The sequence below is a fragment of the Yoonia sediminilitoris genome, assembly GCF_003058085.1.
In the GTDB taxonomy this organism is placed as follows: Bacteria; Pseudomonadota; Alphaproteobacteria; order Rhodobacterales; family Rhodobacteraceae; genus Yoonia; species Yoonia sediminilitoris.
In genome coordinates this window covers 684,148-914,833 of sequence record NZ_QBUD01000001.1, presented here as the reverse complement: position 1 = coordinate 914,833, position 230,686 = coordinate 684,148, and the positions used below count along the sequence as shown (strand labels likewise).

Here is a 230,686-nt window from a genome sequence, read left to right as displayed (position 1 = left end):
GCCTATATCGGATTTGATGCTACGGCAAAGTCATTGCATGTCGGGTCGCTGATCCAGATCATGATGCTGCGCTGGCTGCAAAAGACGGGGCACAAGCCGATTACGCTGATGGGGGGTGGCACGACCAAGGTAGGCGACCCTTCGTTTCGGGCCGATGAACGCCCGCTGCTGGGGCCGGAACAGATCGATGAAAATATCGCGGGCATCAAGCAAGTCTTTTCCGCCTATCTGACATATGGCGATGCACCCACCGATGCGCTGATGATCAACAATGCCGAATGGCTGGATGATCTGAATTACCTCGATTTCCTGCGTGACATCGGGCGGCATTTTTCGATCAACCGCATGTTGTCGTTTGAAAGCGTGAAATCACGGCTCGACCGCGAACAATCGCTGTCGTTCCTTGAATTCAACTACATGATCTTGCAGGCCTATGATTTCCTTGAACTCAACCGCCGCTATGGCTGCCTGCTGCAAATGGGTGGATCGGACCAGTGGGGCAATATCGTCAACGGGATCGACCTGACCCGTCGCGTGCTGGATCACGAGATTTACGGCCTCACCTCGCCCTTGCTGACCACAAGCGATGGCAAGAAGATGGGCAAATCACAGGCCGGTGCCGTCTGGCTGAATGCGGACATGTGCAGTCCCTACGAATTCTGGCAGTTCTGGCGCAACACGACAGACGCCGACACCGGTCGTTTCCTCAAGCTATATACCGAATTGCCTATGGAAGAGTGCGAGCGCCTTGGCGCATTGGAAGGATCAGAGATCAACGCCGCCAAGATCATCCTTGCCAATGAGGTCACGACCTTGCTGCACGGAACTGACGCAGCGGCCGCCGCCGAGGCAACCGCGCGCGAAGTGTTTGAAAAAGGTGGCGTTGGTGACGATCTGCCGACGCTGACCGTGGCTGCCGATGAATTGGGCGATGGCATGTCGATCGTGCAGGTGATCGTCAAGGCGGGGCTTGCCAAAAGCGGCAAGGAAGCCAAGCGCCTGATAGCCGAAAACGGTGCGCGGTTGAATGATGAGCCCCTGACAGACGCGGGCCTGATGATTGATGCCGCCACCCTGTCTGCCCCAATAAAGCTAAGCGCAGGTAAAAAGCGTCACGCGTTGGTGCAGTTGGGCTAAAACAGAATTTCGCCAAGCAAGACCGCGATGCCCAGCGGAAGCGTGAACACAGTCGCCACCACAAGCGCCCCAAAGGGGGTGGGCCTTGGTGTGGGTGCTGCAATCCCGGCAACGGTGTGCTGTTTTGGTATTTGTTTTTTCATGCCTCTATTAACCACGTCTTAGGTTTACGCTGCGTTAACAAGAGCAATGGAAAACGCATTGCCTTTACAGCAACATCCAAACTTCGGCGCCGCTTTGCGCCTGATGGGGCGCGACGTGCGTTCGGTTGACCTGCCCGGCGCTGCCCCGGTTCAGATCATCCGCCGCTTTGGCATGACTTTTGCGCCGCGTGGGCCCATCTGGACAGATGAAACCGGCACAGGTGCACGGGCAAATGCGCTGCGGGCACTCCCTTTACGCTTGATCAACAGTGAACGGTCCGATCCGGCGCTGCACGATGCCGGATTTCGGCAAACCATGACAGCAGCCCATGTCGCGGAATTGCCGCTGACGGGCAAGCCAGACGACCGGATCGCGCGGATGCGCGGCAAGTGGCGCAACAGTTGGCGCAAAGCCAGTGGTCAGGGATTAAGGTTCGAACGCACAATCTATGACACTGGCCTGCACCAATGGCTGCTTGATGCGGACACGGCCCAGCAAAAGGCCAAAGGATACAAAGCGCTCTCTCACGCGGTTGTCCTTGCCTATGCGGTCGAGTGCCCGCGCGACGTGATCATCTTTACCGCCCGCAAGAAACACGACGACGTGGCGGCCATGCTGTTTTTGCGGCATGGGATGTTCGCCACCTATCATATTGGCTGGACCAGCCCCAAAGGGCGCAAATGCAGCGCGCACCACGCCCTGCTGATCCATGCCGCCGAAAGCTTTGGCAGTGACGGGCTGGCGCGGCTTGATCTGGGCACCGTCGATACAGAACACGCGCCCGGTCTGGCACGGTTCAAGATCGGCTGCGGCGCGGATGTCCGGCCACTTGGGGGGACATGGCTGAAATTGCCGGGGTTCTAATGGGCAAAAGCGCTTGATAACACCGAAAAAATCAAGACGCGGGGGTCCAAATGACCATCTTGGAGATCGCCTCGCTCTTGATTGTGCTTGCAGGCGCATTCGGGGCGATCAACGCCCTGTCCCTGCCCGACAGCGGATGGAAACTGCTGATACTTGCCGCGACCTATGTTGTCGTTATCTTTTCAATCATAGTCCCGGGGCTGATCGCTGCCAAAGTAGCCGGACGGCAGGGGCGCACACCGGACTGCCGCAATGACCCATTTCTTTGTCTATGATGTCTTTACTGATCAACCGTTCGAGGGCAACCAGCTTGCCGTCATTCCCGACGCGACAAAACTGCCCGAGGCAGACCTGCAAAGAATTGCCCGCGAATTCAACTTCTCCGAGACGACATTTGTCTTTCCGCCCACAAACCCCGCCATGACGGCCAAGGTCCGCATCTTCACGCCGACCATGGAAATCCCCTTTGCCGGGCACCCGACAATCGGGACGGCCAGCGCACTGCGCGACACGGGGCACGAAGGCGATATGGTGCTGGAACTGGGCATTGGGCCGATCCCCTGTACCTTTGCGGGCAACATGGCGTCTTCACCACATCGGCCCCGCTTGAACGTTTGGCGCAGCCCGAACCCGCATTGGTCGCGCGCTGTCTGGGGCTTCAACCCCAACAGCTATCGCTATCCGGTCACGCACCTCTACTGGCCAGCCTGGGGCTGCCGTTCGTGCTAGTCGAATTAACTGACCGGTCCGCGCTGGCGGCTTGCCAGCCCGATACTGGCGCAATCCGTGAAGCGGCTGACCGATATCCTGCCGGTATTGATTTTTCTATCTACGCTTATGTGCCCGAGGGTGACACGATTCATGCGCGCATGTTCGCGCCCCTTGATGAGATCCCCGAAGATCCCGCGACAGGCAGTGCGGCCGCAACACTGGCCGTGCTACTGGCCCAACTGACCGGAAAGCCGCAGAATATCCGGATTATTCAAGGTGAACAGATGGGCCGCCGGTCAGTCATTCAGGCGGACAGCGACGGCGAGACCTGTATCATCAGCGGGCAAGCACGACGGGTGATGATGGGCAGGCTTGTCTGAATTCCCCGCCCCGGCACTGGAATCCCGAACGCGAGGCGGCTATCAGGGATCAGACCCAAGACCGAGACACGCATGACCGACACAATCATTTCGCGCTGCGAGGCCAACGGCCTGCGTATGACCGAACAGCGGCGCACGATCGCGGCGGTGCTGGAGGCTGCAACGGACCATCCCGATGTCGAGGAACTGTACAATCGCGCAGTCGCTGCCGACCCGCGCATTTCACTTGCGACAGTGTACCGGACCGTCAAGCTGTTTGAGGAATCAGGTATTCTGGAAAAGCATGAATTCGGCGACGGACGTGCGCGGTACGAAACCGCAGACCGAGAGCATCACGACCATCTGATCGACCTGCAAACCGGCGAGGTCATCGAATTCGTGGACCCCGACATCGAAGCGCTTCAGGAACGGATCGCCAAAAAGCTGGGGTATAAGTTGCGCGGACATCGTCTGGAACTTTACGGCGTCCCGATCAAGAAAGGCGACAGCCATTAATGGAAAACTTGCGCGGCGCGGCCTTTATGGTCCTTGCGATGGCCTGTTTCGCAATCGAGGACGCGCTGTTCAAAACGCTGTCTGCAACATTGCCGATGGGCCAGATTCTGACCATCACATGCCTTGGCGGATTGTGTGCCTTTACGCTTTGGTTTCTTATGAAATCCGTGCGGCTTTGGCAGCCCGAATACCTTGACCCCAAGGTTCTGCTGCGCAGCGCCTGCGATGTGGGTGGGTCCGTGATGTTCGCGACCTCACTGTCACTGATCCCCCTGACCACGGCATCGGCGGTCATCCAGGCAACCCCTTTGGTCGTAGCCATGGGTGCTGCGATTTTTCTGGGCCAGCCCGTCGGTTGGCGTCGGTGGCTGGCCATCACGGCAGGGTTTTGCGGGGTGCTGATCATTCTGCGGCCCGGATTGGAAGGGTTCAACAGCGCGGTTTTGCTCAGTGTCGGCGGAATGCTGGGGCTTGCCGCCCGCGATCTCCTGACGCGCGCGCTGAATGTCAGCCTGACGGGGCCACAACTCGCCAGCCACACTTTTGCGCTGATCATTCCTGCATCATGTGTTTTGATGTATGCGCAGGGGCAGCGTTTTGTGATGCCGAACGGATATGAAGCGGCGCTGCTTGCCGCCTGCACCGTGATTGCGGTTTTCGCCTATCTGACGCTGGTCGCAGCGACGCGCCACGGCAACGCGGGCATCATATCGTCGTTCCGCTATTCAAGGATGATCTTTGCCTTGATCCTTGGCTACGTTGTCTTTGCCGAAACACCGGATCTTCTGACGATTCTCGGCATTACAATTATCATTGCATCGGGTATCTTTACCCTGCTACGCGAGGCCCGGTTAGCCCGCGCTTCCCTTACCGCGGCCGCCGCGATATAGAACAGTTGTTACCGCTAACAGCCCCAAAAAAGGAGCCATCCTATGAGCACCATTATCGACATCCACGCACGCGAAATTCTTGATAGCCGCGGCAATCCGACCGTTGAAGTTGATGTCATACTTGAAGATGGCACGTTGGGGCGCGCTGCCGTGCCGTCGGGTGCGTCAACCGGTGCCCATGAAGCTGTTGAAAAGCGTGACGGCGACAAAGGCCGTTATATGGGCAAAGGAGTACTGGAAGCCGTCGCCGCCGTGAATGGCGAAATCGCCGAGGCGATTTTGGGATTTGACGCGACCGAGCAGGTTGCCATCGACATGGCGATGATCGAACTGGACGGCACGCCAAACAAGGCGCGGCTTGGGGCGAATGCAATTTTGGGCGTGTCCATGGCGGTCGCCAAAGCAGCGGCTGATTTCACCGCACAGCCCCTGTTCCGCTATGTCGGCGGCACATCTGCGCGCACCCTGCCCGTGCCAATGATGAATATCATCAATGGCGGCGAACATGCCGACAATCCGATCGACATACAGGAATTCATGATTATGCCAGTGTCGGCGGCCAATATCCGTGAAGCTGTCCGCATGGGGTCAGAGGTGTTTCACACACTCAAGAAAGAGTTGTCGGCAGCAGGCCACAACACTGGTATCGGAGATGAGGGCGGCTTTGCACCCAACCTTGGGTCCACCCGCGAAGCGCTTGATTTCATTATGACATCCATCAAGAAGGCGGGCTATACACCGGGCGAGGATATCTATCTGGCGCTCGATTGTGCCGCGACGGAATACTACAAGGATGGCAAATACGAGATGGTTGGCGAAGGTGTGTCACTGAGCAGTCAGGAAAACGCGGAATATCTGGCCAAGCTTTCCAGCGACTACCCCATTATCAGCATCGAAGACGGCATGTCCGAAGATGACTGGGACGGATGGAAACTCTTGACCGACATGATCGGCGACAAGATCCAGCTGGTCGGTGACGATCTGTTCGTAACCAACCCTGCCCGTCTGGCGGACGGGATCGCCAAAGGCTCGGCCAATTCCATGTTGGTCAAGGTCAACCAGATTGGTACCTTGACCGAGACGTTGCAGGCCGTGGAAATGGCGCACCGTGCGCGGTTCACCAACGTTATGTCGCACCGGTCAGGCGAAACCGAGGACGCAACGATCGCAGACCTTGCCGTTGCGACAAACTGCGGCCAGATCAAGACCGGCTCTCTGTCGCGATCTGACCGGCTGGCCAAATATAACCAGTTGATCCGGATCGAAGAGTTGCTGGGTGAAACAGCGAATTATGCAGGACGCAGCATTTTGAAATAGGGGGATGGGTTAAAACCCATCTTACGATGCATGAACGCAGATGAAATTATTTCCACCCTCGGTCTGATGCCACATCCCGAGGGTGGATATTATCGCCAAACCTGGGTTGCCGAAAATGAAGGTCGCCCGACAGGCACCTGCATTTATTTCCTGCTCAAATCGGGGGAAAACAGTCATTGGCATACAGTCGATGCCGTAGAGATTTGGCTATATCATGCCGGTGCCCCGTTGGCCTTGTCGGTGTCAGCGACAGCGACGGGTCCGGCCCGCACGCTGATGCTGGGTACAGGGATTGCCGAAGGGGAGCGGCCGCAGGCTATCGTACCGAAAGGGCATTGGCAGGCGGCACGCACGATGGGCGAATGGACATTGGTCAGCTGCACTGTGTCGCCCGGCTTTGATTTCGCCGGTTTTACTCTTGCGCCGCCCGAATTCGATATCGCGGCGCTACCGATCCCCGAATAAATCGCCCAGACCGCCCAGAACCGACCCTTCGCCCTTGCTCCCCCCCGGGCCAGCAGCGCGCAAAACGCGGTCAGCGAGACGCGAGAATGGCAGGCTTTGCAGATAGACGGTGCCCGGCCCCCTGAGGGTTGCCACAAAGAGCCCCTCGCCCCCGAACACCATCGATTTGAGATTGCCCGCGCGTTCGATATTATAGTCCACGTCCTTGGTGAAGGCCCCAATGCAGCCCGTATCAACACGCAAGGTTTCGCCAACCCGCAAATCGCGCTTGATCACTGTGCCGCCCATGTGAATAAATGCCATCCCATCACCGCGCAGCCGTTGCAGAATGAACCCTTCACCGCCAAAGAATCCGGCCCCAAGTCGCTGCTGAAACGCAATATCGGTGGATGTCCCAAAGGCCGCGCACAGAAATGCATCTTTCTGGCACAGCAGTTCTTCACCGATCTGCGCCATATCGACCGGAATGATCTTGCCAGGATAAGGGGCGGCAAAGGCGACACGTTTCTTGCCTTCTCCCGCATTGCTGAAGTGGGTCAGAAAGATGCTTTCACCCGTAAGCACACGCTTGCCAACATTGAGAAGCGAGTCCATGACCCCGCCTGAAGGACGCGAGCCGTCGCCCATCTTGGTTTCAAATGCGATGCCGTCTTCCATGTAGTTCATGGCACCAGCTTCGGCGATGACCGTCTCAGACGGGTCAAGTTCAACTTCGACGATCTGCATATCATCACCAAAGATTTCATAGTCGACTTCGTGGCAGCGCATTTCTTTTTCTCCGGTTGTATGGAATCAGACTAGAAATGTCGCAGTGGCAACACAACGTGCGGAATTCCATACCGGAAATAAAAAAGGGACCCCCGCAGGGGCCCCGTAGTTTCGTTGATCAGGCTCACTCTTTATGTACCGCTCGGTTTTTTGCCTGCGGCCCGATCCACGCCAAGGGCAAGCGCACCTGCCCCGGAACTTGATGAGATGGGCGAATTTTCTAGAAAATTCGCAAGACAAGGATTTTTCGAGAAAAATCCTAGCTGCACCCAGAGGTGCCACCACATGTATTGCATTTCATACAGGTGCCATTGCGTACCAGTGTGTAGTTTCCGCACTCCCCGCATGGGTCGCCTTCATACCCTTGTATCTTGGCTTTGTCGCGCGCCGTAAGCGTCGCCGTTCCAGAGGCAACGGTCGATGTCACGGTCTCAGTCACCAATGTCTGGAGAGCCGCAGATGCATCCGCCCCGCTGGCGAACGACGTCGTACCCATTCCGCCTTGCAACACGACCAGATCCTGCGGCATCCGCTTGCGCAGATAACCGGTCGAGGAAATTTGCTTGAGCACCTCCAAAGACCGAGTCGCTGCGTTTTCGGTGGGGGCTTGTATGTTCGACACGCCTTCCTGCTCGCCGCGGCCAATGTCGTCGAAAGTTGCGCCTTCTGGCTTCACATGCGCCAGATCGGTGCGATCAAGGTAGGACACGGCCAACTCGCGGAAGATATAGTCTAGGATTGAGGTCGCGTTCTTGATGCTGTCGTTGCCCTGCACCATGCCCGCAGGCTCGAACTTGGTGAACGTGAACGCATCAACGAACTCCTCCAGCGGCACACCATATTGCAGGCCTACAGATACCGCGATGGCGAAATTGTTCATCATTGCGCGGAAACCGGCACCTTCCTTGTGCATATCAATAAAGATTTCGCCCAAAGCGCCACTCTCATATTCGCCTGTGCGCAGATACACTTTGTGACCGCCAACGATTGCCTTTTGCGTATAGCCTTTGCGGCGCTGCGGCATCTTTTCACGCTCGCGGTTGCGTACCTCTTTGTAGATGATCTTTTCGACCACCTTCTCGGCCAGAACCGCCGCCTTCTCCTGCAATGATCCGCTTTCCAGAACTTCCAGCGCGTCATCATCATCTTCGACCAATGCTGCTGCCAAGGGTTGCGACAGTTTCGACCCGTCGCGATAAAGCGCGTTCGCTTTCACACCCAGCGACCAACTCAGCTCGTATGCTTTCTGACAGTCCTCGATCGTCGCATCGTTGGGCATATTGATCGTTTTCGAGATTGCGCCCGAGATGAAAGACTGCGCCGCCGCCATCATATAGATATGGCTGTCAACACTCAGATAACGCGTGCCTTTTTTCCCGCAGGGGTTGGCGCAGTCAAAGACGCTGTAGTGCTCTTCCTTAAGGAATGGAGCGCCTTCCAGTGTCATCGTACCGCAGACGTGATCGTTCGCGGCTTCGATTTCCTTCTTGGAATAGCCGAGGTGGCGCAGCAGATCGAATGTTGGATCATTCAGCTTTTGTGCTGGAATGCCCAATGTCTTGGTGCAGAAATCCGCGCCCAGCGTCCATTGGTTGAACACAAAGCGGATATCGAAGGCAGAGGCCAGCGCGCCCTCGACCTTGTCCAGTTCGGCCTGACCAAACCCGTGGCCAATCAATGACGTGTGGTTGATCGCAGGTGCCTGTCCGATTGATCCGTGACCAACGGCATAGGCAATGATCTCTTCGATCTGGGCCGACCCATAGCCCAGCTTTTCAAGGGCCGCAGGGACCGACTGGTTGATGATCTTGAAGTAACCGCCACCAGCGAGTTTCTTGAATTTCACCAGCGCAAAGTCAGGCTCGATCCCGGTTGTGTCACAATCCATGACCAGACCAATCGTGCCGGTTGGCGCGATGACGGACACTTGCGCGTTGCGGTAGCCATTCTTCTTGCCCTTTTCCAGCGCCTCATCCCAGGCTGCCACAGCCAGATCAACCAGACGCGCATCGGGACAGTTACCGTGATCAAGTGGGACGGGCTTCACGTCCAGCTTTTCATAGCCCGTCGTTTTGCCCAACGCTGCCTGACGGTGGTTCCTGATTACCCGCAACATGTGCTTGCTGTTCTTTGCGTAGCCGGGGAATGGCCCCAACTCACCCGCCATTTCGGCGGATGTGGCATAAGACACGCCAGTCATGATCGCGGTCAGTGCCGCGCCCATGGCGCGCCCTTCGTCGCTGTCATAGCCGAACCCCATGTTCATCAGCAGCCCGCCGATGTTGGCATAGCCCAGCCCCAGCGTGCGGAAGTCATAGGACCGCTGCGCGATTTCCTTGGACGGGAACTGTGCCATGGTGACCGAGATTTCAAGCGTGACCGTCCACAGACGGGTCGCATGCATGTAATCCTCGGCCTGGAACGCGCCATCCTTGTAGAATGTCAGCAGGTTCATGGAGGCGAGGTTACAAGCCGTATCATCCAGGAACATATATTCAGAACAAGGGTTTGAACCACGAATAGCACCATCTTCGGGACATGTATGCCACGCGTTGACCGTGTCGTGATACTGGATGCCCGGATCGGCACAGGCCCATGCGGCGTGCCCCACCTGTTCCCACAGATCACGGGCCTTGATGATGCGTGCGACTTCCCCGTTCTTGCGGTTGATCAGTTTCCAGTCGGCGTCGTCCTCGACGGCTTTCAGGAACGCATCAGTGACACGGATCGAGTTGTTGGAGTTCTGGCCAGAGACGCTGGAGTAGGCTTCGGAATCCCAGTCGGTGTCGTAGGTCGGGAATTCGATGCTGGTGTGGCCCTGCTTGGCATAATCCAGCACGCGTTTGATGTAAGTTTCGGGGATGGCAGAGCGCTTTGCATCCTTGACGGCGGCGGCCAACGTGTCGTTTTTCTTGGGGTCGTAGGCATCTTCGGTCGTGCCGTCCCATGCCTTGATCGCAGCGAAGATGGCGTTCAGGTAGCGTTCGTGCATCTTCGAACCGGCAACGATTGACGCAACCTTTTGTTCTTCAATGACTTTCCAGTTGATGAATTCTTCGATGTCAGGGTGATCGGCATCAACAATCACCATCTTGGCCGCGCGACGCGTGGTGCCGCCGGATTTGATCGCCCCTGCGGCACGGTCGCCGATCTTCAGGAAACCCATCAGGCCGGATGACTTGCCGCCGCCTGACAGAGGCTCTCCCTCACCGCGCAGCGATGAAAAGTTCGTGCCGGTGCCAGAGCCATATTTGAACAGGCGCGCTTCACGCACCCACAGGTCCATGATGCCACCATCGTTGACCAGATCATCACTGACCGACTGGATGAAACAGGCGTGCGGCTGCGGGTGCTCGTAAGAAGATGTCGACTTGGTCAGAACGCCGGTCTTGTAGTCTACATAGTGGTGGCCCTGGGCCGGACCGTCGATTCCATAAGCCCAGTGCAGCCCGGTGTTAAACCATTGCGGGCTGTTGGGGGCCGCGCGTTGCGTGGCCAGCATGTAACGCATTTCATCGAAGTAGGCGCGCGCATCTTCTTCGGTGGTAAAGTAGCCACCCTTCCAGCCCCAATAGGCCCATGCACCGGCCAGACGGTCAAAAACCTGCTTGGCGGACGTCTCACCACCAAATGTTGCGTCCTTGGCAGGGACCGACCGCCACAGGAACTCGGGCACGCCCTTTTCCTTGACCTTCTTCAAAGCTGAAGGGACCCCGGCCTTGCGGAAATATTTCTGTGCAATCACGTCAGAGGCAACCTGGCTCCAACCGCCCGGAATCTCACAGTCATCCAGCTTGAAGACAATCGTCCCGTCAGGATTGCGAATCTCTGATGTGGTTGTCTTGAATTCCAACGCTGCATAAGCGTCCTGCCCGGACTTGGTGAAATTACGTTCGATTTGCATCGCGTCTGCCCCTTCTTTCGCCGTCTTTGCGGCCTTGCTAAACCTTGCCGCATTTTTGGCGGCGGACCTTCATTTGTGGCAACTCGACACGCAAAATACCTGCGCCCCGATCCAAGGATCGGTTGACGAATAAAGCACCAGTTGGCACCAGATCACCTGTCGAAGTCTTTCCTGTCCCGCCACAACATATTGTGCTGTTTGCTGCGGTGCCCACAATCTGACGCATCTAGCCCTAGGGGGTCAACGGAATTTTAACACTAAATGTCGATTAAAAAACTTGACGGTCTTGCCGCGAAATGAACGCCCAAAGGCGGGCGTGATTCATGCACCGGGTTATCCACAAGCCAGCCCTTTTTGCGGACCCAAGAAAGCTTTTATCTTCGGCACACTTAGCAAGTGTCGCTCAATCAAAGCTTCAGCATCGCAGGGACGCAAACCGGCAGATTAATGAAGTTTAACAAACCATTAAGATCCGGAAACTGCATTCACCAACCATACCGCTTCTGGTTGCAAAGCAGAAATCGGGCCGAATCAACGGCCAGCTGGTTTTCAAATTTTTCGGATTTGTGGTCGGGGCGGAGAGATTCGAACTCCCGACCCTCTGTTCCCAAAACAGATGCGCTACCAGGCTGCGCTACGCCCCGGACCAAGGCTGTCTTTAGACAGGTCTAACTGATTTGAAAACCCCTAACTTTCACTCTTTTGCTCACAAGGCAAAATCGCCTCCGGGCCAAAGCTGGGATGCTGCATGACATCCCCGACAGCAACGCCAAGGCGCGCCGAAAGGCCGCCGTTGATCTCGAGCACCATCTGAATGCCATCCCCGCCGGGAATCGGGGTCAGGTCGCCGGGTATCGCGTTTTCATGGATCCCCATGATCTCACCACGCGGGCTCAGGAATAACATATCCAAAGGAATCAGCGTGTTCTTCATCCAGAAACTCACCGACTGTGGCGTTTCATAGATAAACAGCATACCTTCAAGCGTCGGCATGCTTTCAACAAACATCAGCCCCTTAGATCTCTCTTGCGGGTCATCGGCAATATTGATGCTGAATGTGGCCTGCCCAAAGTCGCCGTTGATCGTGATCTTGTCATCCGCGCAGATCGCCCACGCCGGCTGCGCGGCCATACAAGCAACGAGCGCCGCAAGTCTCACTTTGCAGCGATTTCCCATCCAACCACCTCGATTGCCATGCGGCCACGTTCGCCATCCACCAGCCGCAATCCAACAGCTTCGCCCGACTGCAAATCTGACAACCCGGACCGTCTGAGAACTTCCACGTGGATAAAGACATCTTCTTCATTTCCGAAGATATTCGCGAATCCAAATCCCTTCGCCTTGTCGAACCATTTCACCCGCGCAGGCTCGATCGGCCGTTGCGCAATGTCATCTTGCGTAAACTCAACCATGTCGCGCAACGGCACCGTGTCGTCAGCTTGCGGTGGTGTAATCGCAAGGACCTGCGTCGCCTGTAGTCCGCGCTGCGTGTCCTGCACCAGAATTTCGATCGCCGACCCGTCCACGACAGACCCCTGCCCGAAATTCCGAAGGACATTCGCGTGCAGCAATATGTCAGGCCCGCCGAGTTCGGCGACAACAAAGCCGAATCCCTTCGAGGGGTCAAACCACTTCACCTGGCCACTCACCTGCCGCTGATCGCCGGTGTTCTGCGTATTCATCCCGTCTTCCCCTTGATCAATGTCCGACCATATGTGGACAACGACCATCTCCTATATTCACAGAATACCAACCCGAAAATCACTATACAGCAACACTTTACATTTCGCGAAGTGCGAAATTCAAGGGTTGAGACGCGTAATCTGCCAGCTTTCCTCAACTGTTGCCCGCGACCAACGAAACCGATCATGGAGCCTGAAATCACCGTCTGACCAAAACTCTATCTCAAGCGGTGAAATACGATAGCCCCCCCAGTAAGGCGGCCGTTTGGGATTCGTGCCCTGCTTCAAAGTTACCTCCGCCACCTTTGCCATCAGCGCCCCACGCGACGATAGCGGTTGTGACTGACGCGATGCCCACGCGCCAAGTCTGCTTTTCAGCGATCTGGACGCATAATATTCATCTGCAACAGGCCCGTCTTCTCTTGCGACCAGCCCTCTGACCCGGACCTGCCGCCGCAACGATTTCCAGTGAAGCACGAACGCCGCCTTGCCTGCGTGTTCGATCTCGTTTGCCTTCGCACTTTCGTAATTGGTGTAAAACACAAAAGCTGCTGACTCTATTTCCTTGAGAAGTACAGTACGCACATTGGGCATTCCTGTCGAATCCACTGACGCCAGCGCAATCGCATTGGGGTCATTGATTTCCGTCTTGGTCGCCTCAGCTAACCATTCACGCGCAATGACAAAAGGATCGTCACCCGCAAATATTCCGTCCCGATCAGACATTGCCGATCCTTACCTACGCCCCTAAGCAAAGCCTTAAGTTCAATCGGTCGGGCTGGCAACCATTTTGAATAGCGGTGGCAAATGCTTGCTGACCTCACAGCAATACCATAAACCCAGCCCAACGGCGTGGATCGAGATGAAGGACATCTGAAATGAAGACGGATCTGATGCAGGGCAAGCGTGGCCTGATCATGGGCTTGGCCAATGACAAATCAATCGCGTGGGGGATTGCAAAGGCCTGCGCCGAAGCAGGTGCCGAGCTTGCGTTTTCCTACCAGGGTGATGCATTGAAAAAGCGGGTAGACCCGCTGGCGCAGTCGGTCGGGTCCGACATCGTCTTACCCTGCGATGTGGGCGACGAGGCCTCCATTGACGCACTGTTTGAGGCGCTGGCCGAGCGTTGGGGCAAGTTGGACTTTATCGTGCATGCCATTGGTTTTTCTGACAAAGGCGAGTTGCGCGGGCGTTACGTCGATACCAGTCGGGCGAATTTCCAGATGTCGATGGATATTTCTGTCTATTCCTTCACCGCAGTTGTGCAGCGGGCCGAAAAGATGATGACCGAAGGCGGGTCCTGTTTGACGCTCACATATTACGGCGCCGAAAAAGTGATGCCACACTACAACGTCATGGGCGTCGCAAAGGCAGCCCTTGAGGCGTCCGTCAGATATCTGGCAGAGGACCTTGGCAAAAAGAACATCCGCGTCAATGCCATCAGTGCCGGCACGATCAAGACCCTTGCCGCATCGGGCATTGGTGACTTCCGCCTGATCATGAAATGGAACGAATACAACTCGCCGTTGCGGCGCACCGTGACACAGGACGAGGTCGGCAAATCAGCACTTTATCTGCTGTCTGATCTTGGCAGTGCGGTCACTGGCGAAGTGCATCATGTGGATGCCGGCTATCATGTTGTGGGCATGAAAGCTGTTGATGCCCCTGACATCACCAAGGAATAGGACCGCTCCATGACTGATCGTCTTCCTCACGAAAAAGGTTTTCATATCAGCTGGGACCAGATCCATCGCGACAGCCGCGCGCTGGCATGGCATCTGGATGGCCACGGCCCGGATGATGGCGCATGGCGGGCTGTCGTGGCGATCACGCGTGGCGGCATGGCGCCCGCCATGATTGCCGCGCGCGAACTGGACATACGTACAGTCGATACGATCAGCGTCAAAAGTTACGACCATCAGGACCAGTCCGATGCAAAAGTGCTCAAGGCACCCGATCCGGACCTGATGGGCGATGGCACCGGCATTTTGATTATTGATGATCTGGTCGACAGCGGGAAAACACTGGAACTGGTCCGCACGCTTTTTCCGAAAGCGCATTTTGCGACAGTCTATGCCAAGCCCAAGGGGCGGCCGATGGTGGACACCTTCATAACCGAAGTCAGTCAGGACACCTGGATATTTTTCCCGTGGGACATGGCCCTGCAATATGTCGAACCCTATCGGGGCAAAGACTGACCGCCCCAAAACATGTCGTGCGGCGCAGCCGCCCCTTTTGGAAACAGCATGACACAGCCACGCACCAAGACAACATTCTCGCCACCAGTGATGGAGGCACGCCGCTGGCTTGACGGCGTCACCCAGCCAGCCGACCGCCCGCTTTTGAACGTCAGTCAGGCGGCCCCCGTTGACCCACCGCCCACAAACATGCGCGCCTATATGGCCGATGTCATCGTGAACGAACCTGCAGCGCATCTTTATGGTCCGGTTCTGGGGCTGCCTGCTCTGCGTGCCGAACTGGCGCAGCAATGGTCGGCCGATTACGCTGGCACCATCAGCTCCGAACAGGTTGCGATCACATCGGGCTGCAATCAAGCATTTGCCGCAACGATCGCGACCCTTTGCGCCGAGGGCGATGAAGTGGTTCTACCGGTCCCCTACTACTTCAATCACCGCATGTGGCTGGACATGTCCGGTGTCAAAACGGTCCCGCTTATGGTCGGGGCAGACATGTTGCCAGACGTCGACGCCGCAGCCCGGCTGATCACGCCGCGCACGCGCGCGATTGCACTTGTCAGCCCGAACAATCCGTGTGGGGTCGAATACCCGGCCGCACTGCTGAGCGCCTTTCGCGACTTGGCCCGCGCAAATGGCATTGCCCTGATCGTTGATGAAACCTACCGCGATTTCGACAGCCGGACGGGCGCACCGCATGATCTGTTCAGCGATGCTGCATGGGATGACACGCTGATCCATCTTTATTCTTTTTCAAAGGCTTACCGCCTGACCGGGCACCGGGTGGGTGCGGTCATGACAAGCCCGCAGCGATTGGCCGAGATCGAGAAGTTCCTCGACACCGTGGCCATTTGCCCAAATCAGCTTGGCCAGCATGCGGCTTTGTGGGGGATGCAGAACCTCAAGCAATGGCTGGCCGGTGAACGCGATGAAATTCTCGACCGGCGCGCTGCCATTGGCGACCATTTCCATTTGTTGGCAGACAAGGGATGGCAGCTTTTGGGCTGCGGCGCCTATTTTGCCTACGTCAGGCACCCGCTTGCACTGTCTTCAGCGGAACTTGCGCCATTGCTGGTGAAAGAAGCGGGCGTGCTTTTGCTGCCCGGCACGATGTTCATGCCAAAGGAACTGACCGCAGGCGAAAGCCAGTTGCGCATCGCCTTTGCCAACATCGATCGCGCTGGCGTACAGACCCTGTTCGAAAGGCTGTCAAAGGTCGCGCCCTGACCCTTGCACCTGCCTGCCCCCGCCCTTATTCATGCTCCAGCCAAACGGGCAAGAATTGAATAACGGGCGGGTTCCAGAGCATGGCAAAGAAACAGGGCAAACGGTACGGACTATGGTTCATTGTGATCCTGCTTTTGGTTGGATTGGCCGGGTTCGGCACAAACGGCTTTTCCGGCAATGTGCGGTCCATTGGCACGGTCGGTGACAAGGAAATCAGCGTCACAGCCTACCAGCGCACGCTGCAAAACCAGATCAGGATGCTGTCCCAGCAGTTTGGAACGCCGATTTCAATGCAGCAGGCGCAGGCCTTTGGGCTGGATCAGGCAGCACTTCAACAGGTGATCCTGACACGCACACTGGACAATGAAGCCAGCGCATTGGGTATTTCCGTCGGCGATGAGACCGTTCTTGACCGGTTGCGCCAAATTCCCGATTTCCAGGGTGGCAGCGGCTTCAACCGCGAAACCTACCGGCTGGCATTGCAGCAAAGCGGCCAATCCGAGGCTGAATTCGAAACCACCCTGCGCGAAGATGTGGCTCGCAATCTGCTCCAAGCCGCAATTGTTGGCGGCGTGCCCACGGCCGACGCCTATGCCGACAATCTGATCCAGTATATTGGCGAACAGCGCAGTGTCACATGGGCCGCCGTCGGGCCAGAGGCGCTGACCACCGCGATCCCTGCCCCGACCGATGCAGAGCTTCAGGCGTATTATGACGCCAACCCCGATGACTTCACCCTGCCTGAGAGCCGCGACATCACCTATGCGTGGCTGACCCCTGACATGATTCAGGACCAGATGAATGTGAATGATGCCGCAATCGAACAGCTTTACAATGATCGCATCAGCGAATTTGTGCAGCCTGAACGCCGTCTGGTCGAGCGGCTGGTTTATCTGGATCAGGCGCAAGCCGATGCGGCGATTGCCAGCCTGAATGCCGGTGAGGCAACATTCGAGGATCTCGTCGTCGCACGCGGTCTCAGCCTGTCTGATATCGACCTTGGCGATGTGTCCAGGGATGAACTTGGCGCAGCAGGAGATGCGGTTTTTGCGGCCCGGTCCGGCGATGTCGTCGGCCCCTTTGATGCAGGGCTTGGACAAGCTTTGTTCAGGATGAACGCGGTGCTTGCGGCCTCTGAAACGCCGCTTGAGGACGCCGCCGATGACCTGCGCGAAGAACTGGCCGCCAATGCGGCGCGTGACGTGATCAATGACGGTGTCGATCAGGTCATTGACCTGCTGGCCGGTGGTGCCAGACTGGAAGACTTGGCAGAGCGCACCGACATGCAGCTTGGCACAATCGCATGGACCGACGCGCGGACCGACGGTATCGCCGCTTATGAGGCCTTTCGCAATGCGGCCGCTTCGGTCAGCGAAGGCGAATTTCCCGAAGTCATCGACCTTGCCGATGGTGGTATCTTTGCGCTGCGTGTCGATGGCGTTACACCGCCTGCGGTGCAGCCTTTGGAGGATGTCCGCGCAGAGGTCATAGCCGGATGGCAGGACCAGGCCCGCCAAGAGGCTGTGATCGCGCTGGCTGACGGGATTGCGGCATCCATCTTGCCGCTGACCGGATTCGATACCTTGGGCCTGACCCCTACGGTCGAAGAAAGCCTGACCCGCCGCAGCTTTGTCGCGGGCGCCCCCGCCGATTTCAACGATACCATTTTTGAGATGGCTGTTGGCGACGTGCGCGTTTTGCCCGGTGACGATGGCGCCGTCATTGTCCGTCTTGATGCGATTGCACCGCCTGATATGGCGGACGAAACCAATGTCGCCCAAAAGGCGCAGCTGGCACAAGATGCGTCCCAAGGCATCGCGCAGAATATCTTTGAAGCCTATGCAGCATCACTTCAGGCGCAGACGGAACTGAACATCAACCAGGCCACCGTCAATGCGGTAAACGCCCAATTCCAGTAGGTGCCGCATGGCGTTATTGCCCGATTATGATAGCTTCGCCCGCGCCTATGACGCGGGCAAGAATCAGGTTGTCTATACCCGTATTGCCGCCGATCTGGACACGCCTGTTTCACTGATGTTGCGGCTGTCAGGCGCTGGCAAGAACGCGTTTATGCTTGAAAGCGTCACCGGCGGAGAAGTGCGCGGGCGCTATTCCATCATCGGCATGAATCCCGACCTGATTTGGGAATGTCGGGGGACCACATCGCGGGTCAACCGCAGCGCGCGTTTTGACGATCAGTCATGGGTCGACATGGCGGATGATCCGCTGACCGCGCTGCGGGCTTTGATTGCCGAATCCCGCATCGACCTGCCCGCCGACCTGCCCGCTGCATCTGCGGGCCTGTTTGGCTATTTGGGCTATGATATGATTCGGCTGGTCGAACGGCTCCCGGACGTGAACCCCGACCCGCTGGGCCTGCCTGATGCGGTGATGTTACGCCCGTCGGTCGTGGCTGTTCTGGACGGAGTGAAGGGCGATGTGATTCTTGTGGCTCCTGCCTATGTGAACGGGGAACTTTCTGCCCGCGCCGCCTATGCGCAGGCCGCCGAACGGGTGATGGACGCCCAACGCGCGCTGGAACGCCCTGTGCCAGACGCCAGCCGGGCCCTGTCCGACCCCGCCCCAGTGGCCCCGCCGCAGTCAAACTTCAGCCATGAAGGTTATTTGCAGGCCGTTGAAAAGGCGAAAGAATATATTCGTTCCGGTGACATCTTTCAGGTCGTCCCCTCGCAACGCTGGACACAGGAATTCCGCGAACCTCCCTTCACGCTTTACCGCTCCTTGCGGCGCACCAACCCATCGCCTTTCATGTTCTATTTCAACTTCGGTGGCTTTCAGGTGATCGGGGCAAGCCCGGAAATCCTTGTGCGTGTATTTGGGTCTGAGGTGACGATCAGGCCGATCGCAGGCACCCGCCCGCGCGGCGCAACACCGCAGGAAGACAAGGCCAATGAGCTTGACCTGATGGCTGACAAAAAAGAACTGGCCGAACATCTGATGTTGCTTGATCTGGGCCGGAACGACACCGGCAAGGTCAGCAAGATAGGCACCGTGCACCCGACCGAACAATTCATCGTCGAACGCTACAGCCACGTCATGCATATCGTATCCAATGTCGTTGGCGAATTGGCCGACGATCAGGACGCCCTGAGCGCATTTTTTGCAGGGATGCCTGCGGGCACCGTGTCAGGTGCGCCCAAAGTCCGCGCCATGGAAATCATTGACGAACTTGAACCGGAAAAGCGTGGCGTCTATGGCGGTGGCTGCGGCTATTTCAGTGCCAATGGAGATATGGATATGTGCATCGCCCTGCGCACAGCCGTGCTAAAGGACGAAAAGCTTTATATTCAAGCTGGTGGCGGCGTCGTCTATGACAGCGATCCAGAGGCCGAGTATCAAGAAACCGTGCATAAATCCAACGCGATCCGCAAGGCCGCCGCTGATGCCAAGATGTTTCAGGGCTCCGGAAACTGAACGCGCGATCTACAGCGTTGCGAGAAAAAACTGAGTCACAGCCCATCGGGAAATGCATTGTAACGCTCTAGCGTTCCAACAAGATCGCCGAAGCCGGTGCCAGTTTGTACTGATCGCTGCGGTTGCGCGCAGCCCAAGCAGCAAGCGCATCAAGCGTATCCACACTCATCCGGGCCAGCAAGACGGCGTCGCCTGTTTGGCGGGCACGGAATGCGGCTTGCTCCAACGCGCGATTCACGGCCCGTTGGTCCTGTCCCTGCCCGTCCAGATCGCGTGCGACCTCGGCAGCGGGTACATTCGCTTGCCCTGCGGCGCGCAAGGTATTGCCCAAGCCTTGTTGCACCGCAATCAGCCCGCGCCCTTCTGACGCCAGAACCTGCATGACCTGCGCTGTAACGTTGCGGTCAGACTGAATGCCGTCCTGCCCGTCAGAGAAAAGCAAGACGGCTTCGGGCACGGTGCGAAAGGCTGCTTCAAACGCCACTTCAACATCAGATGGGGTCGCCCCTTCCGGCAGTTGCGCCTGCAACCCGACCTCGATCCCCTTTGCGCGGTAACTTTGCATCCGGCTGGCTGCGTCTGCCCCAAGCGGGTCGATCACGACGGTGACCGGAAAATCGAGTGCGGCCACTTTTTCGGCGGTGACACCGATATCGCCCGCATCGACCAGAACGACGGTCAGCAAAGGAAGTGCATCTGCGTTTTCAAACGGCGTGGCGAACCGCTCGATCGGGGGGGCCTGATCAGACGCACCGTCAGCTGTCTCTTCTGTCGAGTCCAGTGGTGCGGCAGGGGTCGGGGTTACACCGGGCCGATTGACCCGTACTCTTGCTGAGGTGTCCGGCGCTGGCGCGGTTTCGTCACGGGCCTGTTCGTCGACAATGATCGGCGCCCGTGCCAAGACCTCTGGCGCTGGTAATGTGTCATCATCTACGATTTGTGCGGCCAGATCCCGATTGGCCTCAGGCGCGCGCTCCACCCCCTCTGAGGGCACATCAAGCGTGGGGCTGGCTTCGGCGATATTGGCGTCTGTGTCCGACGGCGTTGGCTGGGTTGTTGCCGGTGATGCGTCGTCCTGTGGCGGGTCTACCTCTGTCACCTGTTGGTTCGGTGCATTCATGACCGGTGCCGGCGCTGGCGTCTGCGGTGCGATGATCGTCTCGTCCTCGGCCAGCGCAACCTGCGGCGGGCTTGCGGTCACGTCCGGCGCAACCGGCTCATCCGGTTCGGTCGCGATCTGCGGCTCAACTGCCTCTATTCGGGCTTCGCTTTGCACCGGATCGTCCGCGACGTCCGGCACGGCGGCAGGCGGCTCTGGCACCACCTCTGTTTCCAAGGGCGTCTCTTCAACAGGCAGGGCCTCCTCTTGGGGCGTAGCAATCGCCTGCTCTGCCGGGGCCGGATCAATCTGCGCCTGTGCAGCGGCAGGCAATTCCGCCGGTGCTTGTTCGACTGCGCTGTCCGGCGCCTCTGCGACCGTTTCCTCAGCCTCGGGTTCTGCTGCAGGTGTGTCGACGGGCGCGATGGTGTCAGATGTCTGTTCCGCGACCGCGGGCTGTTCTTCTGTGACCGCAACCTCATCGGTCTGGTCGGGCGCTGCTGCCGACGGCACCTCTGTTTGGGCCTGTGCATCAGGGGCGGGTGCCGCGTCTACAGGTGTCTCTGTGGTTGCGGGGGCGGCGGTTTCTAGCGCCCGTAGGCTGTCTGGGTCATCACCCAGTGCCGGCTCACGCGCAGGCGGTGCGGCCAATTGCGATGTTATGGCCAATGCAAAACCGCCAATGACCAAGCCCCAAAGCCCGCCTGCTACAGTTCCACGCATTCTGCTCACCTTCTTCTTTTGGCCGGGTTCCGGCACCTAGTCCCTTGACGCTAACCAGCGTTGCAGCCCATGTATACCCGAACTTATACTGTCAGCGGTCCGCTGGACGGTAGCCCCTAATTCAAACTACGCGGGATTTCTCAATGCTGTTGTTGATCGATAACTACGATAGTTTCACTTATAATCTTGTGCATTACCTTGGTGAGCTTGGTGCAGATGTGGTCGTCAGGCGCAACGACGCGTTGAATGTCCAGGAAGCGATGGCCATGCGCCCAGAGGCCATTTTGCTGTCACCGGGGCCCTGTGATCCGGCTCAGGCTGGCATTTGCCTGTCGCTGGTCCACGCGGCAGCAGAAGCCAAGCTGCCATTGATGGGGGTCTGTCTGGGTCATCAGGCCATTGGCGAGGCATTCGGCGGCAAGGTCGTGCGCTGTCATGAGATCGTGCATGGCAAAATGGGCCAGATGCACCACAGCCAAAAGGGTCTGTTCCGTGACATCCCCTCCCCGTTCGAGGCCACCCGCTATCATTCGCTGATCGTCGAGCGGTCCAGCCTGCCCGATTGCCTTGACATCACCGCAGAGCTTGAAGATGGCACGATCATGGGCATGCAGCACAAAGAACTGCCGATCCACGGCGTGCAGTTCCACCCCGAAAGCATCGCCTCGGCACATGGGCACAAGTTGCTGGATAATTTCTTGAAAATGACAAAGGTGCCAGCATGAGTGATGCGCTGAAAGCCCTTATCAATGCGGCAGCGGACCGGCCGCTTGACCCGGCAGAGGCGCGGCAAGCGTTCGAGATTCTGTTTGAAGGCGAAGCAACCCCCGCCCAGATCGGCGGTTTGCTGATGGCGCTGCGCACGCGCGGTGAATCTGTTGACGAATACGCCGCCGCTGCCGCTGTGATGCGCGCGAAATGCGTGCCGGTGAATGCGCCCGCGGGTGCGATGGATATTGTCGGCACCGGCGGCGATGGCAAACACACGCTCAATATCTCGACGGCGACCGCTTTTGTGGTGGCGGGCGCAGGCGTGACGGTGGCCAAGCACGGCAACCGCAACCTGTCGTCCAAGTCAGGCACGGCGGATGTGCAAACCCAGATGGGGATCAACGTGATGGTCGGCCCTGAAACCATCGAACGCGCCCTTGCGGAAGCCAACATCGGCTTCATGATGGCCCCGATGCACCACCCTGCCACGAAACATGTGATGCCGGTGCGCGCTGAACTTGGCACAAGAACCATCTTTAACATCTTGGGGCCGTTGACCAATCCCGCAGGTGTCAAGCGGCAGCTAACGGGTGTGTTCAGCCGCGATCTTATTCGCCCCATGGCCGAGACGCTGCATGCCCTTGGATCCGAAGCCGCCTGGCTTGTCCACGGCTCTGACGGCACCGACGAGATGACAATCACGGGGGTGACGTGGGTCGCAGCCCTTGCGGATGGTGAAGTCACCGAATTTGAAATTCACCCGGAGGCCGCCAAGCTGCCCGTTCACCCTTTCGAGTCGATCATCGGGGGCACACCTGAAGATAACGCCAAGGCATTCGCGGCCTTGCTTGACGGTGAACACAGTGCCTACCGCGATGCTGTGTTGCTTAATAGTGCCGCCGCGTTGCTGATCGCGGGCAAGGCAACTGATCTGGAAGAGGGCGTTGCGTTGGCGCGTGACAGTATCGACAGCGGGCAGGCCAAAGAGAAGCTGCAAACACTCGCCCGAATTTCACAGGAAAGCACAACCCCATGACCCTTCAACGTGCGCTTTACCTCATCGTTTCGCTGGCAGCGGCGGGGATGGGAACATGGCTGGCCTATACATCCTATCAGCAGTTGGTCGAGGCGGCACAATTGCGTGAAACCGGCGTGCGAACCATTTCAACGGTCTCGCAAAAATGGATTGTGCCCGGCGAAAGCCCCGATGACAGCCACCGGATCAGGTATGACTTTGTGCTGAATGATCAGGACTACACGTTCGAACGGTCGGTTCCGGTGCCCCTTTACAGGGTCGTGGAAAGCGGGTCGACGTTCGAAGTGACCGTGAGCGAGGAAAGCCCCGACCTGCACGAGATTTATCCCGGCCAATTGGCAGGACGGGCGCAAAATCGGCTGACGGGCGGCATTATCCTGCTTCTGATCGGAATTGCGGTATTCCTGATCAAGGGTGGTGCCTCTATTTTTCGGCGAAATGCCTGAGACATTCGACCTTTCGCGGCTTGGTGCATGGTCTGAACTGCCGTTCTTTGGTCAGCCCCTTGAACGAATTGCCGCCGGGCTTGACGGCCCCTTTCTGCCGCCGCCGGTCCTGACGTTCAGGGCGCTCGAATGCACCCAGCCTCAGGATGTCCGCGCCGTCATTCTGGGACAAGACCCGTATCACACCCCCGGGAAGGCAGATGGGTTGGCATTTTCCATTCCTGACGCGTTTGGCGGCAGGCTCGATAGTCTCGGCAATATTCTCAAGGAATTGGAAAGTGATCTGGGCGTTGCCCGCCGCCGCACATCTTTGCAGGACTGGGCAGACGGCGGTGTGCTGCTGCTCAACACAGCCCTGACCGTGCCGCCGCATGCACCCAAAGCCCACGCAAAGCTGGGGTGGTCGGCCCTTGTCAGCGAGGTTCTGGCGCACCTGTCGGACCGACCACGCGCGTTCTTGTTGTGGGGCGCGCCCGCGCAGGCCTACTCCAACCAACTGGATACGCGACATCTTGTACTCCGATCCCCGCACCCGTCACCATTGTCGGCCCACCGCGGATTTTTCGGCTCGCGCCCATTTTCAAAGGTGAACCAGTGGCTTATTGATCAGGGCGAACGGCCAATAGACTGGGCAGGCGCATGACCGACATACTTGAAAAGATCAAAAACTATAAGCTGGAGGACGTGGCAGCCCGCAAGGCAGCCATCCCGCTGGCCGAAATCGAAGACCGCGCAAAAGACGCCAGCCCCACCCGCGGCTTTCGCGACCGCCTGCTCCAGGATGCGCGCGAAGGCTATGGTCTGATCGCCGAAATCAAGAAAGCCAGCCCATCCAAAGGATTGATCCGCGCCGATTTTGACCCGCCCGCGCTGGCCAAGGCCTATGAGAACGGCGGCGCAAGTTGCCTTTCCGTCCTGACAGACGGGCCATCCTTCCAAGGGGATGACAGCTATCTGGTCGCTGCCCGCGCTGCCTGCGACCTGCCGGCACTGCGCAAGGATTTCATGTATGACACATATCAGATCGCAGAGAGTCGCGCCCTGAATGCAGACTGCATCCTGATCATCATGGCCTCTGTCAGCGATGCACAGGCGCAAGAGCTTGAAGACGCCGCATTCGGCTGGGGCATGGACGTCTTGCTTGAGGTACATGACGCCGAGGAACTTGAGCGCGCAACGATGCTGAAATCGCCGCTAATGGGGATCAACAACCGCAACCTCAAGACATTCGAGACGACACTGGACACGACCCGCACCTTGTCCAAACTCGTCCCCGCTGATCGCACGATTGTTTGCGAAAGCGGGCTGAACACGCCCGAAGATCTGGCCGAGATGGCCCGCTATGGCGCGCGCACTTTTCTGATCGGCGAAAGCCTGATGCGTCAGGACGACGTCGAAGAAGCCACCCGCAAACTGATCGCCAACCCACCACAGGGGGGCATGTAATGTCTGATCTGACCCACTTTGACGAAACAGGTCAGGCGCATATGGTCGATGTGTCCGACAAGCCGGTGACAGCCCGTGTGGCCGTTGCCGAAGGCTTTATCAAGATGACTCCACAGACGCTGGGCCTGATCACCCAAGGCACCGCCAAAAAGGGGGATGTTCTGGGCATCGCCCGCATCGCCGGGATCATGGGGGCCAAGAAAACCGCCGATCTGATCCCCCTGTGTCACCCGCTGCCGATCACAAAGGTTGCCATCGACCTGACCCCTGATACCGCCCTGCCCGGCGTGCGGATCACCGCAACCGTCAAGACCGGCGGCCAGACCGGCGTCGAGATGGAAGCGCTGACCGCCGTCAGTACAGCCGCGCTAACCGTCTATGACATGGTAAAGGCCGTCCAGAAAGACATGGAAATCGGCGCGATCCGCCTGACCTTCAAAGACGGTGGCAAAAGCGGTCGGTTCGAAAATAAATGATCACCGTCGATGAAGCCCTCGGGCAGCTTTTTGCGCTTGCCAGCCCGCTTGGCAGCGAAGAGGTGGCTTTGATTGATGCCGCAGGCCGCATCCTGGCCGAAGATGTACAAGCCCGCAGGCAGCAACCGCCCTTTGCCGCCTCTGCCATGGATGGCTATGCGGTTGATGGCGCTGATGTCGCCCCCGGTGCACGCTTTGCCGTGATCGGTGAGGCAGCAGCGGGACACAGATTTGAAAAGACTGTTGGCAATTGCGAGGCGGTGCGTATCTTTACCGGTGCGCCCCTGCCCGCAGGCACCAACCATGTCGTTATTCAAGAAGACGTCACGCGCGATGGTGACGCAATCATCCTGAATGGAACTCTGGACAGCAACCCTTACGTCCGCCCCGCTGGTGCAGACTTCAATGCAGGCGACATGATCAAGGCCCCGCGCGCGCTCAGCCCTTCAGACGTGGCACTTCTGGCGGCGATGAACATCGCGACTGTGCCTGTGACACGCCAACCGCAGGTCGCAATCATCGCTACCGGCGATGAACTGGTGCAACCCGGCGAAACACCGGGCCCTGACCAGATTATCGCCTCCAACTCCTATGGGCTGGCTGCGTTGGTCCGCCAATTGGGAGGCCATCCCCGGCTGCTGCCGATCGCGCGCGACACTGTGCCCGCACTGGAACTAGCCTTTGATCTGGCCAAAGGCGCCGATCTGATTGTGACCATCGGGGGGGCGTCTGTCGGCGACCATGATCTGGTTGGGCAAGTCGCCATGGCGCAAGGGATGGAAAGGTCATTCTACAAAATCGCCATGCGCCCGGGAAAACCGCTGATGGCGGGACGTCTGGCAGATGCGATGATGATAGGGCTGCCCGGAAACCCCGTGTCAGCGATGGTCTGCGGACACATTTTTGTGGCCCCCGTCCTGCGCAAGATGCTGGGTCTGGGGGCCCAATCGGCACCGCGTCTTACTGCGACGCTCGCCGCGCCCGTTGGCCCGAACGGCCCGCGCGAACATTACATGCGCGCGCATGCCGGACCCGAAGGTGTCACGATCTTTGATCGTCAAGACAGCGCTCTTTTGTCGGTTTTGGCCGACGCAAACTGTCTGGCAGTGCGACCAATAGACGACCCCGCCCGCGCCGCAGGTGATCCGATCAATATCGTGCAACTCTAAAGCGTTGACACAAAACAGGAACATGAGTAGAACATATGCAAAACCTGTGAGGGGAGCAGCCTATGTTGACCAAGAAACAACTCGATCTGTTGGAATTCATTCACAAGCGGGTGCAGCGCGACGGCGTGCCGCCCAGTTTTGATGAAATGAAAGAGGCGCTTGACTTGCGCTCAAAATCCGGGATCCACCGGCTTATTACCGCATTGGAAGAGCGCGGATTTATCCGCCGTCTGGCCCATCGCGCCCGCGCGCTGGAAATCGTCAAGTTGCCGGATGCGATGCAGGGCAATAGCGGCTTTTCGCCCCGCGTGATCGACGGCGACAAGCCCGACCAGCGCCCCCCCGCCGCGATGGAAATCTCGGGCGGCGCGGTGGAACTGTCGTTGATGGGCAAGATCGCCGCCGGTGTCCCGATAGAGGCTGTCAGCGACGCCAACAACAAGGTGCACGTGCCGCAGTCCATGGTTGGTCAAGGCGCCCACTATGCGCTTGAAGTCAAAGGTAATTCGATGATCGACGCTGGCATCAACGAAGGCGATGTGGTGGTTATCCGCGAAACCAGCGTGGCAGAGAATGGCGATATTGTTGTCGCCGTTGTCGAAGGGTACGAAGCAACGCTTAAACGCTTCCGCAAGAAAGACAAAATGATCGCGCTTGAGGCGGCAAATCCGGCCTACGAGACCCGCGTTTTCCGTGAAGAGCAGGTCGAAGTGCAGGGCCGTCTGGTCGGCCTGATCCGCAGTTATTAAGGTTTAAGAACAATGGGCGGTTGGGCTGGTCCTTGCCGCCGGTTCCATGGACGGTTGCCTGCGACCCCGTGGGCCGTCGTGACCACCAGTTGACCGGTTGCATCCTGACTTAGCGCCAGTGACCCCGTGTTGCGCAACGCCTTGATATCAAAGACAAGGCAGGGCCGCGCCTCTGGCACCTCCTGATTGCTGATCAGCACATCGGCGCCACCGCACCCTGTCAAATCCGCCAATGCCGTTTTGCCAGAAACCTGCGTGATCTGCCACGGCCCCAAATGCGCGGTCACGACACGCCCTGCCCTTTGCAAGCCTTTGCGCGATGCTGCAATGTCCTGTGCGACGGGGGCGCCATCATTTTCAAGCCAGATACCGGCAACAAAGCTACTGCCAGTCGGTTTTGACAGCACGCGCCCCTGATCACTGGAAAGGCCCAGCAGACTGCCGTTATCCGCCACGAGCAGGTCAGGCCGCGTGGATTGCTGCCAGATCAACAGGGCAACCACCACCGCAACGCCGCCTGCGTAGCGCCCGCGCCCTTGCCACAGAACCGCCCACAACAGCCCGATAGTCAGGATCGGCAAGACCGCAACATGGGGTGCCACAACATGGCTCAGCGCGCCGGAAAGCCCCGCCACATTCTCGGCCACATATAATATCCACCGTAATCCCAGGTCCATGAACCACAGGCCGATTTTCCAACCGCCGATTGGTGCAAGGCAGGCCGTCAGCACCGCTGCCGGCATCACAAGCATCCCCATCAGCGGAACGCTCAGCAGATTGGCGATCAATCCATAGTGCGAGATCTGGTTGAAATGGGCGGCTGCAAAAGGGGCCGTGGCAAAGCCTGCAACAGCCGACGAAATCACAACGGACATGACCCCTTGCACCCATTTTGGCAGCTTGTACGTGTCAAAGCGGCGCAACCATCCAAACACTGCCACCAACGCCGTCGTCGCCGCAAATGACATCTGGAACCCCGGCCCCATCAACGATTCGGGTTGCCAGACCAGAATGATAATCGCGGCCATCGCGACGGCCCGCAGCGTCAGCGCACGCCTGTCCAGCAAGACGGCCACAAACATGACCCCAACCATGATATAGGCCCGCTCTGTCGCGACATTGCCACCCGACAACGCCAGATAAAATGCGCCCACGACCAAAGCGCAGACCGCCGCGATTTTCTTGGTGGGCCAGCCCAGTGCAATGACCGGAATCAAGGCCAATCCGCCGCGGATCAGGGCAAAGACAAAGCCCGTGAGCAGCCCCATATGCAGGCCGGATATGGCCAGCAGGTGCGCCAGATTGGATGCGCGCAGCGCTGCCAGCGTGTCCTGCCCCATCGCTGACCGGTCCCCGGTCATGATTGCGGCAGCAAATGCGCCGGTCTCTCCCGGCATCGCCGTCTGGACCGCATGCGAAAGGCGCATGCGGGCAGTAAAAATCGCCATGCCCCACCCTGCCCCTTGCGGCGTTTCCCATCGCAGCACCGGCGTTCTTGTGTAGCCCACGGCACCCAGTTTGAGAAACCATGCGTGGCGTTGAAAATCGAATCCCCCAGGCTCGGCCGGGCCTGCGGGCGGTGACAAATGTCCGGTCATGATAAGCGTTTCGCCAGGTTCGTATGACGTCAACAGCTGATCGCCATGTACCGACACGCGCACACGTGCGGGTGTGCGTTCCGACGACATGCGTTCGAGAACCACGTGATCAAGCGTCAATCGCGGCGCGTCGCTTGCGGACCTGTCGATATTGACGATGCGGCCCTGGATCGGTCCGTAGTAGCGAAAGCCCAAAACCGGTGCATCCACATGATCGGTCCGGAACTTGGCGAGACCAATTCCCGTCAGCACAAGGATCATCGCCATGAAAACGGGCGCGTAGGCCACATTCACCAGCCGCCAGAGCACAGCGAGAAACACTGCGGCCATGGCAAGCCCCGCCAGCAAAACAAAATCCGGTTCCTGCTGAGCCGAAAAATACAGCCCGATGCCAATGCCCAGACAGACCGGCACCCATCCGATAAGCGCGCCACGCTGGGCCAGCAGCGTTTGTTCGATCACGGCGCGCACTTGTCCTTCACCCCGCAGTCTTCTATCCCCTGCCAAAGCCCGAGTTTAGGGCAAAGCTGGTTAGCGAAAGGTTAATTCCGCCATGACTGTTGTCACACGTTTTGCCCCGTCACCCACTGGTGCGCTGCATATCGGCAGCGCCCGCACGGCATTGTTCAACTGGCTTTATGCACGCGGTCGCGGCGGAAAGTTCCTGTTGCGGATCGAAGACACCGACAAGGCGCGCTCAACCGACGCGAACACGCAGATTATTCTGGACGGGTTAAACTGGCTTGGGCTGGATTGGGATGGCGATGTCAGCAGTCAATCCGACCATGCCACCCGCCACGCGGAAGTGGCCCACGCCCTGCTGGCCGATGGTCACGCCTATAAGTGTTTTAGCACACAAGAAGAAATCGAGACGTTCCGGGAAAAGGCACGCGCTGAAAAGTCATCGACCCTGTTCAGGTCGCCGTGGCGCGACCAGCCCGACAGCGCGCACCCCGATGCACCTTACGTGATCCGCATCAAGGCCCCGCGCGACGGCCAGACGACCCTGCATGATGAAGTGCAAGGCGATGTGACATGGTCCAATGACCAGTTGGATGACATGGTGCTGCTGCGTTCTGACGGGACCCCGGTTTATATGCTTGCCGTTGTCGTGGACGATCACGATATGGGAGTCACTCATGTGATCCGGGGTGATGATCATCTGGCCAACGCCTTTCGGCAAAATCTTATCTATGACGCGATGGGTTGGGACAAACCCACGCTGGCGCATATCCCCCTGATTTTTGGACCTGATGGAAAAAAACTGTCAAAACGTCACGGCGCGACGGGGGCAGCTGAATATCAGGCGATGGGCTATCCGGCAGCAGGCATGCGCAACTATCTGGCGCGCCTCGGCTGGAGCCATGGCGACGATGAATTCTTTACCGACGCGCAGGCCAAAGCGTGGTTTGACCTGAGCGGAATCGGCAAATCTCCGGCGCGTTTTGACTTCAAGAAGCTTGAAAACATCTGTGGACAACACATCGCGATTGCGGACGATGCTGCACTGCTGCAAGAAATGCAGGACTATCTGCGCGCAAAAGGCGAAACACCTTTGTCGGATGCGCAGGCGGACGGAATGTTGCGTGCCCTCTATTGCTTGAAAGAACGGGCCAAGACATTCCCTGATCTTATTGAAAAAGCGCAGTTTATTCTGAACGAACGTCCAATTGTGCCCGATGAAAAAGCTGCAAAAAACCTTGATAATGTATCCCGTGGTATACTGGGCGAATTGACGCCGCAGTTGCAAAATGCTAGCTGGTCACGTGATATACTAGAGAGTGTGGTTTCATCCGTTGCTGCCAGCCACGACATGAAATTGGGCAAACTTGCTGGGCCGCTGCGCGCGGCTTTGGCCGGGCGCGCCGTCTCTCCGAGTGTGTTTGATATGATGTTGGTTCTGGGTCGGGACGAAACCATTGCCCGCCTGCAAGATGCAAGTACCTGAAACGCGTTCGTTTCGAGTAGGGACGAGCTGAACGGGATCAACATCGCTGCGCTTGCGACGCATTGACTGCGCGCCAACTGAGATAGGGAAATGCACATGGCTCAAAATACCGATACCGCAAAGCTCACCATCAAAGGTGAGACGTACGACTTGCCAATCCATTCCCCCACCAACGGGCCGGATGTTGTTGATATCCGCAAGCTTTATGCGCAGGCGAACGTCTTTACGTACGACCCCGCCTTTACCTCGACCGCCGCGTGCGACAGTACGATCACTTTTATTGACGGCGACAAAGGCGAGCTTTTGCACCGTGGCTATCCGATCGACCAGCTGGCCAGTAAGTCCCACTATCTCGAAGTCTGCTATCTGCTGCTTTACGGTGAATTGCCCTCTGCCGAGGAGCTGGAAAATTTTGAATCGCTCGTGACCAATCACACGATGATCCACGAACAAATGCATAACTTCTTCCGCGGCTTCCGCCGCGATGCACACCCGATGGCGACCATGGTTGGTGTTGTCGGAGCGATGTCTGCATTTTATCACGATTCCACCGACATCAGCGACCCGCACCAGCGCGAAGTTGCAACGATCCGCCTGATTGCCAAGATGCCGACAGTGGCTGCGATGGCCTATAAATATTCGATCGGCCAACCGTTTGTGTACCCGCGCAATGATCTGGATTATGCGGCCAACTTCCTGCACATGTGCTTTGCTGTCCCCGCACAGGACTATCAAGTTGACCCGATCCTGAGCCGCGCGATGGACCGGATTTTCACGCTGCATGCCGACCATGAACAAAACGCCTCGACCTCGACGGTGCGCTTGGCGTCATCATCCGGTGCGAACCCCTTTGCCTGTATTGCCGCGGGTATCGCTTGCCTTTGGGGGCCTGCCCATGGTGGGGCAAACCAAGCCTGTCTTGAAATGCTCAAGGAAATTGGCACGCCTGACCGCATTCCTGAATTTATCGCCCGCGCCAAGGACAAGAACGACAGCTATCGCCTGATGGGCTTTGGCCACCGCGTTTACAAAAACTTCGACCCGCGCGCGACGGTCATGAAAGAAAGCGCGGATGAGGTTCTTGATTTACTCGGCGTGGAAAACAACCCGATCCTTCAGGTTGCGAAAGAGCTGGAAAAGCAGGCGCTTGCAGATCCCTATTTCGCCGACAAGAAGCTGTTCCCGAATGTGGACTTTTATTCCGGTATCATCCTTGAGGCGATGGGCTTTCCCACATCAATGTTCACGCCGATCTTTGCATTGGCCCGGACTGTGGGCTGGATTTCCCAATGGAAAGAACAACTGGCCGATCCACAACTAAAGATCGGTCGCCCCCGACAGCTGTATCTGGGCGAAACGACCCGCGACTATGTCGATATCGAAAAACGCTAATCAGGTAGGGCTGCCCTCGGGCGGCCCTTTCCTATGGTGGTCCTGACCACACCGCGCCTGCAATTGCGCGGCCCCGTGCCGCGTGATCTGGACGCAATGTTTGCGACCTACAGCGACCCGGGTGCGATGAAATACTGGTCAACAGAACCGCACGCGACAGCCGACATCACACAGGAACTGCTGGATCGCCGGATCGCCGCATGGCAGGTGGCCCCCTTGAATTTCCAGATCACGATGGGCGATCAATATATTGGAAATGCGGGAAACTTTCGACATGATGAAATCGGCTTCATGCTGCATCCCGACTATTGGCGCCAAGGCATCCTGACCGAGGCTATGGGTGCCATCATCCCCTATCTGTTTGCCAACACAGACCATGCCCGACTGACTGCGGACGCGGACCCTGAAAATCATGCATCCTGTGGATTGCTCAGATCGCTGGGGTTCGCGGAAACGCACCGCGCAAGGAATACATTTTGCATCAATGGCGTCTGGTCTGACAGCGTCTACTTTGCCTTGCCACGCCCCGCGACTTTGCGCTAATCAAGAAGCGGTCATCAGTTCACCAAGGCGTCGCCAGCCCGGCCACGGGCCACGCTAAACCTGATATTGGCAGATTTGCACCGCTGACCTTTTCAGCCGGGCGACAAGGGCGACCATCAAACCCGAGCGGGTTCCGGCGATGATCAAAAGGGCCAGAGCATGCCAAAAGAAATGATTTCCATCACGATTACCGACCTGTCCGCATTCACCAAGGACTTGCGAAACGCCTTGATACAACGCGATGAACTGCCCGGACATGCCACCATGCTGGGCGTGGTGGCCAAGGCTGCGGGATATGAGAACTTTCAACATCTGAAAGCCGCAAGACCTGCGACACGCACACCGGCGCAAAGCAAGCAACTGGGGAAAGCCCTGCGCACGTTTGACAATGGGATCATGATCCGCTGGCCCAAACAAACCGCCATTCAGGGGCTTTGCCTTTGGCCGTTCTGGGCGGCCCTGCCCGCCCGCACTGACCTGAGCGAAAAACAGGTCAACGCAATCTTGAATGCTGGCCACAGCTTTGGCGACCATGCGCTGTTGCGCCGATCACTGGTTGATCACCGGATGGTGCAACGCACGAAAGACGGCAAGATCTACCGCCGGATCGAACAGGCACCACCCCCTGATGCAAAGGCGCTGATGGCTGCGATCTAACGCCCTTCGTAACGGGGCGCGCGCTTTTCAAGGAAGGACACGACACCTTCCTGGAAGTCGCGCGTCATACCGCATTTGCCTTGCAACCTTGCTTCCAGCGCCAACTGTTCATCCAGCGAGTTTTCGAACGATCCACGGATCGCCTTTTTCAATTGGCGATAGGCAACGGTCGGCCCTGTTGCCAGGTGGGCGGCACGCTTTTGCACATGGTCCAGAAACGTGTCCGCGGGTGCGGTTTCATAGATCATGCCCCAGTCCGCGGCCTGCTTCGCGCTGATCTTATCGGCAAACAGAGCAGCCCCCATCGCTTTGGCAGCACCCATCTGGCGGGGCAACCAATAGGTGCCACCCGCATCCGGGATCAGGCCAATGCGGGTAAAGGCCTGCACGAAATAGGCATCCTCTGACGCGATCACCACGTCGGCGGCCAAAGCCAGATTGGCCCCCGCACCCGCAGCAGCCCCATTGACCGCAGAAATCGTTGGCACACGGCAATCAAAGATCGCCTTGAGCATCGGCACATATTCGTCGCGTAGCGTGCGCTCCATGTCGATATTCGCAGCAGAACCGCCATCGCCCAAATCCTGCCCCGAACAAAAGGCGCTGCCTGCCCCTGTCATGATTATGACGCGGGCCTCTTTTTCCGCTGCTTTGAAGGCATGGGTGATTTCGGCCCGCATTTGCGTGTTCAGCGCATTCATAACCGTTGGCCGGTTCAGCGTGATAACAGCGACGGAATTACGGATGACAAGTTGGATTGCCTGATAGTCCATGCGCGGGGTCCCCCAATAATGCGTTGTCCCCAACTTACTGAACGGATCAGTTCAGGAAAGCCCAACCGTACGTCAGGAGCGTAAAATTTCGTCCAGTTCGGCCTTTTCTTCTGCCGTCAGCCCCTCTTCCGCTGGTTTGCGCCGCCGGATCACTGTCCAGCCGACACCAAGGGCCATCAGAAACAGCGCAGGTGCTGCAAGCCACAAGATCAGATTGGCCCCTTGTGCGTCAGGACGCAGCAACACGAACTCGCCGTAACGGGATACGATATAATCAACCGCCTCTTGGTCGCTGTCGCCCGCGACAATCCGTTCACGCAGCACGATGCGCAGTTCCTTGGCCAATGTGGCGTTGGATTCGTCAATGCTTTCGTTCTGACAAACCGGGCAGCGCAACCCTTGTGACACCGCGCGCGCCCGCTCCTCTAGCGCGGGATCATCAAGCATCTCGGACGGCTCTACCGCCCACAGGGGCGTTGCAAGAAAGGCCAGCAGGATCAAAAGCTGTCTCATTCTGCTGGCACCGCGTTTGTCCGTTTGGCCGCCGCTGCCCCGACGCGCAAACGACGATCCGACAGTGAAAAACAGCCGCCCAGAGCCATCAGGATCGCACCGCCCCAAATCCAGTTAGCAAAGGGTTTGACATAGACACGCACTGCAAACCCGCCTGCATCCTGCGGATCACCGATCACGACATAGATGTCGCGCAAGATGCCGTTACGGATGGCGGCCTCTGTTGTGGGCATGTTGGCGACGGGATAGAACCGCTTTTCAGGCTTGAGCGTGGCGATCTGCCTGTCGCCCTGCCAGACCGACATGGTTGCCAGCGTCGTCACGTAATTCGGGCCCTGCAAACGCTCGACATCTTCAAGCCCGAAGCCAAACTGCCCGACTTCCCAACGATCGCCAATGTCGGCGACGCGGATATCTTCCTTTTGCCATGCCAGCATTGCCGCAATCCCAAAGATCGTGACACCCATGCCGATATGCGCCGTGGCCTTGCCCCAGTCGGCGCGCGGCAAGCGCGATATACGGCGCAAGCGCACGGTCCAGCCTTCGCGGCCACTGCGCATCCACAAATCGGCAAGCGCGCCGCCCACGACCCAGACACCAAGGGCAACACCGACCGGCCCCAAAGCCGACTTCCCGCTTTGAATGGCAAAGGCCAGCCCCGCGAGCGCCACCGCGAGCAGCAGCCACATGCCAAGCGACTTTGACGCGCGCTCCAGAGTACCGCGCTTCCATGCGATGACCGACCCCAGCGGCAGCACAATCGCCAGCGCCACCATAAAGGGCGTGAAGGCCGCATCAAAGAAAGGCGGCCCCACCGACAAGGTGCGCCCGAACAGCACTTCTGCCACCAAGGGCCAGATTGTCCCGATAAAGACGACAAAGGCACTGACGGCCAAAAGTATATTGTTCAGCACCAAGGCGCTTTCACGGCTCACCACTGAAAACACACCCTTGGCTTCCATCGCACCGGCGCGTGCCGCAAAAAGCGTCAGCGCCCCGCCCAGAAAGACAGCCAGAATGATCAGGATCAACATGCCGCGTTCGGGGTCGTTGGCAAAGGCATGGACCGAGGTCAGAACGCCAGAGCGCACGATAAAGGCCCCCAGCAGCGAAAAGCCGAACGCAAGGATTGCCAGCAGAATGGTCCAGCTTTTCAGTGCTTCGCGCTTTTCCACGACAATGGCCGAATGCAACAATGCCGCCGAGATCAGCCAAGGCATAAAGGATGCGTTTTCAACAGGATCCCAGAACCAGAAACCGCCCCAACCCAATTCGTAGTAGGCCCACCATGACCCAAGCGCGATGCCTACCGTCAGGAACATCCATGCCGCCAACGTCCATGGTCGCACCCAGCGGCCCCATGCTGCGTCAACACGCCCTTCGATCAAGGCCGCGATGGCAAATGAAAATGCCATGCTCAGTCCGACATAGCCCAGATACAAAAACGGCGGATGGAAAGCCAAACCGGGATCTTGCAAGAGCGGGTTCAAATCGCGCCCGTTAAGTGGCGGCACCGCCAGCCGCAGGAACGGGTTCGATGTAAACAGGATAAAGGCATAGAACGCGACCGAGATTGACGCCTGCACCGCAAGTACCCGCGCGCGCAGACGGTCGGGTAGCCCGCCGCCAAACCAGGCTGCGCAGGCCCCGAACAGCGCCAATATCAGCACCCAAAGCAGCATCGACCCTTCGTGATTGCCCCACACGCCCGAGATTTTGTAGATCATCGGCTTGTCAGTGTGGGAATTGGCGTAGACCAGCCGGAGCGAAAAATCCGACGTCACAAATGCCCATGTCAAAGCGGCAAAAGACCCTGCAACCAGTATGAATTGCACGGACGCGGCAGGCACAGCCATGGCCATCCAACCTGCGTTACCACGATGCGCCCCAACCATGGGAATGATCATCTGGACGATGGCAACGCCAAAGGCCAGAATCAATGCGTAATGCCCGAGTTCTGTAATCATGGGGAAGTCATACTGCAAAGCGAAACCGGACAACATAGTTGCCCGGTCAAATTTTCGACAGTTGCAGCACAATCGCGCAATTCTAACCCGATGTTTTCTCTCTTCACTCCAAAGCCGGTTACGCGAGGCCCGTTTTCAGTGCATAAGTCAGTCCGCCCATCAGTAAACCACCGATAATCAGCCGCACCAGCCATCGCAACGTGTCTTCGATGGCTGTCAGCCGTGACGTAACATTGCCGCGATGCACATCGTCAACTGCATTGCGTGTTTCCAACTGGATGACCCGTTGTTCCAGCCTGTTGAACCAGTCATTTTCCATTTTTCCCCTGCCAGTCCAAAAGGGCTGCATTTGGCGCGGACGGTGCCTGTGGCGCGCCGTCGGGCTGTTCTGGAGCCTCTGGCCCCTTGAGAGTCTGTGCCAACATCAGGCTGCTTGCAACCGACCGTTGGAAATCCTGTCCCTTGGCCTGATGACGCGCACCAAAGTAGAAACTGACGATCGCCCCCATCATCCACCATAGCGGTTCGGGGACCAATGCAATCCCTTTCATGCCTTCGGAAAAGGTTTCAGGGCTTTGGATCGCTGTCACAAACAGCCAGATCGTTCCCAACGCCAGCAAGGGACGCGGCAGCCGGTTCAGCGCATCAACCAAACGGTCAAAGACACCACGTCGCGGATGCATGAATTCAGCGGCAAACTGCTGCAAGCTGTCAGAGCGCGCCTGCGCTTCGCGGACTGCACCTTTTTCGGTGTTTTCCTTGAAAACCTCTGCGGTTTCGACAACCAGATTGCGACCATCGCCAAACAGGAAATTCATCAAGCCTGATATCAGCCCCATTTTGCTGTCCTTTTCTGATGTTGGTTGTCCGACAGATGGTAGCGTTCAGAAATGAACTCTTCCGCGCGCCTGATCCAACCGCCCTTTCCACCATTGCGGCGGCGGGCATATTTGCGACTGTTCACGCGACGGTCTGCCAGATCATAGTAATAATTGCGCCGGGCAATGCCGTAGGCATCGACAAGGTGATCCGGGGCGGCTGCCAAAGCTTTTTCAGTCGCCGCAATGGTCTGCGGTCCGATAAAGCCATCAACGACAACCGCAATACGCATGTCACACAAAAGGCGCTGCAAAATCTTCACCGCATTGGTGCCGGCGTTCACATACATGTCAAAAACCGAGGCATGCAAAGGCGCGGGCAGCCTGTCGATTTTGGGGCGCTCGTAGTAATGTTCGACGAATATCGCAACCGCGCGGTCCTTGGTCATGGCCCGCACGTCAGCGTCTGTGACCTTGTCATCACCCGTCAGATCAATACCGAGACGGCGCATCGTATGGATCGTTACGCCGAAATTTGTTGCCCCGCCCGGATCGTCGGAGTCGTTCACATAGCCGCCCTCGCGCGCAACGATGGCGGTCGCAATTTCAATCACTGTTTGCATTGGCAGCCCTCATGTCATCTAGGACATCAGACTGCGCGCAATTCGTTAATTGATCGCAGGAGCACCGTCCGGTGCGACATATGTGCCCTGCTCCTTGAGCGCGTCGATCACTTCGCTTGGCATATAGGTTTCATCGTGCTTGGCCAGAATCTCGACAGCTTCGAACCTGCCATCCACATAATGACCCTGCGCCACCATTCCCTGACCTTCGCCGAACAGGTCCGGCAAAATCCCGGCATAGATGACCTGGACCGAAGCACCACCGTCAGTGACGTGAAAGCTGATTTCCTCGCCCGCACCGCGCACCAGCGTTCCTTCTTCCACCAGACCACCAATGCGAAAACGTTCGTTGGCAGGCGGCGGCGCCTCGGTCACTTCACTTGGTGACCGGAAGAACTGGAAACTGTCATCAGGCAGCATCGCCAGCAAAACCAGAACCAGCGCCACACATACACCCGCAATTGACATCACCTGAATGCGGCGGCGTTTCTTGAGACTTGTCAGACCGCTCATGGGAACACCGGCGCCAGCATCAGGCCCTCTGTTTCGGGCAGGCCGAGCATCAGGTTGGCATTCTGGATCGCTTGACCCGATGAACCTTTGGTCAGGTTATCAAGGGCGGCAATCACGATGGTCCGGTTCGGAATCCGATCTGCCACAACGCCGATATGACAGAAGTTCGACCCCCGGATATGTTTGATTGATGGGTGCTGTCCCATTGGCAATACCTCTATGAATGGCTCCTGCGCGTATGTCGCATTCAAAGTATGATATATGTTCGCCGGGTCGCCAATAACATAGGTGGTCGCCAAAATACCGCGATTTGCCGGAATCAGGTGCGGTGTGAACTGGATATGCACATCTCGTCCGGCCAAGGCACTGAATTCCTGATCAAATTCACCGAGGTGCCGGTGTGTGCCTCCAACGGCATAGGCATGCGCCCCTTCGGACAATTCTGCGTGAAGCAGATTTTCCTTCAACGCCCGCCCTGCCCCGGACACCGCTGCCTTCAGGTCCATGATGATATGATCAAGGTCAATCACCCCCGCCGCAATCAATGGCCTCAGTGCATATTGGCCAGTGGCCGCATTACAGCCCGTCCCCGCAACCAGCCGTGCGGTCTTGATTTGTTCGCGGTAAAATTCGGTCAGCCCATAGACCGCCTCTTTTTGCAGTTCGATCGCACTGTGCGGCTTGCCGTACCATTTTTCATAGGCGGCCGGATCACGCAGCCGGAAATCGGCAGACATATCAACGACTTTTACCGATTTCGGCAATGTCGCGATGATCTTTTGCGAGGTCGCATGCGGCAAACCGCAAAACACGATCTCCACATCGTCAAAGGACATTTCGTCAATGGTTGTCAGCCGGGGCAAATCCAGATGCCGCAGATGCGGAAACACATCCGCCATGGCCATCCCGGCCTTGGAATTGCCCGAAAGCCCTACGATTTTCATCGCAGGATGGGTGGCGATCAGGCGTACAAGTTCCGCGCCCGTGTAGCCAGAAGCGCCAAGAATGGCGACGTTATGGGTCATGTGAGACTCCCCCTTTGGGGTCAGAAGTAGGAAAAACTGTCCGAAGACGCAATCAGGCTGCTTTGAAAGTAATCTGTCGTCGCAGAAACTGTGTCGCGCGGGATGACACCTGTCGCGGATCACCGGTCGTCAGAAAGGCGCTGTCGGTGCCTTTGCCAACCATATTAGGACGCCGCTCAAGATAATCGGCAAGGCTTTCAGCGACCAGATTGGCCTGTGAAAACACTTTGACTTTGTCACCCAGGGCCGCCTGAAACTGCTGTTCCATCAATGGGTAATGGGTACAGCCAAGGATCGCGGCGTCAGGGTCGGGCATTTTGCGCTTGAGTGCATCTACATGCGACTGCACCAAGGCTTCGGCCAAGATCATGTCACCATCCTCAATGGCATCCACCACGCCGCCGCAAGCCTGCGCCTCCACATCGACACCAATCGCCCGGAAAGCCAGTTCGCGCTGAAACGCCCGGCTGGCCACAGTTGCAGGGGTCGCAAAAAGCGCCACATGCTTTGCAGCCACTTCGCGGGGCGGTGAATTGTCGCCCCACTGCCGTTCGGTCAAGGCTTCGATCATCGGGACAAACACGCCCAGCACGCGCTTGTCGCCGGGCACCCAGCTTTCCTGCATCCGACGCAGGGCCGCCGCAGAGGCCGTGTTGCACGCAAGGATTACCAGATCGCAGCCTGCGTCAAACAATCGCTGGGTCGCTTTTGTTGTCAGTTCGTAAATATCGTCGGGTGTGCGCACCCCGTAAGGGGCATGCGCGCTATCCCCCAGATAGACCAGCGGCAAATCAGGCAGACGGTTTGAAACGGCATCCAGAACCGTCAGGCCACCCAAGCCGCTATCGAATATTCCTACCGCCATTACGCACCTTACATGCTGCTCTGTACTCACGGCCCAGACGCACTGCGTCTTTGCCACTGTCGCTGAACACATACGAGGCTTTGCGCAGGAAATCCATGCATCCTTTACGGTCTTTTGCGTCAGTCGCCAGCTAGAGCCTTGGGTGGAATAGCCACTGATAAACGGGACAGTGTCGCAAGACCAGGGACAGCGTTCATCATTCCGCCGCCTGCGTTACCGGCCCCGCCCGCAGGCTGGCAAGCAACTCTTCACGCCGTTTGGCGGCTTTGCGGGCATTGGCGTCTTTTACAGGGCCAAAACCACGGATATCAAGCGGCAGTCTGGCCAGCGCCATCGCTGCATCCTGCGTGTTAGGTCGCACAATCTTTTGCATTTCGGCCATGTCGCGCTCGTACTCCTTGATCAACGCGCGTTCCATCCGTCGCTCGGCAGTGCGTCCGAAAGGGTCAAACGGCGTGCCCCGCAGCCATTTCAATTTGGCCAGTTTCGGAAAGGCCCACGCCATCCGCGCCCCGAACTCCCGCTTGAGTGGGCGGTCATCAGGGCCGGTCTTTGACAAGAGCGGCGGCGCAAGGTGGTAGGTCAGCGCGAGGTCGCCCTTGAACTCGGCCTGCGCCTTTTCCGTTGTTTGGGTCAGCAACCGTGCAACCTCATATTCATCCTTATAAGCCAATAATTTATGATAGCCCAAGGCGACAGCCTCTCTCAGGGCGGGGTCAGTGAATTGATCCACGAACTTGCGGTAGCGTTTTGCCAGCCGCTTGCCCTGATAGACTTCCAGATGCGATGCGCGATAGGCGATCTTTTCGTCCAGTGACTTTGGCAGCGCCACCACATTCGGGGTCAGGATGGCCTGCGCATCTTTTGGGTGCAGATACGCCCAGCGACCCAATTCAAACGCACGCTTGTTGCGCTCCACCGCAGCACCATTCAGTGCAACAGCCTGCATGATGGCGTCATAACTCAGCGGGATCGCCCCCATCTGCCAAGCCGCACCAAAGATCATCATGTTGGAAAAGATGCTATCGCCAAGCAGGGTTTTTGACAAAGCGGACGCATCGAACAAAGCCAGCGCATCACCAAGACGCGCCTGCAAAGCAACCTGCAATTGATCGGATGGCAGCCTGAATTCAGTATCGCGGGTGAAATCGCCGGTAATGATTTCATGGCTGTTCACCACACCGCGGGTCTGGCCTGTTTTCATCAGCCCAATCGTTTTCGCGCCCGCACTGACAACCAGATCACCGCCGATCAGGGCATGGCATTCGCCAGTGGCCACCCGGATTGCATTGATATCCTGCGGCCTTTCCGCAATCCGGCAATGGATATGCACCGCACCACCCTTTTGGGCGAGACCCGCCATTTCCATCATGCCAGCCCCCTTGCCATCAATATGGGCGGCCATCGCCATCACCGCCCCGATGGTAACAACGCCAGTGCCCCCAACCCCGGTTATCACCGTGTTATGGGTACCGTTGATCATGGGAAGATGGGGCATTGGCAGGTCGGGCAAGTCCACCTCGGCTGTTGCTTCCTTGCGGATTTCAGCGCCGGATATGGTTACGAAAGACGGGCAAAACCCTTTGACGCAGGAAAAATCCTTATTGCAGGATGACTGATCAATCGCGCGCTTGCGGCCCAATTCCGTTTCGACCGGGACGATGGACACGCAGTTGGACTGCACACCACAGTCACCGCAGCCTTCGCAAATGTCGGTATTGATAAAGACACGTTTGTCAGGGTCGTGAAACAGGTTGCGCTTGCGGCGGCGGCGCTTTTCGGCAGCACATGTCTGCACATAAACAATGGCCGACACGCCTTTATATTTTCTGTACTTTTTCTGCACGGCGCCCAACTCATCGCGCGGATGGATGTCAAGCCCCTTTGGGAAGTCGGGCAAATGCACCTCTTCTTTGTCGTCATAGACAAGAGCCACATTGCGTACACCCATCGCCAGCAGTTCACGGCAGATTTGATCGGCGGTGAGCCCACCGTCGTTTCCCTGACCGCCGGTCATGGCCACGGCGTCATTATACAGGATTTTGTAGGTGATGTTGGTACCCGCCATCAGGGCGAAACGAATAGCCTGCACGCCCGAATGGTTATAGGTGCCGTCACCTAAATTCTGGAACACATGGTCGCGGGTTGAAAAGGGTGCTTCACCGACCCAATTGGCCCCCTCGCCGCCCATTTGCGTGAAACCGACCGTATCACGGTCCATCCATTGCACCATGTAATGACAGCCAATGCCCGCATAGGCGCGTGACCCTTCGGGCACTTTCGTGGACGTGTTGTGTGGGCAGCCTGAACAAAAATAAGGCAGACGCGCTGCAATTTCAGGCGCATTGTCGGCACGGCGACTTTCCGCCAATGCGACAAGCCCCGCCTGCACCCCTTCAGAGCCGCAGTTTTCTTCGACCAGAATGCCACCCAGTTTTTCGGCAATCAGGATGGGATTCAGGTCCGCCTTGGTCTGAAAAACCTCTTCGCGGCGACCTTCGGAGTGTTCATCGCCCTTATGCCAACCATAGACGCGGCGCCCGCCACGATCATCGAACAAAGCCTCTTTGACCTGCACTTCAATCAGCTTGCGCTTTTCCTCGACAACAACAATCAACTCCAGTCCTTCGGCCCACTCATGAAACGATGCCATGTCCAGCGGCCAAACCTGCCCGACCTTGTAGGTGGTGATGCCCAAGCGCACGGCCTCTTCCGCATCGATGTTCAGCAAAGACAGCGCGTGCTGCAAATCCAGCCAGTTCTTGCCTGCGGCGACAAAACCAATCTTGGCACCGGGTTTACCCCATTTGCGCTGGTCCATGCGGTTGGCGCGGGAAAAGGCCTCTGCCGCGAACCGCTTGTGATCAATCATCCGCGCTTCTTGCAGTTGGGGCGTATCAATCAGACGGATATTCAGCCCGCCATCGGGCAAATCAATATCGGGCGTGACGAAGTTCATCCGAAACGGGTCGCCATTCACAACAGAGGTCACTTCTATCGTGTCTTTCATGGTTTTCAGGCCAACCCAGACCCCTGCATATCGCGACAAGGCCCAAGCGTATTGGCCATAATCCAGAATTTCCTGCACACCTGCGGGTGACACAATAGGCATATAAGCGTCGACCATTGCCCAGTCGGATTGATGCAATGTCGTCGAACTCTCACCGGTATGATCGTCGCCCATCGCCATGATGACCCCGCCACTGGCGGATGTACCTGCCATGTTGGCATGGCGCATCACATCGCCGGACCGGTCAACGCCGGGACCTTTGCCGTACCACAGCCCAAACACGCCATCGTATTTGCCTTCGCCACGCAACTCGGCCTGTTGCGCCCCCCAAAGCGCCGTAGCGGCCAGATCTTCGTTCAATCCGGGCTGGAACGTGACCTGTGCGGGTGCCAGCACGTTCGCAGCGCGGCTCATCTGCATGTCCACAGCGCCAAGCGGCGACCCACGATAGCCCGTCACATAACCGGCCGTGTTCAGGCCCGCACGGTCGTCACGCGCGCGCTGCATCAGCATCAATCGTACCAATGCCTGCGTGCCATTCAGCAGAACAGTCTGCTTGGCTAAATCGTAACGGTCATTTAACGAAATCTGCTCTAAAGTCATGCGGATCCTCCCAACTCGGTCTCAGCATAGGTCAAAGTTACTGACCTACAAAGTGGAAAATGAGTGTTCACAACCATTTGCACCGACCCCACTATTTCGCGTAACAATCTGCAACTGTTATCGTTAACGAATTGGCGTACTGATCACTATGGACTGGGACAAACTAAGAATATTTCATGCGGTCGCGGATGCAGGCAGCCTTACCCATGCAGGCGACACGTTGCATTTGTCGCAATCAGCCGTCAGCCGCCAAATCCGCGCATTGGAGGAATCACTTAATACAACGCTGTTCCACCGGCACGCCCGTGGTCTGATCCTGACAGAACAGGGGGAACTGCTGTTTGATGCCACCAAGAGCATGAACAAAAGGCTTGAGGCTGCATCCGCGCGCATCAAGGACAGCGAAGAGGAAGTGTTTGGCGAATTGCGTGTCACCACGACAACAGGGTTTGGCACCCTCTGGCTTGCTCCGCGCCTGCCCACGCTCTACGAAAAATACCCCGATCTCAAGATTGACCTGATGCTGGAAGAGCGGGTCCTTGATCTGCCCATGCGCGAAGCGGATGTCGCGATCCGCATGAAAGAGCCGTCACAAGCTGACCTGATCCGCAAACGGTTGATGTCAGTGCGGATGCGGCTTTACGCGTCAGGCGACTATATTGCCAAGAACGGCATGCTTCAGGACGCCGAGGAAATCACAAACCACCGTTTGATTTGCCAAAGCCTGAATTCCATTCAGGTGGCTGCCGGTGCAACGCTGGTTCAACATCTTATGACCCATGACGTGCCGCGGCTGTTCACTGTGAATAACTATTTTGGTGTGCTTCAAGGTGTTCTGAACGGGTTGGGAATTGGTGTTCTGCCTGACTATGTCACAGAGGATTTCCCGGATCTGGTGCGGATCTTGCCTGATCTGGAATCCAGTGAAGTCCCCGTTTTTCTAGCTTACCCCGAAGAGCTGCGGCAATCCAAGCGGATCAGTGCGTTCAGGGACTTCGTGCAAGACGAAATCATTGCCCACAGACGCAAAATGCGCGAGGCGGCAGCCGAATAGCGGCGGGGTTTTGTGACAGCCAGCCTGTCAAATGAGCAAACGGCCCCTTTCAAACGGGTCGCAAGCTGACAGCACAGGCCAGCAAACATCACCATCGCTAGCGTGCTAGCACCAGTTCTGCCTTGAGCCCGCCGAGTGTTTCGCTCTCTCCCAAGCGCAGTACGCCGCCATGCGTTCGGGCGATATCGGACACGATTGCCAGCCCCAAACCAACACCGCTGCCCTGATCTTGATTGCGCGCCGGATCAAGACGCACAAACGGGTTCACCGCTTCCTCGCGTCGATCGGCTGGAATGCCGGGGCCGTCATCTTCGACCGTGAAACGAACTGTGCGCTCGGTCAGTGTCAGACCGACGACGGCCTGCGTGCCATAGCGCAGCGCGTTGCCAAGAAGATTTTCCAAAGCACGCCTGATGGCCAAAGGACGCAACCTGACCAGACCGTCTTCACCATCAATCTGGCCTAAATGGACTGATTGCCCCAACCGCGCGGCGTCTTCCAATATCTCTTGCAGAAAAGCTCGCGGGTTGATCGGTTCAAGGTTGTCGCCCGCATCGCTGCGCGCGAAATCAAGAAAAGCATCCAACAGGCGTTGCATATCCGCGACATCACGTTGCAGCGGGGCGACGTCGTCCTCATCCAGCATGGTCAGCCCCAGACGCAATCGCGTCAACGGCGTGCGCAAGTCATGACTGACACCGGATAACATCATGGTGCGGCTTTGCGTCTGACGTTCAAGCCGGTTGCGCATATCAAGAAATGCCATACCCGCAGCGCGTACTTCAAGTGCGCCCGTCGGGTGAAAAGGAACAACACGCCCCTTGCCATAGTCTGCCGCAGCGGCGGCCATCCGCTTGATGGGACGCAACTGATTGCGCAGGAAGATATAGGCAATGGCCGTCATAATCGCGCCCATGACCGCCATGATGACGATAAGCTGGTGCGGATTGGGGGCCGAAACACGCCGACGGCCAAAGTTCATTTCCAACACACCATACGCTGTATCGACCCAGATCACGACCCGTCCGCGATCTGCAAGCGACACAGCCCGAATATTCTCGACCTCTTCACGCAGCCAATTGATCACCATTTGCGCGGTCAGATCCAGACTCTGCATCACGTCTTCGGTACCCGGCACCGCTGGCAACTGAGTCCGAATCCGAAGCGGTCCATCCAGTGCGTCCAATGCGGCCAAAGCCGCTTCAAGACTTTCTGCCTCGTTCACCGAATCAATTAAAAACTGCAAATCAATACTCACCGCCCTTGTCATCAGGCGTGTCACACCATCAAAATGGCGCTGGATAAAGACAACCGACACCAGCAACTGCAACAGCAGGACCGGCAAGATCAAAATAAGCGCCGCCCGGCCATATATGCCACGAGGCAGATAGTTTTTCATCCAACTGAAGTTCATGGGCTGACCGTAGCGACAAGCCGTCAGATCGGAAAGGAAAGATCATCGTGGACGCACACAGCTTTGCGCCAGAAGCAGGTATACCTTTGGAACTGGCACCCGGCCTGCAACTCATTCTGGCCCCCAACCCGTCACCGATGACCTATCTGGGAACAAACAGCTACATTCTGGGGACAAGTCGCCTCGCGATCATTGACCCCGGGCCCAATGACCCGCAGCATCTTGCCGCATTGATGGCGGCGATCGATAATCGGCCAGTCTCACATATACTCGTGACGCACAGCCATCTGGACCACTCCCCCCTTGCCCGCCCGCTCGCCGATGAAACGGGCGCGCCGGTCCTTGCATTTGGTCCGAGTCACGCGGGGCGTAGCAACATCATGAAATCACTTGCACAGGATGATCTGATCGCAGGGGGTGAAGGAATCGATCTCGCATTTTCGCCGGATGTGTTATTGATGGATGGCGAAAAGATAACCGGTCCCGAATTTGAACTGACAGCTCGTCACACACCCGGCCACATCGGCAACCATCTATGCTTTGTCTGGGGCGACAATATTTTTACGGGCGATCATATCATGGGGTGGTCCACTTCGCTTGTCTCTCCACCCGATGGTGACTTGACCCAATTCATGCAATCTTGCGCCCGGCTCGCTGACATTCCCGCGCAGACCTACTTTCCCGGGCATGGCGCTCCGGTGGTCAATCCGCAGAAGCGACTGCAAGACCTTGTCGCGCATCGCAAAATGCGCGAACAGCAAATTCTTTCGAAGCTCGAAGCGGGCGAGAATGAAGTCGCGACGTTGACCCGGGCGATTTATACAGACATCGCACCGGGCTTGCGTTCGGCGGCAGAACGCAACGTACTGGCGCACCTTATAGACCTGGTTTCACGTGGACTTGCCACTGCCCACCCCCAACTGTCGCGGCAAGCCCGCTTCTCATTCCGGTCGCAGTGAAACAAGAAACTTCGTCGTTCGCAAAAAACTCGCTGAAACCCTCTGGACGCCCCCATTCCGCATTGCTATACGCGGCTCACCGTTCCGACGTAGCTCAGCGGTAGAGCAGTTGACTGTTAATCAATTGGTCGTAGGTTCGATCCCTACCGTCGGAGCCATTACCCCCTAGAGATGGCCTTTATTCATTGACTATAAATGAGTTTTGACCAAATCTGGTACACAAATTCAGTACACAGATGGTACACAGGTGGGCAGCAAATACCTAAAAAGATCAAAGACGGGTTGGTACAGCTACAGGCGTAGAATCCCTGCACGGCTTCAAAAGGTTATTGGAAAACTGGAGTTCAAGCAGCGACTTGAAACCAAAGATGAAACGACAGCATTGATTAGACTAGCGAGAGCTAACCAACTTGCAGATGCTGAGCTTAGGATTGCTGACAGCCAGCTATCTTCAAGCGAACAGAAACTGACCCGCCATGAGGTTATGAGTGCGGCGAGGCAAATGCTAATGCGTGAGGGATTCCACCCTGACCAAAAGCCCACCCTGCCCGCCGACTACACCAAAGAGCAGAAAGAACAGTTCTACAAAGACAAGCAGCGTTGGGAAGCACTGGATGAAATGTTTACTGGAGCATACCTCAGCAGTCAAGAAATTGGGGTCGATCCGCAAACTTGGGATGCTCAATACAAGAGGGATGATCCGACGGACATAATGCAGGCAGCAAGCCGGATTGTATTTGGCAAGGAGAGCACATCCCTTGAGTTGACTTGGGGTGAGGTTGTTGACGCGTACTTGGCTATCAACGCACGTGAGAAGCGACGTGATCCTCACGACCAAAAGAAGTTCGAGACCAAGACACGCAATCTATATGACAAGTTCAGGCATTTTGTTGGTGGTTCAGATACCAAGCTGAAAGCAATCAATCGGCAGGACGCTAGAGCTTTCCTTGAAACCTACAGACAAGGCCCAAAGCCCGCCAAAGAAGGTAGTATTGGGCGCTATGCCTCTCAGATAGGTGCAGTCTTTAATTTTGCGCGTAAGGAGTATCAGGACGGGACAATCTTGAACCCGTTTGAGGGCTTACGGAATATGTCGGCTGAAAGGGATGATGCTACGGACAGAAGGTCATTTACGCCAAGCGAGTTGATCCGGTTTGAAGTCGTTGTCAGGGCAAAAATTATACCTGAAATACGTTTGATCGGTCTTTTGATGATATACACAGGGTGCCGGACTAGTGAGGCCGCTGGACTTCAAGTCAAAGACATATCGCTCACCAGCAACACTCCACACATCAAGATCAGAAACAACAAGTTCCGGAAGCTAGAGAAAGGTGGCCTAGAAAGGTCAGTACCGTTAGTATCCCCCATGCTCGACGCCCTGCGCAGCTATCAGATGCCTGACAACCCTGAGGATGGTGCATTCGGTGCCTATGCCCCTAGATCAGCCTTGGACAACGTCAGCATTCAGCTAAACAAATTGATCCGAGTTGAAATGCAGGTCAGTGACCCTGAACTTGTTTCCTATTCTACGAGACACACCTTCAAGGCCCGTGGGAGGGCCGCCAGAGTATCATCAGAGGTTCTCGATTACCTTCAGGGGCATAAGACGACACAATCGTCTGCGGTGGCTATGAGGTACGGCACAGGCGCTCCCCCGAATGTTTATAAAGACGACCTAGACAGGCTTTTTGCAGTTACCGAATGGGGTTTGGATTAAGATGCTCATGGCGTCCCCAGAGTGACCGCTATCGGTTAGGACGCCAGGTTTTCAACCTGGAAAGAGGGGTTCGATTCCCCTAGGGACTGCCATTGGATTTAAGCCCCTTATTTTTAAGACAATTATTAAATTTCGGCAAAGGCATTTCCCGTAGGTATTTCCCGTAGGTATTTCCCGTAGGTCAAAAACGTTGATGTGTTATCCTTTCTTGCACCTGATTCAGATTGACTAAAATCAAAGTACGATCTTGGCGCGTTGGTATCTGCGTGTCAGGTGTATGCGTAGGCCCGAGATAACCCTAACGGTAGGTGTATGCGTAGGCCCGAGGTAACACCTGCGGTCACTCTGGTCCCGTTGTCTTCTCCGCAGAAGCATTCTCGGAGTGACCGCTCATCTACCAATGAACATTAGCAAAGCAAAATGGGGACTAGCGATTAAGCCAGCCCCCTAAAGCACTTCGATCACCTCTGGATGTAACAGTAGTAAGGCTAGGACTAATCCTGAGACCCAACAAAACCACCTCGGAACTCTCCAGATGCATCATTCGAGTAGATCACTCCTGCTACGCTGTTGGCCCCACTGCCATGAAAATCTCCATTCATGCTGGCTCCAGTAGGTCCGCTACCATCATTTATCGTCATTGAGTTTGATGAAAAGCTGCTCCCTGAAATTGATGCTGTTCCATTGACAGTATAGCTTGTGGTGGAGCCAGTGAGGGTGATGGAAGGTGATGCATCAAAGCCTGCTGTTGCTGTAAAGGTACCTAACTCCGGCTCCGCATCAAACAGAATGTTCTGCAATCCCAACACACCGGAATAAGACGCCGTTCCTGAAGGAATGTTAGTCGCCTGATACCCTTCTGTAACCAAGAAGGTGAGACCGGACGACGGCTCTTCAAATAGAACTAGTGCGGCGTCCTCATCTGTAGTGGTGGCTGCAAGCACATTGAGCACGCTGCCTTCTACGGAAATTGCACCCGATCTAATATTAGTATTTGGCCCTGTATCAACGATGCTAAGGGACTCAATGTCGAATGGGGTCACCTCACTTGTTGATTCAATTTCTGCGAGTACCGCTGTGAGCTCTGGAGTAATAACATACCCGGTGGTGACTTCTCCATTTGACACTGCGACCAGCCTCGCGACACCTGAGGCATCAGAAAAAAGTCGAATAGGAGTGGCATCGACACTTACGGACTGCTCTCCTGAGCTATCACTGCCACCGCATGCAGAAACGGCAGCCACAGACAATAGAAGTGCTATAGATTTTTTCATGTTAACTAATTCCTCAAATTGATAATATTATTAGACGCTAATTTTGATAGGTTACGCTGTAAAGCTTTATGCTAGAAATTAGTTACTCAACCTGAGATTTTATCGAGAATTTCTATCTGAGTAAGCGGCGCGATCATTCCTTTTGGGCATACGGCTCAGGGTCCCACGTTATGACATGGGCTACCCTCTAGTATTACTACAGCCAGCTATTGGTTAAGGATGCGATGCACACTCATGCGACTGATCCCCATCTTATCAGCAATCTTGTAGGTGGAGAAACCTTCATCACGTAGCTTGTGGACCTGTGCTCTGTCGATGGTGGCCCTACGACCGTGGTTAACGTAACGACCTTCTGCCTTGGCCTTGGCGATGCCCTCAAGCTGACGCTTCTTAATAATGTTGCGCTCGAACTCAGCGAAAGCACCCATCATCTGCAACTGTAGCTTGGCCATGGCGTCACTACCCTCAGGGTCAAACGTCAGACGCTCTGCGTTAAAGGTAATAGCTACACCCTTATCATTAAGCTGCTGAACAATGTCCTGTAGGTCACGCAGGTCACGCGCCATGCGGTCAATGGAGTGTACTACTACAGTGTCACCCTTGCGGGCATAACTGAGCATCTCTTGCAGTGCTGGCCTTTCGGTAATGTTCTTACCTGACTTCTTTTCCTCAAATACCCTGTCGCATTCACCTAAGTCCTGACGTGCAAGGTTCTGATCTACAGTCGAGACCCGTTTGTATCCAATAACTGCCATATTCCAATTCCGCCTCGGTAGTAACATATGAGTCTAGATGTACCATAAAATGGTAACATAGCAAGTATTTTGTTACCGCATATTAGTAACATTCTGGTAGCACCTCAAAGGTAGACATTAATGTTACTAAAGGGCGGACTTTTGCCCGATTTGTTTTAGAGGCTGTGACTGGAGGGCTGTAGGTATAAAGACGACCCGCCCTACAAATGATGAGGACTGCGGATCGCCTTCTTAGGTGCAGGACGGAGAGATAACGTCCGCTGCCCTGAGTGAGTAATAGAACAAAGTCGATGTGATGTTCTTTGATCTCGGTCAACTCCTATGGCCATCACCTCAGAGCGAAAATTGACCCACAGCGGAAATAGCCCAAGGTGTTTATGGGTGATGGAATGCCGCACTCGACAATCTTCGGTGTGAATGGCAGCCTAAATAGAAAACAGGGCTTGAGGCTTTCCACCGGCAGTGCTTGGCTGTGACAAACTCTGAAAGATTGGAACAATGAGTGGCAGTCAGACTATTCCCCAAAGCTGTTGCGCAAAGGCGTTCTGAGAACGGTGGTTTATCGTACCTGTCTGATTGGCAGGTTCATTCTGCACACATCACCGCTGGGGCTATCTCGTCTTTGGCTTGCGGGCTTGAGACTGGCCCTATCTATGTTCCCATGCCCACAGGCTCAGGGAAAACCACGGGTGCTGTCTGGGGGATCGTGGATTTCGCAGAACAGTATCCGGATAAACGCCTCTGCTTCCTCACGCCCTACAAAGAAGCTGTTGAGACTGTCTATGCCAACTTAGCTAAGCATCTTGGCGATGATATTGTGGGTTATTACCACAGTGACGCTTTCGCTGATAAGAGCGCTGAATTGTCAAAAAGGATTATCGTCCTCACGCATTCATTTATCGAATATAATCAAGGCAGGCTGGACGATAGGGATTTGTTCGTAGTCGATGAAGCCATCTACGCGACTGGCGAGGCATCACTAAAGCTGCAACACTTTGATGAGGCACGCTCTTGGGCAACCAGCAACAATATCTACCCTGAAGCATTTGTTGAACTGTCAGACTTTGCGAATGAACTTGATGTTCAGCTACGTGAAAGTGGTAAGAAGTACGTCGCTCCTCTGCTCGACAGGGAATTTCCGTGGGCGGCGACAATCAATAAGATCAATCTTCAAGAACATAGCCAGACCATTACATCGATGGATGTTCTTGTTGCAGTTCAGCGGTTCTGTGAAGCATTATTGCAGGGGCTGGTATTTTTGTCGAAAGGCAGCAGCGACAAAACACGTTACGATCCTGTATTCTCGGCAGCAGTGCTGGGCATTCCACGGATCGAAAAGACTGTCATACTGAGTGCGACAGGCGGCATGGTTTACGACATCGCTGGTCCCTTTAAGCAAGACCTAGGATCAAGAGAGTATTGGACGCCACCGAGTTATGAGCGTTTGCGATTGGTACAACTTGCCGGGCCAGACATCGCAGGCTCCTATAACACATGGTCTAGTGCTTCTAAGAAGGATCAAGTCACAGCTTATGTGGATTGGTTGTTAACCACGATATCAGAACCGACCATCTATATGACGATGCCGAAAAAGATACTTGAGGGCTGTCTAAGAGGTTATCTCGACCAACAGAAGACTGGTGTGATTGAATATCCTATCAAAACTACAAAGCATGGAAAGCAATTACACATATCCCATCATGCAAGGTCCGTAGGCTCAAATGCCTTCAAGGATTGCGAAGCAGTAGTATATCTTTGGGACAACCACCTACCGCAGAGTGTCCATGTGCAAAAGTTCCATACCCTTGCCGATAAAGAGATCACCGAAGAAGCTTTAGAGGATGCCAATTCAGGAACACTTGTTGGTGACTACAGTCGCATAAGAAAGGCTCAGTTCATCGATAACATGATGCAACAAGTCGGACGTGGGCAGGTACGCTCTATTGACGAATATGCTGTTGCAGCACCAATGACGGCTTATGTCTTAACTGAACCTAACCTATTTGAAAGCCTTGCAGCGCAATATCGAGGATGTACTACAGACCAGTTACAGTATGAGGAAATAGTGGTTAATGAACCTACAGGCCGGATTGCTCGTATTCTCAGCTACATTAGAAATAGCACCACAAAAGCTGACATCCCGGTTAAAGAAATTGAACAAGCTTTGGGCTTTGATCTAAGGCGTTATCGAAGTCAGCTTGAGGGCGATTGGGACCTTGCCATGTTGGGTTATCAGTTCCAAGCTGGCGAGAAAGGAAGAGGCAAAGCTGGGTACTTTAAATGGCTGGGTGAACAATAATCTGGTTGCGGCCCTATCATAAGAATTTTACTCATCTTGATTAACTACAATAATGTACACTTTTCCAATAGAACCTTCCTTGAGAATCTGTACATTTTATGAGCTACCCACTTAAGTATCTGTCTGTAGGAGTACTGATTATTATTTTGTAGTTATTTATTTATGACTTGAGTGATTGACCCAGAGATACAGCCGCCTTCTGATTTTAGGCGTAGCTACAACCGTTTAACCACTGCGCTACATCATGTAAGCATACGCTAAACCACACACAACAAGTTGAAATCGTATCCACATCACCCTCAAGGGACTGCACCTTAGCGACAACTGAAATTACCGTAGAGTGAAATTTGCCTTTTAAGTCATGACGGCACCTATCCCCGAAACGGGGGGCCACCAACGAATGAAAGACTAAAAATGTTGAAGCAAATTCTATCGACCGCTCTTGTAGCCACATGTCTAACAACATCTGCCGCTGAGGCTAAAGAAGTCCGTGGAACTGCCTACGTCCGTGATGCTGATACGGTTGTCGTTGCGGGAACCCCCGTTCGCCTGAATGGTGTAGACGCGCCTGAGACCTCCAATCGCTACGGACGTGAGGCCAAGACTTTCATGGAGCGGCTTCTGCGTGGACGGACTGTAACATGTGATCTGAATGGCGACAGAACTTATGACCGCTGGGTAGGTACGTGCTTTATCAGTGAGGATGGGCAGCAATATGACATCGGCGCAGTTGTCATCTCGAATGGTCATGCCTTGGATTGTAGGCGGTACTCGGGTGGACGCTATCGGTCTCTAGAGCCTGCTGGTGCAAGGTCACGTCTACCTCAAGCCAACTACTGTTAGGCTAGCCCCAACATGGAACAACCTAAAAACAAGTTCGATCTTGAAGACTTCATAATTAACAGGATGCGAATGTCGCATATCTACCAGCCTGTGATGCTCAAAGTTTTGCTGGAGAATGGTGGTCACGCAACAGTGGAGCAAATTGCCAAGGCGCTTCTCAGTTACGACCAGTCTCAAGTGGAATATTACTCCATCAGAACAAAGACGATGGTGGGCCAAGTCCTGACCAAGAATGGTGTAGTTACCCCCACTAAAGATGGCACCAAAATCACTGGATACAGGCTCAATCAGGAGGGCCTCACAGAGGCCGAGAGAGCATCTCTGAGTACTATCTGCGATTCACGACTGGACGACTTCACCAACAGTAGAGGGGACGCCATATGGAGCCACAGGGGCGCTGGGCGTGAATACCTTCCGGGGTCTATTCGCTATCAAGTTCTAAAGCGTGCCAAATACCGCTGTGAGCTGTGTGGCGGACTGGAGGGGCAAGCTGCTCTACAGGTCGATCATATCCTCCCGAAGGCAAGAGGTGGGGCTGATGATCTGTTTAACTTCCAGGCTCTCTGTTCAACCTGTAACGCTAACAAGCGGGACACAGACGATACTGACTTCCGAGGCGTAGCTGAGACCTACAGTGACCGAGAGGTAGACTGTATTTTCTGTGAGTTAGGCGCTGGGCGCATCATAGCTGAGAATGAGTTGTGCATTGCTATTGAGGATGGCTTTCCAGTCACCCAACACCATACGCTAATCATCCCCAAGCGGCACGTTGCTGACTACTTCGACCTCTATCAGCCCGAGCGAAATGCCATTGAAACTATGCTACACGTCCAACGCCAAAGGATACTGGACCAAGACCCAAAAGTGACGGGCTTCAATGTGGGGATCAACGCAGGAGTCTCAGCAGGTCAGACAGTCTTCCACGTTCACGTCCACTTAATTCCACGGCGAGATGGTGATGCGGCTGACCCAAAGGGAGGCGTTCGGGGCGTGATCCCTGGCAAGCAAAAGTATTAGCTCTGAGCTTATCTGGTCAGGTTGCACTGGAACAATACAAGAACATTGCTGTATGAATGCGGGATGCCCTATGCACCTGTCACCTTAGGTTTGAAGTTCGCCGTTAGGGTCCACCACCTGACTGCACGTGATGTTTTGGTTGTCACCTGTCCTGCGTGTCACAAAGGCTATTGGGTGGCTACACACATCCTCTACGAGCGTTTCCATGAGTACCAACCGATAGAAGTCATAGCGAAAGAGTTTGTCTGCAAGAGGTGTGGTAACAAGCGGGATATGTCTTGGCGTATAGAAAGAGCAACAGGCCCTGAGTTTCCTAGATCGGCATAGGTTATGAACCTTCAAAGCGGATATTCGCCGCAACAATCACCATTGACTACTATGCGGACTTTTGCGGTCATTAAGTAAAAAACCAAAACCGTAGCGAACGGCCCATACCGGACCTTGGCCCAAGTTCGCTTTTTGCCGAGGTGCAGCTTCCCCTAAGCTGAAATTGAGCCTCGCCTTCTCTCATTACAGGGCCAACGGAAACAAGGATCATCGGTGCTTTCTGGGAGCTTGAATCTTTTCCAACTATTTGAAAGCGTCCGTTACGCTGATGGTTGTGGAATAGAGTAGACAAATTCTTTACCCAAAGGACTCTGATCGGATCAGATTTCGCGGTTGAATTCTGACTATATGTTGTTGATTTCATGGCCTTCTTCTTTCCCGTTGACTAAGACCGCCAGCACACGTTTTAACAGTCTCATCGTGGGGGCGATTCTAACTTAGGTGGATTTCATGAAGAAAACCGTATTACTGCTGTCTGTCGCTGTTGCTGTATCAGCTTGCGCCAAACGACCCTGATGCAATTGCTCCAGTAGCAATGGGAGATGCGTTCAGCAGCTTGTCCTGCAATCAGGCTCGCACAATGTTGAACACCGAAAGGTCGACGCTTGCCACTCTGTCAGCTGCGCAAACCACAGCAGCAAACAACGATGCATTCGGCGTGTTTTTGATTGGTGTTCCGATGGGAAGCGTGACCGGCGGCGATAACGAAGGCAATATTGCAGCCTCAAAGGGTAAGATTCTGGCGCTCGAGAACCGATTGGTGACCTGCTAGACGCACCAGCATGGGTCGGAAGCGCTCACTTTCGGCCCATTGCTGCCGTGGCGCATTGCCTTCTCTTGTTACGCTAGCAGCCCGCTTAAGCAGCCTGACCATTTTGATTTGTCTTGGAGCGAGATACAAAAAGCAGGCTGCTACCATCATCCTGCCTCTGCAAGTCTTTCACGCGGAACCCACAAATTTCGGAAGCCCGGCACCAACTTTCGGTTGCGATCCAAAGAAGAGCCTTGTCTCGCATCTCAATCCGGGTGTCGCAGCGTTAGCGATTTGTTAACTTTCTCGAAGCTAAGCTGGCTTCAAGCCGAAGGAGAAATGAAATGAGAGAGAAAATGACGCAGCAGTGCATAATCGACTTGGAGACTGCCTTGCTCGAATATGTTGAAAAGTATGGACCGACTGAACAAGCAAAGCGGGTAATCAGTCGCCTGACGATTGCCAGAGTAGCCTTCGGGAACAACCTTGATCAGTGAACGACAACCAACGGTCCAGAAAGGGCATTTGCCCTAGCAGTCGCGCCGTGACGTTCTCTTGGACATGTGCTGTCTCTAACTGCGGTCTCAGCACCAAATACAGCAAACGACGCATTAAATAAGGTACACAAAATACACCTTATATGGTACACAGAACTAAGCCAAAATTCAATTAAGTATCTGTTATAATTACAATACTGAAATTCCTACAGTCCTACCGTCGGAGCCATTAAATCCACCCTACATCAACAAGATAGAAGATTTGATGGCACCATGCCCAAGTCATGGGTAGAGCTTCGGGGGCCATCTAGGGCCAAAGTAGTTTATCCGGCGGTTAAAGCTCTGTTTTAACACCAATTTTCAGTTAGCACTTTGATCAGTCGCCTTGCCCAGAGGTGGTCTCGGAAATTCGGAACAGTCGTTAAGGTGGATCGCATGTCGAAAGAAGTGATCCAGAATGAAGAAACGAAAGAACCATTCACCACCCTGATCTCACTTTTGATACTGAAAGACTGACCTGTGCAGGTCCGCAAATTCACACGCCCGACACTCAGACAAGCCGTACCGATCCATCATGTCCGACACTGCCTTGCGCCTTACATCAGGCGTTTATAATTTCTTGTGGCGAGATTCATAAGCGCGGCGTTGTCCAAGATCGCATCCGCCAGCATACGCTTCAGCCGGTTGTTCTCATCCTCGTGAGCGCGCAGCTTCTTTGCATCTGACACGTTCATGCCGGCAAACTTGGCCTTATATTTAGAAAACGTCGCATCGCCGATCCCGTACTTTCGACACATCTCATGCGCTTTCACTTCAGCCTCACATTCCCTGATAATCCCAATGATCTGTTCATCTGTAAATCTGAGTTTCATAGTAAATCCTTTGCTTAGACGGATTACTAGCGACTCAGTGGCCTGATTTCAGGGGGCTGGGTCACGTTCAAAGCGTGAAACCGAACGTTATGGATGTCCTTTCCATTGCGCTTCCTTGAACTAATCTTAGACCAATTCTTGGCGAACGTTTTGAAGTCTCTACACTCTTCTTCAGAACTCTTCCCAACCGACGTCATTATCGGTACCGGTGCTTTGTAGAGGCATGGGGCCAGTTGAAGCTGGCGAGGGCGGCACTGACTGGCGATCAGTTTCTTTGTTTGGCCTTGAAGGCCGCGTGAGTTGTATCGGCTTTTCCTTCGTTTTCGCAATGGGCGCAGCTCGTGACATGCGAGCCCCCGCACTCATAAGGCGGAATTGGGCAACCAGATCAGCAAGTGTCTGCGCTTCTTCATTCAGTGAGTGGCTGCGTGCAGTTGCCTCATCAACCATCACTGCATTCTGTTGTGTGACCTGATCCAGTTGAGTCACGCCAATGTTGATTTCGCCTAGCCCGGTTGATTGTTCTTGCGCGCTGGTCGAAATCTCACTCATGAGTTCAGAAATGTGCGCAACCCGTTCCACGATCTTGTTCAGCGAATCCCCAGTCTGACCGACAAGCGTGACGCCTTTTTGCACCTGCGCGGAGCTGCCGCCGATCAAATCCTTGATCTGTCGCGCCGCGTCTGACGACCGCTGTGCCAAGGCGCGCACTTCAGACGCGACGACAGCAAAACCTCGACCGGCTTCGCCCGCGCGCGCAGCCTCAACACCAGCATTAAGCGCCAACAGGTTGGTTTGGAAGGAGATATCGTCAATCACTCCGATAATCTTTGTAATCTCATCGGAAGATTTTTCAATTTCCGTCATGGCTTTTACAGCGTTCCCCACGACAATGCCGCTTTCATCAGCGTCGTGTCGGGCGTCCGACACGATCTGCTCGACTTCTTTGGCTCCAGCGGCCGCGGAACGCACACTTGCCGTCATTTCGTCCAATGCGGCAGCCGTCTGTTCCAGAGTTGCGGCTTGCGTTTCAGTGCGCCGCAACAGGTCATCAGAGGACTGGGTCATGCCTTGCAACGACTCGCGTATTTGGCCTGTTCGGTCGACGACGCCACCCATTGTCTTGTTCAGGTTTTCAATTGTTCGATTGTAGTCGCGGCGAAGTTGGTCATAGTCACCTTTGAATTCGGTGTTGATCTTGGTTGTCAAATCACCATCCGCCAGTTTTCCGAGGGCAACGCTCAACCGCTCCACAACAGTCTGCTGTTCAGCCTGGAGTGATTTGCGCTCTTCTTCAGCATGTTGGGCGTCGCGCAAGCCATCACGAAACGCAACCAATATCCGAGCAAGACTGCCAATTTCGTCCTGCCGACCAGTATCCGCGATTTCATGATCAAAACGTTGATTGGAAACCGCCTCCATGCCGTCCCCCAAGCGGACCAAAGGCACCGTTACGGTTCTAGCGGTCATCACCCCAAGCCCTACTGCGAGTAGGGCCCCAAGACTTGTCACCAGCAGTACGATATTGCGGACACCCACCACTGGCGTCATGACTTCGGCAAGATCCAGTTCCGCGATCAGACCCCAATCCTGCCCAAACACATTTAGTGGTGCGGTTTCGGCGATCACAGGCACCCCATGTACCCCATCAGCACGTGAGAAAAACAGCGTTTCGCCGGACAATGCCGCAATGACATGCTCCGTTTTTTTCGTAGGATCGAGAATCGAGAATGTGTTGTCGTAGCGTGCGTCGCTTCTTTTGGAAAAATCCGGACCAACGGCATACATTTCACCCAGTTCCCCCATTCCAGTCGGGTTGTTGAGGACCTGAGAAATCAGTTCCGATGGCACCTGGATGGCGAAAACACCGATTTGCGCATCACTTTCGTCGATAATCGGTGTTGCAATAAAAGCTGCGGGTGCATCTGCACTGGGACCGTAGGGCAAGAAATCGACGAAATGAAGGGATTGACGGTCTGCGCCATTTGCGGCCCGAAACGCTTCCCCAAGTCCTGAACCAGCAAATTCACCATCGATCAAATTTGTCGCAAAATCAGCCTCTTTATAGACCGAATAGATAAGATCACCTTCATTGTTGAAAATGAAGATATCATGGTACCCGGCATAGTCCTTGATGTGCCTAAAATGCGGATGATAGGTCGCGTGCTGAAAGTTGTAAGGCACGCTTTCTTCGGCGCGGTCCAACATATCCTTTTCGCCCTCTGGGAACGGATTATCCGTGATGTAGGCGCGCTGACGTTCTGCCTTGGGATCATCCGCCAAGAGAGCGAATGAAATATTGAAAGCCTTTGAAGCAGCGACGACCGTGGGGTCTATGCCAAACTGTCTGATATCTTCCATTACCGACCCTGACCATGTTTCCAGCGCGCGGCGCCGTTCGTCCGTTAGAATGCTGAGGGTGTTTTGTTGCACATCCAGAATGCTTTGCTGAAACTTCTGGTAGCTCAGAAAGCCCACGGTGGCCGAAACAACGACGCAAAGCAGTGCAATGACAATCGGTAGTTTCTTTGAAATCTTGATCGAACTGAACATGACACTTTGCCTCTAGGTCGCATGACAACTAGAAGTCTCATAGGGTCCGGAAATTAAAATCGACTTAAGTAGGAACAAACAAACTGTTCTGCCAAGAAAACGCCACGCCGCCCTCGTGGGACAGTGTTAAGTCAGTATTTTCTGTACCTCCAACGCATCCGACAGAACCTGCAAAACAGTTTCTTGTGGTACGTCAGATGACACAAAGGTGGCGCCTATTCCACGCGCCAGAACAAAGCGCAACTGCCCATCCAGCACCTTCTTGTCCTGCCCCATCAGCGCCAAAATCCCCTGCGCGTCAGGCAAATCTCCGGGAATGTCCGCGATATCAACCTTCAAGCCCATGCTCTTAAGATGCGCGCGGACACGGCTTGGATCCTCTTGGCTGCAAAGCCCCAGTCGCGCAGAAAGTTCAAACGCCAGCGCACATCCAATCGCAACCCCTTCGCCATGCAGCAGTCTGTCGGAATAGCCGGTCGCGGCCTCAAGCGCATGACCGAACGTATGCCCAAGGTTCAAAAGTGCCCTGTCGCCCTTTTCGGTCTCGTCCCGCTCGACGATGTCTGCTTTCATCTCACAGGATCGTTTGACAGCCTGAATGCGCGCCGCCATATCGCCGCGTGCCATTGCGGGCCCCTGTTCTTCGAGCCATGCGAAAAACCCTGCATCCCCGAGCAAGCCGTATTTGACGACCTCACCATAGCCCGCCAGAAAATCACGGGCGGGCAATGTGCCAAGCAGGTCAGTATCGGCAAGCACCAGACGCGGTTGGTGGAACGCCCCGATCAGGTTCTTGCCGTGTGGCGAGTTGATCCCTGTCTTGCCGCCGACCGAACTGTCAACCTGTGCCAGCAATGTCGTTGGAATCTGTACGAAACTGACCCCACGGCGCATGATCGCCGCCGCAAAGCCCGCCAGATCACCAATGACACCCCCGCCAAAGGCAATGATGACATCGTCACGTTCGACTTTCTGCGCCAAAAGCCATTCAACGGTACGTTCGAGCTGCGCCCAGCATTTCGTGGCCTCGCCAGCAGGCAAAGCGAGCGCCTCCGACGTCAGACCGGCATCGGCCAATCCCGCCTGCAAGGTCGCCAGATGCAGCCCAGCCACGGTTTGATCAGTCACAATGCAAATATGCTTGCGGCGTCCAAGTCCCCTGCAAAACGCCCCCGCCTGCCCCAGCAGGCCAGTGCCAATGTGAATATCATAGGCCCGATCACTCAGATCGACGCGCACTTTTGTCGCGGTCATTCAGGTCGTCTCCAATAGGTCGGGGGCGGACGCGAGCAGGTCGATCACCCCTTGAGTCGTTTCTTCAATGGATGCATCGCGCCGGATCGGCAATCGCAACCCGGCCATTGCGTAGACCGGGCGACGTTCCCCGAATATCCCGGCCAGCGTTTGCCGCGGGTTTTCGGTGCGCAAAAGCGGGCGGGTGTCCTTGTGCCGCACCCTGTCCCATAGGGTCGAAAGGTCGGCGTCGAGCCACAGCGCTATTCCCATTTGCGCAATCGCCTCGCGGTTTTCAGCCGACATGAATGCCCCGCCACCAGTGGATACAATCCCCGGCTTGCCAGACAGCAATCGGCGCAGCACCTCCGTCTCGCGTTTGCGAAAGAATGCCTCGCCATCGCGTTCAAAAATCTCCGCGATGCTCAGTGCTGCAGCCTCTTCGATGGCGCCATCACTATCGACAAACTGCACCCCAAGCCGTGACGCAACTGCGCGGCCAATCGCGGTTTTTCCCGACCCCATCATCCCCACAAGCACAACCGTCCGCTTGAGCTGATATTCAGGTTGTTCTGACATCTGGAAGCTGTCCCTTTGTCCGCCGCACCGGCCGTTGATGAAATTTAATGAATGAATGCCGTGATCTTGCACGAAAGACCATATATAAACGTCGATAAAGGTGGCATTGAGACCACCACCCGAGGCAGAAATAACTAAGGTGAGGTACGCGATATGTGGCGACTGACAAAGGTTTTGATCTATTTACTGCTAATCGCCACGCTCGGCTTTATAGCCTACGCGTATATCGGTCCCGTCTTTTTTCCTGCTGATTTTGCTGCCCCAACTCAAGAGGTTACAAGCCCTGTTACATTGGAAACGAACTAACGTCTGGTCGCTGACCGGCCTGTTTTGCGTTCTCGCCAATGCAACGATCGGGCAAGAGGACGGCAGCCCCTTGTCCGCAATCGAGTGGCTGTCACGCAGTATCGAACCCGCCGCCATTGCAGAGCCGCCAGTGGCCGATCGCATCACAATACCAGAAGTGACCGTGACGCCGCTTGATCGCCCGTCCAAAGATAGAATTGGTCTGCTGCCAAGTCATGTCACCGGTCTGCCCCCGACAATCTGGTCCAATAGCGATGAAGACACGCTGGTGGCGCTGGTGAGGGCCGAGCGGGTTGAAACACTGCCCGCGCTTCAGGACTTTCTGCGCGTGATGATGTTGGCCGAGGCAGACCCGCCGCGTGGCGCCGGACCGGAAGGCGCATTGTTTCTGGCCCGCATCGACAAGCTGCTGGATCTGGGCGCGCTGGAACCGGCAAAATCCCTGATCGAGGAAGCAAACCCTGATACGCCCGCCCTGTTTCGCCGCTGGTTTGATGTGGCCTTGTTGAACGGCACCGAAGATCAGGCCTGCAATGCGCTGCGCAGTGCCCCGTCTGTGGCCCCCACGGCGTCTGCACGCATTTTCTGCCTTGCCCGCAACGGCGATTGGAACGCAGCCGCCTTGACCCTGAACACCAACCGGGTGCTGGGCGATATCAGTCCCGCGGAAGAGGCGCTGCTGTCGCGCTTTCTGGACACGGAACTTTATGAAGGGGAACCACCGCTGCCCCGGCCGGAACGAGTCAGCCCGCTGGTTTTTCGGATGCACGAAGCCATTGGCGAACCGCTCATCACCGCAAACCTGCCGCTGGCTTTTGCGCATGCTGATCTGCGCACGACAACTGCGTGGAAAAGCCAGCTTGGCGCGGTTGAGCGGCTGGCCAGACACGGCGCTGTGTCGGAAAATGTCATGCAAGATGTCTATACCGCACGCACGCCCGCCGCATCGGGTGGCGTCTGGGACCGGGCAGAAGCGATGCAAAAATTTGATACCGCCCTGAAATCAAACGAAATAGATCAAATCGCATCCACGTTGCCCGCCGCATGGGAAGCCGTCAAATCGGCGCAGGCAGAAGTGCTTTTTGCAAAGCTCTATGCGGCAGACCTGCAAGAGCTTCCGCTACAGGGTCAAACTGACGATATCGCATTTGAAATAGGCCTGTTGTCGCAAAACTATGAGCTGGTCGCCCGAAGCGGCGCCAAGACCGGCAAAGATCCCTTTATGATCGCGCTTGCGCGTGGCGCGCCACAAGAGGTCCGCACAACAGACCCCTTGCGCATCGGCATTCAGGCGGCATTCAACGGTGCGCCGCCGCCGCAGGTGCTCTTGAACCTTGTTGCCCAAGGTAAACTGGGTGAGGCGCTGCTGCGTGGCATGGCTATTTTTCATGAAGGTCTTGCTGGCGATGTGCGCTCTGTCACCGATGCACTGGCCCTCTTCCGTTCGGTCGGGCTCGAAGACCTTGCACGGCGCACCGCCCTGCAATTGCTTATTCTGGAGCGTTCCGCGTGAGCGATCCGGGGTTGCCCATGGCGCGGTGGGTGCAGGTGTTTCTGGAAGCGCAGGCTGCCGAACTTGACGCTGCCACCAATACGCAATTGGCCTATGCCCGGGATTTGCAGGGCTTCGCTGAATGGCTGGCTGAAAAATCGCTGCATTTTTCAACGGCCACGCGGGACAATATCGAAGGCTACATGATCGACTGCGAAAGCGCGGGGCTGGCAAAATCCACCCGTGCCCGCCGCCTTTCCGCGATCAAGCAACTGTATCGCTTTGCCTTTGACGAAGGCTGGCGCAATGAAAATCCCGCTATCCAGATCAGCGGCCCCGGCAAATCCAAACAGCTTCCCAAAACGCTTGAGATCGCAGAGGTCGATCAATTGCTTGCAGCGGCACGCAGCAGCCCGCGCGACAGCTTGCGAAACACATGTTTGATGGAACTTCTTTATGCGACAGGCATGCGAGTGTCTGAATTGGTCAGCCTGCCCGTCACTGCTGCGCGGGGTGACCCGCGCATGTTGCTGGTCAATGGCAAGGGCGGTAAGGAACGGCTTGTTCCGCTGTCGCCCCCTGCCCGCGAAGCCATGGCCGCCTATTTGACCGAATGGGACGCGACCCAGGAACTGGTGGCACAACAGGGCAAGCCGGTTTCGAAATTCCTGTATCCGTCCCGCGGTGCTGCGGGCCATATGACGCGGCAGCGGTTCTTTCTGTTGATCAAGGAATTTGCGGTGCGCGGCGGCGTCTCACCCGCCAAAGTGACGCCCCACACGTTGCGCCACGCCTTCGCCACGCATCTTTTGGCGGGTGGTGCCGATTTACGCGCGATCCAGATGATGCTGGGACACGCAGATGTGGCGACCACGGAAATCTACACGCATGTGCTTGATGAACGGCTCAAAGAATTGGTACTTGAACACCATCCGCTTGCAAAACCTTGAAGCAACCCCGCGCAATCCCCATAACAGCAGCGTATGATTTGAAAGCCTGAAATGGAAACCACAGTTTTTGACGCTGCCTTCTGGATCACCGCCGGGGCGATACTTGTCCTATTAGTCCTGTCGGGCTTCTTTTCGGGGTCTGAAACCGCCCTGACAGCCGCATCGCGTGGCAAACTGCGGGCCGCTGCTGACAAAGGATCAAAAGGGGCCGAAAAGGCGCTCAAGATCACCGAAGACAACGAGCGGCTGATCGGCTCGGTGCTGCTGGGCAACAACGTTGTCAATATTCTGGCCACATCGCTGGCGACCGCTGTTCTAACGCAGGCCTTCGGGCAAAACGGGGTGGCCGCCGCGACGCTGATCATGACGTTGCTTGTGCTGATCTTTGCCGAAGTGCTGCCGAAAACATTTGCCATCACCTATCCGGAGTCCGTCGCGGCACGGGTCGCTGGTATCATTAGCCTTGTCGTGCTGGTGTTTTCGCCAATGGTAACAGCCGTGCGCTATCTGGTGCGCGGCGTTCTGTTTGTGTTCGGCGTGCGCACCGACCCCGACAGCCACATCCTTGCCGTGCGCGAAGAAATTGCAGGCGCCCTGTCGCTTGGCCACTCTGAGGGGATCGTGGAAAAAGAGGATCGCGACCGTATTCTGGGCGCGCTCGACCTCAATGACCGCACCGTGGAAGAGGTCATGCTGCACCGCTCTGGCATTGAAATGGTCGACGCGAACTCTCCGGCCGATGATATTCTGGCCCAAATCCTGACCAGCCAGTTCACCCGCCTTCCCCTGTTCCGCGACGATCCTGAAAATATCGTCGGGGTCGTCCATTCCAAAGACCTGCTGCGCGCGATGCATAACCTGCTTACCAGCGGCAACGCACAGGGGCTCGCCGAATTTGACGTGATGAAAGTCGCGATGGAGCCGTACTTTGTGCCCGAAACCACGACACTTGACGACCAGATGCGCAACTTTCTCAAGCGCAAGACCCATTTTGCCTTGGTGGTTGACGAATATGGCGGGCTTGAAGGGCTGATTACGCTGGAAGATATCCTTGAGGAGATCGTCGGCGAAATTGCAGACGAATTCGACGAGGATGAAAGCGACCAGATCGCACCGACCGACGACGGTGCCTATATGGTCGATGGCGGCATGACGATCCGCGATCTGAACCGCGCCCACGACTGGAACCTGCCCGACGATGAAGCCAACACAATCGCCGGACTCGTCATTCACGAAGCACAGATGATCCCCGTTGTGGGGCAGGTGTTTTCATTCCACGGCTTCCGTTTCGAAGTCGTCAGCAAGGAAGAAAACCGGATCGCCACTCTGAAAATCAGAAAACTCTGACGCGTTCAGCGCGGCGACCTGACTTCAGGAAGCGCATTAGCGGTAATATAGCGACTGCCCATTGTGGAAAATCTGCACCTTTTCGGGCGCGGCGTTCAACCGCACCTTCTGCCTGCGCAGATCGTTGTGGATGCCGGGCAGTTTGCCGATGACTGCGTCATTGTCGCCAACCCGGTCAAAATACAGCAAGGTTACTTCGCCAAGGGCCTCGGTGATATTGACAGTCCCCTCGTACAGATACGCGCCATCGGCAGTGACCAGATCTTCGGGGCGCACGCCGACGTTGACCTTGAGCCCCTTGTCGGCCACTTGCGTTGGAACAGATGACACAGCCGTACCGCCGCCATCCAGCTTGACTGTGGTCATGTCGCCGGTTTCGACGATCTCACCGGAAAGCAGGTTCATCGCGGGCGATCCGATGAACTGGGCCACAAACTCGTTTTCCGGGCGCTCGTAAAGTTCAAGCGGCGTGCCGACCTGTGCAATGCCTTTGTTCGCCAAAACAACAATCCGGGTGGCCAGCGTCATGGCTTCGACCTGATCGTGTGTCACATAGATCATTGTGCTGTCGGGCATCGATTCCTTGAGTTGAGCAATTTCGATCCGCGTGGCCACCCGTAAGGCGGCATCAAGGTTGGACAGGGGTTCATCAAACAAATAGACCTTGGGATCGCGCACGATCGACCGACCGATGGCCACACGCTGGCGCTGCCCGCCTGACAGGGCTTTGGGCAAACGGTCCAGATATTCATCCAGTTGCAAAATCTTGGCAGCCCGGTTTACGGCCTCTTCAATCTCGGCAGGGGATTTCTTGGCCAGTTTGAGGGCAAATGACATGTTTTCACGCACGGTCATGTGCGGATAAAGGGCGTAGGACTGGAACACCATCGCGATACCACGTTGCGCGGGTGGGACATCATTCACAACCTGCCCGTCGATCTGCAACTCGCCGCCCGTGATCTTTTCAAGGCCGGCGATCATGCGCAGCAGCGTGGACTTGCCGCAACCGGACGGGCCAACGAACACAATCAATTCGCCCTTCTTGATGTCCAGATTGATATGTTTGAGGACATCCACAGTGCCCCCATATGTCTTTGCGACATCCGTCAGTTTCAGATCAGCCATGTCTCACTCCCCTTTATATCTTTTGGGCAAGGCAAATCTGCCAAGGCCCCAAATGCAACCTGCCATCAGCAGATGCAATTGCGCTGCCAAGCTCGGACCCTATTGGCTCCCAGTCCCCTTCCGGCAGATCAAAATCCGACGGCGTGTCGCTTAGATTAAACGCACAAAAAATCGTTTCCGCCCTGTCTATGCGCTTGAAGTGGAGCACATCGCCAGTTGCCGCCAAATCTGCATGATCGCCGCGCGACAAAGCACTGTGCGCATGGCGAAAGGCAATCGCCTTGCGGTAATGGTGTAGTAACGCGCCCGGATCATCCTCTTGCAGCGCGACTGACAAATTCAGATGCTCGGTCGCAACAGGCAGCCATGGCCGGGACATTGAAAATCCGCCGTTCTGGTTGCTGGGCTCCCAGACCATCGGGGTGCGGCAACCGTCGCGGCCCTTGAATTCAGGCCAGAATTCAATGCCGTAGGGGTCCTGCAAGTCCTCGAAGGCGACGTCAGCCTCTGGCAGGCCCAGTTCTTCGCCTTGGTAAAGGCAGACCGACCCGCGCAAGCACAAGATTAAGGTCGCATACATCCGCTGTGCGCCGGGCGGCAGGTCCCAGCGTGTCGCGTGTCGCATCACATCGTGGTTGGAAAAGGCCCAGCAGGCCCAGCCATCGGCAGCGACCTCATCAACCTGTTTAAGAACAGACACAAAACGGTCCGCCGTTGGTTGGTCTTTCGCCAGAAATTCAAAGGCGTAGCACATCTGCATCAGATCATCGCCAGCCGTGTACTGGCCCATAATCTCAAGCCCGCGTTGGGCATCGCCGACTTCACCAACAGCAGCGGCGCCAAAGGGCTCCATCACGGCGCGCAGCTTGCGCAGAAATACAAGGTTTTCCGGCTGGTTCTTGGAATAAAGATGTTCCTGATGGTTATAGGGATTCACCGAAGGAGCGATAGTTGCGTTGCGCTTTTCGGGGGGCAACGGGGGGTTGTCACGGAGTTGCGCATCGTGGATGTAAAAGTTGATCGTATCAAGCCGGAACCCGTCACAACCACGGTTCAGCCAGAACCGCGCCACATCCAGCAATGCCTCTTGCACGGCAGGTTCGTGAAAGTTCAGGTCAGGCTGCGCCACGAGAAAATTGTGCAGATAATATTGCTCGCGCCGTGCATCCCAATGCCAGGCAGAGCCGCCAAAGATTGACAACCAGTTGTTGGGGGGCGTCCCATCCGGTTTTGGGTCCGACCAGACGTACCAGTTGGCCTTTTCATTGTCGCGCGACTCGCGACTCGTTTCAAACCACGGGTGTTGATCGCTGGTATGGCTTAACACCAGATCAATCATGACGCGCACATCAAGCCTGTGGGCGGTTTCGACCACGGCGTCAAAATCGGCCAGATTGCCAAACATCGGGTCCACATCACAATAGTCGCTGACGTCATAGCCAAAGTCCTTCATCGGCGACATGAAGAATGGCGATATCCAGATCGCATCAACCCCCAGCGATGCGATATAGGGCAAGCGCTGCACAATACCGCGCAAATCCCCGATCCCGTCGCTATTGCTGTCCTGAAAGCTGCGCGGGTATATCTGATAGATCACCGCCCCACGCCACCAATCACCGTTCGGAGCTAAAGTTTGCGCCGGAATTGCTGACAATGTCATTGGTCTTTTCCTTATTTGACGGAGCCGGCCAACAAGCCGCGCACCAGATATTTCTGCATGGCGAAGAACACCACCAGCGGCACCGAAATGGATACAAAGGCCGCCGTCGCAAGGATTTCCCAGTTGCCGCCACGCGTTCCCAGCAGTTCGACAATCTGGTTGGTCATAACGGTGGTCTGGCCCGTCGCATCAATCAAGAACACCTTGGCCACAAGCAGATCGTTCCATGTCCACAGGAACTGGAAAATCGCAAAAGACGCAAGTGCCGGGAATGACAGCGGCAGAATGATCTTGGTGAATATCTGAAAGTCGGTGGCGCCGTCTACCTTGGCGTTTTCGATGATGTCACGGGGCAACCCGACCATATAGTTGCGCAAAAGATAAATCGCGAGCGGTAGCCCAAAGCCGGTGTGCGCCATCCAGGTGCCCAGATAGCCTTTGCCAATGCCGATTTCGAGGTGCAGACGCAGCAGCGGGATCAAGGCCAGTTGCAGCGGTACAACCAGCAAGCCGACGACACAGGCAATCAGCAACGCACGGCCCGGAAAGTCCATCCATGCCAGCGCATAGGCGGCAAAGGCCGCGATCACAATTGGAATTATGGTGGCAGGAATCGTCACGGTCAGCGTGTTGAAAAACGCCTTGGCCATACTGTCGGTTGTGTTGCCACTGATCAGAACGGTCTCATAGTTTTCGGTCGTGAATTCTGGCGGCGTTGTCGCAGTCACAAAGGCACGTTGCCCACGACCAGACAATTCTGTTGGACTGGTCCAGACGTAGTCGCCATTGACCTCAACTGTGATCTGCTCTCCGTCGCCCAGATCGGCGGTTTCACCTGGTTGATAGGCGGCAATATCGCGGCTGGACGTGCCCCAGATACTGATTGTCGCTTCGCTCTCGGCGGCGGAATCTGCGTCTCCTTCGACGACAAACAGGTTGCCGCTGACGGTATAAACCCCATCAATCAGCTGTTGTACGCCCTCGTCATCTGGGTCGGCCGTACGCAGCGTCAGGTTCTGTTCCGTCGGAAACAGCGATTGCCACCAGCCAGAGCTGGCGATTTGGTCTGACGTGCGAAAGGACGACACCAACAGGCCAACGGTCGGGAAAAGCCACAACAACACCAGCGCCAGCGCCGAAAGTTGTACAATCCAGCTCAGGGCGGACTTGCTTCCAGCAATGTTTTCCATTTTAGCGCATCTCCTTGCGGGCGTTATAGACGTTCCAGATCAGGATCGGGGACACCAGCAGCATGATCATCATTGCACTGGCCGAACCCACACCCCAATCGAGCGCGACAAACAGCTGGTTATACATGTAGTTTGCCAGAACCTGTGTACCCCACTGCCCGTTGGTCATCGCGAAAACGATGTCAAAGACCTTAAGGACAACAAGCGTAATCGTGGTCCAGACCACCACAATGGTCCCCGAGATCTGCGGCATCTTGATTTTGAAGAATACCTGAAAGGGATTGGCCCCATCGACAATCGCGGCCTCAACCGTTTCTTCGGGGATGCCGCGCAGCGCGGCCGACAGGATCACCATGGCAAATCCGGTCTGGATCCAGATCAGAACCATCATCAACAAGAAAGAGTTCCATCCCGGCATCGTCAGCCAGTTTTGCGGTACGCCGTAGTCAAATTCATTTGTGAACGCGCCATATGCAAGGCGCAAGAAAGCGTAGGCGAAATAGACCATCAGCAAAATGCCGATTGATCGCAAGAACGCCCCACCCTTTTCCTTGATCGCAACGCCTTGGCCGTAGGCAATGAAAAGCGCCAGCGCGGCCCCCGAAATCAACAAAAGCCCCGGCAAAAGCCGCAAAATCAGGAACGACCCGACACCGCCTTCGAATTGCAGCCAGACGGCATTCATCACGCCGATCTGGGCCTGATCAACGGGGCGCGTATCATAGATCAGCTTAAAGATAACTGCAGCACCGACAAAGGAAATCGCCATCGGCATAAAGATCAGGGATTTGGCAAAGCTACCCCATTTGATCCGGTCAGTCAGTTGTGCCGCCAACAAGCCAAAGGCAGTTGACGCTGCAGGCACGATCAGCAACCAAAGCATGTTGTTGCGCATCGCTTCCCAGAACTTGGGGTCATCCGCCATCTGGCGATAGTTGGCAAAGCCGACAAAGGCACCGTCCTGATTGCGGTCCGTCAGCGAAAACCAAAGCGTCGCAAATACCGGATAAGCAAGATACAGGCCCAATGCGATCATGGCTGGGGCCAGAAACAGCCAGGGCCGGACCATGTTGGCACGGTTGATATTGCGCCCGGCGTTCTCGCCTTTGGCGGGGAACAGCACATGATCAAGAAACTGGTTGGAGAGGTAGAAATAGGCGATGCATCCGCCCACGCCAATGACAATGGTCACAAGACCCAGTAATGCGGCATCCATAGCGCGCTCCTCCCCGTTATTTTATGGTAGTTAAGACGATGAACATCCACCGTGTCCATCACCAATTGTGCCCCCGGCAAAAACCGGAGGCACATAAAACGCGTCGTGATTACTTAAGTGCGTCCCAGGCGTTTTGTACGCCGGTTGCGACCTCGGCAGCATCCTTGCCACCGACATAATCAACCATACCTGTCCAGAACGCGCCGGCGCCGACCCCGCCAGGCATCAGGTCCGACCCGTCAAAGCGGAAAGTCGTCGCACCCAGCAGAATGTCATTCAGACCGCGTGAGGTATCGTCGATGAACTTGGAGGTATCAACGCCCTTGTGTGGTGTGAGGAAGCCACCATAGGACATCCAGACTTCGTGGGCTTCGGGCTGACGCAGGAAGGTGATCAGTTCCTGTACACCTTCGCCGGGGTTGGTGATCGCAAACAATGTGCCAGCACCCAGAACCGGGGAGCCAAGGTCTTTGCTCTCATAGGACGGGAAGTAGAAGAAATCGACGTCTTCGCCAATTTCAGTGCCTTCGGGGAAGAAGGCCGGAATGAACGATGCCTGACGGTGCATGTAGCACTGTGGCGGGCTTGAAAACATGCCCTTGGGGCTATCGCGGAAGTCTGTCGTCGCAACAGCACCGGCACCACCGGCAACATAATCATCATTGCGTGCAAATGCGCCGAACTCTTCAATCGCGGCAATGATTTCAGGTGAATCAAATGCCAGTTCGTTTGTAACCCAGGCGTCATAGATTTCCGGTGGCTGCGTGCGCAGCAGCATATCCTCGACCCAGTCGGTCGCCGGCCAGCCCGTTGCAGCGCCTGAACCCAGACCGATACACCAAGGTGTGCCACCATCGGCAACGATCTGATCAGAAAGCGCCTTGAGCTCTTCCATGGACTGCGGAATCTCGTAGCCCGCATCTTCAAAGTTCTCGGGGCTGTACCAGACCAGAGATTTCAGATCGACACGGAAGAACATGCCGTAAAGCTGCGGATCGCCGTTTTCATCAGGATATGTGCCCAGATCAACCCAAGACGGACCTGCTGCATAATTTTCAGCGATCCATTCGGCAGAGCCCTCTTCCAATGGTGTCAAGAACCCGCGCGATGCAAGGTCGGCAGCCAGACCCGGCTGTGGGAAGACAGAAATATTGGCGGCAGAGCCAGACTCAGCGTCGATAACGACCTGCTGCTCAAAGCTGTCCGAACCCACATAGCTGACTTCTGCGCCTGTCTGTGCTTCGAAGATATCGAAGATCTCGTTGACGATCTCGGCTTCGGGGCTCAGCCATGTGCCTGACACAGTGATCTGCACGCCGGACAGATGTCCTTCAGCAGCCGCCGCACCAGCGGACAGGGCAAGCGCCGCAACACCCGCATAGAGTTTCGTTTTCATTAAGTTACCTCCCAAGCGCGATTTTTTTCGCGTGCATTACATTTTCACCAAGGCTTCGCGCAGATTCACCATCAATGGAATCATAGCCAAAGCGCTTTGGCTGCCTTACAGTCGTCGAACTAAGGGTAGCTGTCAACAGGATCAATAATCCAAAAAACGCTTGGCGATCCCCGTTTTTGACGCTACTGAAACGATTACGAAGATAAAACAGCGCACTTTGCCGCACCTTCGGCACCCTGCAAATATCAAGACAGGTCAGATGAACCTTAAGGAACTATCGCAAAAACTGGGGCTCAGCCAAACCACGGTCAGCCGGGCGCTGAACGGCTATCCCGAAGTAAGTGCTGCCACCCGCAAGCGGGTTCAGGAAGCCGCGAAAGCTTCCAACTATCGCCCTAGCACACGGGCCAAAGGGCTCGCGACCGGCAAAGCGCTGACCATCGGTCATGTCATCCCCGTGTCCAGCAAGCACGAGATAGTGAACCCCGTTTTTGGTGATTTCATCGCTGGCGCCAGCGAAACCTACGCCCGCAATGGCTATGAAATGCTCTTGTCCATCGTCGATGATGCGCAAGAGGAACAAATCTACCGCGGGATGAAATCAAGACAATCGGTCGATGGCGTTATCGTGCATGGCCCAAAGATGAATGATCTGCGGATCGGGCTTCTGAGCGATCTGGGGCTGCCTTTTGCCGTCCACGGACGCGCGTCGGGCTGTGATATCCCCTATACTTGGCTCGACATGAACAATCGACAGGCGTTTGAACGGGCGACGCGCTATCTGCTGGAGCTAGGGCATCGGCGGATCGGCCTGATCAACGGGCTGGAAGAAATGGACTTCGCTTACCGTCGTCGCAACGGCTACATTGCTGCTCACAGGTCGTATGGCATCGCGACTGATCCACAGCTGATGCGGTCTGACGAAATGACCGAAGCTTTTGGCTATGAATCAAGCCGCGATATGCTGCGGCAGGCAAATCCGCCAACGGCCATTATCGTGTCATCCCTGATCTGCGCGCTGGGTGCCCGACGTGCAGTCGAGGAACATGGGCTGACGATGGGAAAGGACGTGTCAATCGTGTCCCATGACGATGTCTTTTCCTATCTTCAGAATGGCAATGCCACGCCAATTTTCACTGCCACGCGGTCATCGGTCCGTGATGCGGGGCGGCAATTGGCCGAAATGCTGCTGAACGTCATACGTAACCCCACAGCGCCGCCCCGGACTGTCTTGCTCGACGCTGAACTTGTGATAGGCGGCTCAACCGGGCCTGCCCCCCGAAAGGATTAATATGGATTTCAAACGTGCTGATTTTCCAGAAGGTTTTACCTTTGGAGCTGCGACCGCCGCCTACCAGATCGAAGGCCACCAGTTCGGCGGCGCCGGACCTTGCCATTGGGATACCTTTGCCGCCGTGCAGGGCAATGTGATCCGCAACGAAGACGGGGCCATCGCCTGCGATCACTATCATCGCTACGCCGAAGATCTTGATCTGCTCAAAGATGGCAACATGGATGCCTACAGGTTTTCGACATCGTGGGCACGGGTGATGCCTGACGGGCGCTCCATCAATCCTGATGGGCTGGATTTCTACGACCGGCTGACCGATGCCATACTTGAACGCGGGTTGAAGCCGTTTCAAACACTGTACCACTGGGAGTTACCCTCGGCTCTGGCGGATATTGGCGGTTGGGCAAATCGTGACACGGTCAAATATTTCGGCGATTTTACCGACGTCATTACCGACAGGATCGGAGATCGCATGCATGCGATTGCCACTGTCAATGAACCTTGGTGCGTGGCGTTTCTGTCGCATTTTCTGGGGCATCACGCGCCCGGTCTGCGCGACTTGCGGGCAACCGCCCGCGCAATGCACCACATTATGCTGGCGCACGGCGAAGCGATGAGCCGGATGCGCGCCAAAGGTATGGACAACTGCGGCATCGTTTTGAACTTCGACCACACTTCGCCCGCCGAAGACACGCCCCAAGCCGCTGCGGCCGCCAATTTGCAGGACGCTATCAATAATCGCTGGTTCATCGAAGCGGCCACCAAGGGCACCTACCCTGCCGAAGTGCTGGCCGGGTTCGGCAGCCATATGCCGGAAGGCTGGCAGGATGATATGGCGCAGATCAGCCAGCCCATGGATTGGCTCGGCGTCAATTACTATACCCGCCACAAGATGCTGCATGACCCCAAAACTGCGTGGCCGCATCTGAAGGCCATCGACGGTGTCCTGCCCAAAACCCAGATGGGCTGGGAAATCTATCCTGATGGGCTGCACCATTTCCTGACTCGCCTAGCGCAGGATTACGTCGGGGATCTGCCGATCTTTGTAACCGAAAACGGCATGGCCTGGGAGGACACGGTCGAAAACGGTGCTGTTTATGATCCCGAGCGGACGGCGTTCGTATCCGATCATATGCTGGCGACAAAGCGTGCCATCGCAGATGGTGCAAATGTGCAGGGTTTCTTTTACTGGTCGTTGCTGGACAACTACGAATGGGCCTTTGGCTATGAAAAGCGGTTCGGCATGATACATGTGGACTTCGAAACGCAGAAACGGACACCCAAGGCGTCCTACCACGCACTCAAGGCGGCAATCGCCCGATAAGGACGGCAACAATGGCCCATCCAAAAAATGCCTATGCAATTGTCGCGGATATCGGCGGCACCAACACCCGTGTCGCGCTCGCCGACGGGCTGACACTGGTCGACGGGACCATCCGGCGTTATCGCAATCGTGAATTTCCGGGGCTGGAAGCGGTGATCAAACGCTACATCGCCGATGAGAATAACGTGGACCCGATCGGGGCCTGTGTGGCGGTGGCGGGCCCCGTGCGCGATGAACGCGCGACGATGACCAATCTTGACTGGACCATCGACAAGGACACGCTGACCCGTGCGACGCGCGCCGAGCATGTGGCAATCCTCAATGACCTACAGGCACAAGGGCACGCGTTGGGGCATATTGATCCTGCGAATGTGCGCAGCATCATCAGCGGACCAGAGCCGCAACCCAATGCTGCGAAACTGGTCATCGGCGTCGGTACCGGTTTCAATGCGGCCCCCGTCTTTGACCTCAAATCCGGCCGTGTTGTCACACCGTCCGAAAGCGGACACGCTAACCTGCCCATTCGCAACGCGCGCGAACTGCAACTGTGCGAGTTTGTTTCCACCGCGCATGGGTTCCCTGCTGTAGAAGATGTACTGTCGGGGCGCGGGCTCGAGCGTGTCTATGCGTTCTTGGGGCAGGAAGCCGGTGATCCGCGTGAATGTGCCGCGCAAGACATCATGACCGCCTGTGCATCCGGTGATGATGAACGCGCGGTCGAAGCGGCCCGGCTTTTCACGCGGATTCTGGGTACAGTGTGCGGCAACCTTTCGCTGATACAGCTTCCCTTTGGCGGGGTCTATCTGGTGGGCGGTGTTGCACGCGCATTTGCCCCGCATCTTGTAAATTTTGGCTTTGTGGATGCGTTCAAGGACAAAGGCCGATTTGCTGGCTTCATGAACAACTTTGCCGTCCATGTGATAGAAGATGACTATGCCGCACTGACCGGGTCAGCCGCCCATCTACAAGGCCTGCACGCTCAGGGCGGGTGATGGATCAAGATCCATCTTACGGTCTGGGTGCTGTTGCTCGCTGAATGTGCCACGGCAATTCACGGCATGTGCCGCTATGCGTGCTCTTGAAGTTGCGCCTGAACGGTTTGCGTCAAGGCGTTCAAAGAAAAGGGTTTTGGCAAAAAGACCGAGTTCGGGATGCGCGATTGATCATCCCCGAAGGCGTCTTCGGCGTAACCGGACACAAAGACCACCTTTGTGTCCGGTCGGTCGGTCAACGCCTTGCGCACCCATGTCGGCCCGTCCAATCCGGGCATGATGACATCGGTTACAAAGATATCGACGGTCAGGTCATTATTCGACAAAAGTTCCAGCGCGGCTTCGGCGCAATCCGCTTCAAGGACAGTATAGCCACGCAGGCGCAGGGCCCGCGATGCAAATGCCCGCACAGGCGCCTCATCCTCAACCAGAAGCACCACGCCGTCCGCCTCGCTGCTCATTGGCTCGGGGCCAGGGGCCCGCATGTCCAGGGGCTCTGCCACCGGAAGATCATAGCTGGGGAACAGCAACGAAAATTGCGTGCCCTTGCCGACTTCGCTTTCGGCAAAGATATAGCCGCCGGTCTGTTTGACGATGCCGTAGGCAGTGGACAGTCCCAGGCCCGTGCCTTCGCCTGTGCGCTTGGTCGTATAGAAAGGCTCAAATATCTTAGGCAGTTTCTCAGGCGCAATCCCGAAGCCCTCATCAATCACTTTGACCATGACATACTCGCCCGGTGGCACGACTGCGCGGTCCTTGACCATCTGCGTTTTCATTAAAAGGTTGGAGGTGACGACCTGAATTTCGCCCCCCGACGGCATTGCATCCCGTGCATTGACCACCAGGTTCATCAGCACCTGCTCAAGTTGACGTTTGTCGGCCTTTATCTGTGACAAAGCGGGGTCATGGTTGAGGGATAGGGTTACTTTCTCGCCCACGAGCCTGTTCAGCAGGTGCGTCAAGTCAGACAGCGTGTCGCGCAGGTCAATGATTTCGGGTTGCAGGTTCTGCTTGCGCGAAAAGGCCAGCAACTGCCCGACAAGGCTTGCCGCCCGATTGGCATTTTGATGAATCTGGATCAGATCGCCGTAGTTCTGATCGCCCTCGTCATGGCGCAGAAGAAGCAGGTCGCAGTGACCCGATATTGCCGTCAGCAAGTTGTTGAAATCATGCGCAACCCCGCCGGCCAACTGCCCGATTGCCTGCATCTTCTGGCTTTGGACAAACTGCGCCTCGAGTGTCTTCAACTCGGTCACGTCGTTGAGAACCGCAATCAAATGTTTGTCAGCCCCCTCTCCCGAGATGTTCAGTGTGACCTGCACGAAGGTATCCTGATTGCCGCTGCGGCCACGCAGGAATTGCGAGATATTGCCGCCCCGCCCTTCAGCGGCTTCGCGCAGCCAGTCACTGATAGGACGCCCGAGCCCGTCCAGCATCTCGCCGATGCGCTGCCCGTCACGGTCGTCGATCTTGAGCAACAAGCGCGCCTCGCGGTTCGATGCGAGTACTTCTCCGTCGGGGGTGATCTTCATCAAAGGGACGGGCAAATCTTCGATCGCGTCCCAACCGGCATTGAAGAAGCGAGGGGTCTGTGCGGCAGTATCCGGGATCAGATATACGGCTGTTCCGCCGTTATCGAGCGCCAATTCGGCAATCACGGCGGTAATTTTGCCATTGGCCGTCTTGATCCTGTGTTGTTGCCCGGAACGCAGGGGCAGACTATCGACGATCTCACTCAATTTTTCCGGTCGCGCGCGGAGGAGCGCCTGGCATGCATCGTTGATCTGCACAATCCGGTTGTCGGCATCGACGATTATTGTGGGCAGGTGTCCACTGGTAAAACCATTGGCCAAAGGGAACCCTGCCGCTCCTGAGTCAATGATCCGCCACAAAAGCTTTGCATCAGGTAGCGGAGAAACGCTCAGCCTGAATTGGCCCCTTTGGGTGATAACATTTTCCTTGCCAGCCTCGCCAGAAGCGACCTTTTCAAGGAGTGTATCCAGAACTTTGTCAGGATCGGCCAGAATACGGCCAAACACGCCGCGTGCGGACTGTCCTGTCTGGCTGCCATACTGATCTGACGCAACATTGCTATGGGCTATCACCATGCCTTGCGGGTCGGTAACAAAGGTACAATCGACGTCGGACTCCACCAAGGACTGGTATCCGCTCTGCTTTTTTCCCAAGCCGATGTTGGGTTTTACCCAAGACTTCAAGCGCCAACCCGCCATGGCGCAGAAAATCCCACCCGCTGTGGCAAGGCCAATTTTCAATGCAAGTTGCGGTACAAAAACGCCCATGCAAAAGCAGACCATAGCAATTGCTAAGAAAATACCCGTAACTGGCATTGTTGACTGTCGCGAGGATGAAGGTAATTCAAACGATTGATCTGTCGGCACGTCCGTTCCCTCATTACACTGACTTGTCGAAGATTTACGCAGGAACGATTAACCAATCATTAAGTTTAAATGTCAAATGATTATGCAATCTTAAGTTGTTTTTTTGGTTTGCAGCACGCAAATGAAGAAACCGTCTCCGTCGGCGTCCGGCAATCGTTTCTCCTGCGAGACAATCTTCCAACTGCCGTCATTGTCGATGAAGGCGTTAACGATATCTTCGTTTTCCTTGCACAGAACTGAACAGGTCGCATAGGCAAGTAATCCCGAGGTGCAAGTCAAAGCAGCAGCAGCGGCCAATGCCTCTTTTTGCATCTGTCCAAGGTGGTCCAGATCGTCTTCTGTCAGGCGCCATTTTGCATCCGGGGTGCGTCGCCATGTTCCACTTCCCGAACAGGGGGCATCGCAGAACACGACGTCAAAATGGTCGGCATCCTGCAAGGCGTCTGTTGTCAAAATCTCAACCTTGGCACCAGCGCGTGCGGCACGGGCGGGAATGTCGGCCATGCGTCGGGCGTTGATGTCATGGGCAAAGATCTGCGCGTCATAGGCATCTGCGAAAGCAAGCGCCTTGCCGCCACCACCGGCACAATAGTCCAGAACCCGCGCACCGGGCTTGACCGGCACCCGGCCGATCGCCCATTGCGACGATGCATCCTGAAGTTCTACAAACCCGTCAACATATGCTTGCGAAAGCTTGATCCGCCTTGGATTGCTGCGCACGCGCAGCGCCGTATCCACGCCCGCAACCGGGGCCGCATCAATGTCATCGGCGGCCAATAGTCTGGCCGCATCAGCACGCGATGCACGGTTCAGATTGACCCGCAAAAAGACGGATGCGCGCGTTTGCTGCACAAGAGCGACTGCCTTTGCCTTGTCTCCAAGGCTGGCTTGCCACGCAGGCCACAGCCAGTCGGGCACGTCGCACGCAGCAGGCGTATCCAACGGCACGGGCGCGTCGCACTCATCATCGGCAAGCGCCGGTGGCGCATGACCCACACCATTGAACAGCGCTGCAAGATCATGACCATCGCGCCGCATCAGGGCAATCATCAGGCTGCGCCCGTCACCCTCCCCCAAAGATCGTTTCGCGCGCAGGACGTCAAAAACGTGGTCACGGATCGCCGCGCGGTCCTTGGACCCGGCAAAGCGGCTGGACCGCGCCCAGCCGGTCAATGCCTGCTCGGCGGGCACACCCGTCAATATCTGGTCCAGGATCGTGATCGCCGCCGCGACGCGCGCACCGGGGGTCATCGGTCAACCAATCCTGTAGTTGGGGCTTTCTCGCGTAATACGCACGTCATGCACATGGCTTTCTTGCAGGCCTGCACCGGTGATCTTGACGAATTTGCAGTTCGTGCGCATCTCGTCGACGGTGGCATTGCCGGTATAGCCCATTGCGGCGCGCAGACCGCCGACAAGCTGATGCACAACCGCACTGGCGGAGCCTTTGTAGGGCACCTGCCCTTCGATGCCTTCGGGCACCAGCTTGTCGCTTGCAGCGTCCTTCTGGAAATAACGGTCAGCCGAACCGCGCGCCATCGCACCCAGACTGCCCATCCCGCGATAGGACTTGAATGACCTGCCCTGATACAAGATCACCTCGCCCGGGCTTTCGTCGGTGCCCGCGATCATCGAGCCGACCATGGCGCAAGACGCACCCGCCGCAATCGCCTTGGCAAAATCACCCGAAAACTTGATACCGCCATCGGCAATCACAGGCACATCGCCCGCGCCCGCAACAGAATCCATGATCGCGGTCAACTGTGGTACGCCGACGCCTGCAACCATGCGTGTGGTGCAGATCGAACCGGGCCCGATACCGACCTTGACTGCGTCCGCACCAGAACCAATCAAGGCTTTGGCAGCCTCGCGCGTGGCAATGTTGCCGGCCACGATCTGGACCTCGTTCGACAGCATCTTGGCGCGTTCCACCGCTTTGGCGACCCCTTCGGAATGGCCATGGGCGGTGTCAATGACGATCAAGTCGACGCCTGCCTCGACCAGGGCAGCAGAGCGTTCAAAGCCCGCATCGCCAACACCAGAGGCCGCAGCGACCCGCAACCTGCCAAGATGGTCCTTGCAGGCAACAGGGTTCAGGACAGCCTGCTCACTGTCCTTGAGCGTCAGCAGACCAGTCAGCTTGCCCACTGCGTCCGTGACCAGCAGCTTTTCGATGCGGCGCGCCTTCATCAGGGACCGGGCCTCTTCCAGATCGGCAGGTTCGCGCAGGATCGCCAGATCGTCCGAGGTCATCATCACGCTGACGGGCGTCGCATCGTCTTCGGCAAAGCGCATGTCGCGGTTGGTGACGATGCCCAGCACCTTGCCGCCCTCGCCCACAACCGGAAAGCCGGTGATGCGGTAGCGATCCATCAGCGCCTTGGCATCGGCGAGTGTCTGATCCGGGGTCAGCGTAATCGGGTTATAGACAATCCCCGAGACAAAGCGTTTGACCCTGCGAATTTCCTCGGCCTGTGCTGCCACATCAAGGTTCTTATGAACTACACCAATGCCCCCGGCCTGTGCCATCGCTATCGCCATGCGGGCCTCGGTCACCGTATCCATCGCGCTGGACAGCAGCGGGATATTCATCGTGATCGATTTTGCAACACGGGTGCGGGTGTCTGCGGTCGATGGCAGCACGCTGGATGCGCCCGGAACCAGCAGAACATCATCAAAAGTAAGTGCCTCGCGAATCTCCATCATGCGTTCCTTTATGCTGGCCATCGTTGGCATCGCGCTATCGCATGGATCGCACATGCACGAAAGGGCAATCTGTGCCGAAAGGCTCTTGCAGGCCCGCACCAAGCAACGCAAGGTTCACCATGACCACCCACAGCCCACGCAAACTGACACCGTCGCCATGGCACATCGCCCTGCCCCGGATCGCGGTCCGCGTCATTTTGATCCTGGCTGCCGCCTATATGGTCAAGCTCGGGGTGGACTGGATCATGGCGCGGATTCACCTTTTAGAGGAAGAGGCCGCCGCAAGAGCGATGGTCGGGCTGATCCTGACTGCGCTGATCGCCTATGCGGTTCTGGTCGCCATCCCCTTTGTGCCCGGAATCGAACTGGGGGTGGGTCTGTTGGTGGTGCTGGGGGCCGACGTTGCGCCCTTTGTCTATCTCGCAACCGTTATTGGGCTTTCGACGGCCTTTCTGCTGGGGCAATCACTGTCGCTTGACTGGCTGCACCGCATGTTTGCCGATTTCCGCCTGATGCGCGCCTGCCGGATGCTTGAGCGGATTAAGCAGCAATCGCGCGAAGAACGTCTGGCCGACCTGACCGGGCGACTGCCCGTCTGGCTGTCCAAGCCGTTAATTGACTACCGCTATATCGCTATTGGACTGCTTCTGAACATGCCCGGCAACAGTGTCATTGGCGGCGGTGGCGGGATCATGCTTGTGGCTGGCATCACCCGGTTGTTCCAGACATTGGCCATGATCCTGACCATCGCGCTTGCCACCATGCCCGTGCCTTTGGCCGTCTGGCTGTTTGGGCGGGGGATTTTGGGCTGACCCATGCCGTTCTGCATATTCATTATGACGGATACGACCGTTCCAATCCCCCGCTGACAGTCTATGTATGCTGCGAAACATACGGGCCTTATCCATGAGCAAAGACCATCTTGTCATTTTCACACCGTCAGGAAAGCGCGGGCATTTTCCAACAGGGACACCGGTTCTGACAGCTGCGCGCCAGCTTGGCGTCGATCTGGACAGTGTTTGCGGCGGGCGCGGTATTTGTTCGAAATGCCAGATCACCCCGTCATACGGTGAATTTTCCAAACATGGGGTTACAGTTGCACCTGATGCGCTGACGCCGTGGAACGCCGTCGAAGCCCGCTATGATGACAAACGCGGGTTGAAAAAGGGGCGCCGTCTGGGGTGTCAGGCCACCGTGCAGGGCGATGTTGTTATTGATGTGCCCGCCGAAAGTCAGGTCCATAAACAAGTGGTGCGCAAGCGCGCCGAAGTCCGCGACATCATCATGAACCCGTCCACCCGGCTTTATTATGTCGAGGTGGCCGAACCGGATATGCACGACCCTTCTGGCGATCTTGAGCGGCTGACAGCCGCCCTGCGGCGCGACTGGGACCTGCCCCATCTTGAGGCTGATCTTGGCGTGTTGACGACCTTGCAGGCGGCCCTGCGCAAGGGCGAATGGAAAGTCACCGTAGCAATCCATCTGGGCGATGCGGTCTTTAGCCCCCGGATCATTTCCATCTGGCCGGGCTTTTACGAAGGCACGATCTATGGGCTGGCTATTGATCTGGGATCCACCACCATTGCGGGCCACCTGTGTGACCTGCAAACCGGCGAAGTCATTGCCTCTTGCGGGATGATGAACCCGCAAATCCGCTTTGGCGAAGACCTCATGAGCCGGGTCAGCTATGGCATGATGAATCCAACGGGTGCCGCCGAAATGACGACGGCGGTACGTGACGGTATGAACGCGCTGTTCGATCAAATCACAGGCGAAGCAGAGATTGACCGTCAACTGATTGTGGATGCGGTTTTCGTGTGTAATCCGGTCATGCACCATCTGTTCCTCGGGATTGACGCATACGAACTCGGTCAGGCCCCGTTTGCGCTGGCCACCTCCGATGCCATTTCACTAAGAGCGAGCGAGTTGGACCTGAACCTGCATCCGGCGGCCCGCATCTATCTGCTTCCTTGCATTGCGGGCCACGTGGGGGCTGATGCGGCAGCGGTCGCCCTGTCAGAGGCGCCCGACAAATCCGAAGACCTTGTTTTGATTGTGGATGTCGGCACCAATGCCGAGATTCTGCTGGGCAACCGCGAAAAGGTGCTGGCCTGTTCATCACCCACCGGCCCCGCCTTTGAAGGGGCGCAAATCACCAACGGGCAGCGGGCTGCACCGGGCGCAATCGAGCATGTGCAGATCGACCCTGTGACCAAGCTACCGCGTTTTCAGGTGATCGGGTCCGACCTGTGGTCTGACGAAGATGGTTTTGACGCGGCAATCGCACAGACCGGGATAAGCGGCATTTGTGGGTCCGGCATTATCGAGGTCATCGCCGAAATGCGCATGGCTGGCATTCTGGATGGACCCGGCCTGATCGGATCAGCCGAACAAACCGGCAGCCCCAACTGCTTTCCCGATGGGCGGACCCATTCCTACCTGCTGTTCGACGGCACCGCACATGGCGGCCCGAAAATCGCGGTCACAAATACCGACGTGCGACAAATCCAGATGGCCAAGGCCGCCCTCTATTCAGGTGCGCGCTTGCTGATGGATAAATTCGGGGTCGATAAGGTGGACCGCGTGGTGCTGGCCGGTGCCTTTGGTGCTCATATCAGTCCCAAACACGCAATGGTACTGGGCATGATCCCCGACGTGCCACTGGACAAGGTGACAAGTGCGGGCAATGCTGCGGGGACCGGTGCGCGGATCGCATTGCTAAACACTGACGCGCGGCGGGAAATCGAAACGCTCGTCCATAAGATCCACAAGGTCGAAACCGCCATCGAACCGCGTTTTCAGGAACATTTCGTCAATGCCTCTGCCATCCCCAACGCGGTAGAGCCGTTTCCGATTTTGAACAGCATCGTTCATTTGCCCAACGCCAAATTCAACAGCGGCGGCGACCGGCAAGGTCGCAGGTCACGGCGGGCGAGGACAGGCTAGGGTCAGGGCCCTAGCGCTATTCGACCGGCACCCCGAAAATGGCGATCACAAATCCAATCAGGGCCAAACTGGCAAAGAGCACGGCTTTGCCGGGGCTGGACCGCTGCGCCCATGCGCCAATGGTGGCGATGAGCGCTTGCAGCGCATAATAGACAGCAAAGGCGCGCGAGGCATAGCTGATGATCTCGAAAACGCTGAAAGCCCACGTCAGCCCAAGACCAACAGCCACCAACGCGGCATAACCGGCCCGTTCGGAGACCCGCCCGCCAGTCAGCTCCATGATCAGACCGCCAGAACCTCCGGTATCAGCCACGGCTGCACTGAACTGGGCGCTAATGGCAGCGGTAATCAAAAGCAGCGGTAAAATCGGGGCGACGATGGCCATCATGTCGATGATCGCCGTTTCGTCCAACACCAGCGTGCCCGGCGCAAACACATAGCTGAGCAAAAGCAGGTAGACCACGCAAATAGCCGTTGAAAGCCACTGCGCCACCTGCATGGAACGGACCCGCGTCATCGGGTCATATTCATTGCCCAGATAGCGCGATGTCTCGAACCCCTGAACCGTCACCAGCAGGCCCGCGACCATGGTCAGCGCTGGCCATCCGCTGACGACGGCGGGGTTGGCGCGCAATGCGTGGCCCGCCGCTTTTTCAAGAAAGTACCACCCCAGCGCGAACAACAGGCCCGCGATAATGGAAAGTTTCAGACCGACCGATAATTGCTCCATCCGCTCAAGCGCCCGAAACCCCTTGGACCAGCCGATCAACAGGATCAGGATCAGGACCATGCTGGTAATAAGCTTTGCATTCCGGGCGGTGTCCGCTTCGGTCTGGCTGACGGCAAACGCCCCCAAAAGGTTCAGGTAATAGGCAACAGACACGACATAGGCAAAGGCGAGCGCCCAGGACGCAAGCGTTTCAAGCCGGTCCTCAATCTTGCGGCGTGCCGTGCCATGCACCGCAAGCCGGATGATATTGAAACGGATCACGCTGCCAAAGCTGTAAGCCAGCAGGCACAGGATCACCATGATCGCAGGCGCATACTGCCCGAACGATGCATTCAGGACAGGCCCCAAAACCAGAAAACCACTGCCAATGATCGACGCCAGCGGTGTAATGGCTGCACGCCACAGCCGGGCGTTGGCCAATCTGGGATACATCAGCAGCGCGCCCGCGCAAAGCGTCACCAGAACAATCCAGACATTCAACATTTCAGACGACACATCACCTCGAAAAGAAAAATTAGGCGCACACTGGAGAGTGCACGTCGAGCTTCCTTTACAGAGCCATGATTAATCAGGCGATATCAAAACGGTCAGGATGGCCGCTTTTGAGAGGCGATGCGGCCCAACCAATTCAGCGCGTCAGTCCCTCTGCATGGTTTCGGTTTCGGTTTCGATCCGCACCGCAACCGTATCACCGACCAGACCATTATTGACGCCGTAGGTCATCCCGTAGGTACTGCGGTCCAGCGTGGCATCAATCGAAAGACCCAGAACAAACCGTTTGTGGCCGAAGGGATAAACTGCCGCTTTGTTCAACTGCACATCCAGCGTGAAGGTCATGGTTTGGCCCAATATGGTCAGAAAACCTGTCACCTGCCCTGATGTATCGCTCGTCGGTGTGCCGCCATCGGCGACAAAGGTGATTTGCGGATGCGCCGAGACATTCAGGAAGTCTTTGCTTTTGACAAGTCTGTCGCGGCCGGCGTGAAAACTGTTCATAATGTCGGACTGAATCGACACCTGCACATCACTCAATTCCTGCGTGTCCATATCGTAGGTGAAACTGCTGGTGACGTCACGAAAGATGCCAAGCGTATCTGCATATCCGAGGTGCGCCACAGTGAACATGACGGTTATGTGGTCTGGATCCAACTCATCGCGGGCCGGGTCGGCTAGCGGGCCGGGTCGGCGCAAGCGCCATTTGCGCCAAAAAGCACCAAAGCAATGGGACAGCGCTCGAAGCGTGTCAGTCTCCTGAAGAGGGTTGGTAAATCTCTTTTGGATGATAGTTCAACCTAGCACAGCTTTCATATGGCGCCAGTGCGACCAGTTTCGAAACGGCGCAAAGATGGAACGAGACGTGACCAGCCAACAGATGACATGTGCGACATGAAACGTACACCGCGCGCGGGGGGCCGATGGACGGATTGATCCAGAACGCATTGTCGCGGCCATCGACAGCGCGATCATGCCGCATGGTCCCGATATATTATCCCTGCAAGAGGCCGACGGCGAATGAAGACCACACGGACGCATCTTTGACATGGAAAAGATTGTCGGCATGACCGGACTGACCTCCGCTCATGCCGACCCAAAGCTGCGACGGGGCTCCGTAAGTGATGGGTTTTTAGGCACAAACCTGTTCACGTATCCCCGTTTCACCACGACGCACGCAGATGTGATCGACCTGCCCGGGCATTGCCACAGGAGGGCGATCGCGCTTGAACTGGCCGACCAGGCCCGCCGTTTCCGGGTCATTTCGACACATCTTTCATTGTCGCAACTTTCATTGTCGCAACCTTTGCGCATTATCCAGATGCGGATTGTCAGGCAGTATTTACGCAGACAATACTGCTGGGGGACTTGAACGAAGGGCGGCCGTGGCGCGGTTTCGCCTTTGCAATGGACAGGCTGGATGGCTGGCTGGCGCGCCGCACGGGCCATACCTCGGACTTCGGAGCGCGGTTTGATATGGAAGCCGCTGCGCTGTTCGGTGACGTCCTGTCGCTCATTATCATGCGGTCCGGACAAACAGGCCCAGAGGTCCTGATACTGGGATTTATGCGTTATGCATTTGTGATCACAGGGTTGTTCATCCCCAAACTGAGGGGCGTATTGCCACCAAGTACGCGGCGCAAAACCATTTGCGTGGTGTAAATATCGGCCCTGCTGTTTCATTTTGCCCGTGATGCCGGGTTTCAGACCGCCGCGATTATGCCAGCGATAACATTGGGGTGGCCCGAAAGCAGCAAAATGGGTTTTGATCTGGTTTTTCCGGCTGCCGATATCCCCTTTTGCGGCGCGCGGTTAAACTGGGTGACAATGCCCGATCAATTCACCCTTGCAGCCTACGCCGACCTGCTGCCCCCTGATCCGCTCCCGGATTTCATCCAGATCGCCCTGATCTCATCCCATGCCCCTTGGGTCCCGATCCCTGACATGGCGCCATGGGACCAAGTCGGTGACGGCACGATCTTTAGTCCGATGGCGGCGGCAGGTCCGACCCCGCGCGAGCTTTGGAAAGACTATAACAACGTGCGCGACCAAGACCGGCTGGCGATTGATTATACCCTGCAGGCCACACTGACACATGTCGCGCGGCCGGGCGATAACGCGCCACTGGTGCTGATCATCGGGGATCATCAAGCCGCAGATTTCGTTGCAGGCAGCGACAACCGCGACGTGCCTGTCCATATGATCGGACCGCAGGCGGTCATAGAGCGGATCAACAATTGGGAGTGGACCGCCGGGCTGATCCCGGCCGCTGATTTGCCTGCCCTGCGGATGGACAAATTCCGAAATCGGTTTCTGGAAACCTTCAGCTCCCGCAAAGTTCTGGCCGAGGTGTCGGAGCAATGACGCTTCATGCGCTTAAATTCGCTGTTTCGGCTGGCCTGTTGGCGATTGTTCTGTGGCTGGCTGGTGCCCAACACGTCATGACGCATCTGCAAGGTGCCGAAATCGGCTGGCTGGCTGACGCCTTTGCTACGCTGACGCTGCTCACCTTCTTGATGGCGCGGCGCTGGCAACTGACGGCACATGCGCTCTCGATTGAGCTGGGCTACCGTCATGCTGTGGCCGAATATTACATCCCGCAACTGGTCAATCTGATCTTGCCGGGTGGCGTCGTTCGTGACGTCGGGCGGGCGGTGCGTCTGCGGCAGAAAGGCGATATGTCCGGACAGCACAATCTGTTGCCGCCGAACGTCTGCTTGGGCAGAGAACAATCTTTGTGATGATGGCCAGCGCCTTGGGGGTGGCGATGATCCTGCCCGGCGGGATCGCGTGGCCTGTATGGACGTGGGCCGCAATTGCCGGGCTGGCCGCTGGCCTGTCCGTGTGCGTTATCATTTCATGGCGCGACACGCCGATGGGTCGGTTCTTGCAGCTTGTTCTGGGCCTGACCCGGCAGCGACGTCTGCTGCTTTTGTCAGGTGCTATTGCCGGGCTGTTGGTTTTCAGCCTTTACGCCTGTGCGCGAGCGACCGGAACGGTCCTGCCCCCCCCGACACATGGCTGACGCTGCTGCTGCTGGTGCTGAGTGCCATGCTGGTTCCGCTTTCTGTGGCGGGCTGGGGCTGGCGCGAAGGGGCGGCCGCCGTTTTATTCCCGCCGACAGGTGCGACGCCGTCAGTTGGGATCGCAATGGGTATCGCTTACGGGGCGATCATGACAATCGCCGCCCTGCCCGCCCGTTCTTCATGATCAGATTTCCAATTTTTCAAAGTGACACAACCATGGAACGGAATTCAAAATGAATGCATCACTCTTCCCAAACCGACGTCAATTCCTGGCAACGGGCGCCGCAGCGGTTGGGGCAACCCCGCTGCTTGCAGACGCGCACAGCACAGTGAATTCCCAACTGTCGTGGCTGAATTCGGTGCAGTTCGGTGGCAGATATATTGCCGCACGCAAAGGATACCGGGATGCAGAAGCGCTGGATGTTTCACTGATACAAGACGGCCCAAACGCCCCGGTTGATCCCCCTGTGGTGTCGGGCACGGCTCTAATGGGCATTTCCGCTGCCGACTATATTGCCGCGGCGGTCGCACAGGCTGCGCCCTTCAAGATCATCGCGGGCGCGATGCAAAAGAACCCCTTTGAAATTGCGTCACTGGCTGCAAACCCGGTCAACACGCCTGCAGACCTTATTGGCAAAAGGATCGGCATGGCAGTTTTCAAAACCCCGATTCTACGGGCGCTTTGCACGCTCAATCACATCGATATCAACCAGATCGAGATCGTTTCGACACAGGACGACCCTGCCCCGCTTGTCACTGGTCAAGTCGATTGCCTGCTCTGCTGGGCAACCGATTTGCCGGTTGCGATGACCATCAAGGGGATCGAGAATATAACGATGCTGATGGCGGATCACGGCTATGCCATCCATTCCCTGACTTACATTGCAACCGAGGACAGCATCGCAAACAGACGTGCTGTAACTTCGTGACAATCTCTTCAGGTTTGTGTCACTTGATTCCCATATTCGATCCTCCGTTTCCTAACTATACGGGCGGACCAATTCAGTGGGGGAGGATCAATATTTGCGCTGGCGACCCGCTACGAAGGGTATGGCATGGTCCTGAGCGAAGCGATGCTGAACGGCCTGCCGATCATCAGTTGTGGCGCGGGCGCGGTGGCCGATACGGTGCAGGATGCCGGGCTGCTTGTCGCGCCAGACGACGCAAACGCATTCGCCGCAGGCCTCAGGCAGCTTCTGACCAATGCACAGGACCGGCAAGTGTTACGCGCAAAGGCGCGCAACCTGTCGCAAAGCCTGCCAACTTGGAGCGACACTGCAAGATGCGTCACACGTGTGATCAAACAGCACGCGGAAACCCATCTAACCGCAAACAATCAAAGCAAATTTTCACAATGAAACCGCTGCGTGGTCACAAGTCTGCCTGATCGGTTCAGCATTGCCGTGCCCGGTGAGCTGTCAATTTCAGACAAGGTGCACTTTCAACCTAAGATCGAAGCGGCAGGAGAAGCCCAAATGAACATCACTGGTCTACACCGACCCGCCGTCGGTCATCAGCGCATTTGCGCTCTTGCGACGCGCCTGAAAGGACCTCACAAGCACCGACAAACGATCATAACTGTCGGGCAAGCGGGCCAGGGATTTCCGGATGTGATCGCCGCAGGGTTTCTTGTACGGCCTCTTCAGGGTGCTGCTGGCAAGCCGTCCGTGCTGCGCCCCAAGTTAAGGCAGATGCCCGCCAACCTTTGAAATTATGCAGCTGTCAGAGCGGCCTCCGGATGTGGACCGCTCCTGAATTATCCGGCTCGATCAATATGCGCAGGCTTCACCACATCTGTTTCATGTCACGAAGACTGGGACGCGAGCCGTTTCTTAAGAATAGCCCTCTCTCTGGTGAGTTCCTCAATCCTTCTGATTTCAACTTCGCGTTCGATCCGTGATTGTTCCAGATTATCTCTCCAGAACTTCAGGTCAGAAGACATTGATGCGATTTTCTGAGCCGTTCCGAAGCGCCACAAGAGATAACCAAGCATAAGCCCCAACACGAACGTGCAGGTCATGAAAAATAGTATCTGGATTAGAAGAACGGACATAGTCATTTCCAAACGATATCAAGTTGGGGTTTGTTTCTTTCTAACGCCGAAGCCATTCGAATGTTATCCGGCGGTTTTGGGCGCGGCCTTCACTGGTGGCATTGTCAGCAATTGGCACAGTTTCGCCGTAGCCAGTCGTGCTCAAAGCCTCAGCGGGCACACCACGCGCAACAAGAAATTCCTGAACTGACCGCGCGCGTGCTTCACTGAGTGTTTGATTTATTGCCTCGCCGCCCTGGCTATCGGTGTGGCCACCGATGGCAAGATCCAGACCCGCATCAATGCATTGAACGGCAAGCTCAGACAAGGCCACAAGCGCGGGTTCAGAATTCGCAAGAATTGTAGATGTGCCCATTTCAAAGCCCGTTTTCTCTTCGCCAAAAATGGCGGCAGTGCCTGCTATGCAGCTCTCCAGCGTCTGTGCGGCTGCGACGTCTTGCGCAGGCGTGTTTGCGCCCGTAACAACAGTCGCCGATTGCAGGGTCGCGATTTCGCTTTCAACATCATTGATGCGGCCCATCAGGACCGTCACCGTCAGGTCCTGAATTTCTGCCTCTTCTGTCAATGCTGCAACACGTTCCTCAGCCGCTGCGAGCGCTTGCGTTCTTTCAGACAGGGTGGCCTGCAACTCTGCCAGTGCGCTGTCGGCGTCGGTTGATGCTGCCACAGCGCCGCCCTCCAACTCGGAGATGCGCGACTGAAGCGCTGCTATTTCCGCTTGCGCTTCTTTTTGTTCGACATCGATGCCAAGGATAATACCATTCAGCGTTTCGATGGTTGCATTGGACTCTGCCAGCGCGCTGCGAGCCTCTGCCAATTCGCCCTCGACCGCCGAGTTGGCGGTTTCGACCGTTTCGCTTTGCTGGCTGGCCAACTGCGATTCAAGATCTGATACCTGCGCGGACAATTTTGCGGTTGTCTCGACCAGCGACGCGCGTTCTGCATTCGCTGCGTCAAGTTGCGCGCGCACCTGTGCAAGTTCGCTCTCTAGCGCGTTCCGTGCAGCCTGCGCCGTCGTGCCCGCCGCCAACAACTCTTCGTTTTGCGTCTTTAGCGCTGCAATCTCGGCCTCAAGCGCCGTTTTCTGTTCCATCAAAGCAGCTTTGGCTGCCGCAAGATCGGCGGCGCTTTGCGCTGACAAGGCGTCGTTCGCAGCAAGCAGGTCCGTGATACGCTCTTCAAGAACCGCCTTCTCGTCGGCAAACGCCGCCTGCAAAGCGGCCTCATCTCCAACAACCCGTGCGGTGTTTGCTGCGGCCAATTCCTGATTACGGGCTTCCAGTTCTGCGATTTTGGTTTCGAGACCCAACTTCTGATCGGCAAAGGCTGCCGTCGCGGCTTCCAGATAAGCAGCCTTGTCGAACGAAGCCAGTTCCGCATTGGACGCTTCAAGCGCGGCATTTTCCGCCTCTAGCGCCAGCTTTTCGGCATCAAACGCGGCTTGAAGTGCTGCAAGTTCCGTATCGCTGTTTTGCGCATTCGCGTCAGTCAACGTGCTGTTACGACTTTCAAGATCAGCAATCTTGTCTTCAAGGGCGCGTGTTTGCGCGACCAACTCTGCGCGTGACGCGTCAAATTCTGCGCGAAGCTCTGTCGAGGTTGCCGCAATCTGGCGGTCAATGCCAGCAGGCAAAAACCGGAAGGCCGCGAAAAACGCCAGCGCTGTCAAAAGCAAGACAACAGCAATAAGCGATGGCCTCATATTGATACTCCCCGTTAACCATTTGATCCTATCGGACTTGGGCCAACGTGTTAACCTGCATTTGTGACGCTCTCTAGTCGTCAATGTGGAGCAAATACGCCCTTTATTGCCATTGGTGGTATTTTTATCAAAGCGGGCACGGGCGCTGATGATCGTCATTTGGCCCGAAAGGTTAACGCGTTTGCTTCAAAGCCTGCAGGATTCGTTGCGTGGATGTCTCGCCATATCTGTTCAGTCAGATCACTTGAGAGATGTTGAAGCGAAACTCTCCGATCCTGCGCGATCGTTGTCACCTAACATTGCATGCTTCGATCTGTCGTGACTGTGCCCAATCCCAGAAATCATTGGAACTCATCGGTTTTGCGAAATAATACCCCTGCACATAGTCACAGCCCATTTCCTGAACAAGCTGCAAGTCCCTGACATCTTCGACACCTTCGGCAACGATCTTGAGCCTCAGTTGCTGGCAAAGGCCAATGATCGCTTTGGTCATACTGCGGATGCGCTTGCTTGAGTGCAGACCGTTGATAAAGGAACGATCGATTTTGACGGTATCCACCGGAACTGAAATCAAAGACGCGATAGAGGCATGGCCAGTCCCGAAATCATCAAGCGCCAGTTTGAACCCTGCAAAGGAAAGATCGGCGGCACCCTCAAGAACAGGCGCGTTAGCGCCGTCAATGAGAATCGACTCAAGAAGCTCAAAACAGATTTGGGATGGCTTGATCTTTCTTTGTTCAATATCGCGCATGATCTCGTCCACGAACGTCTTGTCGCCAAGTTTTTCAGCCGTCAAATTAAAGGACATCTGGTCCAGTTGCAGACCATAGCGCTGCCATTTCTTGAACGTATCAAGCGCCAACTTCCGCACCTCATGATCAATGCGCCCCATCATCCGGTTTCTTTCGGCCACGAATATGAACTCCACAGGGTTCAGCAGGCCCAACTGGGGATGCAGCCAGCGCACCAGAACCTCAGCACCTGTCAACCGGCCGGTCGCGGGTTCAATCTGGGGCTGAAAGAAAGGTACAAACTCTCCGGCTGCGAGCGCAGGTTCCATTTCACGGGTCAGCCTGCCCATCAGGGCATATTTTCTTCCAAGTCGTGCATCATAAACCTGACTTCGCAGTCGCCCGCCTTCCTTTGCTTCAAAAAGGGCGAGATCAGCCTCCAACAGAAGCTGATCAAGCGATTTCGTCTGTCCTGGACAGGCCGTGGTTATCCCGATGCTTGCACCGATCTGGACCCTGCTACTCTCGTATTTGATGGGCTCCGATATCTGTGAGATAATGGAAAACGATAATTTCTCGGCCTCTGCCAGCACATCTTTGCCAGTTATGAGCGCTATGAACTCATCACTGCTGAGCCGGGCGACGAAGCCATTGTCACCAAACGCGCTGCGCAGAACGTTGGTTGCTGCCTTCAGAACAAAGTCGCCCGCAGCATGGCCGAACATGTCGTTGACCTGTTTGAACTTATCAAGATCGATGAGCAGGAATGCCAGGGCCTTCCCGTCTTGCTTTTGCGATCTGAGCATTCTTTCGGCATGGTCGGAAAACGCCCGCCTGTTTGGCAAATCAGTGAGCGGGTCGGTATTCGCACGGCGTTCCGCCGATTGTTTGGCGGACTTCAGCTTTTCTGTGAGATGCTGATGCTCAGTGATCAGTTCCTGCTGAACCGACAGCGAATTGAACAGATCCATGGATGGATCGGCAAAGGAAAAATTCCCCTCCTCCAGATCAAGAATTTCGACCGAGCTCAGCAAGCTTTGCCCGAACGAGCAGTTTACGATAAAAGTCCGGTCGTCATCGCTGATCGAGATAAATTGCGACCGAAAGGCAATTCTATGATCGCCATCAGGCCGCATGAGGGTCACTGAAATCTTGCGGGTCAGGAATCTCTTGAAGTCCTTGGTCTTGCTCAGTGCCCGCGGAGCCGTGACCTTGAATATATCCAGCAGGTTTTTGCCCGCCAGTGGTTCACCATATGCCTTTTCAAGCGTTGGACCGCTATGCAGAATAGTACCATCAGCATCAAAGACTGCGGCACAAGGACAAAGACTCTCCAGGATTGCCCTTGGCAGCGGGTCCCTCATTTTTGCCATATCCCACTGACATAGCGCAGTGAAAAAGTCGTTCTTATGTCGTCATACGCAGGTCTCGGGTCGATTGAAACTTCTACCCTTTCCCCGGTTTCTTTTGCCAAACCGTAGATCAGGCCGATCACCATCGGTTCCATCCCCTCGCGCTCACTGCCATAGTGCAGCTTATCGACGCCATCCTCACCTTTTTCATAGTCGAAATAGGGGGGTCTGAGATGCGGCAAAGACAGTTTGATGCGGTCATGCATGTCGTTCAAAGCTTCAAGGTTTTCCTGCAACGAGTTCTTTTTGGAAATCTTGAGCAGCCGGGCAATGCTGCTATCGGACGAAAATTGAATCCAATATTCGCCGAAAACCCGAAGCACCTCATCGGTGCCCATCTCGTAACGTTTTGAGATAATATCAACCAAAGTATAGGTAATTTCGTCAGGATATGACAGCAAACCTTCGAAATGATCTGTTTCGATACCGGCCTTTTCGCAAATTTGCACCCAGTCATCGGTGCCAAAGTTCTCTTCGATAAGACTTTGGATCCCATGATTTACCATACCATACATTTGCGTGTACCTCATATTGGCCCTGTTCTTCTTAGGCTCATAGGCGAATGTCACTTACAAACGGTGAATCACTCTCCTGTTTGAGCCCTGCAAATCGGTCTCTTGGAAAATGCAGGTCTTTAATTCCGGCCCATTGCGTGCGGGGGTTCTTTCAGCGCAGGATTGCTCAAACCTGCAATTCGGGGCACCACAATGAAAACAGACGTGCGGTGGAAACCATGGATGGGCAATGGGTTAGAGCATTGCAACGCCACGCTGGATGATGAGGGCTTGACCCTGAGCGGTGTCGTCGCGGGCGCAAGAGAGACCGAATACGGAGCCTATTATGTCGTGCGCACCGACACGATGTTCCACACCTCAGAGGTGCGCGTTCAATATATCGGTGGTCCTGTCCTACACATTGAAGCCAATGGCGAAGGAGAGTGGTATGATCTTCTGGCTGATGCACCGCTTCCGGATTTGAAGGGATGCATCGATGTTGACATTGGCGTGACACCAGCAACGAACACGCTACCGATCAAGCGGCTGGGGCTGAAACCCGGCGAGAGTTGCGATATTGTTGCCGCCTATGTGCCTTTACCCAGTCAGGTCACGGGGACATTCACGCCAACAGCAGCCCGACAACGCTATACCTGCATCGAAATGGGCCAGACATATCGTTACGAAGGCCTGTTCCGCGGCTTCACAGCAGAATTGCAGATCGACGCGTTCGGCCTCGTTCTGGACTACCCCGAAACGTTCCGACGGGTTTGATGGAACCCTGCCCGCTTTTGAACTATTCGGCGGCTTTTTCTTCCAGCATCAGCCATTCTTCTTCGGCATCGGATAGCGCGGACTGCCGTGCGACCAATGCATCCATGGCCTTCTGGAACTTCACAGGTTGCTTGGTGAATAGTTCGGGGTCTGACATCAACTCTTCAAGTTTGGCGATTTCTGAGGTCAGCGTGTCGATGATGCCAGGCAAGGCCTCCAACCGGTGTTTTTCAGTAAACGACAGGCCGCTGGCGGCTTTCTTTTCGACCTGTTTTTCCTTTTTTGCCAGTGGCTTGCTGGCCACAGATGCCTCGGTGAAGTCACCGCCGCGTTGCGCACGGTAATCGGTCCAGCCGCCGGCGTAGACAACGGCCTGTCCGTTGCCCTCCATCGCGATTGTCGTCGTGGCCACGCGGTCCAGAAAGTCGCGATCGTGGCTGACCAGCAGTACCGTCCCATCATAATCGCCCAGAATATCCTGCAAAAGATCAAGGGTTTCGATATCCAGATCGTTGGTCGGCTCATCCAACACCAGCAGATTGCTTTCCCGCGCCATCAGCCGGGCCAACAACAGGCGGGCCTTTTCCCCTCCTGACAGCGACCGGACTGGCGCACGCGCCTGCGCCTCGTCAAACAGAAATTCCTTGAGGTAGCCCACCACATGTTTCGGGGCGCCGCGTACCATGATCTGATCGGACTTGCCGGACACGCCAAGTTCTGGATCGTTCGCCAGATTTTCCCATAAGGACATATCAGGATTCAGGGCTGCACGGGTCTGATCGAACACGGCGATATCCAGATTGGTGCCCAGTTTCACCGACCCTGCATCCGGTTCAACTTGACCCAGTAACATCTTGATAAGTGTGGTTTTCCCAACGCCGTTTGGGCCGACAAAGGCAATCCGGTCGCCTCGCTGCACAGTCAGGTCGAAGTTCTTGACAATGCTCTTGCCGTCAAAGGATTTCGTCAGGCCGAAAGCCTCGATCACCTTTTTGCCGGAAGTGGCGCCACCGTCAAACGCCATCGCAGCCGTACCCTGACGTTTGATCTGACTGGCCTTTTCTGCACGCAAATCCTGCAATGCGCGCAACCGGCCCTGATTGCGGGTCCGGCGGGCGGAAATTCCCTCGACCGCCCAACGCGCCTCTGCCTTGATCTTGCGGTTCAGCTTGTGACGCTGCTGGTCCTCTTCTTCCCAGACCTTGTCGCGCCATTCCTCAAACCGGTCAAAGCCCTGTTCGGCGCGGCGCACAGCGCCCCGGTCGATCCACAGTGTCGCACGCGTCAGCGCACGCAGAAATGCGCGGTCGTGGGAAATCAGGACAAAGGCGGCGCGGGTCTGTTTGAGTTCGTTTTCAAGCCACGCAATCGCCTCGATATCCAGATGGTTGGTAGGTTCGTCCAGCAACATCAGTTCGGGGGCCTCGGCCATGAGTTTCGCAAGGGCCGCACGGCGACGCTCGCCGCCAGATGCAGTCGCCACAGCGCCAGCGGGGTCAAATTTCAGGCCCTCGGCAACCATATCAACCTTATAGGCCTCATCAACATCCAGACCGCTGGCGGCATAGTCACCAAGGGTCGCAAAGCCTTCCATGGTGGGGTCCTGCTCCATATAGCCGACGGTCACACCCGGCGACACAACACGGGTGCCGCTGTCCGGCTCCACCAGTCCGGCCATGACTTTCATCAAGGTGGATTTGCCTGACCCATTGCGGCCGACAAGCGCCACACGGTCGCCGGGTTGGACAACCAGAGACAGGTCTTTGAATACGGGATCACCGCCAAAAGTCAGGGCGATGTCAGAGATCTGGAGTAAGGGTGCACGTGCCATGCCCGCCTGCTAAGGCAGGGCGGTTGCAGGCGCAAGGGCGCGCAGCGCACGAGCGCGCGCGTGGGGCACTTTTGCGACCTCAAGACAGGTAAAGACATGCAAGGTCTGCATCTGTTCATCAATCACTGCATGGTCACTGACCCATCCGCCCATGGCCAGATAGGTGCGCAACAGCGGCGGCATGGGCTGGCGACCCAAAGATGGAACATCCGCGAAGCGGATACAATTTGGCAGCAGCCTGGCCGGGCGCAAGTGCGCGGGCCCAAGGTGCCGGCGCTGAAGACGGGCCAAGGCCTGTCCATAGGGTACTGGATCAACCCCCGCAAAACTGGTGCAGCCAAACAACATGGTCGCCCTTGTCCGGTCCACATGCCCCGTCAGCGCGCCCCAGACTGTGCGCAAGACATCCGCATCCATCACCTCCGGGGCCACGCAAACTCGCCCAAGTTCCACCATGGGGGACTGGCAACCGCTCAACGCTGACAGATCATAGAATTGGGCCGCATAGCCGGCTTGCGCGGATGGCCCGTCAGCCCAGTCAAACAAGCGCGCCGTCGCAACACAGCGCCCGTGCGCATCCTGTACGATCAGATGGCGGGCAGCCGCGTCAAACTGATCGCAATCGAACCCGTCACTGCCGAAAAAGCACCGCTGCCGCAGCGCCTGACAGGCCTTCACCTCTGCCGCCGTGTGGGCAAACCGGGCAAGATACCGTCCCATCTGATACGCAAATGTCATGAGTTGCTGCCTTGGCGAAACCCGCTTTGCGCCCTAACTTACGGGGCAAGTAGAAAAGGAACAACCAAACCAATGGACAAGATCGTCAAATCCGACGCCGAATGGCGCGCCCAACTGTCTGACATGGCCTACAAGGTCACCCGCAAGCACGGCACCGAACGGGCGGGCACCCATGAGAATTTCCCAAAGGAACCCGGCACTTACATGTGCGTGTGCTGCGGCGCGCCACTGTTCGAGCAGGATGCGAAATTCGAAAGCGGCACCGGCTGGCCGTCTTTTTATCAGCCCATCGACAGCGAAATGGTCGGGGAAAAGGTGGATCGCAGCTTTTTCATGAAGCGCACAGAAGTTCACTGCAACCGCTGCGAGGCGCACCTTGGCCACGTCTTTCCCGATGGCCCGCAACCCACCGGGCTGCGGTACTGCATCAATGGTGTTGCGCTCACGTTTGAACCCGAGGAATAAACCGTTCGCGCGATTCGTCCCGCAGTACCCATGCGCTGGCCAGAATAATCACCCCGGCCCCGACCCACATCAGGCCGGGGGGTGCAAAGCCGAAAAATACCAGCCCCAGCCCCACATTCAGCGGCAGTTTCAGATGGTCAAACGGTTGCAGATAGGCCGCATCTGCAACCACATAGGCACGCACCAGCAGATATTGCGCTCCCGCTACCAGAAGCCCAGACAGTGCGACAAGCCAAAGGGCTTCGCCCGGTATGAACGCCCCTGCCCCCACAAGGCCCAAGCCGTTGACCGGCACCAGCAGGACCAAGAGATAGAGCGTCAGGCTTTCGGCACTTTCGGTCAGTGTCAGGCGCTTTGCCACCAGCGATGACGCACCCCAAAAGGCCGCGGCGCCGACCGGCAGCAACGCAGCCCATGTAAAGGCATCTTCCCACGGGGCCAGAATAAGCACACCGCCAATGCCCCCTAAGGTCACCGCCAGCACGCGGGTCGGGGTAAGCGTTTCGCGCAGAAACAATCCCGCCCCAAGCGTGACAAACAAAGGCGACAAGAGGATCAGCGCAATCGCCTGCCAGATCGGAACGACCGCCAAGCCAGCCACCCAAAGCTGCACGCCGATTGCCGCAAGCCCAACCCGCAGCAGATGCATAGGCAATCGGTTGGTCCGCCACGACACCCCCCGGACAATTGGCAGAACAGCCAATAAGGCAATCGCATATTGCCAAAAAGCAACGGTGGGACTGGGCACACCGTACCGCATTGCAGCCCCCTGCACCGCCGTGTTTGCCCCTGCAAACAGCGCGCCCGCTGTCACGAAATAGACAGGCCCCATCAGGGCCTCGGTTTTCATTTGTGTCTGGATCATCGCATCTGTCCTTTCCTGCTTGCGTTGACCCAAGGCAAAACAGGACAGACCACAGGCCAAGGCCTGCAATATGCACCCGCTCTCTTTCATCCGGACTATGACCGTCGGCTCAGGCCTCTCACCTGATCTGCTTGACCCTTTGGCCAACGGCCAAAGGCGCTCGCGGGCTCACCCCGAAGGGCATACCGCCGGTGGGGAATTCCGCCCCGCCCTGAGAACCTGAAGATGCTACGCCGGTGAACAGACTAAATCAATAGTGTATCAATATGACATGTCTGGCTGCGTTCATCACCACCTTTGTCGGGGCTGTGAAGCATACCGCTTGGGGTCAAATCAACGGCCGTCCCCGGGCCAGATGCCGGGCGGGCCATATTTTCTGGTGATCTCCGCAGGGTCGTTAGACCAGCCTCTAAAACTCTGGCTCGCTATCGCCGCCAAAGAGCTGTCCCGCATCAATGCGGCCAAGACTGTTTAGCAATTGACCAAGTACGGTGACATCATTGATGCCATCATCGGTTACGCGGCGGTCAAGTGCGACGACCTGCCCATCTTCCAGCGTGAACCTTTCCACATTGCGCACCACACCCTGCGGGGTGAAACGGATCGCAAGCACCTCACGGCTGACCTCTTGCGGGGCAAATGCGCCAAAGTGACGGAACTGGCTGGAAACGTAATAATACGAATCGCCACCGGGCACGCCCTGCGACGTCGGCGGTCCGAAATTGGACACGATGGTGTCGCGAGTCGTCTGGCCAACCTGCACTTCGGCAAGCTCTGCCTGAGACGGTGTAAAGCCGTGATAGCGGTTGATTGGTGTGCATCCGCTAGCGAAAAGGGCCGCCGCGACCCAGGCACACACGCGCAGTTGCAATGTCGTTTTGCGCATACCGGGGGTCATCCACATCCTCTTGCCTTGGGCTCTTATGCCTCTTATCTCCACTACAGCACAACCCGTCACCTGTTCAAGAATGGAAGCACCCTTGGTGAAACTGCCGCAATCACATCTGCGTTTGGCTGACCTGCCCAACAGACGTCCTTCGCCGTTCTCGCTGACGCCCACCGCCGAGGAGCGGCGCGCCATTGCAGACGCATTGGGGATCGAAGGGATCAAGAAGCTGCGGTTTGAAGGCGAACTCAGTCCGCTTGGGCAGAAGGACTGGGGCTTGCAGGCAACATTGGGTGCCACGGTCGTACAGGCCTGCGTTGTCACTCTTGGGCCGGTGACGACCCGCATCGACGAAGATGTCAGCCGCACCTATCTGGCCGAAATGCCGCAGGTTGAAGGGACCGAAGTCGAGATGCCCGAGGATGACACGGTCGAGCAACTCCCCGAGACGCTTGATCTGGCAGCTGTCATGATAGAGGCATTATCGCTGGCCCTGCCACCTTACCCAAGGGCAGACGGGGCCATGTTGGAGCAGACGGTTTTTGCCGATCCCGATGTGAGTCCCATGACGGACGATGACGCAAAGCCTTTTGCCGGGTTGGGCGCACTGCGCGACAGCCTTGAAAAGAAAGACAAATAACAGCTAGCGCCGGGCTTTGGAAAAAGACTTGCACAACATCAGAATCGCAGTATGTTCGCGGCCTCTTTGACATCGCACTCGACAGGGCTGCCACAATGGCGTAGGACCCCGGCGACGCACCAGTAAAACAGGGCTTTCGGCCCGCATAGCATAGGGTTGAGACATGGCTGTCCAGCAGAATAAAGTATCGAAATCACGCCGCAACAACCGGCGCGCGCACGACGCACTTGTCGCAGCGAACCCCAACGAATGTGACAACTGCGGCGAACTCAAGCGTCCGCATCACGTTTGCCCCTCTTGCGGGCACTACGCGACACGCGAAGTTGTTGCCGACACAACCGACATCGACCTCGACGACGACGCGGCGTAACGCAGCGGTCAGGGGCGCGGTTAACAGATGACAAAAGGCCAGACGGACGACGTTCCGACAGCGGCAAATGTTCTTTCTGTTGACGCAATGGGCGGCGATAAGGGGCCTGCGACGGTTGTCGCGGGCCTTGCTACGTTTCTGAACCAGGCCAAGGATGCCCGCGCCATCCTGCACGGGCCTGTCGGCGAACTGACCCCGCTCATCAACAAACACGGCATTGCCGGGCGCGTGACCGTGGCAGACGCGCCGGATGTGGTCAAAATGACCGACAAGCCCAGTCACGTCCTGCGGCAGGGCAAGAAAACGTCGATGTGGTCCGCGATTGACGCGGTACGCAATGGCGACGCGGCCGTTTGCATCAGCTGCGGCAACACCGGCGGATTGATGGCCATGTCCATGCTGCGGCTGCGCAAGGCCGAAGGCGTAAACCGGCCTGCGATTGCCTGCCTGTGGCCATCGCGCAATCCCAGCGGCTTCAACGTGATGCTGGACGCCGGTGCAGACATTCGCGCCGATCAGGATGACTTGCTGACCTATGCACTGATGGGGGCATCTTATGCGCGTAACGGCCTGGACATTGAAACGCCGCGCGTCGGCCTGCTCAACGTCGGCACCGAAGAACACAAGGGCCGCGCCGAACTCAAGGTTGCCCACGAACTGATTTCCAATGCGGCCGATATTGGCGAATTCACCTATGTGGGCTTTGTCGAGGGGGGCGATCTGCCCTCGGCCAAGGTTGACGTGATCGTTACTGACGGCTTCACCGGCAATGTGGCGCTGAAAACGGGCGAAGGCACAGCAAGCCTGATCGGAGAGTTGCTGCGCAGCAGTTTCAAACATTCGCCCCTTTCCATGATCGCAGCCCTTCTGGCGCGTGGATCGCTGCGGCGTTTGCGCAAGAGGATCGACCCACGCCGCGTCAATGGCGGGGTGTTTCTGGGACTCAACCACACAGTTATCAAAAGCCACGGATCAGCGGACGCAACAGGTGTGGCGGCTGCCTTGCATCTGGCTTACCGACTGGCGCAAAACGGTTTCTCCGATAAACTGGCGGCGCGGGTTGCATCTGCAGCATCTCTTGCCCAAGATGCGGCGCAAGAAGGTGCGGCAGAAAATTCAACCAGCACCATCACAGGCTAAGGCAACAGACAAAGATGACACGTCGCGCAGTGGTTAAAGGGGTCGGTCACTATTTACCCGAACGGGTCGTGCCGAATTCCGAATTCGAAAAAACTGTCGATACATCAGACGCCTGGATCAAGTCCCGCTCGGGGATAGAACGGCGCCATTTTGCGGCCCCCGGCCAGACCACGTCAGATTTGGCCACAAGAGCAGCCCAAAACGCGCTGAAAATGGCCGGGATGGAGGCCGATGACATCGACGCCATCGTGCTCGCAACATCGACCGCTGATCTGACTTTTCCTTCGGCTGCAACAATGGTGCAGCACGCCATCGGCAATACCCGTGGATTTGCCTTTGATGTGCAGGCTGTCTGCGCGGGTTTTGTCTTTGCCCTGTCTACGGCGAACGCGATGATCAGTTCGGGTCAGGCCAACCGTGTCTTGGTGATCGGGGCTGAAACCTTCAGCCGGATCATGGACTGGACCGATCGTTCGACCTGCGTGCTGTTCGGCGATGGCGCCGGGGCGCTGATTCTCGAGGGGCAAGAGGGTGACGGCACCGCCGCCGATCGTGGCATCCTGTCTACCGACCTGAATTCTGACGGTCGCTACCGTGACCTGCTTTATGTGGATGGCGGCGTTTCGACCCAGAACACCGGCATGTTGCGCATGGAAGGCAAAGAAGTGTTTCGGCACGCCGTCGAAAAGCTCGCCAAGACAGCCCATACTGCACTGGAAAAGGTGGGGCTTGATGCGGATGACGTGACGTGGGTTGTGCCCCATCAGGCCAATATTCGCATTATCCAGTCAACCGCAAAGCGGCTTGGCGTCGAAATGGACCGCGTGATCGTCACCGTGCAGGACCACGGCAACACGTCGGCTGCATCGATTCCACTGGCTTTGTCAGTTGCCGTTGAACAGGGCAAAATCAAGCAAGGCGACATCGTCGTCACCGAAGCCATCGGCGGCGGGCTTGCCTGGGGTGCTGTGGTCATTCGTTGGTAAGCTGAAACCGACTGTTCACGCCATTTGCCAAGCCCTTGTTATTGACTCTGAATTTGCCCCGCGCGTATTGTCGCAAAGTATTGAGGGGGAACGTTTATGACCGACAAGACTTTGACTCGGATGGATTTGGCAGATTCGGTACATAATGAGGTGGGATTGTCGCGCAATGACAGTGCCGATCTTGTTGAAAGTGTTTTGACGCATATTTCGGACGCACTTGTCGCGGGCGAGACGGTCAAGATTTCCTCGTTCGGGACCTTTTCAATTCGCGAAAAAGCCGCGCGTGTCGGGCGCAACCCCAAAACCGGCGAGGAAGTCCCCATTCACCCGCGCCGCGTTCTGACCTTTCGCCCCTCTCATCTCATGAAAGACAGGGTTGCCGCAGGCAACAAATCCTAAGCGATGGCTAAGGCCAAGGATGCATTCCGCACCATCAGCGAAGTCGCCGAATGGTTAGAGACCCCGACCCATGTCTTGCGGTTCTGGGAAAGCAAATTCAGTCAGATCAGACCCGTCAAAGGGGCCGGTGGTCGCCGGTACTATCGCCCCGCGGATATGGAACTGCTGGGCGGCATCAAGCATCTGCTGCACGAAGAAGGCATGACGATCAAAGGCACGCAAAAGCTGTTGCGCGAAAAGGGCGTCAAGCATGTAGCAACCCTTGGCCTTACCCTTGCGGTCGCCCCCGATACAGCAACCGCGCCATCGGCGAAGGAACCGGCTGAACCTGCGTCAGAGGCCGCAGCACCACCCGAACCGGAGCTGACGACAGAGCCGGTCGCAGCAGACCCCTTGCCTGAAGTTATTCCGCCGCAAGCCGCCCTGCCCTTTGATGATCCACCGCCGCCGGCAGAGCCAGAGGTCCCACCTGCCCCGGTAGAACCAGAGGTCGCGCCCACCGCGGCAGAAGCCCCCGCTGAAGCGCAGGACCACGCGCAACTGATCGCAGAGTTCCTTGCCGCCTTCCCCGAACCATCGTCAGAGGTGCCTGCCATGCCCGCGCGCAGTTTCGGGCTGATTTTTGCGAATGCCGACACTGTGCAACAGAACGCCAAGGCGATTGCGCCATTGGTTGCGCGTCTGGAAACCCTGCGCGACAGGCTTCGGGCAGAATAACAGAGCGTCCAAGGGCTTTTCGGTCTTGCCCCACCCGGCAAATCCGGTATGAAAGCCGCAAGTCGGGCTATGGCGCAGCCTGGTAGCGCGTCCGTCTGGGGGACGGAAGGTCGCAGGTTCGAGTCCTGCTAGCCCGACCAAAAACATCGCCCGCTTGCGTTTTCGCGCAGCGGGCGTTTTTGTATCTGGATGAACAAGACAATGACTACCGCGGGCGTTCTGGCCGATCATCAAATCAAAGCCATGATTGAAACCGGCGGGATCACTGCGTCGGTCGCGATTGCACCCGGCCAAATCCAGCCCGCATCACTTGACCTGCGTCTGGGCCACAAAGCCTACCGCGTGCGCGCATCCTTCCTTGCAGGCAGGCAGCGCACCGTCGCCGACCGTTTGGCCGACTTCCAGATGCACGAGGTCGATCTGGCCGGTGGTGCGGTATTGGAAAAAGGCTGCGTCTATGTCGTCCCCCTGATCGAACGTCTGTCCCTCCCCCAGGGGATGACAGCCGCGGCCAGTGCAAAGTCATCCATCGGACGGCTCGACCTGCTGACGCGAATCATCACCGATCACGGCGTCGAATTTGACCGCGTGCCCGAAGGATACAACGGGCCGCTCTATGTTGAAATTTGTCCGCGGTCATTTTCGGTCGTGGTGCAGCCGGGGCAGATGCTCAATCAGGTAATTTTCCGGCAAGGCAAAACGCTGATGTCAGACGACGCGTTGCGTGCGCTTCATGCGGAAACGCCGATTGTCTCGGGCGAGCCAGTAATTTCCGATGGCTTGGGGTTTTCGGTAGATCTGCGGCCCGCGCAGGGCAATCTGGTCGGCTATCGCGCCAAGCCACACACCGGCGTCGTTGATCTGGCAAAGCTTGATTACTATGATCCTGCCGAATTCTGGGAACCTGTCCACACCGATGCCGGTTGGATCATCCTTGATCCGGGTGCCTTTTATATTCTGGTCAGCCGCGAAGCGATTGTGATCCCACCCATGCAGGCCGCTGAAATGGCCCCCTATCTGGCGATGGTCGGCGAATTCAGGGTGCATTACGCAGGCTTCTTCGACCCGGGCTTCGGCTATGCCGATGCTGGCGGTGCAGGTTCGAAAGGCGTGCTAGAGGTCCGCTGCCACGAAGCCCCGTTTGTTTTGGAACATGAGCAGGTTGTAGGCCGCTTGGTCTATGAACATATGGCTGCCATGCCTGACGCCCTTTATGGGCGTGAAATCAAATCAAACTATCAAGGGCAGGGACTGAAACTGTCCAAGCACTTCCGGAGCTGACCCTAGCGCATAAAGCGGCGCAACAGCTTGATGCCTTGTTGTGCTTTCCGGCCGGTTTGGCGGGCATTGCCTGCTGTCTGCCGCTCAGCCTCTGTCATATCCGCCGGGCGTTTTCCCCGGTTTTCTGCAATGTCGATCCCTGTGTTGATGCCTTTGCGCATCAGCCTGCGGATCGCCATATTCATCAATTGGTTCGCGTTCATCTGCGCATCCTTCGTTTGCCAACCCCTAAATGGTAACTAGGGAACACGCGAAAAAATGCCAATCAAAACCGCCTAAAACTCTCAATGATTTTTGGGCCTAATTCCCCCGGGATTTATCCAAAATCGCAAGGACGACACATTTACGACAAGTAGTCGCTCCGACCTTCAGAAGAGTTGTGGGCACACTGAAAGTGCAACCCACGGATTGATCATGGCAAGCTTGACTTTCGCATTCACAGACACGGTTGGCGTGTCGATCACCGTCACCGAACAGTACAACGGCACTCTATTATTCGCGCTCGATGTAGACGACAGCGCGGGCACAGCGGCAGATCTGAATGCGTGGTATTTTGATCTGGCCGACGACAGTCTGGCCAGCGGCCTGACTGTTTCTGGGGCCGATGTAACAGATGACAATTTCGAAGCAAACAAAGTCACCAAGATCGACGCCTTTACAAACATGAACGGCGAAGTGGTCAAAGAGTATGGAAAATTCGACGGCGGCGTACAGTTTGGACATCCGGCATCGCCTCCGAGCACCAGCTTTGTCCCTGGTCATGACACTGTCGCCCTGACGCTGAATGACATTCTGGCACAGGATTTTGGCATCAGCCTGCCGTCAGTCGGGGAACTCGATGGCGCCAGACAAGACTCGATGAAACTGGGCGGCACCGCCCCCGATATACCGGACCAGCCGCCAGAGCCTGAACGGGTCAACACTGCCAACTCTGACATACTCGAGGACTTTGCCGACAAGACGTTCTCCACTGACGGAACCACTGACATTCTGTTTGACGGATCGTCGACCGTTATCACCAATGATACCAGCTTTGATGGCACCGATGAATTCATCTACACAGGCGATGTATCAGCAGCCAACAATGATCCGGGCGCAGTCGCACAGGTTGTGATGGGCGACAACGGCGGCGAGTTGATCATGTGTGCCAACGGGACAGTCGACTTTTCAGCCAATGGCGATTTTGACGACCAGACCGTGTCGCAGGAAGAACTGACATCATGCAGTTACGCAATCGAGGGTGGCGTACGGCCACGCTTGACGTCTACGTTCTTGGTCTGGGCGATGACGGGGGGCGCGGCCTCATCGTCATTGGCTACGCCCCCAGGTGCGCCCCTTTTGGGGCGTACCACCCCTTCTGGCAGGCGGCATCAGTCCTCGAACAGTTCCGTCTGATCATCATCTTCTTCATCGTCCGGTTCTTTTTCGCCAAGCCCGACGGCCCCCGGTGGTGGTCGATTTTCCAACAGCCCGGCCGAGCGCAATTCTTTCAGCCCCGGCAGGTCTCGCGCATTTTCCAGCCCAAAGTGATCCAGAAAGCCTTGCGTGACGACAAAGGTCACGGGCCGCCCCGGTGTCATCTTACGACGGCCAAAGCGAATCCACTCCATTTCGATCAACTGGTCGACAGTGCCCCGGCTTACGCTGACACCGCGAATCTCTTCGATCTCGGCGCGGGTGACAGGCTGGTGATAGGCCACGATTGCCAGCGTTTCGATCGCCGCGCGTGACAGTTTGCGGGTCTCAACCGTTTCCTTTTGCATCAGAAACCCAAGGTCGGGAGCTGTGCGGATCGCCCATGCGTCACCGATTTTGACCACATTGATTCCCCGGCCTTCGTAGCGTTTGCGCAGATATGCAATTGCTTCGGCAGGGTCACACCCGTGCGGCATGCGCCCAATCAGTTCATTGACTGTCACAGGCTCGGCCGTTGCAAAAAGGATCGCCTCGACCATGCGTTCCTGTTCGCCCATGGGCGGTGCTTCGAAAAGACTGTCGTTCTGGGGCTTACTCATGAAAGGTCATCTTTCCGGGGGGCTTTCTTGCGGATTTGGATGGCGGCAAATGTATCGACCTGCTTGATCTCGATCTTGCCTTCCTTGGCAAGTTCCAATGATGCGGCGAATGTCGCAGCCGTGGTTGAGCGGCGGCGTTGTGGGTCAGCATCCCAGCCGTCGGGCAGATAGCTTTGTATGTCGGTCCAGTCGCCCGCAAAGCCGATTAGATGGCGCATCCGTTCCAGCGCTTGCTCCATTGTCATGACATGCTGGCGGTCCATCACGAAAGGGCGGAAATCATCGCGGGTGCGGATGCGGGCATAGCCCTGCATCAGATCAAGCAATGTCGCCGTATAAGTCACCCGCCGCACGCGCTGTACGTCCTCGGTAATGCCACGCGCAAAGAAATCGCGCCCAAGCTGGTCGCGCGCCATCAGTTGGGCAGCGGCGTTGCGCATTGCCTCCAGCCGTTCAAGCTGGAAGGCAAGGTGCGCGGCCAGTTCTTCGCCGGATGGTCCATCCTCGGACGGGTCCGGCGGCAGCAGCAGCCGCGATTTGAGAAACGCCAGCCATGCGGCCATCACCAGATAGTCCGCCGCCAATTCCAGCCGCAGCGCTTTGGCCTTTTCCACAAAGGCAAGGTACTGTTCGGCCAGTGCCAGAATTGAAATCTGGCGCAGGTCCACCTTTTGGGTGCGGGATAGAGTCAGCAACAGGTCAAGCGGGCCTTCAAATGCCCCCACATCCACGATCAGCGCTTCTGCGGCCACCCGCTCGCTGACGCTGATCTTGTCTTCCTGAAACTCTTCGCCTTGCATCGCATCCTACCTCAGAAGCGCTTCAAGTTCCGCTTCCAGTGCCGGGATGTCAATGTGTTCAGGGGTTTTTCGCTGCGCCAAAGCGCGATTTGCGCGGGTGATCGCCGCATCGGTCAAATCGCCCGCGGCATCGGCCACAGCTTCCATTTCGCCGGCATCGCCGTTGCAATGCAGGATGATATCACAACCCGCCTTGATCGCGTCAGTCGCACGGGTGCCGACCGTACCCGAAAGTGCCTCCATCGACAGATCATCCGTCATCAAAAGACCATCGAAACCGATGTCCTTTCGTATCACCTGCATCATTTTGACAGATGTTGTTGCCGGACCGGTTGGATCAATATCGGAAAAGACGATATGGGCCGACATGCCCATTGCGATGTCACTCAGGGCAGCAAAGGGGGCAAAGTCCCAAGCATCAAGTTCAGCGCGCGGCGCATCAACCTGTGGCAGTTGCAGGTGGCTGTCAATCGCGGCGCGCCCATGTCCCGGAATATGTTTCAACACCGGCAGCACGCCGCCCGCCAGATGCGCATCGGCACAAATCCGGGCGGCCTGAATGACCGTTTGCACGTCACGACCATAGAGCCGGTTTTGCAGGAATGGATGTGTCGCATCCTCGGCAATGTCGGCAAGCGGCGCGCAGTTGGCATCAATCCCCACGTAATGCAATTCAGCCGCAATCAGCCGGTTTCTGATCCATTGGGCCCGCATCGGGTCGTTGGCGCGCGCCATCTGGTCGAGGGCCGGCAGATATTCGCGCCAATATGGCGCCCGCATCCGCTGGACCCGCCCGCCCTCTTGGTCAATCAAAATGGGGGCATTGCGTCCAACTGCATCGCGCAGATCACCCGTCAGGCGACGCAATTGGTCTGGGTTTTCGATGTTTCTGGCAAACACAATGAACCCAAAAGGCTGCGTTTGCGCAAAGAACCCTTTTTCCCAATCCGTGATGGCAGGACCTTGCGGACCAAGGATCGTGGCGTTTGGCGTCACTCGGTGACTTTCAGCGCAACACAATCCGCGCCTTCTGCTTCGAGTGCGGCACACAGCCGTTGCGCATCGGCGCGGTCGGCGAAACCGCTGGCGCGCAAGCGATACCATGTCCCACTGCTTTGGCTGCTGACCTGAATGACCCGTTCGCGCCCTTCCAGCAGCACGCCAAAGCGCGATTGCAGGCGCTGCCATTGGGTTGCGGCCAGCGTCGGGTTCGGAAATGCGCCCAGTTGCACAAGGTCGGTCCCCGCCGGGAATACCTTGGTGCTCACGGCCACTTCATCTGCGGTCGGTGGCGGGGCGGGCGCTGGCGCCGGGCGCACAACACGCAAGCTGGCGGGGCGGATTTCAGGGCGCAGGGACACGGCCACACCGGGCACAGACGCAGGGACAATTGCGGGCGCATCATCCGTCAATGGCGCAATCGGCTCCACCTCATTTGCGATCTGGTCAGCAAGCGCGATAATCTCGTCCGCACTTAACGGGGTGGCCTCTGCGACCACATCACTCTCAGCATTAAAGGAGGCTGGCGCGACCTCTTCGGTAGCTGCGGGTTGTATTTCGTCGGCTTCGGCCATCGGCTGCGCATCAAGGTCTTCGCGGGCCAAGCCAGCGGTCAAAGGGGCCAGCACCAGACGGTCCTCTGGGCCTCCCGCTTCACCAACGGCTGCGACTTCATTGACGGCCAATCCCCGATGTGGTGCCACTTCCCCGCCCGGATTATCGGGCAGCACCCGCATGTCGCCTTCCATGGCGCGCACCACGGGGATACCGCTGACGTCACGCATGATCAGCTTGTAACCCCAGACGCCGACGCCTGCGATCAGGGCCAGCGACAAGGCGGCCCCCAGATAATTTACATAATTACCCCTCCGGGAATCGCCCGAGGATGGAGCAAACTGCTCTTCATAGACTGCCATCGTACGCCTCACTGCCCGTGCCGTTTTCGGCTTGTGGGTCACTTGGAACTGCTCTGACCCCGGCAGCGGTACGTTAGCGCATCTCTTCCGCCGGAGTGACCCCAAGAATACCAAGACCGTGCAAAATAACAATCGCTACGGCCCGGATCAGCGCAATTTTCGCCTGTGTTGTATCTGAATCACCCTCTTGCACAAAACGCAGCGCGGGCATGTCGTTGCCCCGATTGTAAAGCGCATGGAAGTCAGAGGCGAGGTCATAAAGATAGAAGGCGATCCTGTGCGGCTCGTGGCCCTTGGCGGCGATTTCCACCAGACGCGGCCATTCGGCGAGCTTTTTGATAACGGCAAGCTCGGCCTCGTCGGTCAGGCCGGACAGGTCCACGCCGGCCAGCGTTGCATCATCGACAGCCGCAAACATCGTGGCTTTCGCGACGGCGGAATTCACACGCGCATATGCATAATTGACGTAAAAGACGGGGTTGTCCTTGGACTGTTCAAGCACCTTGTCAAAGTCGAAATCCAGCGGGGCGTCGTTTTTGCGCGTCAGCATGTGGAAACGGGTGACATTGGGGCCGACCTGATCAACCACATCACGCAGGGTGACAAAGGTCCCTGCCCGCTTGGACATCTTGAAGGGCTCGCCGTTTTTATAAAGCTTCACAAGTTGTGTCAGCTTGATATCCAGCGGGACCCTGCCATCAGACAGGGCCGACACCGCCGCTTTCATCCGCTTGACATAACCGCCGTGATCGGCCCCGAAGACGTCAATCAACTGGTCAAAACCGCGTTGCACCTTGTCGTAGTGATAGGCGATATCGGGCGCAAAGTAGGTCCATGATCCGTCCGATTTCTTGACGGGCCGGTCCACATCGTCACCGTGCGCGGTCGATCTGAACAATGTCTGTTCGCGCGGTTCCCAATCCTCTGGCAGTTTGCCTTTGGGAGGCTCCAGAGTGCCCCGGTAGATCAGGCCCTTGGCGTCCAGTTCGGAAATCGCCTTTTCGATCAGGCCGGTGCCATAGAGTGATTTTTCGGAAAAGAAGTTATCCATCGTCACGCCAAGCTGGGCCAGATCTTCGCGGATCAGGTCCATCATCCGCTCGGTCGCAAACTCCCGGACCTCTTCCAGCCAGAACTCTTCGCCCTTGTCGATAAAGGCATCGCCGACCTTGTCCTTGAGCGCCTGACCAACCGGGACAAGATAATCACCGGGGTATGTGCCTTCGGGGAATGCGACTTCTTGACCGTGCGCTTCCAGATACCGCAGATAGACAGACCGGGCCAATACATCGACCTGAGCGCCGCCGTCGTTGATGTAATATTCCTTGGTGACGTCATAGCCGGAATAGGCCATCAGACGGGCAAGCGCATCACCAAATACAGCACCGCGGGTATGGCCCACATGCAGCGGCCCCGTCGGGTTCGCCGATACATATTCGACCATCATCTTTTGACCCTGGCCAAGCGTGGATTGGCCGTAGGTCGGATCGGTCAGGGCGACTTTCACCACCTTCTGCCAGACATCCGGCGACAGCCGCATGTTCAGGAATCCCGGCCCGGCCACGTCAGCGACCACGATTTGCGGATCTGCAATCAGCTTCTCTGCCAAAGCCTGTGCAATCGCGCGCGGGTTCACTTTGGCGGGCTTGGCCAGTACCATCGCCGCATTGGTCGCCATGTCCCCATGCGCCGGATCGCGCGGCGGCTCGACCGTGACGGCGGCTGTGGACAGTCCGTCGGGCAATGTGCCATCGGCCACCATGTCGTCAAGACAGGCAATCACACGGGCGCGGATATCAGCAAAAAGGTTCATGTCACGACTTTCAAGGGCAGGACTGCGTAAGCGATCCATTTACCACGGACAGGCGCGGCGTCAACGCAGCGCCAGAACAAAGGGTTAAGTCAGGCCTATGCTGCGGGCGGCTGGCTCTCTCGGGGTTCGTCTTGCTGCCGCAGTGCAAGGATCCGCACGCCGGGTGCGCCGTTCACCTCTTCGTCCTTGCTGATCAGCTTTATTGTCCCGTTCGATGCGATCCGCGCAATCAGATGCGCGTCAGGTCGCTTTGCACGCCAGTCATCAAAAGTGAACTCTTCGGTCAAACGGGTGATCCGAAAGCCCCAGCCATCATTGATCATCTGTTCCAGTTTGGCATGGGTTTCATCCGGTCCGAACTGACGCCCCCCCAAGGTGCTGGGCAATTGATGACGCTTGCTCGCCGCTGCTTCGCGTTTGATCTGATAGACATGTTCGCGGCCAAATTCCGGGGCCAGATCGGTCGTAACGAGCGTGTTATAGGCATCATTGTCCGTGGCGGCCAAAAGCGTCGCGTAGCTGACAAACTCAAGCCTTTGTTCGGCGGCTTCCGACAGGATGTCGCCGGTGAATGTCGCAATGCCAGCGGTGCGCGCCGCCCTGAGATGCCCAAAGTTGGGATCGATCATCAGCACAGGCACGTCAGCCTTTTTCAGCGCCTCGGCAAAGGCTGTCGTCCAGTTTGAACCGCCCAGGACGATGACGCCGGGGGTTTCCGCACCTGCCAGCCCCAGCCAGCGCGCAAAAGGTGCCAGCGTGAACCCGTGAAGCACCACCGAAAAGGACACCAGTGCAAAGGCCAATGGTCCGATCAGGGCCGCATCTTCAAAGCCCAGATTAAGCAACCTGTCGCCAAAAAGGCCCGCCACTGCGACCAACACAACGCCGCGCGGTCCGGTCAGGGCCACAAGCAACTGTTCCCTGAACGGAATGCCGGACCCCAATAGCGAGATAAAGACAGACGCGGGACGCGCCACAAGGATGACCAGCAAAACGAAAGCAACGGCGCTCCAGTCCAGCAGGGCAAGCCTTTCGACGTTCAGACCTGCGGCAAGCAGGATGAAAACACCCGAGACCAGCAAGACAGTCGCATGTTCCTTGAACCGTCGCATTTCGGTATAGCTGGGCAGGTTTGCGTTGGCGATCACGATACCCATGATGGTGACGGCCAGCAGCCCACTTTCATGCAGGACCTCATCTGACAGGCCAAACACACCCAGCAGCAAGCCAAAAAGCACCGGAACTTTCATGAATTCCGGGACCCACGCACGTCTGAATGCGCGCGACAGCCCTAGGCCAGCGGCCCCGCCCAAAGCGGTCGCAACAGCAATGCCGATGACAAGGTCGGCAATCGCCACATTAACCGCGGTCGCCGTATTCAGCACCAGCACCACCTCGAAGGCCAGCACGGCAGCGAGGGCCCCAATCGGGTCATTCACAATGGCTTCCCATTGCAGCAAGGCCGCAGGGCGCTTGGCCAGCCGCGATGTGCGCAGCAATGGTGCAATCACCGTCGGGCCCGTCACTATCATGATCCCGCCGAACACGGCCGCGCTTTCCCAACTCAGACCCGCAACATAATGCAGCGCCAAGGTCGAGGTCATCCAGCCCAGCGGCGCGCCCAGAAACACGAGCCGTTTGACCCCGACCGCCGCATCATTCAGCGAATGGAAATTCAGGGTCATGCCGCCCTCGAAAAGGATGATCGCCACCGCAATGGCAATCATCGGCTGCAAAAGCGGCCCGACATCCCGCGCGGGGTTGAAAACGCCAAGGACCGGCCCGATCAGGATACCGGCCAACAACATCAGCACAATCGCAGGCATCCGCAAGCGCCATGCCAGCCACTGCGACCCGACCCCCAATCCGCCAACCAGCGCAAAGGCCAAAACCGGAGACATTGCCCCCTCGGCCAGACCTTCAACTGCCATCAATCACCCCCGGTGGTATATCTTCGCCGCCAATCAAGCGGGTATGTTCCTGAATGGCGAACCTGTCGGTCATGCCCGCAATATAATCAGCCACAATACGGGCCAGCGCCGTCCGGTCGGGCGCTTCGGCCACATCCTTGCGCCATTGCTTGGGAAGCTCGTCGTTGTTTTCCATAAAGAAGGGGAACAGATCGTTGATCATCTTGGTCACGACGCCACGCATCTCGACCACGGCAGGCGCGCGATACATGCGCTTGAACAAAAAGCGGCGGATCACTTTTAGATCGGTCCAAAGCGCGGGCGAAAACTGCACGACCATGCGCCCCGCATGACGGATGTCATGCACGGAAGATGGCGCAAGGTCAGCCAGATTCTGACGGCTGACGTTGATCACATCCTCAACCAGCACCCCAAAAAAGCGGCGCAATGCCTCGTGCCTGCGCCGATAGTAGTTCAAACCGGGATATTTGGCATCAACGCGGGCAAAGCAGTCTTTCAGAACCGGCATTTCCGCCAATTCATCCGTGCTGAAAAGTTCCGCGCGAAGTCCGTCGTGCAAGTCATGGTTATTATATGCAATATCATCGGCCAGCGCGGCGGCTTGCGCCTCTGCGCTGGCATGGGTGTGCAGTTCCAGATCATGCCGCTTGTTATATTCGGCCAGTGCATAGGGCACATCGCCAACCACCGGTCCGTTATGTTTTGCGATGCCTTCAAGGCTTTCCCACGTCAGGTTCAGCCCGTCCCATTCCGCGTAATGACGCTCCAGACTGGTCACGATATGCAGGGCCTGCGCGTTGTGATCAAAACCGCCATAGGGCTGCATCAGCCTATTCAGCGCCTCTTCTCCCGTGTGGCCAAAGGGGGTGTGGCCAAGGTCGTGCGCCAATGCCACCGCTTCGGTGAGTTCGACGTTCAGATCAAGGGCCGCGGCCACTGTGCGGGCCACTTGGGCCACCTCGATCGAATGGGTCAGACGCGTGCGGAAATAATCGCCCTCATGCTCAATGAAAACCTGAGTCTTGTGCTTGAGTCTGCGAAAGGCACTGGAATGGATAATGCGGTCCCGATCCCGCTGAAAGGGTGAGCGGAAGGCACTTTCTTCCTCCGGATAAAGCCTGCCCCGCGGATTAGCGGGGTCGGTCGCATAGGGCGCTGCCATTATTTTTGCCTGTCTTGTTCGTCTTGCCTCCTGCCCTTATATTGTAAATGTACACAAACTGACAGGTCGCAAAATGCTGACGATCCCACCAAAAGTAACGACACGCGCCTTTGAACGGCTGGCTGAAATTGGTGCCGCCTCGCAAGGCAAGGCACTGCGCATCGCCGTCGAAGGGGGCGGCTGCTCGGGCTTTCAATATGAAATCGACCTTGATGATGCCAAGGATGATGATCTTATCCTGTCTGACAAGGGCGAAACCGTGGTGATCGACAGCGTGTCCCTGCCCTTTCTGGCCGACGCCACCATCGATTTCACAGAAGAACTGATCGGCGCCCGTTTTGTGATCAATAACCCGAATGCAACGTCATCTTGTGGCTGCGGCACATCGTTTTCGATGTAATGGAAAATAACGACCGGCTTGCAAAACTGATCTTTGATCAGGTGCAGGGCCAATCCCTTGATCGCGACGCCGAGATTGACCAGATGCTGCGCGATGCCCTGCGCACCGCCCAATCCCGGCTTGACCTGCGCGACCGGATTTTTGACGAAATTCGCAAGACAAACCAGATCACCACTGATGATGTGGCCGAGGCGATGGGAGAGACTTTCGCGGACCTGATCCGCGATCTTGAGGATGATATCGGCAATGCAGAACAAAACATGCTGCCCAGCCGTTTCATGCTGAGCACCAGCATTGCAGGCATGATCGGGGCCCTAACCGCATTTGTCTATGGCGTTGCCGATGCGCCCACGGCACTGGGTGCCTTTGGGTTAGCCAGTGTTATCTTTTTTCTTACCCACACCTACTACCAACGCATGGGGCGCCTTATATCTGACCTGCGCAAGCGACGTGCTGATTATGCTGCTTTTCGTGATCTTTTGCGTCGCCGCCTGTAATGTGGTATGAAAAGTAGCAGCTTAGACAGGAGACCGTTGAAAATGGTTGAACAAATCTTGGAAATCACCCGCGGTGAACTCGCAATGCTGCTATTTTCAGCCGTGGTTCTGGTGCAGTTCCTGATTTTCCGTGCGGGTGCGATGCAGGTGTTGAACAAGCACACGGGCCCATATTTCCCCGGCCTGTCGGCTGCATTGGCCGATATTCCCGCACGAGCGGAAAAGCGGGCGAAATACGAACACAGCTAATGGCTTGTGCATTCAGGTGCACTGGGGCAAACCTTTGCTGACTGCTGGGGGTGCCTTATGAAAATTGCGACATTCAACATCAATGGGATCAAAGCACGCATTGGTGCCCTGACCGACTGGATTGTTGAACAGCAGCCTGACGTCGCGATCTTGCAGGAAATCAAATCGGTCGATGAAGGATTTCCGCGCGAAATATTCGAGGATAAAGGTTACAACGTCGAAACCCACGGGCAAAAGGGGTTCAACGGGGTCGCTATCCTGTCGAAACTCCCGCTGGAGGATGTCACCCGCGGCCTGCCCGGCGCGGAAGGTGCCGGACGCGAAGGTGCCGACGATGATGAAGCGCGCTATATCGAAGCCACTGTTGTAGGTAAAAAGGCGATCCGCATCTGCGGGTTATACCTGCCCAATGGCAATCCGGCACCGGGCCCCAAATACGACTATAAACTGCGCTGGATGCAACGGCTGCACGATCGCGCGCAAGAACTGCTGGCCGCAGAAGAACCTGCACTGATGGCCGGCGACTATAACATCATCCCCCAGACCGAGGATGCCGCCCGCCCCGAGGCGTGGCGCGATGATGCGTTGTTTCGCCTCGAAAGCCGCGATGCTTTCCGCCGCATCCAAAATCTGGGCCTGACCGAAGCTTTCCGCGTTTGCGAGGCGGGTTCGGGCCATTATTCATTCTGGGACTATCAGGCCGGAGCATGGAACAAAAACGACGGTATACGCATCGACCATTTCCTGCTGACACCGCAATGCGCCGATCTGCTTAATAACTGCTGGATCGAGTCCGAAGTGCGCGGACGCGACAAACCCTCTGACCACGTGCCTGTCTGGGTCGATCTGGCCGCATGACACCGAAAGGAGCCGACATTTGATCCTTCACCGGTTGCTTTGCACGGTTCTGCTGACCGCGCTCCCCCTGACCGCACAGGCCCAATGCAGGATCAAGGTTGCAGGATCCAACTGTGTGGCGGTCCCGCAGACGCGCGCCCCAAAACCCGGGCCAGTCAAGATCGGGGAAGTGATTGAACGCGGCGAATATTCGGTGATGATGAATGTCCGCTATTACGGCCTGCCGCCTGTCAGCGATGGATGGGTCTATATGAACATCGAAGACGAGATCTACCGGGTCGACTGGCGCAGCCTTGAAGTGTTGGAACGTGTGACCCATCAGGCCAGCCGGAACTGGTAATCTTTCAGCCTGTCACATCATGATCATAAAGCCATGACATGCGCCCCAGAAACGCATCAGGAGCAATACGCCCCATCGTGCGCAGCGCTGTATGGGCCACTTTGCGCTTCACCCCAGAGAGGTGATAGCTTTTTGCGTTTGAATTTGCCGCATTGATCGCCCGAATGACGCGGGGCTGGCGTGCGGATTGGTAGGTTTGCAAACCGTCGCTGATATCAGCCTTTTCGCCACAAGACCGGGCCAGCACATAGGCATCTTCAATCGCCAGATTGGCTCCCTGTGCAAGAAACGGCAGGGTCGGATGGGCCGCATCGCCCAAGAGCACAAAGCGGCCACTGTGCCATCTTGCGGCAACCGGATGGCGGAACAGCCCCCACAGAAACACCTGATCGACCGCATCCAGAATGGCTTGCAGTTCCGGCGCCGCATCTGCAAAAGCGGCGCGCAGATTGTCGGGGGCGTCCTTGTGATGCCAGCCCTCGGCGGCCCAATCATCGCGTTCCTGCACCGCGACGATATTCACCCGCCCATTGGGCAGCGGATAAGTCACCACGTGGCGACCGGGCAGCATCCAGATGCGGGCGACCGGTGCCATGTCAGGCAGCTTGACCATCGCGCGCCATGCCACCTGCCCCGTGAAAAACGGATCGCGCGGAGGCAGGATCTGACTACGCACCTCCGAACGCAGCCCATCCGCGCCGACAATCAAATCTGGCCGGATGTCCTGCCCTCTCACAACAAAGCCATCGTCATGGAACTGCTCAATACGGCAATTCAGGCGGACCGTGACACCTTGCGCATCGCAGGCGCGGGCCAGAAGGTCGATCAGGGCGGCCCGGTGAAAGAAGCGGTAAGGTGGCGATTGCTGGCCCAGATCAAACCGGGCGATCTGTTCGCCGGTGATCCCGTCCATCGGCAGAACAGCATCCGCTTGCAGTCCGGTCACACCCATCGCACCGGTCAGGTCCAGCTTGTTAAGTGCACGTGCGGCGTTTGGGGTTATCTGAAGCCCTGCACCGACTTCCGTCAACGCAGGAGCCTGCTCGTAGACAGTGACATGTGCATCGCTGCGCGCAAAGGCCAGCGCAGCTGTCAGCCCGCCAATCCCGCCGCCAATGATGGCAATGTCGCGCCCCGCGTTATGATCAGTCGTCGCGATGGACCTTCTCGCGGCGTTCGTGGCGTTCTTGCGCCTCAAGGCTCAGCGTGGCGATCGGCCGTGCGTCAAGCCGCTTGAGCGAGATAGGCTCACCCGTCATGTCACAATAACCATATTCGCCTTCTTCAATACGGCGTAGCGCCGCGTCGATCTTGCTCACAAGTTTGCGCTGACGGTCACGTGTGCGCAATTCCAGCGACCGGTCGGTTTCTTCAGAGGCACGGTCTGCAACGTCAGGTATATTGCGGGTCTGGTCTTTCATGCCGGCGACAGTGTCGCGGCTACCCTCAAGAAGTTCTGACCGCCAGTTCATCAGCTTTCGCCTGAAATATTCTGTCTGGCGCTCGTTCATGAATGGTTCGCTCTCAACCGGGCGATAATCATCTGGCAAAAAAACTTCGGCTTTCATCGTCATACCCTTTTGACCTCCAACGCGACGTGAGGTTCCCCCAAACCGCATCGTAATCCCCTTGTGTCGCGGGGTTTAACCTCTCAATTACTCACTGTCACCCCCCGATTTAGTTCGTTTTCGACCTGTTGATGATCCGTGAAGTCCTGCTAGGTTGCGAACAAAGCCAAAGGACTGAAAAATATGCACTTCACAGGCACCGACGCGTATGTCGCAACCGACGATTTGACCATGGCGGTGAATGCTGCCGTGACACTCGAACGGCCACTGCTCGTCAAAGGCGAACCGGGCACCGGAAAGACCGAATTGGCCCGTCAGGTCAGCGCTGCTTTGGGGCTACCGATGATTGAGTGGCACATCAAATCGACAACCAAAGCACAGCAGGGTCTGTATGAATATGACGCGGTCAGCCGCCTGCGCGACAGCCAGTTGGGCGATGAGCGGGTGCACGACGTAGCCAATTATATCAAGCAGGGCAAACTGTGGCAGGCGTTTGGGGCAGACGGCAAGGTGGTGTTGCTGATTGACGAGATCGACAAGGCGGACATCGAATTTCCGAATGATTTGCTGCAAGAACTCGACCGGATGGAGTTTCATGTCTACGAGACGGGTCAGACCGTCAAAGCCGTCCACCGCCCCATTGTCATCATCACATCCAACAATGAAAAGGAACTGCCCGACGCGTTTCTGCGCCGCTGCTTTTTCCACTACATCCGATTTCCCGACATCGACACAATGCGCAAAATCGTGGCTGTCCATCATCCGGGGATCAAGGACGCACTGCTCACTACGGCGTTAACCCAGTTTTACGAATTGCGCGAAACGGCGGGCCTGAAAAAGAAACCAAGCACCTCGGAGGTACTTGATTGGCTCAAGCTTTTGCTGGCCGAGGATCTGAGCCCAGAAGACCTCAAGCGTGACGGTGCAAACGCATTGCCGAAACTGCATGGGGCCTTGCTGAAGAACGAACAGGACGTGCATCTGTTCGAAAGGCTGGCGTTTATGGCGCGCGGCGGACGTTAGTCGAAGTCGTAATCAATCCCGCGGTCGCGCCCGAAGCTGCGGCAATATGCCGCCCAGTCTTTGAAATCCTGCGTCAGGGCAGCCATGCCGCCTTTCTCGATCCATTCGTCGCGCTTTGCCACAAATATATCGGCGGTGTAGGCCTGCGGCTTTTCCACCCCTTCGGCCTGAGCCTGCGCATAGGCAGCACTCAGCCAGCGGTTTTCGGCGATCTCGAGGTTTTCAAGATTCTCTTCGCGCTGGATCGACGAACGCCACGAACTGAAGAAAGCGGCGCATTCGGCCATGCTTTGGCTGTAGGGTTGTGCCGCCGCAGGTCCTGCACAAAGGACCAAAAGTGCCCATGTGCATCTCAAGTTCATTTATCACATCCCCGCTATTTGACTGGTATCACTGGGCAAGGACAGTATTGTCTGAACAAAACCAGAGCGAGCAATAAGAATGGACTCAGGGGCGCAGACGATAATCCGGCCTTTGCGCAGGGACGACGAACACATATGGCGCGAGCTGTGGGAGGGGTATCTGACCTTCTACAAAACCACCTTGCCCGCAGAGGTCTACGCAAGCACCTTTGCCCGATTGCTTGGCGATGATGATCATGATTTCAGTGGATTGATTGCCGAACGCAATGGCGTTCCTGTCGGGCTGACCCACTATCTGTTTCACCGCCACTGCTGGCGGATCGAAAATGTCTGCTATTTGCAGGACCTTTATGCCGCGCCCGCTGTGAGGGGCATTGGCGTGGGCCGCAAGTTGATCGAAGCGGTGTATCAGGCTGCGGATGATGCGGGCGTATCCAATGTCTACTGGCTGACACAGGATGATAACGTGGCCGGCAGGCAACTGTACGATCGGGTGGGCCAGATCACAAACTTCATCAAATATCAGCGCCCGACATGAAAGCGCTCTTGCCGATAGCATTGGCGTTGCTAGGGGCCTGTGCGACCGTGCCGCAGGGCCCAGACCCGATCCGGCTGAAGTTTCCCGCCATGCGCACCTTTGCCGCTGAAAGCCCCGGCCCGGCCACGCGCCCGAACTCTGAAATCGCACTTGATTTCGTTGATCTGGCATTTCGCATGGAAAGCGGCCGCGAATTGCCACGGCTGACGCGGTTCGAAGGACCAATCACCGTGCGCGTCACAGGTCAGCCCAGCCCAAGCCTGCGTGTCGATCTTGAAACGCTCTTGTCGCGACTGCGGTCCGAGGCGGGCATCGACATCACGCTCACCAAATCGGCAACGGCAAATATCACGATTGAACCTGTTCCCACGCGCACATTGCAGCGGGTGGCCCCCAATGCCGCCTGTTTTGTCGTGCCCCGCGTCACAAGTTGGACGGAACTGCGCCGCGCGCGTGGCACACCCACACTTGACTGGGCGACATTACAGACCCGCGAGACAGCAGCGATTTTCCTGCCGTCCGATGGCACCCCGCAGGAAATCCGCGACTGTCTGCACGAAGAACTGGCACAGGCTCTTGGCCCGCTCAACGACCTTTATCGCCTGCCCGATTCTGTCTTTAACGACGACAATATTCACGCTGTCCTAACCGGCTTTGACATGCTGATCCTGCGCGCATTCTATGCGCCGGAATTGCGCAGCGGCATGAAAGAACGTGAAGTCGCGGCACGCCTGCCCCGTATCCTTGCCCGCATCAACCCGCGCGGAGAGCGCGCTGGCGGGCGCATCCCGTCCAGCACATCAAGGCAATGGATCGAGGCTATCGAAACCTCGCTCAGCAACAGATCAACCGAGGCGCGCCGCAGGCAAGCCGCCTTGCAAGCCGTTGATATCGGACGCAATCTTGGCTGGACAGGCACCCGCGAAGGATTCGCCAACTATGCCTACGGTCGTCTGCAACTGGGCAATGACGCCAGTCTGGCACTGGGGGCATTCACCACCGCCGGACGGGCCTATCGACAGACCCCGATCACCCGCATTCATACGGCACATATTGGCGTCCAGCTGGCGGCCTTTGCTTTGATATCCGGTGATGCCGATGCAACCATTGCAATCACCAAAGAGGCCATCCCGTTTGCCCGCAGCCACCAGAACGCGGCTCTGCTATCGCTGTTGATGATGTTTCAGGCTGAAGCCCTTGATCTGAAGGGCGAAACTGACGCAGCTATGGCGGTCCGACTGGACAGCCTCGGGTGGGCGCTATATGGGTTCGGCAGTCGGGAAGCCGTCATTGACCGGCTGAACGAAATAGCGTCCCTGCCGCCGCAAACAGGCACAAACTAAAGGTTTTCCACATGATCTATCCACTCGCCGGTCTGTTGTTTGGTGCAGTCCTGGGGGCTGTCCGTGCAAAGATGCGTGGCGGCAAACTGTTTGACCTTTTGCAATGGGCGGCGGCCTTTGCAATCATCTTTGGGCTGGTCGGCCTGTTCATCCTGATCTTTATCGAACGTAGCTACGTCTAGATGTTTCTGCCCTTCTTCGACAATCTGCGCAAAGCCGGGGTGCCTGTATCACTGCGTGAATTTCTGTCGTTTCTGGAGGGCATGAAAGCGGGGCTTGCGACCTACGATATCGAAGCATTCTATTTTCTTGGCCGCACGATCATGGTCAAGGATGAAAGACATCTGGACAAGTTCGACCGCGCCTTTGCAGCGACCTTTCAGGGCCTGGATGAAATCCCGGCAGAGGCGGTCTTGAACGCCGTTGATATCCCCGCCGACTGGCTGGAAAAGCTGGCCGAAAAACATCTCAGCGACGCCGAAAAGGCCGAAATCGAAGCCATGGGCGGCTTTGACAAACTAATGGAAACGCTGAAGAAACGGCTTGAGGAACAAAAGGGACGCCATCAGGGCGGCAACAAATGGGTCGGCACAGCCGGCACATCCCCCTTTGGCGCCTACGGTTATAACCCCGAAGGCGTGCGCATCGGCCAGACGGAAAGCCGCCATCAACGCGCAGTCAAAGTCTGGGACAAGCGCGAATTCAAGAACCTTGATGACACAGTTGAATTGGGCACGCGCAACATCAAGGTTGCCCTGAAAAGACTACGCCGCTGGGCCCGCGACGGTGCCGCGGACGAACTTGATCTTAACGGAACGATCCGTGCAACGGCAGAACACGGCTATCTGGATGTGCAGACCCGACCGGAAAGGCGGAATGCGGTCAAGGTGCTTTTGTTCCTTGATATCGGCGGCTCAATGGACCCGCATATCAAAGTGGTCGAAGAACTGTTCAGCGCCGCCAAATCCGAATTCAAGCATTTTGAGCATTTCTACTTTCACAACTGCCTTTACGAAGGCGTCTGGCGCGACAACCGCCGCCGCTGGGACGCGCAGACCCCGACATGGGAGATCCTGCGCACCTATGGTCCGGACTACAAATGCATCTTTGTCGGCGATGCCAGCATGTCCCCCTACGAGATTGCCTACAAAGGTGGCGCAAACGAACATTGGAACGAGGAATCCGGCGAAACATGGCTGTCCCGCGCCCGCGATCAATGGCCCGGCCATTTATGGATCAATCCGCTTGAGGAACGCTACTGGCCATATACCCAATCGATCCAAATGATCCGGCAAATCTTTGGCCCTGACCGGATGGTGCCAATGACACTGTCAGGGATTGAGGCAGGCATGAAAGCCTTAGGCAGATGAGCCGACTTGCGCGGCCTGCCAAACGCCCCATATCAAAGATATGATCAAACTGGCCCCCATCTTGTTGGCCGTATTATACGGCCTTGTCATGTATCGATTTTCCATGTGGCGCACGGCCAAGGAATTGGATGCGCAATCGACGGAACTTGCTGACCCGATTCTGAAGGTGCTGACCGAGCGTATGGCAGCTGCGTTGGATATCGCTCGGATCAAGGTGCATATTTACGAGATCGAGCCGGTCAACGGTCTGGCGGCCCCGGACGGTCGCATCTTCATCACGCGCGGTTTTTTCAACAAATACCGCAATGGCGAAGTCACGTCAGAGGAACTGGCCAGCGTCATCGCCCACGAACTTGGGCATGTGGCTCTGGGCCATTCCCGGCGGCGCATGATCGATTTTTCCGGCCAGAACGCGATGCGGACGGCTTTGGCCATGATCCTGAACAGGTTTCTGCCCGGTGTGGGCATCTGGGTAGCCAATATTTTGATGCGTCTCGTGGCTGCAGGTCTGTCGCGCAAGGACGAGTTTGAGGCAGACGCCTATGCATCCGCACTACTTGTGAAGGCGGGCATTGGCACCGGCCCGCAAAAATCACTTTTTGCGAAACTTGAAACACTGACCGGCGCCAACGGGGCCGCGACACCAGCATGGATGCTGAGCCATCCAAAAACGGCACAACGTATCGCTGCAATAGAAGCAAATGAAGCGAAATGGGTGGTGGAGTGACAAATTTTTCTAGAAAAATTTGACGCCCAAAATCTTCGAGAAGATTTTTATGCCAGCGCCTTGCCAAAACGCGGCAGCCGCGCCTTTTTCATCAGCGCACGCATTTCCCAAGGCCGGTCAGAGAGTTGGTTTGCTTTGGCCAAAACAGCATCGGCCACACCGCGCACCTGTTCGGGGCATTCCTCCAGAAGCCCACGCAGGAAAGCATCCGGATCAGCCCGAAACACGCCCTCCTCAGCCAGTAGACTTCCCGGAAAATCTTTTGCATTCACCGTCAGGATCGCATCGCAAGACCCCGCGATAGCGGATGCCAGCACATGCACGTCATCGGCATCCGGCAGCCACAACCGGGCCTCCAGCCCCGGATGCACGGGCACGATCGCATTAGGAAAAGCGACGCCCAGCATCGCAATTTCACCGCGCGCCAAAACCTCATGTTCGGGTCCCGATCTCGCTGCTGCACGGGCCCATTCCTCCAAAATGCGGGCTGACCATCTGGGCTCGATCACTCCCTGCTGTGCGCAGCCGACAATGACTTCGCGCATGACCGTAGGATAAAGCACACAGGCATCTACCAGAACTCTCATAGACGGTAGAAAATCGCTTTGAGATAACCGGTTTCTGCCAAATGCGGCAGTTGTGGATGATCGGGGCCAGCGTAGCCGGTGTGAATGATCTGGCCCCGGCGCCCGGCCCGTCCGATGCCACGGGATGACGCATTGCGAAATTTCGACAGGTCAGCTGCATGCGAACAAGAGCACAAAGCCAGATAGCCGCCATCGGCGACCAAGGGCGCCGCCAGACGCGCCACCCGTTCATAGGCGCGCAGCCCCGCGTCGAGTGACTGGCGTGACGGGGCGAATGCTGGCGGGTCGCAGACCACCAGATCAAACTGCGCGCCCGCGTCTGCAAGCGCGGTCAAACTATCGAATGCATCCCCCTTACGTACAGAAAACCGGTCTGTCACGCCCATTTGCGCCGCCCCCGCCTGCGCCAGTTCAAGCGCAGGTGCAGACCCATCAACAGCCAACACAGAGGCCGCCCCATTGGCCAGACAGGCAAGCCCAAACCCGCCCACATGCGAAAACACATCAAGGACGCGCGCATTTTTCGCAAGACTTGCGGCAAAGGCGTGGTTGGGCCGCTGGTCAAAGAACAGACCGGTCTTTTGCCCGCCCATGACATCTGCCATATAGATGGCCCCGTTCATGGGAACGGCCAGCGGCGCATCAGGGCGCACGCCGACGGATACATCCATCCGCTCTTGCAGACCTTCAAGCGTGCGCGCGCGCCCGTTACCGTTCACGACCACGGTCGCAACACCCGTGACAGCAACCAGGGCGGCCTCCAACATTCCTATCAGAACATCTGCCCATGCGGCGTTGGGTTGCACAACGGCCACGTCGCCAAACCGGTCAATGACGACCCCGGGCAGCCCATCGGATTCGGCGTGGATCAAACGATAGAACGGATCCGGATAAAGCCGGTCGCGATGCGCAAGCGCGCGCGCAATCCGCGCCTCAAACCATGTTTGATCGATCTGTGCATCCGGATCCTGATCCAGCATCCGGCAGATGATCTTGGACGCCGGATTGACCGCCACAACCCCCATTGCCGTGCGATTTGCATCCTCCAGAGTGGCGATTGTGCCGGGAGCCAAACCACGGGTGCGCCTGTCCATGACCAATTCGTTGGCATAGACCCAAGGAAAGCCATGCCTGATGGCGCGCGCCTCTGCTTTGGGAATCAATCGGACTGTGGGGCGGCTTGCGGGCGTGTCTTTTTGTGTCATGGCGTTCTCCTACGCGCTTTCATCCGCAGGGGAAAGCCATCTGACTACAACAATTCAGCCTGCAGAACCGAAGATAGAAACTCTGTCACGCGCACCTTTTCGGTTTGGCCCGAGCGTTCCAGCCTGATGGCGTCACTGCCGCCGGGGGCGTCGAGGTTGGCCGCGATCACGCGGGCCGGTTCAATTATCGCACCTGACCCTGCATCCCGGACGGTCATCGAGAAAATGATGTTGTAAATTCCCCCTACCGAATAGCGGGTGCGTTCCGTCACACCGTGAAACCGGATCAACTGAATGTCGATAATAATCGGTTGCGGTCCATCCAGAACCGTTCTGTTACGCGCGACGGCCGTTTCGAACATCGCCTCGATCTGCGCGATCCGCGGCCCCGGCGGGTCGCCCCGCCAGACGACATCGGCGATGGGATACAGCGCCGCCTCCTCGGACACGACAAGGTCGGGGACAGCTGAAAAGGTCAGCCCACGCAGGGCGTAATTGCGTACGATATCCGGCCGTGGCTCGCCCCCGAGTTGACTTGTACATGCGCCCAATGTCACAAGTATCATGAGCAAACAGATCAGTTTTCCCAGTTTCATCACGTTCCCTGCTTTTCAATGACATTTACGTTTCGTCGATATAAATGCGCTTTCGTTGACGTTTCAACTGCGTTTCCTAGGCCCGCAATGTGACGGGATTGTGGAAACCAACTGCATTCCAGGTCGATGGCGCCGACCGCACTGCAACGCGCGTGACCCGGCGCTGGTCATGCGCCGATGCAGCACATCAATGTTACTTGTTAGCGCTAACACGATATGTTAGGCGAAGCCCGACATCCACAAGAGGTTCGCAATGGCACTTCACCCCACCATCACTGCGGTCACGGACAGAATCAGAGCACGATCCGAAGGACCGCGCCGTAAATATCTGGATACGATGGCGAAAGCTGCCGCAGAGGGTCCCCGACGGGCGCATTTGACCTGCGGAAATCAGGCGCATGCTTATGCCGCGATGGGCACAGACAAATCTGCGCTCACAGAGGCGCGCACACCCAATATCGGAATCATCACAGCCTATAACGACATGCTGTCGGCCCATCAGCCGTTTGAACATTTCCCCGACCAAATTCGCGCAGCAGCACGGGCCGCCGGCGGCACAGCGCAGGTTGCGGGTGGCGTGCCCGCCATGTGTGATGGCGTGACACAGGGCCAGACGGGGATGGAACTGTCGTTGTTTTCGCGCGACGTCATCGCGCTGGCTGCCGGTGTTGGTCTGTCACACAATGTCTTTGATGCGGCCCTCTATCTGGGAGTTTGTGACAAGATTGTTCCCGGGCTTGTGATGGCTGCCGCGACCTTTGGCTATATCCCCAGCCTGTTTGTGCCTGCGGGGCCCATGGTCTCTGGCCTGCCAAATGATGAAAAAGCCAAGGTGCGCCAGCAGTTTGCCACCGGTGAAGTCGGTCGCGACAAACTGATGGAGGCGGAAATGGCCTCTTACCACGGGCCAGGCACCTGCACTTTCTACGGCACGGCCAATACCAACCAGATGCTGATGGAATTCATGGGGCTGCACCTGCCGGGTGCGTCTTTTGTCAATCCGGGCACGCCTTTGCGCGACGCACTGACAACCGCCGCAACCGAGCGTGCGCTGCAAATCACTGCTTTGGGCAATGAATATACGCCTGTGAGTGACATTCTGGATGAAAAAGCATTCGTGAACGGATTGGTCGGATTGATGGCCACCGGCGGGTCAACCAATCTGGTCATCCACCTGCCCGCCATGGCGCGCGCCGCCGGTGTGATCCTTGATCTGCAAGATTTCAGCGATCTGTCCGAGATCACGCCGCTGATGGCCAAGGTCTATCCCAACGGGCTTGCAGACGTGAACCACTTCCACGCCGCAGGCGGACTTGGTTTCATGATTGGCGATCTGCTGAACGCGGGCTTGCTGCATGATGACACCAAGACAGCCGCAGGCAGCGGGTTGGAGCGTTACACACAAGACCCCAAGTTGGTTGATGGTCGCGTCACCTACGCACCCGGCGAGGGCAAATCGCTGAATGAAAAAATTCTGCGTCCCGCCAGCAACCCGTTTCATGCCCATGGCGGCCTGACACAACTTTCCGGCAACCTTGGGCGGGGCGTCATCAAGACCTCTGCGGTCGCGGAAGAACGCCACATCATCGAGGCCCCTGCCCGCATTTTCCACACGCAGGAAGCGGTGAAGGACGCATTCAAGGCTGGCGATTTCACTGCCGATACTGTGATCGTGGTCCGTTTTCAGGGACCAAAGTCAAACGGCATGCCCGAACTGCACAGCCTGACACCGACATTGGCCGTGCTGCAGGATCGCGGGCTGAAAGTGGCCTTGGTCACAGATGGGCGCATGTCTGGCGCCTCCGGCAAGGTGCCGTCGGCCATTCACGTCTGCCCCGAAGCCGCCGACAATGGCCCGATCGGGCTGTTGCAGGACGGCGATATCGTACGGCTTGACGCCACAAAGGGCACGCTGGATGTTCTGGGCGTCGATCTGGGCACACGGACACCCGCACAGGCTGACCTGACGGGCAATGGGACCGGTGTTGGCCGCGAATTGTTCGAAGCCTTCCGCCAGAACGTTGGCCTTGCCGCAGACGGGGCCGGTGTGGTCATCTAGGCTGCACGCATCACTCATTATTGCGCCCTGCGCCGCGCATCAAACACAAGAGACACATCATGACCCCACAAGACGCCTCAATCGCCGCTGCAAAAGTCTGCAACCTTGCGCCCGTCGTTCCGGTTCTGGTGATTGACGACGCTGCGAATGCTGCGGCTCTGGCCGAAGCACTGGTTACAGGCGGATTGCCCGCGCTGGAAGTGACATTACGGACTCCTGCCGCGTTAGATGCGATCCGCGAGATGGCAGCCGTGCCGGGTGGTACCGTAGGTGCAGGCACCTTGCTGACCCCCAAAGACGTTGAAAACGCCAAGAAAGCGGGCGCGACCTTTGGTGTCTCACCGGGGGCCACAGACCTGTTGCTGGATGCATGCGAAGCCAACGACCTGCCGTTGCTACCGGGTGTTGCCACCGCAACCGAAGCGATGCGCCTGTTAGAGCGCGGCTATGACGTGCTCAAGTTCTTTCCCGCCGAAGCCAACGGCGGCGCGCCGGCCCTCAAGGCCATTGGTGCGCCGATTCCGCAGGTAAAATTCTGCCCCACCGGCGGCGTGAGCCTGAAAAATGCCAATGATTACCTGTCTTTGGGAAACGTTCTTTGCGTTGGCGGCTCGTGGGTGGCCCCTAAGGACAAAGTGCTGGCCGGTGACTGGGCAGGCATCACAGCGCTTGCCCGCGAAGCCGCGGCCTTGTCGCGCTAGCTTTCGGTTCCCAAGCGCCCCGCGCGGCCGCCGCGCCGCCGTGGGGGGGGCGCATCATGCAGTGCGGCAAGCAACGTTTGTGTCATCGGATGGTCGTTGGGCTGCTCGGCATAGTCCAGCAACAGTGCCCGCACTTGCGCCTGCGTATCCTTTTCCACCGGCACTCCCAACGCCCAATCCAGAAAGATAGACCTGCATTCGGCGGCTGTAATCCCGTCAATGAGATAGGCTTCGCGGATCAGACCTTTGGGGTCTCTGGGATCTTTGGTCATCACGGCTCTTTCAGTTTCGCTGATATGACAGCATCGGCGGCGGCAGCGGCGGATTCCATCGCATCAAGTAAATCGCTCATCGTGTCAAACCCGGTTTCGCGCAGCAAGAACCTGCGCCCCCCTTCGCCCAATGTGTCGGGGTCAATCGCCCCGTCTGTCAATAGACGGGTCGCGGCCTGAATGTTCCACATCAATTGCGACGCATCACCGACCGCGCGCGCCTGTTGGTCGCCAAGCCACCCTGCCGCCACCCCCGCCGCCAACTGGGCGGGCGCTTCACGCGCCGAACTGCCTGTGCAAAGCGCGGCGGTTTGCGCAAAAAGTTCCGTATCCTGCAAACGGCCAGCACCAATCTTTGCATCCCACGCACCCGCAGGCGCCTTTGCCCCGGCGATCCGGTCGCGCATGTCAGCCACATCGCTCAGAACTTTGGTCGCTTTTCCCTTTTCAGCCAGAAGCGCCACGCGGAAGGATTCGATCCTGGCCCCGATCTCAAGGTTGCCAGCGACGGGACGCGCCCGTGTCAGTGCCAGATGTTCCCATGTCCAGGCTTCGTCCCTTTGATAGTTGCAAAAGGAATCAAACGACGTGGCCACGGGACCCTGCCTGCCCGATGGACGCAGGCGCATGTCCACTTCGTACAAACGCCCTTCGGCCATTGACGCGCTGAGTGCCGTCACAAGCGCCTGGGTCAGCCGGGCATAATAGGCGCGTGTGGCCAGCGGACGCCGCCCGTCCGACGCATCAACTCCGTCCGCATCATAGATCACGATCAGATCAAGATCGGACGCCGCATTCAGACGTGCCGCGCCCAGCGATCCCATCCCCAGAACCACGGCACCCTGCCCCGGCGGTAAACCGTGTTTATGCGCAAATTCCGCCACGATTTCGGGCCAGAGGGCGGTCAGCACCGCATCAGCCAACGCCGCATACTGCTGCCCGCTTTCGTCCGCCGTGATCAGCCCGCGCAGATGATGCACGCCGATCCGGAAATGCCACTCTTTGGCCCAGCGGCGGGCGGCGATCAGCTTTGCTTCATAGTCGTCTGCGGCCCGCAACACGGCTTGCAGGGCGGCCACCAGTTCGGGCAAATCCGGCCACGGATCAAAGAAGCTGCCGCCAATCACCGCATCCAGCACCGCTGCGTTGCGTGACAGATATTGCGACAAGGCGGGTGCCGTAGCGGCGATATCAACAATCAACTGGGTCAGTTGCGGGTTTGCTTCAAACAGCGAAAACAGTTGAACCCCCGCGGGCAACCCCGCCAGAAACCCGTCGAATTGCGCCAAGGCTTCGTCCGGTTTGGCAGCCTCTTGCAAGCTTGCCATGATCTGCGGGCGCAAGCGCGCAAAAATCTCGGTCGCGCGCGAGGTCCGCAATGCGGGATAACTTGGCCAGCGGTCCGTGACGTCCTTTCCCCAGTCGCCAGTCACCGGCGCAGGGGCCGCATCGGGGGCAAAGAACCCTTCGGTCAACCCATGTACCTGCTCCAGTCGGCGGGTCAGTTCGCTACGCAACCCCGCCACATCGCGCCCCATAAAGGCCGCCAGCCGGTCAAAACCATCTGTGTCATTGGGCAGGGTATGGGTCTGCGCATCCCCGATCATTTGCAGCCGATGTTCCACCTCACGGTGAAAACGGTAGTCACCATAAAGCGTATCGGCCACCTCGTGTGGGACCCAGTTGGCATCTGCAAGCCGCGACAACCCCTCACGTGTCTGGCGAACGCGCAAAGACACGTCGCGCCCGCCTGCAATCAACTGCCGGGTCTGGGTAAAGAACTCGATCTCGCGAATGCCACCCCGGCCCAGCTTCATATTGTGGCCCTCCAGCACCAACGCGCCATGCAGGCCCTTATGGTCGCGGATTTTCAGGCGCATGTCGTGGGCATCCTGAATAGCGGCAAAATCCAGATGTTTCCGCCAGACAAAAGGCCGAAGGGTTTCCAGAAACCGAGCGCCCGCAGGTATATCGCCCGCGCAGGCACGCGCCTTGATATAGGCAGCACGTTCCCACGTGCGCCCGACGCTTTCGTAATACCGCTCGGCGGCTTCCATCGACAGGCAGACGGGCGTGACGGACGCATCGGGGCGCAGGCGCAGGTCAGTCCGGAAAACGTACCCACCGGCGGCGAGATCAGACAGGGTAGCGGTCATCTTGCGGGTCACGCGGATAAAGGCGGACCGCACGTCGTGATAGTCATCAGGGTCAAAGCGGGTTTCATCAAACAAGCAGATGAGGTCGATGTCTGAAGAATAATTCAGCTCGCCCGCACCCATCTTTCCCATCGCCAGAGCAGTCATGCCCCCCGCCAACGCCGGGTCATCACCGCCGGGAAGCTTGCCGCGCGCCACCTCTGCGGCCACAAGTTCGGTCAGGCAGGCCTGCACCGACGCATCGGCGAAATCGGTCAGCACTTGCGTGACCTGTTCTAGCGGCCAGACGCCGGCAAGATCGGCCAGCGCCACAAGCAGGGCGATCCGCCGCTTGCCCTGCCGCAGTCCTGCGGGCAATTCGGACAGCGCAAGCGATGGCACCTTAGCCATGATCTCAGCGATTGCCGCTTCGGGATCATCCATCGCCTGTGGCAGCCAATCGGCCTCTGCTGCGATCAGCCCGGCCAGATAGGGACTGCACCCGGCAGTCCCTGCAATCAGGGGCTGCAGGCTGCGCTCTATTTCCGGCAAATGCGCAACCGCATCCGCCCCACGGTCGGGCTCGTATGGATCAGGGCAGCGGGTCTGGCGGGCGGCAATTGACATACCGCTACATTGCGTCGCGCCACCGTGCGGGTCAATCGCATCCGGCCCGCAAGCGCCGACAAATCAGAAGGACAAGCTGAGCGATAGCCTGATCCGGCAACCCACAGGCTTTGCCAGTCGTGGCCACGCCACTGCGGGACATCTGCACCCGATCCGCCCATTTCTTGACCCCGGATTGCCGGATTTTGATGAAACCCATGAAGCAGCGGGCGCAACAAGGCACATTTTTCCACTTGCCACTACCCTTCTAAAAGAGATTTTTTGCATACAAGTTACTGATTTTATTATTATAAAAATGTAAATGTAAAAAACATTTACATTTACCCTTGCGCCGCTGCGTCAAAACACCAATATCTCCTAATGTGAAAGGCATTCACATAAACGCAAATCAGATAAGGAGCCTACGATGAACACCGCCACCCCTTCCCCAATCGCCTATGACCGGCAGCCTGGCATCTTTGCCAAAGCTGAGATGTGGCTTGATGAGCGTGGCAAAGGCGCTTGGATTGCCGCCATGGTTCTTGGTTTCATCTTCGTGTGGCCCGTCGGCCTCGCCCTTCTTCTCTATATGATCTGGAGCAAACGTATGTTCAGCAAATCCTGCACAAAAATGACCCGCAGCGCCGCAAGGCACATGAACAAATCCTCGGGCAACAGCGCGTTTGACGCCTATAAGGCCGAAACGCTGCGCCGTCTGGAGGAAGAACAGGACAAATTCGAAGACTTTCTTGAGCGTCTGCGTGAAGCAAAGGACAAAGCCGAGTTCGACCAATTCATGAATGACCGGGCCAAAAGCACGCCAAACGGCGACCACGACGAAGAACCAAACCGCCCGGCTTAATCCGGGGCCAATGTCCGACAGGGCTCCTCTTTTGCCGGAGGGGCCCGTTTGCAGCCACACCAAAGCCCCCGAAGGGAGGTTCCAGATGCTAAATTCACCCGTTCTTCCTGATCCGCAGACACTTCCGCAATTCTATCAGGGTGTTCTGTTCAAACGCGCGTTTGCATGGCTTCTGGATATGGTCCTGATTGGCGTGCTCTGCGTGCTGATCCTGCCGTTTACGGCATTCACCGGGGTCTTTTTCTTTCCATTCATGATGCTGGTGGTCGGTTTCATTTATCGCTGGTTCACCATTGCAGGCGGGTCGGCCACATGGGGAATGCAACTGACAGGCATCGAGTTGCGCGATCATCGCGGGCGCAGGCTTGATTCCGCTGCGGCCTTGGCACACACACTCGGATATACGATCAGCGTGGCCGTATCCCCGCTTCAATTGATTTCCATCGTGATGATGATGGTCACCGCCCGTGGTCAAGGGTTGACCGATATGCTGCTTGGTACGGTCATGATCAACAGACACGGTTAAGGCCAGAAGGGGCTGTTAAGCTTCTATTAAGCGAGGGGCTTGGCGCAGCGATATTCGATTGTTAAGGTCGTCGCGACCCAACCGGAATGTCTAATGCGCCACACACTACCCATCGCACCGCAGTTCTATGTGACCGCCCCCCAACCCTGCCCCTATCTGGAGGGCAGGATGGAGCGCAAGCTGTTCACAGCGCTGCAAGGAGAGATGGCAGACAAGTTGAATGATTCACTCTCCAAACAAGGGTTCCGCCGCTCGCAGAATGTGCTCTATCGGCCGTCCTGCGCTGAATGTTCTGCCTGCATGTCAGCCCGGATCGACGTTTCGCTGTTCACGCCAAGCCGCAGCCAGCGCCGGGTGAATAAACGTGCGGACCACCTCAAGCGGCGCGCCACGTCGCCTTGGGCCACCGAAGACCAATACGCTCTGTTTCGCAAATATCTTGACGGACGCCACGCCACAGGCGGGATGGCCGATATGGATATGTTCGAATTCGCCGCCATGGTCGAAGAAACGCCCATTCGGTCGCGGCTGATCGAATATGAAGAAGACAATTCCCTCAGAGCCGTTTGCCTGACCGATATCCTCGATGATGGGCTGTCGATGGTCTATTCCTTCTTTGATCCCGACCTCGAAAAACTGTCGCTTGGGACCTATATCATACTCGATCACATCAAGATCGCCCAAGACCTCGGCCTTCCCTATGTCTATCTGGGTTATTGGGTGCCGGGCAGTCCCAAGATGGGATACAAGGCAAAGTTCAAAGGGCTGGAAGTCTACACCGGCGGCGCGTGGAAACAGCTATCGGACCCCAGCGAGCATGACGCCGATGTGCATCCCCTGTCCACCGATCCGATTGCCGAACAGGTGGCACGCATTCACCTGCCCGACGGACGGAACTGAAGTTGGCGCCAAAAAAACCCGCTTGCGGGATTATTACGTGCCAGTCCTCAAGGGGACGACATATGCTGCAAGACATACACTGCGTCACGCAGTAACATCATATCTGGCCAGTCATATCGGCCGCCCTCATTTGCATCTTTGGCTTTGACCCGAGGTATCAGCGAATGGCGAAACGCACATGCATATCATCGGTGCAGGGCGTTTCCCGAAAAGCTGTGGCTCAGGTTTTTCGCGAAGCGCGATAGGGTCGCAGGGATTACTGGCCTATTGCGTCACGCGCTTTTCAAACACCAGAAACGTCATGAGCCCAACAGGCGGAAATGACTGCTGTTCCACCGCTTCAAGGTTTTCTTCACCCATGACGGCATCTATCGGAAAATCCGAGTGCCAACCAAGGAGATTGGCAAAAGGCGCGGTCAAACGCTCGACCATCGCCAAAAACCCCTTGTCGCGCGAGAAATGGTTGGTGATGACAATCTGGCCGCCAGGTCTGCAGACGCGCGCCATTTCGGCGACGACTTTTTCAGGTTCCGGCACAACGGATACAATGTGCATCGCAACAACAGTATCGAAACTGTCATCAGCAAAATCGAGCAGGCGCGCATCCATCTGTCGCAAGGATTTCACATGCGTCAGATCCTCCTCCACCACCTTGGCCTGTGCTTTGGCAAGCATCTCTTCGCTGAAATCAATTCCGGTTACGGCCAGATGCGGGTCATATTCGCGCAAGGCCAACCCAGTGCCGACACCGACTTCCAGTACCGTTCCCTGCCGCCGGTTGACATGGGCGACGGTCTTGCGACGCCCGGCATTTGTAATTTTGCCAAAGGTCTTGTCGTAAATGGGCGCCCAACGGGCATAAGTCGCACTGACTGCGCCAATCTCCATTTGTCGTTCCTACCTCTTTTTGTCTCGCCACGCCCAAAGGACAGCTGCAATATAGAGCAGATTAAGCACCACAAGCGTCGCCCAGATGTAAGTGAGCAGCGCTGCAATCAGGACGATTGCCCCCAGAAGGAAGTATTGCACGTTTGATCGCGACACGGTCAACAACTTGAAAGAATAGGTGGGCAACCGGCTGATCATTGCCAACCCCACCAGAACGATCCAAATTGCATCAACGCCCGCAGGTAGAATTGGGGAGTCTGAAAACAGGAATGATCCGTACATCGGCATCATCGCCAACAGGGCACCAGCGGGTGCGGGCACACCAACAAAATACCGCGGGTCGCCTTTTCCCTGGTCTGAACGGCTTTGCACGTTGAAACGCGCCAGCCGAATGACCGCACAGACGGCAAAGACAAGCACCGCAATCCAGCCAGCCCCGCCCAATTCGTGCAGCACAAACAGATACAGCAAAAGCGGCGCCGCAACACCGAAATTCAGGAAGTCCGCCAGCGAATCCAGTTCGGCACCGGTTTTGCTTTCACTGCGCAAAAGCCGTGCCAGACGGCCGTCGACCCCGTCCAGAAACCCGGCCAGCAGGATCAACATCACCGCCCGTTCGTAATCGCCCTGAAATCCGAACCGGATCGACGTCAGGCCGGCGCAGATCGCTGCCAGCGTAACCATGTTGGGCAACAGCGCAATGACCGGCAAATCGCGGCGGGCAGGTCCTTCGCTGGCCATCGTTAGGCCGTCCTGCCGTTGCGTGCAGGCTCTGATCCGGTCAAATCGGCCAACACTGTTTCGCCTGCAATTGTCCCTTGTCCCACGGCGACCATCGGGTTCACGCCATCTGGCAGGTATACATCCACGCGGGACCCGAAACGGATCAACCCAAAGCGTTCACCGGTTTGCAATTGCGCCCCTTTTTCAATGAAGCACACGATCCTGCGGGCCACGAGTCCGGCAATTTGGACAACCGCAATCTGACGACCATCGGCCATTTGCAGACACAGCGAGTTGCGTTCATTATGTTCGCTCGCCTTGTCCAGCGACGCATTGAAAAACTTGCCGGGCCGATAGGCAACCGCGACGACCTCGCCTGCGATCGGTGCCCGGTTCACATGGCAATTGAACACATTCATAAAGACGCTGACCCGCGTGAGCGGGGCATCGGACATCCCCAACTCGGGTGGGGGAACAGCTTGTTCGATCAGTGAAACGACACCGTCAGCGGGGCTGATGATCAGCCCATCGCGTGTCGGTGTGGTCCGCTTGGGATCGCGAAAGAAATAGTAGCACCAGACCGTCAGGCCCACGCCGACCCATCCCAACGGTTGCCAAATCACAAACAGCACAAGCGTCACGGCTGCAAAAATGGCGACAAACTTTTGCCCTTCGGGGTGCATCGGTTTGATAAAGGTGCCCAGCATCGTCATTGATTAACCCCATGTCATAAAGCGCGTCACACAGGCCGTCGCCAGTGCAAAACGCTGGAGGACTCCTGACAGACCACAAACGCCAGCGCAAGATGCACCCGCAAACACAGCGCCCTGAATGCGAATTGACGGCGCTAGTTCAACAGGTTGGGAACAATCGTGACAACGGAAGGGAACAGTGCAAGCAACAAAAGCCCCCCCACCTGAATGGCGATAAACGGCATCACACCCCGATAGATTTGCCCGGTTGTGATCGACCGCGGCGCAACCCCGCGCAAGTAGAACAACGCGAAGCCGAACGGCGGGGTCAGGAAGGATGTTTGCAGATTCACCGCGATCATGATCGTCACCCACTTGGGGTCAAAGGTGCCGCCATAAATGACAGGTCCGACAATCGGGATGACGATGTAGATGATCTCGAGAAAATCAAGCACAAAGCCAAGCACGAACAACACCAGCATGACCAACAGGAACACCTGCCACTCATTATCGAAAGACCGCAGGAATTGCTGGATGTAATGTTCGCCCCCGAACGAGATCAGCACAAGGTTCAACAACTGCGACCCGATCAGAATTGTGAACACCATCGAGGTGACTTTGGCCGTTTCGCGGACCACAGGCGCAAGCACCCCCCCGCTGAGCAGCACCGCACAGGACCAAAGCAGACCATACATGGCAAACAGGAAGCACCCGAACGCCACCAGATAGGCGATCCGGTTTTCAAGCAGCACAACCTGTTTCCCCATTCGCAGGTCAAAATTCACACCAATCAACAGCATGACCACGATAGCTGCCGCTGTCCAAAGAACCATACGCCCGGACCGGCCCTGTTCTTTCAGCTTGCGATAGGCCGCCAGCAAGATCGCACCCCCAGCGCCGAGGGCCGCAGCGGGTGTTGGGTTGGTGATCCCGCCAAGGATCGAGCCCAGTACGGCGACAATCAGCACCAACGGCGGAAAGACAACCCGCAGGATTTCATTGCGCGCCAAATGGCCTGCGGCTTCGCGCAGCCCGATAAAGGCGATCAGCACCGGAATCGCGATCAGCAGGGTTGTCGTTCCGGCAGTCGTCAGCGGCGATATCAACAGGGCGTCAACCAACAGCATCAACACCAACCCACCAGCACCAATAAGCAGTGGCAGTGGATTAGCCGAAGGAGCAACACCACGCGCAACCGCCAGCATCAGGCCGAACAACAGCGCCCCCAGCGCAATACCTGTACCAATCAACGGCGCTTCGGCGACACGCTGCAACACCCGTGCCGCGCGTTCTTCATCGGTCAGCGCGCGGGCTTCTCTAACGCCACCGGCATCGTCAATCGCGGCCTGCTCTGCCAGTGCAGTGTTCCATGCTTCTTCCCCGTGCAGATCCTGAATGGCGACGGCGCATTCTTCTGACACATTGGTGCGCAATGATGCAGTTAGGCCCGCGTCGGTAAAGCTGTCCACAACTACGGACTGATTACCGACAACGCCCACCTGACCCAGCCCGATCATCAATGCGATCAGACCAGCCGGCACCGTAAGGAACCATGTCAGCGCCTCATTGCGGGTCACAATCTCTCCGCCGGTGGTTTGCTCAAATTGCACGGGCGGCGCCTTGCTGGGGTTCAACAGCGCAAAGCCGAACGCATAGCTTGCATAAAGGCCCGCCAGCAGAATGCCGGGTAGCAAGGCCGCCTGAAACAGGGTCCCGACTGAAACAACAGCAGGCTCACCCAGGTAAGTCAGCGCGTCCGAACAGCCAACCAACTGCGCCCGCTCTTCCTGTGCAGCCGAATATAGGTCGCCCGCCAAAGTACCCAACAGAACAATCACAATGGACGGCGGGATGATCTGCCCCAATGTGCCAGAGGCCGCAATGACCCCTGTCGACAGTTCAGGCGAATAGCCGTTCTTGAGCATTGTGGGCAGCGCAAGAAGGCCCATTGTCACGACAGTCGCACCGACAATCCCGGTAGAGGCCGCAAGAAACGCACCCACGATGACGATAGAAACAGCCAGACCGCCAGGCAGCGGGCCAAACACCTTGGCCATCGTGGTCAGCAGTTCATCGGCGATGCGCGACCGTTCAAGCACGATCCCCATCATCACGAACATCACAACGGCCAGCAGCGTCTCGATCGATTGGCCTGCCAGCACCCGTTCGTTCATGCGGTTGACGACAAAGCTGATGTTGCGGTCCAGCGCCACTTCCCAGCCATTGGGGAACAGCACATCCTCGTATCGGGGCAAGTCGGGGTATCGAAACACAGATATCGCATCTGGCTTGACGCCTTCGGCAATCAGGGCCGCATATTCCGCCGAGTTGGTATCAACAGCGGCATGGATCAGCAAACCTGTGCCGTCCAGACCCGCAATGATCGCAAATGAAATCACCGCCGAGCCGCTGATCGCAAAGGCCACCGGGAACCCTGACAGGATGCCAGCAAAAAGGGTCAGAAAGACGATAAGAATACCGACTTCAATGCCATCAAGTCCGAAAAGCATGTCTCTACCGCCTGTCTTTTAATGAATTTTTGCGACCATTTCGGCGGTCGGGTCGCCGATTGGGTCTTTGTCAAGGAATTTGCCTTCGCTGTCTTCGCCCTCTTTCCACTCAAGGTACGAGCGATAGAAGAACGCGACCGCCTGCAACAGCACCAGTAAGGTAAACATCACCAGCAGGACCTTGAACAGGAAGTAGGCGTTGAAACCGTTGGGCGAAAAGCCGATTGTCTCGACGTTCCAGCGCAGCGCGCGTGCTTTGCCGATCAAACGTTCAAGCGAGTCAGACGCAGACGGGTTTGGCACAACAAGGTTCCGCCACAGGAAGAACCAGCCATAGAGCCAGATCAGTATCGTCGCAGGCACCATAAACAAGAGCGAGCCAATCATGTCGATCATCCGCTTGGTACGGAATCTGACTGCGGAATAGACCAGATCAACGCGCACATGGCCGCCTTGCACAAATGTGTAGGTCACGCAAAGGCAGACGATCAAGGCGTTGTAAAACTTCAGTTCTTCGGACCACCAGCTGACGTCTTTGGTGAATGAAATGCCGAAACCAAGGCTGATTTCCGCCACAGCAAAGACCCGCTGCATAAAGATGATGACGATCTGTTGCAGGACCATCAGCAAACCTGCCCATGCGAAAATCCTGCCGACGCCGTTGGCGAACCCTTCAAGGACGCGGACGCATCCCCACATGAAACGGTTGTAGATAAACCCGAAAATCGTAACGATCAGGAAAATCAGAAAGACCACAAAGAAAAGCTCGACCGATGCACCATAATAAATAAAGCGCATCAGGGATTCTTTGATCTCGGGGGTGGGCATTTGCCCATTGATATAAGGGAGCCACGCAAGCCACTCGCTTGGGTGCAGCAGCGCGTAGAACAGGTTGTAGACGGCTTCGATCAGGTTGGCGAAAAACCACCCGAATGCATTGCCACCCCATGATTCGACTAGACCCATCTGGACTGTCCCCCCGAAAAATTCATCTTGCAGATACGCCCCTTCGTATCTGACTGCGAAGGCCCCTTTATACGCTTAAAAGGGCCCCCGGTGTTCTTTTGGATCAGGGCTTAGCTCATGACACGGTCACGCTGGGCGCGGTATGCGCCTTCGGACTTCTGGATCCAGCCGGAAGATGCGGCCATCGAGGCGTTGTAGGACGCACGCAGACGGTCATAGATATCTTCACCATTGTACTGGTCCAAGGTCTCTTTTGCAGCCGCACCCATCGCATCCCAGACAGAATCAGGGAATTCCAGAACCTTAACGCCGCCAGCCTGCAAACGCTGCAAGGCAGAACCGTTGTTGTTCATGAACTGTGAAAGAGACCACTGGTGGGCTTCGCCACATGCCATTTCTACGATCTTCTGATGCGCGGGGCTCAGGCTTTCAAAGACATCAAGGTTTGTGCCAACTGACAGGCCCGCGCCCGGCTCGTGCATACCGGCGGTGTAGTAGAACTTGGTGATTTCCTGGAAACCGGCTTTCTCATCCGCCCAAGGGCCGATCCACTCGGTACCGTCAATCGCGCCGGAGGCCAGCGCCTGATACACTTCCGCACCGGGCAGGTTCTGGACAGACGCGCCCATCTTACCAAGCGCTTCGCCGCCTAGGCCGGGCATCCGGAACTTCAGACCCTGAAAGTCCTCCGGGCCTGCGATTTCCTTTGCAAACCAGCCACCGGCCTGTGGACCTGTGTTACCGCCAAGGAATGATTTCAGACCAAAAATCTGGCCCAGCTCGTCGTGGAACGCATGACCTTCACCCTGGTAGTACCAGTTGCTGATTTCCTGTGGTGTCATGCCGAATGGTACAGACGTAAAGAACGCATAACCCGGGTGCTGGTTGATGAAATAGTAATCCGCGCCGTGGTACATATCGGCCTGACCGGATGTTACCGCGTCAAAAACTTCAAATGCGCCAACAAGTTCACCAGCGGCTTTCAAGTCAACTGTCAACGACCCGTCAGACATGGCTGTGATGCTGTCGGCCACGCGCTGTGCCGCGTCGTGCACCCCTGCCAGACCACGGCCCCATGTTGTGACCATAGTCAGCGTGCGATTGCCTTGCGCATAGGCTGGCGCGGCAAGTGCCGTTGCGGCGGCGGCTGAGCCACCCAATGCTGAGTTTCTTAGAAACGAGCGACGATCCATTTAGTTTCCTCCCGGTGTTAACTTTGTTCCGCTCCTCCCAGAGCGTGAACGGATCATAATGGTGGGCGCACCCTAGCGTGCAGTTTCAGATGGTAAAATACGTACTAGTGCGTAGAAACCGCGTTTTGCCGACATTTTATGTCCGCTATTTCCAGCTTGGGCTGTGGTCACGGCCGGCATCAGTGCCCCTGATGCACACAATCATATTTGATTCGCTCCTGATTCCCGCGTAACGCTTTCGTCATGACGACATTGCTCGCACGCTTGCGCCAGGCGCGTCCCATTTCTTACGGTCAAAAGGTGTTCCTGCTGGCCACCCTGCCCTTGATCGCGGCTGTTTTTCTGATTTTTCTCGTCGTCACCAGCCAGTCACGCCAGTTGGCAGAACGCGAAATCCAGACGCTTGAGGCGCAACTGATCCAGACCAAGCGTGACGAATTGAAAAACTACCTGTCGATCGCCCGGACCGCCTTTGTGAATACCTACGGGCGTGCCGCCCCCGACGATGAGGTCGCAAAGCTTGCCGTCACCCGCGAACTGTCAGCCATGTTGTACGGGCAGGACGGCTATTTCTTTGTGTTCGACTACGACGGAAACAACCTCGTCGCCCCGCGCCAGACCTATCTGATCGACAAGAACTGGCGCGGGCTCAAGGACATCGACGGGATACCCATCACCGATGAACTGATCCGGATTGCCCGCTCTGGCGGCGGTTATCACAGCTTCAGCTGGCCCAAACCCTCGACCGGGGAAACCGCACAGATGATCGTTTATGTGAACGGTTTGCAGGATTGGCGATGGGTGATCGGGACAGGTATCTTTATCGATGATGTGCTGAACAATGTGGCGACCTCCCGCGCGGTGGTCGAGGCCCGGATCAGACGCACATCCTTCTATATCGTTGCCATCGCGATTGCCGCATTGATGGCCGTTTTCACAACGGGCATGTTTCTGAACCTGCGCGAGCGGCGTCTGGCCGATGCAAAGCTCAAGGAATTGTCGCAGCGGATCATCGACACACAAGAAGAAGAACGCGGCCGGGTCGCGCGCGAGTTGCATGACGGCATCAGCCAGATGCTGGTCGGGGTGCGTTATGCGCTGGAACTGGCCCGGCGGCGCATTGCCACGCCCGACAAAAGTTTGGACAAGGGGATCACGGAATTGGGGTCGGCCATTCAAGAAGTCAGGCGCATCAGCCGCGATTTGCGCCCCGGTGTGCTGGACGATCTGGGGCTGGGTCCCGCGATCAAGTCACTGTCCGACGATTTCATGGCGCGCACCAACGTCAGCACGGAATTCGAAACCGTTGTTTTCCGCAATCGGCTTGATCAGGACGCGCGCATCGCGCTGTACCGGATCGCGCAGGAAGCCCTGACCAATATCGAACGGCACGCGCAGGCAAGTCACGTCGATATCAGCCTCAAAGGCCACCGCACCGGCGCCATGCTCAGGGTCAGTGACAACGGAAAAGGTATGGTCTGGCCACAGCCTCCCGGCCTGCAAGGGCTGGGCCTGCGCAATATGCAGGAACGGATCGAACAGTTAGGAGGCAACCTGCGGATTCTGTCGTCTCACAGCGGCACCGTGATCGAGGCGCAAGTCCCTCTGACCCATATGCTCAGTCCCCAGCAAACGAAAGAAAGCGCATGACAATTCGCATCCTGATCGTCGACGACCACCCGATGGTGACAGAAGGCATTCAAGCCATCCTTGAAACCTACGATGACATCAATGTCGTCGGGACCCTGAGCAACGGGCAGGATGCCGTCGATCAAGTCGTGGACCTGTCGCCCGACGTGATCTTGCTCGATCTGAATATGCCGGGTCTGTCGGGCCTTGCCACCACCGAAATGATCCTTGAAGTGCGGCCCGAAACGCGCATCCTGATCCTGTCGATGCATGACAGCCCCGAGTATATCTCGACTGCGCTCAGCCATGGGGCCAAGGGATATATCCTCAAGGACGTCCCGACCGAGGAAATCCGCACAGCGATTGACCGGGTGATGGACGGCAAGGAATATCTTTGCACCGGGGCCAAGGGGTCGTTGCAGCCCAAAATCTCGGACGGGCGCGAAGCATTGACCAGCCGTGAACAGACGATCCTGCTGGAACTGGCGCAAGGCAAATCCAACAAACAGGTCGCCGCGCACCTGAATATTTCCGTTCGCACAGTCGAAACGCACCGCAACAACATCAAGCGCAAGCTGGGGATCAGTTCGACCGCAGGGCTGACCCGCTACGCAATGGAACATGGCGTACTGCAAGGGACCGGAATTTAGGGTCAGAACCCATTCATCCTGCAGTCGCGCCCCACCCCACCGCAATACATCACGGCAATGGTACTGGTGGTTAGTAGCCAGAGCCAGTATCGGTGGGCCCACAGTGACACAGGAGCCCGACAAATGACTGACTATGTACCGCCCAAAGTCTGGACATGGGATGCCGACAGCGGTGGCAGATTCGCCAGCATCAATCGCCCCGTTGCAGGACCGACCCACGACAAGGACCTGCCCGTCGGGGAGCACCCGCTGCAATTATATTCACTTGCCACACCCAATGGCGTCAAAGTGACCGTCATGCTCGAAGAGTTGCTTGAGGCGGGCCATTCCGCCGACTATGACGCATGGTTGATCAATATTCAGGAAGGCGATCAATTCGGCAGCGGCTTTGTCGAGATCAATCCAAACTCCAAAATCCCCGCGCTCAAGGACCACGAAACAGACGTGCGGGTTTTTGAAAGCGGCAATATCCTGTTGTATCTTGCCGAGAAATTCGGGGCATTTCTGCCAAAGGATATCAAGGGCCGCACTGAAACGCTGAACTGGTTATTCTGGCTGCAGGGGTCGGCCCCTTATCTTGGTGGCGGCTTTGGCCATTTCTACGCCTATGCGCCTGAAAAGTTCGAATATCCGATCAATCGCTTTGCGATGGAAACAAAGCGCCAGCTTGATGTGCTGGACCGCAATCTGGCGGACCGTCGTTTTCTGGCCGGTGATGAATATACAATTGCCGACATGGCCACAGCGCCCTGGTACGGCGCGTTGGTCGACAATCTGGTCTATGAAGCGGCCGAATTTCTCGATGTCGCGTCCTACAAGAACGTGAACCGCTGGACCCGCGAGGTGAGCGACCGACCTGCCTACAAGCGTGGCAAGATGGTTAACCGGGCTTGGGGTGAAGAGTCCGAACAATTGCGCGAACGCCATGCGGCGAGCGATTTCGAAACCCAGACATGGGACAAAATCAAACCCGCCGAAGAGTGATACCAGACGCGGGTCGCGGCACTGCGCCAGATCTGCCACCCTGCCCGTCCATGTCCGGACGGGCATGATGCACGCCCAACAAGGTAAAACAATAACTGCCTGTTGTACCTGGCTATCACCTGTTTCCATCGTCGCGTCATTCGCACATTGCTGAAGCAAACGTAAATTCCACATGTATTCAAACGAATAGCAGCCGAGTTTTCTCTTGCAGGATCCAAATCCTCACCCTAACAATGGAATCACGGGAGTCGTTAATCTTCCGTTAACCTAAAAAAGGGCGTCGCTGCACAAAACGAGTAAACGCCGGTATCAATATAAAAAGGGCGAGGTTCTCAAACCAAAATACATGGGGGACAGATGTATTTTTTTGAGACGGTACTTTCCGATCCACAAGCGTTGGCCAGAAACGGACTTCGTTTGATTCATTTTGTGGGTCTGGCACTGGGGCTTGGAACGGCAACAGTGCTTGATCTTATCGTGGTCAGGTTCTTTCTGGGCAAGACTGTGCGTCAATCCACTCTGGACGTTTTTGCCTTTTGTGCGAATGTTGTCAGCCTTGGGCTGCTGGCGCTGTGGGTTTCAGGGATCGGCTTCCTGATCTACTATTGGCACTTTGACCCGATCAACCTGACAAACGGCAAGATCTACGCCAAGATCATGATTGTGCTCATCCTCACACTCAATGGATACTTCATCCACGCCACAGTGCTGCCTTTCGTCAAAAGGCAGCTTGGAAAGACACTGTTTGAGGGGGTCTCCAAATCGCGCCAACATCTTTTGATCACAACGGCGATGGTCTCTGCTGTGTCATGGTATTGCCCCCTGATCATTGCGAACCTGCCACAGCTGAATTTCACGGTTCCGGTCATTCAGATCCTCGCGATCTATGGCGCACTGCTTGCGGCAGTGATGGTGGTCGCGCATGTCGTCCTGCTGGCAAGGACATCAGCTCAGGCATTGATCGGACAGGTGTCAGCCCAAAGCAGGATCAGGTCCAAGGTTCATGTCGGCAGGCCACCGATTGCGCAAAACATGACAGATAATGCCCATCCGATATCGGCGAGACCGCGCAACAAATTCGTCACCCAATAGCAGCGGGTCTTGTTGGCCGGGGCCTGTATCTTGCCTTGCGCGCGGTTGTTCGGCGCGCAAGGCCCAGTCAAAAGATAGATGCGCAATTTTGCAAGCGCCCCAGGGGACGCTTCAACGGTGCTGTCAATGAAGGCTCGAATGAAGGGCTAAAGATGTTCTGACCTGACTCATATTCTGAACAGTGAACCCAAAGTCCACTTGCACAACGACCAACCACAAAATCGATTGGAAAGACGCGACCACGTTAGCGATGATATCTTTTTTTATGAGTATCAGAGACTTGCGACACAGAGTGCAGGAAAAAAAATTCTTACCGGAGTATCTCAAAACTGCTAGGATGACGCCAAGTCACCCAAAGCGCACCAGACCGGCAGACATCTTGCCACATTTCCCGCACATGTCGCTTGGCCTAAATGTGGCGCAAAATTATCTGGGTGACGACAATTTGATTGTTGAACGAGACATCTGGACATGTCTATTGGTATAAAAAACGCTCCACCGCTGATCGCGCACCTGGCGCAGATATTGGCCTTTTTTCTGTTCAGTTCGCTTTCGGCGCAGGCTGAAATTATCCCACCCGACACCCGGGAATGTATCCCGTTCCAGCGGAGCCTGATCTTATCGAACGGTGCGAGCGGGACCGAAGAGGTGCTTGCAGGCATCGCGCAGTCGCTTGATCGGACATTGAGCCTGCAACCAGATGCCTACAGTATGGGCGCAGATGCCCAAGCGGCCTGCGACGCCGTGATTGCGCAGTTGAAAGGGCCCTTAAGCGCGCGGCCCCCGCTGGCCGAAACCTTGTCAGGTGTGCGCGTGCTGGCCGTGGTCGCGCGTGGTGCGACCCCGCGCATTGATGTCTATGCCCATGTGCCGGCGCTGGTTGACTGGGCAGGCGATCCATTTGTCAGCATCACAGCCTTTGTCGGAGACGAGACCTCAAGCCGCGCCTTGCCGGATGCGCTGGCCCTGAGTTTTGAGCGCGCGGCGGCCTTTTCAGCGGCCATGCGGGCATTTCTGGATGGCGACAGAGAGCGGGCAGCAGCCTTGCGGCCGGTGCCGGACCAACTTGGCGCAGTCGCTCGCGCATGGGCACAGGCGATCCCGATCGGCACCGAAACGCGCGGTTTCTTATCAACAAAGGAATTCCCCATTTTTGACACCCTGCCCTCAATCAGCGGCGAAAACCAGATTGCGCTGTTTCTTGCCGTGGCGCGCGGCACGACATCGGCTGAACAGGCGATCAGGCTCAGCATTCCCGCAAATGATGTCAGATGTAACGACGGGGAGGCCACGCACAGGTCGGAACTCCACTGGGCCCGTTTCGTTTCTGGGTTCTGGCGCACCATTGAACGGACGGCCGATCGAAATCTCGTCCCGCTTGCCGACGAGTCCTGGCTCGAAACCCTGCCTACTGTCTATGGCAACGGGCGCACATGCTTTGATGCGATGATCTTTTCAATGCTGGACCGTTTTGCTTACGGCTGGGACACAGACAAGGCTTTCGCGACACTGCGGATCATTGCCCGCGAGAGATTTGCCCGCTCGGATTTGGGTGACACGCGCGCGCAGCTTGCGACGGAAATGATGTCAGCCACGATTGCAGCAGCCTCCTTTCAACGCATTCAGACAATCACTCAGGTTTCGCGCAACGCGATCGGGCGTTCAGGTCAATGCCACCAGCCATTACAGCGCGAAATACCTGTCACGGCAGCATTCACGCCGTTTGATGTGACAACAGGGTCGCCACTTGCCCCGATTCTGGCCCTTGCCCGTCAGGTGAGAGCCGCAGAGCAGATGCCTATGGATGAAGACGACCTCGGCCAGGTCATGATTGTACCTGCCGGCAAATGGCTTGGCGCCAGTCCCGACACGCTCAGCCTGATGCTGGGCGAAGCGCGCGGGTTCAGCGATGCCTTTGCATTCAAGATGTTGCAACACTTTGGCGACGACCCGGGCGATGACGATGTGTTTCAACTGCTGCGACAACTGCGCATGCTTGACAACGCCACCTTTGCAAAGGAAATGGACCAGCTCAGGGCAAATCTGGCCAGATTGGAAATCCAGTCGGAATTGGCGCTGCAAATGCTTCTGAGCGAAGCGATAAATTTATTCGTCTCGACCCCTGATGCCGCGCGCAACCGCGTTGCATACGCCAGACTGCTGGAACTGCACCCGCAACTGGGCGATGATACCTATCTGCAAACCCTTTTCGATGCATCTGACGAAACGGCGATCCGGGTGGCCGTGATCGACGTTCTAACGCTCGCATTCACCGGCAAACCGCTCCCGAGCCAGCGTAACCCCTGGCTCGAGTTTGCCGAGGATGAAAGCAGCTTGCCGATATCGGCGATCCCGGCTTTGGGCGCTTCGGATGGCCTGGGCGTCTGGATCACTGCTGCGTCAGCCAGCCTTTTTGCGCTGACCGAAAATGACCAATCTGATACCCTGCCGGACACGCTTGCGGTTTATGGCTTGGTCGCGGCGGACGCTCTTTATCAGGCATGGATCAATGAAGGCGAAGACCCCAAACCATTCCGCCTCACTCCGGTCACAAGACGCATCCACGCCGCCCTCAACACTAATGACATAAGCAAATTATTTGCCCCCGCGGGTGATCTGTCCAAGGCCCTCGAAGAAAGTGATCTTGAAGAATTGGCAGAGATCAGCGCAACAATATGGACCGACTACATTCGCCCCTATGCGGAATTGGGGGTCGCCGCAAAATGGGGCGACGCAGACGCGCCAGCCCTCATAGATGATGTCGAACGGCTGTTCCTGCTGGCCCGCGCCCTGCAAGACCCCAACCACACCGGCGGCATTGATGTTGCATCTGAAGTCCTCAAACGGCTCGAAGAGGACACGGGCTGGCCCCCACAGTTGCGCGGGCTGCCCGCGCGGATGGCACTGGCCGCATTGCGCGCAGAACGGTCGGGACAAGCCGCATTGGCAGATGATGACAGACAGGCCATTCGGGCCGAATTTGAAAAGCTTGTGCCGCGCGATGCGCGCCAGAACCTTCTTGACGCGGGGTTCATCATCGTGGTGCTTGCGGCGCTGCCCGTTGACGTCTTGCTGAACGCCAGCGCACATGGCGGCGTCGCGCAGATGCCCGAGGATATCTGGCGCGACATTCTCGTCAATCTTGTTCAGGAATATGACTATCACCAGCTTTTGAAAGAAGGCGTCTTCCAAGAGGTCACAGACATTCTTTTGGCACTGGATGCTGCTCCCGATATCCAACAGAGCGAAGATGTTTCCGACATCATGCAAGTGGTCTCGACCCTGCTTGATCTCGACAGGCTTGCGCAAGACCAGCAACCATCCAGCGAAGCGATCGCCTTGGCGACCATGTTTACCGAAGGACTGAATGTTGATGCGACCCTTGATGCGCCTTTGGCCGAACGACAGGCCTGGAGCCGCGACGCGCTTGGGACAATCGCCGAAATTTCCGCAACTTGCCCGGAACTTGCGTCGTCCCTTCATCCCCTGCGCCTGACGCTTACCCTGCTGGCCGGCGATCCGGTCGATATCACCTCCGAACGCGATGCGCTCAGATCATTGATTGAAGACGGCGACAATTTCAAAAGCGTGCGTGTCAAGGTTCTGGTCGATCTGATCGGTGTGCGTGGAACCTTCCTGTTGTCGAATTCCCCCATGGTCTGGCCGCTCAACGGGCCGACAGGTGAATTGACAATTCACTTTTCGGCAACTGCCAGTGGTACAAAAAATCTGTGGAACATGAGCAGCAATCTGGGGCTGGTCCCCAATCCGGCGCGGTCTTCTCCGGCATTTGCAATGGCGCTTGATTTGGCGCATGCGGCAGACGAGGCTGGCGATATCGTCGCTTTGGACGCTATTTTGGGGATGATCGAAACACTTGCGGTCGGCGGCAGGCCCTACCCCGCATCCGCGCAAGACCCGGACCCAGCCCTGCCCGGAATATGGACTGGTGAAATTCTGCGGTTTGGCATCAAGAAAGGCCCACAGTTCCCTTTGTGGCCCCATGTGTCTTCTGTCGCTGACCCTGATTTGCGATTGCTCCGCATTGCGAAGGTTGCTGAAGAAAACGGGTTGATCGCGATGGCGTGGCGCCTCGCGGGGCTTGCCTTGGGCACCACGCTTGAAACGCCCCCCGGAGAAGAACCAGACCCCGATGATCCGCCCGAACAGGTGGACCCCTATTACACCATGCGACAGGAAATCAGAGACGCCTTTCGCGCACAGGACCCGAATGAAGGGTTCCATGTCGCGCGAAGTCTGGCTGCGGGTCGCGCCCGATTGCCCGCAAGGCTCGCTTATGCAGCCCTTTGCGAAAAGGATGAAACCGGATGTGATGCCGCGTCCTTCTTTGTTGGTGGCAGTCCAGACATCGATGAATGGCCACAGCCCACGACCGCCTGTGAAACTGCGGCAAGACGGACCTTTACACCTGCGCTGCAAGGGACCGCGGATGTGCGGCCATGCATGCACGGACTTTTGCGGTACGACTATGAAGTACACCCGAACGCGCCACAAATGGACGTCTTTGCCATGGCAGAGCGGATCGGACAGGCCGGCTACAGCCCGCTTCTGCTGGTACGGTACCCGCAAAATCTTCAGGTACTGACAGAAGCCGTGCTGCGCGGCGCGGCCCCGGACAAACTGTCGGGAATGCTGGGTGAAGTCGCAACCGTCGCCACGTCACTTGGGGAAAGTGACGCGGCGATTACGATGGTCTATTATTCACTCTTCGCTGCAATCGCCAACCCCGAGACCGCAGAGCTTGACGAACTGCAACGCGCGTCCGCCTTCCAGCTAAAAAGCATCACGAAGGATGAAAAGCTGGCTACCTTCTTTGATCGTCTGGCAAACGGGGCAGCCATCGACGCGGACGATCGCGCGTATGTTGCGGGCTTCCTTGAAAAGATCGCACCGTAAGAACACAAATGCCTTATTGGCCCGACCCGCCGCAGCCTTCGGTCATCTTCATGAGCCTAAGCTCGACCCGATCAGACGCATCATAGCTTGCGCCCATGATATCCATGACCTCGAATTGCTGGGCCGCAACTGCAAAATCCGCACAGGTCGTGCCAAAATCTGCAACCTCCAGTCTCTGCGCGATTTGCCCGGTCAGCGGACCAGCCGATGCAAGGCCCGGCATCACAGAAAGCACATGCAACATCCGATCAGGCCTCAGACCCGTCAGGGCCGCCACAATGGTCTCTGTCTCGTTGGTATCGGCCTCACTTGTGGGCGCATAGGCCCCCACGACCGGCGGCGTATCAGTGCGCAGCAAGGATTTGCTTTCGCCGGTTGTAATCATGATCATCTGGCGTTGCGCTCGCACGTCCGGCCCCAGTGCGTCGCCTTCAAGTGAAACGAGGTACAGATCCTCGCCCAACGGCTCCACACTGCCGATGCGCGGGGCGCCGGACAGACAGATCGTCGCCGTGCGGCAGACAAACTCCGATACTGACGTCGGCAGGACCAAGGCGGTAATCCCTGCCGCGAAAGCGCCCAACACGCCCAGAAGAACAGCGACAGGCACCCCGTGGAAAGCACTGATGATATTAATCGTGCGAGCTCTTGCTTCGCCGATCAAGGGGCCACGGCTGCCGGCAACTGCTTGACCGTGGCCTAGTCTTTTTTTGTGGAAATACCTTCAAAGGTCTGGTCACCACCAGCCACGATTTCCTTTGCGCGGACACCTTCGATATCCTTGAAAACCTGATTTCCCTCGGCCCTTATCGCCTCGGCGTCCAGGGCGAATTGCTGACGCTCCTCTTTCGGCATTGCCTCGATCGCAGCAAGCAGCTGATCGGCAAGAATCTTGATTTCGGGGTCTTTGCTGATCTGGGGCGAGTCAAGATCGGCTTGAATGGCGGCAGCATATTCCTCTTTTTCCGCCGCCTGATCAATCAATGCGACGCTGGCCACGCCGTGATCGTCCTTCAGACGTTTCATCAAGGCTTCAAAGGCGCGCTTTCCAGCCCCTTTCGCGAACTCCGTCGCCGATGTTTTCGCCATGATCCCGGCACCGGTGACAAGGATTGGATAGAGAAATGCGGAAAGCGACATGAAATTTCCTTGGCGTTGCTGGCGTAAAAGCCTGATCTCAATGGCTGTCTGACGTCAGACTAGTCACAAAAACCCTCGCACTCAAGTATTGTGATGGCACCAGCGGGTGCGGGTCAGCGGCATCCGCGACCGTCGTGAACAGGGCAAACCGACATATGCATGCAACACATAGCGGCTTTGCGCACAGTAAAAGACATTTGAACTTGAAAGGTCGTAACGCGCCCACTATTTGCTCAATCGAAGGCGATGATGCTCAAACGCTCATCATCTTCACCTCCCTGTTGGACTTCGCCGGGCCTTGTGCCCGGCTTTTTTTTGTACCCAACCAATGGTCGGGTCGGTCATCCAAGAGCAGACAGGGGCGAACAGGAATCGCAATCACACTGCAAACACGGCCTTCCCCTTCGGGCCGACCTGCCCTAAAAAGCCGCAACTGCCGAAGGGGATATGATGCAAGATCCAGAAATCAACGACGCGCTCATCGCCGCACATGGCCTGAGCTCGGATGAATACCAGCGCATATTGCAGATCATCGACCGTGAACCCACCTTCACGGAACTCGGTATTTTTTCCGCCATGTGGAATGAACACTGCTCTTATAAATCCTCCAAGAAATGGCTGCGGACCTTGCCCACCGAAGGCCCGCAAGTCATTTGCGGTCCCGGCGAAAACGCTGGTGTGGTCGATATCGGCGATGGGCAAGCGGTGGTGTTCAAAATGGAAAGCCACAATCACCCCAGCTACATCGAACCCTATCAGGGGGCTGCAACCGGCGTTGGCGGCATCCTGCGCGATGTCTTTACAATGGGTGCGCGGCCAATCGCGGCGATGAACTCGCTCAGCTTTGGTGACCCCTCTCACCCCAAGACCAAACAACTGGTGAACGGCGTCGTCGCCGGGATTGGCGGCTATGGCAACTGTTTTGGGGTACCAACGGTCGGCGGTGAAGTCCGCTTTGACCCTGCCTACAATGGCAACTGTCTGGTCAATGCATTTGCCGCAGGCATCGCCGACAGCGACAGGATTTTTTATTCCGCCGCCTCCGGCATCGGGATGCCTGTCGTCTATCTTGGGGCCAAGACCGGGCGCGACGGCGTCGGCGGGGCCACCATGGCCAGCGCCGAATTCGATGACACGATCGAAGAAAAGCGACCCACAGTGCAAGTCGGCGATCCCTTTACCGAAAAGCGGCTGATGGAAGCAACGCTGGAGCTGATGGCCACAGGTGCGGTGATTTCCATTCAGGACATGGGGGCCGCTGGACTGACCTGCTCTGCGGTGGAAATGGGCGACAAGGGTGGATTGGGGGTAAAACTCAACCTCAACGCGGTGCCCCAGCGCGAAGACAACATGACTGCCTACGAGATGATGCTGTCCGAATCCCAGGAACGGATGCTCATGGTGCTCAACCCCGCGCTCGAGGCCGAAGCCCGCGCCGTCTTCGAAAAATGGGATCTGGATTTCGCCATCGTGGGCGAAACAATTGCCGAAGACCGTTTCATCGTGGAACATAACGGCACGGTCAAGGCAGACCTGCCACTGGCGACACTGTCCGGCTCGGCCCCTGAATATGACCGGCCATGGGTGCCCACACCGGCAGCAGAGCCCCTTGGCGACGTGCCCGGCGTGCACCCCATCGACGGGCTCAAGGCACTGATCGCCAGCCCCAATTATGCAGGCAAACAGTGGGTCTACGAACAATATGACAGTCAGGTGATGGCTGACACGGCACGCACACCGGGTACAGGGTCGGGGATTGTGCGGGTGCACGGCACAGACAAAGCGCTGGCCTTCACCAGCGATGTGACGCCACGCTATGTCAAGGCCAACCCCGTTGAGGGTGGCAAGCAGGCCGTGGCCGAAGCATACCGCAACCTGACAGCCGTTGGGGCCACACCTCTGGCCACCACTGACAACATGAACTTCGGGAACCCCGAAAAACCCGAAATCATGGGGCAGTTTGTGGGTGCAATTCAGGGCATCGGTGAAGCCGTGAAAGCACTCGACATGCCGATCGTTTCGGGCAACGTGTCACTCTATAACGAAACAGACGGCACCGGCATTCTGCCCACCCCTACCATCGGGGCCGTGGGGATCATCCATCAACCAGACCAGATGATCACCGGGGTCATTCGCGACGGACATCTGCTGCTGATGCTGGGCAACAGCGACGGGCATCTGGGGCAATCGGCGCTGCTGGCCGAAGTCTACGGTCGCAACGAAGGCGATGCCCCGCCCGTCGACCTTGCCGCTGAAAAAGCACACGGCGATTTCATTCGCGCAAACCACACGTTGATCCGCGCGTGCACCGACCTGTCGGATGGCGGTTTGGCGCTTGCAGCGTTCGAGATGGCCGAAACGGCGGGGATCGGCATTCAACTCGACTCCGACGAAACACCGTTCCTGTTTGGCGAAGATCAGGGGCGGTATCTGATCGCCTGCAACTTCGATCAGGCCGAAGCCTTGATGATCGCGGCACAAAACGCAGGGCTGACGCTGGCGATGGTCGGCAAGGCCGGTGGCGACCAGATCACCTTTGGCAGCTACAGTGCGCCATTGGACACGCTCGCCCACAGCTTCCGGACCGCCTTCGAAGATGCTGTCGCCTAGATTTTCTTCGTCAATTCAAACTTCCGCCGGAGGCTCCGCCTTGTCCACCGGCGGGTCCGCCCCTAAGTTAACAGCAACAGACCAAAGGACGCCCCATGCCGATCACAGCCCACGAAATTGAAACGTTGCTGCGCGAAAGCTTCCCCAATGCCACAATTGACATTCAAGGCGACGATGGCGTGCATTTTCAAGGGCTCGTCATTGACGAAAGCTTTCGGGGCAAGAACCGCATTCAACAGCAGCGTGCTGTAATGGCCGTTATCAAGCCCAAAGTCGATAGTGGCGAAATCCATGCGCTGGGACTGACCACAAAAGCACCAGACTAGCCCTCATCAATGGCCCACAACCTGCGCAGGACGCAGGCCAAACCCATGCCTGACACAATCCGGAGCATAACAATGACCGCCCAAGACCAAATCAAGCAGACCGTCACAAGCAACGACGTCGTACTTTTCATGAAAGGCACAAAATCCATGCCACAGTGCGGATTTTCTTCCCGCGTGGCCGGTGTGCTCAACTTCATGGGCGTGGACTTCAAGGATGTGAATGTTCTGGCAGATGAAGAAATCCGTCAGGGGATCAAGGATTACTCCGACTGGCCCACAATTCCGCAGCTTTACGTCAAAGGCGAATTTGTCGGTGGTTGCGATATCATTACCGAAATGACCCTGTCGGGCGAGCTTGATACGCATTTTGCAGACAATGGCGTGGCCTTTGACAAGCAGGCCGCCGACAAGATCCGCGAAGCAAACGCCGAATAATCAAAAAGCAAACAGCGCAATCCGATTTGCGCTGTTTGCCCTTTTCTTCGAAAAAACGGCGTCAGTTGTCGGGGCTGACCTGCTCTGCCAAGGCTTCTGCGCGGGCTGCAATTTCAGCCAGTGTGTCAACAACGCCCGATGGCACTACCGGCACTTCGATGCGTTCCGGTGCAGGCGCAGGCTGCGATTGCAGAGTCTCGTACTGGGCGCGCAACTGCGCGGCCTCGGCCTCGACCTTTCTCATCTTATCCTCAAGTCCGGCCGTCTTGTCGGCCAACATCAGACCCGCCATCAGCAGCATACGGGCCTCTGGCATACGGCCCATCTGATCCGCCAGGTGCGATGCCTCGATATTCAGCATTGCCGCGGCGGAATGCAAAAAATGCTCCTCGCCCTCCTGACAGGCAACCTCGAATGTGCGGCCTCCGATTGAAATCTCAACTTGCGGCATCTTGGGGCTCCTCCAGCAATGGTCTCAGCGCATTCAGGATCACATTGATTTCGGCCACATCGGCAGAACGTTGCGTGTTCAACGCCATGACCTCTGCCGCCGCTGCCTGTTCCAGCAGTGCGGGATCAACCCCTTCTGTTACCGCCTCGCGCAGTTGCGTGTTCATCTCGCGCAACTGGACATTCGCGGCCCGCAGACTTTGCAGCTCGACATCAAGTGCGGCCATCTGTGCCTGTTGTGACTGGATATGCGACGCAACCTCGGTGATCTGGGTGTCATGATCATCCTTGAGCTTGCGTATGGTTTCAATCAGGTCGGCATTCGCCGCACGTTCACGCTCCAGCGCCTCTGCAATTTCGGGGTCTTGACGGGGCGCTGCCGCCTGCGCCGCGACCCCGGTCCTGATCCGGTCGAGCGCTGCGGTAATCCGCGCCTCCAATGCACTGATGTCACTCATCTGCCTGTCCTTTCACACCCCGCCCCCCGGGGAAACTTTTTAAAATGGAACGTCCGCTGCGTCCCTGCGCCGTATGCTTTTTGCCTCTGGATTGGCGTCTTTTTGCGAATCAAGCACCGGTAAATCTAACTTAAGCCAAGCATCGCTGGCCAGCAAACCACATGCATTCAGCAATATGAAAGACTTAGCCACCACGCTTGATCTTGGGTCGGGGCCTGCTATGAGAGCGCGACGCCAAATTTTTAACGTTTGTGAACAGGACAAGATTACCTTGGATATTGCAGCACTGCGCACCGCGAACCCCGACCACTGGATGAAAGCCGCCGCCATTCGTGCCCTGACGCTCGATGCCGTCGCCGCAGCGAATTCGGGCCACTCTGGCATGCCGATGGGCATGGCCGATGTTGCCACCGTGCTGTTTGAAAAGCATCTGAACTTTGATCCTAAGATGCCCGAATGGCCCGACCGCGACCGGTTTATCCTGTCTGCCGGGCATGGGTCTATGCTGCTGTATTCGCTGATGTACCTGACCGGTTACGAAGATATGCCACTGGAGCAGATCAAGGACTTCCGCCAATGGGGCGCGAAAACCGCAGGCCACCCTGAATTCGGCCACGCCCGCGGGATCGAGACAACAACCGGCCCCTTGGGTCAGGGTATTGCCAATTCGGTCGGCTTTGCCATCGCCGAAGAAATCCAGCGCGCCACATGGGGCAAAAAGATCATTGATCACAATACCTATGTGATCGCGGGTGACGGCTGCCTGATGGAAGGCGTCAGCCACGAAGCCATCGGTCTTGCGGGCATGCAAAAACTGTCACACCTGATTGTCCTGTTCGACAACAACAACATCACGATCGACGGCACGGTCGATATGGCGGATGTGACCGACCAGAACGCGCGCTTTGCCGCCGCAGGCTGGCATGTGCAGGCCATCGACGGCCATGACCCGCAAGCGATTGATGCGGCCATCACGGCGGCCAAGGCCGACCCGCGCCCCTCTATGATCGCCTGCAAAACGCACATCGCCATCGGCCACGCCGCACAGGACACATCCAAAGGGCACGGCGCCCTGACCGATCCTGCCCAGCTGCAATCCGCAAAAGAAGTCTATGGCTGGAACTACGGCCCCTTCGAAGTGCCCGCCGACATCAAATCCCAATGGGAAGCGATTGGCGCCCGCGGTGCACAGACACGCGCCGATTGGGAGGCACGCTTTGCGACCCTTTCGGGCACAAAGCAGGCCGAATTCAAACGTATTTTTGCAGGTGAGGCCCCCAAGAAGCTGTCCGCCACCATCCGCGCCCTGAAAAAGCAGATCACCGAAAGCCAGCCCAAGGTTGCGACCCGCAAATCCTCGGAAATGACGCTTGAGGTGATCAACCCGATCATGGCGGAAACCATCGGCGGTTCTGCTGACCTGACCGGGTCAAACAACACAAAAACGGCCGATCTGGGCGTGTTCAACCCCGACAATCGCAAAGGGCGCTACATCTATTACGGGGTCCGCGAACATGGGATGGCCGCCGCGATGAACGGCATGGCGCTGCACGGCGGGGCCAAGCCCTATGGCGGCACATTCATGTGCTTTACCGACTATGCACGCGGCGCGATGCGCCTGTCTGCGCTGATGGGCGTGCCTGCGACCTACGTCATGACGCACGACAGCATCGGTCTGGGCGAAGATGGCCCCACCCACCAACCGGTTGAACATCTGGCGATGATGCGGGCGACGCCGAACACCCATGTGTTCCGCCCTGCCGATACAGTCGAGACCGCCGAAAGCTGGGAATTGGCGCTAACCTCCCAATCGACCCCGTCCGTGTTGTGCCTGTCGCGGCAGGGGCTGCCAACGGTCCGCACGGAACATAAGACCAAGAACCTGACCGCACAGGGTGCTTACGTTCTTGCCGACGCGACAGGCAAACGTCAGGCGATCCTGATGGCAACCGGTTCCGAAGTGTCAGTGGCGCTTGCTGCACGCGACCTGCTGCAATCCGACGGCATCGGCACCCGCGTTGTGTCCATGCCATGCTGGGAATTGTTCGCAGCGCAGGATGAAAGCTATCGCCGCAAGGTCCTGCCCGCAGGTCCGGTGCGCGTCGGCATCGAGGCTGGCGTCCGGTTTGGTTGGGACCAGTGGTTGCTGGGTGAACGGGGCAACGCCAAGAAAGCCGGTTTTGTCGGCATGCAAAGCTTTGGCGCATCAGCCCCGGCCGAAGTCCTGTTCGAGAAATTTGGCATCACTGCCGAAGATACCGCCGCACAGGTCAAGGCCCTGCTTGGCTTGTAACCGGCACTGCGACAGTTCCATACGGGCTGGCAAAACGATTTGTCGGCCCGTTTCCTCTGGCGCATAGGTTATCTGCTCTTTGCCTTTCCCTGACGTGTCGGGAAAACAGCGAACTGCTTGATCGCGCAGCAGGATCGCCCTTATGATTGTTGGGCAACACATTCGAAAAGTGACCGTCATGATGCGCAGCAAGTCCAAGTTCACGGCACTTTTCTCCCTCTGCCTGTTGGCAAGCTGCGGTGCAACCGTGCGTGACAGTGCCCCCAACGCGGCGCCTGCATCAGCCCTAATCACCCCTGCCCGCCCGGAAATGATTGCTGATTATGCAAAGCGTTACCTGAACAGCCTTCAGCCTGCGTCATTCAGCCAGTCACGCGAATTTTGCGGTTTCTTCGTTGAACGCTCCGACGGCCAGATCGTCGGAACGACACCGCAGGCCGGCACTTCAGACGGGTGCAGCGCGGGCTTTGTCCCCGACAATGCCGTCGCCAGCTATCACACACACGGCGGATACCTGCCCCAATACATCAATGAAATTCCATCCATCAACGATGCGGAAAGCGCAGTTGACATCCAGCTTGACGATTACGTCAGCACCCCCGGTGGCCGGTTCTGGAAGGTGGACGGAACGACCGGCACGACCACAATGCTGTGTGCTGTCGGCTGTCTGAAACAAGACCCTATCTTTGTACCCAACCCGCAAATCCCGCCTGCCCCGCGATACACGCTGACACAACTTCGCAAACTGCAAGGCTGATGTTAGCGAAAACGGTTAGCGCAATCATCGCATTTTAACGCTAACATTCTGATTTAAATAAAGATAATCCATAGCATACAATTGCATCCCCAACTATAGCTTGACCCAACAGTGATCTGGCGAAAAGGGATAGTGCGATGACAGTAACAGTTGGTATTAACGGATTTGGCCGCATTGGACGCTGCACACTTGCCCATATCACAGAAGCCGCACGCAACGACGTTCAAGTCGTCAAGATCAATGCAACAGGACCGATCGAGACCAACGCCCACCTACTGAAGTACGACAGCATCCATGGCCGGTTCGGTCATCCTGTGACGGTGTCGGACAGCACGCTTGATCTGGGGCGCGGCCCGATTGATGTCATGTCGACCTATGACCCGGCCGAGCTGGACTGGGGCGGCGTTGACGTGGTTCTGGAATGCACCGGCAAATTCAACGACGGGCAGAAATCAGACGTCCACCTGTCGCGCGGTGCAAAAAAGGTGCTGATCTCGGCCCCTGCCAAAAACGTCGACCGCACGGTTGTCTACGGCGTGAACCACCGCGACCTGATGGCTACCGAACGGATGGTGTCCAACGGGTCCTGCACGACCAATTGCCTCGCTCCGCTGGCCAAAGTGCTGAATGAGGCCATCGGGATCGAGCGCGGCATCATGACCACAATCCATAGCTATACCGGCGACCAGCCGACGCTGGACCGGCGTCACAGCGACCTGTACCGGGCGCGGGCGGCCGCGATGGCGATGATCCCCACATCCACGGGTGCCGCAAAGGCTTTGGGCGAAGTACTGCCAGAACTTGCAGGCAAACTCGACGGCACCGCAATCCGCGTGCCAACACCCAACGTCAGCGCCGTTGATCTGACGTTCGAGGCGGGCAAATCCGTCACCGTCGCCGACGTGAACGCGATCATGCAAGAGGCCGCAGGCGGCTATATGGGCATGGTCATGGCATATGACGCCGAGGCCAAAGTCAGCATCGACTTCAACCACACGACGCAAAGCTGCATCGTTGCCCCCGATCAGACCAAGGTTGTCGGCGGCAAAACGGTGCGGGTGCTTGCGTGGTACGACAATGAGTGGGGCTTTTCAGCCCGGATGGCTGATGTTGCAGCGACAATGGGGCGGCTGCACTAGTCACTGCACCACCTATGGTCTGTGGGGCTTTGCCAATCCTGCGGCGGCGCGCTAGACCGACAGCATGACAAACCCAATCGCCATCTTTCTTGGGGCCCTCATCATCGGGTTCTTTGCGCTGGATCATTTTGTCCTGCACTGGAACCTGCCAGTCCTCGCCATGCAGGCGCTGGCGAAAATAACTGCCTATATCGCCTTCTGGCGCTGACCGGTTTCGCACATCAAAGGTTGACCTTTGCGTGTAAATCGCAATGTTAGCGCCAACATTACTCTAGGGAGAAGTGATTATGGCCGTGAAAGTAGCAATTAACGGATTTGGACGCATTGGCCGCAATGTACTGCGCGCCATTATTGAAAGTGGCCGCACAGATATTGAGGTTGTCGCGATCAATGACCTCGGCCCGGTCGAAACGAATGCGCACTTGCTGCGTTTTGATAGTGTCCATGGCCGGTTTCCCGCCACTGTGACGACAACCGACAGCACGATTGACGTTGGCCGTGGCCCGATGCAAGTCACAGCCATCCGCAATCCGGCAGATTTGCCGTGGGCAGATGTGGACATCGTGCTGGAATGTACAGGCATTTTCACCAGCAAAGAGGCATGCCAGGCGCATCTGGATAACGGATCATCGCGGGTTCTGATCTCTGCCCCCGGAAAAGATGCTGACAAGACAATTGTCTACGGTGTGAACCATGATGTGCTGACGTCCGATGATATCGTCGTGTCCAACGCATCCTGCACGACCAACTGCCTGTCACCGGTCGCCAAGGTCCTGAATGATGCAATCGGCATTACAAAGGGCTTCATGACGACAATCCACAGCTACACCGGCGATCAGCCGACCCTTGATACGATGCACAAGGACCTGTACCGCGCGCGGGCTGCTGCCCTGTCGATGATTCCCACATCAACTGGTGCCGCCAAGGCCGTCGGGTTGGTCCTGCCAGAGTTGAACGGCAAACTGGACGGCGTCGCCATCCGCGTGCCCACCCCGAACGTGTCGGTGGTTGACCTGACCTTTGAAGCAAGCCGGGCGACGACACCCGAAGAGGTCAACAATGCCATCATCGCCGCCGCGGACGGCCCGCTCAAGGGCGTGTTGGGCTACACCGACCTGCCGCTGGTGAGTTCGGATTTCAACCATGACCCCCATTCGTCAGTGTTCCATCTGGACCAGACCAAGGTCCTTGATGGCAATATGGTGCGGATTTTGACGTGGTACGATAACGAATGGGGCTTTTCCAACCGGATGGCCGACACTGCCGTCGCGATGGGCAAACTGCTGTAAGTCTACAGGTCCATTCATGCAAAAAGCCGGTCCCAAGGGCCGGCTTTCGCGATTCCTGCGTTGGCGTGTCCCACGCGTTTCAAGGTTGGTGCATTCACCTTTTATAGCGCGCGACCAGGCTTTCGTTCACTGCCGGTGATACGAATTTCGACACATCACCATTCAGTCGCGCGATTTCCTTGACCAGCTTCGATGCGATCGACTGGTATTGCGCCTCTGCCATCAGGAACACAGTCTCGATACTGTCGTCAAGCGCGCGGTTCATGCCAACCATCTGATATTCATACTCAAAATCTGCGACGGCACGCAGACCGCGGATGATGACACTGGCCCCCACATCGTGCGCGCAATTGATCAGCAGATTTTCAAAAGGATGTACGGTAATCTCGCAGCCGGTTGCATTTGCCAACGGGGCGCACTCGGATTTGACCATTGCCACCCGCTCTTCAAGGTCGAAAAGCGGCCCCTTATCACGGTTGATGGCAACCCCAATCACCAGCTTGTCAACGAGCGAGCAAGCCCGGCCGATTATATCCATATGCCCAAGTGTGACCGGATCAAAAGTACCGGGGTAAAGTCCTGTGCGCATGCTGCTCCTCGCTCATTGGCCGCGTTGTCGTAAGCAACATGACTTTGGGTTGGAATTCAAGCGCCGCCTAGTGGCCCATGATCATTCCTTCCAGCGCGTCTTTCTCCATCGACAGTTCAGAAAGCCGGGCCTTGACCACATCCCCGATTGAGATCAGGCCGATCATCTTGCCGTTTTCCATCACCGGCAGGTGGCGGAAGCGTCCGTTCGTCATGAGCTCAAGCACAGTGTCGGCACTGTCATGCGGTCCGCATGTGATCAATTTTGATGTCATCATGCCCGAGACCGGCTCGTTGAGACAGGCCACGCCGCGACTTCCCATCTCGCGCACGATGTCACGCTCTGACAGGATCCCGTCAAGCGACTGGCCATCTTGGGAAACGACCACCGTACCGATGCGTTTTTCCGACAGCAGTCGTACAGCATCATTGACATGGTCTGTCGGTTTCACCGAAACCACACCAACGTCGGCTTTTGACTTCAAGATTTGGGCAACGATCATCGACGTACTCCTTAACACATATTCAATAACTTGAGGGTGTCAAAACAAATGGCCGCCTGTCAAGCGTGCAACGACATTTCAGGGTTCGCCCCATGAATGTATGCACTGCAAAAAAGCCGTCGAATCGGCTGTTTACCGCCAATTCCTAATCAGCCAGCATCTTCCCAAGATAATGCACGACCGGGGTGATCAATTCCACGTCGTCCCAATAGGAACCATGCGAGAGCGGGTCCCATTGCTGCACGCTGGGGCTGCCAAGGTGGACTGGCACGTCGCGCAGGTAACGGCCTGAAACCATTTTGCTGTAGGCAGGTGCCGATGGCCCCATCGGATAGGCGAGTATGTCTTTCTTGTCGTAGAAATTCTGCCACCACGTCACGATCTGGCGGTGTTCGGGCAAGTCGCCGCCGGGATAGTCAATGGGTTGGATTTCCTCTTGTTTGTGCGCAAACAGGAAAATCGGGATGTTGCAACCGAATGTCATCAGTCCGGCCACCGTGCTCATATTTTGCAGGGGCGATCCAAATCGTCCCTGCCCAGTGCAAATCTTAAACCGCTGCAAATCATAGATATAGTTCGAAATGATATGCCCCCCAAGCGAGTGGGCAAGGATCAATAATTGACCGTCTGGACCAATCTCTTTTTCAATCTCACGGACGGCCGTTTCCACCCGGCTGTGAATCTGTTCGTAGATCGCCAATGATCTGTCTGCGGTTTTCCGGTACGCGGCGCCATCGGACATTGCCGACAAGACAAATGCGCGCACGACATCCGAACTGGTCTTGTCAGAGATTTCGGCAAGATAAGCTAATTGTCGGACACTCAGGATATCCGCCCAAAACACCTCTCTCCAGACGACCTGATCGGCCTGATCGCCGAGTTTACGTTTGACCCGACGCGCCATATCTTTGGAGAATGAAAGTTCGTCGACATTCGCTGGACGGGAATGGGCGCTGCTACCCACGCCATGGATCACAATTACACCTGTCTTTGGGTTGGGCACCGATGATTCCTTTTTTGCTGGCACCTCTTATCCACACACAATGATAATCAATCGCTAACACCCAAAGGCTTGCCATTTCGCCCATGACGGCCCAAGAATATGAACGAGCGTTCAATTCACAGGCGGAGGGTGACCCATGGACTTTGCATTAACCGAAGAGCAATCGGCGATATTCGACATGGCCCAAAGCTTTGGCGCAGAACACATCGCCCCACATGCCCGCGATTGGGAAGCCGCCGGGACTATCCCAAAGCCGCTTTGGCCCGAGCTTGCCGCACTTGGGTTCGGGGCACTTTACGTGTCTGAATCGGCTGGCGGGTCGGGGTTGTCGCGACTGGATGGCACCTTGGTCTTTGAGGCTTTGTCACAGGCCTGCCCATCTGTTGCGGCTTTTCTTTCGATCCATAACATGTGCGCCAAAATGATCGAAAACTATGGCTCTGACGAGATGCGCGCCGATGTCCTGCCCAAAGCGATCACCATGGAAACCATACTGTCCTATTGCCTGACCGAACCCGGATCAGGCTCGGACGCCGCCGCACTGCGCACCCGGGCTACCCGCACAAACGAAGGGTACAGCCTGACAGGCAGCAAGGCATTCATCTCGGGCGGCGGTTATTCGGATGCCTATATCGTCATGGCCCGCACCGGCGACGATGGGCCAAAGGGGATCAGCAGCCTGCTTGTCCCAAGCGACGCGCCCGGCCTGTCATTTGGCGCGCTCGAGGACAAGATGGGCTGGCGGTCGCAGCCCACACGGCAAGTCCAGATGGACGACTGCAAAGTCCCCGGCGGGAACCTGTTGGGGCAGGAAGGCGACGGTTTCAAATATGCCATGGCCGGTCTGGACGGCGGGCGGCTGAACATTGCCGCCTGTTCACTTGGGGCCGCCCAATCCGCCCTCGATCAGACGCTGGCCTATATGAAGGAACGCAAGGCTTTCGGCAAATCCATTGACCAGTTCCAAGGTCTCCAATTCCGCTTGGCAGACGCGGAAATCGCGCTGCAATCCGCCCGCACCTTCCTGCGGCAGGCCGCCTGGAAGCTGGACGCAGGCGCCCCTGATGCCACCAAATTCTGCGCAATGGCCAAGAAGCTATGCACCGAAGCAGGCAGTCAAGTCGCGGATCAATGTCTGCAACTGCATGGGGGCTACGGCTATCTGGCCGACTACGGGATCGAAAAGATCGTGCGTGACCTGCGTGTGCATCAAATCCTTGAGGGCACCAACGAGATTATGCGTCTGATCACAGCACGCCACCTGCTTCAATAAAGACAGCTTTTCCCATGCCTGATATTTCCATCCGCAAAGCCGGACGCACTGGCCGGATCACCCTGAACCGCCCCAAGGCGATGAACGCCCTCACATGGGACATGTGTCTGGCAATTGAACAGGCACTGGATTGCTGGCGCGATGATGACGCCGTGCAAATGGTCCTCATCGATGCGATGGGCGACAAGGCCTTTTGCGCAGGCGGCGATATTGCCGAGATGTATGCGACCGCCACGCAAGGCGACTATGACTATGGTCAGCGGTTCTGGCGCGATGAATATCGGCTGAATGCCAAAATGGACGCCTACCCCAAACCCATCGTGACCTTCCTGCAAGGGTTCACTATGGGGGGTGGTGTCGGTGTAGGCTGTCATGCATCGCACCGGATCGTATGCGAAAATAGCCAGATTGCGATGCCCGAATGTACCATCGGGCTGGTGCCTGATGTGGGCGGGTCATTGCTGTTGGCCAAGGCGCCGGGGCACTGGGGGGAATATCTGGGGCTGACTGGCACGCGTATGGGTCCTGCCGATGCCATTGAGGCCGGTTTCGCTGACTCATTCGTTGCTAGTTCCGCGTGGGACGCGTTGAAAACCGATCTGGAGGCGTCAGGCGATCCTGCAATCATCAATGCGCACACAACAGCACCCGACCAAGGGACACTGTCCGCACAGACCGCCTTGATCAACCGCCATTTCTCGGCCACGTCCCTGCCCGACATCGCGAGGTCACTTGCATCTGACGACAGCGACTTTGCCCAAGCGGCACACAAGGCCCTGACCCGAAACGCGCCGCTTGCCATGGCAACGGCGCTGCGCATCATTCGGGCTGTGCGCACAGCGCCTTCAATCCGCAACGCATTGGATCAAGAATTCCGCTATACCTATCGCTGCGGCGCACAGGGCGACTTTGTCGAAGGAATCAGGGCAGCCATCATCGACAGGGACCGCACTCCGAAATGGCAACATGCCAGCTTCGATGCGGTGCCAGAGGAAGAAATCGCAGCCATGCGCGCCCCGCTTGGGGAGGCCGCACTGCAATGGGAGGACACACAATGAAAATCGGTTTTATCGGTCTGGGGAATATGGGGGCGCCGATGGCGGCAAACCTTGCCAAATCGCATGAGGTCACGGGTTTCGACACGGTCGCGGCGCCAGAGGGAATTGCGCTGGCGCAAAGTGCGGCTGACGCGGCCAGAGACGCAGACGTGGTAATCACCATGCTGCCAAACGGCGACATTCTGCGCCAAGTGGCCGCGGAAATTCATCCTGCAATGAAAAGCGGTGCAATCCATCTGGATTGTTCCACCGTGGACGTGGAAAGCGCGCGGGCGGTTGCTGCACAGGCGCAAGGGAACGGGTTGTCGGCCATCGATGCCCCCGTGTCAGGCGGCATTGGCGGTGCGACCAACGGCACGCTGACATTCATGGCAGGTGGCCCTGCGGACGCATTTGCAACGGTGCAACCACTGTTCGACATCATGGGGCAAAAGGCGGTGCATTGCGGCCCCGCTGGCAACGGGCAAGCGGCCAAGATCTGCAACAACATGATCCTTGGGGTCACGATGATTGCCACCTGCGAGGCGTTCGTGCTGGCCGACAAGCTGGGACTGGACCGGCAGGCAATGTTTGACGTGGTCAGCACATCGTCAGGTTACAGCTGGTCAATGAATGCCTACTGCCCTGCCCCCGGCATCGGTCCGCAAAGCCCCGCTGACAACGACTACCAGCCCGGTTTCGCGTCTGAACTGATGCTCAAGGACCTGCGGCTTAGCCAGATGGCGGCAGAAGCCGCCGATGCGGACACGCCCATGGGTCAGGCGGCAACGGCGCTCTATCAACAATTCGTCGAAGAAGAGGACGGCAAGGGCCGCGACTTTTCCGCCATGCTCCCCCGTTTCGAAAGCCGGCATCGCGGCTCGTAAAATCCTTTGGTGCTTTGCAACTGTCGCGTTAGTCTTCCCTTACGTCACCACCCTAAACGGTGACACCATAGGGAGGAAGTTGAATGAACGACCGTATGCGATTTGGAATTTTTCTGGCACCGTTTCACAAGCCGGGCATCAATCCGACATTGGCACTTGAGCAAGACCTTGAACTGGTGCAATGGCTCGACCGTTGCGACTATGATGAGGTCTGGTTCGGCGAACATCACTCTGCCGGGTCCGAAATTTCCGCCAGCCCCGAACTGATGATCGCCAGTGCTGCTCCGCGCACCCGGCGGATCAAGCTGGGCACAGGCGTGGTGTCGGTCAGCTATCACAACCCCCTGTGGGTCGCCGAAAAGATCGTGCAGCTCGATCACCTGACGCGCGGGCGGGCTATGTTGGGGCTAGGGCCGGGGTCCTTGCCCACCGATGCGGCCATGATCGGGCTCAGCCAGAAAGACACGCGCGGCCTGCTGGCCGACGGTCTGGACATTATCACCCGCCTGCTACGGTCTGATGAACCGGTCAATTTCGAAAATGACCGCTGGACCCTCAAGGATGCGCGCCTGCACCTGCGGCCCTATTCCAACTTTGATCTGGCAACTGCCGCCGTCGCCTCGCCCACGGGGCCGAAACTCGCTGGCAAATACGGCACAGGCCTGATCTCGATCGGGGCCACAACCGCCGCCGGGTTTGACGCGCTTGCTCTGCACTGGGACGTGATCGAGGAAGAGGCGCGGCATCACAAACAGCAGGTGGACCGGTCAAAATGGCGGCTTGTTGGCCTGTGCCATATCGCGGAAACCGCCGAACAGGCGCGTCGGGATGTAGAATACGGGATTGAACATTGGTTCAACTATTTTCAGGAAATCGCGGCCTTCCCGCAGATGTCGATGCCGGGCCAGAACGCCAAAGAGATGATTGATTTCATTAACGACAGCGGCTTTGGGGCCATCGGCACACCCGAGATGTGCAAGGCGCAAATTGACCGGCTGTGGAAACAATCCAACGGCGGATTTGGTGCCTATCTGATGCTGGCGCACAACTGGGCGAATTTCGACGCAACGCGTAAGAGCTACGAACTGATCGCCCGTGAGGTGTTCCCGCATTTCCAAGGGCAGCACATGTCAACGATGAATGCAGCGATGCGCGCCCAGAAAATGCGGCCCGAACTGGCAGAAATTCACGCCAAGGCGGTCGAGACGGCGCAGGAAAACTATGCGGCCGAAAAAGAAGGCCGGGCAGCCAAGGCCGCCGAGCCCGCCGAGTAGCCGCCGCCCCCAAATGCCGCATCGACTGGTGCGGCATTTCGCGACAGACAAACCGATCGCCGAGGTCCGCTCAGCGGGACCTTCCCGACATTCGCTGCGGCTGCGCCAAGGTCGGCTCTGGAGGAACGACTGCGTCAAGAGCGGCGGTTGTTGGCTGAAGTGGAGAATGCAACTGCCGGGCGAACAAGATCGTTGTTTTAGCCGTTAAGCCCGCAAATTGAGCTTTGACAGCTTCGGGTGACAGATCGGTCGTCGGGCGGCCCGCAAAATGATCCTACCCATTTCTCCGAGGACGGTGATCAAACCTCACGGTTCTACATCATCTGTTGAGGTGGGTGTCTGCCAGTCTGCGAGGCTCATCTTCTGGCTGGCTTCGACATCCACCAAACGAATTTCCGTTTTCGAAAAAATCAGTTGTTTGTTGATCTTGGGAAAGTGGGCGATGTCGAACCCTGAACTTTCGCCGCCCATCAGATACACAAGGTCGTCGTCGAATGGATTGGTTAGATGATGTGGCGGACCGTACGGCGCAGGGAAAGCCATCATGTCGCCCGGACCGACTTCGATCGTATCTTCTCCGATCTCTGCGCGACCATGACCTGACAGGATGACCAGGAACTCTTCATCCCGCTCATGGCGATGAAATAGAAAGCTTTCTTTGCCAGGAGGCACGCGCGCGACATAGAGGGCCAGGCGCTGCAATCCGAAAATCGGTGACAGGCGCCTCAGGAAAACGTCCGAAGCGGGATTCAGCGGATGCCGAATGTGCACTTCTTCTAACGATTGGACGGCCGCAGCCGAAAGATGGCTGGCAGCACTGGTCTGCGACGCCACCGCATTAGCCTCCCTTGACCGACTTCATCGCCCATGCCCGCGCGGTCAATCGCACGGGGCCGCCTTGATCGAGCTTCTCTACAAGGCGTGCCTTCAGGGCTTCACGTTGCTCATCCGAAAGGCTCATGCAGTAGCCGGGCGCCGGGCCCGCACCCAAGGTGAACGGGTGCCAGAACGCTTCGAAATCGGGAAACTCGGTGACGATCTCGATTGGGGCGATTTCGGCATCTGCAAGACCGGCATCCGAACACAATTGGCCCAAACCCTTGGCCGTACAGAAAGGAAACCGCGCACCTTCGTCCAACTCAGACGCCTTTGGATCGAGTGAGGCTGCCGCCTTCCAGAAAGCGTCAATGAACCCTATTCCTCCACCCGGATAATCCCAGACATAGAAAGACAGGATACCGCCCGGGCGAAGAACACGCTGCATCTCAATCAGGCCTTCACGACGATCGGGAACGAAGTTCAGGACAAGCGCTGACGTGACGATATCGAGGCTTCCATCTTCTCCGGGTAGGTTCTGTGCCGTAGCCTGCCTAAAGCTTGCCCGAGTGTCATCGATCGTCTCGCGGGCGTGATTGACAAAGTCCTCGGACGCGTCGGTTGCAAGGATCGATTTCGGCTCATAATCCTGCAATATCGCCGAGGTCAGGGCACCTGTTCCGCAACCGATTTCCAGCCAATCGGCCGACTTTTTCGGTTCAAGCCAGATCAGGAATTCTTTCGCGACCATCCGGCTCCATCGGCCCATATAGTGTTCATAGCTTTGGCCCGCACTCCAAGAGTCGAAATCTGATTGTGTCGGCATCTTAAACCCCCCGGAGTCAGCGGAACGCGACGTTGAAATCGCGAGCCTTGCATCACTCCTATACCACAAAACTGCTTCTAAGTCCGCAACTTGCTCGAAGCCGCCCGTTTAGCACTTTTGTCTTACAATCTAAGCATGTGCTTTCTGACAGGCCGCGTATCAAAAACCGTCTTTTCTGTAACTCCCGGAAATGCGACCGAAATCAATCAAAAATATTTTGTCACAAACCCTTGGCAAAACTCACTGTGGTTTTGTCATGTTTTTGGCCGCATCCGAGGAGCGGACGTTGGCGTAAGGTGCAGCATCTAGTACTTTGGGCTCAAAGCTGCCATCGGGCGTTCCAATTTCAGGCAAGGTCTGTGCGCGACACAGTCACCATGATTTCGTCAGCTGCAATGTGCCTTTGCCATCATCATATGCACGCCCTTGCAGCCGTTGACCGTCTGGGTGATCCGCAGGTCACCTGCCAGACTGCAGAGCATATAGGCTTCTTCGCGGGTGATGCCGGCCCGCGCGCTGACCTTCACGATCATGTCACGCAGCGCCATCTGCACGCAGACGTCAAGATCAGGGTCCATGCCCATGGTGATCAGATGGGTCGGGGTTTCAGCAAAAGGGTAGCAGACGTCCAGATCCTTGCGCACGGTCAGGCGGAACCGCCCCTTCAGGGCCGTTTCGATGGCCGTCACGCAGACTTCGCCATCGCCTTGCGCACCGTGCCCGTCGCCTGCCGAAAACAGCGCTCCATCAACATTGACCGGCAAAAACAAGGTTGTCCCTGCCACCAGTTCCTTATTGTCCAGATTGCCGCCATGCACACGCGGCTCAATCGTCGAAATCCGGCCCCATCCCGGCGGTGGGGCCACGCCCATCACCCCGAAGAACGGGCTGAGCGGCAGTTTCAATCCCCAGGGCATCGTCGCTTCATTCCGGTCGGCATCCAGCGGAATGATCGTGCGATGACGAGCGTTGAAATCATAAGGCAGCGTGCCCGCCAAGGGCCGGATCATGTTATATCCCCAATCCTGCCGCAACTGCACATCGAGAATATCCACCTGCAACAGATCGCCGGGGGCAGCACCGGCCACGGCAACCGGCCCGGTCAGGATATGACCCGGCATCGCGGGCACGCCCCGGGCGTGGATTTCCAGCAATTCTGGGGGTACGTGAAAACCGTCACCCGGCAGCATATCGGGCCCGCCAGAGACAGTCTCAAGCGTGATTTCATCACCGCTTTGCACTTCGATGACAGGGGTCATGCCGGCATCGAAATATCCCCAATGACAGGTCTGCGGGCTGGCTTGCAAGTCAGTCATGCGGGCAACCTTTGTTCGGCCAGCGTCACCCAATAGGACGCGCCTGTCGGGATGATCGCATCGTTGAAATCATATTCGGGGTGATGCAACCCCTTGCTGGGGCCATTGCCGATCTGGATATAGGCACCCGGACAGGCCTGAAGCATATAGGCGAAATCCTCGCCGCCTGTGGTGCGCGGGGCTTGCGTGTCGCAGTCCCCGGCCACGGACTGCGCGGCCATCGCTGCAAAGTCGGTCTCTGCGGGGTGATTGGACATGATCGGATAGCCATTTTCGGGCCAGTCAACCTCAGCCGTCGCGCCATACGTCTCTGCGGTCAGGGCGGCGATGGATTTGAGCCGCGCTTCGATGTTCTTGCGGACAGCCGCGTCAAAACTGCGCACAGTCCCGCGCAAAGTCACCGTTTCGGGGATCACGTTAAAAGCCTCGCTTTCGGTGCGAAACGACGTGACGGACACGACGGCCGCCTGCTGCGGGTCGGTGTTGCGCGACACGACCGATTGCAGGTTCATCACCAGCGCAGAGGCTGCCAGCGTGGTGTCGATCACATTGTTGGGGCGGGCACCATGGCCACCTTTGCCGGTCACGGTAATCTCGAAGATATCGCACGCCGCATAAAAAGGCCCTGATCGGATGGCAAACGCCCCTTCGGGCAGCAATGGCGAATTATGCATGCCGTAGACTTCGGAAATGCCGAACCTGTCAATCAGCCCATCCTCGACCATGGCAAGCGCGCCTGCCCCGCCCTCTTCGGCCGGTTGGAAGATCACGGCGACAGTGCCGTCGAAATTGCGGGTCTCGGACAGATATTGCGCGGCCCCCAGCAGCATCGCCGTATGCCCGTCATGGCCGCAAGCATGCATCTTGCCAGGCACAGTCGAGGCATGGTCGGCCCCCGTCGCCTCTGTCATCGGCAGCGCATCCATGTCGGCACGCAGGCCAATGGTGCGCCCCGATGTATTGGTCTTGCCATGGATCAGGCCAACGACACCGGTGCGGCCAATACCCGTCACGACCTCATCACAGCCGAAGGCGTGCAGCTTGTCGGCGACAATCCCGGATGTGCGGTGCGTGTCATACAGCAATTCGGGATGCATATGGAAATTATGCCGCCATGCGGTGATGTCGTCATGCATTTCGGCAAGTCGGTTACGGATTGGCATCTGTGGTCCTTTCAATATCGCGCAGCACAAGATGGCCCGCCGCAACGGTGTCGTAAAGTGATTGTGCAGGCGCATAGCTCAGCGGATGCATCGGTGACGGGATCGGGCGGAAGTTCAAATCCCCCTCCAGCTTGCGCTTGGCGGGGTCGGCAATCGGCACCGCCTGCATCAGCGATTTGGTGTAGCTGTGCTGCGGGTTTTCAAAGATCGCAGCGCGTGGACCGATTTCAACGATTCGGCCCAGATACATCACGGCCACATGATGGCTGATCCGCTCGACCACCGCCATATCGTGGCTGATAAACAGAAACGACAAGCCAAGGTCAGCCTGCAATTCCATCATCAGGTTCAAGACCTGCGCCTGCACCGAGACATCCAGCGCCGACACGGCCTCGTCCGCGATAATCAGTTTGGGCGACACCGCCAGCGCGCGTGCAATCGCGATCCGCTGCCGCTGGCCACCAGACAGTTCATGTGGAAAGCGGCGCATGTAATCGCGCGGCAGTTCCACCCGGTCGAACAATCCTGCAACCCTGTCCTGCAATGCTGATCCGCTGGCCAGTCCGAAGTTGCGCAGCGGTTCGGCCACCTGCGCAGAAAGCCGCATATAAGGGTTGAGCGATGCAAACGGGTCCTGAAAGATCATCTGCATCTGCCGCCGCAATAGCCGCAGGTCGCGGTGGTTCGCCGCCAGAATATCCTTGCGATCGACGATGACAGAGCCTGATGTCGGCTCCACCAGCCGCAGGATCGACCGTCCGCAACTGGATTTGCCGCAGCCGGATTCGCCCACCAATGACAGGGTTTCGCCTTTGTTGAGCGTGAATGTCACGTCCTCCACCGCGTGCACATTGGCCACATGGCGTCGCAGGGGGCCGCCTTTGACTGGAAAGTATGTTGTCAGGTTTTTGACTTCCAACAATGGTTCTGGGTGATCTTGTGGGGTCAATGGCTTTGGCGCGGATGTATCGCCCACCAATCGCATTGGTTCCGGGGCCGCTTTGCCGCGCATCTCGCCCAGACGCGGCACAGCGGCCAGCAGCGCCTTGGTGTAGTCGGCCTTGGGGTTGGCAAATATGTCGGCCACCGGCCCCTCTTCCACCACGTCACCGCGATACATCACGACAACGCGGTCGGCGATCTGCGCCACCACAGCCATGTCATGGGTGATGAACATCACCGCCATGCCGGTTTCGCGCTTCAGCCTGTTGATCAGGGCCAGAATTTCAGCCTGAATGGTCACATCCAATGCGGTTGTCGGCTCATCCGCAATCAGCAGGCGCGGCTCACAGGCCATCGCAATGGCGATGACAACGCGCTGCCGCATCCCGCCGGACAATTCGTGCGGATACTGTTTCAGGCGGCGTTCCGGTTCGGGAATACGCACATCCCTGAGCAGCTCCAACGCACGTTCGCGCGCGGCCTGCCCGGTCATCCCCCGATGCACCCGCAAGCCATCCGTCAACTGCCGCTCAATCGTGAAAACCGGGTTGAGCGATGTCATCGGTTCCTGAAAGATCATTCCGATTTCATCGCCGCGAATGTCGCGCATGGTGTCGCCATCCGCTTGCGCCAGATCAATCGGCCCATCGTCGCGTTGCAGCGTCATACGCCCGTCAACGATGGTGCCGCCGCCAAATTCCACCAAACGCATGAGCGACAATGACGTGACCGACTTGCCGGACCCGCTTTCGCCCACGACGCAGACCGTTTCACCCGGATTGATGGCAAAGCTTACGTCCTTGACGGCCGCATCCGTCCCCTTGCCAAAGGTGACCCGCAGCTTTTCGATGTTCACGATGGGCGTCATGGGTCTGTCCTCGGGTCCAGCACATCGCGCAGCACATCACCGAACATGTTCAGCCCCAGCACAGTGATGGCCACGGCAGCCCCCGGCACCAGCGCAGTCCAGGGCGCTATGTCCAGATAGTCACGGCTGGCCTGGATCATCAGGCCCCAGCTTGCGTCTGGCGGCTGCGTGCCCAACCCCAGAAACGACAGCCCCGCCTCGGCCAAGATCGCAAAGGCCAGACTGATCGTCCCCTGTACGATGATTGCAGGCATGATATTGGGCAGGATATGGCGGATGATCATTTGCAGGTCGGTCGTGCCAGCGGCACGCGCGGCTTCCACATAGGGCATCTGCGCCACGCGCAGCGCCTCGCCCCGGATAATGCGTGCCAGAAACGGGGTGAACGCGATACCAATGGCGATGATCGTATTGGTCAGGTTCGGCCCCAACACCGCACTGATCGTCAGCGCCAGCAGCAACGCGGGAAAACTCAGCAGCGTATCGACCAGCCGCATCAGCACATTGTCGATCACCCCGCCAAAGTACCCCGATATAATCCCCAGCGGCAGACCAATCACAATGCTCATCAGCACCGCAGCCCCCGCAATCATGACAGAGGTTTGCGCGCCAAGCACAACCCGATAGAACAGGTCACGGCCCAGCTGATCAGTGCCAAAGATGTGGTTCAGCGTTGGTCCGGACAGGCGTGCGCGCATGTCCATCTGCGTTGCAAATGTGTCTGGGATAAAGAGGGGCGCCAGCAATGCAATCAGAAGCATTATCAATACGATAGCCGCCCCGACTAGTCCTTTGCCTGAAAGAAACCTGCGCATCAGGCCATCCTGATCCGCGGGTCAATCAGCATATAAAGCAGATCGACAAAAAGATTGGTCAGCATGACAACGGCAGCAATCACGAAAACCGTGCTTTGGATCAGTGGAATGTCACGGTTCAGCAAGGCCTGATAGGTCAGCCAGCCCATGCCGGTATAGTTAAACAGACTTTCCACCACGATGATCGATCCGAACAGATAGCCCACTTGCAAACCTGCCACGGTGATCACAGGGCCGATGGCATTGCGCAGGCCGTAGCTCCAGACGACCTCGCGCTCTGCCAGCCCCTTGGCGCGGGCCACGCGGATGAATTCCTGCCCCAGAATACCAATCATGGTGGATCGCGTCATGCGCGTCAGATGCGCCATCAATCCCAGCCCCAGCGCCAGCGACGGCAGAAATGCATGGCGGATTGCCCCCAGAAAATCATCGGCAGGATGCACAAAGCCGCTGGAAGGAAACCATCCCAGATAACGCGCAAACAGCAAAATCAGCATGATCCCCCAGAAGAAATCCGGCAGGCTGACACCAATCAACGCCGATGTGCTGGCGGTACTGTCCTGCCAGCGGTCGCGGTTGATGGCTGCCCAGACCCCAAGCGGAATGGCACAGGCAAGGGCAATGGCCATCGACATCACCACGATCACGCCGCTGGCCACCGCCTTTTGCGCAATCAGCGGGCCGATGGCTTCTTTGAACACTAGCGACCGGCCCCAGTCACCTGTCAGCAAACCGCCAATCCAACGGCCATATTGCACAATAAGCGGATCGTTCAGGCCAAGACTTTCGCGCAAGCCCGCCAACGCCTCTGGGTTGGATTGCGTGCCCATGATCATCATCGCCACGTCGCCGGGCAAGATGTTCGTGACGGCAAAAGTGATCACTGAAATCAGGAACAGCGTCAGCAAGACCGACAAAAGGCGGTTAAGAAGATAGGCCATAGCGGCTTTCCGGCTGGGTAAGAAACGGTCCGGACGCAAACCGCCCGGACCGGTCGGATCAGGCGTTCAGCCAGACCTTGTGGAAGTTCAGGTTCGACCCGTTGGGATGCACAATCGTATCAAGCCCGCCCACATCGGGTTGCGCCCCGATGGTGCCATTGCGGAACCACAAGATGATATCATGGGCCTCGTCAAAGACGCGCTGCTGCACGGCCTTGTAGATATCGGCGCGGGCTACCGGATCAACGGTGATGCGCGCCTGTTCGGTCAGCGCGTCAATTTCGGGGTCATTGATGCCGCGATAGTTGAACGCCCCAGTTGAGTTGAACAGGCTGTAGTAAAGGAAATCAGGCTCCCACAATGTGAAGAAGTTCATCATGGTCATCTGGTAGTCCTTGTCGACCCAACACTGCGACAGCCAGTCTGCCCATGTCAGCTGTTCAATCGTCAGGTTGACACCGGCCATACGGAACCATTCCACCAGTATCTGCGCACTTTCGATGTGGTAGGGATAGTTCGTCGTGGCCTTGAACACGATATCAAGGCTGCCTTCGGGATAACCCGCCTCATCCAGCAATGCACGCGCCCCTGCGATGTCCTGGCTGCGCTGCGTCAGATCACTGTTGTAGCTGGCGGACGTCGGATAGCTGGGCGAAGCGGTCACAGCGCCCTGCCCCCAAAGCGCGCCCTCCAGCAGCACCTCCTTGTCGATGATCATGTCAAAGGCGCGCCGCACCCGCGCATCCTGAAACGGCTCAAACGTGTGGTTGAGGTTCACAAAATCCCAGTTCAGCGGGAACCATTTGACCACCTGCAATTCACCCGCGCTCTCGATCTCGGCCATGCGGTCAGCGGGGATATCGTTGATCATATGCAACTCACCAGTGCGCAACCCGGTCAGGCGCACGGTCGGTTCGGGGATTTCGCGGGCAATCACCTTATCCAGATAGGCGGGGCCGTCCCAATAATCGTCGAAGCGCTCAAGCTCGACCTCATTGCCGAATTCACGGCGGACGAATTTGAAGGGGCCCGCCCCGATTGGCATCTCACCTTGGGTGTCACCGCTGCCTTCCGGCATGACAACGCCCGCTCCATTTTCAGCCAGACGCGACAGGAACGGCGCGTTGACAGTGTTCAGGGTCACGATCACCGTTAGCGGGTCCGGCGTTTCGATGCTTTCAACGGCATTGAACACCTCGAAATTGACGGCGCCGGTGTCGGGGTTGGCGCAACGTTCGAACGAATATTTCACATCCGCCGATGTCATTTCAGCGCCATTGTGGAACATCACGCCAGGGCGCAGGTTGAATGTATAGACCAACCCGTCCTCGCTTTGCGCAAAGCTTTCAGCCAGCATCGGGATGACGTTCAGGTCCTTATCCACCGTCACAATCGAATTATGCACGTTCTGCAAAACGCGTCCGGTCGAGGCGGTCCCCGTCTGGTGCATATCAAGGTTCTGGGTCGTCTCGGAATGGCCCCAGATCAGGGTGCCCCCCGTCACCGGCGTTGTTTGCGCCGATGCAATCATCGGTGCAGCCCCCGAAAACAGGGTCGCGCCGAACAGCGTTGTCGTATTCTTCAGAAAATCTCTGCGTTTCATAACTTCATCTCCTTGTGCGTGGGTCGTGTTCGCCACGGCCCTGTTCTGATTGAGATGCCCGATTGTGACGGATCGTTGTTATTAAGTCGGGAAAGTGGGCCGCCGTTCCGCGACCCCCAGTTTCTGCTCAAGCGCCATGCCGAGGTTCAGCAGCGGCCCTTCATCGAATAATTGCCCCCAAAGCGAGATGCCGTGCGGGACGGTGAATGTCTTTTCGCCTGCGGCCTCGCCGGTGGTCAGTTTGCCTGCACCAAGTGACGCAGCGGTCCGGCTGGCGATATCTTCAAAACCTGCGCGGATGTGCAGACAGGGGTGGCCCGTAAAATTCGAGGCCACGAGCATTGGCCCGGTCGAAAATGGCCCGATCAGCGCATCGACCCCGCTCATCATCTCGGCCACAGCCTGCATCACGCGGTAGCGGAGTCGGTCCGTTTGCACCAAATCCACCGCGGAAATGAACCGCGCCTTGCGGAAAGTATTGGGCCACGCCCCTTCGTCCTGCCATGTCAGCGTATCATCTGTGTCCTCCAGCGTCAGCGCCTCAAAGGCTGCTGCGGCTTCTGCATAGACTGTCATCATTAGCGACGCATAAGGCAAATCCTCTATCGTGACTTCCTTGACGGTGATCCCCAGATCGCGCGCCGCAGCAAGGGCCGCACGGTCCACATCTGTGGCCCCTTCCTCGAACGCCTCTGGCAGGTAGCCAAGGGTCATGCCGTCAATGCCGGCAGTTGCGTCAAATTGAAACGGTGCCGCGATTGACCCACGATCAGCTGCGTCCCCGCCGTTCAGTGCGGCCAACACCAGCCCCGTGTCTTCCACAGACCGGCAAATCGGGCCGACCTTATCCAGCGACCAGCAAAGCGCCATTGCACCGGCCCGACTAACCCGGCCAAATGTCGGACGCAGCCCTGTTGTGCCACAGCGCTGCGAAGGCGATGTGATCGACCCAAGTGTTTCCGTCCCGATAGAAAAACCGCAAAGCCCGGCCGCCGTTGCCGATGCAGACCCGGCACTAGACCCGCTGGACCCTTCGTGCAGGTTCCATGGGTTTCTGGTCCAGCCACCATACCACAGGTCATTGTATGCCAGCGCACCAAGGGTGGTTTTACCAATCAATACCGCACCTGCCGCCCGCAATCTGGTTGTTACCGTGGCGTCGCTATCGGGCACCCGGTCCTGAAACGGCTCTGCCCCCCAGCCGGTGATGATGCCCTTGGTGTCAAACAGATCTTTCAGACCGTAAGGTATACCATGCAGTGGCCCCAGCCAGACACCCGCCTGCAACAGACTGTCCATTGCCGCAGCCTCGGCGCGGGCCAAATCGGGCGTGACGGTGGCGAAACATTCCAGCTTGGGGTTCAGTGCTGCGATCCGCTCAAGATAAAGCTCGGTCAGCGCGGCAGAGGTGATCTGCCCCCTGCGCACCCATTGTGACAGATGGGTCAGCGGGGCAAAGGCGATATCTTCGGGGTCCGATGGCAGCGGCGCCGAAGGTTCGGACAATTGCAGCGCGTCAACGCCGTGGGGCATCGCAAATCCGGGCAAACGGGGGTCAAACCGGCAGGCCATCGGCGTGCCATTATCAAGCGGAAGCGTGCGGCGGGCAATGGCCAGATCACGCTGCCCATCCAGATTGCCAACCATCTGCGCCCGCTCACGCGCGGTATAGGCAAGGCCCAACAGGCGTTCTGCCCCAGCAATATCCGCTTCCGAGATTGTCTCTGTCATGTCACGTCCCCTTTTGCGAAATTAAGGTTTCCGTCCGATCTGACCAGTGGCCGCGGCCAGTACCAATGGCAGATTATGACGTCTGATCAATTTTTCATCTTTTTTCTCAAGTCTTTATCCATCGCTGGGCAATTCAGTAGCAAATGACCGGCTCTTGCGGCCTTCCGCCTTGCGCCGCACCTCCTCTGCGGCAATGGCCGCATCGACGCTTGCGCGGTCGGTCAGCCCCGAAAAATTGTCTGCCGTTGGCAGTATCTTGGCAAAATGCAGGTATCTTTCGCCCGCAACGTCCAGCAAACGGCGCAACTCTGCCAGCGGATCGGGATGGTCATCGGCGCGGATGTCAAGCCACGGGTAATCCTCGGTCCGGTGAATGCAAAGGGCGGCGGATTGCGTGCCGCGCTTGTCGCCACCTGCCGCAGCACCTGCTTCCATCGCGGTCAGCAGGCGTTCGGCAAAGGGCAGATCCATGTGCGCATTGTAGCAGGCCAGCGTTTGGGCCACCACATCCGGGCCTGCCAGCATATTGCCCGCGACCGATACGCTGTCGCCAGTCGCATGGCCCGCCCAGTCGATACATTCCGCGCCCGTATGCGCGGCAACCCGCCCTGTGCTGTCAACCATATGAAGCTGGCGCTGCGCACGTCCCCCGTCACGCCCAATCATATCCGTCAGCACCGCGTCCGCCGTTTCACCCGCCGCCAACCGGTCGGCCCCTTCAAGGCCAAACAGCGGGTTGATGAAAGCTTGCGTCGCGACGGCACATTTGCCGCCACGAATATGCGGGACCAAGGCACCGACCGCAAAAAACCGGCTGGCCACGGCAACACCATATGCGCCGGTTTCAGGGTCACGCGCGACAATGGAATAGGTCATCGCTAGCGCCCCACCGCATAGGCCTGCATCAGGCGCGGGGTCGCCGCTGCACGCAGCAACCCGTCAGGATCGCGGCTGGCAGCCGTCAATCTGCCCACCGTCCATGGTTCGGCCACCTGCAGATCATGGCCGCGCGCCCTGAGGTCGGCAATCACCGCATCGCCAAAGGCAGGTTCCACCATCAGGTGGCCGGGCTGTGTGGCGCGCGGATAGAATGACGCCTGAAAATGGCTGGTGTTGAACAGCGGCGCATCAATGCCCGCCTGCAAATTCATCCCGCCATGCACAAGTCGCAGGAACAGGATCAGCTGCCATTGGTCCTGCTGGTCCCCCCCTGGTGTACCAAAGGCAAGCGACGCTTTCCCGTCCCTACCCGCCATCGACGGCGAAAGTGTCGTGCGTGGCCGCCGCCCCGGAGCCAGTGACGTAGGCAACCCTTCGGTCAGCCAGAACATCTGTGCGCGCGAGTTCAGCGGCATCCCCAACCCCGGCACCACGGGCGAGGATTGCAGCCAGCCCCCTGATGGCGTGGCCGAGATCATGTTGCCCCAGCGATCGATCACGTCGATATGCACGGTATCGCCGCGCTTTTCCGACAGATGCGCCATCGTCGGCTCGCCCGCGCCCGCGCCGGGGCCAGCGACCACATCCTTGCCCGCGCGCTTGATCGCCTCTTGCGTCCAAAGGTCAAAGCCGTCGATTTGTCCGGGCCGTTGTTCGAACGACGCTTTCGGCCCGATCAGCTTTTGACGGTCCGCGCCATAGGCTTTGGACAAAAGCGTTTCAGTCGGAATGTCGGTGTGCGTCGGGTCGCCATAATAGGCTTCGCGGTCCGCAAAGGCGAGCTTCATGGTCTCCGCCACCGTATGCACAAAATCCGCGCCATTCAGGTCCATCTGGTCGACCCCGGACCCGTCCAGGATACGTAGCGATTGAAGGAATGTCGGCCCTTGGGTCCACATGCCCGCCTTCCAGACCGTCCAATCGCCGTAATCAACCGAAAGCGGGTCCTCATAGGTTGCCTGCCAGCCAGCCATATCCTGCCCCGTCAGAACGCCCTTGCGGCGCCCACCGGCGGCATCCATCACACAGGCCTCTTTAATCCAATCGTCAATCGCTTCGGCCACGAAACCTTCATAGAAGGCCCTGCGCGCAGCTTCGATCTGCGCTTCGCGGCCTGTCGCAGCCTCAGCCTCGGTCAGGATGCGATCGTAGGTATCGGCTAATGCAGGGTTACAAAACAGGCTTTCCGGGGCCGGTGCAGACCCACCTGGCAGCCATGTTTCATATGACGTGGGCCATTCATCACGAAAGAAATCTGCCAGCCCCTCAATCGTGGCGGACACGCGGGCCAAGGTCGGGTGCCCGTGGCGGGCATAATGAATGGCAGGCTCCAGAATATCGCGCAGCGGCAATCGCCCGTGATCGCGCAGCATCAGCATCCATGCACCAAACGCGCCGGGAATAACTGTCGCCAGCAGGCCAGAGCCGGGGATCATATCCAGCCCCTCGGCCTTGTAATGTTCAATCGTCGCACCGGCGGGGGCCGTTCCCTGCCCACAGACGACGCGCGGCGCATCCTCGCCCGCGATCTGGACCAATGCGGGCATGTCACCAAGCGGCCCGCACAAATGCGGCTCCACCACTTGCAGCACAAAGCCCATGGCAGCCCCTGCATCAATCGCCGTGCCGCCCTTTTCCAGAATAGACATGCCAACGGTAGAGGCAATCCAATGCGTCGATGTGGCAACACCAAAAGTGCCAAGGATTTCCGGGCGGGTTGTGAATTGCATGGGTGACTTCCTTAATTCAAAGAGACGCTATCAATGGTCGCGCGGGTCCAGCGCATCGCGCAGACCGTCGCCAAACAGGTTAAAACCAAGAACCACCAGAAAAATCGCTATGCCGGGCCACATCGCCATCCACGGAGCTTGCTCCAGAAATGCTTTGGCGGTGTTCAGCATGGACCCCCAGCTTGGCGCGGGTGGCTGCTGGCCAAGGCCAAGAAAGGACAGCGACGCCTCGGCAATGATTGCGGTTGCGATGGTCAGCGTGGCCTGTACCAACAATGGCGGCACAATGTTGGGCAGCACATAGCGCCAGATGATGGCGGGGTGTGTCAGGCCAACGGCATGGGCGCCTTCGACGTAATCCTCTGTCACCACCAGCATGGTTTGCGCGCGTGCAAGCCGGATGAAAATCGGGACCGCCGACAGGCCAATCGCGATCATCGCATTCGTCAGGGACGGGCCCAGAAACGCGGCCAGCGCGATGGCAAGGATCAGGAAAGGTGCGGCCAGCAGCGCCTCTGTCAGGCGGCTGATTACCGCGTCGGTCCAGCCACGGCAGTAGCCCGCCAGCACACCAAGCGGAATGCCGATGGCCAGTGCGATCGCCACGGACACGACACCGGCAAGCAGTGAAGCCTGCGCGCCCCATATCATCCGGCTCAGGATATCGCGGCCAATCTCGTCCGTGCCCAGCCAATGCGCCGCAGAGGGCGCTTTGCGCACAGCCCCCCAGTCAGTTTCCGCAGGTCCGGGGATCGGCAGGACAGGGGCCAGCAGGGCCACGATCACAAAGACACTGACAAGCCCTGCCCCGAACATGGCCGACCTGTTGCGACGCAACTTGGCCCAGACACGGCTTTGCTTGGGCGGCAAGACCGCGACGGTTTCGGCGGGCGTATCTGTCACGGCGCTCATTGATCGCTCATCCTTGGATTCAACACGCGGTAAAGCGCGTCAGACAAAATGTTCATCAAAACAAAGGCAATCGCGGTACACAGCACGATGCCCTGCACAACGGCATAGTCACGATTGAACACCGCATCGACGACCAGCTTGCCAAATCCGGGGATAGTGAAAATCTGTTCGGTCAAAACGGCACCGGCAAGCAATTCACCGAAAAGCAACGTAATCACAGTGACGACCGGCACCAGCGCGTTGCGCAGTGCATGTTTCATGACCACCCGTTTTTCCGACAGCCCCTTGGCGCGGGCGGTGCGCACGTAGTCGGATTGCAGGACCCCCAGCATCGCCGAACGCGTGTGCCGCATCAACGTGGCCGCCAGCCCCGTGCCAAGCACAAAGGCAGGCATCAGCATGGTTCGGATCGATTGCAGCGGGTCGTCCGTGAATGGCTGATATCCCGACGCGGGTAGCCACCCCAGTTTGACCGAAACCAGCAGGATCATCATGATTCCCAGCCAGAAATTCGGCACCGACAGACCCGAAAGTGCGACAACATTAGCCAGCCAGTCGATCCAAGTGCCCTTGTGATAGGCCGAAATAATGCCTGCGGGCACACCAATGACAACCGCAATGACCAGCGCCATGATCGCCAGTTGGAACGTGACAGGCAGCTTTTCGGCAAGCAGCGTCAGCACCGGCTGCTGGGTGCGCAATGACACCCCCAGATCACCCGTCAGCGCATTCCCGATCCAATTGAAGTATTGGACGTAAAGCGGGTCATTCAAACGATATTTTTCCCGCAGAAATTCGAGGATTTCCGGATTGCGGTCCTCACCGGCAAGCGCCAGCACCGGATCACCCGGCAGCAGTTTCTGCAAGAAAAACACAAGCACCGAAATCAGCACGATCGTCGGGATCGCCACCAATAACCTGCGTCCAATGAAGCTGAGCATCCAAATCCGCTTTCAGATTAAAGAAAAAGTCCCTCCGGCGACGGCATCGCCGCCAGAGGGTTGGTTCGCCTATTCAGACTTTGACACACCCGACAGACGGATCATCCCGTCAGGATAAGGGGTGTAGCCCTGAATGCTGTCATCCAGCGCCCAGATCCATGTCTGGTGGTACAGATAGATCAGCGGGCTTTCGTCGATCAGGATCGCGCGAGCGGCGTCGTAATTGGCCTTGCGCTCTGCAATATCGGTGGACGTGCGGGCCGCATTCAGCAACTCATCCACTTCGGGGTTACAGTATTTGCTGTCGTTGATCCCGCCTTCGCAGGTCACGAACTGATGGATGTTCCCGTCAGGGTCAACGCGGCCCGACCAGCCGATCTGGCTGATTTCATAAGCACCAGCTGATTGTTCGCTCAACAATGTCGCGAATTCCTTGGCGACGACGTTGACGGTGATCCCCGCTTCGCTGGCCATGGCTTGCACCACCTGCACAACCTGCTGGGCGACCGGATTGGTCGATACCTGAATTTCAACGGTCGGGTTTTCAACGCCCGCTTGCGCCAGCAAGGCTTTGGCTGCGTCAATGTCACGTTCCGGCACAGGGAATTCCGTGTTATACCAAGGCGATGACGGCGGGAACGGCTGATTGCCCGGCGCAAAGACCCCTTCAAACACCACGTCGTTCAGTACCTTGCGGTCGATGGACAGCGACAATGCCTGTCGCACCAGTTTATCGGTACCAAAGGCATTCGTCGCCTTTTCACCATTGGCGATATTCACCGTCAGGCCCTGATAGCCCAGCGATACCGCCTGCTCCAGCTGCAGCCCGTCGTCAGCGCGTACTGATGCCACATCTGTCGCGGCCAAACGCTCCACTATGTCGATGTCCCCAGCGCGCAGGTTGGCCAGTCGGACGGTGTCGTCGGTGATTGGCAAGAACGTGACCGTATCAAAGTTGATCCGATCCGCATTGTAATAATCGTCATATTTGCTCAGCACGATGCGGTCTTGCTGCACCCGTTCGGTAAAGCTGAACGGCCCGGCACAAACAGGGGCTGCACCGAATTCAATGCCCATTTCAGAGGCGGCCTTGGGCGATACCATCATGCCAGAGCGGTCGGCAAACTGCGCCAGCAGGGTCGCGTCGGGGTTGGCCAGCATGATTTCGATCGTGTAGTCGTCGACGACATTGGTGCCGGTGATGGATGCGACTTCCGATTTGCGGCGGCTTTCATCCAGAGTCTTCGAGCGGTTGATATTATACGCCACAGCTTCGGCGTTGAAGGGTTCGCCATCATGAAAGGTCACATCATCGCGCAAGGTCATGGTCAACGTCATACCGTCGTCTGACCAGCTCCAGCCGGTGGACAGCATCGGGATGATTTCCAGCTCTGGCGTGATATCCACCAGCTTGTCACAAAGCGAAGCATAGACGATCCGGCCCACAAAGGTGCGCGACTGGTCCGGATCAAGGATATCGGGATCTTCGGCAAGGCCGATCCGCAGGTCCTCTGCATGGACCCACGACGTGCTGAGCATCAGCGCGGCGGCGAGGGTAGCGAGTGGTTTGAATTGCATTTCTTTACTCCCAGGGTTGTTGTCAGGTTGTCGTGGTGGCTGGCGCGTTTGCGCCTTCGCTCCGCGCTCTTGCGGCGCGGTAGATTTCGAAACGTGCGTTTGCGGCGTCACTGCGAGTATCACTTCCGGCCGAAAGCCCGTCCAACGTCAATTCATCTGCATAGTGGCAGGCAACCTGCCCGCCCGCATCACGCGCGCGCAGGGTTGGTTTAGAGGTCCGGCAAAGATCGGTCGCATGGGGGCAGCGCGGATGAAACCGGCAGCCTGTCGGCAAATCAATTGGATTGGGTGGATCACCTTCGAGTTTCGCAGTGGCCTTGCGCGCGCCAACCTGCGGCACCGGAATAGCAGCGATCAGGGCGGCGGTGTAGGGATGGCGCGGGGCGTCAAACAGCGCATCGACCGGTGCAAGCTCGACAATTTCGCCCAGATACATCACCGCCACGCGGTCCGCCATATGACGCACAACCGCCAGATCATGGGCAATCACCACAAGGGTCAACCCGAATTCCTGCTTGAGGTCCTCGAGAATATTGACCACCTGCGCCTGAATGGACACATCCAGCGCGCTGACAGGTTCATCCCCGATCAGCACCTTGGGGCCAGAGGCCAGCGCCCGCGCAATCCCGACCCGCTGCCGTTGGCCGCCGGAAAACTCGTGTGGATAACGGTCGGCAATCTGTGGCGACAGGCCAACGCGCGACAGCAGCGCGGCCACCTTTTCGCGTCTTTGCGCCACGGTGCCAATCCGATGCACGCGCATTGGCTCTTCGATCAAGGCACCTACAGTCATGCGCGGGTTCAGCGATGAAAACGGGTCTTGAAAGATGAACTGCAATTCGCGGCGCAAGTCCCGCATCTCTTGCTCAGGAATACTGGCAATGTTGCGGCCCTCATAAATGACAGCCCCGTCGGTGGGGGTCATAAGCCGCACCAACAGCCGGGCAAGCGTGGACTTGCCGCAACCGGACTCGCCTACAATCGCAAATGTCTCGCCCCGTGCTATTTTCAGATCGACACCATCAACAGCGCGCACGACCTTTGCCTTGCCAAACAGTGGCTTGGCCACTTCAAACTGCCGTTTGAGCGCGCTCGCCTCCAGAATGTAATCAGGGGCACTCATGCGGACACCCGTTGATCAATGCCCGCCTCAAGCGGCACTTGCCAGCAGGCGACGCGATGGCCGGTTGCGACCTCGGTCATGTCCGGTGTCTTGGCACAACTGGCGTTGGCAAAAGGACAACGCGATGCAAACCGGCAGCCCGGCGGCATCTGCGATGCCTGCGGCACAACACCGGGGATTGTCACCAATCGGGCAACCCGCTGCCCCAAGGTCGGCATCGAACTCATCAACCCGATTGTGTAGGGGTGCTGCGGATCCTCGAAAATCTGCGCGACCGTGCCGAACTCAACGATCCGGCCCGCATACATCACGGCAACCTTGTCGGCCATTTCGGCCACGACGCCCAGATCATGGGTGATCAGGATCATCGCGCTGCCGCTTTGTGCCTGCAAATCGCGCATCAGGGCCAGAATCTGCGCCTGAATGGTCACATCCAGCGCCGTGGTCGGTTCGTCCGCCAGCAACAAGGCTGGATCATTGGCCAGCGCCATCGCGATCATGACCCGTTGGCGCATCCCCCCCGACAGATTATGCGGATAGGCATCAAGCCGGCTTTCGGGCGCGGGAATGCCCACTCTGCGCAACATCTCCAACGCACGCGCACGGGCCGCCTTGGCGCTGACACCCTGATGGCGCTGCACGCTCTCTGCAATCTGATCGCCAACGCGCAAGGCGGGGTTCAGCGACGTCATCGGCTCCTGAAAGATCATCGCCATCCGGTCGCCGCGCAGGGCCTGCAATTGATCCAGAGGCATCTGCAGCAGATCCCGCCCGTCAAACAGGGCCTCGCCCCCCGTGACAGACAATGGCGGTGACGCAAGCAATCCCATCAAAGACAAGGCGGTCAGGCTTTTGCCGCAACCGGATTCACCCACCACACACAGTGTTTCACCGGGGTGAAGCGTGAAAGACACATCCGCGACCAGATCACGGGACGTGCCCGCGATACGGACACTCAGGCCCTTCACATCAAGAAGCGGCGCACTCACAACGCATCCTCCAGTGTGCGGCGCATATTGTCGGTCAATACCTGCAAATGCTCCATCATGGCCGCGCGTGCGCGATCAGAGTCGCGCGCATCAATGGCCGCAATGATTTTTTCGTGCTGGGCATGATAGATCGCGCGGGTTTCTTCGGAACGTGCCATGTGGCGTTTGTGCTGCCAGTCCTCGCCCATCCGCACAGTGTCCAGCAAATCAAAAGCTGCCAGCAAAAGCGGATTACCCGCGATCCGGGCAATCAGCCGGTGGATGGCGCCGTCCCAAAGTTCAGAAGAATCCGAGTCTGCCGCCGCATAGGTCCGGTCCGCCAACAATCGCAGCCGGTCTACGTCCTCGCCGCTGGCACGGCGCGCGCACAAGGCCGCTAACTGCGGCTCGATCCCCATGCGGGCTTCCATCACGCCAAGCGCGTCCACCTCATCTGCAATTTCAGCGGCCATCTGCGCAGCTGGCCGTGGTGGCTGCCCCGCAAAAGTGCCCTTGCCCTGCCGCCGCCACAAAAGCCCCTCGGCCTCCAGAACCTCCAGCGCGCGGCGCACGGTCCGCCTGCCAAATCCATAGGTTTCTGACAATTCTCTTTCGGTCGGCAACCTGCCGTCTGACGGCAGATTACCATCGTCGATCAGCCGTCTGATCTGGGTCAGCGCGCGTGTTGTATTGTCCGAAAAACTGTCATCGTAGTTCAAGGTCGGCCCCCGCAGCAGAGCAGTGCATGCTATCTTTATAGACTTGGTGCGTACCAAATTACAAATGGTTCAACCTAACCCTACCAAAAATGGGCCCAACAGAGCCGCAAATCCGGGCCAAAAATACGCAGATGCCTAAGTATTCAGCAGTTTAGAGAAGGTGCAGGGAAAGCCCCGCCTGGGGTCCTGACCCTAGCCCTCAAGCGCGGGGTGTTCTGCCACGGTCAGGGCACCGGGGGCCAATGTCACACCTGCGGGGTCGCCATTCACGACGATACTGGAGCAATCCAGACCGCTGGCGTCAATCGCATGTCCTTCATTACGGATCGTCAAGCGGTCGCAGGTGCCAACGGCGGAAATCGTCCCGCCTGCACGCGCCAACAAGGTCAGCTCACCCACGATGACGTCCGACACTGTAATCGCGCCGCCGGTGCCCGCCTCGATCCAGAGCCTTTCGCCTGCGTCCCCCGCGAACGTGGCTGTTGCATCCTCAAAGGCCTTCAGCCCGTTCAGCACCGGTGTTTTGACGTCTACCGCAAATGCATCGTCGCGCCATTCGCTGAAAATCAGCCACCGGGTATCGCGGGAGAACGCCAGCCATGGCAGATATTCCTTGATCCGAAACTGCGCCAGATCGCCGGTGATGGCCTCTGCCGCGACCTCATATTCCGGGGCAATGGTCACATCGACTGAAATGCCCATCCGCACATCAATCGCCCGGAACTCGCTCACTTTGTAAGGTACGGATTCAGCGCGCACCAATGCAGGAGATAACGCAACACAAAGGGCCAGTGCCGTCATGAAAAACTTCATTTTCCGTTGCCTTTTGCCGGGTCGTTACGCCAGCACTAGGGAAAAAATGCATATGGTTCAATTCACTCTCTTGGCATCTGAGTAAAAACAGCAAGCGGCCGCTCGACGTACCGGGCTTACCATCGCGCTGGAACTGCGACGATGCACCCCCAAAGGCAATTGCCGCCAACTGAAAAACCGGCAGCTGTGCGTGACCGGCGCCAATCCTTGCAAGAGCTTATCTCTGATCTGGCAACTATAATGAAAGGCGCTCGGCCTGAAAGAGGCGCAGGAAATCCCAGCGTTTGTCGGTCCGCGGATGCGCGAAACAACAGGTTGCCCCGCACGCACAGGGCCGCGCACGGTATTTGCGACCTGCCACTGCAAAATAGAGCGTCAAAAACGAGGCGCAGGTGGGCCGCTACCCTATTCGGCGGCGACGTTCCGCGGCCCCAGCATCGGCTTGAGATATTGCCCGGTGTGACTGTCCGCGACTTCCGCGACCTGTTCCGGTGTGCCGGTGGCCACGATCCGGCCTCCGCCGTCGCCACCCTCCGGTCCGATATCGATGATATGATCGGCGGTTTTGATCACGTCGAGGTTATGTTCGATCACAATCACCGAATTCCCTTGATCGACCAGTTCATGCAGCACCTCAAGCAGCTTGCGCACATCCTCAAAATGCAGACCCGTCGTCGGTTCATCCAGAATATAAAGTGTGCGGCCCGTGGACCGCCGCGCCAGTTCCTTGGACAGTTTCACGCGCTGCGCCTCGCCGCCCGACAGGGTCGTGGCCTGCTGACCGACCTTGATATAGCCCAGCCCGACCCGCATCAACGCGTCCATCTTTTCGCGGATCGACGGCACCGCGGAAAAGAAAGTTTGGGCATCTTCCACTGTCATATCAAGGACATCCGCGATGGACCTACCCTTGAACTTGATCTCGAGCGTCTCGCGATTGTACCGCGCGCCCTTGCAGGTTTCGCAGGTGACATAGACATCGGGCAGGAAGTGCATCTCGATCTTGATGACACCGTCACCCTGACACGCTTCGCACCGCCCACCCTTGACGTTAAAGCTGAAACGACCGGGTTTATAGCCGCGCGCCTTCGCCTCAGGCATCCCCGCGAACCAGTCACGGATCGGAGTGAAAGCGCCTGTATATGTGGCCGGGTTTGACCGTGGCGTGCGCCCGATGGGCCGCTGGTCAATGTCGATCACCTTGTCCAGATGTTCAAACCCCTTGATTGTCTCGCATGGCCCCGGCGTCTGGCGCGCGCCGTTCAGTTTCATCGACGCGTTCTTGAAAAGGGTCTCGATCGTCAGGGTCGATTTGCCGCCGCCCGACACACCTGTCACACAAACGAATTTTTGCAGCGGGAAATCCACAGTGACGTTTTGCAGGTTGTTCCCCGTGGCCTTGACCACCGTCAGCTTTTTGCCTTTGCCCTTGCGGCGCTTGGCGGGCACTTCGATTTCACGTGCCCCAATCAGGTATTGCCCGGTCACAGAGTCCGCGTGGGCCATGATTTCCTGCGGCGTACCCTTTGCCACAACCTGCCCGCCATGCACACCAGCCCCCGGGCCGATGTCGAACACATAATCCGCTTCGCGGATCGCTTCCTCGTCATGTTCGACGACAATAACAGTATTGCCCTGATCACGCAGGTTTTTCAGGGTCGTCAGCAAGCGGTCATTGTCGCGCTGGTGCAATCCGATGGATGGCTCGTCCAGCACGTAAAGCACCCCTTGCAGACCCGACCCGATTTGACTGGCCAACCTGATGCGCTGGCTTTCACCGCCCGAAAGCGTGCCGGAATTCCGCGCCAGTGTCAGATACTCGAGGCCCACGTTATTGAGAAAACCCAACCGCTCGCGAATTTCCTTCAGGATCGCCGCTGCGATCTCGTTCTTTTGTTTGCTTAGGCTTTCTGGAACGGCCTTGCACCAGTCATAGGCTTCCTTGATCGACATCTGCACCACATGGCCCACATGCAGCCCGCCGATCTTGACGGCCAGGGCTTCCTCGCGCAGGCGAAAACCGCCACAGGTGCCGCAGTTGCGGTTGTTCTGGTAGTTTTCGAATTCTTCGCGAATCCAGTTGCTATCGGTTTCGCGATAGCGGCGCTCCATGTTCGGGATCACCCCCTCAAAGGCTCGTTCGACCTGATAGACACGGCCGCCTTCGTCGTAGCGGAACTTGATTTCCTCCTTGCCGGAACCGCGCAAAAACACCTGCTGCACCTTCGGGTCAAGGTCCTTCCAACGGGCGTTCTTGTTGAACCCGTAATGTTTGGCGATCGCTTCGATCGTTTGCAGGAAATATGGCGACTTCCCCTTGCGCCAAGGAGCCAATGCCCCGTCGGCGATCTTCAAGGTCACGTCGGGGACGATCAGTTTTTCATCAAAGAACAGTTCAACCCCCAGCCCGTCACACGAGGGACATGCGCCAAAGGGGGCGTTGAATGAAAACAGGCGCGGTTCAATCTCGGGGATCGTAAAGCCCGAAACGGGACAGGCGAAATTCTCCGAGAATGTGAAACGCTCCGGTTCGCCCTCGGTCGGGGCGGTTTCCAGAACCGTGATCCCGTCGGCCAGATCAAGGGCGGTGCGAAAACTGTCGGCCAGCCGTGTTTCAAGCCCTTCGCGGACGACAATGCGGTCAACGACCACATCAATGTCATGGCGGAATTTCTTGTCCAGCGTCGGCGGCTCGTCCAGTTCGTAGAATTCACCATCGACCTTGACGCGCTGAAACCCCTGTTTGCGCAGTTCCAGAAACTCCTTGCGGTACTCACCCTTGCGGTCACGAATGATCGGGGCAAGCAGATAGCCGCGCGTCCCCTCCTCCATCGCCATGACACGGTCAACCATGTCCTGCACCTGCTGCGCCTCGATCGGCAGGCCGGTCGCGGGACTGTAGGGCGTGCCCGCGCGCGCGAAAAGCAGCCGCAGATAATCGTAAATCTCGGTGATGGTGCCGACGGTCGAACGCGGATTCTTGGACGTGGTCTTTTGTTCAATCGAAATCGCGGGACTCAGGCCGGAAATGTGATCAACATCCGGCTTTTCCATCATGTCCAGGAACTGGCGGGCGTAAGCCGACAGCGATTCCACATAGCGGCGCTGCCCTTCAGCATAGATCGTATCAAACGCGAGCGACGATTTGCCCGACCCAGAAAGGCCGGTGATTACCACAAGCTGGTCGCGCGGAATATCAACGTCGATATTCTTGAGGTTATGTTCGCGCGCGCCGCGCACTTCGATGTTTTTCAGCTCAGCCATTTCAGCTCCTCGTCCAGTACGGGACACATAATACAGGCAGGGGCCGGGTCCAATGGGATTATAGAACATTAACGGAACATTGTCAGAATAATTTCGCACGAGACCGGCGTTGATCCGGATGTTGATGCTGATTCAGGCAATCTTCAGCCTCCGGCCATTAGCGTAAAGGATGAAAAGCGAAGGGCCCACAGATGAAAGTGATGATCCTTGCCCTGCTGACCTGCCTGCTCAGCACGCCGGTTCTTGCACAAGAGAGGCTGAATACGATTCTGGTGATGGATGGGTCGGGCTCAATGAAAGAGCGGCTTGATGGTGTGACCAAGATGCAGATCGCCAAACGTGTCGTGGGCAGGATGCTGCAAGAGTTTCCGGCAGACCAAAGGCTGGGCCTGATTGTCTATGGCCAAAGCGCGCTGGGGAACTGCGGGGACATCGACACGTTGGTCAACCCCAATGTCGGCACAGGGCAGGAAATTGGTCGGCAGCTCCGCCAGATCGCGCCTTTGGGGGAAACGCCGATGGCTGCTGCCATCGTGGCCGCAGCAGAGGCGCTGCAATATCAATCATCACCTGCGCGCGTCATTCTTGTTACCGACGGGGCCGAAACCTGTAGTGACGACCCTTGCCGCGCGATCCGCAGGCTAAAGGAACTGGCGGTCGATCTGACCGCCCACGTCATTGGATTCGACATCACGGACGAGGCCACATTGACCCAGATGGCCTGCATCGCAGACGCAACCGGCGGGCAATTTGCTACAGCGGCAAGCGCCGACGAACTGGCGATGGCGCTCTCGGCCTTGACGCGCGCCGATGGGCCATTGCGTGGCAGGGCGGTGTTTATTGCACGGCTGGGTGATCGCAATGGCGGTTTGGTGCAGGACGCCATCAGTTGGAATATCACCGGCCCCGACGGTCCGGTTGTCCGACGCGCGCAAGGTAATCCGTTGGTGCTGGAACTGCCCTTTGGGCGATATCAGGCGACCACAGCCCGACACAAGGACGGGGCGCGGGCGACGGGCAACCTGTTTATCGGAACAGCCGCAGGTGGTACCGGCACCGTTTTCCTGCCTGCGACACGCTAGCAGCCTTTTCAGCCTCGCACACCAAATCCGCCGCCCTCCAATGAAACGGCTAAAATTTGCCTCAATTTCGCCCCACCTCCCAGTAGGTTCCCCTTGGGTCACTGCTGGCCCCGGAACACTGTAGAGTTAGACACAAGGGAAGATTTTTCATGAAGATCAAGATTTTGGCTGTGGGCATTTTGCCCGCAATTCTTGCCGGTTGCGGCAGCAGCGGCGGCGACGGTGATGACGGCGACTTCGAGGTCTCAAGCGGCATCATTGACGGGGTAGAGCTTCCCGCAGGTGCAACGCTGGCTGAGTTCCCGGATGAGGTGCAGGACATCATTGCAGATTTCCGTCGCATCAACGAATCAGGCGACGAAGTCACCATGCCCACCGGCAGCGCCATGTATGCCGGGGATTTTGCGGCAGCCATCGAAGACGATGAAGGCAATCTTGGGGCTTATTTAACGGGTGATCTGAATGTAGAGGCCTCATTCGACACCTTGGAAGTGGATGGCGGGGTTTCCAATATCGTTGCCACGGATGGCGATGGAAACATGCCGTCTGTTGCCAACACACTGGTCGTTGACGCTGATATCGACGGGTCAAGAATGACCGGGTCGGTCTCGGGCGATCTGCTGATCGAGGGTACTGAGACATACGAAGTCTTTGCCAACCTCGATGGTGCCTTTGCCGGCGCAGAGGCCGCCGAGATGCTTGGCGTCATTGAAGGTCAGGTGACCAATCCGGACAATAGCGTTGATCAGGTCAGCGGGATCTTCACCGGCGCGAAGCAAGCCGCGCCGTAAGAGCCTGTAGGCATGTAAGAACAGAATGCAGGGTGGGCCTTTGACCCACCCTGTTTTCAGAAATGGATAGCCCGACCGTAGGCGTCCAGCACACTTTCATGCATCATTTCAGACAAGGTCGGATGCGGGAAAACAGTGTGCATCAGGTCTTCTTCTGTGGTTTCCAGCTGGCGGCCAACGACATACCCCTGAATCAATTCAGTCACTTCTGCGCCGACCATATGCGCGCCCAGTAATTCGCCCGTCTTGGCATCAAATACGGTCTTGACCATGCCTTCGGGTTCGCCCAACGCGATCGCTTTGCCGTTGCCGATGAATGGGAAACGGCCAACCTTGACGTCAAAGCCCAATTCCTTGGCTTTCGCTTCGGAATAGCCGACCGAGGCGACCTGCGGGTGGCAATAGGTACAGCCCGCAATGCTTTCGGGTTTGACCGGATGCACATCTTTGCCCGCGATCAGTTCGGCGACCATCACCCCTTCGTGGGAGGCCTTGTGCGCCAGCCACGGTGCACCTGCGATGTCGCCAATGGCGAACAGCCCGTCCACACCGGTCCGGCAATAGGCATCTGTCACGACATGGGTGCGGTCGATCTTGACGCCCAGACCTTCCAGCCCCAGCCCTTCGACATTGCCAACGATACCGACGGCGCTGATGACCGTGTCGAATTCCATCTTTTCGACCTTGCCGCCGGTCTCGATATGGGCGGTCACTTTGCCCTTGCCCCGGTCAAGCTGCTTGACCATGGATTTCTCCATGATCTTCATGCCCTGTTTGACGAATTGCTTTTTGGCAAAGGCCGAAATCTCGGCATCTTCGACCGGCAACACCCGGTCCATGACCTCGACCACGGTCGTGTCGCTGCCCAGTGTGTTATAGAAGCTGGCAAATTCGATCCCGATGGCGCCAGAGCCGATGACCAGCAGTTTCTTGGGCATCCGTTTCGGGGTCAGCGCGTGCTTGTAGGTCCAGACCAAATCACCGTCAGCTTCCAGCCCCGGCAACTCGCGCGCCCGCGCGCCCGTCGCTAGCACGATGTTTTTCGCGGTCAGCTCTTCTGTGCCCTTGTCGGTTTTGACGCTGACCTTGCCCTTGGCCGGGAGTGTGGCGGCACCCATGAAAACGGTCACTTTGTTTTTCTTCATCAAATGGCCAATGCCACCCGACAGTTGACCCGCCACACTGCGCGACCGCTTGACGACGGCGTCCAGATCATAGTCAACGCCGGTCGCTTTCAGGCCAAATTCCTTGGCCCGATGCATCAGGTGGAATACTTCCGACGAACGCAACATCGCTTTGGTCGGGATGCAGCCCCAATTCAGGCAAATGCCGCCAAGATGTTCGCGTTCGACAATCGCGACATTCATGCCCAGCTGGGCGCCACGAATGGCGGCCACATAGCCGCCAGGCCCCGCACCGATTACGATCAGATCAAAGTTCTTTGCTGCCACGTCGTTGCCCTCCAAAATAGATTTCGTTCAACGCTAAACTACTTTTCGGCAGACCTCTAGTGATGTCGGGGCATATCAGGCAGGCATTCTGTGCAACCCTGCCCAGGATCCTGACCCTATTTAGCGTCCTGCTGCACTGCCCTGATCGCGGCACCGTAGCCGCCCGCGTCCAGAAATACCTGCTCTGCTTGCGTCGTATGCCGCCCGAGTGCTTCGTTGCGGTAGGGGAACCGCCCGAAATCCCGGATCACATTGCGGTGGGCCTGCGTATGCGGGCCGATCTTCGCCCCCGTCAGTGGCATCCGGCTATGGATCAGACGCACGGCGCGTTCCTGATCACAGAGATTTTCCGAATGCATCAGGGGCAGATAGAAAAACTGTCGTGCGGGTTCATCAATTTTCATGTCCCACCGGTGCTCGATCGCCATTTTGGCAGCGGCCAGCGCACAGGCATCGGTGGCAAAGGCTTCACCGCTGCCCCGGAACATGTTGCGCGGGAACTGGTCTGTCAGAATGATATAGGCCAAGGTCCCTTTCGCAGAGGCCAGCCAGAGCCCCAGCGATCCGTCATAAGAGGCCCGCCAGGCATCCTCGAATCGGTCCCTGATCATCTTGTCAAAATCAGGATCGGCCCTGTACCAGTCAGCCGGAGAACATTCCTCCAGCCAGAATGCCAAAACCTCGTCCACAGTCACCATCGGTAAACTCCATCTGCCCTACCCCCGATCTACTCTGTGTCCATTCGGGAAATCGCGTCAAGCCCGACCCCGAGATTCAGCAGCAGATTGTGTTGCTTCCTCGGCAGCAATCTCTTCTTCGGCCTCGATATAATATTCCTGTGCCGCCTCTGCGACCACCGCGGTGGATGCCGCTGAGACAGGCGCATAGGGCACCGTTTCCACTTCCAGATCAGAGCGACTGCGCCGCGTCGCGCGATAAAGCCCATAGGACCCCACCGTCAGCATCAACACCGCTGTGAACAACCAGAAACCATTCGGCCCAAGCGCATCCATCATCGACCCCACAATAAGTGGCCCCATGATCGCGCCCAATCCGTTGATGAACAGCAATCCACCGGACGCCGCCGCCATGTCCTCGCGCTCCAGATAGTCGTTCATATAGGCAATCAGCAACGCATAAAGCGGGTTTGACGTCCCACCGACGATGGCGCCGGTAATCACGATGATCGTAAAGTTGCTTGGAACCAGGAACGCCAGCAGCGACCCGAACCCGCCAAGAAGTGACACCCAGATAATCAACACGCGCCGATCTGTCCGGTCGGACATCCACCCGATCGGATATTGCAGGACCAGCGCAGAGACATAGATCGCCGATACGAACAGTGAAATCTGCCCCACCGACAGCCCGACCCTGTTGCCATAGACCGCCGACATCCCGAATTGCGCCGCGAAGACGCCCCCCAGCATGAACATCCCGAAACAGGCAAGGGGCGATGCATCAATCACCTGCCGGATCGTCATCGGTTTGGTCGTCTCGAAGGCAGGCATCGGGCGCACCGACAACAGGATCGGCGCAAAGGCGAGCGACACCAGAACCGACGGGATGATAAACAAGGCGTAGCCGGACACATCACCCTGGCTGACAATATATTGCGCGACAACGATCCCGGCCATCTGCACGATCATGTAAAGCGACAGCGCCTTGCCCCGCGTTTCATTGGTGGATGCGTCGTTCAGCCAGCTTTCCGCCGTGATATAGACCCCGCAAAAGCAAAAGCCGATCACCACGCGCCCGATCGTCCAGGCCCATGGCTCCACAAGGATCGGATACATGATCAGGACCGCCGAAATCGTCGACCCGAGTGCCGCAAAGACCCGGACGTGCCCGACCCTGCGGATCAGACCGGGCGTGAAACGCGAACTGAACAGAAAACCCAGAAAATAACCCGACATGACAACGGACAGACTGAAGGTACTGAACCCCTCCAGATCACCCCGCAAGCCCAGCAATGTCCCTTGCAGCCCGTTGCCGATCATCAACATGAACATGCCGATGAAGAGAGCCCATGACCCTGTGAAAACTTGAAACATCCTGCGCCCTATCCAGCTAACCGAACCGCGCTATCACACGATTCTGTTTATAATTCATCACACGAAAGCGACGCCGTCGCGCCTATCCGCGCCTTTGGTCGGATCAGGCCTGATCCTCTGCCTCTGGCAGCAACAGCGAACTGTCGCCATAGCTGAAAAAACGGTAATTCTGGGCGATGGCATGATCATAAATCGCCTTGATCCGGTCTACGCCCATCAGGGCCGACACCAGCATCATCAATGTGGATTTGGGCAAATGAAAGTTGGTCATCAACCCATCAGTAATCTGAAACTCAAACCCCGGCGTGATAAAGATATCCGTCGGCCCCTCCCAAGGGGTGATCTGGCCATCGATTGCCGCACTTTCGATCAGGCGCAGGGCGGTTGTCCCCACCGGAATGATGCGTCCGCCTGCGGCCTTGGTTGCGTTGATCTCGGCGGCCGCCTGCGGCGTGACCTCGCCCCATTCAGCATGCATCTTATGGTCGCGCACATCGTCGACCTTGACCGGCAGAAATGTGCCCGCCCCGACATGCAGCGTGACCTTGGTGAAGGCGACACCACGTGCCGCAAGATCATCCAGCAAGGGCCCATCGAAATGCAGCGATGCGGTCGGTGCCGCCACCGCACCCGACCGGCGCGCCCAATAGGTCTGGTAATCCTCTTTGTCGGCCGCGTCTGCGGGGCGCTTGGCGGCGATATATGGCGGCAGGGGCATTGCCCCCACCTCTGCCAGCGCCTTGTCAAAATCATCGCCCGTCAGACTGAAGCGCAAGGTGGCCTGCCCATCATTGCGCCCTGTGACTGTCGCAGACAAATCATCAGAAAAGACGATCGTTTCGCCATCGCGGACCTTGCGCAGGGGCTTGATCAGGGCGGACCACGTACCATCCGCACGCGGCTCAAGCAGGGTCACATCCATCTGCGCGCTAGTGGCACCCGCCTCTCCTGTCCTGTGGCGTAGGCCGAACAGGCGCGCGGGAATCACCTTGGTGTCATTCAGCACCAGCCTGTCGCCGGGCCGCAGGATCTTGCGCAGATCGGTGACGACCAGATCATCAATCCGGTCCCCTTGTGCAAGCAGCAGCCGCGCCGACGACCGTGGCCGCGCGGGCCGCGTGGCAATCAGACGCTCGGGCAGGTCGAAATCAAAATCACTGAGCTTCATTGAACAATCTGTGGTGGGGCACGCCGGAAAATTTCGCGGAACATGCCAGGTGTAAAGGCAGAGAGCGGATTGACAGACACGACAGGTGCATCCCGCGTCCCCGTAATGTCGAAATTGAAGCCGATCAACCCCTCACCCGGACGTGTCAGCACCGACCCGATGCTATTCACCAGATAAAATGGCGAAATCACCCCTTGCAGGTTCAACTCTTGCGAGGCCAGTCCAACGATGCCATCCAGCGACACGCCCAACCCCGGACCAATGGCGCTGGCCTCGGTGATGGCGATTTCGCCTGCATTGACTTGAAAGCGCGCGTCGACCGTTTCAAAAGACAGCCCCTGCCCGTCAAGCTGTTGCAACAGACCGACCACGCTGATCGCATCCAGCAAAGCAGCCATCGCCGGCGCATCGCGGACCCGCACATCACGCAAAGCGACAGTCCCGACGTAGGCATCGCCATCACCGACAGGCACCAGCGTCAGGTCCAGACTGCCGCCGATCCCATTCATCATCAGACCGCTCGCGCGCCCGATGGCGCCCGCATCATCACCGCGCAACCGCAACGCGGTGCGCCCTTCGCGGGGGGCAAGCGCGCCAGTAATTGCGGCAGCCCCGTTGATCTGGCCGTTGAATTGTCCGGAAAACCCCGGACCGGTCCGAAACTGCCCCTGAAAGCCTGTCAGAGCGACCGTATCGGTGACTTGCAGCTGGTCCAGCCGCACCAACATCGGCCCGCCTGTGCCGCCGGTCTGCCCCCGTGGGGCATTGCGCAGATCAAGCCGTCCGCCGATGATTTCCACCAGTGCGCCCGCCCGGTCCGGTCGCAGGACCAGCGGCACATCCAGCCATTCATTGACAGCCACCCGGTCAAATCTGGCTTCTTGCAACCCGCCACCTTCAGCAAGGATGATCTGGCCGTCGGCCTGTAGCCCCGCGCCACTCAGCGTCAGTTCAGAAATCAGCGGAACAGCCCCCAGTCGTCCCTCGGCCAACAGGTCAACGGTCTGGTCAGGTGTCTTGCGCCACCCCAGCGCGGGCAGCGCCATCTCGACGCCGCGCAGGTTTGACGACAATGAAAACTGCGGCGGTGCGCCCGCCTGCAGGGCCACCGACAAATCCCCACGGCCCCGCCCTGTGACGCTGCCGGGGGGCAGTGCGATATTGAACTCTTCCAAAAAGCGGGGCGAGATTTCCGTTTCCGCCTGCAAATTACTGGTGCCAACCGGGTCCGCAAAACGTTTGGTCCAATTGACCAAAAGCGGCACCTCGCCGACGCGCAGCGGACCAGCGACCGCCAACCCCGCGCGGTCGGCAGTGATTTGCAGCCGTGGAGAGGCCAATTGCCGTCCGGGGATCAGCACGTCACTCCGCATGGCGGTTATGGTCGATTCCATCGCAAAGCCGATTTCATCATTCGTGACCCGCGGTTTTAGCGGCAAAGTCAGTCGGCCCGTCAACTGGCTACGGCCATCGGCCAACGTGACAGGCAGATTGGCCTTGTCCAGAAATCCAAACGGCGGCTGGTTCAGCACGGACAAAACCGCCGTGATCGTGCTGTCGATGTTCAAATCAATCACAGACGGCGGGTCTTTCCCCATCTGCTCAATCACAAAGCTGGATCCACCCAGCGCCATCAGGCCACCTTCGGGGGCGATCGCCCTGGCTGATGCCACGTCAATGGCAAGCCGCTTGCCGATAATCGAAAGGCTGCCGCTGCCGTCCGTTATGGCAGGCATCGACCGCATGAACTTGATCTCTGCCTCCTTGAAACCGGCATTAACGGCAAACTGCAGGGGCTGGTTGGGGGCCAGCCGCAAACCGGCGTGCGCATCCACGTAATCGGCAGTGGTCACGTTCTTTTCAAGCCAGCTGCGCGCGCCGGGGAAAATGCTGCCGGGCCAGTAGCCAATCATGGCCGATTGGCTGATCTGGTTCAGCCCCACATCGATGCCCACTTGCCACCCGTCTGGGGTGGCCGCGATGTTGCCCTTGCCCGACAGGCGCATGTCACCTTCCGATGCCGCAATCTGACCCAATTCGACTGAAAATGGCGCAAACCGCACTCGCGCATCCACCGCCGCCCGTTGCAACGTCAAAGGAACCGGAAACAAACCCGACGGATTAAACGCGATGTCGCGAAACTGAAACTGCGCCAAGAGCACCTGCGGCAGTCCCACGCCGAAGTCCTGCAAATAGGCATGGCCGCTGGCATTGAGCTGCCCCCATTCCATTTCAAGCCTGACTTCGTCAAAGCTGATACTGCCGCGCGATGGGTCATAGGTCAGATAGGCTTTGGCAGCTTCGAAGCTGATGGGCTGGGTTGCGGGGTTGGGTTGCAGCGCGCCTTTGCCGATCTCAAGGCTGGCATTGAGCGGCCCCAGCGCCCCTTGGGCATCCAGACTGGTCCGAATGGCCGCATTGACCGGCGCATCGACGCCCCGAAGCCAACTGAGTGCCGGTGACTGTGTGGCGATGTCGCTGGCAACGATATTGTCGATGTTCAAGCCCATGTTGGCATCGCGGGTGCCAAGCGCACTGGCATAGGACAATGCAACCTTTGTTACCTCTGCCCGCCCCGAAAGCAAGGAAAAGTCACCGCGCAAAATGGTCTGTCCGCCTTGGACCACCAGTGACAGCGCGCCGCCGTCCACCACCCATGACCGTCCGGCGCGTGCATCGTCAAAATTCACCACAAGTCCGGTTGCGCGCACGCCTTCCAGTGCCTTGAACTCGGGGCGCTCCAGAAATATGTCAATCTTTTCAAGCAACTGAGACAAAGACGGGGCCTGCCCCGCCTCGCGGGCGCCGCGCGCAAATGCCACCGCAACCTCGCCGCTTGCCGCGCGGCGTAAATTGACCTGCGCCCCGACAAGCGCGATGTTTTGCATCAGCACCTCGCGGCGCAGGATCAGACCGCGCGGCGACATGATGCCTTCGGCCACGGGGATCGTGCTGATCAGCGCACCGGTCGCATCCTGCAATGTAATGTCCGTCAGGCGCACGGTCGGGTGCAGATCACGCCCCAACCGGACGGTCATCGCGCCAAACTCCAGCTTGCCCCCGTCCAGAAATTCCGAGGCCCGCACCGCGATATCTTCGGCTATCCAATCGGGCGCGGTCACCTCACGGTCAACCAGCATCGCGGCAGAAACAGCTCCGAAAATCAATGGCGTCAGACACAGCAGCAAAACCGCACGAAGCCAGAATTGCCTGCGCCGGGTGATCGGCCTGGGCGGCACGACCGCTTCGGTTTCTTCGTCCTGATGCGTCACGCGATTGCCACCAAGTTCAAACATACCCTTTATCTTCGCCTGTGTCGGGCTAAAACGGAACCAAAGAAAACACAACTTCCACGAAAAGGACCACGCCATGACCGAACTTGCGCCCGGCGCACCTGCCCCCGCCATCAGTTTGCCCCGCGATGGCGGCGACATCGTCAACCTGTCTGACTTCAGCGGCAAAAATGTTGTTCTTTATTTCTATCCGCGTGACGACACCTCTGGCTGCACGAAGGAGGCGATTGGCTTCACCGAAAAACTGGCCGACTTCACGGCGCTGAATACGGTCATTCTAGGCGTGTCCAAGGATAGCGTCAAAAAGCACGACAAATTCGTCGCCAAACATGATCTGGGGGTCGCCCTGTTGTCGGACGAAGAAGGCGACGTGTGCGAACGCTACGGCGTCTGGAAGGAAAAAAGCATGTACGGCAAAACCTACATGGGCATCGAACGGGCGACATTTTTGATTGGCACCGACGGCAAGATCGCCCGGAGCTGGCCCAAGGTCAAAGTGCCCGGCCATGTTGATGCCGTGCTTGACGCGGTGCGCGCCCTGTGACCTTGCCTCTTGCCGAAATGGCCGTGGCAGTGCTGATGACCGCTGATGGCCGCGAAAAGACAGCCCTTTCGCGCCGGTATGCCGCAGAATGGCAAAGCGCGCGCAAGGCGGGCCAAACGCCTGACATCGGGACTGCCGCACCGCCGCTGTTTCCGGCCCGCCCCGACGAACCCGCATTGCTGGACCCCCGCGACGTGCCGCACCGCAAGCCGGGCACCGCCGAAGGTCAGATTGCCCTGTTGCACGCGGTTGCGCACATCGAACTGAACGCGGTTGACTTGCATTGGGACATCATCGCCCGCTTTACAGACACCAAACTGCCCATCGGGTTCTATGATGACTGGGTCAAGTCAGCCGACGAAGAATCCAAACATTTCAATCTGATGTGCGACTGTCTTGAAGGGATGGGCAGCCATTACGGCGCCCTTCCTGCCCACGCAGGCATGTGGCGGGCCGCCGAAGACACCACAGGCGACCTGATGGGGCGGCTGGCCGTGGTGCCGATGGTGCTCGAGGCGCGGGGGCTGGATGTCACCCCCGGCATGATCAAGATCTTCAGGCAGGCCAAGCTGAAGGACGCGGTCGCAGCGCTCGAGATCATTTATGCCGAAGAAGTCCATCATGTCGCCTACGGGTCAAAATGGTTTCACTTCCTGTGCGGTCGGCATGATCTGGACCCCACCGGCGTCTTTCATGATCTGGTCCGCAAGTACTTCCACAGCCAGCTCAAGCCACCCTTCAACGAAGAAAAGCGGGCCGAAGCGGGGATACCGCCGGATTTCTACTGGCCACTCGCGCAGGATGTATCGCAAGCGCGCAGATGACCCTCAGGGGCACTATTTTAGGGCACTTGCATCCAAAACAGGCGCTTTCCCTCCCATCGGGTGGCAAAAATCTTGCAGCATCTTGTTCATCTGGATAACAACACGCAACGCCTGTTGAGATGGGAACCCCGCAACTGAAACTGGGAACGGACGGAAAACACAACGTGCGATCACGACTGACACAGAAAATCCATGGCTTTCTTGAACGCCACTTTCCCGAAAGACGGCTGTTCCTGCGGTCGGACACGGAAACACGTTTCATTCGGCTCAAACCCGAAACGCAGTTGGTGGCTTGGGCAGGCTGCACAATCGTTGTCGCCTGGACAATCGTGGCAACTGCAATCTTGTTGATGGACAGTATCGGCGCCGGCAATTTCCGCGCGCAAGCGCAGCGCGATCAATTGACCTATGAACAGCGGCTTAATGCCTTGTCTGCGGAACGCGACCAGCGCGCCGCCGAAGCCTTGGCCGCGCACGAGCGGTTCAACTCTGCTCTCCGGCAGATTTCGCTGATGCAGACGGAATTGCTGAACACCGAAGAAAAGCGGCGCGAACTCGAAACCGGGCTCGAGGTGGTACAATCCACTTTGCGTGACACGATGCGGGCGCGGGAAGATGCGCGCAAGGAACTGGCGGCCCTTGCCGCGGAAACCGATCAAACGACAGTCACGGCCCTGAGCCAGGATGCGGTCGGCACGGTTGACCTGCTGGCAAATGCCCTGGCAGAAACCGCGGCAGAGCGGGACATGATCGCCGCAGACGCCGAATTTGCCATTGATCACGCCTCCGAAATGGAACTTGAACTCCGCCTGCTGCAAGAGCGCAACGACCAGATTTTCCGCCAGCTGGAAGAAGCGATGCTGGTGTCTGTCGAACCGCTTGACCGGATGTTCCGCGCGGCAGGCATGGACCCGGATAACCTGATCGCACAGGTGCGCCGTGGCTATTCCGGCACCGGTGGTCCGCTGACGCCGCTCCAGTTTTCAACCCGTGGTGGAACAATCGACCCTGATGCGGACCGGGCGAATGATATTCTGGGGGCGATGGACCGGATCAATCTGTACCGGATTGCCGCCGAAAAAGCGCCCTTCGACATCCCCGTCAAATCCAACTTCCGCTTCACGTCCGGCTTTGGCCAGCGATGGGGACGGCTACATGCGGGCACCGATTTTGCGGGCCCTGTCGGCACCCCGATCTATTCCACCGCTGATGGCGTTGTGACCCATGCAGGCTGGTCGTCGGGCTATGGTCGGCTGATCAAGATTCGCCATGAATTCGGAATTGAGACAAGATACGCACACTTGAATGCAATGAACGTCAAGGTTGGACAAAGAGTCTCGCGTGGCGAACGAATTGGTGCTATGGGCAATTCTGGACGGTCAACTGGCCCACACTTGCACTATGAGGTTCGCGTCGGGGGCGAGCCTGTAAACCCAATGATCTATATAAAAGCGGGACAAGATGTTTTCTAAATCCAAAATCAACGAACCGGGGCCCAAAGTGGCCGACAACGCAAAGGGCGCAGACACTGCCAAGTCTGCCCCCGTAAAACCGGGCGCGCCTGTCGCCAAGCCGCCAGCATCCGTGCTGTCAGCTGATTTGCTGATTACCGGCAACATCAAGACAACCGGCGACATCAATGTCGAAGGTCAGGTTGAAGGCGACATTCGCGCCCACCTGCTGACAGTCGGCGAAGGTGCGACCGTTAAAGGCGAAGTGATGGCCGATGATGTTGTGGTCAATGGTCGCGTCGTCGGACGGGTGCGTGGCCTCAAGGTGCGCCTGACATCAACAGCCCGTGTTGAGGGTGACATCATCCACAAGACGATCGCCATAGAGTCCGGTGCGCATTTCGAAGGCTCTGTTCAGCGGCAGGACGATCCGCTGTCAACCGGTGCCAAAAAGATGCCAACGACAGCAGCGGCAGGCGACACGCCGAAGTCATAAGACCGGCATATCTGAGAACAACGGGGGTGCCAGCGGCGCCCCTTTTTTGTCTTTTGCAAAAGCCTTTCGGGGCAGATGACGCCCGCGCCTGACCTGCTTCGGCTTGCCATGCAAGCCGACCGCCCGGGGGCTTTGCCCCCGGACCCCCAGGATATTTTTGGCCATAAGAAGCGAGCGGCTTTTCCCAAAAAGCGGATCGCGCTGAATTGCAGGTCGTCAGAACTTTTGGTGCTTCTGACCGCGGTATTGACCCTACGCAATTGCCTTGCGGTAAAGATGCCATGTGGCGTGCCCCAGAACGGGCAACACGATCATCAGTCCCAAAAACCATGGCAACAGCGCAAGAAGGCTCAATACGGCGACTGTCACCGCCCAGACCAGCATCACAAGGAAGTTCTCGCGGACCGCCTGCAAGCTGCGCAGCATCGCCGTGATCACGTCAACTTCGCGGTCAAGCAGCATCGGCAGACTGACGACCGTCAAAGAAAAAAGGATCAGCGCCAGTACCGTCCCAATAACAAACTCTGCAAAGATCATCTTGATCCCGTCTGCCGACAGGAACACCGCCCAGCTGTCCGAAATATTGGTCATGGTCGAAAGCCCCATGAAAAGCGCAAAAACGATATGGGCCAGAAACGTCCAGACAAGGAAAAAGAACACGATAAAGGCCCCCAGCAAGGGCAGTTGCCGATTGCGTTCAGCCCAGACAATGCCCAGCACGCCTTTCCAATCCAGCGCGATGCCCTTTTCCAGCCTGCGGCTGACCTCGTAAAGGCCCGCAGCTGCAAAGGGTGCGATCAGCGGAAAGCCAAGCGATGTGGCCAGCACCCAGCTCACATGCCCGGCCCCCAACCACAGCATGACAAAGCCGCCGACGACATAGACCGCGCTGAAGAACAGCCCGAATTGCGGCGCGCGCCGAAAGTCACGCAGCCCCGCTGACAGGGCCGCGCCCAGATCGGCCAGCCTGATTTGCTGCGGCGTTACGGATTGTGTTTCAGTTGATACCATCAGAGCACCTCCCGATCGCAGAATGGCATTATCGCCGCCCCATCGTCCAATGATTTGTCACTTCATTGGCCGTTCTGGCGTCGCGCCCTTATCTGCGGTTTCGGATCAAAGGCGAAACGCTACTCTGCGTTGGCCTCCGCACGGCTTTTGCCAGAGACAGCCATCGCCAGTGTGGCCGCCATCAGACCATCCAGATCACCATCCAGCACACCCTTTGTGTCGGACGTCTCGAAGCCGGTGCGCAAGTCCTTGACCATCTGGTAGGGTTGCAGAACATAAGACCTGATCTGGTTGCCCCACCCAGCATCACCGGCGTTCTCATGCGCCTCGTTCACCAAGGCAGAGCGTTTGTCCAGCTCCATCTGGTACAGCCGGGACTTGAGCGCCTTCATGGCGATATCGCGGTTCTGGTGCTGGGACTTTTCCGAACTGGTCACAACAATGCCCGTGGGCAGGTGCGTAATGCGCACGGCCGAATCCGTGGTGTTGACGTGCTGCCCCCCCGCCCCCGATGACCGGTAGGTATCAAGACGAATATCCGACGGGTTCACGTCGATTTCGATGTTGTCGTCCACCACCGGATAGACCTTGACCGAGGTAAAGGACGTATGGCGCTTGGCCTGACTGTCAAAGGGCGAAATGCGCACCAGCCGGTGCACGCCGCTTTCCGATTTCAGCCAGCCATAGGCATTGTGGCCGCTGATCTTGTAGGCAGCTGATTTGATCCCCGCCTCATCACCCGACTGTTCGGACTGCAATTCAACCTTGTAGCCCTTTTTCTCGGCCCAACGCACATACATGCGCGCCAGCATATTGGCCCAGTCGCAGCTTTCGGTGCCGCCTGCACCGGCGTTGATTTCAAGGAACGTGTCATTGCCGTCGGCTTCACCGTCCAGAAGCGCCTCCAACTCTTTTTGGGCGGCAGTCTTTTGCAGCGCCAGCAAGGCGGATTCGGCTTCGGCAACCACCTCGGCGTCATCTTCCATTTCGCCCATCTCGATCAGTTCGACATTGTCGTCCAATTCCTGACGGATGCGGTCGTAATTGGCCATTGCATCCACGAGCAACTGCCTGTCACGCATCAGTTTCTGGGCCGCGTCGGGATCATCCCACAGGGTCGGGTCCTCGACACGGGCGTTGAATTCCTCCAACCTGTGGGGCGCGGTGTCGCGGTCCATCCGTTGGGCAAGCAAATTGAGCGATTTCTGGATCGCATCAACAGAGTTCTGGATTTCCGCGCGCATGGGGCACCTTTTCAAGATCAACGTTGGGGGGTGATAGCCTGCGGCTGACCGCCCTGCAAGAAGCGGTCAGTAAAGACCGCCGCTTGACAGGGTGCCAAAGCTGGCTTTGGGGCCCACGGTGGCGGTCTGACCGGTCGAGGTGGTCACATTACGGCCACTGCGCGGCACATCATCAAACAGCGGCAGGTCGGCTGACATGGCAAAACCACCGTCAAACATGATGCCAAAGAGAGGCTCTTCGCCGGGGCGGAAACATTCACCAATCACATTGTCGCCACTGGCGCCGTCCGGCAGGCGGGCGCCGCTGAAACGGTCGATATTAATGAACTGGCAATCGGCGGGCACCTTGAAACTGCCTGCGCCGTATTTGTCGATGGCGTCAGACATGAAGCGGTTGAAAACCGGGCCGCAAAACCCGCCACCCGACGCGCCGCTCCCCAAGCTGCGTGGTGTATCGTACCCGATATAGCAGCCCGCTACGATGTTGGAGGAAAAGCCGATAAACCAGACATCTTTGGCGTCATTCGTTGTGCCCGTCTTGCCCGCGATCGGCACCGGCAGATTGACCGAACTGCTTGCCGTGCCCCGCTCCACAACGCCCCGCATCATGGAGGTCAGCTGATAGGCGGTAATTTCATTCATCACCCGGTCGCGATTGGACGTGATGCGCGGTGCATAGCCCGCAGCAAGGGCCCGGTCCGCGCAATCGACACAGGTCCGCTGATCGTGCCGATAGACCGTATTGCCAAAGCGGTCCTGCACCCTGTCAACAAGCGTGGGCTCAACCCGTTCACCGCCGTTGGCGAACATCGCGTAGGCCGCGACCATCTTGAACAAAGTCGTCTCGTCCGACCCTAGAGAGGCGGCAAGCACGCGGTTCATATTCTCGTAGACGCCGAATTTTTCGGCATAGCGACCCACCGTATCAATGCCGATTTCCTGCGCCAGACGAATGGTCATCAGGTTCCGCGACCGTTCGATCCCAGTGCGCAGCGGGGTCGGCCCATAATATTGCTTGGAGGCATTAGTCGGGCGCCAGACACCTTGGGGGGTGTTGATCTCGATCGGTGCGTCAACGACGATTGTCGCAGGGGAATAGCCGCTATCAAGGGCTGCGGCATAGACGAACGGCTTGAAGGACGACCCCGGCTGGCGTTGGGCCTGCGTGGCACGGTTAAACACCGAATGTTGATAGCTGAAGCCACCCTGCATGGCGATCACGCGGCCTGTGTTGACGTCCATCGCCATAAAGCCGCCCTGCACCTCAGGCACTTGCCGCAGGGTCCAGCGAACGAATGTACCGTTCTCGGTCATGCGGCGTACATGGACGACATCACCGGGGGTGTAGTTTTCAAAGAAGTCGCCTTTGATCCACTTGATATCTTCGCGGGGGATGACAAAGGGTTCTGCTTCGGTTTCGATCAGATCCTCGATGCCGATGCGCAACTGGTTTTCAGCAACGTCAAGGATCACGGCGACATGCCACTTACCGTCCAGATCAATGTCACGGGCCACATCAACAGCGGCAAGGGCCGTGCGCCATCCCTCTTCGGTGGCCAGAGCATCCTCTGCGATGGTTTCGCCGGTGCCGCGCCAGATGGTCGTGTTGCGGTCGTACTCCTCCAACGCGCGTTGCAGTGAATGGGCCGCAGAGACCTGTAATTCAGGATCAACAGTCGCGCGGATCGCAAGACCGCCGGAAAAGAATTCTTCCTGGCCAAAGTTCTGGCTCAGCTGACGGCGTATTTCGTCGGTGAAATAATCGCGCGGCGGCAGGCTGGCGCGGAAACTTGGAAAATCGCCATTCTGCACCGTGCGCAGCGGGTCGGCGAGTGCTGTCTGATATTCATCATTCGTCAGATAGCCATTCTGGAACATCTCGCGCAGGATGAAATTGCGGCGGACAATGGCGGCATCACGGTTCTTGACCGGATGATAGCTGTACGGGGCCTTGGGGTGGACTGCAAGAAAAGCAGCCTCAGCGGGTGACAAAGCCGACAGCGGCTTGTTGAAATAGGAAAGTGCGGCGGCGGTCACACCAAAGGACCGGACGCCCAGATCAATCTCTGTCAGGTAAAGCTCAAGAATTTTTTCCTTGGACATGGCCCCTTCGATGCGGGTCGCCAGAATGATTTCCTTGATCTTGCGTTCCAGCGTGGTGGAGCCATCAAGCAGGAAATTCTTCATCACCTGCTGGGTAATGGTCGAGGCACCGCGCAAGGTCTCGCCGCGTGACTGAAAGGCTTCATAGATCGCGGCGGCTATCCCGCGCGGATCATAGCCTGCGTGGGTGTAGAAATTTTTGTCCTCTGCCGAAATAAAGGCCTGTTTGACAAGGTCGGGGATTTCCTCGGCGGGAGTGAACAGGCGGCGTTCCTGCGCGAATTCGTCAATGATCCGGCCTTCGTTGGAATAAATCCGGCTGATCATCTTGGGTGTGTACTGCGACAAGGTTTCATAGGTTGGCAGATCGCGGCCATACATGTGAAAAACGGCACCAAGGGTCAGCGCACCCATCAGCGCCCCCATGGTCAGCAGACTGAAGATACCACCAAAGAATGAAAGAATGTAACGCAACACCGGGGACAGGTATCCTATCTGAGTTCCCGTTCTATATAGGCAATCCGGTACCGCAGGTCAAAAGACCAAATAGCACTTTTGCCTGTATGACACCGCGCGCGGGATCACTTTTGAGTGCCCGTTGGCCCCGGACCGCGCAAGTACAGTCGTCACGGCCAGAGCAGAAGCGCAGATTTTGCCCGACCGTAACGAGGATTTCAATCCACGCCCCAGATGGAAACAGCCGCAACAATTGCAGCAACCAAAGGTGCACGCCCCTGCGGGGTACGCAACCGGGCACGATCGGCCGCGTTTGACAGAAAACCCGCCTCGATCAGAACGCTTTGAAAATCGGCCGCAGCAAGGACGGCAAGTTGTCCTTCCCTGCGGGGGCGCGCGTTTAAACGCACGCCACGGCCTTGCATCTGTTGCACAAGAAGATCAGCGAAAGCGCGGCTTTGCGGGGCTGTTTCCTGCCGCGCCAAATCCATCAGAACCGTCGCTACCCGGTCGCCCTGCCCGCGCAGGTCAATCCCCGACAGCAAATCCCCTTGCGCATGCCGTTCAAGCATCCGCGTTGCGGCCGCATCGCCGCCATCAATCGTCAGCGTGTAGACCGATGCACCCTGCGCCTCGTCCACATCCAGCGCATCCGCGTGCAGCGAAATCAACAGATCGGCGCCCGCGGCCCTCGCCATCGACACACGCTGCGCCAAAGGCACAAATTGATCTGAATCGCGCGTCATCACGGCCTTGACCCCCGCAACCTGCGACAGGCCGCGCATCACATCGCGCGCCAAGGCCAGCATCAGATCAGCCTCGAGCAACCCGTCTCTTTGTGCGCCCGGATCAAGCCCCCCATGGCCCGGGTCGATCATGACCACGAGCGGACCGTTTGTGGGGCTGTCGCGCACCGAGCCGTCCACCACCCCGTCAAAGCCCACACCCGGCGGGGCACCGGCTTTGGTGGCGAACTCCTGCGCTGTGGCCTGCGCGAGGGTGATGCGCAAGCTCACAGCCGCATCGCCCGCGCTCATCCGGGCCGCGGACAGCACCATGGGTTCGGCAAGGTCGATCACAAGCCTTGTCCAGCCATCCCCGAGCGCTGTCGTACGAAGCCCTGTCGCCCGCCCCCGCTCAAGCAGATCAGACGTGGCAATATCGGGCCAATCGACGTTCGCCAGATCAATGACCAGCCTGCGCGGCGCATCAAGGGTAAACACCCGAAAGGGTGTTACATCACTCAAACCCAACGCGATATCAAGCTTCCACCAGCCGTCGCGAATATGGCTGCGCGCGGAATCAACCTGCACCTGTGCAAAGGCACCCGTCGCCAGCAGAAACCACAAGAGGACAACGCGGATCACCCGTTCCGGCCCGCCATGAAACGCGCCAGTCTGCGTAGCCCCTCTGCGATGTCCTCTGTCGATCTGGCATAGGAAAAGCGCAACCAATGCTGGCCGCGGGTGGCATCAAAATCGGCCCCCGGTGTGACGGCAACGCCTGCCTCTTGCAGTATATCTGCCGCGAGCTTGCGTGCATCTCCTGTATGGGCGGACACATCGGCATAGACATAAAACGCCCCGTCGGGGGGGGCGAATTGATCAAACCCGGCCGCCTTTAGCCCGGCGATCATAAGCTCGCGGTTGGCGGCATAGACGGCCTTGTTCTGCTCCAGTTCTCCGGTGCAATCCATGGCATGCAAAGCCAGCCGCTGCGACGCATGGGGGGCGCAAATGAACATATTCTGCGCCAGCCGCTCAACCCGGCGCACATGGTCGTGCGGCACGACCATCCAGCCGACACGCCAACCCGTCATGGAGAAATATTTCGAAAAGGAATTAATCACATAAACATCATCCGTTACGTTCAGTGCCGATACGGGCGGACGATCATAGTCGATCCCGTGATAGATTTCATCCGAAACCAGCGCCGCGTTGCGCGCCGCACACGCCTCGGCCAAGTCCGCCAGCGCCTGTTCATCCAGCATCGTCCCCGTCGGATTGGCAGGAGAGGCAACAATCAGCCCCGCCAGTTCGTGGGCGGCAACGTCAGCGGGCACAGGCTGAAACCGGTTTTCCAGCGACGTCTGAATGTCAACGGGACTTAACCCGACAGCCTTGAGGATTTGCCGATAAGACGGATAGCAGGGGGTACCCAGCCCAACCCGGTCGTCATTGTCGAAAAGTGCCGAAAACGCCAGCAGGAACCCGCCGGATGCCCCGCTTGTGATGACAACGCGGGACGGGTCAAGGTCAAGATCGTACCATTCACCGTAGTGGTGCGCGATCCGGGCGCGCAAGGCAGGCAGGCCAAGACCAACGGTATATCCCAGCGGGTCGGACAATTCCTGCGCCAACTGCCCCCTTGCCGCGTCAGGGGCCCCCGTCCCCGGCTGACCAACCTCCATATGGATTATGTGGCGCCCCGCCTCTTCGGCCTGACGGGCAGCCTCCATGACATCCATCACTATGAACGGATCTACGTCACCGCGGCGCGATTGTCGCATCTTTTGCCTCATGTCTGCTTTGGGGTCTATGTGCCCTTCACTGCCATGTGACGTCAATGCACCTTGGCAAGCCACGACGGATATGATCTTTGCAGGGCGTCTCAATTTTATAAAGGCCCCGATGATGATTGCTCGCTTCGCATTGCCCCTCGCGCTCTTGTTTGCCCATCCGGCAACTGCACTTGAGCTTGATAATCTGACCGCGCAGGAGCGCGTGCAATTCAGGGCAGAGGTCAGGGCCTATTTGCTTGATAACCCCGAAGTCCTGCAGGAAGCGATCGCAATCCTGCAACAACGCGAACAGAACGCCCAGCTGACAGCAGATCTGGAGCTTGCGCGCGCCAACGCAGACGCCCTGCAAAATGACGGCTACTCTTTCGTCGATGGCAATCCCGAAGGTGACATCACAGTTGTTGAATTCATGGATTATCGGTGCGGCTATTGTAAGCGCGCCTTTCCGGAAGTGGCCCAACTGCTTGCCGATGACCCCAATATCCGGTTTGTGGTCAAGGAATTGCCCATCCTTGGTGAGCAATCCGTCCTCGCCTCCCGGTTTGCAATTGCGACGCAGATTGTCGGCGGTGATGATGCCTATAAGGCCGTGCATGACACGCTGATGGAGTTTCGCGGCGACATCTCGGAACAAAGCCTGACACGGTTGGGCAGCACATTGGGGATAGATACAGATGCCGTTCTGGCGCAGATGGACAGCCCCGTCGTGAGCGAAATTATCGCCGCAAACAGCGTCCTTGCACAGCAGCTTAATATCAGCGGCACACCGACCTTTGTCTTTGAAGACCAGATTGTGCGCGGCTATCTGCAACTGGCGCAGATGGAGCAGCTGGTGGAAGAGTTGCGCGCGCAATAACAGGCTTGTGATCCGCAACTTTGCGCTGTCTGATGGACAGACCGGAAACTTGATCTATTCGGCTTCTTGTAAGCTAACACAAAGGATCAAGGTATGACGACACGCCGTAGATTTTTGACCGGAGCCGCCGCAATGAGCGGCGTCACACTTCTTCCCTATCAACTGCACGCAGCCGCCCATGCCGCTGACAGCTTTGACACAGCCAATGGCAGGGTGACGGTGCATTCGGTCAGCCATGCGTCCTTTGTCATGGAAACGCCGGCGGGGGTCGTTTACGTTGATCCGGTGGGCGACGCCGCATCCTATAGCGACTTCGCCGCGCCCGACCTGATTTTGATCACCCACGAACATGGAGATCACTATAATGCGGACACGCTGGCCGCAATCGTGGGCGACACGACGCAAATGATCGTGAACCCTGCGGTCATGGCAATGCTGCCCGCCGATATGATCGGCAAAGCCACTGCCATAGCCAATGGCGAAAGCACGACAGCCGGCGATGTGGCCGTGGAAGCGATCCCGGCTTATAATATCTCGGAAGACCGTCTGAACTTTCATCCACAAGGCCGCGACAACGGTTATGTGGTAACGATTGACGGGATGCGCATCTATATTTCCGGTGACACGGAAGATACCCCGGAAATGCGCGCGCTAACGGACATCGATCTGGCCTTTGTCTGCATGAATTTGCCATTTACGATGGACGCAGAAGCCGCCGCATCAGCTGTTGCAGAATTCGCGCCGACCTATGTCTACCCCTATCACTACCGGGGCCGCGATAATGGCACGCAGGACCCTGCGGAATTTGCCAACCTGCTGGATGGTGCAACAGAAGTCAAAATGGGCGGCTGGTACGCCTGACCAAAGCGGGGATGGATCAAGATCCATCTTACGGTCTTGAAATGGCGCGCATTGACGGACCGTAAGATGGATTTCAATCCGTCCTACTCTGCGGCGACATCCCTCGCCGCGGCATCCAACTCTGCTGCCTTTCTTTCAACCTGTTCAACGATGTGATCAATCATACCCTCGTTGGACAGCTTGTGGCTTTGCGCCCCTGCCAGATAGACCATGCCGGACCCTGCCCCACCGCCGGTAAAGCCGACATCTGTCATCAACGCCTCACCCGGACCGTTCACGACACAGCCGATGATCGACAGTGACATCGGGGTTTTGATATGTTCCAGCCGTTTCTCAAGCGCCTCGACGGTCTTAATCACGTCAAAGCCCTGCCGCGCGCAGGACGGGCAGGAAATGATATTGACGCCCCGGTGGCGCAGTCCAAGCGATTTCAGGATTTCGTAGCCGACCTTGACTTCCTCGACCGGATCAGCCGACAGCGACACACGGATCGTGTCGCCAATGCCCATCCACAACAGATTGCCCAGACCAATCGCCGACTTGATCGTCCCGGAGGTCAGACCGCCCGCCTCAGTGATACCCAAATGGATCGGCGCATCGGTCGCATCTGCCAGTTGCTGGTAGGCGGCCGCCGCCATAAACACATCGGATGCCTTGCAGGAAATCTTGAACGCGTGGAAATCATTATCCTGCAGGATCTTGATATGATCCAGACCACTTTCCACCATCGCGTCGGGGCAAGGCTCGCCGTATTTGTCCAGCAGGTGCTTTTCCAGCGACCCGGCATTCACCCCGATCCGGATCGAGCAATTATGATCCCGCGCGGCCTTGATCACTTCCTTGACCCGCTTTTCATCCCCGATGTTGCCCGGATTGATCCGCAAGCAGGCGGCTCCAGCTTCTGCCGCCTCGATCCCGCGTTTGTAATGAAAATGGATGTCGGCCACGATCGGCACCGTCACTTCGGGCACGATGTCGCGCAACGCACGGCTCGATGCCTCGTCCGGCACAGAAATCCGTACGATATCCGCACCCGCATCCGCCGCCGCCTGCACCTGCGCTATGGTCGCCTTGACGTCCGTCGTCAGCGTATTTGTCATGGTCTGGACGGTGATTGGCGCATCCCCGCCAACGGGCACCTTCCCGACCATAATCTGGCGCGATTTGCGCCGATAGATATTGCGCCAGGGACGGATGTGATTGAGTGACATCAAGCTATGCTTTCGATGGTGGCCATTTCCTGTAGGGTAAGCCGCACCGCGCTATGCTGCAACCGCCCGAATGCCGCAGGACGTCTATTCGGGGCAGACAAGATTCTGCCGCGGCAGGCCGCTGCCGGTCAGACCCGTATCGGCGATCTGAACGATTTCCGCCAGATCGCTGTCCGCACCCAGATTGGCAACCGCATAGGAGGCCGTCAGACTGTCTGGCGACAGTGCAACATTGGGCGTCACAACGCCTGTCGGCCCAGCAGGCCCGTAATGTGTGCCGTTCACGCGGAAATACACCGCACCACTTTCGCCCACTCGCAAAACGGCGGGCTCTTCGGTTGTTGGCACAACGAACGTGTCGCAAGCGTTCATGATGGTTTCGTAGATAACGGAACCGTCGGCGGCACGGACACGCACCCACGCAGGGCGGACCGCCACCAGCTGCACTTCCGGCGCGGGGGGCTCGACGACCTGCACGGCGGCCGGGCTTGGCCGCTCTGGCAGATCAATGGAAGCAAAATCGATACCCGGTTCGGGGGCGGGCAGCGGCGCCAAAGCACCGATATTGCCCGGTACAAGTGTCGAAATCGGTGCATCGCGCGCCACAAGCACAGGCACATCCAACGCCTGCGGACGATAAAGCCGGTCCAATGCATCAGGCGACACATTGGCCACCCCGTCTAACGCCACACCCGAGCGCAGCGTGTTGGAGGCACCGGCAAGCGGGTCAAGATCGGACACCACTACAGGCGTCTGTTCGACAGGTGCAAACTGCACCTTTTGCACTTCCTGCAAGACGGTCCAGCCGCCAAATCCCAAACCACCGATCAGCGCCACCAGCACCGCAAAGGACCCGATTGCGCGCGGTTCGATCTGTGAAAACATCGCCTCGCCTGCGGGAATGAAGGGGGTGGAGGGCTGGGAAAAAATATCATTACCAAGCGGGCCAGCGACCGGTGCGCCCCGCTTTGCCTTGATCGACGACGCCTCGGCGGACATGCCGTGCGCGGTGACAAATCCGCTTTCTTCGCAAAAGGCAGTAAAGGTCTCGTCCGGGTCAAGGTTGAGGTATCGCGCGTAAGACCGCACATAGCCCGCAATGAAACCGGGGGTGTCAAAGGCAGACGGGTCTGCATTCTCTATCGCGGCAATATAGGGGGCCTTGATTTTGAGTTCGCGCTGCACGTCCAACAGGCTCTTGCCCATGGTCGCACGTTCCCCGCGCATCAAATCCCCTAAACGCAACTCGAAGTCGTCAAAGCCTTTGGCTTCGCCCTCTCCGGCAGCGCCGTCGCGCCTGAAGCTCTTCCCGATCATCGACTGTCCCGTCGCTTTTGCTGCCCCTAGACGCCCTCAATCCGAATCGAAAATAGTGAACGCCTTCGAAACCAATAACATATTGGTGATGACCTTGCACATATTGAAAAAAGGTTAACCGGCGAGATCGGCTCGATTGAGCGCACAATGGGACCAAAGGCTGTCCAACGCGCCAACCAGCGCATCCATTTCCAGCGGTCCATGTACGGGTGACGGCGTAAAACGCAGCCGTTCTGTGCCACGCGGCACAGTGGGGAAATTGATAGGCTGCACGTAAATGCCAAAGTCTGAAAGCAGCAGATCCGACAGTTCCTTGGTATGCACCGGATCACCCACGATCAACGGAACAATGTGGCTGCCATGGTCGATAATCGGCAGCCCCAACCCCTTGAGCCGCAGCTTCAGCGTCTTGGCCTGTGTCTGGTGCTGATCGCGCAGGGACGGGTCGAGCTTGAGATGCGCCACTGACGCCGCAGCACCCGCGGCAATCGCAGGAGGCAGCGACGTTGTAAAGATGAAACCCGGCGCATAAGACCTTATGGCGTCACACATTTTTGCAGATGCCGCAATATAGCCACCCATCACGCCATAAGCCTTGGCCAAGGTGCCGTTGATGATGTCGATACGGCCCATCAGGCCGTCACGCTCGGCGACACCGGCACCACGCGGGCCATACATGCCCACGGCATGGACTTCGTCGATATAGGTCAGTGCGCCAAATTCATCGGCCAGATCGCATATCTGTTCAATGGGTCCGAAATCACCATCCATCGAATAGATCGATTCAAACGCGATCACCTTTGGCGCCTCAGGATCGTCAGCTGCCAGAAGTTCGCGCAGATGGTCCAGATCGTTATGGCGGAAAATCCGCTTGGCCCCGCCATTGCGGCGCACGCCTTCGATCATTGACGCATGGTTCAGCGCGTCAGAATAGATAATCAGACCCGGAAAAAGTTTTGGAAGTGTGCTCAAAGTGGCATCATTTGCGATGTAGGCAGAGGTAAACAGCAGCGCCGCCTCTTTACGGTGCAGATCGGCCAATTCGGCTTCCAGCTGTTTGTGATAGACGGTTGTACCGGAAATATTGCGTGTCCCGCCCGAGCCTGCACCGGTTGCGTCAATCGCCTCATGCATCGCGGCAAGCACGGCAGGATGTTGACCCATGCCCAGATAATCATTGCCGCACCAGACCGTCACCGGCGCCTCAGATCCATCTTCCTTGCGCCACGTGGCATGCGGGAACTGACCGCGCTTGCGTTCGATATCGATAAAGGTCCGGTAGCGTCCTTCCTGATGCAAACGGTCCAGTGCAACATCTAGCTTCGCGGTATAGTCCAACAGTCTTTCCTCTCACCAACTCACAAAACACCGTCGTGTTTTGAATCGTTCTAAGCGTCATATAGAGTCATTCTGCTTCGGGCAATACGCTACAAACTGTCGCTCTGGCGACATGACTAGATGTGAACACTCCGTGAAACATTGATATGGATCAATCCATCTCTGCCCGACTGCACAGACATCGACTGGCCAGATCATTGAAATGCGGGATCAATGGGCCGTTCTCAGGCCTTCAGGGCGGCTTTATGCCTATGGCCTGTGGTATCCGAAGTGGCGCGAGAGGGTCCTTCACCGCGGCATGGGCCACCGCAGAGGGGTCCGGCCGCCAATCGGCCAATGCCAGCGCCAGGGAAAGCCGGGATTGATCGACGCGCCAGGATAACCAGACCCGCCCGGACCGACGGGCCAGAAAGATCACGCCAAAGACGGCAGGCGGCACGTAGATCAACAGGCCAAAGAGCGCGTGAACCTCGAAGATTTGCCCAAACAGACTGTCCCAATAGTCCTTTGGTGACATTTTCAACAGGTCATCCAAAGGTCGCCCCTCTTCTTTTGTGCGCGCAACACGATCTTGCACCCGAGGCATTAAGAAGCCGTGACCATCGCTACGCCTTTTTGAGATTGACCGCGCTGTCATTCCTGCCACCCTGCGCGCATATCCAAACAAAGGTGACCCCAATGACACTTGACCCCGTCCTTGCCCGCATTGACCAGGACCTGCCACAGGCGACAGAGCGCCTGCTGGAATTGCTGCGCATCCCGTCGATTTCAACCGACCCTGCCTTTAAGGCCGACTGCGACAAGGCCGCCGACTGGCTGGTGGCCGATCTGCAATCAATTGGCTTCACGGCAAGCAAACGCGAAACACCCGGGCACCCGATGGTTGTGGCCCATACGGGCGGCGATGGCCCCCATGTGCTTTTCTACGGACACTATGACGTGCAACCTGTTGACCCGCTGGACCTGTGGGACCGTGACCCGTTTGATCCGCAGGTCGAAGACACCGCCAAGGGCAAGGTGATCCGTGGTCGGGGGTCATCTGACGACAAGGGGCAGTTGATGACCTTTGTGGAAGCCTGCCGCGCATGGAAGGCCGAACATGGCGCCCTGCCCTGCAACATCACGATCTTTTTTGAAGGCGAAGAGGAATCCGGCTCACCGTCACTGACGCCTTTCATGGCGGAAAACCGCGATGAGCTGACAGCCGATATCGCCCTGATCTGCGACACCGGGCTTTATGGTGACAACACGCCCGCGATCATCACCCAGCTGCGCGGCCTGCTTGGCGAAGAGTTGACGATCACCGGCGCGAACAAGGACCTGCATTCAGGCATGTTTGGTGGTCTGGCGATGAACCCCGCGCGTGTCTTGGCAAAAGTCATCGCGGCCTTGCACGACGAAGACGGACGGATCACCATCCCCGACTTCTATGACGGAGTGCCCGAGCTTTCCAACGAACTGGCCGCCGCATGGGATGATCTGAAATTCGACCACAAGGCATTTTTGGGCGAAGTCGGCCTGTCAGAACCTGCGGGCGAAAAAGGCCGCCGCCCGCTCGAGATGATCTGGTCGCGCCCCACCTGCGAAGTCAACGGCATGTGGGCCGGCTATACCGGCGACGGGTTCAAGACGGTGCTGCCATCACAAGCCCACGCCAAGATAAGCTTTCGCCTTGTGGGCACGCAGGACCCGTTGGCGATCCGTGAAAACTTTCGCAAGATGGTGCAGGACATGATGCCAGCGGACTGCGCGGTCGCATTTAGCGACCATGGCGCGTCGGCTGCAGGGCAGATGACCACGACGCATCCCGCCTTTGATCAGGCGCGCAAGGCACTGTCGGATGAATGGCCCAATGCAGCGGCCTTTGTCGGGTGCGGCGGATCGATTCCGATCGCGGCCTACTTCAAGGACATCCTTGATATGGATGCGATGCTCATCGGTTTTGGCAAGGATGATGACCAGATCCATTCGCCCAACGAAAAATACGACCTGTCGTCATTCCACAAGGGAATCAGATCATGGGCACGAATTCTGCATGAAATGACAAGCTGACCGGCGCGTCCCGTCAGCCAACCCATAGGTGGTTGGCGGGACATGACCGCTTGTGCCTCTCGCATCCTTCCAACGCGAGTGGGCGCCCCCGTCATTGCAAATGGCGCGACGGGGCATCGGTCCACGACAGATCCGGGAAAAGACAATAGATCAATGAATTCAACCACCTATCAGGTGCGTTGAAGTCTTGTCACAAATGAAATGGTAAGTGGCGCGGTTGACGGGGCTCGAACCCGCGACCCCCGGCGTGACAGGCCGGTACTCTAACCAGCTGAGCTACAACCGCGCGTAGGTTGCGGAATAGGCCAAGTGCGGGGGGGCGTCAATGGACTTTTTGCGCTTATTGTCGGAAAAATCTTCCCACGTGCAATTCGTGCATCCAGAGGCATTGCAACAGGTCCGGCACACGTGGCGCGTTCAGCAAGGGCAGAAGAGGATCAGGGGGCATGGTGGGTGATGAGAGGCTCGAACTCCCGACATCTTCCGTGTAAAGGAAGCGCTCTACCAACTGAGCTAATCACCCGATTTGCGTGATTTAGACCAGCCATCTGAGAAGTGCAAGCCTCATTCCAAAAGCTTTTGCTGACCATCCTTCAAATGATAAACACAGCCCTGCCCACCGTGGATGTTCGCGGCCTCAAGGGCCGCGTTTCCCACGACCACACAGCGCAGCACACGTGACGTGATACCATGCGTGACCAGCACGGCAGGCCCGGCCAGATCAGCAAGAAAGGCACGCACACGCACTTCCAGCGCTGCGATACCCTCTCCGCCCGGTGCCATTTCATATTGTGCGATAAACGGGTCCGGTACGTCGGGCATGGGCAAATCATCACGCAGCAGACCGGTCCAGTCGCCGACGCCGATCTCGCGCAGGCGATCATCGGTGCGGATTGTATCGGCCAGATGCGCCAGCGCAATGCCCGCAGTCTGAAAGGCCCGCCCCTGCGGGCTCGTGAAAAAGCCGAATCCCTTCAGCCTGCGGGTCGCAAGGATCTCACCCTGCCGCGCCGCATCCGTCCGGCCTTTGGCCGTCAGCGGAGAATTCAATTCACCCTGCATCCGCCCTTCGGCATTCCAAACGGTCTGGCCGTGGCGTAGAATGTAGAGTTCGGGATAGGGCATCAGATTACCGAAATTGTCAGTGTTTGCGGTCGCAAGACAAAGCACGCCACAAACGCGGTCGCAATCCTCGAATAGCTTTGAAAACAAAAAAGGACAGCGTTGCAAAAGTCAGCCACTTGAATAACAACGTGCGAAGCACAGTGAGTGTCTGGCTTGAGCCCGGAGTGACATTCAGGCATGCGGAAGCATGGAAGGCCTTCTCGGCCATCGGAGCCAGAGCGCGTGATATGCCATCGCGGGAAAGAACTGGCATCCTGCGCCAGGTCTGATCTTCGAGAGCACCTGCCCCTCTTGGCGAACTGTCCGGCCTCTCAGCTGCTCCTCGAGGTCACCACGTCTTGTTCCGAAAAACCGAGAACGACCATGCGCTCTTTTCGTTGGGGCCGAAAGCCGATCGAACCGCGTGATGTTGTCGGGGACCTTCTCGGTCTCAAAAATCGATAGGATTAAGCTGTTCTTGACGCCAACAACGCAATCCACACGGCGGGAGTCCCGAACGTTTAGGTTCCAGTTCCCCAGTGTGGCCTGTGCGACCTCGTCTTCAACGCCATTTAATAGCTTAGTAGCGTCCTGCTGGTTCAAGCTCACAAAAAGCACATTCCCGCGGAGCAGGTCGATATCGCCCCGTTCGATAGACCTGTCGTGGATCTCCTTGACCTGATTTTCAGTCAACCAGAACCCTCGGTCACCGTGACCGGCGACCTTGTTGGTGTCGCCTACCAGTGGGATCAATGCCGTTTCGAGGAAGTGAGCTTCGGGGTCCGTCAACCCATGACTGACGATGAGGACTTCGACGTCATACCCCGCGCTACGAATTTCGCGAATCTTAGCGAGTTTATGCTCGCCTTCTTTGAGGGGCGCACCGTCCGTCTCAATCTGAACATGGCTAAAACAGCGATTTCCGTTCCCTTTCCCGATGTAGAAAACTCGGTCCTTGAGCGCCCCTTCTTCGCGGGGGTCGGCCAGAGCATAGACATAAGCCGCAAGCTTTGCGGACACCATGGCGTTGAATGGCACGAGATGATCCTTCCTTTAGGGGGGTGCAAATCCAGCATCGATCAATCATGGCTGCAGATCAAGTGAGCAGGCCTTGGGAGGCGTCCGCTCTCCGCCCTGCACATCGCTGATGCTGCGAACGGCAGAAAGTTCCGCATAGTGAAGTTTGGGAATGGACAGAGTTATTCTTCTTGAAAGCCGACGAAACGATTTTAGGGCGCGGCATTGGCTCAACAGCGCGATGCTCATTTCTTTCCAAGTTACAACCAATCGGGTTTGCACGATGCAATGCAAAAAAGGGCACGGCTGCGATAGCCGTGCCCTTTGTCAACTTACCTGATCACAACTTCAGTGCGCGCGGGCCGTCTGGTTTGGGTCCGAGGACTTGAGCGCGGCAGCGGCCGCAGCTTCTTCCGCAGCTTCATCCCAGACGATCGGCTCGGGCTTGCTGACCAGCGCATGTTCCAACACTTCGGACACATGTTTGACCGGAATGATGGTCAGCCCTTCCTTCACGTTGTCAGGAATTTCGGGCAGGTCCTTGGCATTTTCCTGCGGGATCAGGACCGTCGTGATCCCACCGCGCAGAGCGGCCAGCAGCTTTTCCTTCAAGCCACCGATTGGCATCGCATTGCCGCGCAACGACACTTCGCCGGTCATGGCGATATCGCGGCGCACAGCAATCCCTGTCAGGACCGACACGATGGATGTGACCATCGCAAGACCCGCTGACGGACCGTCCTTTGGAGTTGCCCCGTCAGGGACGTGCACGTGAATGTCGATCGTGTCGAACTTTGGCGGCTTGATCCCGATTTCAGGCGCAATGGACCGCACATAGGACGATGCGGCATCAATCGATTCCTTCATCACGTCGCCCAGCTTACCGGTCGTTTTCATCCGGCCCTTGCCCGGCAGCCGCAACGCTTCGATATTCAGAAGCTCACCGCCCACACTTGTCCAGGCCAGTCCGGTCACAACGCCAATCTGGTCGCTTTCCTCGGCAAGTCCAAAGCGATGCTTTTCGACACCCAGAAACTCGGTCAGGTTGTCGGCGGTCACTTCGATCACCTCGGCCTCTTTCTTGACGATCTTGGTCACGGCCTTGCGGGCCACCTTTGCCAATTCACGCTCCATGTTCCGCACACCCGCCTCGCGGGTATAGACGCGGACCATCGACAAAAGCGCATCGTCCGACACCGAAAACTCCTTTTCCTTCAACCCGTGGTTTTTCATGACCTTGGGCAGCAGGTGCTGTTTGGCGATCTCGACCTTTTCGTCCTCTGTATAACCAGAGAGCGAGATAATCTCCATCCGGTCCAACAACGGCCCCGGCATGTTATAGCTGTTCGCCGTAGTCAGGAACATCACGTTCGACAGGTCGTACTCGACCTCCAGATAGTGATCGACAAAGGTCGCGTTCTGTTCAGGGTCCAGCACCTCCAGCATGGCCGACGCAGGGTCGCCACGGAAATCCTGACCCATCTTGTCAATCTCATCGAGCAGGATCAGCGGATTGGTCGTCTTGGCCTTTTTCAGCGCCTGAATGATCTTACCGGGCATCGACCCGATATAGGTCCGGCGGTGGCCACGAATTTCAGATTCGTCACGCACCCCACCCAAGGAAATGCGAATAAACTCGCGCCCCGTGGCTTTGGCAACCGATTTGCCCAGCGATGTTTTACCAACACCCGGAGGGCCGACCAGACACATGATCGGGCCTTTCAGCTTGGCCGACCGCTGTTGCACAGCCAGATACTCGACAATCCGTTCCTTGACCTTCTCAAGCCCGTAGTGGTCGTTGTCCAACACCTTTTGCGCATTGGCGAGGTTCTTTTTGGTGCGCGATTTCACGCCCCATGGCACGCCCAGGATCCAGTCAAGATAGTTGCGCACGACGGTTGCTTCCGCAGACATCGGCGACATGTTCTTGAGCTTTTTCAGCTCTGCATCCACCTTTTCACGGGCTTCCTTGGACAGCTTGGTTTCGGCGATCTTCGCTTCAAGCTCGGCCACTTCATTCTGGCCCTCTTCGCCATCGCCCAGTTCCTTCTGAATGGCTTTCATCTGCTCATTCAAATAGTACTCGCGCTGGGTGCGCTCCATCTGGGACTTTACGCGTGTCTTGATCTTTTTCTCGACCTGCAAGACAGACATTTCGCCCTGCATCATACCGAACACTTTTTCCAGCCGTTCGGACACGGACAGCGTTTCCAGCAGCCCCTGCTTTTGCTCGACTTCAATGCCCAGATGCCCGGCAACCAGATCAGCCAGTTTCGCAGGCTCTGTCGCCTCGCCCACAGCGGCCATCGCCTCTTCGGGGATGTTCTTCTTGATCTTGGCGTACCGTTCGAATTCAGCCGACACATTGCGCACAAGCGCTTCAACCTCGGCAGGCGCGCCGGGGATTTCGGTCAGATATTCTGCGGATGCTTCAAAGAAGTTATCGTTCGGCAGAAACTTGGTGATGCGAACACGGCTGCGCCCTTCGACAAGCACCTTGACTGTGCCATCGGGCAGTTTCAGCAATTGCAGCACGTTCGCCAGAACGCCCGCCTTATAGATGCCATCCTGTGCCGGATCGTCCTCGCTTGGATCCATCTGGCTGGACAGCAAAATCTGCTTATCGTCCTGCATCACTTCTTCGAGCGCGCGCACAGATTTTTCGCGGCCGACAAACAGAGGCACGATCATATGTGGGAACACCACAATATCACGCAACGGCAAGACTGGGTAAGATGAACTCAATGGTTCTTGCATACTCTTTTTTCCTTTTTTAGCAGAACGCCACAGTCCCGCCTGCGCAGCAACCAAGAGCGTCCCCTCTTCGCCTCTCTATGTGGGGCGAGGGTCCCCTCTCTTCAACCGGAAAATGCCAATTCGTCGAAATCGACTGGAAATAAGATACCACAGACCAATTAGCATGAAAATGTGAATGATTGGATGGGCAGGCGCGATTAGTCGCGCCGCATTTTACGCCAGTCTCCCGCGATCATTGCCAACGCCGGACAGTAGGGCAATTGCCAGATCAGCAAGGCGGGATGTCGCCCAGCGCGCGGTTTCCATGAAAATCGGCCTCCCACGCGTCAAACGCGCCCGTACTGATCGCGCTGCGCATCCCCTGCATGATATCCTGAAAATAATGCAGATTGTGCCAGGTCAGCAGCATCCCTGAAATCATCTCCTGCGCGCGGAACACGTGATGCAGATAGGCGCGGCTGTAATGGGAACAGGCCGGACAGGTGCAATGTTCATCCAGCGGGCGCGGGTCGTCGGCGTGCCGGGCGTTCTTGATATTGACCACGCCGCGGCGGGTAAAGACCTGCCCGGTGCGCCCTGACCGCGACGGCAGCACGCAGTCCATCATATCGATTCCGCGTTTGACGGCCCCGACAATGTCATCAGGCTTGCCGACGCCCATCAGATAGCGCGGCTTGTCCTGTGGCAGTTGGTCCGGTGCAAAATCCAGCACACTGAACATGGCCTCTTGCCCCTCGCCCACAGCCAGACCGCCGACTGCATAACCGTCAAATTCAATCGCGCGCAGCGCCTCGGCGCTCTGGGCGCGCAAATCCTCCTCTAGCCCGCCCTGCTGGATACCAAACAGCGCATGGCCGGGTCTGTCGCCAAACGCATCTCGCGACCGCTGCGCCCACCGCATGGACAGTTCCATGCTTTCGGTGAGGCGCTTGCGGTCCGCAGGCAGTGCAGGACATTCGTCAAAACACATGACAATGTCCGACCCCAGCAGCTTTTGAATCTCCATCGACCGTTCCGGCGTCAGGTGATGTTTGGAGCCATCAATATGGGATTTGAAAGTCACGCCCTCTTCGGTCAGTTTGCGCAGGTCCGACAGGGACATGACCTGAAACCCGCCGCTGTCGGTCAGAATAGGTTTATGCCAATTCATGAACTTGTGCAGGCCGCCCAAGCGGTCAATCCGCTCTGCTGTGGGACGCAGCATCAGATGGTAGGTATTGCCCAGCAAAATATCAGCACCGGTTGCGGCAACACTCTCGGGCATCATCGCCTTGACCGTCGCGGCAGTGCCCACGGGCATGAAAGCGGGCGTGCGGATATCCCCGCGCGCGGTGTGGATGACACCGGTCCGGGCCTTGCCATCAGTGGCATGCAAATCAAACGAAAACTTCATGAGGTCCCACATGGTACAAAATCCCAGACTTGCCAAGGGAAGACAGGCCCACACACCCAACGATGGCAGATCGCAACACCCAGCCGGGCCGCGCGAACCACGCGGTTTTCGCGTCATGGTATAGTTTGTCAAAGAACATCAGATGTTTTTGTCCTTTACCTCGCCAATTGCCACCATGGAAAAATGCGGTCCTTGGTGCAGCATGCGGCGAATGTGTCAATAGAGCCCATTCTGACAGATGTTGCGTCGCGCGCGAATGTCCGGTTGACGTTCGATGTACTTTGTCTGTCGTGTTCATCTCACAGCGTCATGATGTATTGATTGCCAGACTGACAACATGATCTGATTTCATGTCAGGGGCTGCTCGGCCTCTGCATGTTCCGCCGCCCAGATGGTAGCGTCGTCCACTGCGACAATCGAGGCCGTTGGCACAAGGTTCACATAGGCATCCGTCTCGGACACCGGTTTCGCCTCGGTCTGGGACATTCGGTACAGCGCATAAAGCGTGATCGCCAAAAATGTAAAACCAAGCACAATCCAGAATGCGAATGGACCAATGGCTTCCATAGCAAGACCCGCGACTATAGGTCCAAGGATGGCGCCCAGCCCGAAGGTAAAGACAAGACCACCCGAGATCGCAGGCATATCCTCAGCAGGCACATTGTCGTTGGCATAAGCCAGCAGAAGTGCATAAAGCGGCGTTGTCATGCCACCAGCGAAGAAGGCCGCGGCGATGATTGGAATGAGCGGATCGACAGACAGCCAGGCAGGTGGACTTTGCGCCATATACCCCATTCCGCAGGCCGCAGCGCCAAGAAACGCGGTGCCGCAAATGATCTTGCGCCGATCTATCCGGTCGGACAGCCAACCGATCGGCAACTGCATCAGTATCGCACCACCGAACAACATCGCCACGAACAGCGCGATCTGGTTGGGACTCAGGCCGATCTCGCTGCCGAAAACCGCCCCCATCCCTGATTGGCTGGCATATATGCTCCCCAGCAAGAAGATCCCGACAGTGCCAAGCGGCGAGGCATCAAAAAGGTCCTTGAGCCCGCCGGGCTTGGCGACTTGCACAGCGGGCGCAGGCTGGACCGACAGCAGGATCGGCGCGAAAGAAATGGACACCAGAATTGAGGCTCCGATAAACAGGGCCGCATTTGCCGCGTCACCCAGCGTAAGCAGGCCTTGCGCCCCGATGATGCCAAGCGTTTGCGCAAGCATATAGGCCGACAGCATCTTTCCGCGGTTTTCATTGGTGGTTGCGTTGTTAAGCCAGCTTTCCGCTACGACATAGACCCCGGACATGCAAAAACCGATAATGATCCGCAGAACCGTCCAAGACCAAGGCTCTGCCCAGAGTGTGAAAGCGATCAGGGCTGCAGAGATGAAACTACCCAGTGCAGCAAAGACGCGCACATGCCCCACCCGCTGGATCAGGGCGGGCGTTAAACGCGCACCAGAAAGGAAGCCCAGAAAGTACGCAGAGGTCACGATGGAAAGTTCGGCCGAGGAAAACCCTTCAATCCCACCACGCAGACCCATCAGGGTAAAATGCATCCCGTTGCCAAGCATGATAAGCACAACGCCCAGAAGGAGCGCCCAAACAGAAGCCATCATGTTTATCATCCGAGCGTTCCTATCACGTTGGGGTCGCAGCGATCTTGAACCAATAGGCATTTCGATGCTGCAGGTGCAGTGCTGCAGCGCCGCATTGATGCCGCTGAGCGACATTAGGTGAAATTCCCGTCAAGAAGTTGACGCCACGAAGCAAGAATAGATATGGCTCCTCACAACGTTCCTTTATTAAGTACGATATTTCCCATAAAGCCGACACTCCGTGCCGCAACGGACAAGTCCGCTTGGTCCAGCACAGCGATCCGTGCCTCAGGCCACGCCCAAGGTCGGGATTGGATCAGAACAGCATCACGGTCGGCCCGATAGTACACGACGCGGTGTCGTGAAATGCTTGGGATAAGCCGCCGCATTGCGTCAAAGATATTCACCCCAGCCTGCCGCCATCCGGCTGTACTTGGGCCACCGATCCGCTGCCCGGCATGCCAGCGCCGTAACGCTGACAAGAACCGCCAGCGGCAACTTTTTGCATCCTAGCGCAATACACACGTATTTACGGCATATTTACGCTGTCTGTACGCGGTAAATACACCCGGTCCCGCCCCTTTACGCCGCGCGCGTCAATCCCTATATGTTCGCTCAGGTATTCAGGAAGTGAAGACATGACCGACAGCAACAGCCAGATCGAAGGCGCACCTCTGATTGCGCCATCCACAACGGACCATCCCCTGTACGAGGATGTCGTACAGGCCTGCAAGTCTGTCTATGACCCCGAAATTCCGGTGAATATCTATGACCTCGGCCTGATTTACACGATCGACATCAAAGAGGATAACGCAGTCAACGTCATCATGACCCTGACCGCCCCCGGCTGCCCTGTCGCAGGTGAAATGCCCGGCTGGCTGGCCGACGCGATCGAACCCCTGCCCGGCGTCAAACATGTGGATGTGGAAATGACGTTCGAGCCGCAGTGGGGCATGGACATGATGTCAGACGAAGCCCGCCTTGAACTGGGCTTTATGTAAACGTATCCGGTTCGATTTGACGCTCATGCTGTCTGCAAGCCGCGACCTTTGATCACAATGCGGACGCCCGCCTTGTGCCCTGCCCG

Annotated in this window: 211 protein-coding genes, 6 tRNA genes, 1 pseudogene and 1 riboswitch (1 of these 219 cut by a window edge); of the genes and pseudogenes, 106 read left to right on the top strand and 112 right to left on the bottom strand. The window is 57.4% G+C overall.

Going from position 1 to position 230,686, the window contains the following annotated elements; translation table 11 throughout:
• A protein-coding gene (tyrS, locus tag C8N45_RS04505; protein WP_108384960.1) for a tyrosine--tRNA ligase crosses the window boundary here: on the top strand, positions 1-1,137 show its 3' portion. 114 nt of this gene lie to the left of the window's left edge; the window shows 1,137 of its 1,251 coding nt (coding positions 115-1,251); its start codon lies off the left edge, out of view; its stop codon occupies positions 1,135-1,137.
• On the opposite strand, the gene C8N45_RS23140 is transcribed toward tyrS, so the two are convergent.
• Positions 1,134-1,280, bottom strand: a complete 147-nt coding sequence (locus C8N45_RS23140) for a hypothetical protein (protein WP_168769396.1) — start codon at positions 1,278-1,280, stop codon at positions 1,134-1,136. The genes tyrS and C8N45_RS23140 overlap by 4 nt on opposite strands.
• A 58-nt stretch (positions 1,281-1,338) precedes the next feature.
• On the opposite strand from C8N45_RS23140, the gene C8N45_RS04500 reads away from it, so the two are divergent.
• From C8N45_RS04500 to C8N45_RS04465, 8 genes are all read left to right on the top strand, one after another.
• The gene (locus C8N45_RS04500) at positions 1,339-2,145 is read left to right on the top strand and encodes a GNAT family N-acetyltransferase (RefSeq protein ID WP_245882542.1); all 807 of its coding nucleotides are present in this window, start codon (positions 1,339-1,341) and stop codon (positions 2,143-2,145) included.
• A 50-nt stretch (positions 2,146-2,195) separates the two neighbouring features.
• Positions 2,196-2,420, top strand: coding sequence for a hypothetical protein (locus tag C8N45_RS04495; protein WP_108384958.1), 225 nt, complete (start codon positions 2,196-2,198; stop codon positions 2,418-2,420).
• Positions 2,398-2,874 carry a PhzF family protein gene (locus C8N45_RS23870; protein ID WP_108384957.1) on the top strand — a complete coding sequence of 159 codons (477 nt, stop codon included), beginning with the start codon at positions 2,398-2,400 and terminating at the stop codon, positions 2,872-2,874. Before C8N45_RS04495 ends, C8N45_RS23870 begins: the two co-directional genes overlap by 23 nt.
• Positions 2,868-3,236 (top strand): PhzF family phenazine biosynthesis protein, encoded by a 369-nt coding sequence (locus C8N45_RS23865; protein WP_258793084.1) that lies wholly within the window; start codon positions 2,868-2,870, stop codon positions 3,234-3,236. The genes C8N45_RS23870 and C8N45_RS23865 overlap by 7 nt, the downstream gene beginning before the upstream one ends.
• A gap of 72 nt (positions 3,237-3,308) precedes the next feature.
• Positions 3,309-3,731, top strand: coding sequence for a Fur family transcriptional regulator (locus C8N45_RS04480; protein WP_108384955.1), 423 nt, complete (start codon positions 3,309-3,311; stop codon positions 3,729-3,731).
• Positions 3,731-4,621, top strand: coding sequence for a DMT family transporter (locus C8N45_RS04475; protein WP_108384954.1), 891 nt, complete (start codon positions 3,731-3,733; stop codon positions 4,619-4,621). Before C8N45_RS04480 ends, C8N45_RS04475 begins: the two co-directional genes overlap by 1 nt.
• A 42-nt stretch (positions 4,622-4,663) precedes the next feature.
• A complete protein-coding gene (gene eno, locus C8N45_RS04470) occupies positions 4,664-5,938 on the top strand; it encodes a phosphopyruvate hydratase (RefSeq protein ID WP_108384953.1) in 1,275 nt (424 codons plus the stop codon).
• A 30-nt stretch (positions 5,939-5,968) separates the two neighbouring features.
• Positions 5,969-6,403 carry a cupin domain-containing protein gene (locus tag C8N45_RS04465; RefSeq protein WP_108384952.1) on the top strand — a complete coding sequence of 145 codons (435 nt, stop codon included), beginning with the start codon at positions 5,969-5,971 and terminating at the stop codon, positions 6,401-6,403.
• Here C8N45_RS04465 and C8N45_RS04460 read toward each other — a convergent pair.
• From C8N45_RS04460 to pdxH, 6 genes are all read right to left on the bottom strand, one after another.
• Positions 6,386-7,171: a TIGR00266 family protein gene (locus C8N45_RS04460; protein ID WP_108384951.1), complete on the bottom strand. Its 786-nt coding sequence runs from the start codon at positions 7,169-7,171 to the stop codon at positions 6,386-6,388. The genes C8N45_RS04465 and C8N45_RS04460 overlap by 18 nt on opposite strands.
• A gap of 259 nt (positions 7,172-7,430) precedes the next feature.
• Complete coding sequence (locus tag C8N45_RS04455; RefSeq protein WP_108384950.1) at positions 7,431-11,075, bottom strand: vitamin B12-dependent ribonucleotide reductase; 3,645 nt, start codon at positions 11,073-11,075, stop codon at positions 7,431-7,433.
• Positions 11,076-11,642: 567 nt separating this feature from the next.
• Positions 11,643-11,719, bottom strand: a tRNA-Pro gene (locus C8N45_RS04445).
• A gap of 43 nt (positions 11,720-11,762) precedes the next feature.
• Positions 11,763-12,206 carry a DUF192 domain-containing protein gene (locus tag C8N45_RS04440; protein WP_245882541.1) on the bottom strand — a complete coding sequence of 148 codons (444 nt, stop codon included), beginning with the start codon at positions 12,204-12,206 and terminating at the stop codon, positions 11,763-11,765.
• Positions 12,207-12,229: 23 nt separating this feature from the next.
• Entirely contained in the window at positions 12,230-12,757 is a 528-nt protein-coding gene (locus C8N45_RS04435; protein WP_108385166.1) for a cold-shock protein, read from the bottom strand.
• A 120-nt stretch (positions 12,758-12,877) separates the two neighbouring features.
• Positions 12,878-13,483, bottom strand: coding sequence for a pyridoxamine 5'-phosphate oxidase (gene pdxH / locus C8N45_RS04430; RefSeq protein WP_108384947.1), 606 nt, complete (start codon positions 13,481-13,483; stop codon positions 12,878-12,880).
• A 152-nt stretch (positions 13,484-13,635) separates the two neighbouring features.
• On the opposite strand from pdxH, the gene fabI reads away from it, so the two are divergent.
• The 5 genes from fabI to trpE all read left to right on the top strand — a co-directional run bounded on the left by fabI (position 13,636) and on the right by trpE (position 19,614).
• Positions 13,636-14,442, top strand: coding sequence for an enoyl-ACP reductase FabI (gene fabI, locus C8N45_RS04425; RefSeq protein ID WP_108384946.1), 807 nt, complete (start codon positions 13,636-13,638; stop codon positions 14,440-14,442).
• Between the two features lie 9 nt (positions 14,443-14,451).
• Complete coding sequence (gpt, locus tag C8N45_RS04420; RefSeq protein WP_108384945.1) at positions 14,452-14,955, top strand: xanthine phosphoribosyltransferase; 504 nt, start codon at positions 14,452-14,454, stop codon at positions 14,953-14,955.
• Between the two features lie 48 nt (positions 14,956-15,003).
• Entirely contained in the window at positions 15,004-16,179 is a 1,176-nt protein-coding gene (locus C8N45_RS04415; protein WP_108384944.1) for an aminotransferase, read from the top strand.
• A gap of 80 nt (positions 16,180-16,259) precedes the next feature.
• Positions 16,260-18,098 carry a peptidyl-prolyl cis-trans isomerase gene (locus C8N45_RS04410; RefSeq protein WP_108384943.1) on the top strand — a complete coding sequence of 613 codons (1,839 nt, stop codon included), beginning with the start codon at positions 16,260-16,262 and terminating at the stop codon, positions 18,096-18,098.
• Positions 18,099-18,105: 7 nt separating this feature from the next.
• Complete coding sequence (gene trpE / locus C8N45_RS04405) at positions 18,106-19,614, top strand: anthranilate synthase component I (RefSeq protein WP_108384942.1); 1,509 nt, start codon at positions 18,106-18,108, stop codon at positions 19,612-19,614.
• A 67-nt stretch (positions 19,615-19,681) separates the two neighbouring features.
• Here trpE and C8N45_RS04400 read toward each other — a convergent pair whose 3' ends face one another.
• A complete protein-coding gene (locus C8N45_RS04400) occupies positions 19,682-21,436 on the bottom strand; it encodes a divergent polysaccharide deacetylase family protein (RefSeq protein WP_114427810.1) in 1,755 nt (584 codons plus the stop codon).
• Between the two features lie 143 nt (positions 21,437-21,579).
• Between C8N45_RS04400 and C8N45_RS04395 the strand changes: the two genes are divergently transcribed.
• The 8 genes from C8N45_RS04395 (at position 21,580) to lexA (ending at position 27,469) form a co-directional block, all read left to right on the top strand.
• Positions 21,580-22,161 carry an anthranilate synthase component II gene (locus C8N45_RS04395; RefSeq protein WP_108384940.1) on the top strand — a complete coding sequence of 194 codons (582 nt, stop codon included), beginning with the start codon at positions 21,580-21,582 and terminating at the stop codon, positions 22,159-22,161.
• Positions 22,158-23,183 carry an anthranilate phosphoribosyltransferase gene (gene trpD / locus C8N45_RS04390; RefSeq protein ID WP_108384939.1) on the top strand — a complete coding sequence of 342 codons (1,026 nt, stop codon included), beginning with the start codon at positions 22,158-22,160 and terminating at the stop codon, positions 23,181-23,183. Before C8N45_RS04395 ends, trpD begins: the two co-directional genes overlap by 4 nt.
• Entirely contained in the window at positions 23,180-23,629 is a 450-nt protein-coding gene (locus tag C8N45_RS04385) for a hypothetical protein (protein WP_108384938.1), read from the top strand. The genes trpD and C8N45_RS04385 overlap by 4 nt, the downstream gene beginning before the upstream one ends.
• Positions 23,622-24,272, top strand: coding sequence for a uracil-DNA glycosylase (locus C8N45_RS04380; RefSeq protein ID WP_108384937.1), 651 nt, complete (start codon positions 23,622-23,624; stop codon positions 24,270-24,272). The genes C8N45_RS04385 and C8N45_RS04380 overlap by 8 nt, the downstream gene beginning before the upstream one ends.
• Positions 24,269-25,075, top strand: a complete 807-nt coding sequence (gene trpC / locus C8N45_RS04375) for an indole-3-glycerol phosphate synthase TrpC (protein ID WP_108384936.1) — start codon at positions 24,269-24,271, stop codon at positions 25,073-25,075. Before C8N45_RS04380 ends, trpC begins: the two co-directional genes overlap by 4 nt.
• A complete protein-coding gene (gene moaC, locus C8N45_RS04370) occupies positions 25,075-25,551 on the top strand; it encodes a cyclic pyranopterin monophosphate synthase MoaC (RefSeq protein ID WP_108384935.1) in 477 nt (158 codons plus the stop codon). The genes trpC and moaC overlap by 1 nt, the downstream gene beginning before the upstream one ends.
• Positions 25,548-26,720 carry a molybdopterin molybdotransferase MoeA gene (locus C8N45_RS04365; RefSeq protein WP_108384934.1) on the top strand — a complete coding sequence of 391 codons (1,173 nt, stop codon included), beginning with the start codon at positions 25,548-25,550 and terminating at the stop codon, positions 26,718-26,720. The genes moaC and C8N45_RS04365 overlap by 4 nt, the downstream gene beginning before the upstream one ends.
• 62 nt (positions 26,721-26,782) lie before the next feature.
• On the top strand, positions 26,783-27,469 hold the full coding sequence (lexA, locus tag C8N45_RS04360) for a transcriptional repressor LexA (protein ID WP_108384933.1): 687 nt from the start codon (positions 26,783-26,785) through the stop codon (positions 27,467-27,469).
• On the opposite strand, the gene C8N45_RS04355 is transcribed toward lexA, so the two are convergent.
• The gene (locus tag C8N45_RS04355; RefSeq protein WP_108385165.1) at positions 27,466-29,529 is read right to left on the bottom strand and encodes a ComEC/Rec2 family competence protein; all 2,064 of its coding nucleotides are present in this window, start codon (positions 29,527-29,529) and stop codon (positions 27,466-27,468) included. The genes lexA and C8N45_RS04355 overlap by 4 nt on opposite strands.
• Positions 29,530-29,620: 91 nt before the next feature.
• On the opposite strand from C8N45_RS04355, the gene gltX reads away from it, so the two are divergent.
• The 4 genes from gltX to C8N45_RS04335 all read left to right on the top strand — a co-directional run bounded on the left by gltX (position 29,621) and on the right by C8N45_RS04335 (position 33,607).
• Entirely contained in the window at positions 29,621-31,015 is a 1,395-nt protein-coding gene (gltX, locus tag C8N45_RS04350; RefSeq protein WP_108384932.1) for a glutamate--tRNA ligase, read from the top strand.
• A gap of 96 nt (positions 31,016-31,111) precedes the next feature.
• Complete coding sequence (locus tag C8N45_RS04345; RefSeq protein ID WP_108384931.1) at positions 31,112-32,407, top strand: citrate synthase; 1,296 nt, start codon at positions 31,112-31,114, stop codon at positions 32,405-32,407.
• Between the two features lie 33 nt (positions 32,408-32,440).
• Positions 32,441-32,950, top strand: coding sequence for a GNAT family N-acetyltransferase (locus tag C8N45_RS04340; protein ID WP_108384930.1), 510 nt, complete (start codon positions 32,441-32,443; stop codon positions 32,948-32,950).
• Between the two features lie 159 nt (positions 32,951-33,109).
• The gene (locus tag C8N45_RS04335) at positions 33,110-33,607 is read left to right on the top strand and encodes a DUF2087 domain-containing protein (protein WP_108384929.1); all 498 of its coding nucleotides are present in this window, start codon (positions 33,110-33,112) and stop codon (positions 33,605-33,607) included.
• On the opposite strand, the gene C8N45_RS04330 is transcribed toward C8N45_RS04335, so the two are convergent.
• From C8N45_RS04330 to C8N45_RS04285, 10 genes are all read right to left on the bottom strand, one after another.
• Positions 33,604-34,380: an enoyl-CoA hydratase-related protein gene (locus C8N45_RS04330; RefSeq protein WP_108384928.1), complete on the bottom strand. Its 777-nt coding sequence runs from the start codon at positions 34,378-34,380 to the stop codon at positions 33,604-33,606. The two genes, C8N45_RS04335 and C8N45_RS04330, sit on opposite strands and share 4 nt — an antisense overlap.
• A 72-nt stretch (positions 34,381-34,452) precedes the next feature.
• Positions 34,453-34,893, bottom strand: a complete 441-nt coding sequence (locus C8N45_RS04325; RefSeq protein ID WP_108384927.1) for a cytochrome c-type biogenesis protein — start codon at positions 34,891-34,893, stop codon at positions 34,453-34,455.
• On the bottom strand, positions 34,890-36,860 hold the full coding sequence (locus C8N45_RS04320; protein WP_108385164.1) for a heme lyase CcmF/NrfE family subunit: 1,971 nt from the start codon (positions 36,858-36,860) through the stop codon (positions 34,890-34,892). The genes C8N45_RS04325 and C8N45_RS04320 overlap by 4 nt, the downstream gene beginning before the upstream one ends.
• Before the next feature lie 118 nt (positions 36,861-36,978).
• Complete coding sequence (locus tag C8N45_RS04315; protein WP_108384926.1) at positions 36,979-37,179, bottom strand: hemolysin XhlA family protein; 201 nt, start codon at positions 37,177-37,179, stop codon at positions 36,979-36,981.
• Positions 37,169-37,699, bottom strand: coding sequence for a holin family protein (locus C8N45_RS04310; protein ID WP_108384925.1), 531 nt, complete (start codon positions 37,697-37,699; stop codon positions 37,169-37,171). Before C8N45_RS04310 ends, C8N45_RS04315 begins: the two co-directional genes overlap by 11 nt.
• Positions 37,690-38,301 carry a holin-associated N-acetylmuramidase gene (locus tag C8N45_RS04305; RefSeq protein WP_108384924.1) on the bottom strand — a complete coding sequence of 204 codons (612 nt, stop codon included), beginning with the start codon at positions 38,299-38,301 and terminating at the stop codon, positions 37,690-37,692. Before C8N45_RS04305 ends, C8N45_RS04310 begins: the two co-directional genes overlap by 10 nt.
• A 45-nt stretch (positions 38,302-38,346) precedes the next feature.
• The gene (gene ccmE, locus C8N45_RS04300; protein WP_108384923.1) at positions 38,347-38,814 is read right to left on the bottom strand and encodes a cytochrome c maturation protein CcmE; all 468 of its coding nucleotides are present in this window, start codon (positions 38,812-38,814) and stop codon (positions 38,347-38,349) included.
• On the bottom strand, positions 38,811-39,839 hold the full coding sequence (argC, locus tag C8N45_RS04295) for an N-acetyl-gamma-glutamyl-phosphate reductase (RefSeq protein ID WP_108384922.1): 1,029 nt from the start codon (positions 39,837-39,839) through the stop codon (positions 38,811-38,813). Before argC ends, ccmE begins: the two co-directional genes overlap by 4 nt.
• A 52-nt stretch (positions 39,840-39,891) precedes the next feature.
• Positions 39,892-40,704 (bottom strand): glutamate racemase, encoded by an 813-nt coding sequence (murI, locus tag C8N45_RS04290; protein ID WP_108384921.1) that lies wholly within the window; start codon positions 40,702-40,704, stop codon positions 39,892-39,894.
• Between the two features lie 196 nt (positions 40,705-40,900).
• Positions 40,901-44,317, bottom strand: coding sequence for an indolepyruvate ferredoxin oxidoreductase family protein (locus tag C8N45_RS04285; RefSeq protein ID WP_108384920.1), 3,417 nt, complete (start codon positions 44,315-44,317; stop codon positions 40,901-40,903).
• A 148-nt stretch (positions 44,318-44,465) separates the two neighbouring features.
• Here C8N45_RS04285 and C8N45_RS04280 point away from each other — a divergent pair, with 148 nt between their 5' ends.
• Positions 44,466-45,371 carry a LysR family transcriptional regulator gene (locus tag C8N45_RS04280; RefSeq protein WP_108384919.1) on the top strand — a complete coding sequence of 302 codons (906 nt, stop codon included), beginning with the start codon at positions 44,466-44,468 and terminating at the stop codon, positions 45,369-45,371.
• 97 nt (positions 45,372-45,468) lie between these two features.
• Here C8N45_RS04280 and C8N45_RS04275 read toward each other — a convergent pair whose 3' ends face one another.
• Entirely contained in the window at positions 45,469-46,785 is a 1,317-nt protein-coding gene (locus C8N45_RS04275; protein ID WP_108384918.1) for an ATP-binding protein, read from the bottom strand.
• Positions 46,786-46,832: 47 nt separating this feature from the next.
• Here C8N45_RS04275 and C8N45_RS04270 point away from each other — a divergent pair, with 47 nt between their 5' ends.
• The 4 genes from C8N45_RS04270 to C8N45_RS04255 all read left to right on the top strand — a co-directional run bounded on the left by C8N45_RS04270 (position 46,833) and on the right by C8N45_RS04255 (position 49,553).
• A complete protein-coding gene (locus C8N45_RS04270) occupies positions 46,833-47,744 on the top strand; it encodes an MBL fold metallo-hydrolase (RefSeq protein WP_245882540.1) in 912 nt (303 codons plus the stop codon).
• A gap of 83 nt (positions 47,745-47,827) precedes the next feature.
• Positions 47,828-47,902, top strand: a tRNA-Asn gene (locus tag C8N45_RS04265).
• An 89-nt stretch (positions 47,903-47,991) separates the two neighbouring features.
• Positions 47,992-49,461 carry a DUF6538 domain-containing protein gene (locus C8N45_RS04260; RefSeq protein WP_133175937.1) on the top strand — a complete coding sequence of 490 codons (1,470 nt, stop codon included), beginning with the start codon at positions 47,992-47,994 and terminating at the stop codon, positions 49,459-49,461.
• Between the two features lie 11 nt (positions 49,462-49,472).
• A tRNA-Glu gene (locus C8N45_RS04255) sits at positions 49,473-49,553 on the top strand.
• Positions 49,554-49,955: 402 nt separating this feature from the next.
• Here C8N45_RS04255 and C8N45_RS22960 read toward each other — a convergent pair.
• Both C8N45_RS22960 and C8N45_RS04250 read right to left on the bottom strand, forming a co-directional pair.
• Positions 49,956-50,735, bottom strand: a complete 780-nt coding sequence (locus tag C8N45_RS22960; RefSeq protein ID WP_133175936.1) for a HupA family protein — start codon at positions 50,733-50,735, stop codon at positions 49,956-49,958.
• A 206-nt stretch (positions 50,736-50,941) separates the two neighbouring features.
• Positions 50,942-51,490, bottom strand: a complete 549-nt coding sequence (locus C8N45_RS04250; RefSeq protein ID WP_108385162.1) for a recombinase family protein — start codon at positions 51,488-51,490, stop codon at positions 50,942-50,944.
• 502 nt (positions 51,491-51,992) lie between these two features.
• On the opposite strand from C8N45_RS04250, the gene C8N45_RS04245 reads away from it, so the two are divergent.
• The 5 genes from C8N45_RS04245 (at position 51,993) to C8N45_RS23135 (ending at position 57,224) form a co-directional block, all read left to right on the top strand.
• Complete coding sequence (locus C8N45_RS04245) at positions 51,993-53,789, top strand: DEAD/DEAH box helicase family protein (RefSeq protein ID WP_133175935.1); 1,797 nt, start codon at positions 51,993-51,995, stop codon at positions 53,787-53,789.
• 414 nt (positions 53,790-54,203) lie between these two features.
• Positions 54,204-54,632 (top strand): thermonuclease family protein, encoded by a 429-nt coding sequence (locus C8N45_RS04240; RefSeq protein WP_108384915.1) that lies wholly within the window; start codon positions 54,204-54,206, stop codon positions 54,630-54,632.
• A gap of 12 nt (positions 54,633-54,644) precedes the next feature.
• Positions 54,645-55,649, top strand: a complete 1,005-nt coding sequence (locus C8N45_RS04235) for an HIT family protein (RefSeq protein ID WP_211095444.1) — start codon at positions 54,645-54,647, stop codon at positions 55,647-55,649.
• A 907-nt stretch (positions 55,650-56,556) separates the two neighbouring features.
• Positions 56,557-56,748: a hypothetical protein gene (locus C8N45_RS23395; RefSeq protein WP_211095451.1), complete on the top strand. Its 192-nt coding sequence runs from the start codon at positions 56,557-56,559 to the stop codon at positions 56,746-56,748.
• 323 nt (positions 56,749-57,071) lie between these two features.
• A complete protein-coding gene (locus tag C8N45_RS23135; protein ID WP_168769395.1) occupies positions 57,072-57,224 on the top strand; it encodes a hypothetical protein in 153 nt (50 codons plus the stop codon).
• Positions 57,225-57,820: 596 nt separating this feature from the next.
• Here C8N45_RS23135 and C8N45_RS04225 read toward each other — a convergent pair.
• From C8N45_RS04225 to C8N45_RS04210, 4 genes are all read right to left on the bottom strand, one after another.
• Positions 57,821-58,096, bottom strand: coding sequence for a transposase (locus tag C8N45_RS04225; protein ID WP_108384914.1), 276 nt, complete (start codon positions 58,094-58,096; stop codon positions 57,821-57,823).
• 171 nt (positions 58,097-58,267) lie between these two features.
• Positions 58,268-60,304: a methyl-accepting chemotaxis protein gene (locus C8N45_RS04220; protein ID WP_375342461.1), complete on the bottom strand. Its 2,037-nt coding sequence runs from the start codon at positions 60,302-60,304 to the stop codon at positions 58,268-58,270.
• Between the two features lie 471 nt (positions 60,305-60,775).
• A complete protein-coding gene (aroB, locus tag C8N45_RS04215) occupies positions 60,776-61,903 on the bottom strand; it encodes a 3-dehydroquinate synthase (protein WP_108384912.1) in 1,128 nt (375 codons plus the stop codon).
• A complete protein-coding gene (locus C8N45_RS04210; protein WP_108384911.1) occupies positions 61,904-62,461 on the bottom strand; it encodes a shikimate kinase in 558 nt (185 codons plus the stop codon).
• A 376-nt stretch (positions 62,462-62,837) separates the two neighbouring features.
• On the opposite strand from C8N45_RS04210, the gene C8N45_RS04205 reads away from it, so the two are divergent.
• From C8N45_RS04205 to C8N45_RS04195, 3 genes are read left to right on the top strand one after another with little or no spacing between them, the layout of a single operon-like run.
• Positions 62,838-64,280 (top strand): hypothetical protein, encoded by a 1,443-nt coding sequence (locus tag C8N45_RS04205; RefSeq protein WP_245882539.1) that lies wholly within the window; start codon positions 62,838-62,840, stop codon positions 64,278-64,280.
• Positions 64,281-64,297: 17 nt separating this feature from the next.
• A complete protein-coding gene (locus C8N45_RS04200) occupies positions 64,298-65,209 on the top strand; it encodes a site-specific tyrosine recombinase XerD (protein ID WP_108384910.1) in 912 nt (303 codons plus the stop codon).
• Positions 65,210-65,260: 51 nt separating this feature from the next.
• A complete protein-coding gene (locus tag C8N45_RS04195; protein ID WP_108384909.1) occupies positions 65,261-66,556 on the top strand; it encodes an HlyC/CorC family transporter in 1,296 nt (431 codons plus the stop codon).
• Between the two features lie 36 nt (positions 66,557-66,592).
• Here C8N45_RS04195 and C8N45_RS04190 read toward each other — a convergent pair whose 3' ends face one another.
• From C8N45_RS04190 to C8N45_RS04170, 5 genes are all read right to left on the bottom strand, one after another.
• Complete coding sequence (locus C8N45_RS04190; RefSeq protein ID WP_108384908.1) at positions 66,593-67,681, bottom strand: ABC transporter ATP-binding protein; 1,089 nt, start codon at positions 67,679-67,681, stop codon at positions 66,593-66,595.
• 13 nt (positions 67,682-67,694) lie between these two features.
• The gene (locus C8N45_RS04185) at positions 67,695-69,341 is read right to left on the bottom strand and encodes an alpha-glucosidase (RefSeq protein ID WP_108384907.1); all 1,647 of its coding nucleotides are present in this window, start codon (positions 69,339-69,341) and stop codon (positions 67,695-67,697) included.
• 11 nt (positions 69,342-69,352) lie between these two features.
• Positions 69,353-70,531 carry a carbohydrate ABC transporter permease gene (locus tag C8N45_RS04180; RefSeq protein ID WP_108384906.1) on the bottom strand — a complete coding sequence of 393 codons (1,179 nt, stop codon included), beginning with the start codon at positions 70,529-70,531 and terminating at the stop codon, positions 69,353-69,355.
• Position 70,532: 1 nt separating this feature from the next.
• A complete protein-coding gene (locus C8N45_RS04175; RefSeq protein WP_108384905.1) occupies positions 70,533-71,747 on the bottom strand; it encodes a carbohydrate ABC transporter permease in 1,215 nt (404 codons plus the stop codon).
• A gap of 109 nt (positions 71,748-71,856) precedes the next feature.
• Positions 71,857-73,143 (bottom strand): ABC transporter substrate-binding protein, encoded by a 1,287-nt coding sequence (locus tag C8N45_RS04170; RefSeq protein WP_108384904.1) that lies wholly within the window; start codon positions 73,141-73,143, stop codon positions 71,857-71,859.
• A 259-nt stretch (positions 73,144-73,402) separates the two neighbouring features.
• On the opposite strand from C8N45_RS04170, the gene C8N45_RS04165 reads away from it, so the two are divergent.
• From C8N45_RS04165 to C8N45_RS04155, 3 genes are read left to right on the top strand one after another with little or no spacing between them, the layout of a single operon-like run.
• Positions 73,403-74,434: a LacI family DNA-binding transcriptional regulator gene (locus C8N45_RS04165; protein WP_108385159.1), complete on the top strand. Its 1,032-nt coding sequence runs from the start codon at positions 73,403-73,405 to the stop codon at positions 74,432-74,434.
• Between the two features lies 1 nt (position 74,435).
• Positions 74,436-75,758: a GH1 family beta-glucosidase gene (locus C8N45_RS04160; RefSeq protein WP_108384903.1), complete on the top strand. Its 1,323-nt coding sequence runs from the start codon at positions 74,436-74,438 to the stop codon at positions 75,756-75,758.
• A gap of 11 nt (positions 75,759-75,769) precedes the next feature.
• Positions 75,770-76,750: a glucokinase gene (locus C8N45_RS04155; RefSeq protein ID WP_108384902.1), complete on the top strand. Its 981-nt coding sequence runs from the start codon at positions 75,770-75,772 to the stop codon at positions 76,748-76,750.
• A 74-nt stretch (positions 76,751-76,824) separates the two neighbouring features.
• Here C8N45_RS04155 and C8N45_RS04150 read toward each other — a convergent pair whose 3' ends face one another.
• From C8N45_RS04150 to guaB, 3 genes are all read right to left on the bottom strand, one after another.
• The gene (locus C8N45_RS04150) at positions 76,825-78,903 is read right to left on the bottom strand and encodes an ATP-binding protein (protein WP_311135879.1); all 2,079 of its coding nucleotides are present in this window, start codon (positions 78,901-78,903) and stop codon (positions 76,825-76,827) included.
• Positions 78,904-79,239: 336 nt separating this feature from the next.
• Positions 79,240-80,400 carry an RsmB/NOP family class I SAM-dependent RNA methyltransferase gene (locus C8N45_RS04145; RefSeq protein WP_108384900.1) on the bottom strand — a complete coding sequence of 387 codons (1,161 nt, stop codon included), beginning with the start codon at positions 80,398-80,400 and terminating at the stop codon, positions 79,240-79,242.
• Between the two features lie 3 nt (positions 80,401-80,403).
• The gene (gene guaB / locus C8N45_RS04140; RefSeq protein ID WP_108385158.1) at positions 80,404-81,852 is read right to left on the bottom strand and encodes an IMP dehydrogenase; all 1,449 of its coding nucleotides are present in this window, start codon (positions 81,850-81,852) and stop codon (positions 80,404-80,406) included.
• Positions 81,853-81,974: 122 nt separating this feature from the next.
• On the opposite strand from guaB, the gene C8N45_RS04135 reads away from it, so the two are divergent.
• Together C8N45_RS04135 and C8N45_RS04130 are read left to right on the top strand one after the other, a co-directional pair.
• Positions 81,975-82,667: a hypothetical protein gene (locus C8N45_RS04135; protein WP_108384899.1), complete on the top strand. Its 693-nt coding sequence runs from the start codon at positions 81,975-81,977 to the stop codon at positions 82,665-82,667.
• Between the two features lie 94 nt (positions 82,668-82,761).
• The gene (locus C8N45_RS04130; protein WP_108384898.1) at positions 82,762-84,801 is read left to right on the top strand and encodes an ASKHA domain-containing protein; all 2,040 of its coding nucleotides are present in this window, start codon (positions 82,762-82,764) and stop codon (positions 84,799-84,801) included.
• A 16-nt stretch (positions 84,802-84,817) separates the two neighbouring features.
• On the opposite strand, the gene C8N45_RS04125 is transcribed toward C8N45_RS04130, so the two are convergent.
• Together C8N45_RS04125 and C8N45_RS04120 are read right to left on the bottom strand one after the other, a co-directional pair.
• Complete coding sequence (locus C8N45_RS04125) at positions 84,818-86,014, bottom strand: Aq_097 family APC-type transporter (RefSeq protein ID WP_108384897.1); 1,197 nt, start codon at positions 86,012-86,014, stop codon at positions 84,818-84,820.
• A gap of 153 nt (positions 86,015-86,167) precedes the next feature.
• Positions 86,168-86,722 (bottom strand): YceI family protein, encoded by a 555-nt coding sequence (locus C8N45_RS04120; RefSeq protein WP_245882537.1) that lies wholly within the window; start codon positions 86,720-86,722, stop codon positions 86,168-86,170.
• A gap of 349 nt (positions 86,723-87,071) precedes the next feature.
• On the opposite strand from C8N45_RS04120, the gene C8N45_RS04115 reads away from it, so the two are divergent.
• The 8 genes and pseudogenes from C8N45_RS04115 (at position 87,072) to C8N45_RS04085 (ending at position 90,407) form a co-directional block, all read left to right on the top strand.
• On the top strand, positions 87,072-87,395 hold the full coding sequence (locus C8N45_RS04115; RefSeq protein ID WP_108384895.1) for a hypothetical protein: 324 nt from the start codon (positions 87,072-87,074) through the stop codon (positions 87,393-87,395).
• Positions 87,392-87,685, top strand: coding sequence for a CDP-alcohol phosphatidyltransferase family protein (locus C8N45_RS04110; protein ID WP_309498503.1), 294 nt, complete (start codon positions 87,392-87,394; stop codon positions 87,683-87,685). Before C8N45_RS04115 ends, C8N45_RS04110 begins: the two co-directional genes overlap by 4 nt.
• A 96-nt stretch (positions 87,686-87,781) precedes the next feature.
• Complete coding sequence (locus C8N45_RS04105; RefSeq protein ID WP_133175934.1) at positions 87,782-88,387, top strand: hypothetical protein; 606 nt, start codon at positions 87,782-87,784, stop codon at positions 88,385-88,387.
• Positions 88,384-88,764, top strand: coding sequence for a lysylphosphatidylglycerol synthase domain-containing protein (locus C8N45_RS04100; RefSeq protein WP_108384892.1), 381 nt, complete (start codon positions 88,384-88,386; stop codon positions 88,762-88,764). Before C8N45_RS04105 ends, C8N45_RS04100 begins: the two co-directional genes overlap by 4 nt.
• Positions 88,764-89,048, top strand: a complete 285-nt coding sequence (locus C8N45_RS04095) for a hypothetical protein (protein ID WP_108384891.1) — start codon at positions 88,764-88,766, stop codon at positions 89,046-89,048. The genes C8N45_RS04100 and C8N45_RS04095 overlap by 1 nt, the downstream gene beginning before the upstream one ends.
• A 26-nt stretch (positions 89,049-89,074) precedes the next feature.
• Positions 89,075-89,233 (top strand): hypothetical protein, encoded by a 159-nt coding sequence (locus tag C8N45_RS23130; protein WP_168769393.1) that lies wholly within the window; start codon positions 89,075-89,077, stop codon positions 89,231-89,233.
• Positions 89,234-89,282: 49 nt separating this feature from the next.
• Positions 89,283-89,966: pseudogene (locus C8N45_RS04090) on the top strand (ABC transporter substrate-binding protein); the annotation flags it as partial.
• A 51-nt stretch (positions 89,967-90,017) separates the two neighbouring features.
• Positions 90,018-90,407 (top strand): glycosyltransferase, encoded by a 390-nt coding sequence (locus C8N45_RS04085; RefSeq protein ID WP_309498559.1) that lies wholly within the window; start codon positions 90,018-90,020, stop codon positions 90,405-90,407.
• Positions 90,408-91,142: 735 nt separating this feature from the next.
• Here C8N45_RS04085 and C8N45_RS04070 read toward each other — a convergent pair.
• The 3 genes from C8N45_RS04070 to C8N45_RS04060 form a co-directional block, all read right to left on the bottom strand.
• A complete protein-coding gene (locus C8N45_RS04070) occupies positions 91,143-92,804 on the bottom strand; it encodes an OmpA family protein (protein ID WP_168769392.1) in 1,662 nt (553 codons plus the stop codon).
• A 289-nt stretch (positions 92,805-93,093) separates the two neighbouring features.
• Entirely contained in the window at positions 93,094-94,899 is a 1,806-nt protein-coding gene (locus C8N45_RS04065) for a putative bifunctional diguanylate cyclase/phosphodiesterase (RefSeq protein ID WP_168769391.1), read from the bottom strand.
• The gene (locus tag C8N45_RS04060; RefSeq protein WP_133175933.1) at positions 94,896-95,516 is read right to left on the bottom strand and encodes a heme NO-binding domain-containing protein; all 621 of its coding nucleotides are present in this window, start codon (positions 95,514-95,516) and stop codon (positions 94,896-94,898) included. Before C8N45_RS04060 ends, C8N45_RS04065 begins: the two co-directional genes overlap by 4 nt.
• A gap of 138 nt (positions 95,517-95,654) precedes the next feature.
• Here C8N45_RS04060 and C8N45_RS04055 point away from each other — a divergent pair, with 138 nt between their 5' ends.
• Complete coding sequence (locus tag C8N45_RS04055) at positions 95,655-96,215, top strand: putative glycolipid-binding domain-containing protein (protein ID WP_108384883.1); 561 nt, start codon at positions 95,655-95,657, stop codon at positions 96,213-96,215.
• Between the two features lie 22 nt (positions 96,216-96,237).
• Here C8N45_RS04055 and C8N45_RS04050 read toward each other — a convergent pair whose 3' ends face one another.
• Both C8N45_RS04050 and C8N45_RS04045 read right to left on the bottom strand, forming a co-directional pair.
• A complete protein-coding gene (locus C8N45_RS04050; protein ID WP_108384882.1) occupies positions 96,238-98,046 on the bottom strand; it encodes an ABC-F family ATP-binding cassette domain-containing protein in 1,809 nt (602 codons plus the stop codon).
• A gap of 9 nt (positions 98,047-98,055) precedes the next feature.
• Positions 98,056-98,784, bottom strand: a complete 729-nt coding sequence (locus C8N45_RS04045) for a GNAT family N-acetyltransferase (protein WP_108384881.1) — start codon at positions 98,782-98,784, stop codon at positions 98,056-98,058.
• Between the two features lie 72 nt (positions 98,785-98,856).
• Here C8N45_RS04045 and msrB point away from each other — a divergent pair, with 72 nt between their 5' ends.
• Positions 98,857-99,249, top strand: coding sequence for a peptide-methionine (R)-S-oxide reductase MsrB (gene msrB / locus C8N45_RS04040; protein ID WP_108384880.1), 393 nt, complete (start codon positions 98,857-98,859; stop codon positions 99,247-99,249).
• Here the strand turns inward: msrB and C8N45_RS04035 are convergent.
• Together C8N45_RS04035 and C8N45_RS04030 are read right to left on the bottom strand one after the other, a co-directional pair.
• Positions 99,227-100,114: a DMT family transporter gene (locus C8N45_RS04035; RefSeq protein ID WP_108385157.1), complete on the bottom strand. Its 888-nt coding sequence runs from the start codon at positions 100,112-100,114 to the stop codon at positions 99,227-99,229. The genes msrB and C8N45_RS04035 overlap by 23 nt on opposite strands.
• Positions 100,115-100,188: 74 nt before the next feature.
• Positions 100,189-100,337: riboswitch (FMN riboswitch) on the bottom strand.
• A 186-nt stretch (positions 100,338-100,523) separates the two neighbouring features.
• Positions 100,524-101,012 carry an outer membrane protein assembly factor BamE gene (locus tag C8N45_RS04030; protein WP_108384879.1) on the bottom strand — a complete coding sequence of 163 codons (489 nt, stop codon included), beginning with the start codon at positions 101,010-101,012 and terminating at the stop codon, positions 100,524-100,526.
• Between the two features lie 85 nt (positions 101,013-101,097).
• Here C8N45_RS04030 and C8N45_RS04025 point away from each other — a divergent pair, with 85 nt between their 5' ends.
• From C8N45_RS04025 to C8N45_RS03990, 8 genes are all read left to right on the top strand, one after another.
• A complete protein-coding gene (locus C8N45_RS04025; RefSeq protein WP_375342458.1) occupies positions 101,098-101,640 on the top strand; it encodes a YceD family protein in 543 nt (180 codons plus the stop codon).
• 163 nt (positions 101,641-101,803) lie between these two features.
• Positions 101,804-102,010, top strand: a complete 207-nt coding sequence (gene rpmF / locus C8N45_RS04020; RefSeq protein ID WP_108384877.1) for a 50S ribosomal protein L32 — start codon at positions 101,804-101,806, stop codon at positions 102,008-102,010.
• A 27-nt stretch (positions 102,011-102,037) separates the two neighbouring features.
• Positions 102,038-103,150: a phosphate acyltransferase PlsX gene (plsX, locus tag C8N45_RS04015; RefSeq protein WP_108384876.1), complete on the top strand. Its 1,113-nt coding sequence runs from the start codon at positions 102,038-102,040 to the stop codon at positions 103,148-103,150.
• Between the two features lie 14 nt (positions 103,151-103,164).
• Positions 103,165-104,136, top strand: coding sequence for a beta-ketoacyl-ACP synthase III (locus tag C8N45_RS04010; protein WP_108384875.1), 972 nt, complete (start codon positions 103,165-103,167; stop codon positions 104,134-104,136).
• Between the two features lie 96 nt (positions 104,137-104,232).
• Positions 104,233-104,535, top strand: coding sequence for an integration host factor subunit alpha (ihfA, locus tag C8N45_RS04005; protein ID WP_108384874.1), 303 nt, complete (start codon positions 104,233-104,235; stop codon positions 104,533-104,535).
• A 3-nt stretch (positions 104,536-104,538) separates the two neighbouring features.
• Entirely contained in the window at positions 104,539-105,252 is a 714-nt protein-coding gene (locus C8N45_RS04000; RefSeq protein WP_108384873.1) for a MerR family transcriptional regulator, read from the top strand.
• 63 nt (positions 105,253-105,315) lie between these two features.
• A tRNA-Pro gene (locus C8N45_RS03995) sits at positions 105,316-105,392 on the top strand.
• 61 nt (positions 105,393-105,453) lie between these two features.
• Entirely contained in the window at positions 105,454-106,533 is a 1,080-nt protein-coding gene (locus tag C8N45_RS03990) for a 2'-deoxycytidine 5'-triphosphate deaminase (RefSeq protein ID WP_245882536.1), read from the top strand.
• A 2-nt stretch (positions 106,534-106,535) separates the two neighbouring features.
• Here the strand turns inward: C8N45_RS03990 and C8N45_RS03985 are convergent, their stop codons facing one another.
• Complete coding sequence (locus tag C8N45_RS03985; RefSeq protein WP_108384871.1) at positions 106,536-106,736, bottom strand: hypothetical protein; 201 nt, start codon at positions 106,734-106,736, stop codon at positions 106,536-106,538.
• Positions 106,737-106,947: 211 nt separating this feature from the next.
• Between C8N45_RS03985 and C8N45_RS03980 the strand changes: the two genes are divergently transcribed.
• Positions 106,948-107,928, top strand: a complete 981-nt coding sequence (locus tag C8N45_RS03980; protein ID WP_108384870.1) for a hypothetical protein — start codon at positions 106,948-106,950, stop codon at positions 107,926-107,928.
• Here C8N45_RS03980 and scpB read toward each other — a convergent pair.
• From scpB to C8N45_RS03945, 7 genes are all read right to left on the bottom strand, one after another.
• Positions 107,904-108,548, bottom strand: coding sequence for an SMC-Scp complex subunit ScpB (scpB, locus tag C8N45_RS03975; RefSeq protein ID WP_108384869.1), 645 nt, complete (start codon positions 108,546-108,548; stop codon positions 107,904-107,906). The genes C8N45_RS03980 and scpB overlap by 25 nt on opposite strands.
• Entirely contained in the window at positions 108,545-109,348 is an 804-nt protein-coding gene (locus C8N45_RS03970; RefSeq protein WP_108384868.1) for a segregation and condensation protein A, read from the bottom strand. The genes scpB and C8N45_RS03970 overlap by 4 nt, the downstream gene beginning before the upstream one ends.
• A gap of 6 nt (positions 109,349-109,354) precedes the next feature.
• On the bottom strand, positions 109,355-110,344 hold the full coding sequence (locus tag C8N45_RS03965) for a glycoside hydrolase family 3 N-terminal domain-containing protein (RefSeq protein ID WP_245882535.1): 990 nt from the start codon (positions 110,342-110,344) through the stop codon (positions 109,355-109,357).
• Entirely contained in the window at positions 110,341-111,264 is a 924-nt protein-coding gene (locus C8N45_RS03960; RefSeq protein ID WP_108384867.1) for an SPOR domain-containing protein, read from the bottom strand. Before C8N45_RS03960 ends, C8N45_RS03965 begins: the two co-directional genes overlap by 4 nt.
• Positions 111,265-111,337: 73 nt before the next feature.
• Complete coding sequence (gene argS, locus C8N45_RS03955; RefSeq protein ID WP_108384866.1) at positions 111,338-113,077, bottom strand: arginine--tRNA ligase; 1,740 nt, start codon at positions 113,075-113,077, stop codon at positions 111,338-111,340.
• 95 nt (positions 113,078-113,172) lie between these two features.
• Complete coding sequence (locus tag C8N45_RS03950) at positions 113,173-115,008, bottom strand: cation:proton antiporter (RefSeq protein ID WP_108384865.1); 1,836 nt, start codon at positions 115,006-115,008, stop codon at positions 113,173-113,175.
• Entirely contained in the window at positions 114,998-116,170 is a 1,173-nt protein-coding gene (locus C8N45_RS03945; RefSeq protein WP_108384864.1) for a deoxyguanosinetriphosphate triphosphohydrolase, read from the bottom strand. Before C8N45_RS03945 ends, C8N45_RS03950 begins: the two co-directional genes overlap by 11 nt.
• A 76-nt stretch (positions 116,171-116,246) precedes the next feature.
• Here C8N45_RS03945 and C8N45_RS03940 point away from each other — a divergent pair, with 76 nt between their 5' ends.
• From C8N45_RS03940 to C8N45_RS03920, 5 genes are read left to right on the top strand one after another with little or no spacing between them, the layout of a single operon-like run.
• Positions 116,247-116,570: a HesB/IscA family protein gene (locus tag C8N45_RS03940; protein ID WP_108385155.1), complete on the top strand. Its 324-nt coding sequence runs from the start codon at positions 116,247-116,249 to the stop codon at positions 116,568-116,570.
• Entirely contained in the window at positions 116,570-117,067 is a 498-nt protein-coding gene (locus tag C8N45_RS03935; protein ID WP_108384863.1) for a hypothetical protein, read from the top strand. Before C8N45_RS03940 ends, C8N45_RS03935 begins: the two co-directional genes overlap by 1 nt.
• A 42-nt stretch (positions 117,068-117,109) precedes the next feature.
• The gene (locus tag C8N45_RS03930; protein WP_108384862.1) at positions 117,110-117,316 is read left to right on the top strand and encodes a hypothetical protein; all 207 of its coding nucleotides are present in this window, start codon (positions 117,110-117,112) and stop codon (positions 117,314-117,316) included.
• Positions 117,317-117,373: 57 nt separating this feature from the next.
• The gene (gene xth, locus C8N45_RS03925) at positions 117,374-118,174 is read left to right on the top strand and encodes an exodeoxyribonuclease III (protein ID WP_108384861.1); all 801 of its coding nucleotides are present in this window, start codon (positions 117,374-117,376) and stop codon (positions 118,172-118,174) included.
• Between the two features lie 19 nt (positions 118,175-118,193).
• Entirely contained in the window at positions 118,194-118,514 is a 321-nt protein-coding gene (locus C8N45_RS03920; protein WP_114427808.1) for a hypothetical protein, read from the top strand.
• Between the two features lie 4 nt (positions 118,515-118,518).
• On the opposite strand, the gene C8N45_RS03915 is transcribed toward C8N45_RS03920, so the two are convergent.
• The gene (locus C8N45_RS03915) at positions 118,519-119,712 is read right to left on the bottom strand and encodes an FAD-dependent monooxygenase (protein WP_245882533.1); all 1,194 of its coding nucleotides are present in this window, start codon (positions 119,710-119,712) and stop codon (positions 118,519-118,521) included.
• Positions 119,660-120,082 (bottom strand): RNA polymerase-binding protein DksA, encoded by a 423-nt coding sequence (gene dksA, locus C8N45_RS03910; protein ID WP_108385153.1) that lies wholly within the window; start codon positions 120,080-120,082, stop codon positions 119,660-119,662. Before dksA ends, C8N45_RS03915 begins: the two co-directional genes overlap by 53 nt.
• A gap of 183 nt (positions 120,083-120,265) precedes the next feature.
• Between dksA and C8N45_RS03905 the strand changes: the two genes are divergently transcribed.
• On the top strand, positions 120,266-121,105 hold the full coding sequence (locus C8N45_RS03905; RefSeq protein ID WP_108384859.1) for an AAA family ATPase: 840 nt from the start codon (positions 120,266-120,268) through the stop codon (positions 121,103-121,105).
• Here C8N45_RS03905 and C8N45_RS03900 read toward each other — a convergent pair.
• Complete coding sequence (locus C8N45_RS03900) at positions 121,102-121,467, bottom strand: hypothetical protein (RefSeq protein WP_108384858.1); 366 nt, start codon at positions 121,465-121,467, stop codon at positions 121,102-121,104. The genes C8N45_RS03905 and C8N45_RS03900 overlap by 4 nt on opposite strands.
• Positions 121,468-121,546: 79 nt before the next feature.
• Here C8N45_RS03900 and C8N45_RS03895 point away from each other — a divergent pair, with 79 nt between their 5' ends.
• Genes C8N45_RS03895 through C8N45_RS03880 form a run of 5 tightly spaced genes read left to right on the top strand, consistent with a single transcriptional unit; the run spans position 121,547 to position 125,445 of the window.
• A complete protein-coding gene (locus tag C8N45_RS03895) occupies positions 121,547-122,005 on the top strand; it encodes a GNAT family N-acetyltransferase (protein WP_108384857.1) in 459 nt (152 codons plus the stop codon).
• Complete coding sequence (locus C8N45_RS03890; RefSeq protein ID WP_108384856.1) at positions 122,002-123,348, top strand: DUF2927 domain-containing protein; 1,347 nt, start codon at positions 122,002-122,004, stop codon at positions 123,346-123,348. Before C8N45_RS03895 ends, C8N45_RS03890 begins: the two co-directional genes overlap by 4 nt.
• A gap of 11 nt (positions 123,349-123,359) precedes the next feature.
• Positions 123,360-123,530: a hypothetical protein gene (locus C8N45_RS23125; RefSeq protein WP_168769390.1), complete on the top strand. Its 171-nt coding sequence runs from the start codon at positions 123,360-123,362 to the stop codon at positions 123,528-123,530.
• Entirely contained in the window at positions 123,531-124,718 is a 1,188-nt protein-coding gene (locus tag C8N45_RS03885; RefSeq protein WP_108384855.1) for a vWA domain-containing protein, read from the top strand.
• 40 nt (positions 124,719-124,758) lie between these two features.
• Positions 124,759-125,445 carry a M48 family metallopeptidase gene (locus C8N45_RS03880; RefSeq protein ID WP_108384854.1) on the top strand — a complete coding sequence of 229 codons (687 nt, stop codon included), beginning with the start codon at positions 124,759-124,761 and terminating at the stop codon, positions 125,443-125,445.
• Positions 125,446-125,492: 47 nt separating this feature from the next.
• On the opposite strand, the gene C8N45_RS03875 is transcribed toward C8N45_RS03880, so the two are convergent.
• Genes C8N45_RS03875 through C8N45_RS03865 form a run of 3 tightly spaced genes read right to left on the bottom strand, consistent with a single transcriptional unit; the run spans position 125,493 to position 127,833 of the window.
• Positions 125,493-126,032, bottom strand: a complete 540-nt coding sequence (locus tag C8N45_RS03875) for an RSP_2648 family PIN domain-containing protein (protein ID WP_108384853.1) — start codon at positions 126,030-126,032, stop codon at positions 125,493-125,495.
• On the bottom strand, positions 126,029-127,237 hold the full coding sequence (locus C8N45_RS03870) for an RSP_2647 family RNA methyltransferase (RefSeq protein WP_108384852.1): 1,209 nt from the start codon (positions 127,235-127,237) through the stop codon (positions 126,029-126,031). Before C8N45_RS03870 ends, C8N45_RS03875 begins: the two co-directional genes overlap by 4 nt.
• Before the next feature lie 44 nt (positions 127,238-127,281).
• The gene (locus C8N45_RS03865) at positions 127,282-127,833 is read right to left on the bottom strand and encodes a DUF6778 family protein (RefSeq protein WP_245882531.1); all 552 of its coding nucleotides are present in this window, start codon (positions 127,831-127,833) and stop codon (positions 127,282-127,284) included.
• A gap of 253 nt (positions 127,834-128,086) precedes the next feature.
• Here C8N45_RS03865 and edd point away from each other — a divergent pair, with 253 nt between their 5' ends.
• Complete coding sequence (edd, locus tag C8N45_RS03860) at positions 128,087-129,892, top strand: phosphogluconate dehydratase (RefSeq protein ID WP_108384851.1); 1,806 nt, start codon at positions 128,087-128,089, stop codon at positions 129,890-129,892.
• Between the two features lie 59 nt (positions 129,893-129,951).
• Positions 129,952-130,593: a bifunctional 4-hydroxy-2-oxoglutarate aldolase/2-dehydro-3-deoxy-phosphogluconate aldolase gene (gene eda, locus C8N45_RS03855; RefSeq protein WP_108384850.1), complete on the top strand. Its 642-nt coding sequence runs from the start codon at positions 129,952-129,954 to the stop codon at positions 130,591-130,593.
• Here eda and C8N45_RS03850 read toward each other — a convergent pair.
• Both C8N45_RS03850 and C8N45_RS03845 read right to left on the bottom strand, forming a co-directional pair.
• Entirely contained in the window at positions 130,590-130,865 is a 276-nt protein-coding gene (locus C8N45_RS03850; RefSeq protein ID WP_108384849.1) for a hypothetical protein, read from the bottom strand. The two genes, eda and C8N45_RS03850, sit on opposite strands and share 4 nt — an antisense overlap.
• Complete coding sequence (locus C8N45_RS03845) at positions 130,865-133,627, bottom strand: [protein-PII] uridylyltransferase family protein (RefSeq protein WP_108384848.1); 2,763 nt, start codon at positions 133,625-133,627, stop codon at positions 130,865-130,867. The genes C8N45_RS03850 and C8N45_RS03845 overlap by 1 nt, the downstream gene beginning before the upstream one ends.
• A 406-nt stretch (positions 133,628-134,033) precedes the next feature.
• Here C8N45_RS03845 and C8N45_RS03840 point away from each other — a divergent pair, with 406 nt between their 5' ends.
• The 3 genes from C8N45_RS03840 to C8N45_RS03830 all read left to right on the top strand — a co-directional run bounded on the left by C8N45_RS03840 (position 134,034) and on the right by C8N45_RS03830 (position 135,894).
• On the top strand, positions 134,034-134,468 hold the full coding sequence (locus C8N45_RS03840) for a DUF2852 domain-containing protein (protein ID WP_108384847.1): 435 nt from the start codon (positions 134,034-134,036) through the stop codon (positions 134,466-134,468).
• Positions 134,469-134,553: 85 nt separating this feature from the next.
• Positions 134,554-134,994 (top strand): RDD family protein, encoded by a 441-nt coding sequence (locus C8N45_RS03835; RefSeq protein WP_108384846.1) that lies wholly within the window; start codon positions 134,554-134,556, stop codon positions 134,992-134,994.
• Positions 134,995-135,087: 93 nt separating this feature from the next.
• Positions 135,088-135,894 (top strand): arginyltransferase, encoded by an 807-nt coding sequence (locus C8N45_RS03830; RefSeq protein ID WP_108384845.1) that lies wholly within the window; start codon positions 135,088-135,090, stop codon positions 135,892-135,894.
• A gap of 264 nt (positions 135,895-136,158) precedes the next feature.
• On the opposite strand, the gene C8N45_RS03825 is transcribed toward C8N45_RS03830, so the two are convergent.
• The 6 genes from C8N45_RS03825 to C8N45_RS03800 form a co-directional block, all read right to left on the bottom strand.
• Entirely contained in the window at positions 136,159-136,782 is a 624-nt protein-coding gene (locus C8N45_RS03825) for a class I SAM-dependent methyltransferase (RefSeq protein WP_108384844.1), read from the bottom strand.
• Positions 136,783-136,791: 9 nt separating this feature from the next.
• On the bottom strand, positions 136,792-137,523 hold the full coding sequence (locus C8N45_RS03820) for a CDP-alcohol phosphatidyltransferase family protein (protein WP_108384843.1): 732 nt from the start codon (positions 137,521-137,523) through the stop codon (positions 136,792-136,794).
• Positions 137,524-137,525: 2 nt separating this feature from the next.
• Positions 137,526-138,218, bottom strand: coding sequence for a phosphatidylserine decarboxylase (locus C8N45_RS03815; protein WP_108384842.1), 693 nt, complete (start codon positions 138,216-138,218; stop codon positions 137,526-137,528).
• Positions 138,219-138,352: 134 nt separating this feature from the next.
• On the bottom strand, positions 138,353-140,707 hold the full coding sequence (locus C8N45_RS03810; RefSeq protein ID WP_108384841.1) for a TRAP transporter large permease: 2,355 nt from the start codon (positions 140,705-140,707) through the stop codon (positions 138,353-138,355).
• A gap of 18 nt (positions 140,708-140,725) precedes the next feature.
• Positions 140,726-141,673 carry a TRAP transporter small permease subunit gene (locus C8N45_RS03805; protein ID WP_108384840.1) on the bottom strand — a complete coding sequence of 316 codons (948 nt, stop codon included), beginning with the start codon at positions 141,671-141,673 and terminating at the stop codon, positions 140,726-140,728.
• A gap of 110 nt (positions 141,674-141,783) precedes the next feature.
• A complete protein-coding gene (locus C8N45_RS03800) occupies positions 141,784-142,866 on the bottom strand; it encodes a TRAP transporter substrate-binding protein (RefSeq protein WP_108384839.1) in 1,083 nt (360 codons plus the stop codon).
• 243 nt (positions 142,867-143,109) lie between these two features.
• On the opposite strand from C8N45_RS03800, the gene C8N45_RS03795 reads away from it, so the two are divergent.
• The 5 genes from C8N45_RS03795 to C8N45_RS03775 all read left to right on the top strand — a co-directional run bounded on the left by C8N45_RS03795 (position 143,110) and on the right by C8N45_RS03775 (position 152,138).
• Entirely contained in the window at positions 143,110-144,516 is a 1,407-nt protein-coding gene (locus tag C8N45_RS03795; protein WP_108384838.1) for a cache domain-containing protein, read from the top strand.
• Positions 144,513-145,145, top strand: a complete 633-nt coding sequence (locus tag C8N45_RS03790; RefSeq protein ID WP_108384837.1) for a response regulator transcription factor — start codon at positions 144,513-144,515, stop codon at positions 145,143-145,145. The genes C8N45_RS03795 and C8N45_RS03790 overlap by 4 nt, the downstream gene beginning before the upstream one ends.
• Before the next feature lie 123 nt (positions 145,146-145,268).
• On the top strand, positions 145,269-146,129 hold the full coding sequence (gene yghU, locus C8N45_RS03785; protein ID WP_108384836.1) for a glutathione-dependent disulfide-bond oxidoreductase: 861 nt from the start codon (positions 145,269-145,271) through the stop codon (positions 146,127-146,129).
• A 357-nt stretch (positions 146,130-146,486) separates the two neighbouring features.
• Positions 146,487-147,221: a hypothetical protein gene (locus C8N45_RS03780; protein ID WP_108384835.1), complete on the top strand. Its 735-nt coding sequence runs from the start codon at positions 146,487-146,489 to the stop codon at positions 147,219-147,221.
• Between the two features lie 471 nt (positions 147,222-147,692).
• A complete protein-coding gene (locus tag C8N45_RS03775) occupies positions 147,693-152,138 on the top strand; it encodes a hypothetical protein (RefSeq protein WP_108384834.1) in 4,446 nt (1,481 codons plus the stop codon).
• A 13-nt stretch (positions 152,139-152,151) separates the two neighbouring features.
• Here the strand turns inward: C8N45_RS03775 and C8N45_RS03770 are convergent, their stop codons facing one another.
• Positions 152,152-152,802, bottom strand: coding sequence for a hypothetical protein (locus C8N45_RS03770; RefSeq protein WP_133175932.1), 651 nt, complete (start codon positions 152,800-152,802; stop codon positions 152,152-152,154).
• 35 nt (positions 152,803-152,837) lie between these two features.
• Positions 152,838-153,278 carry a hypothetical protein gene (locus tag C8N45_RS03765; RefSeq protein WP_108384832.1) on the bottom strand — a complete coding sequence of 147 codons (441 nt, stop codon included), beginning with the start codon at positions 153,276-153,278 and terminating at the stop codon, positions 152,838-152,840.
• Between the two features lie 450 nt (positions 153,279-153,728).
• On the opposite strand from C8N45_RS03765, the gene purL reads away from it, so the two are divergent.
• The 3 genes from purL (at position 153,729) to grxD (ending at position 156,649) form a co-directional block, all read left to right on the top strand.
• The gene (gene purL / locus C8N45_RS03760; RefSeq protein ID WP_108385151.1) at positions 153,729-155,888 is read left to right on the top strand and encodes a phosphoribosylformylglycinamidine synthase subunit PurL; all 2,160 of its coding nucleotides are present in this window, start codon (positions 153,729-153,731) and stop codon (positions 155,886-155,888) included.
• Between the two features lie 95 nt (positions 155,889-155,983).
• Entirely contained in the window at positions 155,984-156,214 is a 231-nt protein-coding gene (locus C8N45_RS03755; protein WP_108384831.1) for a BolA/IbaG family iron-sulfur metabolism protein, read from the top strand.
• Positions 156,215-156,286: 72 nt separating this feature from the next.
• On the top strand, positions 156,287-156,649 hold the full coding sequence (gene grxD / locus C8N45_RS03750; RefSeq protein WP_108385150.1) for a Grx4 family monothiol glutaredoxin: 363 nt from the start codon (positions 156,287-156,289) through the stop codon (positions 156,647-156,649).
• A 61-nt stretch (positions 156,650-156,710) separates the two neighbouring features.
• On the opposite strand, the gene C8N45_RS03745 is transcribed toward grxD, so the two are convergent.
• Positions 156,711-157,100: a cell division protein ZapA gene (locus C8N45_RS03745; RefSeq protein ID WP_108384830.1), complete on the bottom strand. Its 390-nt coding sequence runs from the start codon at positions 157,098-157,100 to the stop codon at positions 156,711-156,713.
• A complete protein-coding gene (locus C8N45_RS03740; protein WP_108384829.1) occupies positions 157,087-157,557 on the bottom strand; it encodes a hypothetical protein in 471 nt (156 codons plus the stop codon). Before C8N45_RS03740 ends, C8N45_RS03745 begins: the two co-directional genes overlap by 14 nt.
• 271 nt (positions 157,558-157,828) lie before the next feature.
• Between C8N45_RS03740 and tkt the strand changes: the two genes are divergently transcribed.
• From tkt to gap (C8N45_RS03720), 5 genes are all read left to right on the top strand, one after another.
• Positions 157,829-159,850 (top strand): transketolase, encoded by a 2,022-nt coding sequence (tkt, locus tag C8N45_RS03735; RefSeq protein WP_108385149.1) that lies wholly within the window; start codon positions 157,829-157,831, stop codon positions 159,848-159,850.
• 178 nt (positions 159,851-160,028) lie between these two features.
• Entirely contained in the window at positions 160,029-160,607 is a 579-nt protein-coding gene (locus tag C8N45_RS03730) for a DUF4329 domain-containing protein (RefSeq protein ID WP_168769389.1), read from the top strand.
• 137 nt (positions 160,608-160,744) lie between these two features.
• Positions 160,745-161,746, top strand: a complete 1,002-nt coding sequence (gene gap, locus C8N45_RS03725; RefSeq protein ID WP_108384827.1) for a type I glyceraldehyde-3-phosphate dehydrogenase — start codon at positions 160,745-160,747, stop codon at positions 161,744-161,746.
• A 64-nt stretch (positions 161,747-161,810) separates the two neighbouring features.
• Positions 161,811-161,954, top strand: a complete 144-nt coding sequence (locus C8N45_RS23120; protein WP_168769388.1) for a hypothetical protein — start codon at positions 161,811-161,813, stop codon at positions 161,952-161,954.
• Positions 161,955-162,033: 79 nt separating this feature from the next.
• The gene (gap, locus tag C8N45_RS03720; RefSeq protein ID WP_108384826.1) at positions 162,034-163,035 is read left to right on the top strand and encodes a type I glyceraldehyde-3-phosphate dehydrogenase; all 1,002 of its coding nucleotides are present in this window, start codon (positions 162,034-162,036) and stop codon (positions 163,033-163,035) included.
• Positions 163,036-163,129: 94 nt separating this feature from the next.
• Here gap (C8N45_RS03720) and coaD read toward each other — a convergent pair whose 3' ends face one another.
• The 3 genes from coaD to C8N45_RS03705 form a co-directional block, all read right to left on the bottom strand.
• Entirely contained in the window at positions 163,130-163,624 is a 495-nt protein-coding gene (gene coaD / locus C8N45_RS03715; protein WP_108384825.1) for a pantetheine-phosphate adenylyltransferase, read from the bottom strand.
• 67 nt (positions 163,625-163,691) lie between these two features.
• Positions 163,692-164,126 (bottom strand): CBS domain-containing protein, encoded by a 435-nt coding sequence (locus tag C8N45_RS03710; protein WP_108384824.1) that lies wholly within the window; start codon positions 164,124-164,126, stop codon positions 163,692-163,694.
• Between the two features lie 145 nt (positions 164,127-164,271).
• Positions 164,272-165,129, bottom strand: a complete 858-nt coding sequence (locus tag C8N45_RS03705) for a hypothetical protein (protein ID WP_133175931.1) — start codon at positions 165,127-165,129, stop codon at positions 164,272-164,274.
• A gap of 136 nt (positions 165,130-165,265) precedes the next feature.
• Here C8N45_RS03705 and C8N45_RS03700 point away from each other — a divergent pair, with 136 nt between their 5' ends.
• The 4 genes from C8N45_RS03700 to C8N45_RS03685 all read left to right on the top strand — a co-directional run bounded on the left by C8N45_RS03700 (position 165,266) and on the right by C8N45_RS03685 (position 169,600).
• Positions 165,266-166,402: an acyl-CoA dehydrogenase family protein gene (locus C8N45_RS03700; RefSeq protein ID WP_108384822.1), complete on the top strand. Its 1,137-nt coding sequence runs from the start codon at positions 165,266-165,268 to the stop codon at positions 166,400-166,402.
• Between the two features lie 14 nt (positions 166,403-166,416).
• Positions 166,417-167,460, top strand: coding sequence for an enoyl-CoA hydratase/isomerase family protein (locus C8N45_RS03695; protein WP_108384821.1), 1,044 nt, complete (start codon positions 166,417-166,419; stop codon positions 167,458-167,460).
• A complete protein-coding gene (gene mmsB, locus C8N45_RS03690; RefSeq protein ID WP_108384820.1) occupies positions 167,457-168,326 on the top strand; it encodes a 3-hydroxyisobutyrate dehydrogenase in 870 nt (289 codons plus the stop codon). The genes C8N45_RS03695 and mmsB overlap by 4 nt, the downstream gene beginning before the upstream one ends.
• Positions 168,327-168,409: 83 nt before the next feature.
• Entirely contained in the window at positions 168,410-169,600 is a 1,191-nt protein-coding gene (locus C8N45_RS03685; protein WP_108384819.1) for an LLM class flavin-dependent oxidoreductase, read from the top strand.
• Positions 169,601-169,906: 306 nt separating this feature from the next.
• Here C8N45_RS03685 and C8N45_RS03680 read toward each other — a convergent pair whose 3' ends face one another.
• The 19 genes from C8N45_RS03680 to uvrA form a co-directional block, all read right to left on the bottom strand.
• The gene (locus C8N45_RS03680) at positions 169,907-170,434 is read right to left on the bottom strand and encodes a cupin domain-containing protein (protein ID WP_108384818.1); all 528 of its coding nucleotides are present in this window, start codon (positions 170,432-170,434) and stop codon (positions 169,907-169,909) included.
• A gap of 4 nt (positions 170,435-170,438) precedes the next feature.
• Positions 170,439-171,242: a class I SAM-dependent methyltransferase gene (locus C8N45_RS03675; protein ID WP_108384817.1), complete on the bottom strand. Its 804-nt coding sequence runs from the start codon at positions 171,240-171,242 to the stop codon at positions 170,439-170,441.
• A gap of 386 nt (positions 171,243-171,628) precedes the next feature.
• A complete protein-coding gene (locus C8N45_RS03670; RefSeq protein ID WP_108384816.1) occupies positions 171,629-172,558 on the bottom strand; it encodes an acetamidase/formamidase family protein in 930 nt (309 codons plus the stop codon).
• A complete protein-coding gene (locus tag C8N45_RS03665) occupies positions 172,555-173,721 on the bottom strand; it encodes a M20 aminoacylase family protein (RefSeq protein ID WP_108384815.1) in 1,167 nt (388 codons plus the stop codon). Before C8N45_RS03665 ends, C8N45_RS03670 begins: the two co-directional genes overlap by 4 nt.
• Positions 173,708-175,531: an ABC transporter ATP-binding protein gene (locus C8N45_RS03660; RefSeq protein ID WP_108384814.1), complete on the bottom strand. Its 1,824-nt coding sequence runs from the start codon at positions 175,529-175,531 to the stop codon at positions 173,708-173,710. The genes C8N45_RS03665 and C8N45_RS03660 overlap by 14 nt, the downstream gene beginning before the upstream one ends.
• Complete coding sequence (locus C8N45_RS03655; protein WP_108384813.1) at positions 175,528-176,346, bottom strand: ABC transporter permease; 819 nt, start codon at positions 176,344-176,346, stop codon at positions 175,528-175,530. The genes C8N45_RS03660 and C8N45_RS03655 overlap by 4 nt, the downstream gene beginning before the upstream one ends.
• Complete coding sequence (locus C8N45_RS03650) at positions 176,346-177,287, bottom strand: ABC transporter permease (RefSeq protein ID WP_108384812.1); 942 nt, start codon at positions 177,285-177,287, stop codon at positions 176,346-176,348. Before C8N45_RS03650 ends, C8N45_RS03655 begins: the two co-directional genes overlap by 1 nt.
• Positions 177,288-177,345: 58 nt before the next feature.
• Positions 177,346-178,890 (bottom strand): ABC transporter substrate-binding protein, encoded by a 1,545-nt coding sequence (locus C8N45_RS03645; RefSeq protein WP_108384811.1) that lies wholly within the window; start codon positions 178,888-178,890, stop codon positions 177,346-177,348.
• Between the two features lie 81 nt (positions 178,891-178,971).
• On the bottom strand, positions 178,972-180,621 hold the full coding sequence (locus C8N45_RS03640; protein WP_108384810.1) for an amidase: 1,650 nt from the start codon (positions 180,619-180,621) through the stop codon (positions 178,972-178,974).
• A 114-nt stretch (positions 180,622-180,735) separates the two neighbouring features.
• Positions 180,736-181,497, bottom strand: a complete 762-nt coding sequence (locus C8N45_RS03635) for a DUF1028 domain-containing protein (RefSeq protein WP_108384809.1) — start codon at positions 181,495-181,497, stop codon at positions 180,736-180,738.
• 2 nt (positions 181,498-181,499) lie between these two features.
• On the bottom strand, positions 181,500-183,290 hold the full coding sequence (locus tag C8N45_RS03630; protein ID WP_108384808.1) for a gamma-glutamyltransferase family protein: 1,791 nt from the start codon (positions 183,288-183,290) through the stop codon (positions 181,500-181,502).
• Positions 183,291-183,320: 30 nt separating this feature from the next.
• Positions 183,321-184,202: an ABC transporter permease gene (locus C8N45_RS03625; RefSeq protein WP_108384807.1), complete on the bottom strand. Its 882-nt coding sequence runs from the start codon at positions 184,200-184,202 to the stop codon at positions 183,321-183,323.
• Entirely contained in the window at positions 184,199-185,143 is a 945-nt protein-coding gene (locus tag C8N45_RS03620) for an ABC transporter permease (protein ID WP_108384806.1), read from the bottom strand. Before C8N45_RS03620 ends, C8N45_RS03625 begins: the two co-directional genes overlap by 4 nt.
• A 69-nt stretch (positions 185,144-185,212) precedes the next feature.
• Positions 185,213-186,721, bottom strand: coding sequence for an ABC transporter substrate-binding protein (locus C8N45_RS03615; protein WP_108384805.1), 1,509 nt, complete (start codon positions 186,719-186,721; stop codon positions 185,213-185,215).
• 22 nt (positions 186,722-186,743) lie between these two features.
• Positions 186,744-187,844 carry an ABC transporter ATP-binding protein gene (locus tag C8N45_RS03610; protein ID WP_108384804.1) on the bottom strand — a complete coding sequence of 367 codons (1,101 nt, stop codon included), beginning with the start codon at positions 187,842-187,844 and terminating at the stop codon, positions 186,744-186,746.
• Positions 187,841-188,833 carry an ABC transporter ATP-binding protein gene (locus tag C8N45_RS03605; RefSeq protein ID WP_108384803.1) on the bottom strand — a complete coding sequence of 331 codons (993 nt, stop codon included), beginning with the start codon at positions 188,831-188,833 and terminating at the stop codon, positions 187,841-187,843. Before C8N45_RS03605 ends, C8N45_RS03610 begins: the two co-directional genes overlap by 4 nt.
• Entirely contained in the window at positions 188,830-189,531 is a 702-nt protein-coding gene (locus tag C8N45_RS03600; protein WP_108384802.1) for a FadR/GntR family transcriptional regulator, read from the bottom strand. The genes C8N45_RS03605 and C8N45_RS03600 overlap by 4 nt, the downstream gene beginning before the upstream one ends.
• A gap of 192 nt (positions 189,532-189,723) precedes the next feature.
• On the bottom strand, positions 189,724-190,344 hold the full coding sequence (locus C8N45_RS03595; protein ID WP_108384801.1) for a GIN domain-containing protein: 621 nt from the start codon (positions 190,342-190,344) through the stop codon (positions 189,724-189,726).
• Between the two features lie 405 nt (positions 190,345-190,749).
• Positions 190,750-193,608, bottom strand: a complete 2,859-nt coding sequence (gene uvrA / locus C8N45_RS03590) for an excinuclease ABC subunit UvrA (protein WP_108384800.1) — start codon at positions 193,606-193,608, stop codon at positions 190,750-190,752.
• Positions 193,609-193,799: 191 nt separating this feature from the next.
• Here uvrA and C8N45_RS03585 point away from each other — a divergent pair, with 191 nt between their 5' ends.
• Positions 193,800-194,690, top strand: a complete 891-nt coding sequence (locus C8N45_RS03585) for a vWA domain-containing protein (RefSeq protein WP_108384799.1) — start codon at positions 193,800-193,802, stop codon at positions 194,688-194,690.
• A 149-nt stretch (positions 194,691-194,839) separates the two neighbouring features.
• Positions 194,840-195,481 (top strand): hypothetical protein, encoded by a 642-nt coding sequence (locus C8N45_RS03580; RefSeq protein WP_108384798.1) that lies wholly within the window; start codon positions 194,840-194,842, stop codon positions 195,479-195,481.
• Positions 195,482-195,537: 56 nt separating this feature from the next.
• Here C8N45_RS03580 and lpdA read toward each other — a convergent pair whose 3' ends face one another.
• The 5 genes from lpdA to C8N45_RS03555 form a co-directional block, all read right to left on the bottom strand.
• On the bottom strand, positions 195,538-196,932 hold the full coding sequence (gene lpdA, locus C8N45_RS03575) for a dihydrolipoyl dehydrogenase (protein ID WP_108385148.1): 1,395 nt from the start codon (positions 196,930-196,932) through the stop codon (positions 195,538-195,540).
• A gap of 116 nt (positions 196,933-197,048) precedes the next feature.
• Entirely contained in the window at positions 197,049-197,630 is a 582-nt protein-coding gene (locus tag C8N45_RS03570; protein WP_108384797.1) for a DUF924 family protein, read from the bottom strand.
• Between the two features lie 57 nt (positions 197,631-197,687).
• A complete protein-coding gene (locus tag C8N45_RS03565) occupies positions 197,688-198,983 on the bottom strand; it encodes an MFS transporter (protein WP_108384796.1) in 1,296 nt (431 codons plus the stop codon).
• A gap of 103 nt (positions 198,984-199,086) precedes the next feature.
• Complete coding sequence (gene queA, locus C8N45_RS03560) at positions 199,087-200,151, bottom strand: tRNA preQ1(34) S-adenosylmethionine ribosyltransferase-isomerase QueA (RefSeq protein WP_108384795.1); 1,065 nt, start codon at positions 200,149-200,151, stop codon at positions 199,087-199,089.
• Complete coding sequence (locus C8N45_RS03555) at positions 200,148-203,447, bottom strand: YhdP family protein (protein ID WP_168769387.1); 3,300 nt, start codon at positions 203,445-203,447, stop codon at positions 200,148-200,150. Before C8N45_RS03555 ends, queA begins: the two co-directional genes overlap by 4 nt.
• Positions 203,448-203,520: 73 nt before the next feature.
• Here C8N45_RS03555 and bcp point away from each other — a divergent pair, with 73 nt between their 5' ends.
• From bcp to C8N45_RS03535, 4 genes are all read left to right on the top strand, one after another.
• Positions 203,521-203,988, top strand: coding sequence for a thioredoxin-dependent thiol peroxidase (gene bcp, locus C8N45_RS03550; protein ID WP_108385147.1), 468 nt, complete (start codon positions 203,521-203,523; stop codon positions 203,986-203,988).
• Positions 203,989-204,005: 17 nt separating this feature from the next.
• The gene (locus C8N45_RS03545; RefSeq protein ID WP_108384793.1) at positions 204,006-204,812 is read left to right on the top strand and encodes a ferritin-like domain-containing protein; all 807 of its coding nucleotides are present in this window, start codon (positions 204,006-204,008) and stop codon (positions 204,810-204,812) included.
• Between the two features lie 164 nt (positions 204,813-204,976).
• A complete protein-coding gene (locus tag C8N45_RS03540; RefSeq protein ID WP_245882530.1) occupies positions 204,977-206,284 on the top strand; it encodes a M23 family metallopeptidase in 1,308 nt (435 codons plus the stop codon).
• On the top strand, positions 206,274-206,759 hold the full coding sequence (locus C8N45_RS03535) for a bactofilin family protein (RefSeq protein ID WP_108384791.1): 486 nt from the start codon (positions 206,274-206,276) through the stop codon (positions 206,757-206,759). Before C8N45_RS03540 ends, C8N45_RS03535 begins: the two co-directional genes overlap by 11 nt.
• Positions 206,760-207,011: 252 nt before the next feature.
• Here C8N45_RS03535 and C8N45_RS03530 read toward each other — a convergent pair whose 3' ends face one another.
• The 5 genes from C8N45_RS03530 to C8N45_RS03510 form a co-directional block, all read right to left on the bottom strand.
• On the bottom strand, positions 207,012-207,770 hold the full coding sequence (locus tag C8N45_RS03530) for a DUF2189 domain-containing protein (protein WP_108384790.1): 759 nt from the start codon (positions 207,768-207,770) through the stop codon (positions 207,012-207,014).
• A gap of 119 nt (positions 207,771-207,889) precedes the next feature.
• On the bottom strand, positions 207,890-209,014 hold the full coding sequence (prfB, locus tag C8N45_RS03525; RefSeq protein WP_108384789.1) for a peptide chain release factor 2: 1,125 nt from the start codon (positions 209,012-209,014) through the stop codon (positions 207,890-207,892).
• Positions 209,015-209,080: 66 nt separating this feature from the next.
• The gene (locus C8N45_RS03520; protein ID WP_108384788.1) at positions 209,081-211,594 is read right to left on the bottom strand and encodes a penicillin-binding protein 1A; all 2,514 of its coding nucleotides are present in this window, start codon (positions 211,592-211,594) and stop codon (positions 209,081-209,083) included.
• A 197-nt stretch (positions 211,595-211,791) separates the two neighbouring features.
• Positions 211,792-212,940 (bottom strand): N-acetylmuramoyl-L-alanine amidase, encoded by a 1,149-nt coding sequence (locus C8N45_RS03515; RefSeq protein WP_108384787.1) that lies wholly within the window; start codon positions 212,938-212,940, stop codon positions 211,792-211,794.
• Positions 212,937-214,082: a pyridoxal phosphate-dependent aminotransferase gene (locus C8N45_RS03510; RefSeq protein WP_108385146.1), complete on the bottom strand. Its 1,146-nt coding sequence runs from the start codon at positions 214,080-214,082 to the stop codon at positions 212,937-212,939. The genes C8N45_RS03515 and C8N45_RS03510 overlap by 4 nt, the downstream gene beginning before the upstream one ends.
• Before the next feature lie 124 nt (positions 214,083-214,206).
• Here C8N45_RS03510 and C8N45_RS03505 point away from each other — a divergent pair, with 124 nt between their 5' ends.
• Both C8N45_RS03505 and C8N45_RS03500 read left to right on the top strand, forming a co-directional pair.
• The gene (locus tag C8N45_RS03505) at positions 214,207-214,950 is read left to right on the top strand and encodes a DsbA family protein (RefSeq protein ID WP_108385145.1); all 744 of its coding nucleotides are present in this window, start codon (positions 214,207-214,209) and stop codon (positions 214,948-214,950) included.
• A gap of 93 nt (positions 214,951-215,043) precedes the next feature.
• On the top strand, positions 215,044-215,811 hold the full coding sequence (locus C8N45_RS03500) for an MBL fold metallo-hydrolase (protein WP_108384786.1): 768 nt from the start codon (positions 215,044-215,046) through the stop codon (positions 215,809-215,811).
• Positions 215,812-215,894: 83 nt separating this feature from the next.
• Here the strand turns inward: C8N45_RS03500 and ispG are convergent, their stop codons facing one another.
• The 4 genes from ispG to C8N45_RS03480 form a co-directional block, all read right to left on the bottom strand.
• A complete protein-coding gene (gene ispG / locus C8N45_RS03495) occupies positions 215,895-217,022 on the bottom strand; it encodes a flavodoxin-dependent (E)-4-hydroxy-3-methylbut-2-enyl-diphosphate synthase (protein WP_108384785.1) in 1,128 nt (375 codons plus the stop codon).
• A gap of 84 nt (positions 217,023-217,106) precedes the next feature.
• The gene (locus C8N45_RS03490; protein WP_108384784.1) at positions 217,107-218,339 is read right to left on the bottom strand and encodes a helix-turn-helix domain-containing protein; all 1,233 of its coding nucleotides are present in this window, start codon (positions 218,337-218,339) and stop codon (positions 217,107-217,109) included.
• Positions 218,340-218,453: 114 nt separating this feature from the next.
• On the bottom strand, positions 218,454-219,677 hold the full coding sequence (hemA, locus tag C8N45_RS03485) for a 5-aminolevulinate synthase (RefSeq protein WP_108384783.1): 1,224 nt from the start codon (positions 219,675-219,677) through the stop codon (positions 218,454-218,456).
• Positions 219,678-219,909: 232 nt separating this feature from the next.
• The gene (locus tag C8N45_RS03480; RefSeq protein WP_133175930.1) at positions 219,910-220,200 is read right to left on the bottom strand and encodes a hypothetical protein; all 291 of its coding nucleotides are present in this window, start codon (positions 220,198-220,200) and stop codon (positions 219,910-219,912) included.
• A 155-nt stretch (positions 220,201-220,355) separates the two neighbouring features.
• On the opposite strand from C8N45_RS03480, the gene C8N45_RS03475 reads away from it, so the two are divergent.
• Positions 220,356-221,729 (top strand): M20/M25/M40 family metallo-hydrolase, encoded by a 1,374-nt coding sequence (locus C8N45_RS03475; RefSeq protein ID WP_108385144.1) that lies wholly within the window; start codon positions 220,356-220,358, stop codon positions 221,727-221,729.
• 209 nt (positions 221,730-221,938) lie between these two features.
• Here the strand turns inward: C8N45_RS03475 and C8N45_RS03470 are convergent.
• The 7 genes from C8N45_RS03470 to C8N45_RS03440 all read right to left on the bottom strand — a co-directional run bounded on the left by C8N45_RS03470 (position 221,939) and on the right by C8N45_RS03440 (position 229,629).
• Positions 221,939-222,015, bottom strand: a tRNA-Asp gene (locus C8N45_RS03470).
• Between the two features lie 161 nt (positions 222,016-222,176).
• Positions 222,177-222,252, bottom strand: a tRNA-Val gene (locus C8N45_RS03465).
• 41 nt (positions 222,253-222,293) lie between these two features.
• Complete coding sequence (locus C8N45_RS03460; RefSeq protein WP_108385143.1) at positions 222,294-222,854, bottom strand: histidine phosphatase family protein; 561 nt, start codon at positions 222,852-222,854, stop codon at positions 222,294-222,296.
• A 171-nt stretch (positions 222,855-223,025) separates the two neighbouring features.
• Positions 223,026-223,871, bottom strand: coding sequence for a GIY-YIG nuclease family protein (locus C8N45_RS03455; RefSeq protein ID WP_133175929.1), 846 nt, complete (start codon positions 223,869-223,871; stop codon positions 223,026-223,028).
• A 327-nt stretch (positions 223,872-224,198) separates the two neighbouring features.
• Positions 224,199-226,607: an endopeptidase La gene (gene lon, locus C8N45_RS03450; protein ID WP_108384780.1), complete on the bottom strand. Its 2,409-nt coding sequence runs from the start codon at positions 226,605-226,607 to the stop codon at positions 224,199-224,201.
• Between the two features lie 268 nt (positions 226,608-226,875).
• Positions 226,876-228,000 (bottom strand): tRNA guanosine(34) transglycosylase Tgt, encoded by a 1,125-nt coding sequence (gene tgt / locus C8N45_RS03445; protein WP_245882529.1) that lies wholly within the window; start codon positions 227,998-228,000, stop codon positions 226,876-226,878.
• A 348-nt stretch (positions 228,001-228,348) separates the two neighbouring features.
• Entirely contained in the window at positions 228,349-229,629 is a 1,281-nt protein-coding gene (locus C8N45_RS03440; RefSeq protein ID WP_108385142.1) for an MFS transporter, read from the bottom strand.
• A gap of 608 nt (positions 229,630-230,237) precedes the next feature.
• On the opposite strand from C8N45_RS03440, the gene C8N45_RS03435 reads away from it, so the two are divergent.
• Entirely contained in the window at positions 230,238-230,600 is a 363-nt protein-coding gene (locus C8N45_RS03435; protein WP_108384778.1) for an SUF system Fe-S cluster assembly protein, read from the top strand.
• Positions 230,601-230,686: the final 86 nt, after the last annotated feature.

Excerpts from the sequence above, each read along its gene's own strand:
- C8N45_RS23140 (WP_168769396.1), bottom strand. The coding sequence starts at position 1,280 with ATGAAAAAACAAATACCAAAACAGCACACCGTTGCCGGGATTGCAGCA.
- C8N45_RS04495 (WP_108384958.1), top strand. The coding sequence starts at position 2,196 with ATGACCATCTTGGAGATCGCCTCGCTCTTGATTGTGCTTGCAGGCGCA.
- C8N45_RS23870 (WP_108384957.1), top strand. The coding sequence starts at position 2,398 with ATGACCCATTTCTTTGTCTATGATGTCTTTACTGATCAACCGTTCGAG.
- C8N45_RS04480 (WP_108384955.1), top strand. The coding sequence starts at position 3,309 with ATGACCGACACAATCATTTCGCGCTGCGAGGCCAACGGCCTGCGTATG.
- C8N45_RS04475 (WP_108384954.1), top strand. The coding sequence starts at position 3,731 with ATGGAAAACTTGCGCGGCGCGGCCTTTATGGTCCTTGCGATGGCCTGT.
- eno (WP_108384953.1), top strand. The coding sequence starts at position 4,664 with ATGAGCACCATTATCGACATCCACGCACGCGAAATTCTTGATAGCCGC.
- C8N45_RS04465 (WP_108384952.1), top strand. The coding sequence starts at position 5,969 with ATGAACGCAGATGAAATTATTTCCACCCTCGGTCTGATGCCACATCCC.
- C8N45_RS04460 (WP_108384951.1), bottom strand. The coding sequence starts at position 7,171 with ATGCGCTGCCACGAAGTCGACTATGAAATCTTTGGTGATGATATGCAG.
- C8N45_RS04455 (WP_108384950.1), bottom strand. The coding sequence starts at position 11,075 with ATGCAAATCGAACGTAATTTCACCAAGTCCGGGCAGGACGCTTATGCA.
- C8N45_RS04440 (WP_245882541.1), bottom strand. The coding sequence starts at position 12,206 with ATGGCCGCGCAGCCGGCGTGGGCGATCTGCGCGGATGACAAGATCACG.
- C8N45_RS04435 (WP_108385166.1), bottom strand. The coding sequence starts at position 12,757 with ATGAATACGCAGAACACCGGCGATCAGCGGCAGGTGAGTGGCCAGGTG.
- pdxH (WP_108384947.1), bottom strand. The coding sequence starts at position 13,483 with ATGTCTGATCGGGACGGAATATTTGCGGGTGACGATCCTTTTGTCATT.
- fabI (WP_108384946.1), top strand. The coding sequence starts at position 13,636 with ATGAAGACGGATCTGATGCAGGGCAAGCGTGGCCTGATCATGGGCTTG.
- gpt (WP_108384945.1), top strand. The coding sequence starts at position 14,452 with ATGACTGATCGTCTTCCTCACGAAAAAGGTTTTCATATCAGCTGGGAC.
- C8N45_RS04415 (WP_108384944.1), top strand. The coding sequence starts at position 15,004 with ATGACACAGCCACGCACCAAGACAACATTCTCGCCACCAGTGATGGAG.
- C8N45_RS04410 (WP_108384943.1), top strand. The coding sequence starts at position 16,260 with ATGGCAAAGAAACAGGGCAAACGGTACGGACTATGGTTCATTGTGATC.
- trpE (WP_108384942.1), top strand. The coding sequence starts at position 18,106 with ATGGCGTTATTGCCCGATTATGATAGCTTCGCCCGCGCCTATGACGCG.
- C8N45_RS04400 (WP_114427810.1), bottom strand. The coding sequence starts at position 21,436 with ATGCGTGGAACTGTAGCAGGCGGGCTTTGGGGCTTGGTCATTGGCGGT.
- C8N45_RS04395 (WP_108384940.1), top strand. The coding sequence starts at position 21,580 with ATGCTGTTGTTGATCGATAACTACGATAGTTTCACTTATAATCTTGTG.
- trpD (WP_108384939.1), top strand. The coding sequence starts at position 22,158 with ATGAGTGATGCGCTGAAAGCCCTTATCAATGCGGCAGCGGACCGGCCG.
- C8N45_RS04385 (WP_108384938.1), top strand. The coding sequence starts at position 23,180 with ATGACCCTTCAACGTGCGCTTTACCTCATCGTTTCGCTGGCAGCGGCG.
- C8N45_RS04380 (WP_108384937.1), top strand. The coding sequence starts at position 23,622 with ATGCCTGAGACATTCGACCTTTCGCGGCTTGGTGCATGGTCTGAACTG.
- trpC (WP_108384936.1), top strand. The coding sequence starts at position 24,269 with ATGACCGACATACTTGAAAAGATCAAAAACTATAAGCTGGAGGACGTG.
- moaC (WP_108384935.1), top strand. The coding sequence starts at position 25,075 with ATGTCTGATCTGACCCACTTTGACGAAACAGGTCAGGCGCATATGGTC.
- C8N45_RS04365 (WP_108384934.1), top strand. The coding sequence starts at position 25,548 with ATGATCACCGTCGATGAAGCCCTCGGGCAGCTTTTTGCGCTTGCCAGC.
- lexA (WP_108384933.1), top strand. The coding sequence starts at position 26,783 with ATGTTGACCAAGAAACAACTCGATCTGTTGGAATTCATTCACAAGCGG.
- gltX (WP_108384932.1), top strand. The coding sequence starts at position 29,621 with ATGACTGTTGTCACACGTTTTGCCCCGTCACCCACTGGTGCGCTGCAT.
- C8N45_RS04345 (WP_108384931.1), top strand. The coding sequence starts at position 31,112 with ATGGCTCAAAATACCGATACCGCAAAGCTCACCATCAAAGGTGAGACG.
- C8N45_RS04340 (WP_108384930.1), top strand. The coding sequence starts at position 32,441 with ATGGTGGTCCTGACCACACCGCGCCTGCAATTGCGCGGCCCCGTGCCG.
- C8N45_RS04335 (WP_108384929.1), top strand. The coding sequence starts at position 33,110 with ATGCCAAAAGAAATGATTTCCATCACGATTACCGACCTGTCCGCATTC.
- C8N45_RS04330 (WP_108384928.1), bottom strand. The coding sequence starts at position 34,380 with ATGGACTATCAGGCAATCCAACTTGTCATCCGTAATTCCGTCGCTGTT.
- C8N45_RS04325 (WP_108384927.1), bottom strand. The coding sequence starts at position 34,893 with ATGAGACAGCTTTTGATCCTGCTGGCCTTTCTTGCAACGCCCCTGTGG.
- C8N45_RS04320 (WP_108385164.1), bottom strand. The coding sequence starts at position 36,860 with ATGATTACAGAACTCGGGCATTACGCATTGATTCTGGCCTTTGGCGTT.
- C8N45_RS04315 (WP_108384926.1), bottom strand. The coding sequence starts at position 37,179 with ATGGAAAATGACTGGTTCAACAGGCTGGAACAACGGGTCATCCAGTTG.
- C8N45_RS04310 (WP_108384925.1), bottom strand. The coding sequence starts at position 37,699 with ATGGGGCTGATATCAGGCTTGATGAATTTCCTGTTTGGCGATGGTCGC.
- C8N45_RS04305 (WP_108384924.1), bottom strand. The coding sequence starts at position 38,301 with ATGCAAACAGTGATTGAAATTGCGACCGCCATCGTTGCGCGCGAGGGC.
- ccmE (WP_108384923.1), bottom strand. The coding sequence starts at position 38,814 with ATGAGCGGTCTGACAAGTCTCAAGAAACGCCGCCGCATTCAGGTGATG.
- argC (WP_108384922.1), bottom strand. The coding sequence starts at position 39,839 with ATGACCCATAACGTCGCCATTCTTGGCGCTTCTGGCTACACGGGCGCG.
- murI (WP_108384921.1), bottom strand. The coding sequence starts at position 40,704 with ATGGCGGTAGGAATATTCGATAGCGGCTTGGGTGGCCTGACGGTTCTG.
- C8N45_RS04285 (WP_108384920.1), bottom strand. The coding sequence starts at position 44,317 with ATGACTTTAGAGCAGATTTCGTTAAATGACCGTTACGATTTAGCCAAG.
- C8N45_RS04280 (WP_108384919.1), top strand. The coding sequence starts at position 44,466 with ATGGACTGGGACAAACTAAGAATATTTCATGCGGTCGCGGATGCAGGC.
- C8N45_RS04275 (WP_108384918.1), bottom strand. The coding sequence starts at position 46,785 with ATGAACTTCAGTTGGATGAAAAACTATCTGCCTCGTGGCATATATGGC.
- C8N45_RS22960 (WP_133175936.1), bottom strand. The coding sequence starts at position 50,735 with ATGAAAAAATCTATAGCACTTCTATTGTCTGTGGCTGCCGTTTCTGCA.
- C8N45_RS04250 (WP_108385162.1), bottom strand. The coding sequence starts at position 51,490 with ATGGCAGTTATTGGATACAAACGGGTCTCGACTGTAGATCAGAACCTT.
- C8N45_RS04240 (WP_108384915.1), top strand. The coding sequence starts at position 54,204 with ATGTTGAAGCAAATTCTATCGACCGCTCTTGTAGCCACATGTCTAACA.
- C8N45_RS04235 (WP_211095444.1), top strand. The coding sequence starts at position 54,645 with ATGGAACAACCTAAAAACAAGTTCGATCTTGAAGACTTCATAATTAAC.
- C8N45_RS23395 (WP_211095451.1), top strand. The coding sequence starts at position 56,557 with ATGTTGAACACCGAAAGGTCGACGCTTGCCACTCTGTCAGCTGCGCAA.
- C8N45_RS23135 (WP_168769395.1), top strand. The coding sequence starts at position 57,072 with ATGAGAGAGAAAATGACGCAGCAGTGCATAATCGACTTGGAGACTGCC.
- C8N45_RS04225 (WP_108384914.1), bottom strand. The coding sequence starts at position 58,096 with ATGAAACTCAGATTTACAGATGAACAGATCATTGGGATTATCAGGGAA.
- C8N45_RS04220 (WP_375342461.1), bottom strand. The coding sequence starts at position 60,304 with ATGTTGGACCGCGCCGAAGAAAGCGTGCCTTACAACTTTCAGCACGCG.
- aroB (WP_108384912.1), bottom strand. The coding sequence starts at position 61,903 with ATGACCGCGACAAAAGTGCGCGTCGATCTGAGTGATCGGGCCTATGAT.
- C8N45_RS04210 (WP_108384911.1), bottom strand. The coding sequence starts at position 62,461 with ATGTCAGAACAACCTGAATATCAGCTCAAGCGGACGGTTGTGCTTGTG.
- C8N45_RS04200 (WP_108384910.1), top strand. The coding sequence starts at position 64,298 with ATGGCGCGGTGGGTGCAGGTGTTTCTGGAAGCGCAGGCTGCCGAACTT.
- C8N45_RS04195 (WP_108384909.1), top strand. The coding sequence starts at position 65,261 with ATGGAAACCACAGTTTTTGACGCTGCCTTCTGGATCACCGCCGGGGCG.
- C8N45_RS04190 (WP_108384908.1), bottom strand. The coding sequence starts at position 67,681 with ATGGCTGATCTGAAACTGACGGATGTCGCAAAGACATATGGGGGCACT.
- C8N45_RS04185 (WP_108384907.1), bottom strand. The coding sequence starts at position 69,341 with ATGACATTGTCAGCAATTCCGGCGCAAACTTTAGCTCCGAACGGTGAT.
- C8N45_RS04180 (WP_108384906.1), bottom strand. The coding sequence starts at position 70,531 with ATGGAAAACATTGCTGGAAGCAAGTCCGCCCTGAGCTGGATTGTACAA.
- C8N45_RS04175 (WP_108384905.1), bottom strand. The coding sequence starts at position 71,747 with ATGGATGCCGCATTACTGGGTCTTGTGACCATTGTCATTGGCGTGGGC.
- C8N45_RS04170 (WP_108384904.1), bottom strand. The coding sequence starts at position 73,143 with ATGAAAACGAAACTCTATGCGGGTGTTGCGGCGCTTGCCCTGTCCGCT.
- C8N45_RS04165 (WP_108385159.1), top strand. The coding sequence starts at position 73,403 with ATGAACCTTAAGGAACTATCGCAAAAACTGGGGCTCAGCCAAACCACG.
- C8N45_RS04160 (WP_108384903.1), top strand. The coding sequence starts at position 74,436 with ATGGATTTCAAACGTGCTGATTTTCCAGAAGGTTTTACCTTTGGAGCT.
- C8N45_RS04155 (WP_108384902.1), top strand. The coding sequence starts at position 75,770 with ATGGCCCATCCAAAAAATGCCTATGCAATTGTCGCGGATATCGGCGGC.
- C8N45_RS04145 (WP_108384900.1), bottom strand. The coding sequence starts at position 80,400 with ATGACCCCCGGTGCGCGCGTCGCGGCGGCGATCACGATCCTGGACCAG.
- guaB (WP_108385158.1), bottom strand. The coding sequence starts at position 81,852 with ATGGAGATTCGCGAGGCACTTACTTTTGATGATGTTCTGCTGGTTCCG.
- C8N45_RS04135 (WP_108384899.1), top strand. The coding sequence starts at position 81,975 with ATGACCACCCACAGCCCACGCAAACTGACACCGTCGCCATGGCACATC.
- C8N45_RS04130 (WP_108384898.1), top strand. The coding sequence starts at position 82,762 with ATGAGCAAAGACCATCTTGTCATTTTCACACCGTCAGGAAAGCGCGGG.
- C8N45_RS04125 (WP_108384897.1), bottom strand. The coding sequence starts at position 86,014 with ATGTTGAATGTCTGGATTGTTCTGGTGACGCTTTGCGCGGGCGCGCTG.
- C8N45_RS04115 (WP_108384895.1), top strand. The coding sequence starts at position 87,072 with ATGGAAAAGATTGTCGGCATGACCGGACTGACCTCCGCTCATGCCGAC.
- C8N45_RS04105 (WP_133175934.1), top strand. The coding sequence starts at position 87,782 with ATGGGTTTTGATCTGGTTTTTCCGGCTGCCGATATCCCCTTTTGCGGC.
- C8N45_RS04100 (WP_108384892.1), top strand. The coding sequence starts at position 88,384 with ATGACGCTTCATGCGCTTAAATTCGCTGTTTCGGCTGGCCTGTTGGCG.
- C8N45_RS04095 (WP_108384891.1), top strand. The coding sequence starts at position 88,764 with ATGATGGCCAGCGCCTTGGGGGTGGCGATGATCCTGCCCGGCGGGATC.
- C8N45_RS23130 (WP_168769393.1), top strand. The coding sequence starts at position 89,075 with ATGCTGGTTCCGCTTTCTGTGGCGGGCTGGGGCTGGCGCGAAGGGGCG.
- C8N45_RS04070 (WP_168769392.1), bottom strand. The coding sequence starts at position 92,804 with ATGAGGCCATCGCTTATTGCTGTTGTCTTGCTTTTGACAGCGCTGGCG.
- C8N45_RS04065 (WP_168769391.1), bottom strand. The coding sequence starts at position 94,899 with ATGAGGGACCCGCTGCCAAGGGCAATCCTGGAGAGTCTTTGTCCTTGT.
- C8N45_RS04055 (WP_108384883.1), top strand. The coding sequence starts at position 95,655 with ATGAAAACAGACGTGCGGTGGAAACCATGGATGGGCAATGGGTTAGAG.
- C8N45_RS04050 (WP_108384882.1), bottom strand. The coding sequence starts at position 98,046 with ATGGCACGTGCACCCTTACTCCAGATCTCTGACATCGCCCTGACTTTT.
- C8N45_RS04045 (WP_108384881.1), bottom strand. The coding sequence starts at position 98,784 with ATGACATTTGCGTATCAGATGGGACGGTATCTTGCCCGGTTTGCCCAC.
- msrB (WP_108384880.1), top strand. The coding sequence starts at position 98,857 with ATGGACAAGATCGTCAAATCCGACGCCGAATGGCGCGCCCAACTGTCT.
- C8N45_RS04035 (WP_108385157.1), bottom strand. The coding sequence starts at position 100,114 with ATGATCCAGACACAAATGAAAACCGAGGCCCTGATGGGGCCTGTCTAT.
- C8N45_RS04030 (WP_108384879.1), bottom strand. The coding sequence starts at position 101,012 with ATGACCCCCGGTATGCGCAAAACGACATTGCAACTGCGCGTGTGTGCC.
- rpmF (WP_108384877.1), top strand. The coding sequence starts at position 101,804 with ATGGCTGTCCAGCAGAATAAAGTATCGAAATCACGCCGCAACAACCGG.
- plsX (WP_108384876.1), top strand. The coding sequence starts at position 102,038 with ATGACAAAAGGCCAGACGGACGACGTTCCGACAGCGGCAAATGTTCTT.
- C8N45_RS04010 (WP_108384875.1), top strand. The coding sequence starts at position 103,165 with ATGACACGTCGCGCAGTGGTTAAAGGGGTCGGTCACTATTTACCCGAA.
- ihfA (WP_108384874.1), top strand. The coding sequence starts at position 104,233 with ATGACCGACAAGACTTTGACTCGGATGGATTTGGCAGATTCGGTACAT.
- C8N45_RS04000 (WP_108384873.1), top strand. The coding sequence starts at position 104,539 with ATGGCTAAGGCCAAGGATGCATTCCGCACCATCAGCGAAGTCGCCGAA.
- C8N45_RS03990 (WP_245882536.1), top strand. The coding sequence starts at position 105,454 with ATGACTACCGCGGGCGTTCTGGCCGATCATCAAATCAAAGCCATGATT.
- C8N45_RS03985 (WP_108384871.1), bottom strand. The coding sequence starts at position 106,736 with ATGAACGCGAACCAATTGATGAATATGGCGATCCGCAGGCTGATGCGC.
- C8N45_RS03980 (WP_108384870.1), top strand. The coding sequence starts at position 106,948 with ATGGCAAGCTTGACTTTCGCATTCACAGACACGGTTGGCGTGTCGATC.
- scpB (WP_108384869.1), bottom strand. The coding sequence starts at position 108,548 with ATGAGTAAGCCCCAGAACGACAGTCTTTTCGAAGCACCGCCCATGGGC.
- C8N45_RS03970 (WP_108384868.1), bottom strand. The coding sequence starts at position 109,348 with ATGCAAGGCGAAGAGTTTCAGGAAGACAAGATCAGCGTCAGCGAGCGG.
- C8N45_RS03960 (WP_108384867.1), bottom strand. The coding sequence starts at position 111,264 with ATGGCAGTCTATGAAGAGCAGTTTGCTCCATCCTCGGGCGATTCCCGG.
- argS (WP_108384866.1), bottom strand. The coding sequence starts at position 113,077 with ATGAACCTTTTTGCTGATATCCGCGCCCGTGTGATTGCCTGTCTTGAC.
- C8N45_RS03950 (WP_108384865.1), bottom strand. The coding sequence starts at position 115,008 with ATGGCAGTTGAAGGTCTGGCCGAGGGGGCAATGTCTCCGGTTTTGGCC.
- C8N45_RS03945 (WP_108384864.1), bottom strand. The coding sequence starts at position 116,170 with ATGGCAGCGCCCTATGCGACCGACCCCGCTAATCCGCGGGGCAGGCTT.
- C8N45_RS03935 (WP_108384863.1), top strand. The coding sequence starts at position 116,570 with ATGGAAAATAACGACCGGCTTGCAAAACTGATCTTTGATCAGGTGCAG.
- C8N45_RS03930 (WP_108384862.1), top strand. The coding sequence starts at position 117,110 with ATGGTTGAACAAATCTTGGAAATCACCCGCGGTGAACTCGCAATGCTG.
- xth (WP_108384861.1), top strand. The coding sequence starts at position 117,374 with ATGAAAATTGCGACATTCAACATCAATGGGATCAAAGCACGCATTGGT.
- dksA (WP_108385153.1), bottom strand. The coding sequence starts at position 120,082 with ATGAAAGCCGAAGTTTTTTTGCCAGATGATTATCGCCCGGTTGAGAGC.
- C8N45_RS03905 (WP_108384859.1), top strand. The coding sequence starts at position 120,266 with ATGCACTTCACAGGCACCGACGCGTATGTCGCAACCGACGATTTGACC.
- C8N45_RS03900 (WP_108384858.1), bottom strand. The coding sequence starts at position 121,467 with ATGAACTTGAGATGCACATGGGCACTTTTGGTCCTTTGTGCAGGACCT.
- C8N45_RS03895 (WP_108384857.1), top strand. The coding sequence starts at position 121,547 with ATGGACTCAGGGGCGCAGACGATAATCCGGCCTTTGCGCAGGGACGAC.
- C8N45_RS03890 (WP_108384856.1), top strand. The coding sequence starts at position 122,002 with ATGAAAGCGCTCTTGCCGATAGCATTGGCGTTGCTAGGGGCCTGTGCG.
- C8N45_RS23125 (WP_168769390.1), top strand. The coding sequence starts at position 123,360 with ATGATCTATCCACTCGCCGGTCTGTTGTTTGGTGCAGTCCTGGGGGCT.
- C8N45_RS03885 (WP_108384855.1), top strand. The coding sequence starts at position 123,531 with ATGTTTCTGCCCTTCTTCGACAATCTGCGCAAAGCCGGGGTGCCTGTA.
- C8N45_RS03880 (WP_108384854.1), top strand. The coding sequence starts at position 124,759 with ATGATCAAACTGGCCCCCATCTTGTTGGCCGTATTATACGGCCTTGTC.
- C8N45_RS03875 (WP_108384853.1), bottom strand. The coding sequence starts at position 126,032 with ATGAGAGTTCTGGTAGATGCCTGTGTGCTTTATCCTACGGTCATGCGC.
- C8N45_RS03870 (WP_108384852.1), bottom strand. The coding sequence starts at position 127,237 with ATGACACAAAAAGACACGCCCGCAAGCCGCCCCACAGTCCGATTGATT.
- C8N45_RS03865 (WP_245882531.1), bottom strand. The coding sequence starts at position 127,833 with ATGAAACTGGGAAAACTGATCTGTTTGCTCATGATACTTGTGACATTG.
- edd (WP_108384851.1), top strand. The coding sequence starts at position 128,087 with ATGGCACTTCACCCCACCATCACTGCGGTCACGGACAGAATCAGAGCA.
- eda (WP_108384850.1), top strand. The coding sequence starts at position 129,952 with ATGACCCCACAAGACGCCTCAATCGCCGCTGCAAAAGTCTGCAACCTT.
- C8N45_RS03850 (WP_108384849.1), bottom strand. The coding sequence starts at position 130,865 with ATGACCAAAGATCCCAGAGACCCCAAAGGTCTGATCCGCGAAGCCTAT.
- C8N45_RS03845 (WP_108384848.1), bottom strand. The coding sequence starts at position 133,627 with ATGTCAATTGCCGCCCGCCAGACCCGCTGCCCTGATCCATACGAGCCC.
- C8N45_RS03840 (WP_108384847.1), top strand. The coding sequence starts at position 134,034 with ATGAACACCGCCACCCCTTCCCCAATCGCCTATGACCGGCAGCCTGGC.
- C8N45_RS03835 (WP_108384846.1), top strand. The coding sequence starts at position 134,554 with ATGCTAAATTCACCCGTTCTTCCTGATCCGCAGACACTTCCGCAATTC.
- C8N45_RS03830 (WP_108384845.1), top strand. The coding sequence starts at position 135,088 with ATGCGCCACACACTACCCATCGCACCGCAGTTCTATGTGACCGCCCCC.
- C8N45_RS03825 (WP_108384844.1), bottom strand. The coding sequence starts at position 136,782 with ATGGAGATTGGCGCAGTCAGTGCGACTTATGCCCGTTGGGCGCCCATT.
- C8N45_RS03820 (WP_108384843.1), bottom strand. The coding sequence starts at position 137,523 with ATGGCCAGCGAAGGACCTGCCCGCCGCGATTTGCCGGTCATTGCGCTG.
- C8N45_RS03815 (WP_108384842.1), bottom strand. The coding sequence starts at position 138,218 with ATGACGATGCTGGGCACCTTTATCAAACCGATGCACCCCGAAGGGCAA.
- C8N45_RS03810 (WP_108384841.1), bottom strand. The coding sequence starts at position 140,707 with ATGCTTTTCGGACTTGATGGCATTGAAGTCGGTATTCTTATCGTCTTT.
- C8N45_RS03805 (WP_108384840.1), bottom strand. The coding sequence starts at position 141,673 with ATGGGTCTAGTCGAATCATGGGGTGGCAATGCATTCGGGTGGTTTTTC.
- C8N45_RS03800 (WP_108384839.1), bottom strand. The coding sequence starts at position 142,866 with ATGGATCGTCGCTCGTTTCTAAGAAACTCAGCATTGGGTGGCTCAGCC.
- C8N45_RS03795 (WP_108384838.1), top strand. The coding sequence starts at position 143,110 with ATGACGACATTGCTCGCACGCTTGCGCCAGGCGCGTCCCATTTCTTAC.
- C8N45_RS03790 (WP_108384837.1), top strand. The coding sequence starts at position 144,513 with ATGACAATTCGCATCCTGATCGTCGACGACCACCCGATGGTGACAGAA.
- yghU (WP_108384836.1), top strand. The coding sequence starts at position 145,269 with ATGACTGACTATGTACCGCCCAAAGTCTGGACATGGGATGCCGACAGC.
- C8N45_RS03780 (WP_108384835.1), top strand. The coding sequence starts at position 146,487 with ATGTATTTTTTTGAGACGGTACTTTCCGATCCACAAGCGTTGGCCAGA.
- C8N45_RS03775 (WP_108384834.1), top strand. The coding sequence starts at position 147,693 with ATGTCTATTGGTATAAAAAACGCTCCACCGCTGATCGCGCACCTGGCG.
- C8N45_RS03765 (WP_108384832.1), bottom strand. The coding sequence starts at position 153,278 with ATGTCGCTTTCCGCATTTCTCTATCCAATCCTTGTCACCGGTGCCGGG.
- purL (WP_108385151.1), top strand. The coding sequence starts at position 153,729 with ATGCAAGATCCAGAAATCAACGACGCGCTCATCGCCGCACATGGCCTG.
- C8N45_RS03755 (WP_108384831.1), top strand. The coding sequence starts at position 155,984 with ATGCCGATCACAGCCCACGAAATTGAAACGTTGCTGCGCGAAAGCTTC.
- grxD (WP_108385150.1), top strand. The coding sequence starts at position 156,287 with ATGACCGCCCAAGACCAAATCAAGCAGACCGTCACAAGCAACGACGTC.
- C8N45_RS03745 (WP_108384830.1), bottom strand. The coding sequence starts at position 157,100 with ATGCCGCAAGTTGAGATTTCAATCGGAGGCCGCACATTCGAGGTTGCC.
- C8N45_RS03740 (WP_108384829.1), bottom strand. The coding sequence starts at position 157,557 with ATGAGTGACATCAGTGCATTGGAGGCGCGGATTACCGCAGCGCTCGAC.
- C8N45_RS03730 (WP_168769389.1), top strand. The coding sequence starts at position 160,029 with ATGATGCGCAGCAAGTCCAAGTTCACGGCACTTTTCTCCCTCTGCCTG.
- gap (WP_108384827.1), top strand. The coding sequence starts at position 160,745 with ATGACAGTAACAGTTGGTATTAACGGATTTGGCCGCATTGGACGCTGC.
- C8N45_RS23120 (WP_168769388.1), top strand. The coding sequence starts at position 161,811 with ATGACAAACCCAATCGCCATCTTTCTTGGGGCCCTCATCATCGGGTTC.
- gap (WP_108384826.1), top strand. The coding sequence starts at position 162,034 with ATGGCCGTGAAAGTAGCAATTAACGGATTTGGACGCATTGGCCGCAAT.
- coaD (WP_108384825.1), bottom strand. The coding sequence starts at position 163,624 with ATGCGCACAGGACTTTACCCCGGTACTTTTGATCCGGTCACACTTGGG.
- C8N45_RS03710 (WP_108384824.1), bottom strand. The coding sequence starts at position 164,126 with ATGATCGTTGCCCAAATCTTGAAGTCAAAAGCCGACGTTGGTGTGGTT.
- C8N45_RS03700 (WP_108384822.1), top strand. The coding sequence starts at position 165,266 with ATGGACTTTGCATTAACCGAAGAGCAATCGGCGATATTCGACATGGCC.
- C8N45_RS03695 (WP_108384821.1), top strand. The coding sequence starts at position 166,417 with ATGCCTGATATTTCCATCCGCAAAGCCGGACGCACTGGCCGGATCACC.
- mmsB (WP_108384820.1), top strand. The coding sequence starts at position 167,457 with ATGAAAATCGGTTTTATCGGTCTGGGGAATATGGGGGCGCCGATGGCG.
- C8N45_RS03685 (WP_108384819.1), top strand. The coding sequence starts at position 168,410 with ATGAACGACCGTATGCGATTTGGAATTTTTCTGGCACCGTTTCACAAG.
- C8N45_RS03675 (WP_108384817.1), bottom strand. The coding sequence starts at position 171,242 with ATGCCGACACAATCAGATTTCGACTCTTGGAGTGCGGGCCAAAGCTAT.
- C8N45_RS03670 (WP_108384816.1), bottom strand. The coding sequence starts at position 172,558 with ATGACTGACTTGCAAGCCAGCCCGCAGACCTGTCATTGGGGATATTTC.
- C8N45_RS03665 (WP_108384815.1), bottom strand. The coding sequence starts at position 173,721 with ATGCCAATCCGTAACCGACTTGCCGAAATGCATGACGACATCACCGCA.
- C8N45_RS03660 (WP_108384814.1), bottom strand. The coding sequence starts at position 175,531 with ATGACGCCCATCGTGAACATCGAAAAGCTGCGGGTCACCTTTGGCAAG.
- C8N45_RS03655 (WP_108384813.1), bottom strand. The coding sequence starts at position 176,346 with ATGCGCAGGTTTCTTTCAGGCAAAGGACTAGTCGGGGCGGCTATCGTA.
- C8N45_RS03650 (WP_108384812.1), bottom strand. The coding sequence starts at position 177,287 with ATGGCCTATCTTCTTAACCGCCTTTTGTCGGTCTTGCTGACGCTGTTC.
- C8N45_RS03645 (WP_108384811.1), bottom strand. The coding sequence starts at position 178,890 with ATGAAACGCAGAGATTTTCTGAAGAATACGACAACGCTGTTCGGCGCG.
- C8N45_RS03640 (WP_108384810.1), bottom strand. The coding sequence starts at position 180,621 with ATGACAGAGACAATCTCGGAAGCGGATATTGCTGGGGCAGAACGCCTG.
- C8N45_RS03635 (WP_108384809.1), bottom strand. The coding sequence starts at position 181,497 with ATGACCTATTCCATTGTCGCGCGTGACCCTGAAACCGGCGCATATGGT.
- C8N45_RS03630 (WP_108384808.1), bottom strand. The coding sequence starts at position 183,290 with ATGCAATTCACAACCCGCCCGGAAATCCTTGGCACTTTTGGTGTTGCC.
- C8N45_RS03625 (WP_108384807.1), bottom strand. The coding sequence starts at position 184,202 with ATGAGCGCCGTGACAGATACGCCCGCCGAAACCGTCGCGGTCTTGCCG.
- C8N45_RS03620 (WP_108384806.1), bottom strand. The coding sequence starts at position 185,143 with ATGCTCAGCTTCATTGGACGCAGGTTATTGGTGGCGATCCCGACGATC.
- C8N45_RS03615 (WP_108384805.1), bottom strand. The coding sequence starts at position 186,721 with ATGCAATTCAAACCACTCGCTACCCTCGCCGCCGCGCTGATGCTCAGC.
- C8N45_RS03610 (WP_108384804.1), bottom strand. The coding sequence starts at position 187,844 with ATGAGTGCCCCTGATTACATTCTGGAGGCGAGCGCGCTCAAACGGCAG.
- C8N45_RS03595 (WP_108384801.1), bottom strand. The coding sequence starts at position 190,344 with ATGAAGTTTTTCATGACGGCACTGGCCCTTTGTGTTGCGTTATCTCCT.
- uvrA (WP_108384800.1), bottom strand. The coding sequence starts at position 193,608 with ATGGCTGAGCTGAAAAACATCGAAGTGCGCGGCGCGCGCGAACATAAC.
- C8N45_RS03585 (WP_108384799.1), top strand. The coding sequence starts at position 193,800 with ATGAAAGTGATGATCCTTGCCCTGCTGACCTGCCTGCTCAGCACGCCG.
- C8N45_RS03580 (WP_108384798.1), top strand. The coding sequence starts at position 194,840 with ATGAAGATCAAGATTTTGGCTGTGGGCATTTTGCCCGCAATTCTTGCC.
- C8N45_RS03570 (WP_108384797.1), bottom strand. The coding sequence starts at position 197,630 with ATGGTGACTGTGGACGAGGTTTTGGCATTCTGGCTGGAGGAATGTTCT.
- C8N45_RS03565 (WP_108384796.1), bottom strand. The coding sequence starts at position 198,983 with ATGTTTCAAGTTTTCACAGGGTCATGGGCTCTCTTCATCGGCATGTTC.
- queA (WP_108384795.1), bottom strand. The coding sequence starts at position 200,151 with ATGAAGCTCAGTGATTTTGATTTCGACCTGCCCGAGCGTCTGATTGCC.
- C8N45_RS03555 (WP_168769387.1), bottom strand. The coding sequence starts at position 203,447 with ATGTTTGAACTTGGTGGCAATCGCGTGACGCATCAGGACGAAGAAACC.
- bcp (WP_108385147.1), top strand. The coding sequence starts at position 203,521 with ATGACCGAACTTGCGCCCGGCGCACCTGCCCCCGCCATCAGTTTGCCC.
- C8N45_RS03545 (WP_108384793.1), top strand. The coding sequence starts at position 204,006 with ATGGCCGTGGCAGTGCTGATGACCGCTGATGGCCGCGAAAAGACAGCC.
- C8N45_RS03535 (WP_108384791.1), top strand. The coding sequence starts at position 206,274 with ATGTTTTCTAAATCCAAAATCAACGAACCGGGGCCCAAAGTGGCCGAC.
- C8N45_RS03530 (WP_108384790.1), bottom strand. The coding sequence starts at position 207,770 with ATGGTATCAACTGAAACACAATCCGTAACGCCGCAGCAAATCAGGCTG.
- prfB (WP_108384789.1), bottom strand. The coding sequence starts at position 209,014 with ATGCGCGCGGAAATCCAGAACTCTGTTGATGCGATCCAGAAATCGCTC.
- C8N45_RS03510 (WP_108385146.1), bottom strand. The coding sequence starts at position 214,082 with ATGCGACAATCGCGCCGCGGTGACGTAGATCCGTTCATAGTGATGGAT.
- C8N45_RS03505 (WP_108385145.1), top strand. The coding sequence starts at position 214,207 with ATGATTGCTCGCTTCGCATTGCCCCTCGCGCTCTTGTTTGCCCATCCG.
- C8N45_RS03500 (WP_108384786.1), top strand. The coding sequence starts at position 215,044 with ATGACGACACGCCGTAGATTTTTGACCGGAGCCGCCGCAATGAGCGGC.
- ispG (WP_108384785.1), bottom strand. The coding sequence starts at position 217,022 with ATGTCACTCAATCACATCCGTCCCTGGCGCAATATCTATCGGCGCAAA.
- C8N45_RS03490 (WP_108384784.1), bottom strand. The coding sequence starts at position 218,339 with ATGATCGGGAAGAGCTTCAGGCGCGACGGCGCTGCCGGAGAGGGCGAA.
- C8N45_RS03475 (WP_108385144.1), top strand. The coding sequence starts at position 220,356 with ATGACACTTGACCCCGTCCTTGCCCGCATTGACCAGGACCTGCCACAG.
- C8N45_RS03460 (WP_108385143.1), bottom strand. The coding sequence starts at position 222,854 with ATGCCCTATCCCGAACTCTACATTCTACGCCACGGCCAGACCGTTTGG.
- lon (WP_108384780.1), bottom strand. The coding sequence starts at position 226,607 with ATGCAAGAACCATTGAGTTCATCTTACCCAGTCTTGCCGTTGCGTGAT.
- tgt (WP_245882529.1), bottom strand. The coding sequence starts at position 228,000 with ATGAAGTTTTCGTTTGATTTGCATGCCACTGATGGCAAGGCCCGGACC.
- C8N45_RS03440 (WP_108385142.1), bottom strand. The coding sequence starts at position 229,629 with ATGATAAACATGATGGCTTCTGTTTGGGCGCTCCTTCTGGGCGTTGTG.
- C8N45_RS03435 (WP_108384778.1), top strand. The coding sequence starts at position 230,238 with ATGACCGACAGCAACAGCCAGATCGAAGGCGCACCTCTGATTGCGCCA.